The following is a 227,848-nucleotide window of genomic DNA, read 5'->3' as shown; positions in this document are numbered from 1 at the left end:
TCGAACTCTTCAGGGCCATGCACTGTGAAACTGTAGGGAGGACCACCCAGGCAGTGCGCCAGCATGACGATCTCGGCGGAGTTGGTCCCGAAATGCGCATGTATGTGACCCGCATCAAACTTCCGTGTCCACTCCACGACCTGCGCAGCTTCCATGAGGTAGATCAGGTGATAGATCAGACCGCGCTCACGACGGCGTGCCATGTTGAAAGCCAACGCCAGCGCGGAGACAAAGCCCTTTGGATTGGCAAGGATCGTGCGCAGCATGGGACTCAGCAAGCCGACAATACCGTTTTTGAGAACGTAGCGCGTACGGTCACGTTCGCCACGGTCATCGTCATCGACAACCTCGGCATCCCATCCACGTAACGCGATGCGATCAATCGCAAAGCCTTGCGCTTCGACAGCGGCGATCTCCCGGCGGATGAAGCTGTGGCTGACTTTGGGATACTGGTTGATAAAGTAAGCGATTCTTTTTGTCATGGCTGCGTTGAATAAGCAATGCACTTCCCGCCCGCGAGGCAGAAAGAAAACGATGGGACAATCCTCGATATGGCCATGTCAGGCGGATGTCGAGCGGCGAAATGACGCCTGTTCCAGGCGCCGGTTCTTTTTCGCGAGAACCTCCAGTTGGCCCTGCTGGCTGTTATGGTAGACCGACCATCCCATCCCCATGACCAGCCAGAAATACCAGTTGAAGGCCAGGTAGGACAGCATGTTGTCAGAGGCTGACACAACGATATATTCAATCAAAGTACAGATCAGAATGACACCGCCCAGCGAGTCCTGTTTCTGATACCGGATCAACACGCGTAATACCTGATAGAAGATCGCAAGGTAGGCCACCATTCCGACCAGCCCAGTATCAAAGAACCACTGAACGAACACACTATGCGCGCCCCATTTCACCCCGCCAGAGAGCGGGAAAAACAGTGGCGAATAGTAGGGAAAGGCTTCGACACCATAGCCGAACAAATAGTGTGAAGAACTCATCCAGTTCAATCCAGAACTCCAGAGGTAGGTTCTCCATGCGAAGGAGTTGAGCTTGGCGTAAGTGGTGACCGTGTTGCCGCTGTCGAGCTGCAAGATACGCTCCTGGACACTCGGAATGAGCAAGGCCAGCGTCGCAAGTATCAGCATGTAAACAAGATAGCGTCGCTCGTACTTGATGCCGTAGAGGAGGAAGATCAAAAAACAAGCCACCCATGCGCTACGCGTCTGCGTAAGCAAAAGCAACAAGAACAAGAGACCCAGATAACCCGCCAGTGCAAAGCGCTTGAACTGATCAAGCTTGAATTGCGCGCTCTTGATGACGTAGAGGCCCAGGGCGATAGCCAGTGTCAGGTAGAACGCGAAGATATTGGGATGACCAAACGTACTCTGCAGACGAAAACCGCTGAGACCGCCGCGTGCGTTCAAGGCAGTGCTCACGAAACCATACGCCGCTGGAATCAGTGATGAAGCCACGACCAGCAGAACCATGGAACGGAACTGCTCTGGAGTGCGTACCACATAGAACGCACACACAAACACCGCAAAATACGAGCACAGGCCCAGGACGATCTTCAGTGCCGCTCCCTTGTCTGGGGACACCACCATTCCGATGGTGGCGATACCCAACAAAATCATCCATGGCACCCAAGCCTTGCGTGGCAACAGCTTCGGTTTTTCAACCACGAAGAGCAAGGCAATCAGAATGATCAGCGCATTGATCGCTCCACCGAGCCCCAGCGAAAAGCTGCCACCCGATCCCACACGTGTGGACTCCAGGACAATATCGCCGGAGGCACGCAACAGCAGCACGCATAGCAGCAGCAGACGTTTGTTGAACACAAACAGTCCTCCCAGCAGCAACAGCGCGGGCAAGGCTGCCAGCTTGGCGAGACTGCCATCGAGCGCGGAAGCGAGCACTGGCAGTGCCAAACCGAACACCACTGCGATTGCACATGCAACGAGCAAAAGCACGATCTGTGAAGATTGCAGGTTGATTCTTCTCATCATTTTTCCTCGGTCACTGAGACCGCAATATTCGCCTCTACATCAGCCGTCACATGATGCCGGATGATGATTGCATGCCAGGGGCAAAGAGACAGGCAACGGTCGCCCATCTCGCCAGATGGAGTCAGGACACATCACCGCCATCCATCTGCCCACCTTTGCCCTCAATGAGGAGTTAGCAATCCTGGATGGGTAAGGTGCATGGCGCCGTCCAGTTCTTTCAGGAATTGTTCTTGCAGCGCAAAGGCATGGGCTTGACTGTCCTGATCTTGCAGAAGGCTTGACGCACGTACCAGAATGCCATCGGAAACCCGGCCGCTCATGCCATCCTTGAAAATCTTCCAACGGGCAGCGAGACCCCCCTGTGGAAATCCATCACCAATGCGAACCCAATAACTGACAGCTTCTTGTCGGCCCTTGTTGCTGGCAACGAAGCGCGAACCAGCAATCTGCGGACCGTCAGGACGTGTCTGCATGCTCACTGGCTGCCCATCAGCCAAAGTAAAGCCTTGGGCGACGTAACAGACCTCCGGCAAGTGGATCTTTACATCCTGGCTCTGCTCGGCAGCATAGGCCAGGGCCAGCATGACCATTTCGCCACGACTATTGACGTAGGTTCGGCCAAGGACGTCGTCATAAGGTTGATCCGCATTGCGGCCAGTTCCATCGTCCAATCCGACAGTGACTTGCAGAAACGGAGATGGGACCTCTCTCCACTGGCCAAACTGCGATGGCACGATTGCCGAAAAATTCTGTTTCTTGAGCGGCTGCGCCATATGGGGAACCAGCATGCCCGCGGCTGCGACGGACAAGGCCATGACCAGCGCAACAGGGATGGCCAGTCGGATATTCATGGCGAACTTGTCGCGGTTGTTACTTTCGCCGGCCACGCGCACGCGCTGAACTGCAACTGGGACAGCCTCGCCCCGCAGGTTGGCCCAACGTACGGCGATCCAACGCAACAATCCATCCAGCGCGATGATCAAGCCCAGCGCAACGAGAAAGAGCAACATACCTGCAAAGCCGTGGAGAAAACCCTGCCCGGCAGCATCCCCCATGTAGTAGGTGATGAGCGCAAGTACCATCACTCGCACGGTATTGGCGGTGAATGAAATAGGAACGATCAAAACTGCCAGCACCACGTTGCGCAACAACGATTGATGGCGCACCAGGTTCATGTACAGCAGGCCGAGTGCCTCAAGGGTGAACAGTGAATTCAATCCGGCGCAAGCATCGGCGACCAGCAACTGGTAGGGGCCGATGTAGAGAATCACGCCGCTGCGGGCGATTGGGTACCCCAGCAGGCGCAACACCTGCTCTGACGCATAGGACACGCCAATTTTGAGCGGCTGTGTCAGCAGGTCCACCACTGAAGCGGGTAACGGGACCATGAACAGCATGAAAAAGAAGGCGAACCACAGACGACCGCAGGTACGTATCCCGAATTGCAGCAGCACGATCCCCATCAGGATGGGAATGAGCGAGCCTGCCTCCATGAACAGCACGGTCTGCGAGCGCCCGAGTACGAAGCAAAGCAGACCGAGCAGCAAGAAGAAAACACCAGGTACTGGAGCAGGTTTGCGCTCGATGAGCCCCTCCTCCAGCAACTGCCTGACTCGCACGAACATGTAGCAGCACGCTACGACCAGAACGATCGGACCATGCGCGTTGCGTTCGGTCCCCCATACCCCATGAAAGAGATCGATGAAACTGGGTATGTACATCGCCGCCAACCCAGCCGCGATGACGATCCACGGCAAACCGGAGAAGCGTGGTCCAGGCAGGGGACGAAAGGTATCAGCAGTCATCGTGACGCTTTCTGGCAAATGACTAGCGCTCAGAACTCGTTGACCACGCTGCCAACCAAAGCGACATGCGCGCTGGTCAGACGTTCAGCAAACGTACGGACTGCAGAAATGTGCGTGACATTGGTACGTACGACCATGAGGCTGCCACCAGCGCGCGCGGAAATCATGTTGCCGTCCGCGTATTGCGTGCCAGAAGGCGTGTCAATCAAGATGACATCAAAATCCTGGGCAAAGTCGCTGAGCATCTGAGTGAAGTTGGGGCGCCCCAGCAGTTCCTGCGGATTGGGTGGGGTCGGACCGGCAGACAAGACGGTCAGGTCGAGCAGGTCCGGCACGCGTTGCAAGGCATCGGCCACGACACAACGGCCGGCAATCACGCCCGACAAGCCGTTACGATTATCCAGACCAAACAACTCATGTTGACAAGGCTTGCGCATGTCAGCATCGATGAGCAGGGTGCGCTCACCTAGCTGCGAAAATACAACGGCCAGGTTGGATGCGATGAAGCTACGCCCTTCCCCGCTCTCCGGGCTGACGATGGCAAGGGCCTTGTGCTTGGCATCGACGTCGAACCACCGCACCATCAGCTGACTGCGCAGCGCTCGCAGCGCCTCGACCTGCTTGCTGAAGGGATTGTAGGCCGCTACGACCTTTTCGCTGACCTTGCTTTCCCCCTTGAGTAGATAAGGGTAATCGAATTGGCGGGACAAGGCCTGGTCGATATCGGACTGGGTCAGCAAGCCCAGTTGGATTGCAGCATCTCCGAAGCGCAGACCACGCTCGCGCTGCAAGCGCAGGATGCGCTCCGCGTTTTCGGGCGAAAGCTTTCCGCTGTCCACCAGAATCGCACCAATGGATCGGTTCGGCAGGGATGCGCCTTCATTGAAGGTCAACGTTGCAGTAGTCATGTTATTCCCGGGATATCATATTTTTATTGACAGAGAGAGCCGCACACGATCAGGCCGGCTTGGATCGTCCGAATCCAAAACGTCGACGGCTGCTGCTCGCGGTGACAGGGCCGGAAATGGCACCCAACACCGGCAGCCCCAGCTCCTCGATCAGATCCTGCTCCGAACGCACGCGACGGTTGGTCAGTTCCAGCCCCAAGGCAGCCATCACGCCCAGGATAGTGCCCACGAAGAAGGCCAGAACGAGATTGACCAAGACACGTGGGCTGGAAGGATATGGCGGCGGAACGGCTGCCGATAACAGCGAAATATCGGACTGGTTGGACTGACCTTCCAAATTGGTCTGGGCGAAACGCTGCGTTGTCAGCTCGTAGGCACGCTGCGCACTTTCGAGTTCCCGGCTCAACACAGCCAGTTCGTCGCGCGTACGGTTCATTTCCAGCACCTTGCGCTTTTGCGCCTCGAACTCGGCACGAATCTCTGATTCACGCTTGGCCAGAATCGTGGCATTGCTGCCCACCGATGCAGAAATAGAGCTTGTGGCTGCTGCCAGCTGCGCACGCAAGCCATCGCGTTCGGCCTTCGCTGCCTGATAATCCGGGTGGTTCACGCCCAGACGCTTGGACGCCTGCTCGAAACGGGCCTCGGAGGCAGCCAGGTTGGACTTGAGCGTCTGAATGAGCGCGTTCGCATTGACATCTGGCGACTCAACCGCCCCACCACCAGCGGCCTGACGACGGCGGGACTCGGCTTCGGACAATGCCGCCTGAGCCATTACCAGCTGGGTCGAGAGGTCATTGAGTCGATTTGTCTCAACGTCGGTACGATTGTCGATATTGGTAATGCCGTGCTCTTCCTGATACTTGGAGAGCTTGGTCTGTGCCTGCTCGTAAGCATCGCGCAACACCTTGACCTGGTCATTGAAATAGGAAGATGCCTTCCGGGTTGGATCCAGCTTGAGCTGCATGCTCACATTTTGGTAAGCGGCAGCAAAGGCATTGGCAACCAATGCAGCAAATTGCGGGTCTTCCGCCTTGAAGGTGATATCGATGACGCTGCTCTCCTTCGAGGCAACTGCATCCAGTTTGCGCAACAAGATCCCGGCGAGCCAGTTGCGGATATCCAGTTCACCGTGGTTATCTGCATTGTAGGCATCCTTGACTTCCTGCTGATCAGCAAGCTTGAGACTATCCACGACAGCTAGAGCCACCGACGGACTATTGATGATCGCCACTTGCGTAGGCATGAAGCCCGGCAAAGCCTGCGGCGAAACGACCAGACCCGTGACGGGATCCGATGCCTTGTAGTTGAGCACGACCGAGGAGGTTGCCCGATATTGCTTGGGCAATACCAGACTGACGACGAGCGCCACTGCTACCGTAATAGAGACAATGAGCAAGATGACCTTGCGATGCGCCTGAAGGATCAGAAGAAATTGAGATAGATTCATGGGGTCACGCCTCCTGGTTGGCGTTATACGCTAGCTAAAATAAAAGTCACGGTGCCGCCCCAGCCGGGGCCATCAATTTCAGAACCAGCTTTCCTTGACGTAGACGATGTCGTCCGCCTGCAGCAAATCTTCTTTCTTGACAGGGATCTCCTGCAGATTGCCATCCGGATCGCGACGCTTGACCATAAGGCCGCGCTCGGTGCCTCGTTGCGTCAGGCCACCGCCCACCGACAAGGCCTGCAACACGGTTGTGCCCCGCTCCAGCTTGTAGACGCCGGGACGCTGCACTTCACCGTAGATATAAAACCGCAGAGCGCGCTCGACATAGACGACATCATTGGCCCCCACTTCCGGCAGTGTCGTCGTGTCGCCGTTGTGCGTAATGGCATAGATGTCGACCAGTTGCTTCGTCACACCACCCTTGGCATCGTTGCGCACGATGGTGACCGCATCGCCCCCATCCGGGGTGACACCTCCGGCCAGCGCAATCACGTCAGCGACGTTGCGTCGTCCATCCAGCGAATAACGCCCTGGCTTGGTCACCTGCCCCAGCACCGAGACCATTTGGCTCTGTGGAACCGTGACGAGAATGTTGACCTGCGGATTGTTCAGGTAACCACCCTTCTTGAGCAGACCTGCAATCTTGGTTTCGGCCTGCGCCGTGGACAGGCCGCCGATCTTGACCTCTCCCACCAACGGATAGCTGATGATGCCGGCTTCGCTGATCCGTGTTTCCAAGCTCAGGTCATCACTACCATAGACCTTTACGCGGATCACGTCGCCAGCACCCAACAGGATGTCATCGGCTTTGGCAAACAAACTCCAGCTGGCAAGCATCAGGCCGATCAACAGGAATACTATTTTTCTCGTCATTGTCATAACTCCGCATCACATCAGGTTCTTGATTCAGGCGTGTCTACGCCCGTATTTAGTTCAGACTTGCTTATTTGAATCCGGACACGCCACGTGAAATGACGTCCTTCTTAATGCTTTCCGGATCATTGGCAGCACCTTTCTGTGAGGCTGCCTCTGCACCACTAGCGTTGGCTTGCGCAGCAAGATCCGTGAATGACTTGGCCTGTTCCGAATACTCAATCTTGGCTTCGCCCTTCAGACGTTCCACGAGCTGCTCGGAGGCCTGGTTTTGCTTTTGCGTCACCAGATACTGGATGATCTGGGGTGTAGCTACTGCCAGAGACAAGGGTGCATTCTTCACATCCTGCAGCGACGTCAAGATCGCCGTCTGCCCTTCGAGCACCACAAACAATGCACCACGTTCCATCGTTTTGAGGCTGGCATTCATTTGCGGCGGCAGATCTGCTGAGGTCTTCACCACCTGCTGTCGCGCGTATTGGATACGATGCGAATCAAGCCACGCCACGACTTCATCCATTCGCTTGCCAGGCTGGTCCATCAAGGTATTGAGCTCAGGCGTAAGATTGGAGCGCGCGATGACCAGTTGCCCGAACTCATATTGCTTGCGCTGAGCAAACCAGTCCGGATTCTTGCGATACAGGTCCTCGACTTCCTGGTCCAGCGGCCGTGCCGGCGACTTCAATTTGCTGGCCACGTAGCTCTGCGCCAGCACCAGATTGCGTGCGCGTTCCATATCCGCCAGCACCGCGGGATCGGCATCAAGCTTGTCCTTCTTTGCTGCGTTGACCAGCAATTGCCGTGCCACCAGGCCATCCAGCAATTGTTTGGTCACTTGACTGCCACCGGTCTTCGCCAGCTCGTTGTTGACCTGGTGAATGGTAATTTCCTGCCCATCCACAATGGCAACGACTTGGCTAGTCGAAGATGCTGATTTCTTCTCACCACAGGCGCTCAATGCGACAAAAAGCATTGTCGAAACCAACGCCTTGACTGCCATGGAACGATGCTGTCGCACTGCTGCCTTCCCGATATTCATTTGAGCAAGCTTTCTTTTTATGTGTCACTAGTTGCCAGCGACAATGGGTGGTTCGCGTGGTCTTCGCCCCAGACGGGACTGAACCGTCAATAAGCGTTGTCGCGCTTGATCACCATACGCACGGTCTGGAAAATAATCCAAAGATCAAAAACCAACGACCAGCGGCGCAGATATTCAAGGTCGAATTCAATACGAGCTTTCATCTTGTCCAGCGTCTCGGTCTCGCCGCGCAGACCGTTGACCTGCGCCCAGCCGGTGATACCAGGCTTGACCTTGTGACGCAGCATGTAGCCCTTGATCTGCTTGCGGTACAGCTCATTGTGCGCAACCGCGTGGGGACGTGGCCCTACGATGCTCATTCTCCCTTGCAGCACATTGAAAAATTGCGGCAATTCGTCAAGAGAACTGGATCGCAGGAAACCGCCTATCTTGGTCAGGCGCATATCACCCTTGGTGGCCTGGGTAACCTTGCCACCGTCCTCCATGACCGTCATGGAGCGGAATTTGTAGACGACAATCTCTTCCCCATCCAGTCCATAGCGTCGCTGCTTGAAAATGACAGGCCCCGGCGAAGTCAACTTCACGCATATCGCGATGACCATCATCACCGGCAGCAACATGAGCAGGATGCAGGAGGCCAGAATCAGATCACTGGCGCGCTTGACGACATTATTGGTTCCGGTAAAAGGCGTTTCGCAGATGGCCATGACCGCCATGCCGCCCACGTAATCGAAGCGTGCCTGGATCAAATTGAATATGTAGATATCAGGAATGAAGTAGATGGAGGCAGTCGTATCCTGCAGCTCGTCGATCATCTGCAGCACTCGCGGCTGCGCAGAAATCGGCATGCTTATGTAGACCATGTTGATATTGTTTTCGCGCACGTACGCTGCTACGTCTGACATTTTGCCGTGCAAGGGCGTATAGGTACCGGGAGGCTGACGGTTGAGCTCGCGATCATCGAAGAAACCCATGAGCTTGATCATCAGCGAAGGATACTTCTCCATGCGATCGGCCAGCTTCAACGCGGCCGGATTGACGCCAATGATGATGGCCCTGCGCACCTCCCCCTTGGTATGCAGGTCGCGCATGACGCGCGACTGTACATGCTGCGAAATGATCAGCCCCACGGGCGTTGTCACCACCCAGAAGAAAATCGCGCGCAGCGAAAACTGCTGATAGAACTCGCAAATGTAGGCCACCACCACAAGAACGGCGGCTACGGCGATCCAGTCGAGTACCGGCGCGAAGACTGACACTCCCCTGGGATCCCGGCGCAGCCGACGCTCGTGGAATTCCGTAAAGAAATAGGATGAGAGGAAGAAGGCCATGATGGCCAGAACCCAGTAATCACCGCTGAACAAATGACCGCTAAAACGCACCAGCACCCACAAATACGCCACGATCAGCGCCGGCTCGACGAAGCGCTTGAATACCATGGTCATGGCATTGGGCTTGACGTTGGCCAATGGCAAGCCATCATGCAGGTCGCTCATTTTCGGTGCCTCAGAATTCATAGCGCGATGTCAGGGAGATGCCGTTGGACAAATAACTAAAACTGTTCAGATTTGACTGCAGGTTTTCACGGTAGACCGCCAACATAAGGGACAGGGAGGTCGTTGGCGAATAGGTCAGGCTCAGACTTGCCTTTTCATACGTATCCCGCCGGTTGGACGGTGTGACACCAGTGACGATGGCAGCGCCGTTGTAATTACGACGCTCGTAATCCACCAAGCCATCTACCCGCAGCTTGGCCGTAGGCAAGTAGGTGACTGCCAGACTGGCACCGGTGGTTAACGCGAAGTTGGCATCGATATCATTGACGCCGCCGATTTCACGCCACAGGTTAGCCTTGAAACCAGTTTTACCAGTCGCAGCCCAATCAGCGATCAGTCGCGCGTTGAACCCGCGATAATCAGAACCACTCGCCGCCGAATTGCGCTCGCGCTGCGTGACACCACCGAGGAATTGCAACTTCGTCTTGGCGCTGTACAACCAAACGATCTTGGCCTTGTAGTCCTCCTGCGTGAAGGAGTTATTGACCGTACTCGTTCCGATGACGGCATCGAAAGGATAGTTACCAGTCGTCCTGCGCACCTGCACGCCAGCGATGCTCCCGCTGCGCGGCGTGTAATCGAGGCCGACTTCCGCGATATTCTGCGTGAAGTTGTTCGACTGCTGGGTCTGCAGGTCGTACGCAAGTCCGAACCGCGATGCCTGCATGCGCACCGTCCAGTCAGGGTGCAATTGCCAAGCCAAGTTGAAATACTTGGTATTCATCGTACGGATGTTGGGCTCAAGCGACCGGAAGTTCTGGAAAGGCGTCAATGACCTCGAGTAGACGTAACCCAAGTTACCGGACAAGCGCTCTCCTAGCACCCAGCCCCAATCGGACTTCAAATCCCGCGCATCATTGTCGAACTGACTGAAATGATCAAACGTATTCTTGGTCGCGCTTGCATCGAGCTGAAAATGCTGGCGACTGAGCATCTTGTCGATACGAAGACCGCCCTGCCGACTTTGCACATTGTCCGACAACTGGGGCGACCCCAACGAAGTACGCGCCGCATCAGGTCCACTCAGACGCAGCAAATTATCGTCATGCAAATATGTATACTGCACATACGGAACAACCACCTGACCGGGGTCCGCCGCGTATGCAAAAGGGCAAGTCACCGACACCATCAGAGCGCACATCCGCACCCGGGTCTTACGCTTGCTGCTATTGCGAAACTGCCGTGGCATCACGAATCAGCGCCCTTTCTTTTTAGTTTTACTTTTAAAACAATGGCAATGTTTGGCGTCCGCATTGCTGCACTGCAACACAGAAAAATTTAGAAGTAATCATGCATCATTTTTTAGATTTAGGCAAAAAAATGTGTGCTACATTGCCCTGTAGAAAAGAATCCCGTAAGGATACGCGCCCCTAAAACTGCAGCAATCAGACAAAACAGCAGGGGCTTGTAGGACAAGCGGCAATTTTTCAATTTGATAACAAAATCGCAAAATCACACAAACTATTTATATCGCATTGCAGCAAACACTGAACGTTTATCTTGCAACAACAGTCACAGCGCTTTCACCGCGCCGCACAAGCCGCCAATCTTCCTTGGCAACATTTCCCAGATCCCTCCCTTTCACTTAACTGAATGAACTGGCACACCATCACTTTTCTTGGCGACAGCACCATGACCATTCCCGGCGCCTGCATCCTGGCCCTCTGGATGGGTATCAACCAGATGTGGCGTCCGATGTTCGCCTGGCTGGTTGCCTTTGGCAGCGCCATGATGATCGTCGTCATCAGCAAGCTGCTCTTCATGGGGTGGGACATCAGCCTGCCGATGCTCAATTTCACCGGATTCAGTGGACATACCGCTTCTTCCAGTGCCCTCTATCTCTCGATTGCCCTGCTGCTCACCCAAGACAGCAGCCGCGTACGGCGTGCGCTGGCACTCACGCTGACCGCTCTACTGGTAACTGCCGTCGGCCTGTCTCGTCTTATGATCAAGGTCCACTCTGAATCCGAAGTCATGCTCGGCCTGCTGGTAGGTGCCGGCGCTGCTTGGGCCTTCGGCCGCTCACTGCAACAGTCGCCCCCGCCATTGCGTCACCTGCTGTTGCCGGTGGGCCTGGCCGCTGCGCTCATGATGACCGGCTTCGACAAGCCAGCACCCACCCAGAGCTTCCTACAGGAAGTGGCCAAGACGCTGTCCGGTCGCTCCGAGGTCTACATGCGGCATGAGCCGCTCTGACACCAACCCTCCCCCGATACCAAGAAAAATGCCGCTCAGCATCGCGCTGAACGGCATCGACGATCTTGCTCTTGGGAATACTATGCAGGCTCAGGCTGCCTGCATACCTGGCAGCGCCACGCGCCGACGCCGCAGCGCCGCCACACCGATCACGATGGCCAGACCACCCAGCATCATCAGATATTGCTCAGGCTCGGGGACCGGGGCCACCGCGGCCAGGTTGCCGGTGAAGGATTGCAGGTGCAGCTCGGCGTTCTGAATCAAGCTGTTGACGAACACTCCGCCTTCAATGTTCTGGTTGTTGGTCAGGCTGGCGTGGGTAGCCAGGATCGAACCGCCGAACTGATTGTTGATGATCAGGCTGGTCGCATTGTAGAAGTTCCAGACGATGGACTTGCCCAACGACTGCGCTTGTCCACCCAGGAAGTTGGCACCGATGATCGCCGAGCTCACGCTGGAATTGATGATGATGGTGCTGGCACCATTGGCAGCGAAGGAAAATTCACCTACCGAGAACACCGACGCGCTGGTGGTGTTATCCAGATTGAAGACCGCGACACCCTGGTTATTGGCCACGGCATTGAAGGTGGCCTTGTTGTTCGCGACGGAGACCGTGCTGTTGGCGGCAGCCGTTTTGAGGCTATTGGACAGGCTGGTTAGCGTGTTGCTGAAATTGGTCGAGCCGGCAGCATCGGCATTGGTCTGCATCAGCGTGCTCGGCGACGACGAGCGGCCGCCATTGAAGTTGACCCCGATGGTGCTGCCCGCCACGTAGGCCGGGCCGTTCAGATTGCTGCCGATCACCGAACCGGCGATATAGCTGGAACCGCTGTTGACGGTGGAGCCAACGAGGGAGCCGCCAATATAGGATCCCAGTCCGTTGACATGCAGACCGCTCGCCGTCCCCATCACGGTCAGACCGGCGTAGTTCGATGCGGGCGTGCTGCCGTAGTGCTGCACATAGTCACCACCCGTGACCGAACCGCCGATCCAGGCCCGGCCATCGACGTGCGAATTGGAGGCGGCACTGCCCAGCACCACCAGGTTGAACTGCTGCAGCGCTTCAGCGCCAGTCAGCGGGGCCACGGCGGCCTGCGCAGCAGCACTCACACCAAGGGAAAGGAAAGGCAAGACAGCAACACCGGCCAGCGCCGACCTGGAAAGACGCGACATGGAACGTTACCCCTTATAAAGGATGCCGCCTTCGCTTGTCAGACCAGGTGGCGGAAGTGAATTGATCGCGCTTGGAAGATGCAAATCCAAGCAAACTGTTGTAAATTTTTCATTAATTTTAAGACAACAGTTGTCGATTGATCAAGTGAAAAACTCGTTAACGCGCGAGCGTTAACTTTTTGCCACATTGACAACAATCAATCTTCCGCCAAGGCAAGCACCGGCACTAGCGTAACCGCCTGGACATGTAGAGCGCGCCCTCGCCATAGCTGGCCAGACTCCCACCCTTCCCTGCCAGCGCCTGCGCATCCTCGGCAAATCCCGCTGCCCGCCAGTAGGCACTTGATGCATGCACCGCCACCAAGGTCGCCATCGGCAGACCCGCCTGCTCAGCCACACGGCACAGATCGTCCACCAACTCCCGCCCGAGCCCGGAGCCGCGTGCCGCCGGCAGCAGCGCGACATCATGCAGATGCAGGCAATCTGCCGCAGTATCCAGTCCGTTCAGCAAGCTGTTGAGGGATGGCGGCACGCCTAGACGAGCGGGATGCATGAAGGCGTAACCGATGACCTGCTCGGTGCCGTCCGCTTGCCCGCTACGCACGGCGATCCGGCAGCCAGGCGCAAACAAGGCCAGACGTTCTGCGAAGACTTCTTCTGCTTCGAAATAGCCAGCGTGAACCAAGTCAGCGATCGCCATCACGTGCGGCAAGTCAGCCGCCCGCATCGGACGCCATTGATAAGGACTCATGGTGAGATCTCCGTCTGTTGGCCGGGAGCACCCCGGAAATGAACACGCCACACGGTGGCCGATGAGGACCAGCGTGTGGCGCGTAAAAATAAAAACTGGGAAGCGAGAAAGCTTATGTTGGTCGGCAAGATCTCCGGCGCAACAACCCTGGCACGTAAATCAGGCGGCAGCCCCGGGCTTCAGGGTTTCCAGCACGGCTTGCAACTCCGTCCGCAAGGCATCGATGGCAGCCTCGTCCAGGCTGATGACGGGACGCTGCGGCTCTTGCGGCTGCTCGGCCTCGTGCGTGCCGTCAAGCTTGTTGCGGGCACCGCTGATGGTGAAGCCTTGTTCATACAGCAGTTCACGGATGCGGCGGATCAACAGCACTTCATGGTGCTGGTAATAACGCCGGTTGCCGCGGCGCTTCACCGGTTTGAGCTGGGTGAATTCCTGTTCCCAGTAGCGCAACACGTGCGGCTTCACACCGCACAGTTCGCTGACCTCGCCTATCGTGAAATAACGCTTGGCCGGGATGGGCGGCAAGACGATGGCCGCCGGTTTGTTGACACGATCGTTCATAGATTAGACGGACATTTCAACGGCGTCGCCGCTGGAGAGTTCCACCATTTCCTTCAATTTCTGGCTGGCGTGGAAGGTCACGACGCGGCGCGCAGTGATGGGGATTTCCTCGCCAGTCTTGGGATTGCGGCCAGGCCGTTGCGGCTTGTCGCGCAGCTGGAAATTACCGAAGCCGGACAGCTTGACGGCCTCGCCACGTTCGAGAGCGTTGCGGATCTCGTCGAAGAAGGTTTCCACCATGTCCTTGGCTTCGCGCTTGTTCAGACCGACCTGCTCGAACAAAAGTTCGGCCAGCTCGGCCTTGGTCAGCGTCGGCAGGTTCTTGTCGGCCTGCGAACGTGCCTGGGATTCCAGTACGGCACGATGCAGGTCGGCGTCCAGCACGGATTGAAATTCGTTCGAATTCACGTTGTTCATGGCGATGAATGACTGGGCCTCAACCGATTCCGGTCTGTAATTATTTTCGCTCTCGGACATCACATCAGGCACGCAACCTGGCGCCGAGCTTGGCGCTCGCCGCGGCCACCAGTGCATTCACCGCAAGGTCAACCTTGTCATCCTGAAGGGTGTTTTGAGTATCTTGCAAGGTGCAGCGGAACGCAAGGCTTTTTTCGTCCGCTTCCAGCCCCTTGCCTTGATATTCATCAAATAAAACAAGGGCTTGCAAGATGCCGCAATCCGGATTGGCCTGCTTTTCAGCGGCAAAAACGTCCAGCAATTGCTGCGCACCGACCGAGTGTTTGACCACCAGAGCGATGTCGCGGCTGACCGCCGGGAACTTGGAGATTTCCGAGTAGGACGGCAGGTCACGCTCCTGCAGCGCCTCGGCATCCACCTCGAAGACCACGGGGGCCAGCGGCAGGTCGTACTTCTGCTGCCACTTGGGATGCAATTCTCCGATCACGCCGACCACCTTGTCACCCAGCAGTACATGCGCAGTGCGTCCAGGATGCAGCGCCGGATGTTCGGCCTTGACGAAACGCAGCGCGCGCGGCGCGAACAGCGCTTCCAGGTCGGCCTTGACGTCGAAGTAATCGACGTTGCGGGTCGGCTGGCCCCACTGTTCCTCGGCCACCGGACCATAGGCCAATGCGGCCACGCGCTTGGGTTGCTCGAAACCGGCGACAGCCAGCGGACCATCGGTGATGGCGGCGTTCTTGTGGAACACGGCACCCGCTTCGAAGACGCGGATACGCGCTGCCTTGCGGTTGACGTTGTAGCGTGCATTGGCGACCAGTCCGGCGATGAGCGAAGAACGCATCACGCTCATCTGGCTGGCGATCGGGTTCAACAGCTTGATGGGATCGGTGTTGCCGGCGAAGTCAGCTTCCCAGGCACTTTCCACGAAGCTGAAGTTGACCACTTCCTGATAGTCCTGATCGGCCAGCAGGCGGCGGATGGCGAACAGCGAACGGGTGTTCTCGGGCGCGATGCGCATGGCATTGGCGGCTACCGGCGGCAGTGCCGGGATGTTCTCGAAACCGTAGACGCGGGCCACTTCTTCGATCAAGTCTTCCTCGATCTCGATGTCGAAGCGATAGGACGGCGGCGTCACCGAGAACAGGCCAGGCTGGTAGTCGAAAGACAGGCCCAGACGCTTGAAGATATCCGACACCATCTCGTCAGTGATCTCCACGCCGATCACCTTGGCCGCACGCGCGGTGCGCAGCGCGACCGGTTCACGCTTGGGCAGGTTGACGATCTGGTCGTCGACCGGGCCGACGCGGGTCTCGGGGGTACCGCAGATTTCCAGCAACAGCGCGGTGATGCGCTCGATGTGATCGACCACGGTGGCGAAGTCGACGCCACGCTCGAAGCGATGCGCGGCATCGGTCGAGAAGTTGTAGCGGCGCGCACGGCCCTGGATCGCCTGCGGGAACCAGAATGCGGCTTCCAGGTAGATGTTGGTGGTGTCCAGCGAAACCGCAGTGGCATCGCCCCCCATGATGCCGGCCAGGGATTCGATTTCCTTGTCGTCGGAGATCACGCCGACCCACTCATCGACTTCCACGGTATTGCCGTTGAGGAGCTTCAGGGATTCGCCCTTGCGGCCCCAGCGCACGTCCAGGCCGCCATGGATCTTGTCGAGGTCGAACACGTGCGAGGGACGGCCCAGCTCCAGCATCACGTAATTGGAGATGTCCACCAGCGCCGAGATCGGTCGCTGGCCGCTGCGCTCCAGGCGCTGCTTCATCCACTGCGGGGTGGCGGCCTTGGCATTGAGGCCACGGATCACGCGGCCGGCAAAACGGCCGCACAGGTCGGGCGCGGAAATGCGCACCGGCAGCTTCTCGTCCAGGTTGACGGCGGCGGCCTGATAGACCGGGGCCTTCAGTGGGGTGCCCGTGAGCGCAGAAACTTCACGTGCCACACCCAGCACCGACAGGCAATCCGCCTTGTTGGGGGTCAGCTTGATGGTGAACTTCAGGTCGTTCAGTTGCAGATAGTCGCGGAAATTCTGGCCGACCGGTGCATCGTCGGGCAGCTCCAGCAGGCCACCGTGATCTTCCGACAGCTTCAGTTCGCGGGCCGAGCACAGCATGCCTTGCGACTCCACGCCGCGCAGCTTGCCGACCTTGATCTCGAAGGGCTTGCCATCGGCACCCGGCGGCAATACGGCACCGACCATGGCGCAAGGCACCTTGAGACCGGCGCGCACGTTGGGCGCGCCACAGACGATGTTGAGGATGGTGCCGGTATGAACATTCACGCGGCACACGTTCAGGCGATCCGCATCCGGATGCTTGGAGACTTCCAGCACTTCGCCCACCACCACATTGGTGAAGGGAGGCGCAACCGGTTCGACTTCCTCAACTTCCAGACCGGACATGGTCAGCAGGTGCGACAGTTCATCCGAGGTCATGGTCGGATTGACCATGGTACGCAGCCAGTTTTCAGAGAATTGCATGATTCAGACTTTCAGCTATCGGCTATGAGCCGGAGGCACGCCACGACAGCGCGGCGTCCTGCGTGATCGAATTAATTGAATTGCTTCAGGAAGCGCAGGTCGCCTTCGTAGAACAGGCGCAGGTCGTTGATCCCGTAACGCAGCATGGTCAGGCGCTCCAGGCCCGAGCCGAACGCGAAACCGATGTACTGTTCAGGATCCAGACCCATGTTGCGCACCACCGTCGGGTGCACCTGGCCAGCGCCGGAGACTTCCAGCCAGCGGCCCTTCAGGGGACCGCTGCCGAAGGCGATGTCGATCTCGGCCGAAGGCTCGGTGAAGGGGAAATATGAGGGGCGGAAGCGCACCTGCAGGTCGTCGGTCTCGAAGAAGGCCTTGACGAAGTTGAGGTACACGCCCTTGAGGTCGGCGAAGCTGATGTCCTCGGCGATCCACAGGCCTTCGACCTGATGGAACATCGGCGAGTGGGTAGCATCGCTGTCAACACGATAGGTGCGGCCCGGTGCGATGACCTTGATGGGCGGCTTGTTCATGCGGGCGTAGCGCACCTGCATCGGGCTGGTGTGGGTACGCAGCAGCAGCGGCTTGCCCTGGGTGTCGTTGCCTTCGATGTAGAAGGTGTCCTGCATCGAGCGCGCCGGGTGGTTCTCGGGGCTGTTCAATGCGGTGAAATTGGTCCAGTCGGTCTCGATCTCGGGACCGTCGGCGACATCAAAACCGATGGAGCGGAAGATTTCCTCGACGCGCTGCCAGGAGCGCATCACGGGGTGGATGCCGCCCACACCACGGCCGCGGCCCGGCAAGGTGACATCGATGGCTTCCGCATTCAGGCGCGCCTGCATCTGGGCATTGGCCAGTGCATCGCGGCGTGCGGTCAGCGCGGTTTCGATCTGTTCCTTGGCGACGTTGATGATCGCCCCTTGTACCTTGCGCTCTTCCGGCGCCAGCTTGCCCAGTCCCTTCATCTGCTCGGTGATCTGGCCGGTCTTGCCGAGGTACTTGGCCTTGGCGTTTTCCAGTGCGGCGGCGTCGGGCGCGGCGGCGAAATCAGCCTGCGCCTGCGTGACCAGTTGGCCCAGGAGTTGGTCTAGGGGATTCATGCGGTAAGTCTCGCTCCAATCGAAAATCCGACGACGAAGTCGAAAAGAAGGGATTCACGGAAGGTGAATCAAAAAAATCCACGAAACCGTGGATCAAAAACATACGGGGCATCGGTGTATCACCTCTGCCCCGCAGGATTTTGCAGCGCCGGCTGCTCGTCTGACTTGCGTCCGATATTGCGGCCGGCTACCGCAAACACGCTGTCGATTTAGGCGGCAGCGATGTTGGCCTTCACCTGGTTGACGATGGCAGCGAAAGCAGCCTTGTCGGTGACAGCCATATCGGCCAGGACCTTACGATCCAGTTCGATCGCAGCCTTCTTCAGGCCGTTCATGAACACGCTGTAGGTCACGCCGTGCGAACGCGCAGCGGCGTTGATACGGGCGATCCACAGTGCGCGGAACACGCGCTTCTTGTTACGACGGTCACGGTACGCGTACTGACCAGCGCGCATGACTGCTTGCTTGGCGATACGGTAGACGTTTTTACGACGGCCGCGGTAACCCTTGGCGAGTGCGAGGACTTTCTTGTGGCGGGCACGTGCTGTTACCCCACGTTTGACTCTAGGCATAGTAGCTCCTTAGTGTATGGTGAGGTTAAGCGAACGGCAGCATCGCGCGAACGGAATTCAGGTTCGTCTCATGGACGCCCTCGGTACCGCGCAGTTGACGCTTGTTCTTGGTGGTCTTCTTGGTCAGGATGTGACGCTTGAAGGCTTGACCGCGCTTGACGGTACCGCCCGGGCGGACGCGAAAACGCTTCTTCGCGCTGCTCTTCGATTTCATCTTAGGCATAGCAACTCTGTCCTTTCGGACAGCTCCATTTTTTGATGATTGCAGGTGGCAGCACGCTCGCTGCTCTTGGATGCCTGCTCTCACTTATTTGACAGCGGGTGAACCCGCTGCTTTTGCCTGACGCAGTTGCCTGCGCCCAGCAAATCCTTTGTCGGCCCTACACTGCCGCCACCGCCTGGATTGCCCTGGCTGCTGCGGCATGGACGACACCGGAGGGATGTCGTCCTGATACGGCTAGACTGAAACTGCGACGTACAACCTGGAAAAACGAAAAATATATAAACGTTATAAACGATTTATTTCTTTTTCTTGGGCGCCAGCACCATGATCATCTGGCGGCCTTCCATCTTGGGAAACTGCTCGACCTGGCCATACGGCTCCAGATCAGCCTTCAGACGCTCCAGCACGCGCATGCCGATTTCCTGGTGAGCCATTTCACGGCCGCGGAAACGCAGCGTGATCTTGGTCTTGTCACCCTCTTCCAGGAACTTGGTCAGGTTGCGCAGCTTGATGTTGTAATCGCCATCATCGGTACCCGGACGGAACTTGACTTCCTTGACCTGGATGACCTTCTGCTTGAGCTTGGCCTCGTGTGCCTTCTTCTGCTCCTGGTACTTGAACTTGCCGTAGTCCATCAGACGGCAGACCGGAGGTTGCGCAGTGGGCGCAATCTCGACCAGATCGACTTCAGCCTCTTCGGAAAGCCGTAAGGCTTCGGCCAGGCTGACGATACCCAGAGGCTCGTTGTCGACACCCGAAAGGCGCACTTCCGGTGCAGTGATCTCGCGGTTGAGGCGATGCGACTTGTCAGTAGCTATTGCAGTTTCCTTTTAAAATCCAATGAATTAAGCCGTGCTCTTGCGCTGGGAGGAAGCCCTAGGCTTCCCCGTCTCAGGCTTTGGCGGCCACCTCATCCTTGAGGCGCTCCACCAAGGTGTCGATGGACATCACGCCCAGATCGACATTGCCCCGCGCTCGCACGGCCACAGTGTTTGCATCCCGTTCTTTATCGCCGACAACCAGGATATAGGGCGGCTTCTGAATGGAATGCTGCCGTATTTTATAGGTAATCTTCTCGTTGCGCAAATCGGTCTCGACCCTAAACCCTTGTTTTTTCAGCGTTTGTGCAACGTTCTGCACATAATCCGCCTGCGCATCGGAAATATTCAGGATGACAACCTGCGTTGGCGCCAGCCACAAGGGCATGGCACCGGCGTGGTTTTCGATCAGGATGGCGATGAAGCGCTCCAGCGAGCCAACGATGGCCCGGTGCAACATCACGGGCACCTTGCGGTTGTTGTCTTCGGTGACATATTCCGCCCCCAGGCGCGCCGGCATGGAGAAGTCCACCTGCATGGTGCCGCACTGCCAGGAACGGCCGATCGAATCCTTCAGGTGGTACTCGATCTTGGGACCATAGAAAGCCCCTTCGCCCGGCAGCTCTTCCCACTCCGAACCGGAGGCGCGGATGGCTTCACGCAGCGCGTTCTCGGCCTTGTCCCAGACTTCTTCCGCGCCGATGCGCTTTTCCGGACGCAGGGCCAGCTTCACGGCCACTTCCTTGAAACCGAAGCAGTCGTAAACTTCACGCACCACGCGGTTGAAGGCAGCCACTTCTTCCTGGATCTGGTCTTCGGTACAAAAGATGTGACCGTCATCCTGGGTAAAGCCGCGCACGCGCATCATGCCGTGCAGCGCGCCGGAAGGCTCGTTGCGGTGGCACTGGCCGAATTCGCCGTAGCGCAGCGGCAGGTCGCGGTAGCTGTGCAGACCCGAATTGAAAATCTGGATGTGGCCCGGGCAGTTCATGGGCTTCAGGGCATAGGCGCGGTTTTCCGACTCGGTCGTGAACATGTTTTCACGATAGTTCTCCCAGTGGCCGGTCCTTTCCCACAGCGAGCGATCCAGGATCTGCGGCGCCTTCACTTCCTGATAACCGTTGTCCTGGTAGACGCGGCGCATGTACTGCTCCACTTGCTGCCAGATGGTCCAGCCCTTGGGATGCCAGAAGATCAGGCCCGGGGCCTCATCCTGGAAGTGGAACAGGTCCAGCGCACGGCCCAGCTTGCGGTGGTCGCGCTTTTCCGCCTCTTCCAGCATGTGCAGGTAGGCTTCCTGGTCTTCCTTCTTGGCCCAGGCGGTGCCGTACACACGCTGCAGCATCTCGTTATTGGAGTCGCCACGCCAGTAGGCGCCAGCCAGCTTCATCAGCTTGAACACCTTCAGCTTGCCGGTGGAGGGCACGTGCGGGCCGCGGCACAGGTCGGTGAAGCTGCCTTCGGTGTACAGCGACACGTCTTCATTCTGCGGAATCGAAGCAATGATCTCGGCCTTGTAAGCTTCGCCGATGGACTTGAAGTAAGCCACAGCCTCATCACGCGGCAGCACCTTGCGGGTGACCGGCTCATCCTTCTTGGCCAGCTCGGCCATTTTCTTTTCGATGGCTTGCAGGTCTTCCGGGGTGAAGGGACGCTTGTACGAGAAGTCGTAATAGAAACCGTTGTCGATGACCGGACCAATGGTGACTTGCGCCTCAGGGAACAGCTCCTTGACCGCATAAGCCAGCAAGTGAGCGGTGGAGTGGCGAATCACCTCCAGACCGTCCGGATCCTTGTCGGTGATGATGGCCAGGTCGGCATCCTTGTCGATCAGATAAGAGGTATCGACCAGCTTGCCATCGACGCGGCCAGCCAGGGCCGCCTTGGCCAGGCCGGTGCCGATGTTGGCGGCGACCTGCGCCACGGTGACCGGGTTGTCGAACTGGCGTTGCGAACCATCGGGAAGACGAACTGAAACCATTGTGCACTCCATGTCAGCAGCCTTGCTGCCTTGCCTGTTGAGGGTAATGTCGAAAAGAAGGACGAAAAAAAACGCGGACCAGCCGCGCTTTTTCAAAAGACGAAAAAGAACCCGACTAGCGTCGCGTGAAAACCTCGGTGGTAGTTCGCGGTGTCATAACCGGTTTGCCTTTCTCGCTCTTACAGATGAGGGGATGAATTCTGGAGGCCGCTGCCGACAAGGACAGATCAGACCGTGGCCGCGCATTATAGCAAACTTTGCACGGGCATCGTCACCACTCCCGCATGGCACCGCCGGGGACCGCCGTCACCACGGCCCTGCAGGTCGCCGCGACCTCCCGGAAACAGCGATGACAAGCAAACTCCGTCATCTTCGACAGCCGGAAACTCAAGCTTGATCCCCAAACGCAAAACGGCATCCGAGGACGCCGTTGATACGTTCTGGACCAGCTGCACCCAAATCCGGATTCAGCCGCCGATTACGCGTTGGCCATCGTAGCGCGCCGCGCCAGGATCTTTTCGATCTTTTCCTTCAGGGTGGCCGCCGTAAAGGGCTTGACGATATAGCCATCCGCGCCGGACTGCGCCGCCATGACGATGTTTTCCTTCTTGGCTTCGGCCGTGATCATGAGCACCGGCAAGTGCGCCAGAGAAGGCGTTGCGCGGATCTTCTTGAGCAGCGTCAGGCCATCCATGCCCGGCATGTTCCAGTCGGTCAGCACGAAGGTCACCGGCAAGGCACCCGCCTCCAGGATCTTCAGCGCGGAAGAGCCATCATCGGCCTCCACCATCTTGGTGTATTCGAGCTCCTTCAGCAGGCCGCTGACAATGCGACGCATCGTCGAAAAGTCATCAACCACGAGGAAATACTGATCATCTGCTGCCATAGGAAAATTCGCTGAACCGTGAAAATGAGGATTGGAGATGTTGTTGCCGAAAAAATTCGACGCAAGTGTAAAGCATTTTTAGATGCTTCCGCGAAACATCTGGCACATTCCTTCATGCGATGCGCTTTTTTACACCTGCGATTGACCCTTCGCAAAGCCAGGCGCGCAGCCGGAGCGAGATCAGCGTCAGCTGCAGTCAGAACACAGGAAAGGTGGAATGAAGTGAAAGAAAAGGAAGGCAGAAAAACAAAAAGGAAGCCGCCAATGCGCTTCCTTTTGTTGATTTCTGCAGTTTTCTTCAACCAACCCCTTTACCCCATCAGGAAGCAAACGAATTGGTAGGCACGATTGGACTCGAACCAACGACCCCTACCATGTCAAGGTAGTGCTCTAACCAGCTGAGCTACGCGCCTATCGAAGACTGCAAGAACTTGATAAAACAAAAAAGGAAGCCGAGAACGCGCCTCCTTTTGTTTGCTTCGCCCCAACTCACCCGCTCCGAATGGAACCAGAAGAATTGGTAGGCACGATTGGACTCGAACCAACGACCCCTACCATGTCAAGGTAGTGCTCTAACCAGCTGAGCTACGCGCCTAACGAAGAAGCGAGAGTATAGGAGGCTTTTCAAAATTTGCCAAGGGGTAAATGATGAAAAATTAAAAATAGTTAGCATATTTCGCCAAGCATCCAGCCTCCCTGCCCTCCCCTGACTGCACTAGCGGACGCCCGGGCATTACTGCCGCTTGGCCTCGATCACACCCTTGACCTCGCGAATCACCGTGAGCGCTTTCTGCAATTGCTCGGTCGAGCCGATCTCGGCCGTGAAGGCCATGCGCGCATGCCCCTTCACGCTTTGCGTGCTCACCCCGATCACGTTGATCTTGTCGCGCAGGAAGATATCGGAGATATCGCGCAGCAAACCCTGGCGATCGCTGGCCAGCACGAAGATGTCGACCGGATACACGGTATCGCGTGCTGGCGCGCCCCAAGTGGTCTGGATCACCCGCTCAGGCGCATGCAAGCTCATCTCGGCGAAGTTCTTGCAATTGACCCGGTGGATGGACACCCCCTTGCCGCGCGTGACAAACCCGGCGATCACATCCGGCGGTGCCGGCTTGCAGCAGCGCGCCAATTGGGTCAGGAGGCCATCGGTACCGACCACCAGCACGCCCGACTTGGCGCCTTGCACGATGCTCGATGCACGGCTCTTGCGCGTGATGAGGGCTTCGTCATCGATCTCGGGCTTCTTTTCCTCGCCCTGATGCAGCGCCTGCTCCACATGCCGCAGGCTGAATTCTTCCTTGGCCAGTGCCAGGCACAGGTCATCGACCTTGGCGAAGCCCAGCTTCTGGGCCAGCTCTTCGAGGTTGACGGCGGTCTTGCCTTCGCGCTGCAAGGTCTTTTCCAGCAAGCCGCGCCCGACGGAAAGCGTCTCCTGCTGCTCAATGGCATTGAACCAGGCGCGGATCTTGGAGCGCGTACGCGAACTGGCGGTGTAATCTGCACTGAGCCAGTCGCGCGACGGCCCCACACCGGGACCGCTCTTGGCCGTGATGATCTCGACTGTCTGGCCGTTCTTGAGCGTGGTGTTCAGCGGCACCATCACGCCATCCACCCGCGCCCCGCGGCAGCGGTGGCCGACATCGCTGTGCAGGTGATAGGCAAAGTCGATCGGCGTGGCGCCGCTGGGCAATTCGATCACGCGCGCCTGCGGTGTCAGTACATAAATGCGCTCGTCCAGCGTGGCCGACTTGAGCTTCTGCACCCAATCGCGGCGTACTTCTTCCTGGTCCACCACGGCATCGGTGACTTCGTTCTTCCAGGCCAGCAGCTGACGCAGCCAGGCGATCTTCTCGTCATATTTCTGCGCCGAGAAATTGGAGCCGCCGCTTTCCTTGTAGCGCCAGTGCGCTGCCACGCCGTATTCGGCGAAGTGGTGCATTTCGTGCGTACGGATCTGCACTTCCAGCGCCCGGCCATCTTCGGCCATGACCACCGTGTGCAGGGACTGGTAACCGTTCTGTTTGGGACGCGAGATGTAGTCGTCGAACTCTTCGGGAATCGGCGTCCAGATGTTGTGCACGATGCCCAGCACTGAATAACAAGTCTTCACATCATCAACGATGACGCGGAAGGCTCGCACATCGTAGAGCTCGGAGAAATCGATGGACTTGCCACGCATCTTGTTCCAGATGCTGTAGATGTGCTTGGGCCGGCCGCTGACCTCGGCGCGGATATCCTGCGCCGCCATCTCGGTGCGCAGGCGCGTGATCGCGTTGGCCACGAAGGCTTCGCGCTCCAGCCGCTTTTCTTCCAGCATCTTGGCGATGCGCTTGTAGGTCACCGGCTCCAGGAAACGGAAGGACAGGTCTTCCAGTTCCCACTTCAGTTGCCAGATGCCCAGCCGGTTGGCCAGCGGCGCGTAGAGATCGAAGGTCTGGCGCGCATACTGGGCGCTGGCTTCGTTCTCCTGCTTGGTCTCGGCGAAGTAGCGCAGCGTGGCCACGCGCGAGGCCAGGCGCACCAGCACCGCGCGCATGTCGGTGGCCATGGCCAGCAGCATCTTGCGCAGGGTTTCCACCTGGGCGGCGGCCTGCTGGGCAGCGTTCTTGCCGCGCAAAACTTCCTGGTTCTGCGGCTGGAAGCTCAGGCTGTGAAAACGCATCAGCTGGCGCACATTGCCCACCAGCTCGGCGATTTCCTTGCCGAAGCGTTCTTCCAGCTTTTCTTCCAGCTCGGGATGCAGCATCTGGGCTTCGAAGGCCAGCCCGGCGATGCGGGTGGCGGCATCGACATTGAGTGCCGTCAGCACGGTGGCCACCGAGACCGCGAATTGCAGTGCATTCTGCCCGGACAGGATCTGCCTGTCGGCATACAGCGGCTCGAGTTCGGCCAGCGCCTGCTCGACCCGTGCGACATCGTCAGGACCGAGGCCGGCGGTAATGGCCGCCAGGCCTTCGCCCTGGGTACTTGCAACCGAAACCATAAATTACTTCTGTGCAGCGACGATGATGATTTCCACCAGCAGTTCAGGACGGGCCAGCTTGGCTTCGACGGTGGCGCGCGGGGGCGCATTGCCGGGGGCGACCCACTCGTCCCAGACGGCGTTCATGCCAGCGAAGTCCTTCACGTCAGAGAGGAAAATCTGGCACGACAGGATCTTGGTCTTGTCGCTGCCGGCTTCAGCCAGCAGGCGGTCGATGTGACCCAGCACTTCGCGGGTCTGGCCTTCGATGTTCTGGGTGGCGTCTTCGGCGATCTGGCCGGCCAGGTAGACGGTACCGTTGTGAATGGCGACTTCGGAGAGACGCTTGCCGACGTGCAGACGTTGTACGGACATGAAATTTCCTTCCTAATAAAACCCGGCGGCAATGCGCGCCGGTGATGAAAGACGTAATCGGATCGGGAGCCGCTCAGCCCAGCAGGAACTGGCGCGCCACATCGATCTGCGGGGCATGCATGAAGGTGGGAGCGTGCCCCACGTCGGGCAGTTCCACCAGTTTGGCCTTGGGGCCGCGACGGGTCATCTCCTGTGCCACTTCCGGCAGCAGCAGGTCGGACTGGGCGCCGCGTACCACCAGGGTCGGACAGCGGATGGCGTCATAAGCTGCCCACAGCATCTGTTCGGCCGCGCTGGCGGCTTCCGGCGTGGTCAGCTTGAAGGGGACCGCCAGGCCCAGGTCGTAATGGCGCACCCACTTGCCCTCTTCATTCTGGCGCAGCACATCCTTGGCCAGCTTGTGCCATTCTTCATCGCTGTGCTGACCGAAACTGACGGAAATGGTACGGATGAACTGGGCGGCCTCCTCGAAGGTATCGAAGCGCACGTCCTGGCCGATGTAGTCGCCGATGCGCGCCAGGGCGGCACCGTTGATCGAAGGGCCGATGTCGTTGAGCACCAGGCGGCGGATGGGATTGCCCGGCAGCGAGGCCAGGCCCATGCCGATCAGGCCACCCATGGAGGTACCGAACCAGTCGACGATCTCGGCATCGGCGCGTGCCAGCAGGGTCACCATGTCGCTCACGTATTGCGGGACCGTGTAAAACTGCGGATTGGCCAGCCGTCCGGAACGGCCGCGTCCGACCACATCCGGGCAGATCACGCGATAGGTATCGCAGAGCTCGCGGGCCATGCGGTCGAAATCGTCGGAGACCCGGGTGACACCGTGCACGCACACCAGCACATTGGGATTGCGCGCATCGCCCCACTCCTTGTAGGCCATGGTATGCAGGCCGGCGGGCGAAATGCACTGCACTGTCTTGACTACCGCTTCAGTCATGGTGAGGGCCTTCCAGATGAAAGAAGTCGTCATTCTACCCTTTCAAGACAGCTTGTCGGCCGGAAATGGCAGCCTGGAACAGGAGGGAATGCTGTCTGCCGAAGGTAAACGACGCGACGGACGCGCCGGCCTCCGTCGCAAGAAAAATTCAGAAATTTCCGCAGGAAAAAACAAATGATGCGGCGCAAGTCGCTGCTATAATGCGTCCCTTTTCCGGCGGCCCTCGCCGGCATCGCGGCAGCACAGGCGATGACCAAGACAGTTCAGCCAGCCCACCTGCGTGCGGCATGGCGACGACTGCGAGACCGGGGGTATGGTGAAATTGGTAGACACAAGGGACTTAAAATCCCTCGGCCGCAAGGCCGTGTCGGTTCGATTCCGACTACCCCCACCACTTGATTCAAAAGAGATGACGAGTAAGGCAACGGGACACGGAAGTGTCCTTTTTGCGTTGGACTTGACCAAGTGCGCCAGCCAGGTCAGCCGACAGTGCCGGGGCCCGGCCGTCAGCGCTTGAGCAACTCCAGCGCATCCTCCGCCACGCTGCGCAGATTGGTGATGGTGGCATTGAGGTCGGCCAGCTCAGCCGGGGTGGGCGGCTGGTCCATGCCGTTCTTGACCAGCGAGGCCTTGATGATCGTTGCGGCCATCTGCCACGCAGCCTTATTGTGTGCGTCCACCAGCTCCTTCTGGATGCGCTCCAATTCCGCTTTTTGATTTTTATCCATGTTCCTTGACGAGGCCGTTTGCGAATGTGCACGGCTTGCCGCGCAGATTCATGATCGTCCCGATGGAAGACCACTCCCTATAATTTCCTAACATTACTTTCAGTCAGGCAATTCGACAAGTGATTTTACCTTCATGGCGCCGCCCTGCGCGCGTCTTCATTGACTGTTCTCATCAGGTGATACTTCATCTGTTACGGATCTTTACCATCCGCACAAACTCTGTACCAGCTGAATCCTTTACAATTCACGCCACCCCTCACTGTTGCTGGAGATCCGCTGCATGCCGCGCCCGCGTTTTTCTGTCCCGTTTTTCGTCATCACTGCCGCCACGCTGGGCCTGACCGCCTGCACCACCGGCAAGACCGCCTTCTATCATCAGGAGGAATTCAACGATACCAGCGCCTTCTCGCGCAGCTTCCCCGGCAGTGAAAAAGCCGTCTGCGAAGCCGCCCGCCGCGCCTTGCTGGGCCAGGGCTACGTCATCAGCAAGTCCACCGACAACACCCTGGATGGCAACAAGAGCTTCCAACCCGCCAGCGACAAACACATGGAAATCGCCTTCCACGTGGTCTGCGCCTCCAATGGCAACGGCAAAAGCTCGACCATGTTCGCCAGTGCCACCCAGGATGGCTACGGCATCAAGAAGAGCAACAGCTCGGCCAGCCTGGGCGTGAGCGTGTTGGGGTCGGTGTCGATGCCCTTTGCCGCCAGCGATGATTCAATGGTGCGCGTCTCCAGCGAAACCATCCGCTCGCCGGACTTCTACGATCGCTTTTTCGGCGCGGCCGAGCGCTATCTCCTGGTGGATGTCGATGACGACACCGCACCGGCGAAGAAATGAGGGATGCCTGATTTCAGCAGTGCACGATAGCAGAGCGTTGAATGAACGCGTTGTAGGAACGAAAAAATGGCGGCCTTCAAGCCGCCATTTTTCTTGCCTGCTGCCCGGGGATCAACGACCCCAGTAGCCGTAGCCCGGAGGCGGCGGCGGACGGTGCCAGTGACGATGATGGCCGCGATGGTAATACTCGCGCTCCACATACACCGGGGCCGGTGCGTAATAGACCGGTGCCGGGCGCACATACACCGGCGGCGGCGGGGCATAGACCGGGGCCGGCTGCACGTACACAGGCTGCGGAGCCACGTAAGCCGGGACGCCGATATTGACGCCGATGGAGACATGCCCGGCCATGGCCGGTGCTGCGGACAGACCGGCAACGGCAGCAAAGACAGCCATGCCGGCAATCAGGGAAATCGACTTTTTCACGATAGCTCCTCGTTGTTCTGAATGACGTAGCGTGACTATATCCCCCGAATCCTGACAACTCTAGGCGAAAGCCGTAAGGGTTGTAAGCAAATGCTTCACAAATGTTAATCACAATGTGAAGCAAAATTTGCCCACTTCCGCGCCCGGCGGGCGTTACCGACGGATCGCCCGAAATCGCTGCTTCAGCCGCCTGCATCAGAAGCGCAGACGGCCGGGGCCGGGCCTCAGGCCGCGTTCAGGCTGCGCTGCGCAGCATCGGCTGCGCGGACTTCCGCCAGCTTGGCGACCGTGGTGGCGCAAGCGTGCGCGGCTTCACGTCCCTTGACCAGGAAATGCTGGTGGAAGTAATCGTGATGCTCGCCGTGCGAGTGGAAGTGATGCGGGGTCAGCACGGCCGAGAAGACCGGCACTTCGGTCTCCAGCTGCACCTGCATCAGCGCCGAGATGACCGATTGCGCCACGAAGTCATGACGGTAGATGCCACCATCGACCACCAGGCCGCTGGCGACGATGCCGGCATACTTGCCGGTCTTGGCCAGGACCTTGGCGTGCAGGGGGATTTCGAAGGCACCGGGCAGTTCGAAGAAATCGATGCTGGAGGTGGGCCAGCCCAGCTTGGCCATTTCCTCGGTGAAGGCAATGCGGCACTGGTCGACGATGTCCTTGTGCCAGCTGGCCTGGACGAAGGCGATACGTTGACCGTGGTGGGAAGGTACGGCAGACAGATGCGATTGATGCGATTGCGACATGGTTCAGGACTCCTGTTCGATGAATAAACAGGGCGTGGGAATGCGCGGCCGCTCGCACCGCCAAAAAAGCGGCACGACACGGGACATCCCGTTCTCTTTCATCCGGACTATGACCGTCGGCCCCGGAATCACACCGGGTCTGCTGACCCCGGCTCGTCGTGGCGACAGGCCGGGCGCTCGCGGGCTACACGCAACACCGCCAGGTGCCGCCTGATTACCGCCGGTGGGGAGTTTCACCCCGCCCCGAGAACTTGTTGCCGCGCAGCGGACAAAGAGTCCGCCGCAACAGCAGCCGCGACTTTAGCACGTGAACAAAAATGCTGCAGGCGCGCAGCGCAAATCCGCTCGGCCGGCGTCAGGCACCCTGCCCCACCGACTCCAGCATGCCGCGGGCGATTTCGCGCTCGCCCATGATGACGCGCTGGGCACCATGCTTTTCCAGGTGCTCGATCTCGGCATCGGAATGGGCGCGCGCCACTACCTTCAGGCCGGCATTGAGTTCCAGTGCATTTTCGATCACCTGCCCGGCCTCGAACACTTCCGGTATCGCCACCAGCAGCCAACGTGCGCGCTCCACAGCGGCGGCCTTGAGCAGCTCGCTCTGGGCGGCATTGCCGTACAGCGCCGGCACACCATCCTGGCGCAATGCATCCAGATGTTCGCGCTGCGCCTCGATCACCACGAAAGGCTTGCCCTGCGCACGCAACTGCTCGCCGATGCCCCGGCCGACCCGGCCGTAGCCGACCAGCACCACGTGATCCCGCAGGTCGACCGTGGGCGGTACATCCTGCACGTCGGCAGGTTCGGCGTGGCGCGCCTCGTAGCGATCCAGCAGCGAGAACAGCAAGGGATTGATCAGGATCGACAGGATGGCACCGCCCAGGATCAGGTCGCGCGCCATCGGCGAGAGCAGGTCCAGCGACAGGCCGAGTGTGGCCAGGATGAAAGAAAATTCACCAATCTGCGCCAGGCTGGCGGAAATGGTCAGCGCCGTCGAATTCGGGTGACCGAATGCGCGCACGATCAGCCAGGCGGCCAGCGACTTGCCGACCACGATGATGAGCACGGTGGCCAGCACCAGCAGCGGTTCGCGCACCAGGATCGACGGATCGAACAGCATGCCCACCGAGACGAAGAACAGCACGGAGAAGGCATCGCGCAGCGGCAGCGATTCTTCGGCGGCACGGTGGCTCAGTTCGGATTCCGACAGGATCATGCCGGCGAAGAAGGCCCCCAGCGCGAAGGACACCCCGAACACATAAGCCGACCCCAGCGCAAAGCCCAGCGCGATGGCCAGTACGGCCAGGCGGAACAGTTCACGCGAGCCGGTATCGGCGATGCGCTCCAGGATCCACGGAATGACGCGGCGCCCGACGATGAGCATCACCGCCACGAAGGCCACCACCTTGCCCAGCGTCAGCCCCAGGGTCAGCAGCACGGCATTGCCGGAGAGTGCCTCGCCCTTGCCGCCCAGGATGCCGGAGAGCGCCGGAATCAGTACCAGCGCCAGCACCATGGCAATGTCCTCGACGATGAGCCAGCCCACGGCGATGCGGCCGCGCTGGGTTTCCACCAGGCGGCGTTCCTGGAGTGCCTTCAACAGCACCACGGTACTGGCCACCGACAGCGCCAGGCCGAACAGGAAGCCCTCGCCGAACGGCCAGCCCAGCAGCCAGCCCAGGCCCATGCCGAGCAAGGTGGCAATGGCGATCTGGGCCACGGCGCCGGGGATGGCGATGTTCTTGACCGAGAGCAGGTCCTTCAGCGAAAAGTGCAGACCGACACCGAACATCAGCAGGATCACCCCGATCTCGGCCAGTTCCTGGGCCAGGTCGGCGTCGCCGACGAAGCCGGGGGTGAACGGGCCGATGGCGATACCGGCCACCAGGTAGCCGATCAGCGGCGGCATTTTCAAGCGATGGGCCAGGGTCCCGAAGATGAAGGCCAGGACCAGGCCTCCGACAATGGTGGCGATCAGGGGAGTGTGATGGGGCATCAGTCAGGGTTCCTTTCTAAGGTGGATGAATTTGTTGGAGATGACTGTGTCACTGGCTGCCGGCCGGCTGCATGCCTGCGCGCAAACGCAGGCACGAACCTTCACAAAGACTAACACGCGCATGAATACGCGGGCATGACAGCCACGCAGGCGCCGTCGATGGCGGGCCGCACTTGGCGCGGTACGGCCCGCCACCTGGGCATCAGCGTGCGGCCTGCAGGGCGGCGATGCGCGACTCCAGCGGCGGGTGGCTGGAGAACAGGCCCAGCCAGGATTCACGGCCGGAGATGCCGGAAGCCTGCAGGTTCTGCGGCAGGCCGTCGGACTGCAAGCCGCCCAGGCGACGCAGCGCATTCATCATCGGCACCTTGGAACCCATCAGGGCTGCGGCACCGGCGTCGGCGCGGTATTCGCGCTGGCGCGAGAAGTACATCACGATGATGCTGGCCAGGATGCCGAAGACGATTTCACAGACGAACACGGTCACCATGTAGCCGATGCCGGGGCCGCTGTTTTCTTCGTTGTTCCTGCGCAGGAAAGAGTCGACGAAGTAGCCGACGATGCGCGCGAAGAACATCACGAAGGTATTGACCACGCCCTGGATCAGGGTCAGCGTGACCATGTCGCCGTTGGCGATGTGGGCCACTTCGTGGGCCAGCACGGCTTCCACTTCTTCCTTGGTCATGCCTTGCAGCAGGCCGGTGGAGACCGCCACCAGCGAATTGCTCTTGCTGGCACCGGTGGCAAAGGCGTTGGGCGGGCCGTCATAGACCGCCACTTCCGGCATGGGCAGCTGGGCACGGGTGGCCAGGGTCTGGACGGTTTGCAACAGCCACAGTTCGGTGGAATTCTGCGGCTGCTCGATCACGCGCGCCCCGGTGGACCACTTGGCGATGGTCTTGGACATGAACAGCGAAATGAAGGAGCCGCCAAACCCCATCAGGCCGCAGAACACCAGCAGCATGCCGAAGTTGAGGCCGTTGGCAGTGAGGTAACGGTTCACGCCGAGCAGGCTGGCGGTGAAGCTCAAGACCAGCATCACGGCCAGGTTGGTGACGAGGAACAGAACGATGCGTTTCATGGTTTTTCCTGATGGACAAAAGTGTGCCGTGCGCACGCGGCGGCACGGCGGGTCAAACGATGGGTTCAGTACAGAGCAGCGCGCTGGCGCACGAAGCGGCAACCGCGCCTGCGCCCTGCCCCGCGGCAGGTGCGCATGTGGCGGGGCTTATGCCAACGGAGGAGGACGCAACTGGTCGCGCAGGTAGGACGACCAGCTCAGGCTTGCCGGAAAGGCGTGGGGAAACGGAAACCAGTGCAGTCCGGGCGTGGCGATGGCCGGCGGCAAGGCCGGATCTTCCAGCTCGCCCTGGGCGCTGGGCTGGTCATCGTCATCGATGCCAGCGGGTTGATCATCGCCGGACAGGCTGCCCGATGCGAGAAGGTCGGCAGGTAGATGCAGGGCCGCAGAAACCGCAGCAGAAACCGCGCAATGATGCGCAGCCGCCGGGTCCTGCGCATGCGCATGCAGCTGCATCGGCGCGGCGACCTGCAACTGCTCGCGCAACTGTTCACGCAGCTGTACCTCTCCCGTGGCTGCCAGCAATTGCAGCGGGATCAGCAGAGTCAGCAGCAGGAGCAGCAGTCGGCGCATCAAACCCTTGGTGAACGAAAAAGTGGACAAAAACCATGTGTGCCACGAAGATCAGGCAGCGGCCTTTTGTCAGGCCATTGTCAGCATGAACGGATGCGCATTATACGCAAAATTGCCAGCCCGCCCTGCCCGCCTGTTCCCCCCGGAAAACCAAGCCCTCCGGCAAGTTATCCACAAAAACTGTGAACAAGCCTGTTGATAAGCACACTGACCATTTCTGACATGCTTGCTCAGCAAGGGTTTCCTATAAATTGCCCTTGTTTTACACAAAAGTGAAGAAATTTCCACAAGGCATGCCCACAGGCCGAATCAGTCGGTCGCTACCACCTTGTTGCGCCCGCCCAGCTTGGCGCGGTACAGCGCGGCGTCGGCTGCCGACATGAGCAGACGTCCATCCATCCCCTCCGGCACTGCACGTGTGCACACGCCGACACTGATGGTCACGCGGTGCGCCACCAGTGACTTGGCATGGGGCTCGGCGAGGCCGTACACGGTCTCGCGCAGGGCTTCGGCGACCTCGGCGGCCTGACCAGGCGACAGGCCTTCCATCAGCAGGATGAATTCTTCACCGCCATAGCGCGCCAGCAGATCACCGGGCCGCTGCAACTGCCCCTGCAGGGCCGCTGCCACACGCTTGAGGACCTGGTCGCCTGGTCCATGGCCATAGTGGTCGTTGTACTGCTTGAAGAAATCGACGTCGACCATGAACAGCGACAGCGTCCCGCCCGACTGTCCCACGCGGTGCAAGGTCTGGGCGTAATGTTCATCGAAATGCCGGCGATTGTGAATGCCGGTGAGGCCATCGGTGCCGACCTGGCGCTTGAGCACATCGGAATGCGACTGCAGCATCTTCTCGCGGCGTACCGAGTTGCTGGCATCGCTGATCTGGATCAGGCACAGGCGCTCGCCCTCGGGGCTGTCGAGGGGCGTGAGCACCACCGACTGCACCATGCGGGCCGGTGCGGCCAGCGGGCCTGCCGCCGGGGCTGCCCCATGATCCGGATAAAGCGGCAACGGTGCCCGGTGCAGCGCGCTGGAGAGAACGGCCGGCAAGCCGTAGCCCAGCGTGTTGTCGATGGCCCGCAGCAGCGCCGGCGAGACGCGCTCGTCAAACACGTGTTCGAAGCGTGCGTCCAGCGCCTGGTCCGCGGGCACGCGGCTGTGGCGCGCCACCCAAGCATTCCAGAGCAGAATGTGCAGTCCGGCGTCCAGCATGATGAGCCCGCCATGCAGCTGGTCGAGCACGTCCTCGGCGCGAAAGCGGGGTACCACGGCGGTGCTCATGCCAGACCGATCTTGCCCAGGTAACGCTGCACATGCTCCACCAGCGCGTGCAGCGAGGAGGAGCTGAGCAGGAAAATAAGATGGCCGTCAGTCTGATGCTTCTCGATCACCAGGTCGATGTGCAGCACCAGCACATAGCTCTCATCGCCCTGCGCGCTCGCCAGCCGCGCCGAGATATCGTCGGGCGACGACACCAGATACTGCGGGAGCGAACTGTTGAGGGTGATTTCCAGCATGTCGGCCATGGCCGAGAGGCAGGCATTGAGGATGATGTTGCCCAATTCGCACATGGCTTCGCGCTCGAACTCGGCGAGCTCGTCCAGGCTCATCTGCGAGCCCATCATGTCGCGCACGATGGACAGCGCACGATCCTCGGTGAACAGCAGCACCGCTTCCGCATCGAACGGGCCATCGAAATTCTGGCTCACCGTGGCAAAGCGTCCGCGCGTGCGCGGCAGCACCTGTTCGTCAATGGCACCCGAACGCAGCACTTCCACCGAGGGCACCGACAGTCTTACTTCGTCGCCCACGATCTCGGACAGGCTCTGCGCCGCTCGTCCGGCACCCACGTTGAAGATTTCAGTGAGGGCGTCGCGTTCGATCTCGTTGAGGATGCTCACAGCGGGCCCCGGAAATGCAGCAGGGCCTGGCCGATCGATTTTTCCGTGACCGGCTTGGCGACGAACAGCGCCCCCAGTTGCTGGGCACGGGTCTGCACGGCTTCCTGGATGTTGGCCGAGAAGATGGCGATGCGTACCGACGGATGCGCCTGCAGAATCTGCGCGGCGGCATCGGTGCCCAGCATGCCGGGCATGTTGATGTCCATCGTGCAGTAGTCGGGCACGGATTGCCCGACCAGGGCAATGGCCTCTTCGCCGGTGCCGGCTTCCATCACTTGCCAGTCCGGGTGGACGGCCAGCACGTTGGCCTTGATCACCATGCGCGAGACCTTGCTGTCGTCGACAATGAGAAGGGTCTTGCCGCTATCGTTGCTTGCCATCTTGAATCACCTTGAACATCAAAAAACTGAAGAATGCTGACGTATTGCCATGCGTTCAAAAATGATAAGTCAAAAGCAACATCCTTCGTATGAGGGAATTCCTGATAAGAAATAACCTGCATCATGGAAACGCCATAAAAAAAAGAGACCCGAAGATCTCTTTCTCATTGGCCTCTATTGCACTTCTGGCCAGCGGGAAAAAGGCGTATTTCAACAGCACCGCCCCACCCGCCCCTTGCCGCCATAGCGCGCTTCCTGCCGCTCGCGGAAGAACTCTTCATAGGTCATCACGCAGTGATCCGGGTGAGCCGCTTTCATGTGCGCCACATAGGTGTCGTATTCGGGCATGCCCACCATCAGGTTCAGCGTGCGGCCGACCTGGCGCCGCCAGGCCATCAGTTGCGCCAGGGCGCCAGGTTTGCTCATGCTGTTCTCCTTGATGCAAAAAGCTTCATTGCGGGGCTACGGCACTGGCGGGCAACGCTTCGTAGGCCGATTCCTTGACGCTGGGCTGGTGCGCCGCACGCGCCTTGAGCACGGTACGGATGCCGAACACCAGCACGCTCACCACCACCAGCATGAACATCGCGGCCAGGCCGGCATCGACGTAGTCGTTGAAAATCACCTGGCGCATTTGCTCGATGGACTTGGCCGGGGCCAGCAGCTTGCCTTCATCCAGCGCTGCCTGGTACTTCTGCGCATGCGCCAGGAAGCCCACGCGCGGATTGGCATCGAACACCTTCTGCCAGCCGGCGGTCAGGGTGCAGATCAGCAGCCAGGTAGTAGGCACCACGGTGACCCAGGCGAAGCGGTCGCGCTTCATCTTGAACAGCACGCAGGTCGCCAGGATCAGGGCAATACCGGCCAGCATCTGGTTGGAGATGCCGAACAGCGGCCACAGGGTATTGATGCCACCCAGCGGATCGACCACGCCCTGGTACAGGAAGTAACCCCAGCCGGTCACGCACAGGCCGGTGGCGATCAGACTGGCGGCCCACGAGTCGGTACGCTTCATCGGCGGGATGAACGCGCCCAGCAGATCTTGCAGCATGAAGCGGCCGGCACGGGTACCGGCATCCACGGCAGTGAGGATGAACAGCGCTTCGAACAGGATGGCGAAGTGGTACCAGAAGGCCATCATGGCTTCCCCCGTCACACCGGAGAGAATCTGGGCCATGCCCACGGCCAGTGTAGGCGCGCCGCCGGCGCGCGAGATGATGGTGTGTTCACCCACGGCCTGGGCGGTGTGGGTCAGCATCTCGGGGGTGATGTGGAAGCCCCATTGCGAGATCACCTGGGCCACGTTCTCGGGCGTGGTGCCAATCAGCGCAGCGGGACTGTTCATGGCGAAGTAGATGCCCGGCTCGATGCAGGACGCCGCGATCAGCGCCATGATGGCCACGAAGGATTCCATCAGCATCGCGCCATAGCCGATGAAGCGGGCGTGCTTCTCGTTTTCCAGCAGCTTGGGGGTAGTGCCAGACGAAATCAGCGCATGGAAGCCCGAGACCGCACCGCAGGCGATGGTGATGAACAGGAACGGGAACAGCGAACCCGACCACACCGGACCACTGCCGTCGATGAAGCGGGTCACCGCATGCATCTTCAGGTGCGGGGCGATGAAGATGATGCCCAGCGCCAGCGCCACGATGGTGCCGATCTTCAGGAAGGTGGACAGGTAATCGCGCGGTGCCAGCAGCAGCCACACGGGCAGCACCGAGGCGACAAAGCCGTAGCCGATCAGCATCCAGGTCAGCTGCTTGCCGTTGAAGGTGAACATCTGTCCCAGCACGGCATGTTCCTGCACATACTGGCCACCGACGATGGCCAGCATCAGCAGCACGAAGCCGATCCACGAGACTTCACCGATGCGGCCCGGACGGATGTAGCGTGAATACACGCCCATGAAGAGTGCAATGGGAATGGTCGCGGCCACGGTGAAGGTGCCCCACGGCGACTCGGCCAGGGCCTTGACCACGATCAGCGCCAGCACCGCCAGGATGATGACCATGATCATGAAGGCGCCGAAGAGCGCAATCACGCCCGGCACCTGGCCCAGCTCGGACTTGATCAGGTCGCCCAGCGAGCGGCCGTCGCGGCGGGTGGAGATGAACAGCACCATGAAGTCCTGCACGGCACCGGCAAAGACCACGCCGGCCAGGATCCACAGCATGCCCGGCAGATAACCCATCTGCGCGGCCAGCACCGGGCCCACCAGCGGACCGGCGCCGGCGATGGCGGCGAAGTGGTGGCCGAACAGCACGTACTTGTTGGTGGGCACGTAGTCCAGGCCATCGTTGAACTTGTAGGCCGGCGTCATGCGTGCGCCATCCAGGCCCAGCACGCGCTCGGCGATGAATTTGCTGTAGAAGCGATAGGCGATCAGGTAGACGCACACCGAGGCCACGACCAGCCAGACGGCATTGATCGATTCGCCGCGCTGCAATGCGACGTAGGCGCAGGCCCCGGCGCCGCCCAGGGCGACAGCCAGCCAGCCCAGTCTGGAAACCAAGCGGTTCATTGTTCTCCTCCTTGCGGATATGAATTGTTGTGGGAAATCTTGTTGTCGTCAGTGCGTTCCCGTCCGGGTCCACGTGAATGAAACCGATTGAACGGACGCACTGCGCAGGATGCCCGCCAGTATCGGCATGCCCCTCCTGCCCCACAAGCGCAGCACTACGCAGAGCCGCTACGTAGAATTACGCAGGGTGAAAGGATTTTCTTTCGGGGTGATAAGCGGCGGGAAAACGATATGAAGATTTACGCGGGCACCCAGAGGCTTTGGGTAGAATCGCGGGCATGAAACTGCGCCAGAAAATCATCTTCCTCGCCATCGTCCCGCTGTGCCTGGCCTTTGCGGCCATCGCGCTGGTGGTGCGTTACCAGGCGGTGGAACTGGCGCGCCAGCAGCGTTCCACCATCGAGGCCGCCTACCTGGCCAGCAAGAATACCGAGCTGCGCCACTATGTGGATCTGGCCCAGCATGCGCTGGCCCATCTCTACGACACCGGACGCACCGATGACGCCATCAAGGAAGAAGCCCGGCGCATCCTCTCCGACCTGGCCTTCGGCGACGATGGCTATTTCTTCGTCTACGACGACCAGGGCCGCAGCATCATGCATCCGCGCCAGCCGGAACTGGTGGGACGCGAGATGTGGGACTGGCGCGATGACTCCGGCAGCCCGACCATCCGGCATCTGATCGAACGCGCCCATCAGGGTGGTGGTTTCGAACGCTATCTGTGGCGCAAGCCTTCCAGCAAGACGGTGGCACCCAAATTGGGCTACGTGATCGCCCTGCCGCGCTGGGGCTGGGTGATCGGTACCGGCATCTATCTGGATGATGTGGAAGCGGCACTGGCCCAGGTCGATCACCAGAATTCCGGCTACCTGCATCAGACCATGCTGTTGATTGCGATCATCGCGTTGTCCAGCGCGCTGGCGGTGGGACTGGCCGGCCTGCTGCTGAACCTGAGCGAGCATCGCGTGGCCGATGCCAAGCTGCGCCAGCTGGCCCAGCGCGTGGTGCGTTCGCAGGAAGAAGAACGCGCGCGCCTCTCGCGCGACCTGCACGACGGTATCAGCCAGTGGCTGGTCTCCATCAAACTGCAGATCGAAGCCGCGCTGGAACGCCTGCGCGGCACGCCCGAACAGGCGGCGGCAGCCCGCGCCGGCTTTGAAAAGACCGCCACCCAGATCAACGGCGTGCTGGCCGAAGTGCGCCGCATCTCGCATGATTTGCGGCCGGCCATCCTCGATGATCTCGGACTGGCGGCGGCACTGGAACACCTGTGCGGTGAGTGGCGCGAAAGCAGCCCGCAGACACAGATCGTCTTCGAGCACGAGCGCCAGCGTGAGGACGGCGCTGCGCTCCCGGACGTGGTCAACACCGTGCTGTTCCGCGTGGCGCAAGAAGCGCTGACCAACATCGCGCGTCATGCCAACGCCAGCCAGATCAGCATGCGTCTCTATGACGGCCACAACCTGCTGATGCTGCAGGTGCAGGACAACGGCAGCGGCTTCGATCCCGGCCAAGTCGACGATCATTCGCGCCATGGTATCGGCCTGCGCAACATGCGCGAGCGCATGGAAGCCGTAGGTGGCGAACTGGGCATCGATTCGTCGGCTGCCGGCACCAGCATCAGCGCCATCATTCCCCGCTCTTCTCTTTTGCCTTCACCCCATGTCTGATACCGCCCCGCCCATCGCCCCTGCCACGACGCGCATCATGCTCATCGACGATCATCCGCTGGTGCGCGACGGCTTGCGCGCACGACTGGAAACCGTGCCCGGACTGGAAGTGGTGGCCGAGGCCGGCAATGCGGAGGAAGCATTGGCCGCCGCTGCCCGCCATCCAATCGATCTCACGCTGATGGACATCAACATGCGCGGCATCAACGGCATCGAGCTGACGGCGCGCTTTCATGCGCTGCATCCGGAGATTGCGGTGCTGATCCTGAGCATGCATGACAAGGCCGAATACGTGATGCAATCGATCCAGGCCGGTGCGCGCGGCTATGTGCTCAAGGACGCACCCAGCCAGGACATCGTGCATGCCATCGAAACGGTGCGTTCGGGCGGGATCTACTACAGCGCCGCACTGGCGCGCCAGCTGACCCAGCCGCTGCCGGTGCGCGAGTTGCTCACGCAGCGTGAACGCGAAGTGCTGCAGCACATCGCCAATGGCGAATCCAACAAGCAGATTGCCCGCGAACTGGACCTGAGCGTACGCACGGTGGAAACCCATCGGCTCAACATCAAGCGCAAGCTCAATATCGATGGCCAGGCTGAACTGATCAAATTTGCGGTGGAGTCGCGCGGGGCAGGCTAGCGCTTCGGACTGACGGAGACGTCCAGTGCGAGCAGGCGGGCATGGGGGATCTCGGCGCGATGGGCTGCGGCACGCAGGGCGATGTCACTGAGGGCTGCGGCATCGGGCCGGGCAGTCTCCCCCTGCCCTGCACGCCATGCGGCGCAGGCGTGCAGCATGCGGATGGTACCGGCATGACAAATCACGATGACGCCTTCGGCGGGCGTGGCCAGCAGGTCGTTGAAGGCTTGCCACATGCGGCTTGCCACCTCGGTCAATGTCTCGCCGCCGCCGGGTGCGTAATGCACAAGATCGGCATTCCAGGCCTCGACCTCGGCCCAGGGGATGTCATCCCAGGGGCGCAGCTCCCACTTTCCGAAATCCATTTCCTGCAGCCGCGGATCCACGTCCGGTGCGGGTCGATGCATGGCCTGCGCAAGGGACTGCGCCAGCTGCGCGCAGCGCTGCAGCGGACTGCTCACCAGCGGCCAATCAGGCGGCAGCGCCTGCAACTGGGGCAATAGTTGCGCCACGCTCTGCGCCAGCATCTCGGGCGCGACCGCGATATCGCTGCGTCCGTAACAGGTGCTCTTGTCCACCAGCGGCTGGGGATGGCGAATCAACTGCAACAGCATGGCTCAGGGATTCCACCAGGACGGCAGCGAGGCAAGCGCACCGAGATAAAAGGCGGTCTCGCTCAACTGCTGGACCGCACCGAGGCAATCCCCGGTATAGCCGCCGAGGCGACGCCGGAACCGCGCGGCCAGCCAGAGCGTCGCCACGGCTGCCAGCACCACGCCGGCGGCAATGCGCTGCCAGGACATCATGCCCAGCGCGATCACCCCGATCACCGGCAGCACCGCAAACAAGGTCGCCAGCAGGAATTCGCCCTGCCCCATCTGCTGCGCCAGCGGCTTGGCCTTGCCCTCTTCGCGCACGTATTCCATGCGCCAGATGAGACAAGTGGCCAGCCAGCGCGACAGCGGATGCGCCATCCCCAGCACGGCCAGCACCTGCAACGGCAGCAGCGCCTGCAAGGCCGCCAGTTTGGTCAGCAACAGCGCGACGATACCGATCACGCCATAACTGCCCAGGCGCGAATCCCGCATGATCTCCAGCGCACGTTCTCGGCTGACTGCGCCACCGAGGCCATCGCAGACATCGGCAAAACCATCCTCATGAAAGGCGCCGGTGAGCCAGATCCCGACTGCAGTGGACAGCAGCACCGCCACCATCTGCGGCCAGAACTGCACGGCCAGCAGGTAGACCAGGGCGCAGGCCCAGGCCACTATCCAGCCGACCAGCGGGAAATAGCGCGTGGCATGTTGCAGCCAGTGCGGCTGGAAGCCCACCCAGCGCGGGATAGGAAGCCGTGTGAAGAATTGCAGCGCCGTGAAGAACAGGCGCAGCTGGTACAGCGGACCGTCGCTGCGGGGTGATGGCGGTGATGTGAAGTCTTTTTCAGACATGCTTTTCGCTGACGCTGGCCGAGGAGAAGGTCGCCATGCGTTCCAGGAAATTGATCGCCGCACGCAGCAGCGGCAAGGCCAGTGCGGCACCGGTGCCCTCGCCCAGGCGCAGGTCCAGCTGCATCAGGGGCGTCGCACCCAGGTACTGCAGCATGCGGCGATGGCCGGCCTCATCCGAGCAATGCGAGAACACGCAGTACTCCAGCACGGCCGGCTGCAAGGCGGCTGCCACCAGCAGCGCCGAGGTGACGATGAAGCCATCGATCAGTATTACCTTGCGGCGCTGTGCCGCACCGAGCATGGCCCCCGTCATGAAGGCGATCTCGAAGCCGCCCAGGGCCGCCAGTCGCTCCAACGGTGCGCTCGCTTGCGCATGCAGGCGCAGCGCACGCGTCACCGCATCGGCCTTGCGGGCGACGCCTTGGGCATCGAGGCCGGTGCCGGCCCCGACGCACTCTTGCACCGGCACGCCCGTAAAGGCGGCCATCAATGCGGCGGCGGCAGTGGTATTGCCGATCCCCATTTCACCAAAGCCCAGTACATCGGCCTGCAACGATTCAGCGAACTGGAACCCGGCCTGCAGCGCAGCCTGGCATTGCTGCGCCGTCATCGCCGGGCCTTGGCAGAAGTTGGCGGTACCGGGGGCGATCTTGCGGTCCAGCAGGCCATCGCGCGGGCCGAAATCGTGATTGACGCCGGTATCGACGATATACAGCGCACATTCATTCTGGCGCGCGAAGATGTTGATCGCGGCACCTCCGGCCAGGAAGTTCTCCACCATCTGCCAGGTCACGCTTTGCGGGTAGGCCGAGACGCCCTCGGCAGTGACGCCATGGTCCCCGGCACAGACCACGATGGCACTCTGGCGCAGCACCGGATGGTCGCTGCCCTGGATCAGGCCGATCTGGCGCGCCAGGCGTTCCAGTGCACCCAGGCTGCCGAGAGGCTTGGTCTTGTCATTGATGCGCGCTTCCAGCCGGGCGGCCAGGCTGGCATCGAACGGGGAGGCAATGGCGGGAATCTGCATGAGGAAAGGCTCTGCGCCGCTGACTGCGGCAGGATCAAGGGAGCGCCAGTATACGAGATCGCCGCTGGCTGCGGCAGGACAGATAACGGCGAGAACAAAAAGAAAGGGAGCCCGGAGGCTCCCTTGATGATGCGTGCAGCGTGTGTAGTACCTCAGGCCTTGGCTGCAGCGCGGTCGAGCACGCCGAAGATGGTCGAGGCCAGTTCATTGGCTTCGAACTTGGCAACGTAGGCATCCCCGCCCACGCTCTTGACGTGGTCCTCGTTGGCCGAGCCGGACAGCGAGGAGTGGATGATGACCGGGATGTTCTTCAGGAAATCCTCGCGCTTGATGTTGCGGGTGAGCGTAAAACCATCCATTTCCGGCATTTCGAGGTCGGTCAGCACGAAGGAGATCTTGTCGGAAATCGGCTTGCCCTCGGCGCGTGCTTCCTTGGCCAGTTTCTGGATCTTGTCCCAGGCATCCTTGCCGGTGACATGCATCTCGAAGGGAATCTCCATGGCGCGCAAGCCCTGCTCGATGAGCGAACGGGCCACCTTGGAATCGTCGGCGGCAATGGCCACCGCACCGGGGCGCATGCCATGGCCGGCGCTCTTTTCCAGGTTTTCCATTTTCATGTTGCGGTCGCTGGGCATGATCTCGTGCAGGATCTGCTCCACGTCCAGCACCTGGGCCAGGCGGCTGGTGTCCTTGTCCTGGTCGAGGCGCGCGATGCTGGTGACGAATGCGCCACCACTGCTGGTTTCCGCCGACAGGACCTGGCTCCATTCCAGGCGCACGATCTCGTCCACCGACTCGACCGCAAAGGCCTGCGTGCTGCGCGCGTATTCGGTGACCAGCAGGATGTTGAGGCCGGTCTTGGGCACACAGCCCACCACGGCCGGCAAGTCGATCACCGAAATGATCTGGCCGCGGATGTTGACCATGCCCAGCATCGGCGATTGCGTACCGGCCGCCTTGGTCACAGGCGGCATGGGCACGATTTCGCGGATCTTGAAGACGTTGATGCCAAACAGCTCGGAGCGCTCGCCATGTGGATCCGCCCCCAGACGGAACAACAGCAGCTCGAACTTGTTGGATGCGGTGAGATTGGTTCTTTCGTCAATCTCTTTCTGAAAATTGTCCATGCCCCCTCCCCCGGATGCAAATGATGGTGACAGGCGAAAAGCCTGACTCAGCAATGTAGTGGGGAAACATGGCCGTGGCAATCAGGCAATCGCCTATAGCCGACATTTTTGATTTTTGCCAATGCTGCGTATACCGAAATACCACGCTGGCCGCGCCAGGAGAGACGCATCGTCCCGCCTGGGCCGAAACGGCGGCACGGTGAGACTAAAAACAGGCGCGTAAACAATATGCAGCAGACGGGAGGAATGGCCGGCTTGCCTGCAGGAAAAGCAGGAAATGCGGCGCAGAAATGAAAAGAGGAAGCCCGAAGGCTTCCTCTTTCAATTTGGAGCGGGAGAAGAGTCTCGAACTCTCGACCTATACCTTGGCAAGGTATCGCTCTACCAACTGAGCTACTCCCGCATGGGACTTTTACATCTACTGCCACAGGCTGCCGAAGCTGCCTGGTTTGAAACTGGAGCGGGAGAAGAGTCTCGAACTCTCGACCTATACCTTGGCAAGGTATCGCTCTACCAACTGAGCTACTCCCGCATGGGAACCACCACTTTACTGCCACAGGAAGCCGAAGCTGCCTGCCTTGAATCTGGAGCGGGAGAAGAGTCTCGAACTCTCGACCTATACCTTGGCAAGGTATCGCTCTACCAACTGAGCTACTCCCGCATGGAGCGTTTTGGAGGCGGGGGTCGGGATCGAACCGGCGTAGACGGCTTTGCAGGCCGCTGCATAACCACTTTGCTACCCCGCCTTGGGGACACGCATACTACCTAAAACACGTGTTGTTTGCAAACATCTTTTTTGACTTTTTTCGACTTGCGCCGCAGCCAAACTTTCAATGCTCGCTCACCTATCACAATAAAAAAAGGAAGCTTGTTCAGGCTTCCTTTTTTCCAAGTAACTTGGAGCGGGAGAAGAGTCTCGAACTCTCGACCTATACCTTGGCAAGGTATCGCTCTACCAACTGAGCTACTCCCGCATCGAAAACAGAACGCTATTATAAGGCAGCGTTGGTATTTGTCAACTATCGATCTTAATTATTTAATTATTTTTTTCTGTTCCCGGCATCGGCTTCCCTGATCATCGGCATCGCCCTGCGCAGGTAGTACAGCATCGACCATACCGTCAGCACCGCTGCCACCAGCAGCAGCAGGCTGCCCCACAGTCGCGTATCGATGAAGCCGAACAGGCTGTCGTAGTACAGCAGCATGGGGATGGCGATCATCTGTGCGGTGGTCTTGATCTTGCCCAGCGAACTGACCGCCACCGACTTGGAGGCGCCGATCTGGGCCATCCATTCGCGCAGCGCCGAGATGGCGATCTCGCGGCCGATGATGATGAAGGCGATCACCGGATGCACGCGGTCCAGATGCACCAGCACCAGCAAGGCGCCGGTGACCATGAGCTTGTCGGCCACCGGGTCGAGGAAGGCGCCAAAGGCGGAGGTCTGGTTCCAGCGGCGCGCCAGGAAGCCATCGAACCAGTCGGTGGCGGCCGCGACGATGAACACGGCCGTGGCGGCGATGCCTTGCTCGTAGCGGTTCAGGCCAATCTCAGGGAGGTAGTAGACCCCGACGACCAGAGGAATGAGCGCCACCCGCAACCAGGTCAGCAGAATCGGAATATTGAAAGGCATACGTCTTGGAGGGTTGGAGCGGCGTACACGAAAAAAAATTTACCGAATAGTAGCAGAGTCGCCCCCTGCTGCGCCCGCCTTTACGTCGGCACGCGCAGCAACGGGTCAGCAGAGGCGAAGAACTCAATGCAACTGGCGATAGATTTCTTCAGCCAGCTGGCGCGAGATGCCTTCCACGGAAGCCAGGTCATCCACGCTGGCATCGACCACCCCGCGCAGGCCACCGAAGCGCACCAGCAGGCGCTGGCGGCGCTTGGCACCGATGCCCTCTATCTCTTCCAGGCGCGAGGTCTGGCGTGCCTTGGCGCGCTTGGCGCGCATGCCGGTGATGGCGAAGCGGTGCGCTTCGTCGCGGATCTGGGCGATCAGCATCAGTGCAGCCGATTCCTTGCCCAGCTCCTTGGGGGCGCGGCCATCGGCGAAGACCAGGGTTTCCAGGCCGACCTTGCGCCCTTCCCCCTTGGCTACGCCGACGATGAGACTGATGTCCAGACCCAGTTCGGTCAGCACCTGACGCGCCATCTCGACCTGGCCTTTGCCGCCGTCGATGAGGACGATATCCGGCATCACGCCTTCGCCATTGGCCACCTTTTCGTAGCGGCGCGTAAGTACCTGGCGCATGGCGGCATAGTCATCGCCGGGCGTGATGTCGTTGATGTTGTAGCGGCGATATTCACCGTTCTGCATCGCATGGTGATGGAACACGACGCACGAGGCTTGCGTGGCTTCACCTTGCGTGTGGCTGATGTCGAAGCATTCGGCGCGCAGTTCGTCCAGATCTTCACGTTCCAGCTCCAGCACTTCAGCCAGTGCACGCGTGCGGGCCTGTTGCGAGCCCTGCTCGGACAGCAGGCGCGCCAGTGCGATCTCGGCCCCCTTGGCGGCCATTTCCAGCCACTGGCGGCGTTGGCCCTGCGGCTGGAAGGTCAGCGTGATGCGGTGGCCGCACTGCTCCATCAAGGCCATCATCAGCGCCGGATCATCGAACTCGGTACCCACGATGACCGAGCCGGGAATGAACTTGTCGATGTAGTGCTGGGCCAGGAAGGCCTTGAGCACTTCAACCTCGATGCTCTCCTCGGCGGTATCCATCGCATCATCCACATGCGTGGGGAAATAGGCGCGATCTCCGAGATGGCGGCCGCCGCGCACCATCGCCAGATTCACGCAGGCACGTCCGCCCTGCACCGTCACGGCGATGATGTCGATGTCGGCATCGCTGACCGTCTCCATGCTCTGCTGGTGCAGCACGCTGGAGAGCGAACCGATCTGGTCGCGCACGGCAGCGGCCTGTTCGAACTTCAGGTCGGCGGCGAAGGCGTGCATCTTCTGCTCCAGCGCTTCCATCACTTCGCTCTGGCGGCCGCGCAGGAATTTGGAGGCATTCTCCACGTCGAGCGCGTAATCCTCGCGGCTGACCAGATTCACGCAGGGACCGCTGCAGCGGTGGATCTGGTGCAGCAGGCAGGGCCGCGTGCGGTTGGTGAAGACGGTGTCTTCGCAGGTGCGCAGCAGGAACACCTTCTGCAGGATCTGAATCGATTCCTTCACGGCCCCTGCATTGGGGAACGGGCCGAAATACTGGCTGCGCTTGTCCACCGCACCGCGATAGTAGGCCATGCGCGGAAAGGCGTGGCCGGTGATCTTCAGGTAGGGATAGGACTTGTCGTCGCGAAAGAGGATGTTGAAGCGCGGACGCAGCGTCTTGATGAGATTGTTTTCCAGCAGCAGCGCTTCGGCCTCGCTGCGGGTGACCGTGGTTTCCAGGCGCGCGATGCGCTCGACCATCATGGCGATGCGCGGGCTGGTCAGGGTCTTCTGGAAATAGCTGGAAACGCGCTTCTTGAGGTCACGCGCCTTGCCCACGTAGAGCACGTTGTCTTCAGCGTCGAAGTAGCGATAGACACCCGGCAGGTGCGGCAGCCGGGCAACCGTCTCCAGCACGACTTCACGCGGGTCGGGGAGCGGGGGTACTGGGATCTCGGACATGAGCGAAAGCAAAAAACTTACAGCGACTGCAGCAGCGCGCGTGCGGCCAGGTAGCGCGGATCGGCTTGCAGCGCATCCCAGGCCAGCGCCTCGCCACAGGGCAGCAAGGTCGCGCGGCGCGCGGCAGAGGCGGCGTCGGTGCCGCCCTGCAGACCGGCGAGGATGGCATCGGCCTTGTCCGGCGAGTTGCAGATCAGCGCCACATCGCAGCCCGCATCCAGCGCCGCCTGTGCGGCTTGCAGCGGACCACCGGCGACACTGGCACCGTGCATGCTGAGGTCGTCACTGAAGATCACCCCCTGGAAGCCGAAGCGCTCGCGCAGCATCGACAGCCAGACCTTGGAGAAACCGGCCGGTTGCGCATCCACCTTGGGGTAGATGACGTGCGCCGGCATCACGGCGGCCAGGCTCATGCCCAGCCAGTCATAAGGGGTGGCATCATCGCCGAGGATCTCATCGAGGCCGCGTTCATCGACCGGAATGGCCACGTGAGAGTCGGCCGTGACGAAACCATGGCCGGGGAAATGCTTGCCGCAATTGGCCATGCCTGCCAGCGCCAGGCCGTGATTGAGGCTCTTGGCCATGAGCGTGACCACGCGCGGATCGCGATGGAAGGAACGGTCGCCGATGACGCTGGAGACACCGTAATCCAGATCCAGCACCGGGGTGAACGACAGGTCGATGCCACAGGCGCGCAGTTCGGCGGCCAGCACGAAGCCGGTGGCCGTGGCCACCTTGGTGGCTTGCAGCACGTCGCGATCCCAGAGCTGGCCGAGCTGGCCCATGGCCGGCAGACGCGTAAAACCATCGGTGCGGAAACGCTGCACGCGGCCGCCTTCGTGGTCCACGGCGATCAGGATGCCGGGACGCGCCTGACGAATGGCAGCGGTCAGCGCAAGCAGCTGTGCGCGGCTTTCATAGTTGCGGGCAAACAGGATGACCCCGCCCGTCAGCGGGTGCTGGAGGCGCGCGATATCGGCGGCGTCCAGCGTGGTGCCGACCACGTCCAGCATCACCGGACCGAGCGGCTTGACGGCTTGATTCATGACTTCTCCACGATGACAAAGGCGACGGCGTATTCCACTTCGTCGGTGACGGAAACCTGGGCGCTCAGACCCTGCTCTTCCATCCATTCTTGCAAGGCGCCGCTGCAGACCACCACCGGCTTGCCGCTGGGCGCGTTGAGGACCTGCATCGCACGCCAGGTCATGGGCATGCGCATGCCCATGCCGATGGCCTTGGAAAAGGCTTCCTTGGCGGCGAAGCGGGTGGCCAGGAAGCGCACGCCGCGCGCTTCCACCTTGGCTTTGCGGCGCAGGTATTTTTCCATTTCCTGCGGGCCCAGGATCTTGGCGGCGAAGCGGTCGCCGTGACGTCCCAGGGTCGCCTCCAGGCGCGAGATCTGGAGGATGTCGGTACCGATGCCGTAAATCATGCGGCGCGCCTCAAGCCTTGGCCTTCAGGGCGTTCAGGCGGGCCTTGACCATGATGGCCTTCATCTCGGAGACCGCATTGCGCCAGCCGGCAAAGACCGCATGGGCAACCACGGCGTGGCCGATGTTCAGCTCAGCGATCTCGGGAATGGCGGCGATGGCCTGGACGTTGGTGTAATGCAGCCCGTGGCCGGCATTGACCTTCAGGCCGAGCTTGACGCCAGCCTGCACGGCGATGCGGATGCGCTCCAGCTCTTCCTGCTGTTCACGCTCGCTGGTGGCATCGGCATAACGGCCGGTATGAAGCTCGATGACGGGGGCGCCCGATTCTGCGGCGGCCTGGATCTGCTCGACATCCGGATCAATGAACAAAGAGACGCGAATGCTCTCCTGCTGCAACTGGCGGATCGCCGCCTGCACGTCGGCAAAATGGCCGCGCACGTCCAGGCCGCCTTCGGTGGTGACTTCGGTACGCTTCTCCGGCACCAGGCAGACATCCTGCGGCTGGATGCCACAGGCGAAATCGATCATTTCTTTGGTGACGGCGGCTTCCAGATTCATGCGCGTCTGCAGCAGCGGGCGGATGGCCTTGACGTCTTCATCGCGGATGTGGCGGCGGTCTTCACGCAGGTGCAAGGTGATCGCATCGGCACCGGCTTCCTCGGCTTCCAGCGCGGCGCGGATGGGATCGGGATAACGGGTGCCGCGCGCATTGCGCAAGGTGGCGACGTGATCGATGTTGATGCCCAGGTCGATGACCGGGCCGGCAGGCTGCAGGAAACTCATGGTGTCAGGAAGCTTCGTTGGAATGATGTCGGGATGTGCTCAAAGCTGCACGTGAAGAACCGTGCAGCCAGTTCTGGATTGTAGCGGCTCGGGATCGCACGCGGGAACAGACGGGATCAAGTGGCAGCATGTTCTGGCCGGCGGCAAGCGGGCCGCCGCGCCATCACAGTTGCATCAAGTCGATCAGGATCTGACGCGTGTTCAGCTGCGCACCGCCCAGGTGATGCGACAGCAGGTAGCGCATCAGGAACTTGCTCTGCAATTGCGTGGTGGGGTCGCTGTAGTCTTCGCGTTCCATGTCCAGCAGCGTCTTGCCGGAGACCTTGGGGGCGCGATCGGAAATGCGTTCAGGACGCGTGCCCTGCTCCGGATCGACGACGTAGATGCCATCGGGCTGCACGGTCTTGCCGCTGGCCACACAATGGCTCCAGTTGCCGGCCACGCCGGTTTGCTTCAACAGGATGCGTTCGAACTGGCGCAGCACGATGGGAGCATTTTCGCCATGGGCCAGCTTGTTGAGGGTGGCCACGTAATGGTCGAACAGCGCCGGGTGCGCATCTTCGCGCGCCAGCAGCTTGACCAGCAATTCATTGAGGTAGAAACCGCACAGCAGCGCTGATTTTTCCAGCGGCAGCAGACCGCCTACCCATTCGGCATCGGTCAGCGTGCGCACTTCGGACTTGCCGCTCCACGACAGCGAGAGCGGCTGGAAGGTCTGCAAGGCTCCACGCAGTTTGGAATGCGGACGCTTGGCCCCCTTGGCCACCAAGGCGATACGGCCGTGATCGCGCGAGAACACGTCGATGATCAGGCTGGTTTCCTTGTAGGGATAGCTGTGCAGCACGAAGCCCGGCTGCGCCAGGACCTTGTGCTCCTTCTCCGGCACCGCGCGGCTGCGCGCACGGGGCGCGGCCGGCTTGCGCGCCGGGGCCTTGGCCGGTGCCTGGGGCGCGACCGGCGCGGCCGGATCAGCTACCTGGCCGTCGAGCTGGGGTTCGTTGAGCATGGTGGTCATGGATATCCGTCCTGAATGCGTGAAGCCACGTCGTTGGGGCGCGGCGTAATGCCATGATTATGCAGGGATTGCGCGCAGCCCGCAGAAGGCCGCACGTGGGCTCACTCGTAGCCGTAGGCGCGCAGGCCGGCTTCGTTGTCGGCCCAGCCCGATTTGACCTTGACCCAGATCTCCAGGTAGACCGGACCACCGAAGAGGCGCTCCATGTCCAGGCGCGCCTGTGTGGAAATTTCCTTCAGGCGCGCGCCCTTCTGGCCGATCACCATGGCCTTGTGGGTGTCGCGTTCGACCAGGATGGCCGCGAAGATGCGGCGCAGGTTGCCTTCCTGCTCGAACTTTTCGATCAGGACCGTGCTGGTATAGGGCAATTCTTCACCGACGAAGCGGAACACCTTCTCGCGCACGATTTCGGAGGCCAGGAATTTCTCGCTGCGGTCGGTGATGTCGTCTTCGTCGAACATCGGCGGATTCTGCGGCAGCAGCTTGCGCACTTCTTCCTGCAGGCGATCGAGCTGGAAGCGCTGCTTGGCCGAGACCGGCACCACGGCGGCGAAATCATGGTGCGAAGCCACTTCGCGGGCGAAGGGCATGAGCGTGGTCTTGTCCTTGTTGCGGTCGGCCTTGTTCAACACCAGGATGCAGGGCACGTTGGCCGGCAGAAGATCAAGCACCTGCTTGTCGGCCGGGCCGAAGGTACCGGCTTCGATCACGAACAGGATCACGTCGGACGCCGTCAGGGTATTGGTGACGGTGCGGTTCAGGGTCTTGTTCAGGGCATTGCTGTGACGCGTCTGGAAACCCGGCGTGTCGACGTAGACATACTGGGTGTTCTCGATGGTCTGGATGCCGGTGATGCGGTGGCGCGTGGTCTGGGCCTTGCGCGAAGTGATGCTGACCTTGGCGCCGACCAGCACGTTCATGAGGGTCGACTTGCCAACGTTGGGACGACCGACGATGGCGATGTAGCCGCAACGGTAATCGCTCTCGGGGGTCTGCGCCGATGCGTCGTCGGCCATGGGGGAATCTGTCATGCTGTTCTGGATTGCGAGGCGGATGAAGCCGCCGAAATGGGTTCTGCTGCGGCCGTTTCAGTGCGGTCGCCGGTGGTCTTGCCTTCGTTGCGCGCCGCAACTGGCGCGCCCTTCTGTTCCTTGGGTTCCTTCAGCTCCTTGGCTGGCTTGGCAGGCTTGCTGCCATTGGCCGTTGAGGCGTCGGGACGATTGCCCTTGCCCGCATCGTGCTCGGGGGCGTCCGGCTGGATGGTGGCGATGCCGGCCAGTTTCAGCTGGGTGGTGCGGGCACGCGGCTTGCGGCCGGCAGACGGGGTCTTGGCCAGTGCCAGCTGCACCGCTTCCAGGGCCAGCTTGGCGGCGGCCTGCTCGCCAGCGCGGCGGCTGCCGCCGGTGCCGAAGACCTGGATGTCCAGCTTGGGCACCAGGCATTCGATCTCGAATTCCTGACTGTGGGCCGCACCATGGGTGGCGATGACGTTGTACTGCGGCAGCGGGATCTTCTTGCCCTGCAAAAACTCCTGCAGCAGGGTCTTGGCATCCTTGCCCAGGGTCTTGGGATCGACGTGTTCCAGTACCGGGACATAGAGCGAGCGAATCACCGCACGCGCTGCCTCGAAACCGGAATCCAGGAAGATCGCGCCAAAGAGCGCCTCCAGCGTATCGGCCAGGATCGAGGGACGGCGGAAGCCGCCGGATTTGAGTTCGCCTTCACCCAGGCGCAGGAACTGCGAGAGCTCCAGCCGCTGGGCGATTTCATACAGGGATTGCTGCTTGACCAGGTTGGCGCGCAGGCGCGAGAGGTCGCCTTCGTCGATCTTGTCGTAGCGTTCGAAGAGCAGCGAGGCCACCACGCAGTTCAGCACCGAATCGCCGAGGAATTCCAGCCGCTCGTTATGCAAGGCGCTATGGCTACGGTGGGTCAAGGCCTGCTGCAGGAGCGAAGCATCCTTGAATGGGTGGCCTAGCCGTTGTTGCAAGAGTTGAGGATCCATTTTTTCATCCGTCATTCAGTCTGCCGCCCCGATACGCGCAGTGGCGCGTGGATCGGGGATTACCAGCCTGACCAGTCAGCGGGATCGGTTCAAAGCAAAGCTGAAAACTGCTCCGGGTCTGCCTCCACAATGCAAAGTTGCCAATTGGAAACTGCAGAAACTGCGCAAGCTGCTGGACCAGGATGCGGCGCGCTCTTAGTGGAAGCTGCCGATCCGCTTGATATCGCCCAGGTTCATCCAGACAAAGAAGGCCTTGCCGACGATGTTCTGGTCCGGCACAAAGCCCCAGTAGCGACTGTCGAGGCTGTTGTCCCGGTTGTCGCCCATCATGAAATATTCACCCGGCGGCACCGTGCAGGCGAAACCTTCGGCGTTGTAGGTGCACAGCTCATGATGCGGGAAGGCATCGGGATTGGGCACGAAGTTGGGAGCACGCTCATCAGTGAGAATCTTGTGCTCCACGCCGGTCAGGTTTTCCTGCCATTGCTTATAGTACGTCAGATTTTCGTCATCCAGATAATCCGGCAGCGCTTTGTAAGAAATTTGTTCACCATTAACCGTTAAGCGCTTGTTTTTATAGACTATTTTATCACCAGGCACACCCACCACGCGCTTGATGTAGTCCACCGACATGTCCTTTGGGTACTTGAAGACCATGACGTCGCCGCGCTGCGGCTGGTTCACTTCGATGATCTTCTTGTTGATGATGGGCAGGCGGATACCGTAGGTGAATTTGTTCACCAGGATCAGGTCGCCCACCAGCAGCGTCGGCACCATCGAGCTGGACGGGATCTTGAACGGTTCATACAGGAAGGAGCGCAGGCAGAACACCAGCGCGATTACCGGGAAGAAGCTGCCGGAATATTCGATCCAGGCCGGCTGCTTCAGGTGGCGCGCCTGCAGGTCGGCACGGGCGGTGGCGACGGTACCGTCACGCTTGACGCCTTGCGCCTGGTCGCGCGCGACAGCGGCGTCGAACTCGGCCAGGGCGGCGTCGGCGCGAGCGCGGCGCTGCTTGGAGAGGAAGAAGGTGTCGGCGAACCAGATCACGCCGGTCACCAGCATCAGCACGAACAGAATGAGTGCGAAGTTGCCCAACAAAGCCTGCATGTTATTTATCGTCCACTTGTAAGATTGCCAGGAATGCTTCCTGCGGAATTTCGACCGAGCCCACCTGCTTCATGCGTTTCTTGCCGGCCTTCTGCTTTTCGAGCAGCTTGCGCTTGCGGGAGATGTCGCCGCCGTAGCACTTGGCCAGCACGTTCTTGCGCATGGCCTTGACGTTTTCACGCGAAATGATGGTGGCACCGATAGCCGCCTGGATCGCCACATCGAACATCTGGCGCGGGATCAGTTCGCGCATCTTGGCCGCCACCTGGCGACCGCGGATCTGCGCCGCGGCACGGTGCACGATGATGGCCAGCGCATCGACCTTTTCGCTGTTGATCAGCATGTCGACCTTGACCACATCTGCCGCGCGATATTCCTTGAACTCATAGTCCATGGAGGCATAGCCGCGCGAGGTGGACTTGAGGCGATCGAAGAAGTCCAGCACGATTTCGGCCATCGGCATTTCATAGGTCAGCTGCACCTGCTTGCCGTGATAGCTCATGTTCATCTGGATGCCGCGCTTCTGCGTGCACAGGGTGATGACCGAACCCACGTATTCCTGCGGCATGTACAGGTTGACGGTGACGATGGGTTCACGGATTTCCTCGATCTTGGACACTTCCGGCATCTTCGACGGGTTGTCCACCATCAGCAGGGTGCCGTCGCGCTGCTGCACTTCGTACACCACCGTCGGCGCGGTGGTGATGAGGTCCATGTCGAACTCGCGCTCCAGGCGTTCCTGCACGATTTCCATGTGCAGCAGGCCCAGGAAGCCGCAGCGGAAGCCGAAGCCCAGCGCCTGCGAAACTTCCGGCTCATACATCAGGGCGGCGTCATTGAGCTTCAATTTTTCCAGCGAGTCGCGCAGGGCGTCGTACTGGTTGGCTTCCACCGGGAACAGGCCCGCAAACACCTGCGGCTGCACTTCCTTGAAGCCGGGCAGCGGCGCCGGGGCCGGCTTGCCGGCCAGGGTGATGGTGTCACCCACGCGCGCGGACTTCAGTTCCTTGATGCCGGCGATGACGAAACCGACCTGCCCTGCCGTCAGGGAGTCGCGCGATTGCGACTTGGGCGTGAACACGCCAATGCTTTCGGTCAGGTACTGGGTCTCGGTGGCCATCAGCAGGATCTTGTCCTTGGGACGCAAGGTGCCATTGACGATGCGCACCAGCATGACCACGCCGACGTAGTTGTCGAACCAGGAATCGATGATCAGCGCCTGCAGCGGTGCATCCGGGTCGCCCTTGGGGGCCGGCACCTTGGCCACGATGGCTTCAAGCACGTCTTCCACGCCCAGGCCGGTCTTGGCCGAGCAGGGAGTGGCGTCGGAGGCGTCGATGCCGATCACGTCCTCGATCTCGCTCTTGGCGTTGTCCGGATCAGCGGAGGGCAGGTCGATCTTGTTCAAGACCGGCACCACTTCCACGCCCAGGTCCAGGGCGGTGTAGCAGTTGGCCACCGTCTGCGCTTCCACGCCTTGGGAGGCATCGACCACCAGCAGCGCGCCTTCGCAGGCCGACAGCGAGCGCGAGACTTCATAGCTGAAGTCGACGTGCCCCGGGGTGTCGATCAGGTTGAGATTGTAGATCTGGCCATCCTTGGCCTTGTAGGCCAGGGCGGCGGTCTGGGCCTTGATGGTGATGCCGCGCTCGCGCTCGATATCCATCGAATCCAGTACCTGGGCTTCCATCTCGCGGTTGGACAAGCCCCCGCACAACTGGATGATGCGGTCGGCGAGCGTGGACTTGCCGTGATCGATGTGGGCGATGATCGAGAAATTACGGATATTGTTCATTAACAGACTGGAAACGATGAAAAAAGGCGCTCTGTAGCGGGCTTTGCCCAGCCGAGCGCCTTTGCAACAGCTTATTCGACCCGGCATTTTACCGGAATTCACAGGGACAAGCCCGACTTTCCGGTGCCAGGCCGCGCAGCCGGACCTGGCTGCGACAACACAACTTATTTCATTTCAACAACAAACGTCTGCAGGCGCGCCTTATCCAGATGGTAATGACACAACTCCTGCCACTGGCCATCGCGCCCCTGCCCCATCAACACCGGCACCAGCTCGTCGTAACGCGCCACCAGCGCCTCATCGGCGTCCACATCGACCATCTCGATCACGGCCGGGATCTCGCCCAGTGCTTGGCGCAAGGCGTCACGCAGGTCTTCGCACAGGTGGCAGTAGCTGCGCGAATAGATGATGAAGTGCAAGGCTTGCCCTGCGGCTGAGGGCGAAGAAGGGGTGGTCATAGGCTCATATGAAAGTTTCTTCCCTCAGCCCGACGCGAACCAAGGAAAAAGGCTGCGGCCCCAGGGAGCCGCAGCCTTCATGCTGAAGTATCAGGCAATTTTACGGAAAAAGGGCCCGGCCTCAGTTGCCGCCGTTCGGACGCAGCGGCACGAACTGCGAAGAGTCGCCACGGCGCACCAGCACCGCTGCCCGCTTCTTGGCATCGAGCTTGGCCACCAGCTGGCCGAACTGCTTGCTGTCGTTGACATCGACCTCGTTGAGGCGCTGGATGACATCGCCCGGACGGATGCCGGCGGCGGCAGCGGCACCGCTGACGTTTTCCACCAGCACGCCGTTGTCGACCTTCAGCTCCTTCTTCTGCGCATCACTCAGGTCGCTCACCACCAGGCCCAGGGAGTTGGGGGTGTTGTCGGGCTTGGCCTTCTTTTCCTCGGCCTGCTTGGGCTTGTCGGCTTCCAGCTCGACCACGGTCACGCTGACGTCGCGGGCGCTGCCCTTGCGCCAGATATTGACGGTGGCCTTGGCACCCGGCTTGGTGGCACCGACCATGCGCGGCAGGTCGCTCGGTCGCTCGATGGCGGCACCGTTGTATTTCAGGATGATGTCGCCCGCCTCCAGGCCCGCCTTGTCAGCCGGGCCACCGGCTTCCACGCGTTGCACCAGCGCGCCTTGCGCGCGGGCCAGGCCCAGCGATTCGGCCACATCCTTGGTCACTTCACCGATCTGCACGCCGATACGGCCGCGCGTGACGCGTCCGCTGGCCTTGAGCTGGTCGGCTACTCGCAGCGCCTCATCAATGGGCACCGCAAAGGAGATCCCCATGAAGCCGCCGGAGCGGCTGTAAATCTGCGAATTGATGCCGACCACTTCACCCTTGAGGTTGATCAGCGGACCACCCGAGTTGCCCGGGTTGACCGCCACGTCGGTCTGGATCAGCGGCAGATAGTCGCCAGTGTCACGCGCCTTGGCCGAGACGATGCCGGCGGTCACGGTATTTTCCAGGCCGAAGGGCGAGCCGATGGCCAGCACCCACTCACCGACACGGATCTTGTCGGAGTCGCCCATGTTCAGGCGCGGCAGGTTGCTGCCATCGATCTTGAGCACGGCCACGTCGGTGCGGGTATCCGAACCCACGATCCTGGCCTTGAATTCACGTTTGTCGGTCAGGGTCACGTAGACCTCGCTGGCCCCATCCACCACGTGCGCATTGGTCATGATGAAACCATCGGCCGAGATGATGAAGCCCGAGCCCACGCCACGCGGCACTTCTTCCTGCTGGCCCTGGCCACCCTGCTTGCCATTGCCGCGCGGGGTACCCGGCTGCTGCTGACGCGGGATGGGAATACCGAAGAAGCGGCGGAAGAATTCCTGCATTTCAGGATCATCCATGCCACCACCCTGCCCTTGGGCATTCTGGCGCACGCGCTCGGTAGTACGAATATTCACCACCGCCGGACCGGTGCGCTCGACGATGTCAGCGAAGTCAGGCAGGGCTGCCACCGTGGGCGAAGCCACGGGAGGCGCGGCCTGCACGGCCGGTGCTGCAGCAAAGACGGACGCGGCCAGCAAGGCGCCGGCAAGAGTGTTCTTCATGGGAGTCATTGCAACGGTCTCTTTTATTTGGATTTCAGTTCAATGGAATTGGCTACCTGACGGATTGCAGCGGCGGGCACTTCTCCAACGACGGTCAGCCAGTAATCGCCCTGGCGTCGGCCCAGGATGTTCATGGCACCCTGTTGTATCGTACCCTCTTCCCGGCCCTGGCTACCCGGCTCGATGAAGACCGAAATGGCCGCCAGCCCGTCGGAAAACACGATCTGCGAGACTTCGCGCTCAGCCGGACGGTTCTGTGCCGGTGCCGCACCCGCTTCACCACTATCGGAAATCACGCGCCGCACCTGCTGGATCTTCCGGAAACCCGGCGGCGGCGTGATTTGCCAGGCCGACAGGTCGGCCGGCACCAGGGCCGCCTTCTCGACGCGCCAGCCGCGCGTGTCCTTGTAAGTGGGGTTGACCCGGGCACGATCAATCCCCCCGATGTCGATCTGGGTAAAGGCGATCTGTTCGATCACCTCGCCGCGGCCATCCAGCGTCTGCGCGCGCAAGAGCAGGCCAGTGGCCTGGTCGGCACAGAAACGGTAGCCGTAGCGCAGCTTGTCGCGCGGTGCCAGCACGATGGCCTGGCAGCTGCGGCCGGCCACACGTTCATCGCCATCGGACTGCAACCGGTAGAAGCGCGCCAGGTCCTCCGGGCGTGCATCGACGATGGCCGGGAAGGTGTCGCGCGTGACCCGTTTTTCCCGGCGCACGATGCGCTGGTCGGGGTCATAGCTGGCCACATCCTCGTTGTCGCGCACGAATTCGCGCGGCTTGCCATCGAGCAGCTCCAGTTTTTCCAGCTCGCTCTTGCCGGCTACCACATGGGTGACCCGCGAGCTGCGCATCTGCGCCGCCTGCTGGTAGACGAAACTGCCTGAGTAATTGAGACGCTGGGCAGCAGATTGCATTTTTTGCAATTGCACCAGCAATGCGGAAGAAGTGGTGGCTTCACTGGCCGCAGTTGTAGAAACGCCATCCGCCGCTTTAGCGGATGGCATCAAGGAGAACCCTAACAACGTGGCCAGCAAGCACAGTACGCCGTACAGACGCCCCGTCAGATGCATCTTACTTGTCTGCGTCCGAGGAGAAGGCTGCGGAACGGGCGTATTGCGCCGAACTGTAGGAAGGCGAGAAGCGCTGGTGAGCGAACAGATAGTCGTCGATGCGCGGATCGCGCTTGACTTCACCCTGCTGGGCCAGCGAGCTCAGTTGATTCACGTTCTGCGGATTGCCGTTGGTGTCAGCCACGGTAGCAATGGCCGAAGGCACATTGACCGGAGCCGACGCCACCTGGGCCACCGGTGCAGCCACTTTGGCGTCCGCCGTCACCACCGCTTGCTGCGGCATGGCCACGAACACGGCAGCCACGGCAGCAGCAGCCGCTGCGGCGCTAGGCATCAGGAAACGCACCAGGCGGCCTGGACGGCTCGCGCGATGGTCGCCATTGGCGGCTGCCACAGCTTGCACCACCGGAGCAGCCGCGGCTGCCTTGACCGGCTCGGCCACTGCGGCCTGCGGGGCAACGATGGTCGGTTCGGCATCGAGCAGCGCGCTCATCTTGGCCGAGAAGCCGGCACTCAGGGAGACATCCATCTCCTCCGAACGCAGCACCTCGCCGATGCGATGGTAATCCTCCCAAGCGTCCTGGGCGTCCTTGGAAGAACGCAGGGCCGCGAAGGCAAGGGTCATTTCTTCAGAACCCAGCTCACCATCGGCGAGGGCTGAGATCTGTTCTTTGGTCGTTACTTTGGTATCCATGTGCAGTCACCCGGCAAATATCTTAGTTCCATACCCGCTTTATTATTTTCTTTTTAACAACAGGCTTGTGGCCTCATTACCAGCGCTTGTCCGCCGCCGTATCCAGCAGTGGGCGCAACTTCTCGGCAATTGCTTCCCGGGCGCGGAAAATACGGCTGCGCACGGTGCCGATCGGACAATTCATCGCATCTGCAATCTCGTCGTAGCTCAACCCCTCGATCTCGCGCAACGTGATGGCAGTACGTAATTCTTCCGGCAATGCCTCCATCGCCACGTTGACCGTCTGAGCAATCTGCTTGGTGGCCAACATCGACTCTGGAGTGTTGATGTCCCTCAGATGGTCTGCGTCGTCAAAAGTTTCAGCTTCTTCAGCATCTGCTTCTGTCGAAGTTGGCGCCCTGCGGCCCATGGTGACCAAATAGTTCTTGGCAGTGTTGATGCCGATGCGGTAAAGCCAGGTATAGAAGGCCGAATCGCCGCGGAATTGCGGCAGCGCACGATATGCCTTGATGAAGGCTTCCTGCACCACGTCTTCGGCTTCGGCCTGGTCGCGCACCAGGCGTGACACCAGGCGCATCAGCTTGCGTTGATACTTGACTACCAATAGCTCGAACGCCTTCTTGTCGCCACGCTGGACGCGCTCAACAAGCTGTTGGTCTATTTCGCGTTCTGTCGTCAAACCGGGTTCCTTGTTTTTTATGGCCGTGTTGTTTTATCGTCATTGCCTCGCGCAGATGCTTCCAGCTCGGCAATTTTCAAGTCTGCCAGCCTTATTTTTCCAGCATCCTTGCCTTGGCCGTATTGTGACTGATCAGCCAGCGGCACGCCACGGAAAGTGCACGGAATGTATCTTCGGAGACGGAATCCGTGAGAATGGGGATGGTTCGGGTCTTGCCATTTTCCAGGCGCAGGCGGAGAAACAGCATGCCCGGCCAGATGGTGCTGCCAGCCAGCAGCTGGGCCAGTCCGGCTTTCATCACCTGCGGCTTGGCGCGCGCCGAGGGCAGCAGGTGCTCTACTACGCGAATCTGCCCGGTGCCGGAAATATGCAGCCAGATCACCTTGCGCGCGCGCAACACCAGCACCATGGCCAGCGCCGCCGCCAGGATGCAGCTCATGGCCAAGAGGATGCGGGCAGTCCAGGACAACGCACCCGGCAGGCCAAACACCAGCACTACGCCGATCAAGGCCACGCACAGCGACGCAAAGGCAGTCACCAGGAGGAGCAAGCGGGAAGGTTTGATATCCGCAGACACTGCGATCGACATGGGTTGCCCGGGCGGAAAGTGCGCAATGTGCGCCATTAAAACGACAAACCCGGCTTCCGTAAGGAAGCCGGGTCTTGCATTTTACATCTTGCCGATGACCAGGGTACCGTTGGTGCCGCCGAACCCGAAGGAGTTCTTGACGGCAATATCGATCTTCATGTCCCGCGCTTGGTTGGCGCAGTAATCCAGATCGCACTCCGGATCCTGGTTGAAGATGTTCATCGTCGGCGGCGACACCTGATTGTGCACTGCCAGCACGGTCAACACCGTTTCCAGGCCACCGGCACCACCCAGAAGGTGACCGGTCATGGATTTGGTCGAATTGACAACCATCTTATAAGCATGGTCGCCGAATGCGGCCTTGATCGCGTCGGATTCGTTCTTGTCGCCCAAGGGGGTCGACGTACCGTGCGCGTTCAGGTACTGCACTTCATCCGGATTGACGCCGGCATCGCGCAGTGCATTGAGCACGCAGCGGCGCGGACCATCCAGGTTGGGCGCAGTCATGTGGTAGGCATCGCCACTCATGCCGAAGCCGAGCAGTTCTGCATAGATCTTGGCGCCACGGGCCTTGGCGTGTTCGTACTCTTCGAGCACCATCACGCCGGCACCCTCGCCCAGCACGAAGCCGTCGCGATCCTTGTCCCAGGGGCGGGACGCAGTCGCGGGATCGTCGTTGCGGGTCGACAGTGCGCGCGCCGAAGCGAAGCCACCGATACCCAGCGGCGAAACGCTGGATTCAGCGCCGCCGGCCACCATCACATCCGCATCGCCGTACATGATCATGCGTGCGGCAGAGCCGATGCAATGCAGGCCGGTGGTGCAGGCGGTGACGATCGCCAGGTTGGGGCCCTTCAGACCGAACTTGATGGACAAGTTGCCCGAGATCATGTTGATGATCGAGGCCGGAATGAAGAAGGGGCTGATGCGGCGCGGACCACGGTTGGTCAGTTCGGCGTGGGTTTCTTCGATCAGCGGCAAGCCGCCGATGCCCGAACCGATCATGACGCCAATGCGCTCGGCATTCTCATCGGTCACCGTCAATCCACTGTCCTGGATGGCCTGGATACCGGCGGCCATGCCGAAGTGGATGAAGGTATCCATATGACGCGCTTCCTTGGCGGGGATGTAATCCTCGATATTGAAGCCCTTGACTTCACCGGCGAAGTGCGTGGTGAAGGGGGTTGCGTCGAACTTGGTGACGGTAGCGATGCCGGACTTGCCTTCCTTGATGGCACTCCACGTATCGGCGACGTTGTTGCCGACAGGCGAGATGCATCCCAGGCCGGTAATGACTACACGACGTTCACGAGTGCGGCTCAAGCAATTCTCCTGAAACTTTGACCAAAGCCCTTATCAGGCCTTGACTTGCGACTTTGCGTAGTCGATCGCCTGTTGCACGGTGGTGATCTTTTCAGCTTGTTCGTCGGGGATTTCCATTTCGAACTCATCTTCCAGTGCCATGACCAGCTCGACGGTGTCCAGCGAGTCGGCGCCCAGGTCGTCCACGAACGACGATTCGTTCTTGATGTCGGCTTCGGCGACGCCCAGTTGCTCAGCGACGATCTTCTTCACGCGTTGTTCGATATCGGACATAGTGTTCCTCCAGAGGGATGATAGGTTACAAAAGTGCGCGCATTTTAGCAGGTTTGCGCGCGGAAAATTTACTTTTAACTATTCCTGGCAAGATTGTGCCAAGTCCAGCTTAACTGCAAACAAAAGTCGTCAAAAGGACTTGAATCAAGCCCCCAAGACTTACTTAACCCATGTACATGCCGCCATTGACATTGAGCGTCGTGCCGGTGATGTAGGCCGCTTGCGGCGAGGCCAGGAAGGCCACCGCATAGGCGATCTCCTCAGCCGCACCCAGGCGTCCCAGCGGAATCTGCTGCAGGATGGCGGCGGACTGCTGCTCGTTCAGCGCCTTGGTCATGTCGGTATCGATGAAGCCGGGCGCCACGCAATTGACGGTGATGTTGCGGCTGCCGATCTCACGCGCCAGCGCGCGGCTCATGCCGGCCACGCCGGCCTTGGCAGCGGCATAGTTCATCTGGCCGGGATTGCCGGCCTCGCCCACCACCGAGGTGATGTTGATGATGCGGCCGCTACGGGCCTTCATCATGCCACGCAGCACGGCGCGCGAAAGGCGGCCGACGGCGGTCAGGTTGGTGGCGATCACGCTGTCCCACTCCTCGTCCTTCATGCGCATGGCCAGTTGGTCCTGGGTGATGCCGGCATTGTTGACCAGGATGGAGAGCGCACCGAATTCCTTCTGCACCTGCTCCACCAGGGCCACACTGGCTTCGGCATCATTGACATTGAGCACCGCACCACGGCCGGCTTCCGGACCCAGCGCCGCCAGGTATTCGGTGATGGCGGCAGCGCCCGACTCCGAGGTCGCCGTACCGACCACCTTGGCACCCTGGCGGGCCAGTTCGGTGGCGATGGCACGGCCGATGCCGCGCGAAGCGCCGGTCACCAGGGCGACCTGGCCTTGCAGATTCAATGCACTCATTTCAGCAACTCCAATACTTTGTTCAGGGATTCCTGGTCGACGATGGCTTCACCCACCAGGTCACCATTGATGCGCTTGGTCAGGCCGGTCAGCACCTTGCCCGGACCGCATTCGATCAGGTGCGTGACGCCGTCGGCACCCATCTTCTGCACCGTCTCGACCCAGCGTACCGGCGCAGCCGCCTGGCGCACCAGGGCATCCTTGATGGCAGCCGGATCGTTGACCACGGCCACATCGACGTTGTTGATCAGCGGAATCTGCGGCGCGGCGAAGGCGACGTTGGCCAGATAGGCTTGCAGGCGGTCCGAAGCCGGCTTGAGCAGCGAGGAGTGGAACGGCGCCGACACCGGCAGCGGCAGCGCGCGCTTGGCACCCTTGGCCTTGGCGACGTCGCAGGCACGGCCGACAGCGGCCTTGTGGCCGGCGATCACGACTTGTGCGGGGGCATTGAAGTTGACGGCCTCGACCACTTCACCTTGCGCCGCTTCGGCGCAGGCAGCGCGCACGTCTTCATCAGACAGACCGAGAATGGCGGCCATACCACCCTGCCCGACCGGCACCGCTTCCTGCATGGCTTGCGCGCGGAAGCGCACCAGCGGTACCGCATCCTTGAAGGCGATCACGCCGGCGGCGACCAGTGCCGAATATTCGCCCAGGCTGTGGCCGGCGACGAGTGCCGGTGCCTTGCCGCCTGCAGCCAGCCAGGCGCGATAGAAGGCCACGGCAGCCGTCAGCATGACGGGCTGGGTGTTGGTGGTCAGGTCCAGGTCTTCCTTGGGACCTTCAGCGATGAGCTTGCCCAGGTCGAACTGCAGGGCATCGGAAGCTTCTGCGACGGTCTGGCGGACGACTTCATTGTCGGCGAAACCATTGAGCATCCCGATGGCCTGCGAACCCTGGCCCGGGAAGACGAAAGCGAATGTTGTCATGCTTGGAAGTAGATAATTTGGATGAAAATGCAGGAAATCGAAGAGATCAGTGAACGAAAGGACTGCCGCAGCAGCCCCCTGCCCGCTTTACATGCGCGCCAGCACGGCGCCCCAGGTGAAGCCACCGCCGACGCCTTCCATCATGACGGTATGACCCGGCCGGATGCGGCCATCGCGCACCGCCTGGTCCAGCGCCAAGGGAATCGAGGCTGCGGAAGTATTGCCGTGCTCGGCCACCGTGACGACCATCTTTTCCAGCGGCAGCCCCATCTTCTTGGCCGTGCCCTGCATGATGCGGATATTGGCCTGGTGCGGCACCAGCCAATCCACCTCGGTGGATTGCATCCTGGCCGCTTCCAGCGCTTCGCGCGCCACCTTGTCCAGCAAGGAAACGGCCAGTTTGAAGACGGCCGGGCCATCCATGTACAGGTAGGCGCTGCCAGCGACGGCGCCGTTGTTGACGCTGCCCGGCACGCACAGGATGTGACCGTGGCTGCCATCGGCGTGCAGCTTGGTCGCCAGCACGCCCGGCTCCTGCGAGGCGCTCATGACGACGGCACCGGCACCATCGCCGAAGAGCACACAGGTGGTGCGATCCTTGAAATCCAGAATGCGCGAGAACACTTCGGCACCAATGACCAGAACGTTCTTGTGGGCACCGGATTTGATGAAGCTGTCCGCCACCGACATGGCGTAGACAAAGCCGCTGCAGACGGCCTGCACATCCATGGCCGGCGCACCATTGGTGATGCCCAGCTTGCGCTGGACCACACAGGCGGTGCTCGGGAAACCACCCAGGTGATCCGGAGTGGAGGTGGCCATGATGATCAGATCGATGTCATTGGCCTGCATGCCCGCCGCTTCCAGGGCGCGCTGCGCCGCTTGCAGGGCGAGATCACTGGAAAGCTGACCCGGCTCGGCATAGTGGCGCGCGGAGATGCCGCTGCGTGTGACGATCCACTCGTCCGAGGTCTCGATGCCCTGCTCGGCCAGCTGTGCGGCCAGCTCATGGTTGGTGACGCGCTTGGCCGGCAGGTAGCTGCCGGTGCCAACGATTTTGCTGTAAGTGGTCATGCCGTCTTCTTGCTCTGTTAGTTCGGTTGATCCAGCGAGACCGGCGCCGGCTCGATAGCCTTGGCAGCGGCCTCGGCCGTGCGCCCCTGCTCCTGGGGCATCAGCTCCGCCATGCTGGCGGCAATACGGGCGAGCACATCATACTTGGCCGCATCATACGCGCGGCGGATGGCCCATTCGAAAGCGTACACATCGGCACCGCCGTGGCTCTTGAAGACCAGGCCCTTCAGGCCCAGCAAGCTGGCGCCATTGTAGCGGGAAGGATTGAGGCGGCGCGACAGCGCCTTGATGGCACCATAGGCGATCAGGGCACCAAGCTTGTTGATGATGCCCTTCTTGAATTCGCTGGTGAGCACCTGCTTGACGAAGCGCCCCAAGCCTTCTGAAGCCTTCAGGGTGACGTTGCCCACGAAACCGTCGCACACCACCAGGTCGGTCGTGCCTTCGAAGATGTCGTTGCCCTCCACGTTGCCGTAGAAGTTGAGGATACCCTTCTCATGATCGGCCCGCAGCAGGGCGGCAGTCGCCTTGACCAGCTCGTTGCCCTTCATGTCTTCCTCACCCACGTTCAACAGGCCCACGGTCGGCTTGGCCTTGCCTTCCATGACCGCGACCAGGGCCGAGCCCATGAGTGCAAATTGATGTAAATGCTGTGGCTCGCAGTCGACGTTGGCGCCGAGGTCGAGCATGTAGGTGGGGCCATCCTTCTGATTGGGGAGGATGGTGCAGATGGCCGGACGATCCACGCCCGGCAGGGTCTTCAACACATAGCGCGAGACCGCCATGAGGGCACCGGTATTGCCGGCCGAGACGGCGGCGTGGGCCTGCCCCTCCTTGACCAGGGTCACGGCCACGCGCACCGAAGAATCCTTCTTGCGACGCAGGGCGACCTCGATCGGGTCGTCCATGGTCACCACTTCGGAGGCATTGTGAATGCGGATGCGGGCTTCGCCGGCCAGCTTGTATTTCTTCAGCAGCGGCTGCAGCACGGCTTCCTGACCGACCAGGATCAGCTCTGCATCAGGTTGGCGCTTGAGGAAGGAGGCAGCGGCCGGGAGCGTGACTGACGGGCCATGATCGCCACCCATGCAGTCGATTGAAATTTTGATGGTCATCGATTTGATTCAAAGCCTTGCCAGCCCATATTATGAGGCAGATTGCAAAGCCTTCAAAATGGCACACTCGGACAGCGCGCCAGATGAAGCTTCACGCAAGCAGGCAGGTCCGCTGACGGATGTCGCGGACATAAAAAAGCGGCGCAAAATGAACCTCCTGAAACAGAAGCTCATTGCGCCGCTTTTCTCCAAAAACAGCAAGCTCAATGAATGAGATTACTCGTCGTTCTTGGTCTTCAGCACCTTGCGACCACGGTAGAAACCGTTGGGGCTGATGTGGTGACGCAGGTGGGTCTCACCAGTCGTCGGCTCCACAGCCAGCGGGGGTGCAGTCAGAAAGTCGTGTGCACGATGCATACCGCGCTTGGACGGGGTCTTTTTGTTCTGTTGAACGGCCATGATTACTCCTAAACCTTACTTAAGATTGAAAATTTTAACACATCGGATCGGTGTTTCTCCAACCCCGCTGTGCCGCTGCCCGGCCTTTGCCAGACATTCCCCAACAATACTTGTTACTGCTTCAACTTCTTCAGTACCTCAAACGGGGAAGCCCGTTCAGCACCTTTGGCCTCGGCCGCCACGCTACCGTCAGGACAGACATCATGCTTGGGTGCCACCGGCAGGGCCAGCAGCGCATCATCCTCAATCAGGTAGTTCACGTCGAAGGCTGCCGAACCGACGATGACATCGATCTCGTCATCATCCAGCAGCTCTTCGATGGTGTCGGCTTGCGCCTCATCTTTTGCCAATACCAGCAGCGACTTCGAATCAATCTCGAAATTCAATGCCGTCAGGCAACGCTGACAGATCAGATTAACTGCACCCGACACTGCCAGACTGAGTTGAGCATGTCCCAGCTTGTCGATATCGCCGGACAGAGCCCAGTGAATCGTGCCGGAACGGTCAACCGTCTCTTGCGCCAGACGACCTAATTCAGCAACCGGAATCTCACCCTGCGCCTGCTGTTTCAGCCTGCAGAATTCGAACGCGTCGATAACAAATGCATTCATAGCCAAAGCAGAATCCGGAAAACCTGCGATCATAACAGAAAATTTCCTTACCAGTCAAAGCCTTAGCGCCTTGCTTGCGAAATTCTCGCGAAAAATGGCTTCATCGGAGGAAGCGCTCTCACTTTTGTGGCGAATTTCCGCCAAAATCCGGGTTTTATTGTTTCAGCACAGCGCGTGGCGCGCCTTCACCATGACACAACACCGCACCGGTTCCACCCTGCCCCGCCTGATCCTGGGCTCCAGTTCCGTCTATCGCAAGGAATTGCTGGGCCGCCTCGGCCTGCCTTTCGAGACCATGGCCCCGGACATCGACGAAACCCCGCACCCCGACGAAACCCCGGAAGCCACGGCCTTGCGACTGGCGCGCGAGAAGGCTGCCGCCATTGCCGCCCGGGTCGGTCCTGCCCTGGTGATCGGCTCGGACCAGGTCGCCACGCTGGACGGCCTGCAGATCGGCAAACCCGGCAATCACACCAATGCCTTGAAGCAATTGCAGCTGATGCGCGGGCGCGAAGTGATCTTCCATACGGCGCTGTGCCTGTGGGATGGCCGCCAAAGCAATGCCGCCGCCGCTGCGCAGGTCTGCAATGTACAGACCGTGGTGCGCTTCCGCGACCTCGAAGATGCCGAACTCGATGCCTACCTGCATATCGAGCAGCCCTACGACTGTGCCGGCAGCGCCAAGAACGAGGGCCTGGGCATCGCCATCCTGGAGAGCATTCGCAGCGACGATCCCACCGCCCTCACCGGCCTGCCACTGATCGCCTTGACCGGCATGCTGCGCCGGGCCGGCACTCCATTCTTTACCGCCGGCCGCGCGGCTCAGTAATTACGGCGCGGATAGCCTTCGGCCAGGATGCGCTGCCACACCACTTCGCGCTGATCCTTGTCCATGAAGACCCATTGCGCCACTTCATCGACGGTTCGGCCGCAGCCGCGGCAGACATCGTCAAAGGTGGTGGAGCACACGGCCACGCAAGGCGTGTCGGGGCGCTCGGGTGCGGACGGAACGGCGGACTGCGAAGAAGAGCTGGAAGACATTGAGTGAATCTGAATGAGGAAGATGAAGCATTGCGCAAGCGGCCCGCCCGGATCCCAACGGAATACGGACAAAAACCTTCACTTGGCCAACAACGCGATAGTTCGCATCTTACCAAGAACCGAAGGCAAGCTCTCCCTGCTGATCGAAGGGATATGAAGAGTTCATCACCCCCGAACCAAACCGACAGGCAAAAAAAGCCCGCGACCAAGAGGTGCGGGCTTGAATCCAATTTCTTAAGGAGATTGGAGGAGACAGGTGCAACTATAGCGACGCACCCCGGCCGAGTCTGCTTTATTGTGGCAATAGCAGATATTCACATTCTTCATATCTGCCGTCAGAACCGCGCCACAACAAGCATCCGCCGCACCATCCGGCGTTCACCCCATCCGCAAATCACCCTGCACCGCCGACGTCATCGGCTTGGGCGGATTGCCGCCCTTGCGGTCACAGGCTTGCAATGACAATAACAGAGCGATCCCCAGCAAAATCAGCGCATTCGTTCTCATCACAGTCTCCCGGAATGAATTCCCTTGCAAAGAATGCCACCTTCCGCCCGCCCTGCCCGTCTGTCAAGCCGATCAGGCGGCGCTACGCAGGCTGCTCACCGCGCCGACTACCGGTAGCGTGCGGGTGGCCGCGAGGTTTTTCTCATAGAGGGCCGCGATCATATCCGACTGCGTCAGCATGCCGGCCAGCTTGCCATCGGCCTGCACCACCGGAATCTGGTGCAAGCCATCGGCCATGCGCGGCACCAGTTCCAGCACCGGCGTATCGACCTGGGCGGTAATGACCGGGCGGCTCATGATCTGGCCGACCACTTCCGGCTTGTCCGAATGCGTGAACGGCACCCGGTGCAGCAGGCGGCGCAGTTGCGCGGCCAGGCCCGTATGCACTTCCACGCCGGCATGCTCCAGAAAATCCGTACGGCTGACGATCCCGATGACATGCCGCCCACGATCGAGCACCGGCAAGGCCCGCAACCGGTGCTGCCGCAACAGATGCCAGGCCTCGTCCAGGCCGGTGGCGAATTCCACCGCGACCACATCGCGCGACATCACGGTGGCGCACAGGGTCTGGCCGAAGCGGCGGTGATAGGCCCGCATTTCGGTTTGCAGGAAGATTTCTTCAAGATCGTCGCGGCCGATGTCGAGCACCTGGTTGAAATCCTTCAGGACTGCGTCCAGATCTTCATGCGAGAACCCCAGCCGCGTGATCGGCAATTCATCCCGGGTCTGGTGCGGATGGGGTGCGGCGCTGTGCTGGGCATGCGGGTAGCGGCGTCCGGTGGCGTTGTTGTAGAACAGCGCGGCCGCCAGCAGCAGCGCCGAGTTGAGCAGCACCGGCGAAAGCACGAAGGCATAGCCCATGTCATGCACCACCGGCCCGCCCAGCACCGCCGTCAAGGCCACCGCCCCGCTGGGCGGGTGGATGCAGCGCAGCAGGAACATGCCGCCAATGGCCAGCGCGATGGCCAGCGCCGCCGCCAGGGCCGGCTCCTGCACCAGCTTCGCGCAGCTCACCCCGATGAGCGCCGCGCAGAGGTTGCCGCCCAGGATGGACCAGGGCTGGGCCAGCGGACTGGAAGGCACCGCAAACAGCAACACGGCAGACGCCCCCATGGGCGCGATCAGCCAGATGGTGCGCGCCTCATGCGGCAGCAGCGCATAGCTGGTCAGGCCGACCAGCAGGATGCCGAACAGACTGCCAGCGCAAGCGCGCATGCGCTCGAAGCGATCGACATTGGTCTTGGCAGGAATAAAATTTTTCAACCACAGCAAGATAGAATCGGGCATATCCCTTCCGTGACGACGGGTCTTCAACACGGCACGCGGCGTGACAGCGCCCGCGCCAAAGCCACAATTACATCACAAGATGATATATATGTCCCGTTTGCCCCTCTCCCTTTTACTTCACAGCGAAGGTGCATGCCGATGAATGCCACGCCCCGCCTGCAAAAAGACGATTTCGAAGCCCTGTCGGAATTTCGCTACCAGCTGCGCCGTTTCCTGCGCTTCTCGGAGGATGCCGCCCAGAGCGAAGGCCTGACGCCCCTGCAATACCTGCTCATGCTGCACATCAAGGGCTATCCCGGCCGCGAGTGGGCCAGCATCAGCGAGCTGGCCGAGCGCCTGCAGGCCCAGCACCACGGCGTCGTGGCCCTGGTCACGCGCTGCGTGAAAGCCGGCCTGGTCACGCGCACCCCGGACGACCGCGACAAGCGCCTGGTCCAGGTGCGCCTGACCGAATTGGGCGAGCAATACCTGCATCGCCTGGCGCAATTGCATCGCAATGAGTTGCACTCATTGTCGGGCGTATTCCAGGTATCGCACATCTCGGCCTTCAACGACCGCGACTGAACGCGGCCACCCATCTTGCAGCAACGGTCTTGTGGATGTCCGCAAGACCCGCCGGGGCCCGCTGCTGTTATGCTTGCGACAACTTCTCTCCAGCCTTTCCCATGACCCGCAAAGCCGATCCTGCCGCAGCACCCGCCCGCGCCATCACCAAGGAAGACGTGGCGCGTGCTGCCGGGGTATCGCATATCACGGTCTCGCGGGTCATCAATACGCCGGAAAAGGTGTCCCCCGCCACACGCGAACGGGTGGAATCCTTCATCAGCAGCATGGGCTATATCCCCAACATGCTGGCCGGCGGCCTGGCGTCGCGGCGCACGCGCATCGTGGCGGCCATCGTGCCGACCATCAGCCATTCGATCTTTGCCGAGACCGTGCGCGGACTGTCCGAGCAACTGAGCCTGCAGGGCTACCAGTTGCTGCTGGGGCAAACCAATTATTCGGAAGACGCGGAAACCGGCCTGGTGGAAGCTTTCATCGGCCGCCGGGTGGATGGCCTGGTGCTGACCGGCGTGCAGCATTCGGCGCGCACGCGCCAGCGCCTCAAGGCGGCCGGCATTCCGGTAGTGGAAACCTGGGACATGAGCCCGCAGCCCATCGACATGCTGGTCGGCTTCGACAACCATGCTGCCGGGCAGGCCATGGGGGAGCATCTGGTGCGCAAGGGCTATCGCCGCATGGCCTTCGTGGGCGGGGATGATCCGCGCGGCCTGGCGCGCTTTGCCGGGATGCGGGAGGCGCTGCTGGCGCAGGGCGCGCCGGAGCCGGTGCATCTGGTGGTGCCGGTAGGCAGCTTCCTGCAGGCCGGACGCGAGACGATCTGCCGCCTGTTGGCGCTGCAGCCGGACATCGAGGCCGCCTTCTTCAGCAATGACGTCATGGCCGCCGGTGCAGCCCTGGAATGCGCACGGCGCGGCATCGCGGTACCAAAGCGCATCGCCCTGGCCGGATTCGCCAATCTGGAGATCGCCACGGAAGTCCTGCCCGCCCTCACCACGGTGCAGATCAGCGCACACCAGATCGGTGTCACTGCAGCGGAGATGCTGCTCACCCGCTTCGACGGCCAGCCGGTCGCGCAAGCAGTGTGCGATCTGGGCTATTCCATCCTGGAACGCGACAGCGCCTGATCAGGGCTCTTCCAGCTCATCCCCGGCCAGCTCGACCCGATTGCGCCCCAGCCGCTTGGCGCGGTAGAGCGCGATGTCGGCGCGCTTGGTCAGCTTGTCCAGCGCCTCGCCTCCGGCCAGCGTAGCCACGCCGAAACTGGCCGTCACGTTGATACGGCGATCCCCTTCGGTCTCGAACACGCGCTCTTCCAGCGCCGCGCGCAGCTTGTCAGCCACGGCGGCGGCCTGCGCCAGATCGGATTCGGGCAGCAGGATGATGAATTCTTCGCCGCCATAACGCGCCAGCACATCCACCTTGCGCAGCAGCTGCGCCACACACTGGCTCACACCGATCAGGATGGCGTCGCCGGCCTGGTGACCATAGCTGTCGTTGATGCGCTTGAAATGATCGATGTCGAACAGCACCACCGAGACCGCCCGCCCATAGCGTTGCGCCACACCCAGCTGCTGATCGGCATGGGTGTAGAAGGCGCGGCGGTTCAATACGCCGGTCAGGAAATCGGTATTGGATGAGGTCTGCAATTGCGTGATCAGCGCCTCGCGCTCCTTGGCCAGACTGTTGCGCTCGCGCATGCGCTGCTTGAGCACGCGCAGCGCACGCATCATCGCGCCGATCTCATCCTGATGGCGCGCCTCGGGGATTTCCTGCTCCAGCTTGCCGTCCACCAGACCCGACACCAGATCGGTCGCCTGCACCAGCGGACGCACCACACGCCGCCCGATCAGCACCACCAGCATCTGGAAGAACAGGCAAGCCACCAGCGTCAGGCTCACCACCAGAATCAGCAGGTTGCGGGCCCGCGTATTGTGGCGCTCCGCCTGCTCCAGCAGATCATCGAGCAGCAGATCGCGCAGATCGGTGACGGAGGCCATCGAGGGCACATAGAACTTGAAGAGATCGGAGGGCGTGACCCCGAAGTCACCGGATTTCAGCCCTATCTGCAGCAGGAAATCGAGGAACTGGAAGCCACTGTCGAAATATTCCTTCTCCACCCGCTCCAGGGCCGCGGCGAATTCCGGGGCGCGGCTGTAACTGCCCAACTGGCCGGCGATGAAGTTGCGCAGCAACTCGATGCGGCCATAGAGGCGTCCGATTTCAATGACTTCATCCTGGGTCAGCTGACGATGCGCAATCAGTGGGGCGACGAAACGCGACCCGACCTGCCCGGCATACTCTCGCAGGCTGGCAACCGCGCGCACGGCCGAGAGGCCATCACGCAGCAAGGGATCGGCGCGGTCAGCCTCATTGCTCAGATCACTCACCACGCGCACCATCAACGGCATCAGATCGACCATGCTGCTGACGGCCGAGACCACCAGCACGTCGCTGCGATCCTGCGGCGCCAGGCGCGCCACCCGGTCAACATTGGCGCGCGCCGGACCCAAGCCTTGCTGGACCAGCCGCACCTTGTCCATGGCCCACGACTGCCGCAGCCTGGCATCCGCCTCCAGCGCAGCGCGCAATTGGCTCAGGGCGGCATCGCTCTGGGCGCGGGCATTGGCCAGCCTGGCCTGCAGCTCCGGCGGCAGCGAGGCACTGGCCCCCATGACGGCGTTGGCCGGACCACGTTCGGCGGAAATCTTTTCCATCGCCAGCAGCGCCAGGCGCAGCTTGCGCAAGGCAGGCACGCTGTTGGCACCGCTGCGGTAGGTGTTCCACTCCGTCCAGACCAGGGCCACCGCAAACGCCAGGAACAGCGCCAGCAAGGCGACCGAGATCAGCCGGAACAGACGATTCAGGGACATGATGAGCCCGCCATGGAAAGCAAACGCAGATGCATGAGACGAATATATCAAGCCGCAGCCAAGGGTGGCGCGGCGACTTCGCGAGCGGGAAGAAATTTGTCCGGACTATCGCGGCGATGCCACGAAACCGGCAGGAACCCTCCCAGTACACGGGACGGCTCTGGCGCAACGCCGATGTTCTCCCCCTCGAAAAACATCCGGTGACCAGTCAATGATTTGACGCCGACCGCACTCCCTCCAGCGCGGAACCGACGGACAAAAAAATAAGGCCCTGACAAAATCAGAGCCTTATCTCTACAGCTTCACAACACTTGAGCCAACTGGCGGAGAGGGTGGGATTCGAACCCACGGTACGGGAAACCGTACGCCTGATTTCGAGTCAGGTACATTCGACCACTCTGCCACCTCTCCGGTCAACTTCGGTCGTTTCACTGCGTGGTGCAGCGAAGACAGCGACTATAGCAGAACTATTTTCAGAGTGGAACTATTTTTTGAAAAATATTCAAAAAACTTATCTCCTCGTCATTGCATCTCCCGCAGGACAGACTAGCAGAAGCAAAGTTCATACATAAAACCATCAAGCTGAATTGCTTATCATCATCTTGTCATAAATCACTTCTAGGATCCGTAAACTATTTTGCGATGCATTGCCGTTCTTTGACTCTCTCGAATCCGGATTCAGCCAGATGGCTCCCCTCTCCAATCCAATCTTTCCGCTCGGCGCCGAAGTCGTCGATCTGATCGCCCGCGCCTCCGGTGCGGCCCTGCGCGGCGCCGACGATCCGATGTTGTCATTGCTGCATGAGATCATTGCTCAACGCAAGTTGTCGGCGCTGTTCCAGCCCATCGTGCGCATGCGCAACGGCGAGATCCTGGGATATGAAGGTTTGATCCGCGGCCCCTCCAATACCCCGCTGCATTCGCCGCTGGCGCTGTTCAAGGTGGCACGCGCGCACAACCTGTCGGTACAGATGGAATATCTGTGCCGCCACATCGTGATGACCCGCTTCGCGCAACTGGGCTTGCCGGGCAATCTGTTTCTGAACGTGTCGCCGGGGGCACTGATGCAGCCGGAGGCGATCCAGGGCGAGACCTTGCGCTATCTGGAAAAGCTGGGCGTCAATCCGCAGCGCATCATCATCGAACTGACCGAGAACGAGCCGACCTACGACTATGCCCTGCTGCGCAATGCGGCCATGCATTACCGCGACATGGGCTTCCAGATCGCCATCGACGATCTGGGTGAAGGTTTCTCCAGCCTGCGCCTGTGGTCGGAGCTGCAGCCGGAATACGTCAAGGTGGACATGCACTTCGTGCAAGGGATTAACCATGATCCGATGAAGCTGCAGTTCGTGCGCTCGATCCAGGAGATTGCCGAAAAGTCCGGCTCCATCGTCATCGCCGAAGGCATCGAATCCCAAGCCGAACTGCTGACTATCCGCGACCTCGGCATTGCCTGCGGCCAGGGCTATCACATCTCGCGTCCGCTGCCGGAGCCGCCGGTCTCGATCTCGGACGATGTCACCAAAACCCTGCGGCGCGACAAGGTCCCGCTGGCCGCCAACAAGTATGGCCCCGGCAAGCGCAGCGCCACCGTCGCCAAGCTGCTGCGCGAGACCGAGTACGTCAGTCCGGAAGTGACCAACGATGCGGCCTACGACATGTTCGTCAACGATCCGCAGCTGCAGGCCCTGCCGGTGGTCAGCAATGGCTTGCCGATCGGGCTCATCAACCGCTACAGCATGGTGGAGCGCTTTGCCCGCCTGTACGGCCGCGAACTGTATGGCAAGAAGTCCTGCGCCTTCTTCATGGACCCCAATCCCATCCTGACCGAGCAGGACACCAGCCTGCAGGACCTCTCCAACCTGCTGGTGCATGCCGAATCGCACCATCTCTCCAACGGCTTCATCATCACCGACCGTGGCCAGTACGTGGGGCTGGGCACTGGCCACGACCTGCTGCGCGAGATCACGCAGATGCAGATCGACGCTGCCCGCCATGCCAATCCGCTGACGCAGTTGCCGGGCAACGTGCCCATCAACGATCACATCGAATACCTGCTGCAAAGCGGGGTGGAATTCTGCATCTGCTATTGCGACCTCGATCAGTTCAAACCCTTCAACGATGTCTACGGCTATCGCAAGGGCGATGACATGATCCAGGCCACCGGCCGCGTGCTGCAGCAGGCCTGCGACCCCAACCTGGACTTCATCGGCCACATCGGCGGGGACGATTTCCTCATCCTGTTCCAGAGCGAGGATTGGGAAAAGCGCTGCCGCACCATCCTCGATACCTTCGAAGCCGAGACCCGCGCCTTCTACTACGACGAAGACGTGCAGCGCAATGGCTACTACACCGAGGATCGCCAGGGCAACCGGGTGTTCCACCCGCTGGTCTCGCTGTCGCTGGGCTCGGTGAAGATCGAACCCTCGCAATACTCCTCACCGCACCAGATCGCCTCGGCCGCCACCCGCGCCAAGAAGGAAGCCAAGAAGATCCAGGGCAACAGCCTCTTCATCGAGCGCCGCATCCCGACCACCTTCTCCTGGGCGCTCAAGGACGCTTAGCCAGCCTCCTCACGAAAACGTTTTCTCGCCCGGTGCGACGCTAAAAAAACGGCTGCCTCTTGCGAGGCAGCCGTCTTCATTTGGCGCTCTGGAAAACTGAATCAGACGCCCGGCACCAGCTTGGTCACGCCGCCCATGTAGGGCTGCAGCACCTCGGGGATTTCCACGCTGCCATCGGCCTGCTGGTAGTTTTCCAGCACGGCTACCAGGGTGCGCCCCACGGCCAGGCCCGAACCGTTCAGGGTATGCAGCAGTTCGGGCTTGCCCTGGGCATTGCGGAAGCGGGCCTGCATGCGGCGCGCCTGGAAGGCTTCACAGTTGGAGACCGAGGAGATCTCGCGATAGGTGTTCTGCGCCGGCAGCCAGACTTCGATGTCATAGGTCTTGGCCGCACCAAAGCCCATGTCGCCGGTGCACAGGGTGATGACGCGATACGGCAGTCCAAGCTTTTTGAGGATGGTCTCGGCGTGGCCCAGCATCTCGTCCAGGGCTTCGTAGGATTTCTCCGGATGGACGATCTGCACCATTTCCACCTTGTCGAACTGGTGCTGGCGGATCATGCCGCGCGTATCGCGGCCATAGGAACCGGCTTCCGAGCGGAAGCACGGCGAGTGCGCCGTAAACTTCAGCGGCAGCGCGTCGCCTGCGACGATTTCATCGCGCACGAAGTTGGTCAGCGGCACTTCGGCCGTGGGGATCAGGTACAGCGCGGCGTTTTCGGCCTCGCCTTCCTGGCCGCCCTTCTTGGCCGCGAACAGGTCCGCCTCGAACTTGGGCAACTGGCCGGTGCCGCGCAGGCTGTCGGCGTTGACGATGTAGGGGGTGTAGCACTCGGTGTAGCCATGCTCCATGGTGTGGGTGTTGAGCATGAACTGCGCCAGCGCGCGATGCAGGCGGGCGATGCCGCCCTTGAGTACGGCGAAGCGCGAACCGGTCAGCTTGGTGGCGGTATCGAAGTCCAGGCCCAGGGGCGCGCCGACGTCGACGTGATCCTTGATCTCGAAGTCGAAGCTGCGGGGCGTGCCGACCTTGCGCAGCTCGACGTTGCCGCTTTCGTCATTGCCGGCCGGCACGGATTCGTGCGGCAGGTTGGGCACGGCCTGCAGGAACAGGGTCATCTGCTGCTGCACTTCTTCCAGACGGGTGGCGGACGCCTTCAACTCGTCGCCGATGCCATTGACTTCGGCCATCACTGCGGAAGCGTCTTCACCTTTGCCCTTGAGCATGCCGATCTGCTTGGACAGCGAATTGCGCTTGCCCTGCAGTTCTTCGGTACGGGTCTGGATCTGCTTGCGCTCGGCTTCCAGCGCATTGAAGCCGGCCACGTCCAGGACGAACTTGCGGGCCGCCAGGCGGGCTGCGACGTTCTCGATGTCTTTACGGAGGAGTTGAATGTCGATCATGGGAAGAAATTACGATAGGGTTGATGCTCGAAACCGCGATTGTACCAAGTCACGCGCCCGCCACGGGCCTCCCGTGCGCCCTGCCCGCAATAAAATCCGGCCGCAGCGGTAGCCGCCACCGTCCATGCGGGTTACCATGCGGCCCATCGCATCCCTCATGAGACCCGTTTGCCCATGTCCGTCCAGCCCGAATCCCGCCCGCCGCGCGAAGTCCCTGTCCTGTTTTCCCTGCTGGGCCTGGTCGCCGCCCTGGCCGTGGGCTTGTGGGCCGGCATCCACTACATGTCCAACGAGGCCAGCCTGTTCTACGGGCTGATCGCCGGGCTTTCCTTCGGTGCCACCTTCGCCTTCGGCCAGCAGATCAAGAACCGCCTGGTGCCGCCCAAGGTCCGCAAGACTGACTGGAAAGTGCAGGCACCGGGCGCTGCCGAGCTGTCGCCCACGCGGGTGGCGGCCCAGCAGGCACGCAAGATCAGCGTGGAATTCGACGATGAAGAAATCCGCACCATGGTGCGCGGGGCCAAGCGCGAAGGCATCGCCTGGAGTGCAGTCGATGACGTTACCATCCGCATCAGCGACGATGCCCTGCCGCAACCGCAATGGATCCTGGCCGGCAAGAGCGCCGAGGGCATCAAGGGCGTGCTGATCCCGAATGACGCCGATGGCCTGGAAGCCTTGATGGAAGCCATGAAGACGCGCCTGCCCGGCTACGACGATGACAAGAACTACGAGACCGTGATCGCCGCCATGTCCGCCATGGAAGGCAGCTTCCACATCTGGCACCGCCCTGCGGCCTGATCCCTTCAGCGTACCGGCTTGGCGCCCGGTGCCAGGGCCGGCTCCTGCGCCAGCCGCTGCGCCAGAAACTGCACGAAAGCGCCCAGTCGCGGCGGCAGATGGCGCGTAGCCGGATACAGCGCCCACAGCTCGCCGCAATAGCGCGTTTTGAAACTCCACTGGGGCAGCACCTGCACCAGCCTCCCCTCCTCCAATGCCGGCCTGGCGACGAAATACGGCAGGCTGGCAATGCCCAGATGCCGCAGCGTGGCATCGAGCCGCACCCCGGTATGGTTGGCCGCATACCTTCCCCGCACTTCGACATTGACGGTCTTGCCCTGCCGGCGAAAGCGCCAGCGTGCATCCGCCGGTGATTCACCGAGGTAGATGCAGCTGTGCTCCTTCAGGGCCTGCGGGTGCGCAGGCGCCCCGTGCTCCTGCAGGTAGTGCGGCGTGGCGCACAGCAGATGGTCAATGCGCATCAGGCGCCGGCCCATCAGGCCTGGGGGCGGCTGGTCGGTGATACGGATGGCCAGGTCGACCTGGTCGTCGATGAGGTCCATGTAGCGGTCTTCCAGCCGCAACAGCACGTCCACCTTGGGATGGGCCACCAAAAAATCCGGCATATGCGGATGCACCAGCGCATGGCCGACCGCCTTGGGCACGCTCACCCTCACCTGCCCTTGCGGCTCGGCATCGAAGGCAGCGGAGACGGCCAGCACGGCCTGCGCGGCATTGAGCATGTCGCGGCAGCGGGCGTGGATTTCCTCGCCACTCGCGCTCAGGCGCAGCTTGCGGGTGGTCCGCTGGAGGAGTTGCGTACCCAGCGCCTTTTCCAGGCGGGCGATGGCGCGGCTGGTGGCCGAGGGCGTGGCGCCCAGCTGGCGTGCGGCTTCGGAGAAACTGCCCGTCTCCACCACCTTGGCGAAGACGGCCATTTCGTTCAGGAGGGCAATGCTTTGATTTGTGCTCATGATGCAAAGATCCTTTGCGTCGATGCCGGATTATCGCAACTTCGTGCGGCCGCTACAATGCACGACACTCGCAGCAAGCCACATTGAAAGCCTCGCCATGACTGAACGCCTCTACCTGACCGACCGCGCCTTGCGCGCCGACATCCACGTGCTGAACTGCACCCCGCAGGACGATGGCCGCTACGCCGTGCGCCTGTCGGCCACGCCCTTTCATCCGCAGGGTGGCGGACAGCCCAGCGATACCGGCCGCATCGGCGACGTGGAAGTGCTGCGCGTGGTCAGCGAAAGTGAAGGCATCGTTCATTACACCGCAGCCCCTGTTGCGCCCGGCCCAGCCCTGGCGGCCGTCGACGCCGAGCCGCGCCAGTTGCATACGCGCCTGCATTCAGCAGGCCACGTGATTGGGCAAGTGATGGCAGAACTGGGATGGACGCCGACCAAAGCCCATCACTGGCCGGGAGAAGCGCGCGTGGTAGGCGTGGGTGCTGCAGCTGATGGCACGGTGCAGGAACTGGTGCCAGCAGAACTGGAGCGCCGCTGCAATGACTTGCTGGCGCAGGATCTGCCCTGTGTGATGGCCATGGACAATGGCTTGCGGCAGATCGGCTTTGGCGAATTGCCCGCCTATCCTTGTGGCGGGACGCATGTGGCGGCGCTGGGAGAGATCGGGCAGATTCGGATTGAATCGGTGCGGATCAAGAAGGGTGAAGCGCTGGTTCGGTATGACGTAACCCGCTGAGTTCAAATCTGGCTCGACCGAATATGGAGTCAAATTCGTTCTGGAATGACTGAAATAAATCGGGCATTTCTCTCCGTCGAGTCCGATGCCGCACCTATGGACGATTTCTAACGCAAGTCCACGCACGTACCGTCTGAGCTTTTTGACCATGCTCCGGGGTGACGATGGCAAAGGCAAGACGGCGCAAGCTTGCAGAACAAGCTGAACAACACAAACAGCAGGACTCTCCCCAAACTCAATTACGAGAACCTGGGCCGCAGAGTCTGGCCGCTGAACATCACTACAGCATTCCGGAATTTGACCTGCAAGATCTTCCCGCCTTGGAATCCTATTCGTGATTCTGATTTTCTTTGGAAATAAAGCCTATAGCTTCAATACAAAAGCAAATGGCCTAAGAAAAGAATTTCCGAAAATGATCACGACCATTATTTTCTGGCTGGTGCTTTCCCTTGTTTCGCCCCTTTTAATCACTAACCATCTCGCTGCAATCAACAGCAAATTCGATTGCAAAAAATATGATTGCACCAACGAAGTAAATGGCGGAATCAAAGAATTTCAAAATCAAAAGTATTCAATAAAGATTTGTGGAAGCGGGATAAATCACGGAGAAATTCTTGCTGACGATGCTCCGGACCTGGCTGAACTGGAGGACCACATCATTGCGATGTCGCCATCCCTCATTGATAGATTGAAAGCCAAATATTTATTTTAAAAGTTAAGCAACTTGACTCAAAAAAGAGCTATCAATGATGCGTAGTGAATTTCAAGCCGATCCACTCCTTCATTAAAGGAAAAAAATGACAAGTTACGCAGATCTCCAAGCGCAAATCAAGAAGCTGCAAGACCAGGCTGAAAAGCAGAAGGCAAAAGAACTGGAAAGCGTTATCGCCGGCATCAAGCAGCAAATCGCTGAATACGGCCTGACAGCGGAACAGCTTGGATTGGCGCCTGCCAGAAAGAAAACCGTCAAGAAAGCTGCCGCCAAAACGGCCGTGGTGATGTACCGAAATGGCGATCTCACCTGGTCAGGCGCTGCCCGTGGCCGCAAGCCGGGTTGGGTCAAGGAGATCATGGATGCGGGCGGCGATATCGAGAAATATCGCGTGAAGGGTAAATCCCATCGATGAAAAGCGGCCCCGCTTTGTTGAAAAAGCACCTGATCAGGTGCTTTTTTTCTTAATTCTGCCCCGCCTCTTCATCCCACTTCTTCAGCAGGGTCAGCTTCTCACCAATCTTGATTTCCAACCCCCGCGGCACAGGCTGATACCACCCCGGCTCGGCAATACCGTCCGGCAGATAAGTCTCCCCCGCCGCATAAGCATTGGGCTCATCATGGGCATACCGATATTCATGCCCATACCCCAATTCCTTCATCAGCTTGGTCGGCGCATTGCGCAGATGCACCGGCACTTCGCGGCTCTTGTCCTGCTTCACGAAAGCGCGCGCAGCGTTGTACGCGTTGTAGCCGGCATTGCTCTTGGCCGCCACCGCCAGGTAGATCACCGCCTGCCCCAGCGCCAGTTCGCCCTCGGGGCTGCCCAACCGCTCATAGGTCAGTGCAGCATCGTTGGCGATCTGCATGGCGCGCGGGTCGGCCAGGCCGATGTCTTCCCACGCCATGCGCACGATACGCCGCGACAGGTAGCGCGGATCGGCACCGCCATCGAGCATGCGCGTCAACCAGTACAACGCCGCATCCGGATGCGAACCGCGCACCGACTTGTGCAGCGCTGAAATCTGATCGTAGAAATTGTCGCCGCCCTTGTCGAACCGACGGCTGTTGAGGGTCAACGCGTTCTGCAGGAATTCCGCCGTCACCACCTGGGTACTGGTAGTGTGCGCGGCGGTCTGGGTCTGCTCCAGCAGGTTCAGGAACCGCCGCGCATCGCCATCGGCGTAACCGATGATCGTTTCCGTGGCTTGGTCATCGAACTGCAGGTCGCCCAGCGCCTTGTCCTGCGCACGCTTGAGCAATTGCTTCAGCTCCTCATCGGTGAGCGACTTGAGCACATAGACCTGCGCCCGCGACAGCAGCGCCGAATTGACCTCGAAGGAAGGATTCTCGGTAGTGGCACCGATGAAGGTCACCAGCCCGCTTTCCGCATAGGGCAACAGCGCATCCTGCTGCGACTTGTTGAAGCGGTGAATCTCATCGACGAACAGGATGGTGTGCTTGCCCATCGCCAGATTCTGCTCGGCCTGTTCCATGGCCGCGCGGATATCCTTCACGCCCGAGAACACTGCCGAGAGCGCAATGAATTCGCAATCGAAGGCGGTGGCCGTGAGCCGCGCCAGCGTGGTCTTGCCCACGCCCGGCGGGCCCCAGAAGATCATCGAATGCGGCTTGCCGGACTGGAAGGCCAGGCGCAGCGGCTTGCCTTCGCCCAGCAGGTGCGACTGCCCGATCACCTCGTCCAGCGTCTTCGGCCGCAGGGCCTCCGCCAGCGGCGCGGTCGGTTCTTGCGCGAACAGGTCAGCCATGGGCAGCCTCCTGCAGGCAACGGGAATCAACAGGCAAAGAAGACGGCCACAGGGCGGCCAGGGAAATAAAGTTCATAGTCATCAGGATGCGGGCGCAGCGCCGGATTGCAAGGCGCGTTCACCAAAGGCCGTAGTCTAACGCAGCAGGCCGCCGCGAGGGCAATAGCGCGATGACGGGCTGCGCCTGCAGCCATCGGACGCAGCGGTTAAAATGCGACCTGCGCGTTTTACTTCACATCGCCCTTTTACCTGCCCTTACCCCTGCTTTCCATGCCCTTCGTCGTCACCGATTCCTGTATCCAGTGCAAGTACACCGATTGCGTCAGCGTCTGCCCCATGGACTGCTTCGTGGAAGGCCCTAATTTTTTGGCCATCGATCCGGACGGCTGCATCGACTGCTCCATGTGCGTGCCGGAATGCCCGGTCGGCGCCATCTACAACGCCACCGACCTGCCCGCCGCCCTGTCGCACTTCGAGGACCTCAACGCCCGCCTCGCCAAGCTGCCCGGCTGGAAACCCATCACCAAGGCCCAGCCGCCCCTGCCCGATCACGCGCAGTGGAAGGACGTTGCCGACAAGCTGCCTCTGCTGAAGATGCCCGAGTCCTGAGGCTCATGCCCCTCACATGAAAACAGCCCCGCAAGCGCAAGCCTGCGGGGCTGTTTGACGTAAAGGGGAAGCCGATCAGTTCTCGAACACGTCCGCCCCCTTAGGCACCGTGAAGTTGAAGCTGTTGCCCTTGAGCGGGGGATTCTTCTCGAAGCTGTCGAAGCTCAGCACCGACACCTGGCCAAAGGAATCATGCAGTTCCATGGCCACCGGCGTGCCGTTCTTCAGGCCGATGCCGATGTTGTCGAAGGTCGTGTCCTTGCTCTTGGGCACGGCTTGCAGCCATTCCAGGCCATCCTTGGTGCCGGCTTCCTTCAGGGTGAAGTTTTTTTCCAGATCATTGCTGCCGAAGAGGATGGCAGCCGGCGAAGAGCCCAGCGCATTGCCCAGTTTCTTGGTGGTGACCTGGTTGAGGTCCTTGTCGTAGATGAAGAGTTTTTCTCCATCAGCCTGAATCACCTGCTCATAGGGCTTCTGGTAGGTCCAGATGAATTTGCCCGGACGCGAAAACACGAAGCTGCCGCTGGACGTATTGACCACCTTGGAGCTGCCGTTCTCGACCCGCACCATGCGCTGGGTGAAGGCACCTTTGGCCGATTGCGTGCTGCTGACGAACTGCTTGAACTGGTCCAGGGCGGCGGCCGAAGCGCGGCCCGGGGTCAGCGCGGTGATGGCGATGGCACCGGCCACCGCCAGTGCCGAAAGACCGGCCGCCATGACCAGGCGGCGCAGGTTGAACGTGCGGGCTTGCGCAGTGCGCGAGCGGAAAGCGTTTCTGGAATTGTCCATGTTATTCGATTCCTTCTTGACGGATGCCACCTGCAAGGTGGCGGCCGGCGCGACAGTGGCCGGCCTTCAGGGCGTGCTGTTGATGACGGGATGCAATCTGGCGCGCAACTGGATCGGAACCCGGCTTATTCAGCCGCGTCGCCGGCACCTGCCGGCACCAGGATTTCACGGTTGCCATTGGATTGCATGGTGGAGACCAGGCCGCTTTGCTCCATCTGCTCCAGCAAGCGCGCCGCGCGGTTGTAGCCGATGCGCAGGTGACGCTGCACCAGCGAGATCGAGGCCCGGCGATGTTTCAGGACCACGGCCACGGCCTGGTCGTACATCTCGTCGCCTTCGCCGCCACCGGCACCGGCCGCAGCACCGCTGCCACCGCCACCGTCAGCGTCCTCCAGCACGCCTCCCTCTAGGATGCCCTCGATGTAATTCGGTTCCCCCTGGGCTTTCAGGTGCTCCACCACGCGATGCACTTCATCATCCGAGACGAAGGCACCGTGCACCCGCACCGGCAAGGCCGTGCCAGGCGGGTTGTAGAGCATGTCACCCATGCCCAGCAAGGCTTCGGCGCCCATCTGGTCAAGGATGGTGCGGGAGTCGATCTTGGACGAGACCTGGAAGGCAATCCGCGTAGGCACGTTGGCCTTGATCAGGCCGGTGATCACGTCCACCGAGGGACGCTGCGTGGCCAGGATCAGGTGGATGCCGGCCGCGCGCGCCTTCTGGGCGATGCGGGCGATCAGCTCTTCCACCTTCTTGCCCACCACCATCATCAGGTCGGCCAGCTCGTCGATGATGATGACGATGGTTTCCAGCTGCTCCAGCGGTTCCGGCGCATCCGGGGTGAGGCTGAAAGGATTGGGGATCTTCTCGCCGCGCTTCTCGGCATCGATGATCTTCTGGTTGTAACCGGCCAGGTTGCGCACGCCCAGCTTGGACATCTTCTTGTAGCGGCGCTCCATCTCTTCCACCGCCCAGTTCAGGGCATGGCCGGCCTGGCGCATGTCGGTCACCACCGGCGCCAGCAGGTGCGGAATGCCTTCGTAGATCGACAGTTCCAGCATCTTGGGATCGATCAGGATCAGGCGCACCTGGCGCGGCGAAGATTTGTACAGCAGCGAAAGAATGGTGGCATTGATCCCCACCGACTTGCCCGAACCGGTGGTACCGGCCACCAGCAAGTGCGGCATCTTGGCCAGGTCGGCCACCACCGGATTGCCGGCAATGTCCTTGCCCAGCGCCACGGTCAGGCTGGAATGGCTGTCGTTGTAGACCTTGGAGCCGAGGATCTCGGTCAGGCGCACGATCTGGCGCTTGGGATTGGGCAGCTCCAGGCCCATGAAATTCTTGCCCTGGATGACTTCCACCACGCGGATCGACGTCAGCGACAGCGAACGCGCCAGGTCGCGCGCCAGGTTGACGATCTGGCTGCCCTTCACGCCCGTAGCCGGTTCGATTTCATAACGGGTGATCACCGGACCGGGATAGGCCGCCACCACCTTGACCTCGACACCGAAGTCGGCCAGCTTCTTTTCGATCAGGCGGCTGGTGAATTCCAGGGTTTCCACCGAGACCGTCTGCTGCGCCGGCGGTGCTTCGTCCAGCAACGACAACGGCGGCAATTCGCTGTTGAGGTCATCGAAGAGGCTGGTCTGCTTCTCCTTCTGGACGCGGTCGGATTTCTGCACTTCCACGATTTGCGGTTCGATGCGGATCGGCGGCGCCTCGACGATCTTGGCGCGTTCCTGCACCACGGTTTCCTCGCGCTTGACGGCGGCTTCCTGGCCGGCGCGGCGGTCGGCCCGGGCGGCGAAGAAGTCGCGCACCCAGAACAGGCCATCCTCGATCATGCCGCCGATGCGTTCCACCGCCGCCAGCCAGGAGACCTGGAACAGCAGCGAGAAGCCCAGCCCGAACAGCAGCAACAGCAACAAGGTGGAGCCCGTGAAGCCGAAGGTCGGCTGCATGGCCGAACCGATCATCTCGCCCAGCACGCCACCGGACGAATGCGGCAACTTGGGCGCAAAGCGCTGCATGCGGGTGAATTCGATGCCCATGCTGCCGGTCAGCATGAAGACGAAGCCGACTGCACGGATCAGCGGCTCCTGGTGATGCTCCGGTTCCACCGGCTGGGCCACCAGGAAGCGGTTCGACAGGCGCCGGTAGCCGGTCCACACCGAGCGCCCCAGCAAGACGCACCACCACCAGGCCGAGAGCCCGAAGATGTAGAGCAGCAAGTCGGCCATCCAGGCACCGACGCGGCCGCCCCAGTTGCCCACGCGCGGCACCGAGCTGGCCACCGACCAGCCGGGATCGGTCTTGGCATAGCTCAGCAGGATCAGCGCCAGATAGGCCAGCAAGGCCGCCAGCGCCAGCCAGCGCGCCTCCGATAACAGCCGTACCAGACGGTTGGGCATGGGAGGCGCCGGCGTCTTGTTGGTGCGGATGTGGGCTTGACTCGTCTTGGACATAACTTCCGTACAAAAAAAACTAGCCGTCATTGTAACGGCATTGACTTGGCGCTTCGCGGTTTTGCGCTGGGCGGCGGGAAACCCGCTGCACTGACCTTGATTGACCGCTATCGTTCTGGGGGTGCTGTCATTTTGTTCATATTTTCGACAGCGTTGCTGCTACTGTCTGCCACGCCGGCGGCTATCACCGGCATAGCGTAATTCCATGAGCCCCGTTGAGGGCATGGACTATAATCTTACCCGTTTTGCAGCGCGGCAAACCGCAAACTTGTGCGCTGGCAACCGCCCCGCTTGTGCCGGCCGGTCTGGCTGAACTGCCTGACCGGCCGGGAATTGAAATCCCCGGGAGTCGCCTCATTTGCAGAAGCGATCCCACAACATTTGATGAGTAGCTTATGAGCACGCCCAAACATGCCAAGGTCCTGATTCTCGGCTCCGGCCCCGCCGGCTATAGCGCCGCCGTCTATGCCGCGCGCGCCAACCTGAACCCGGTGCTGATCACCGGCGTGGAGCAAGGCGGCCAGCTGATGACCACCACCGACGTCGAGAACTGGCCCGGCGACCCGCTGGGCGTGCAAGGCCCGGAACTGATGCAGCGCCTGCTGCAGCACGCCGAGCGTTTCAATACCGAGATCATCTTCGATCACATCCACACCACCAAGCTCTCCGAGCGCCCGTTCCGCCTGATCGGCGACAGCGGCGAGTACACGGCCGATGCCCTGATCATCGCCACCGGCGCCTCGGCCCAATACCTGGGCTTGCCCTCGGAACAGGCCTTCATGGGCCGTGGCGTGTCGGCTTGCGCCACCTGTGACGGTTTCTTCTATCGCGGCAAGGAAGTGGCCGTGGTCGGCGGCGGCAACACTGCCGTGGAAGAAGCGCTGTACCTCTCCAACATCGCCAGCAAGGTCACCATCGTGCACCGCCGCGACAAGTTCCGCGCCGAGCCCATCCTGATCGACCGCCTGCTGCACAAGGTCACCGAAGGCAAGATCGCCATCCAGTGGCATTCCACCCTGGATGAAGTGGTCGGCGACGACAGCGGCGTGACCGGCATCAAGATCAAGTCGACCCAGGACGGCGCCATCACCGAGATCCCGGTGCACGGCCTGTTCATCGCCATCGGCCACAAGCCCAACACCAGCATCTTCGACGGCCAGCTGGAGATGCAGAACGGCTACCTCAAGACCCGCACCGGCACCGAAGGCTTTGCCACCGCCACCAGCATCGACGGCGTCTTCGCCGCCGGCGACGTGCAGGATCACATCTACCGCCAGGCCATCACCAGCGCCGGTACGGGTTGCATGGCAGCACTGGATGCACAGCGCTATCTGGAAGGCCTCGAATAAGCAGGTAAAGAGATGTAAAATGCTGCGCTGCGAGAACTCGCAACGCAACGGGCACTCCAAAAGCCGGTGACGAGTTGTCGTCCCGGCTTTTTTGTTTCACTCGAGCAATCCCATATCAGAATCATCAAGACCGAGGAAAGCATCGTGCCCTATTACTCATCCCCTTCCCGCGACGGTCGCCGCTCGCCGGTGCTCAAGGCGTTGCTGGCCACCATGAGCCTGGGTGCCGTGCTGGTCGCCTGCAGTGCTTCCCGCGAAACCCCGGTGGCCGACGCCACGGCCGGCCAATGCGATGCCTCGCGTGCCGATCACCTGATCGGCGAAAACTACAGCGGCTACGTGGAGCGCCAGGCACTGGCCGAATCCGGTGCCACCGACATCCGCGTGCTCAAGCCGGACGACGCCGCCACCATGGACTTCAACCCGCGCCGCCTCAATCTGCACGTCGATCCGGGCCTGGTGATCATCAAGGTGGCCTGCGGCTGAAGAGCTCGCCTGCTTCTGCTAAAGTAGTCACTTAGGGAACAAACCGCTACAGGGTTGGGTGGCTGTCATGGCGACAATGAAGGATTTCTCGGCGCTCCAGGGATTGCGCCGCGATCTGCAGGAACAGGAAAAAGCGCGCGCACTGGCCTTGGCCGAGCGCCAGCGCCAGGAAGCGGCAGCCCGCGAGGAAGCCAACATCTTCCGCAACAGCATCGGCCAGGTGGCGCCCTTGCGTCCCGAAGTGGTCGACAAGGCCCATTACCTGCCGGAACCTCCCCTCCCCATTCCCCGCCAGCACCTGGCCGATGAACAGGCCGCGCTGCTGGAGTCGCTGTCCGACGAATTCACCGTCGACACGCTCATGGACAGCGACGAAAACCTCAGTTTCGCCCGCCCCGGCGTGGGCATGGATGTCTTGAGCAAGCTGCGGCGCGGCAACTGGGTGATCCAGGCCCAGCTGGACCTGCACGGCTATCGCCGCGACCAGGCGCGTGAGGCCTTGGGTGAATTCTTGCGCCAGTCACGCCGCCGCGGCCTGCGCTGCGTGCGGGTGATCCACGGCAAGGGACTCGGTTCGGTGAACAAGGAGCCCGTGCTCAAGCACAAGGTCCGCAACTGGCTGGCGCAGAAGGATGAAGTGATGGCCTTCTGCCAGGCGCGCGCAGCCGATGGCGGTGCGGGCGCGCTGGTGGTGCTGCTGCGTTCGAGCGAACGGGTCTGAACGCCGCTTCAGTCCGCAGTCAGATTGTTCAGCATGGCCACGATGGCCTCGAAATGCGGCCGGGCGGCAGCATCGGCGCTCAGGCAAGCCTGGCGCACCCCGGCCAGGGCCGCACGCTGCTTCTTGCCGGATTCATCTTCCGGCTGGGCATGCGCCAGCAACTCTTCCAGCAGACAGCCATAGGCCCGCACTTCCATGGCCTGCACGCCCCAGGCATGCGGCTGTTGGACATCGTAGAACCAGGCCGCGCCGAAATCGCCAAGCAGGGCTTCGCCATCCCGATGCAGGATGTTGTGACCGTAGAGGTCGCCATGCACGATGCCCTGCGCATGCAGGTGGGCGGCTGCCGAGGCGATATCGCGTGCGATGGCGATCACTTGACGCCAGGCGAGCATGAAGCCTTGCGCATACACATCGCGCGTACAGGATTGCAGGCTGGGCGGACCGGCCAGCACCTTGAAATCGGGATCGATCAGCGGCATCACCAGTCCTTGCACCGCTTGCGGATGACCTTGCAAGCGCCCCAGCACGGGAATGAGACCGCGATGGCTACCGGCCATGATGCAAGCCGCCATCTCGCGCTCGGGCAGGCCATCGCTGGTGACCGCGCCCTTGAAGAGTTTTACCGCCACTGGCTGCGACCTGTCTTCCACGGTCCAGCTGGCAGCGTGGATCACTCCTGAGGCGCCTTCCCCCAGCTTCTCGCCCAAGACCAGATCATCCCAATCGATGGCCGCGACTTGCGCATTGCGGTCCGCCGTTTCCTCCACTGCTTCACACCAGGGATTGCCCGCCATGGCCAGCCAGCTCAGGCGCGGCAGCGTCAGCAGCCAATGCGGAAACGCCTCCAGCGCATTGGCCGACAGGCGCAGCAGTTCCAGGTTGCGGCAGGCCGCCAGTTCCGGCGGCAGCGCGCGCAGGCGGTTGCCAGCCAGCATCAGCTTCTGCAGGCGCAGGCACTGCCCGATGCTCGATGGCAGCTGTTCGATGCAGTTGTCGGTCAGCACCAGCCAGCGCAGCGTGGGTGGCAGCGATTCGGCAGGAACGTGCTCGATCCGGTTGGCCTTGAAACCGATCATCTCCAGCGACGGGCAGAGTCCCAGTACGGCGGGCAATTCGGTGAAGGGATTGTCGGAACAGAAGACGATGCGCAGCCGGTGCAAACGCGGCAGGTCCTCGGGCAAGGCGGTCAGTTCGTTGCCGCTGAGGTCCAGAATCTCAAGGGTTTCAGCCAGGGTGAAGATTTCTGGCGGGAATTCGCGCAGGCCGCACGAGAGAGACAGGCGGGTAATGCCTTCCAGCGCGCCGCTGCGCAGTTGTTCCAGAGTGTGCATGCAGAGAAGTGAAGAAACGGACTAAAACGCGGATCTTACCAGCCACCGGCCGTCTGCCTCAGAACAAATCCAGCTGGGCATCGCCCGCCGGGCGCCCCTGCCCCGCCGGCACCACCATTGGCCGCTTGAAGCGGCTGGCATCCAGGGTGGCAAAAGCCCGATTGCGATGATCGATGCCCAGGCGCCGGCTGGCTTTCTCGAAGCGCTGATGCAGCAAATCGGCCCAGACCCCGGTGCCGCGCATGCGGGTGGCGAAATCGGCGTCGTAATCCTTGCCGCCACGCATGTCCTGGATGCGGTTCATCACCCGTGCCGCACGGTCGGGGAAATGCGCCTGCAGCCATTGGCGAAACAGCGGGCTGACTTCCCAGGGCAGCCGCAGCACGATGTAGCCCGCCTGGCGCGCCCCGGCCTCCACGGCCGCTTCCATGACGCGTTCCAGGTCCGGTTCGGTGACGAAGGGAATCACCGGCGCAATCGACACGCTCACCGGAATGCCCGCCTCGGCCAGCGTGCGGATCACCCGCAATCGCCGCGCCGGGCTGGCCGCGCGTGGTTCCAGCGTGCGCGCGATGGCCGCATCCAGCGTGGTGATCGTCACCGCAACGATGGCCTGCCCCTTGGCCGCCATCGGAGCCAGCAAGTCGATATCGCGCTCGACCAGCGAGGACTTGGTGATGAGCGCCACCGGATTCTCGCAATCGTGCAGGATCTGCAGGATGCGCCGGGTCAGCTGGCGTTCGCGCTCGATGGGCTGGTAGGCGTCGGTATTGATGCCCACCGTGATGGTGTCGGGTTCATAGGACGGCTTGGCGAGTTCGCGCAGCAGCACCTCGGGGGCATTGCGCTTGGCCACCAGCCGGCTTTCGAAATCCAGCCCCGGGGACAGGCCCAAATAGCTGTGAGAAGGCCGCGCGAAGCAGTAAATGCAGCCGTGCTCACAGCCCCGGTAGGGATTGAGCGAAAGCGAAAACGGCAAATCCGGCGAGCTGTTGCGGGTGATGATGGAGCGGGCGTCTTCCTCGGTGACGATGGTCTTCAGGCGGGGCGGCTCATCCTCCTCCGGGCTCTCAGCCGCCTGCGGCCGGGACTCGGCAAAACGGACGGACTGCCAGCCATCGTCGAACTCTTCCCGCGCCACCGATTCATAGCGGCCGCGCAGGTTGGTGACCGCACCCCGGCCCTTCTGGGCGGTCTGATCGCGATGGATGAAGGTTTCTGGCGTCAGGGTCGCATCGTCCTCGCCCGATGCGGTCGACCGGGTCGCCTGCTCTGGAAAAGGCCGGGCAATGCCCTGCGGAAATTTGGGGAAGGAAGCCACGGAAAGCTCATCAATACTGTATTTATATACAGTATTTTGCCTTCACTTCGGACGCGCTGCAAATGCTGTTTCAATTTGTCCTCCTGCCGCATTAATCGGTTATGCTTGTTCACCCTCAGCTTCCCATCAGCGAAGAAAGCGACCATATAGGGGGAACAAGGACCGCCAGAGGTCCCAAGGAGACAAGGATGCAATACCAGGCAAACCGGCCCGGTGCCGGTGCATTGCTGGGCGCTTCGCCCCTGGTGCAGGCCAGCGCCGATGGCGTGCCGGACCTGCGGGCCATCGAACGCTCGCACCAGCGCAGCTCGTCCTACGGCATCACGCGCGGCCAGCGGCCCGACCTGGATTCACTCTCGCGCGCCGACCTGGCCCAGACGCTGGAAGCCAACCAGGCCCTCTCCGGCCATGCCCGCCCGGTCATGGAAACCCTCTACGACCAGATCCGCAATACCCACAGCATGGTCATCCTCTCGGACGCCGAAGGCACCATCCTGCATACGCTGGGCGACAGCGATTTCCTGGCCAAAGCCGACCGCGTCGCTCTCGGGCCCGGTGGACGCTGGTCCGAACAATTGCGCGGTACCAATGCCATCGGCACGGCCCTTTACGAGCAGAAGCCCACTACCGTGCACGCCCAGCAGCATTACCTGGATGCCAACCGCTTCCTGACCTGTTCGGCCGCCCCCATCTTCGACCATCGCGGCCAAGTGCTGGGAGTGCTGGATGTCTCGGGCGAATGCGGCAGCTTCCACAAGCACACCATGGCGCTGGTCCGCATGTCGGCGCAGATGATTGAAAACCACCTGCTGGCCGGCAGCTTCCCCGATTGCATCACCCTGCACTTCCACAGCCGCGCCGAATTCGTGGGTACGCTGGTCGAAGGCATCGTCAGCTTCACGCCCGGCGGGCGTTTCCTGGCGGCCAATCGCAGTGCGCAGTTCCAGCTGGGGCTGACACTCTCGGCACTGCAGTCGCATACCTTTGCGTCGCTCTTCGGGGTGCCGCTGTCGCTGCTGTTCGAACACCATCGCAAGGCCGCGTCGGGCTTGCTGGAGCTGTGCCTGCACAACGGCATCCGCATCCATGGCCGCGCCGAACTGCGGCTGCGCGACCAGCATTTCCAGAATGCGCGGGAAGCCGTGATCGAGGCACCGGAAATACTTCCCGCCAGCCCATCTGCTCGCCCGGCCCCACCTGTGCGCCCCCATCCGGGCCAGCCGCGCGGCGGACTGCAAGCCCTCGATACCGGGGACGCCCGCATGAGCGCCATCATCGCCAAGTTGCGCAAGGTGATCGACCGCGACATCCCGGTCCTCATCACCGGCGAAACCGGCACCGGCAAGGAGTGGCTGGCCCAGGCCATCCACCGCGAAAGCGCGCGCTTCCACACCACGCAAACCCGGGGCGGCGCCGCGCCCTTCGTGGCCGTGAATTGCTCGGCCATTCCCGAGAACCTGATCGAGGCCGAACTCTTCGGTTATGAAGACGGCGCCTTCACCGGCGCCCGCCGCAAAGGCGCACCGGGCAAGATCGCGCAAGCCCAGGGCGGCACTCTCTTCCTCGATGAAATCGGCGACATGCCGCTGGCCCTGCAGGGCCGCCTGCTGCGCGTGCTGCAGGAACGCGCTGTGACGCCGCTGGGCAGCCAGCGCGTGATTCCGGTGGACTTCGCTCTGGTATGCGCCACCAACCAGCCCTTGCGCGAGATGGCGGCGCGCCATGCCTTCCGTGAAGACCTGTACTACCGCATCAATGGCTTGCAGGTAAAACTGCCCGCCTTGCGCGAGCGCAGCGACCTGGGCGCCCTGATCGACCGCATCCTGGAACAGGAAGGCGGCCGCCACGCGCCGTGCTTCGATGCCCAGGCCCTGGCATTGCTGCAATCCAGCCGCTGGCCGGGCAATCTGCGGCAACTGTCCAACCTGATCCGCACCGCCCTGGCCATGGCCGATGGCGAGGCCTGGATAGGGGTGGAACACCTGCCAGATGACTTTCTGGACGAGGCAGCGCCGCTGCAGGCGGCTTGCGGCATGCCTGCCCCGGCAGCGCATGAAGAAACGGACGAAAAGCCGCTGTCCATGCACGACAGCGAATGGGCCGCCATCGAGCGCGCCCTGCGCACCCATGACGGCAACGTCAGCGCTGCCGCCAAGGCGCTGGGGGTGTCGCGCAATACGCTCTATCGCCGCTTCAAGTCACGCGGGCACTGAGCGGGGCAAGCGCGTCATATTCCTCATCGGAAAACAGCCGCGAGCGCGTCAGGAAGCGCTTGCCGCTGCCGTTCTCCAGCGAGAACATGCCGCCGTTGCCGCTGACCACGTCGATGATCAGTTGCGTGTGTTTCCAATATTCGAACTGATCGGCGCCGATGTAGAACGGCACGCCATCGATCTCCCCGAGATGAACGTCGGTATCGCCCAGCGTAAAGTCGCCGGCCGGATAGCACATCGGCGCACTGCCATCGCAGCAGCCCCCGGATTGAAAAAAGATCAGCTCGCCATGCCGCGCCCTCAACTGGCGCAGCAACTCCACCGTGGCCTCGGTGGCCGTCACCCTGGGCAATGCATTCATTCGTCGCTCTCCTGTTGAGTCTGGATCTGCCAATAAAAGCGGCACCGGCCGCGGGAGTTGCGGACCGGTGCCGAAGCTGCCTTGCTGCAAGGAGTCAAACGAAATCACGCGATCAGAAGAAGCCCAGCGCCTTGGGGCTGTAGCTGACCAGCAGGTTCTTGGTCTGCTGGTAGTGGTCCAGCATCATCTTGTGGTTCTCGCGGCCGATGCCGGACTGCTTGTAGCCACCGAAGGCTGCATGCGCCGGATACAGGTGATAGCAGTTGGTCCACACGCGGCCAGCCTGGATCTCGCGGCCCATGCGGAAGGCGCGCGTGCCATCGCGGGTCCACAGGCCAGCACCCAGGCCGTACAGGGTGTCGTTGGCGATAGACAGGGCTTCTTCCTCATCCTTGAAGGTGGTCACCGACACCACGGGGCCGAAGATTTCTTCCTGGAAGATGCGCATCTTGTTGTTGCCCTGGAAGACGGTCGGCTTGACGTAGTAGCCCGAGGCCAGATCACCGCCCAGTTCTTCACGTCCGCCGCCGGCCAGCACCTTGGCGCCTTCCTGCTTGCCGATGTCGATATAGGAGAGGATCTTTTCCAACTGCTCCTGCGAGGCCTGCGCGCCGATCATGGTGCTTTTGTCCAGCGGGTTGCCCTGCTTGATGGCGGCCACGCGCTTCAAGGCACGTTCGATGAAACGGTCATAGATCGATTCCTGCACCAGCACGCGCGAGGGGCAGGTGCAGACCTCGCCCTGGTTCAGCGCAAACATGGCGAAGCCTTCCAGGGCCTTGTCGAAGAATTCGTCATCCTTGTCCAGCACATCGGCGAAGAAGATGTTGGGCGACTTGCCACCCAGCTCCAGGGTCACCGGGATCAGGTTCTGCGAGGCGTACTGCATGATCAGGCGGCCGGTAGTGGTCTCGCCGGTGAAGGCGATCTTGGCGATGCGCTTGTTGGAGGCCAGCGGCTTGCCGGCTTCCACGCCGAAGCCCTGCACGATGTTGACCACGCCCGGCGGGATCAGGTCGGCGATCAGTTCGATCAGGACCATGATGGAAGCCGGCGTCTGCTCGGCCGGTTTCAGGACCACGCAGTTGCCGGCGGCCAGCGCCGGAGCGAGCTTCCACACCGCCATCAGGATGGGGAAGTTCCACGGGATGATCTGGCCGACCACGCCCAGCGGTTCATGGAAGTGATAGGCGTAAGTGTCGCTGTCGATGGTGCAGATGCTGCCTTCCTGAGTGCGAACGGCGGCGGCGAAATAGCGGAAGTGGTCGATGGCCAACGGGATGTCGGCGGCCATGGTTTCGCGGATGGGCTTGCCGTTGTCCAGGGTCTCGGCGGTGGCCAGCAATTCGAGGTTGGCTTCCATGCGGTCGGCGATCTTGAGCAGCACGTTGGCGCGCTCGGCGGGGGAAGTCTTGCCCCAGCTCTTCTTGGCGGCGTGGGCGGCGTCCAGCGCCAGTTCCACGTCTTCGGCGCTGGAGCGCGCCACTTCACAGAAGGCGCGGCCGATCACCGGGCTGATGTTCTCGAAGTATTCGCCCTTGACCGGCGGCACGAATTTGCCACCGATGAAGTTGTCGTAACGTTGCTTGAAGGGATCGCGTACGCCGAGTTTGCTGATGTCTGCCAGGTTCATGTCGTCTCCGTTCGGGTTATGGTTGAAATCCCGCCGCGATCATGGCCGCAGCGGACGTTCACCCTTCAAGATGGCAAATCGCATGCCAGCCTGCAAACCCGCTCTGCAAGGGGATCTTGCGCCAGCGCCATTGTCACGCTGTGTCAATCTGGCGCAGCCTGGGACAGCGTGCAGCAACAGCCTGCCACACCCTGGGCGCTTTTCTGAGGACGTAAAAAAAACCGGCCAGTGGCCGGTCTTTCGCAATGCGCGGAGATCTTTGGATCAGACGGCATCCGGGCCGGTTTCGCCGGTACGGATACGGATCACCTGCTCCACTTCCTGCACGAAGATCTTGCCGTCGCCGATCTTGCCGGTGCGGGCGGCCTTGATGATGGCGTCCACGGCCTGCTCGACCACCTTGTCGTCCACCACGACCTCGATCTTGACCTTGGGCAGGAAGTCGACCACGTATTCGGCACCGCGATAGAGTTCGGTGTGGCCCTTCTGCCGTCCGAAGCCCTTCACTTCGGTGACCGTCAGGCCCGTGACGCCGACTTCGGCGAGGGATTCACGCACCTCGTCCAGCTTGAACGGTTTGATGATGGCGGTCACTTGTTTCATGGCAATTCCTCTCTTGGTATGTCGTAAAGAAACGATCTCAACGATCTATTGAATAGCGGATACAACCTTTGTTCTTATTTTACTGGCAAGACCGTGGCGTCCTGCCCACTTGCACATTGTCAATCAGGCGTGCCCGGCTTTCAACCTTCTTGAACCCGCCGGGCCATAAAAAGCCGATTTTCAGGCCTCCAGATCGGGAATGCGCTCCAGATCCTGCAGCCAGACCGTGGCCTCGCCATCGCTGGGCGCGCGCCAGTCGCCACGCGGTGAGAGCGAGCCGCCCGAGCCGACTTTGGGGGCATTGGGCACGCAGGAGCGCTTGAACTGGCTGGTCTTGAAGAACCGATAGACGAAGATGCCCAGGTTTTTCTTGATCTGCGGCAAGCTGTACTGGTTACGCGCACCGTGCAGGCCATCGGGCCAATGGCCGATGCTGCGGTCCTGCCAGGCGCTGTGCGCCAGGAAGGCCACCTTCGCCGGCGTGAAGCCGTAGCGCAAGATGTAGTAGAGATTGAAATCCTGCAGCTCGTAAGGGCCGATGAAATCCTGCGTACGCTGGCCCGGTTCGCCGTCGGAGGCGCCCGGCACCAGTTCCGGACTGATTTCGGTTTCGAGGATGTGGATCAGCACTTCCGGCTGCTTCAGTTCCAGCGAACCGGATTCCGCCACCCAGCGCACCAGGTGCGTGATGAGGGTCTTGGGTACGCTGGCGTTGACGTTGTAATGCGACATGTGGTCGCCCACGCCATAGGTACACCAGCCCAGCGCCAGTTCGGACAGGTCGCCGGTCCCGATGACGATGGCACCGTGATGATTGGCCAGGCGGAACAGGTGATTGGTGCGCTCGCCGGCCTGCACGTTCTCGAAGGTGATGTCATAGACCGGCTCGCCGCGTGAATACGGGTGATCCAGGTCCTTCAGCATCTGTTCGCAGCTGGGACGGATATCGATCTCCTGCGCCGAACACCCCACCTGCGCCATCAGCTGATGCGCCTGCACCAGCGTGCGGCTGCTGGTGGCAAAGCCGGGCATGGTATAGGCCAGGATGTTGGAACGCGGCAGGCCCAGCTTGTCCATGGCCTTGGCGCAGACCAGCAGCGCATGGGTCGAATCGAGGCCACCGGAAACACCGATGACGACCTTCTTGATATTCGAGGAAGACAGGCGCTGCACCAGGGCCTGCACCTGGATGTTGTAGACCTCGCGGCAACGCAGTTCGCGCTGTTCGGCATTGGCCGGCACATAGGGGAAGCGCGCGACCCGGCGCTGCAGCGGCAAATCCTGGTCCAGCGGCACCTGCACGTCGAAGCGCACCACTTCAAAGCGGCGCACTTCTTCCGCATGGCGGCGCACCGACTGGCCGAAGGTGGTCTGGTGGAAGCGTTCACGCGAGAGGCGTTCCAGGTCGATGTCGGCATAGATCACGTGGCCGCCTTCGGCGAAGCGCTCGGACTCGGCCAGCAGTTCACCGTTCTCGCAGATCAGGGCCTGGCCATCCCAGGCCAGGTCGGTGGTGGATTCACCATTGCCCGCCGACGAATAAAGATAGGCTGCCAGGCAGCGCGCCGATTGTTGCGACACCAGCTGATGGCGGTAACCCGACTTGCCGACCACGATGTTGGAAGCCGACAGGTTCACCAGCACGGTGGCACCGGCCAACGCGGCGAAGGAGGACGGCGGGATCGGCACCCATACGTCTTCGCAGATCTCGATATGGAAACGGAAGTCAGGGATATTGCCGATCTCGAACAGTACATGGCTGCCGAAGTCCACGTCCTGGCCCAGCAGGCGGGTGCGGCGGGTGACGGCGCAATCGGCGCTGCTGAACTGGCGCGCTTCGTAGAATTCGCTGTAGTTGGGCAGGTAGCTCTTGGGCACCACGCCCAGGATGCGGCCGGCATGCACGACCACCGCGCAGTTGTAGAGCTGGTGATCGACCTTCAGCGGCAGGCCGACGATGAGTGCCGGGGCGATGCGCAGGGAAGCTTGCAGCACCGATTGCAGCGCCTGCAGCGAAGCCTCAAGCAAGGCGCGCTGCTGGAACAGGTCTTCGCAGCTGTAGGCCGACAGGCCCAGTTCGGGGAAGGACACCAGGGCCGCACCACGGGCGGCGGCCTGTTCGGCCAGGGCGATGGTGCGCTCGGCGTTGAAGCCGGGATCGGCCACCTTGCAGTCCGGCACTGCCACGGCGACGCGGGCGAAACCGTGGTTGTAGAGATTGAAGAAGGGGCTAGGCATAGCGTGTGTTGGACTCCGTACTCTTCGCCATGGCGGCGACGCGTTCTGTTCATTTTGCGTAGAATGCCTGTTCCAGCGGGGCCGAGGGCCGCGCCAACTTTCGCAGGTCACTCGCAGTCCATGGATTATCGCACGCGAATCGTTTCTTCTCTGGCCGAGATCGGCCCGGCCCGCTGGGATGCGCTGGTGGCCGCCCAGGCCGAGGGCAATCCCTTCCTTTCTTATGCCTTCCTGCATGCGCTGCATGAGAGCGGCAGCGCCAGTCCCGAGTCCGGCTGGGAGCCGCATTACCTGACGCTGTGGCAGGGCGAGGGCCAGCAGGAGCAACTGGTGGCCGCCCTGCCCCTGTACCGCAAGTTTCACTCGTATGGCGAATACGTCTTCGACTGGGCCTGGGCCGAGGCTTACCAGCGGCATGGCGTGGAGTACTACCCCAAGCTGCTCTCGGCCATCCCCTTCACGCCGGTACGCGGTGCGCGCCTGATGGCCATCGACGACACCGCACGCGGCGCACTGGTGGCCGCGCTACGGGCGCTGCAGCAGCGAAATGAAGTTTCCTCCACGCATATCCTCTATCCCCCGCCGGAACAGGCGCAGCAGCTGGCTGACGCGGGATACCTGCTGCGCAGCGGCGTGCAGTTCCATTGGCACAATGAAGGGTATGGCAATTTTTCGGAATTCGTCGATACGCTGGACCGCAAGAAGCGCAAGAACATCCTGGCCGAACGGCGCAAGGTGGCCGAGCAAGGCGTGCGCTTCGTCTGGCTGCGCGGGGCCGAGATCACGGAGGCGCACTGGCGTTTCTTCAACCGCTGCTATCGGCACACCTATGCGGCGCACTATTCCACGCCCTACCTGAACCTGGATTTCTTCCGCCGCATCGGTGAAACCATGCCGCAGCACCTGCTGCTGACGGTAGCGCTGCGGGGGGATGAGCCGATCGCATCATCCCTGACGGTGTATGACGCCGATACGCTCTACGGCCGCTACTGGGGCGCGCTGGAACACGTGCCCTGCCTGCATTTCGAGACGGCGTATTACCAGCCGCTGGAATTCTGCATCGCCGAGAAGATCACCTGGTTCGAAGGCGGCGCCCAGGGCGAGCACAAGATGGCGCGCGGCTTCCTGCCGCAGAAGACCTGGTCGGCGCACTGGCTGGCGCATCCGGGGTTCTACGATGCGGTGGAACATTTCCTCTCGCGCGAGAGCAATGGCATCGATGGCTATATCTCGGAGTTGAACGAACACAATCCCTTCCGGGATGCGCCGCGCTGAAGATGTGCAAAAAAGCCGGCCCGCATATCAGAAGCGCCGGCTCCATTCAAAAATAAATGATTTAAATTTTTTAAATCTTTTTAGTATTCATCACCTACGGTGGCTTGCCACTCGCTTAGCAGAATTTCCGGCAAGCCATTTTTGGTAGATCTTTGATATGAATCTGTCCGAAAAATTTGCCCGAGATATCCTTTTAAACAAATACAACGCAGCCATACTTGAGTCTCTTGATCAGCTTGCATTGAAGGATGCGTGGTTGGTTGCCGGGTGCTTGTTCCAAACTGTTTGGAATGTGCTCGCACAAACTGCGCCAGAATCCAATATCAAAGATTACGATATCTTCTACTTCGACCCTCATGATTTGTCGGAAGAGGGAGAAATACTTCAGCAACGCAAAGCCGATGAAATTTTAGGAAATCTCGGCGTAAAGATAGAGGTAAAAAATCAGGCCCGTGTTCACTTGTGGTATCGGGAATATTTTGGATATGACTATCCAAAATCAAATTCAGCAAAGGATGGCATCGATAGATTTTTGATGCTGGAGGCTTGTTTGGGCGTTTCGGTGAGCTCCGGGAATCTGGAGATCTATGCGCCAAATGGGGTTCACGGAGTTTATTCTGGAAGACTCACTCCCAATCCATTGACAAATCACGCGGACCTTTTTGATGAGAAATTTAACTCTTACCAAAGACGTTGGGCTTGGCTATCTCGGAATGATATCTGAATAACGCTAAAAACCACCTGCTGGCCGGGGGCAATTTTCAATACAAATCAACTACGCGCTTTTTGATTTTTCTGACTCAAGGTTGGATGCAGGCACCACACCGCGCCAAGCCTCCAGGTCTTTCCCCCTGAGTGGATTACCCCCGACGCTGGCCAGAATTTCCGCTGGCCATTTAGGTTTGTCTTTGATGTGGAAGCACAACCAACCCACCAGCCCAAATGGAACGGTGAACCATACAAAAAACGCCGTAAAGATTTGCGCCAGCACCATGCCGACACTCGGTGCATGCCTTCCCGGACCAATGAGCGGTTGACCCCAGCACAAAGCGCCCCACAATGACTGCGTAGCCGGAGGCACATACGGACCATCATCTTGCACAAAGAGAGGCCCTTCATGTTCCATGAAGCGGCGCACATGTTCCCAACGGTCTAGCAGTAGCTGTACTGCCAATGCATTGGTGCTACCACCCACTTCAAACTGGGCCACCACCGTGGGATCTTGTGGACCACGCACCACCACACAAGAAAGCGAAGCGAGTTCTTGCGCAGTGTTGCCCGTGAACACGCGAGAGCGTGTCACCTGGCCGCGTATGCAAGACCATTCGTAGGTCTGGATTTCGTACTTGCCACCACCCCACAGCGGTAGCCAGCGAAACAACAGTGTTTGGTCAAAGAACACATGCACCTTGCCTGCGGCACGGTCAAAGAGTACAGGGGCGTAGCGGTAGCCGGTAATGTCCCAGCGAATCAAAAAATAGCAAATAGTTCCGTTAACTATCAGCCCCAAAAATATGAATAGCGTAATCCCAATGCCCATTCTCGCATCTTGGTAAACGGATGCAAAAAGATAAAACAAAAGACCGAAGAGGGGTAACTGCATAAATAATGCGCCAAATGCTGCCATTCCAACCATCCCCGCAATCTGATCGGCGTAAGCCAAACCATGCGGATAGGCTTCGATCACCGAGCCACCAGTATGGGGGGCGCGGCTCACACTCAAACTGTGCGGTGGCAGTAGTACTGCATCGGTGCCAAAGCCTTTAAAAGCAGGATCATTATGCAGCGCAAAAAATGCATCGCTGGCGGTTTGTCCTGTCCAGTCGTACAGCACAAAGTCACTCTCATTGGCAGCTGAGCCACCTGGCTCGAACGAACCATAGGGCTTACCTTGTGCACCTTCTTGTTGCGCACGCTGTGCAATGCGTGCGGCTTTGCGGTCACCCTTACTCATCACCTTTTACTCATAAAAATAGTTCGTATCGGTTTAGCCGCGCTTGACTTCCAAGGTATCTTGCGCGATGGGCACCCGGGTACGAAGGTCATATATCGTATAGGTAAACCGCACAGACTCTGCGGCTTTCCATGACGGCGTTTCTAGCGGCAGCTTGAGGCTGAATACGTAGTGTCCACTGTCTTTATCTAGCGTCATGGGGGCTACGCCATCTGTTTGTGGAAGTGCGCTGGCGGAAGAAGGTATCAGCTTGTAGGCCACGCGATGGCTTTCGTCACCCGCACTGGCTTCGATACGGGCCTCCAGCACGTCGGCACTGACATAGTTGGTGTGCCATGTGAGCGTGGCTTTGACCCCCACGGAAAGGGCATTGAAACCATCGACCTCGGCGGCCAAACCACGCTGTGCCCAGCGAATCATGGCTTCGGCATCGCTCTTGTTTTGTGGCTCTTCGGAGGCTGCGAACTTACCTTCACTGCGTTCACCGTTGCCCCAATAGCTGCGCTTGAGGAAGACTTCATTAAGATCATCTTCCAAACTCTCTGCATACAACATGCCTGCAAAACCAAGAACTCCTACCACAATGCCAATGCCTGTGAGCGAGGCTCCCAGTAGTTCAGCCGCTGCCGCACCGCCAAGACGGACGACTACAAGCCGAGAAACAGCAAAGCGGGCTACCGTAGCATTGGCAAAGGAAATAGCGCTGCCCCCAAATAGCGTACCCGATGATATTGCAAAAAATACCGCGCTTGCTGCATATCCAGTTGATGCGGAAATATCCCCTCTTGCCGAACGAGATCTGTATTTCGCAAACGCAGCAACAGCATCAAACCCCGAACTCGCCGCCCCAGCAACCCCCGCCACCAACCGCAAGGACGCTGCCGCCGCAATGCGGCTGGCCAACACCAGCTTGCTACCAGAGGCCTTGATTTCAAACACCGCAGCCGCCAGGCCAAAGCCACCCTCGAACAAGCCCGCACTGCTGCCCATCACGGACATCAAGGTATCGGCGTAGGCATAGCCTTCCTCGTCCTGGAGTTTGCTCAATGCACTGAGCAATGCCCGAGTCTGAAAGAACCCCACGATCGCCACCACACCGCCCTGGCGCGACCAGAAGGCTTTCTTGCTGGCCTGGGCAAAGCTGGCCTGCTCCTGGATCAGATGGAGTGCCGTGGACTTGGGCAGCTTGAAGCTGTGCGATAGTTTGCCCAAGGTGCCTTCGGCCACCACGTCGACCAGCTCCTCGCCTTGCCGGATGGCTTGGCGGGTGAGTTCTGCCAGTTTGGCCTCGGTCAACATCAGCGGCTGAAACTCGGCAAGCTGTAGCGCGGGGGTGTCATGGACGCTGAGCTTGCGCAGCGTGTTGCGGCTTTGGCGGCGGGTCTGACGGTTGGTGCTGCTTTTGGTCTCAAGAGTGGTTTCAAAAGTTCTGGGACGAAGGCCTGCTGCCATCGCATCAAGTGTTTCCCCGGTCGGCAGTTTGACCGCGATGGTGACATACCGCTCTGCGCCGGGGTTGAGCATGATGTTCATGATGGCCGCCGTGCGGATATGCACAGCAAATGCTTGCATGACTTTTTCCGTTGTTGTCAGTGCAGCCCCGAGTTGCTTGGCCCGTTGCGGGTCCAGCATGACGGCTTGCAACTGAGCGGCTTGCTGCTGCACCTGGAGCAGGCTATGAATATGCGCTTCATGCTTTTCATGTCGAGCGCGCAGGGCCTCTTGCATGACCTCGGGCAACTCTCCGATCAGTCCATTGATCTTTTCAGCCGTGTCTTTGTGCTTGCCCGGGTCGCTTTTGATGGCGCTGAACAGGCCCCACGGCTCCAGCATCGCCTTGTCGATCCATGTGGCTGGCGCTTCGGGGTCTTTGCCATAGGCTTTGGCGAGCTCTTTGACGGTGATGGCTGTAATGGCACCACCACCCCATATTTTTTCCTGCGCGCCCAGATGGTCGAGGTACTCCTCGACCTGCTGCCGCGCTGTGCCGTGGGCGGCTTGGGGCTTGATGAGCGATAACTGCTGATTGAAGTCGTGACGCACGGTGACGGCCAAGGGAGCAGCGGTCAACCACTGCACGTAGTCGCTGTCAAACTTGGCGATATGGGCTTGCCATTGCTCCAGTTCCGCCTTGAATTCATCACGGAATTGATTCAGTTCAGCCATGCGCAGCTTGCCGTGATAGCGGTCGATGCGTGCTTGGCTGTTGGATCTGGCAATCCCTTCCAAACCTTGTTGCACTCGTGCTTCCGGCAGCGTGACCCGGTATGTCACGGGATTGCTACCGTTGGCCGTGATGGTGGTACCTGCCGGGTAATACGGTTTTCCGGTTGAACGCTCCCGGGCACGCATCTGTTGCAACTCTTCTTCGGTAATCGTCAGATGTTCCCGATAGCCACCGGCGTTGCGCAGCTCTTTCTGGTAACCGAGCTTTGCTGAAAAAACCCAGTGCTCGATCATTTCGACGTGCAAGGCCGAACGCAACTTCCAGCTTCGCAATGCATCATGGTCTTTCCCATGGGAATTGGGGGCACCCGCCACCCATGCCTTTTGCGCTTCTACAGCACACAGCCGCAAGTGGTTGAGCTGCTCGATGACGCCCACGTCATCCGGCAACATGAGCAAGAGCGACTTATTGAGGTACAGGCTGGGATGATCGATTTTTTCCGCGGTACGCACGGCGCTTTCAAAGGCTTGCGCTTGTCCGAAGCGGACACTGTCGAGCGGGCGCAAGGCCAGCTCAAACGCTTTTTTATACGCAGGGCTGGCCTCTTTCACAAAGTCTGCGACGTTGTGCTCCAGCGATGCCGCATCGAGCGGCAGGCATCCGGTCTTGGGAAACTCGCCTTGCATGACGATTTTTTGAGGATGCAGTTCACGTCCGCGCAAGTCCCTGAGCTTCTTTTTGCCAGCCGGCTTGCCATCGGGGCCGGGCACATCCACCAAGGGGTTCGCTGCATACTGCTGGAGCACGCTGGCCGACCACAGGCGCGGCGTATAGGCCAGCCACACGGTAGCGATGTTCTTGGCGCCAGCGATACTGATGAGGTGCGCCGGCAAATTGGCGCCGCCACGCGAACATTGTTTGGGTTCTGGCGCATTGACAAAACTGTCTTGCAGTTTGGCGTACTGCTTCACATTGACCTGATGCATGATTTTGCGGGTCAGTCCGTTGTCCATCACTTGCCAGACATCCCAGCGCTCATTGTGCGCAAAGTACAGTTTGATATAACCGGCGCGCGCAACGCGGGCCACGGGCACCGTGGCTTCGCGTTTGATGCTGGCAAATTCTGCATCAAAACTCGGCGCCCACGCGTAGCCCGCATCACGCAAGGCTTGTGCGTGCACTTCCGCAACCACCGAGGGCGTGACCACCTGGATTTGCAAGTCCGCACGATGGCAGGCCTGGCACGCAGCCTTGGCGCTCAGTGGCGGCGTCCCGGCGATGGCGTTGATGGTGTGGTTGGCGACTTGCTGTTGGGTTTCTGCCGCTGCTTCATCAAGCATGTTGTTCTTCCTAAAATCATGTTGTCATCCCTCCCAACCGATTTAGTTCTCTGGCTGCTTCAGCGCGCGCTTTGTCCAATAACGGTCCAATAAGGCGGGCAGGCTCTGGCTTAGTTTGTCACCCTGCTACACCGCGTTCCTTACTGCTGCAATCAACTCGGCATCCTCTGCAAAGCCAATGGGCATCTGCATGGCGGTAATGGCATAGACCGCGATGTCTTCACCATCGAGTCCACTCTGTCGTGCACGGTGCACCCATTGGTGTAGCTGCTCCCGGGCGTCCGGCTGGAGGGGGCGGGCAGTTTCGTGGCATAGGTTGTTCCACTGCTGGAGCAGTTGCTGCACCAGTGGCATGTTCTCCAGTTGCAGCCACTGCATTGAGTCCAGTCGAACAGCGGAGGACGGCAATGGGCTCAATTCAGCTTCATGCTCAGAGGCATATGTCTTGAGTCTGCCATTGCCATCATGGGCGATCCACACGCCCTCCCCCAGCAGGTTCTGTTTCTGGGCGGTGGTGAGCGTAGGCCAGAGCACCTCCAGATAATCCGGGTTGTACCAACGTACCGAGGATCTGCGCCGGTGAATGTCCACTCCGCTGGAGGAGGCACTGATGCGCGCAGCGATCTGTGCGGCAGTATCGGTGCTGACTATCCAGCCACATACCGCCCGCTGAGCCTGTCCGGGATCGTCATTGGTCTGCAGTATGTTGACCCGCTGCCGGAGCAGCGTTTCCGCATACGACTGCGAAATGCTGCTCTCCATCAAGGGGTCATCCATGCCGACATCGGTTTCCAGCATATAGGCTGCGACGCGGCGGCAATCCAGCGTGATGAGGCGCGGACATGCATCTTCATGCCAGCCGGCGACGTTGAGCATGGCCGGCTTGATGAATGCAACGTCACGTTTGCCGTCACCCAGCAATTCAAGAGGGTCAGCCAGCTCAGGGGCATACACCAAATGAATGCAAGAAAGCGGCTGTTGCCGCTTGACGGCCGTAATGGCATCCAGTATTTCGCGACGAAAGTGTGACAAAGCTTGCTGTATGGGATTCATGAGCAATCGTTAAAGGTCCGGAAACATCGATATGCAGGTTTCTTGATTTATCGCCGGCAACACAACATTGTGGTGGCTCGCCAGATATTTCTGAATGCAAGCGATAGTCAATGCACTTGCTTGAAACGCCTGCTACAGGTTGCATTAAGCGTAACTGCAATAACGGGGATGAGACGATTTTTCTCCTGATCAGTTCATCGGCTCTTGGGATTTCTGAAGGGCAAAGACCCGCGTACCGCCGCGCTGAAAAGATAAAAAAAACCGGTCCGCGCATCACGCGGACCGGCCTTCACGCAAGGATATGAATGATTCTGTTTATTTGTAGCCCACGCGATCCAGCATCTGCAACACCTTCTGCTGGTTGGCCCCGACCGCGCCCACGTTGATGACTTCGGCCTTGAACGGCCCCATCTTCACCAGTGCCGGGTTTTCGGTCTTTACGCTCTTGACGGCCGGCCACTCATTGTTGCCTTCAGCAAAATAACGCTGCGCCGAATCGCTGGCCAGGTATTCCAGGAACTGCACGGCTTCAGCCTTGTGGGGCGCGTTCTTGGCCACACCGCCCCCGGCGATGTTGACGTGCGCACCGTAGCTCTTCTGGTTGGGCCAGACAATGCCAACCTTTTCCATCAGCGCCACATCTTCCGGCTTGGTGGAACGCAGCAGGCGCGCCACGTAATAAGAATTGGAAATGGCCACGCCGCACTCACCCGAACCGACCGCCTTGATCTGGTCGGTATCGCCACCGACCGGCTGGCGCGCCTGGTTGGCGACCATGCCCTTCAGAATGGCTTCGGTCTTGGCCGCGCCGTCATGTTCCAGCAATGCGCCGAACAGCGACACGTTGTAAGGGTGCGAACCGCTGCGGGTACACAGCTTGCCCTTGTTCTTCGGGTCGCCCAGGGCTTCATAGGTATCCACGTCTTCCGGCTTCACGCTGGCCTTGTTGTAGACGATCACGCGGGCACGGGTGGAGAAACCGAACCACTGCGTACCGTCGCTGCCTTCCTTGCTGTGCAGGTTGGCAGGGATGCGCTCATCGAGCAGCTTGGACTTGACCGGCTGGAACAGACCCTCGCTCTGCGCCTTCCACAGGCGGGCCGCATCCACCAGCAGGATCACGTCGGCCGGGCTGGAAGCGCCTTCACTCTTCAAGCGCGCGAGAATGCCTGCATCGTCACCGTCGACCCGGTTGATCTTGATGCCGGTGGCCTTGGTGAAATCGGCGTAGAGCGCTTCGTCAGTCTGGTAGTGGCGCGCCGAATAGAGATTGATGACCTTCTCCTGCGCGAAGCTGGAAGCGGCAATGGCAGCCAGCACGGCGCCGACGGCGAGTTGACGGTGGAACATGGACCATCCTTTTCAAAAAGAGTGAACGACCGCCGTCGTGGAAACGGCGTTTTCTTTTGGCGCGGAAGGCGGTCCAGGGATATCGGACTTGGCTGTCGCAGTGGGCGATCTCGGGATCGCCTCGTTGTGGGCGCATGGCGCTAACGCCATGGCAGTGCGGTTCATAGACCGCTGGCGACTATAGCACAAACAAGAAGCATTATCATCTGCGCGTATGCACATCGCGCAGGCCGCCATGAAAAACGCCCTTGCCGGCAGCCGCTCGGCAAGGGCGTTTCAGAGACGAAGAGAAGAAATCAGATGACCTTGACCGCAAAGTCCACACCGATGCCGGCCCACCATTCCTGCTCCTTCTGGAACCAGAAGGAAATGCTCGGATGCTCCTTGATGTAATCGCGGCGAATCTCCAGGTCGATGCGGCTCTTGAGCTTGACCCGCACCTTCTCCAGGTCCAGCGTGATGTGCGCATGGCGGAACATCACCGCCAGCCGCAAGGCCAACACTGCCTTGGCGAAATCGACATCGGCCAGCATCTCGCTGATCTTCTTGAGGTTGCCCTTTTGCCCGAGGATGAGCGTGCTCATCAGGCGCTGCTCGCGCGTGGTGAAACCGGGCATGTCGGCATTGGCGATCATGTAGGCCGAATGCTTGTGATACCCGGTCGGCGAGACCACCAGGCCGGTCTCGTGCAGCAACGCGCTCCAGTAGAGATAGCGCACATACGAATCAGTGGCCGGTTTCAAACTCTCGAAAAAGCCCAGCGCCGTATCGGCCACGCCATGGGCGCGTGCCGCATCGACGTGGAAGCGGCGAGCAAATTCTTCCACCGAACGGTCGCGGCGATCGGCCTTGGTGGCGCGCAACTGCAGGTCCCACATCACACCCATGCGCAGGCCGGCTTCCACCGGCGTGATGACCTCGATGCCGAACTCCTGCATGAAACCGATCAGCACGGCGAGCCCACCCATGATGACGCCGGCGCGGTCCGGCTTCATGCCATCGAGTGAAATCTGGCTGACGTGGCCGAAATCGATCAGCCGCTGCATCAGGTCGGCCAGGCTGGGCAGCGTGACACGGCCATCGCCCATGCTGTTGCGGCGGATGGTATCAGCGATGGCCCGCATGGTGCCAGAAGATCCATACACATTGACGCTGGCCGCATCGAAGCTGAAGAGGTGCACCGCATCTTCCACATGCGAACGCGCAGAGATGATGGCGCGCTCGAAGGCCGCTGCCGTGATCGCCCCATCGGGGAAGAAGGCCAGGCTCTGGTTGACGGTACCGATGCCGAAGGATTCAACGTGGCGGATATGTTCGCCCAAGCCACGGATGACTTCGGTGGAACCCCCGCCGATGTCGATGACCATGCGTTCTTCGCCCGCATCGGCGAGCACGCCGGCCACACCCATGTAGATCAGGCGCCCTTCTTCCTCGCCGGAAATGATCTCGACCGGATAACCGATGGCGCGCTCCAGTTCCGGCAACAACTCGGCGGCATTCTTGGCCACGCGCAAGGTATTGGTGGCCACCACCCGCACGGCGGTCAGCGGATAGTCGCGCAGGACGGAGCGAAAACGGGTCAGCGAATCGATGGCGCTCTGACAGGCCTGCGGCGTGAGGTTGCCGCTCTTGTCGATGCCCGCCGCCAGGCGGATGGGGTCACGCGCGCTCTTGATGACGCGTATGCTGTCGTCCTCGTACTTGCCGATATGCAAGCGAAAACTGTTGGAACCGAGATCTACCGCAGCAAACATGCATTTCCTTTCGCAAAGGCTCCGGGCCGGGCGGCACGCAGCAATTGCTAAATAATTTAAACCGCATCCTGTCTCCCAGCCGACAAGATAATGGCCGCGCATTACACTTTGATGACAGCTTGCACCCTGTAGAATGGCGGCTCAGCGAAGTCGTGCTGCGTTGCACATATTATTTTATACAATTTATCCCATTTTCCCTTCCATGCCCGGCATTCTTTACCTGGTTCCCAACACGCTGGGAACGACCGAGCTTCCCGCCGACACTGACGCATTGCATCCGCTGGAGTCCATCATCCCGCGCCAGGTGCAGGCCATCGCGGCGCGCCTGGATTATTTCGTGGCCGAGAACGCCAAGACCACACGTGCCTTCCTCAAGCTTCTGGGCAGCAGCACCGCACTGGCCAAGCCCATCCAGGAAATCCAGATCAGCGAACTGAACGTCAACACGCCTTCCGCCGCCCTGCCCGCCTTGCTGGCACCGCTGCTGGAAGGCCGCGACGGTGGCCTGATCTCGGAAGCCGGTGTGCCGGCCGTAGCCGACCCCGGTGCCAACCTGGTGCGCCTGGCGCATCAGCACGGCATCCAGGTGCGACCGCTGGTCGGGCCGTCGTCCCTGTTGCTGGCGGTGATGGCCAGCGGACTGAACGGCCAGAGCTTCGCCTTCAACGGCTACCTGCCCACCGACGCCGAGGCACGCAGCAAGCGCATCCGCCAGCTGGAGGATCGTTCCCGCAAGGAGAAGCAGACCCAGCTGCTGATCGAAACGCCTTATCGCAACGGTGCCATGCTGGAAGCGCTGGCGCAGTCTTGCCAGCCGGGCACGCTGATCTGTGTGGCGACCGATCTTTCGCTGCCCACCGAAACGGTACGCACGCAGACCGCCACGCAATGGAAGGCGGCGCTGACTGCCAACAAGGCGCCGGACTTCCACAAGAAGCCGACGGTGTTCCTGCTGCTGGGGGAATAAGCATCGCAAAAAAACAAAGGCCGGTTGCATCAGCAACCGGCCTTTTGCTTGGAAGCTGTGGACTCGCTCAGCGCAACTGCGACAACGGCGCTGACATCAAGGTCTTGGCAAAGCCCGCACCGAAGGCCACGCCGAACTTCTTCAACACGCGTTCGGAGAGATTCTCGGTCTGGGTGTAGTCCACCACATCCTCGGCCTTGATCACGTCACGCGCCACGCTGTCGACCGTGCCATAGCCATCGGCCAAGCCCAGTTCGACGGCCTTGGAGCCGGTCCACACCAGGCCCGAGAAGGTATCCGGGGTTTCCTTCAGGCGCGTGCCACGGCCCTGGCGCACCACTTCGATGAACTGCTGATGGATCTCCTGCAGCATCGATTGCGCGTATTCACGCTGCTTGGGGCTCTGCGGGCTGAAGGGATCGAGGAAGCTCTTGTTCTCGCCCGCCGTCAGCAGGCGGCGCTCCACGCCCAGCTTGTCCATCAGGCCGGTGAAGCCGAAGCCATCCATCAGCACGCCCACCGAACCGATCAGGCTGGCCTTGTTGACGTAAATCTTGTCGGCCGCCACGGCGATGTAATAGCCGCCGGAAGCGCACATCTCTTCCACCACCACGTAGATCGGCTTCTTGGGATAGGCCTTGCGCAGGCGGGTGATCTCGTCGTTGATCATGCCGGCCTGCACGGGGCTGCCGCCGGGGCTGTTGATCTTCAGGATCACGCCCACCGAGTCGCTGGCCGCAAAGGCTTTGTCGAGCGCCGGAATGACCACGCCGGCCGAGCCCTGCCCTTCGGATTCGATGGTGCCGCGAATCTCGACCAGGGCAGTATGGGTGCCCAGCGGCTCGCTCTCGATCTTGTTGTAGGTGAAGGCCATCCAGCCGCCCAGCACGATCACCACCAGGATGGCGATGCGGAAGAAGATGCCCCAGCGGCGGCGGGCGCGCTGTTCCTTGACGGCGAACAGGGCCAGCTTTTCCAGGACGTCGCGCTCCCAGCCGCTCTTCTTGTCCTCGCGCACGCTGGCGGGGATGGAAGAAGACGGTGCAGCAGGCGGCGGGGAGGCCGGGGAAGACGAGGAAGACTGAGGGGGGCGGTCTTGCGGGTTGTCAGATTCGTTGTTGCTCATAGGCTCACTCTGGGCAGCGCCATCGCGCTGCACTGGTTTTTTCCGCGAAGCTCATGCCTCGACGGGCTGGACGATGTCATCCGGACGCCAAAACACCTGGCCGTCGCGTTCCACCGCCATGATCTTACGCAAATGCGCACCGGTACAAGGTCCGCCTGCGCATTTTCCGGTATCGGGCGCATAAACCGCGCCATGTGTTGCGCACATGAGATACAGGCCGCTGGATTCAAAGAATTCGCCCTCGGCCCAATCCAGTTCGATCGGCACATGGGCGCAGCGATTCAGATAGCCATACACCACGCCGCCATAGCGCACCACGAAGCCAGTGGTCTCATCCCCATGCACCTGCACCGGGAAGCGCTTGCCCAGACCGCCCTCCTGGAGGGCGGCTGAGGGGCAAATGAAGATTTCTTCAGGCGTCGTCATGGCAAGCCGCTTCAGGCGTGGTCATTGAGCCATTGATGCAGCTCGCGGATGGAGCGGGCTGAATAAAGAGGCGCCAAAGTCTGCAGCTGCTGCGGCGGATGCGCGCCGAACTCCACCGCCACTCCCTTGGCTCCGGCGTTGATGGCCATCTGCAGGTCGTGAGTGGTGTCGCCGATCATGACGGTACGGTGCATGTCCTGGCCCAGTTCGCGGGTCAGTTCCTGCAGCATGGCCGGATGCGGCTTGGAGAAGGTTTCATCGGCGCAGCGCGTGGCATCGAACTTGGAGAGCAGGCCGGTACTGTTCATGGCCCGGTTCAGCCCCACCCGGCTCTTGCCGGTGGCCACGGCCAGGAAATAGCCCTGCTGCGACAGGTCGGCCAGCATCTCGGGCACGCCCTCGAAGAGCGTGAGGTCCTTGTCCTGCCCGAGATAGTGATGGCGATAGCGCTCCACGATGCGTGGATAGTACTTCGGGTCCACATCCGGAATGGCGGCCTGCATCGCGTCCTGCAAACCCAGGCCGATCACGTAGGAGGCCGCGCTCTTGTCGGGAATGGGCAGCCCCAGGTCGCGCGCGGCCGCCTGGATGCAGCGCACGATGGTCGAGGTGCTGTCCATCAGGGTGCCGTCCCAGTCGAAGACGATCAGGTCGAATTGCTTTCTTGCCATGTGCTGAGCTCTTTCCGCTGGCATGCTTCCGACTCGGTTGCCATTGTGGCAATTGCCAGATGAGCATGCGTTTCTGTTAATGCCGGGCAGAAAGTATCACATCCCGGCCGTCTGCGCGCATCCCTTCACTCTTCGGTTCCGGCCAGCATGTTGTGGGGCAGCAGGTCGCCCTCGGCGCCGCCTTCGAGGCTGCGCAGGAAACGCGCGCATTCCTCGGGCAGGCCGGCCTTGAGGGTGACTGTCTCGCCGCTTTCCGGATGGCGAAAACTGATGCGCCAGGCATGCAGGAACATGCGCTTGAAGGCCACGCGATTGCCATCGGCCTTCTGCAGCGACTTGTTCAAAGTGAAATCGCCGTACTTGTCATCGCCCACGATGGGGAAACCGCTGGAAGACAGGTGCACCCGGATCTGATGGGTGCGGCCGGTTTTCAGTTCAGCTTCCAGCAGGGCAAATTCACCGAAGCGGCGCAAGAGCGAAAAGATGGTGTGCGAAGGCTGGCCATCGGCCTGCACGCGCACGCGGCGCTCGCCGTCCGGAGTGCTGTACTTGAAGAGCGGCAATTTCACGTGCTGGCGGGCATTCTTCCAGTCGCCCTGCACCAGCGTGAAATACCGCTTGTCGGTGGTGCCTTCGCGCATCTGGTCGTGCAGGTTGGTCAGGGCCGAACGCTTCTTGGCGATCAGCAGCACGCCCGAGGTATCGCGGTCCAGGCGGTGTACCAGTTCCAGGAACTTGGCCTGCGGCCGCGCCGCACGCAGCTGTTCGATCACGCCATAACTCACGCCCGAGCCGCCGTGCACGGCCACGCCGGCCGGCTTGTCGATGACCAGCATGTGGCTGTCTTCCAGCAGGATGCGGAATTCCGCGCCGGGGACCACCTGTTCTTGTTTCTCGGCAACTCGTATTGGCGGCACGCGCACCACGTCCCCTTCGGCCAGTCGATAGGTCTGGTCGATGCGGCCCTTGTTGACGCGCACCTCGCCCGAACGCAGGACACGGTAGATATGGCTCTTGGGAACACCCTTGCAGATACGCAGCAGGAAATTGTCAATCCGCTGCCCGGCTTCTTCGTCGGAAATGGTCAGCAACTGCACCTGGGGAAGGTTCTGCGAGGCGGCTTCGCTCCGGGAGGCAGGCGCGGTTGCGGCGCTTTCAGAAGCCCCCCTAGAAAATCTCGCTAAGTCCTTCATTTTGAATATATAATCGTTCGACGCTGAACAAAAAATCAGCGTCAGTAGAATAAAAAGGAACATTCTACACAAGAGGAGACTTCGTCAGCCTCGCTCATTTGCAAAATAGACGGAGGGGGCCCCGAAAACCACGACGCGCGGCATCGCAGACGCAATAAAAGCGCTGCAACGGTTGACAATACAGCCGATCATGTCGCTTGCCTGGTCCACGTAAAGGCCTCGAAACGAGTACGCACCTTCCCTGCGCGATTCCAGTTTGCACCGCAGTTGCAATCGGACAGCGCGCCTGGAAGTGGAACAGAATTGTTTGGATCATCAGGATAAAAGTCTGGCAAGACTCGCATCCGGTGTTCCGGTTCAGGTCCGCAGCGCACAGCCCCCGGCAAAGCAGTATCTTGCAGCGCATCCGGCGGCAGGCTCATCCGCCCGCCCCTCATGCAGCGCATTGCCCGGGCCATGCCGCAGTCCTGGCCGAAGCATCGCGAAGCTTGCCGGTTGATGCAACAGAACCCGATCGCCGTCGCCAACCCATCACCATGTTACGTTTGGCTCCACAGACCAGCTTACCGTCCGCAGTTGCCTGCGCGACCGCCTATGGCGGAGCGCGCGGCGCGGATACGGTGCTGCCCGGCGTTCCCGTCTGCCGCATCCGCGCCCCCTTGTGCTGGAGCGCCCGCTAAGGCGCACTCACACAATCAAGGCAATTCCCTCCCCAATCACTTCGTTCTCGCGTACATCCCCTGTACTTTTGGCCCGCTACCACATACGGACGGGCCATTTGAAGGATCTTCGGATCCCGGAGTGAAAACATGAAACGTATGTTGTTCAACGCCACGCAGCAGGAAGAACTGCGCGTAGCGATCGTTGACGGTCAGAAACTGATCGACATCGACATCGAAACCACCGGACGCGAGCAGCGCAAGTCCAACATCTACAAGGGCGTCATCACCCGCATCGAGCCCTCGCTGGAAGCCTGCTTCGTCAACTACGGCGAAGAACGCCACGGCTTCCTGCCCTTCAAGGAAGTGGCCCGCACCTATTTCAAGGAAGGCATTGACGTCCGCAACGCCAGCATCAAGGAAGCGCTGCGCGAAGGCCAGGAAATCATCGTCCAGGTCGAGAAGGAAGAACGCGGCAACAAGGGCGCTGCCCTGACCTCGTTCATCTCCCTGGCCGGCCGCTACCTGGTGCTCATGCCCAACAACCCGCGCGGTGGCGGCGTGTCGCGCCGTGTCGAAGGCGAAGACCGCCAGGAACTGCGCGAAACCATGGACAAGCTGGACCTGCCCAACGGCATGTCCGTCATCGCCCGTACCGCCGGCATCGGCCGCAACGTCGATGAACTGCAGTGGGACCTGAACTACCTGATGCAACTCTGGCGCGCCATCGAAGGCGCCGGCCAGTCCGGCTCGGGCGCCTTCCTGATCTACCAGGAATCGTCACTGGTCATCCGCGCCATCCGCGACTACTTCCAGCCCGACATCGGCGAAATCCTGATCGATACCGACGACATCCACGACCAGGCCCAGCAGTTCATGGCCCACGTGATGCCGGACATGGTTCACCGCGTCAAGCGCTACCGCGACGACGTGCCGCTGTTCTCGCGCTTCCAGATCGAACACCAGATCGAGACCGCCTACTCGCGTACGGTCCCGCTGCCTTCCGGCGGCGCCATCGTCATCGACCACACCGAAGCCCTGGTGTCGGTGGACGTGAACTCGGCGCGCGCCACCCGTGGCAGCGACATCGAGACCACCGCCTTCAACACCAACCTCGAAGCCGCCGATGAAGTGGCCCGCCAGTTGCGCCTGCGCGACCTGGGCGGCCTGATCGTGATCGACTTCATCGACATGGAGAACTCCAAGAACCAGCGCGAAGTGGAAGGCCGTCTGAAGGACGCCCTGCACCACGACCGCGCCCGCGTTCAGATGGGCAAGATCTCCCGCTTCGGCCTGATGGAACTGTCGCGCCAGCGCCTGCGTCCGTCGCTGTCCGAAGGCAGCCACGTGACCTGCCCGCGTTGCAACGGCACCGGCCACATCCGCGATACCGAATCCTCCGCCCTGCAGGTGCTGCGCATCATCCAGGAAGAGGCGATGAAGGAAAATTCAGCCGCCATCCACGTGCAAGCGCCGGTGGACGTGGCCGCCTTCCTGCTCAATGAAAAACGGGGCGAAATCCTGAAGATCGAGACGCGCCATCGCGTCACCGTCATCATGATCCCCAACAAGCACCTGGAAACCCCGCACTACAAGATGGAACGGATCAAGCACGACGATCCGCGCCTGGACGACGCCCAAGCCAGCTACACCATGGCCGAGCAAGCCGATACCGACATCGGCTACAGCAAGCGCCAGAAGGAAGAAGAGCGTCCGCGCCAGGAAGCCGTGGTCAAGGGCATCACCCCCGACCAGCCGGCCCCGATCGTCGAACGCAAGGCACCGGAACCGGTGGCTGCCCCCGTGCCGCCGCCGACCCTGGCGCCGGAATCGGGTCTGCTGGGCAAGATCTTCGCCTTCTTCCGCAAGAAGCCGGTTGCTCCGGTGGAAGTGCCGGCCCCGGTCGAAGCCAAGGCGCCGGCCAAGCGCGAAGGTGATCGCAATGGCCGTGGCGGCGACCGCAATGGCCGCAACCGCAACCGTGGTGAACGCGGTGAGCGTGGCGATCGCGCCGAACGTGGCGAGCGCAATGCAGAGCAGCGTGCACCCCGCGGCCCGGCCGTCGAACTGAAGACCGGCGATGCTGCGGAAGCCAAGCAGGCTCGCCCGCCTCGTGGTCCGCGCGAACCCAAGGAAGGTCGCGAACCGCGTGAAGGCCGTGAAGTGCGCGAGGGCCGTGAGCCGCGCGAAGCCCGCGAAGGCCAGGAACCGAAGGAAGCCCGCCGCAACGAGCCGCGTGAAGCCCGTGAGCCCCGCGAACCGCGCGAAGGCCGCGAGCCGCGCGAGGGTCGTGAAGGCCGTGAACCGCGCCAGCCGCGTGAACCGCGCGCCCCGCGTGGTGAACGCAAGGACCCCAAGGCCGAGGAAGGCCTGCCGCTGGAAGCCGCTCTGGCTGCCGGTGCAGCCACCGCAGGCGTAGCGGTTGCTGCAGGTGCCGTGGCCCTGTCCAATGACGAGCAAGCCGCCAAGGTGGAAGCTGCTCAAGTCGAAGGTTCCGAAGGCGCTGATGGCGTCGACGGTGCGGAAGCTGCCGAAGGCGGCACCGAGCCGCGTCGTCGTCGTCGCCGTGGTGGCCGCAACCGTCATCGTCGCGAACGTGATGAAAACGGTAACGTGATCGACAACGGCGAAGGTGAAGGATCGGAGCAATCCGAAGCCGCCGAAGGCGTCGACACCGTAGTCGTGGCCAGCGCCGCTGCTACCGGCGTGAACGTCGAGACCGTTGCTGCCGAGACTTCGGCGGCTCCGGTGGAAGTGGCCCAAGCCGCTGTGGCGCAAGCTTCGTTCGCCGCCTCCCCGGTCCCGGAACAAGCCCCGGCTGAAGCTGCCGTGCACGTGGAAAGCGGTGTGAACTCGGTGGAAGCCGTCGCCGCTGCCGCTGCCGAAGCGACCCAGGCCGTGTTCTCGAACCAGCCGGCCATCGAACCGGCGGCCCCGTCGATCGATGCCAGCTTCGCCCCGACCCCGGCCTTCGAGCCGGTGCAGGCCCCCGTTGCTGCTCCGGCCGCATCGGAAGCCCCGGTCGAGGTGGTGCACGCTGCGCCCGCAGCCCCGGCCGTGCCGCAACAGATCAGCCTGCTGGACGCCGTCGAAGCCAGCCCGGTACCGGTAGCCGTCGAACCGGCTCCGGTGGTGGCTGAAGCCGCACCGGCTTCCCCTGCTGCCCCTGCCCCCGCAGTGGCGGCCAGCACCGGCAACGCTGCCCGTTCGGAGTCGCTGGAGCAGATGCTGTCGCAAGCCGGCCTGACCCTGGCCACCACGGACCCGGTCAAGCTGCGCGCGGCCCAGGAAGCCGCTGCTGCCTTCGTCCCGGCACCGCACGTGCCGCGCGAGCGCAAGCCGCTGCCGCCGCAGTCGACCGAACCGCTGGTGCAGGTCGAAACCCGCCGTTAAGTAGGGTTCCGGCCACCCTGCCGCAGGGTGGTCCGGACGCTGTCAATATCGGCAATGAACAAGGGAGCTTCGGCTCCCTTTTTCATGTCTATCGGTTTCCAGATGAAGCCTTTGCCTTCACCGCCCATCGGCAAACGACCTCCTATTTGGTGACAGTTGCCCGCTCGCCGTCACGATACAGTCGCGGCAGCTTACGATGGCGCTGCAAGCCAGATGCCAGCAGGCCCGCACGGCGGGCGGCGGCAGGCGCGAGATGCAGTTGCGCGCATACACTATATGCATGATTGTGCATCTGCGCGGCGGCCTCAGGCGTGCTATCGTTACACACCTTTTATCGTCAGATCGTATGAACAAGCGCGTCATCCCCATCGTCGATGTCCGGCAAGCCCCGATCGCCACTGCGGCCGGCTTGCTGACGCCGGTTGCGGTCGAGCCGACCGGCTGGCTGGGCGACAGCCTGGGGCGTCCGCTGCACGACCTGCGCATTTCGGTCACTGACCGCTGCAATTTCCGCTGTGTCTATTGCATGCCCAAGGATGTCTTCGACAAGCAATACCAGTTCCTTCCGCACTCGGACCTGCTGACCTTCGAAGAGCTGACCCGCGTGGCAGCCCAGTTCGTGGCGCATGGCGTGCGCAAGATCCGCCTGACCGGCGGCGAGCCGCTGCTGCGCAAGAACATCGAGACCCTGATCGCCATGCTGGCCGCCCTGCGCACCCCGGAGGGCGAAGAAATCGACCTGACCCTCACCACCAACGGCACGCTGCTGAAGCAAAAGGCCCAGGTGCTCAAGGCGGCCGGGCTCAGGCGCGTGACGGTATCGCTGGATTCGCTGGATGACGAGAGCTTCCGCCGCATGAACGACGTCGATTTCCCGGTGGCGCGCGTGCTGGAAGGCATTGAAGCGGCGCACGCCGCCGGACTCGGTCCGATCAAGATCAACATGGTGGTCAAGAAGGGCGTCAACGACGACCAGATCCTGCCGATGGCGCGCTACTTCAAGGGCAGCCCGGCCATCCTGCGCTTCATCGAGTACATGGACGTGGGCTCTTCCAACGGCTGGCGCATGGACGAAGTGCTGCCCTCGCGCGAAGTGGTCCGCCGCATCGCTGACGAGATGCCATTGGAAGTGGCCGACCCCAACTACACCGGCGAGACCGCCGAGCGCTGGCGCTATGTGGATGGCAGCGGCGAGATCGGCGTGATCTCCAGCGTGACCCAGGCCTTCTGCCAGGACTGTTCACGCGCGCGCCTCTCCACCGAAGGCAAGGTCTACACCTGTCTGTTCGCCAGCGAAGGCCACGACCTGCGCAGCCTGGTGCGCAATGGCAGCAGCGATGCCGAGATTGCCGGTGCCATCGCCGCCCTCTGGGGCCAGCGCGGCGACCGTTATTCCGAGCTGCGCAGCGCCATGCAGGCGACTCCGGCGCGCAAGGTCGAGATGTCCTACATCGGCGGCTGATCCGGCACGTCTGCCCTGCTCCGTCCTCTTCCGTACCATGTCTTCCCCCGCCACCGCCGCCAGCCACATCACCGGCCTGGTACTTTCCGGTGGCCGTGGCACGCGCATGGGCGGCGTGGACAAGGGCCTGCAAGTCCTGCATGGCAAGCCGCTGGTGCAGCATGTGCTGGAACGCCTGGCACCGCAGGTCGGTACGCTGGCGATCAACGCCAACCGCTCCCAGCTGGAGTACGCCCGTTTCGGCTACCCGGTCTGGCATGACCTGCAGGGGGATTTCCCCGGCCCGCTGGCGGGTCTGCAATGCGGCCTGGCCCATTGCCACACCCCGCTGCTGGCCACCGCCCCGTGCGACTCGCCGCTGATCCCCTATGACCTGGTAGCGCACCTGTACGACGCCCTCACCGCCAGCGGCGCACAGGCCGCCATCGCGGTCACCGAGGGCGTACACGGGCGCCAGCGGCATCCTGTATGCTCGCTGCTTCAGACCAGTACGCGCGCTTCGCTGGACGCCTTCCTGGCCACCGGCCAACGCAAGATGGACCGCTGGTTTGCCAGCCTTGATTGCGTCGAGGTGGATTTCCCCGACGAGCGCGCCTTCAGCAACATCAATACCGGGCTGGATTTGCAACAGCTCGAAGCAGAACAATGACCGAGACCCACACCGCCACACTCCACGACATCGTCAGCTGCATCAGCGGCTATGACCCCAACGCCATGACGGTGGCACGCGCGCAAGCCGTGATCCAGGAATTCATTACGCCCGTCGAGGCCGTGGAAAAGCTGGCCATCCGCAGCGCCCTTTCGCGCGTGCTGGCGCGCGACATCATCTCCCGCATCGACGTCCCGGCGCACGACAACTCGGCCATGGATGGCTATGCCCTGCGCGGCGAGGATGTGGCCGAGGGCCAGCAAGTGCGCCTGCAGATCATCGGCGCGGTACACGCAGGTGAACAATTCGCCGGCAGCGTCGGCCCCGGCCACTGCGTGCGCATCATGACCGGCGCACCGATGCCCGACGGTTGCGACACCGTGATCCCGCAGGAACTGACCACCGACGCTGACGCGCAAGGCGTGACCCTGCCTGCCGGCCGCGTGCGTCCCGGCGACAATCGCCGCCTGCGTGGCGAAGACCTGGCCCTGGGCAGCGTGGCCCTGCCGCGCGGCCGCGTGCTGCGGCCCTCCGACATCGGCCTGCTGGCTTCGCTGGGCATCGCTGAAGTGCCGGTGCAGCGCCGTCTGCGCGTGGCCTTCTTCTCTACCGGCGACGAGTTGCGTTCGGTCGGCGAGCCGCTCGATGCCGGCTGCGTCTATGACTCCAATCGCTACACCCTGCACGGCATGCTCACGCGCCTCGGTTGCGAAGTGCTGGACATGGGCGTGGTACCGGACGATCCGGCCGCCCTGGACGCGGCGTTCCGCAGTGCTTGCGAAGAAGCCGATGCCGTCATCACCTCCGGTGGCGTCTCGGTCGGTGCGGCCGATTACACCAAGCAGATCATGGCCAGCCTGGGCGAGATGACGTTCTGGAAGATCGCCATGCGCCCCGGCCGCCCGCTGGCCTTCGGCCGCATCCGCTCGCGCGGACGGGAGGCTTATCTGTTCGGTTTGCCGGGCAATCCGGTGGCGGTGCAGGTGAGTTTTTCCTTCTTCGTGCGCGATGCGCTGCTGCGCCTGGCCGGTGCCGAAGCCAATCCGCTGCCGCGCCTGCGGGTGAAGACGGCCACCGCCATCCGCAAGAAGGCCGGCCGCACCGAATACCAGCGCGGCATCCTGGCTCCGGACGAGAACGGTCACTGGCAAGTGCGGCTGACCGGCATGCAGGGTTCGGGCATCCTGCGCTCGATGTCGGACGCCAACTGCATCATTGAACTGGAACACGAACGCGGCGAGGTGGCCGCTGGTGAAGAGGTGACGGTGGTGCTGTTCGACGGCTTGGTATGACGGCTTTCAGGCGCAGATGAAGAAAAAGGGACGGCAAGCCGTCCCTTCTGTTTTCCAGCCGCTTGAGCCACCTCTGCAGGTGAAGGAAGAAGCAAATCAGACGCCCTCGGCATCCTCGCCCAAATCCAGCTCGCCGGTCCCCAGCAGCTTCTGCGCATTCTCCACCGGCAGTGCCTCCACCGACTTGAGCTTGCGTGTCATCTGGCGGGTGCGGGTCTCGGCCTGGTCGATGTTCTTGGCCGCGCGCTCCAGCGCCGTCTTGGTGGCGGCCAGCACTTCGCCGAACTTGCCGAACTCGGTCTTGACCGCGCCCAGCACCTGCCACACCTCCGACGAACGCTTTTCCAGTGCCAGCGTGCGGAAGCCCATCTGCAGGCTGTTGAGCAGCGCCGACAAGGTCGACGGACCCGCAATGGTGACCCGGCAGGTGCGCTGCAATTCATCCGACAAGCCGGGCCGGCGCATCACTTCCGCATACAGTCCTTCGGTGGGCAGGAAGAGGATGGCGAAGTCGGTCGTCAGCGGTGGCGACAGGTATTTCTCCGCAATCGTCTTGGCCTCGCCGCGCACCGCCCGCTCCAGTTCGCGGCCGGCGGTGGCGACGCCGTCGGCATCGGCGCGCTCGGCGGCATCGACCAGGCGCTCGTACTGTTCCTTGGGGAATTTGGCATCGATGGGCATCCAGACCTGGCCCGCGTCTTCCTTGGCACCCGGCAGGCGGATGGCGAATTCCACCCGCTCGCCGCTGGCCGGGACGGTCTCCACGTTCTTGGCGTACTGGTCGGGGGTGAGCATCTGCTCCAGCAGGATTTCCAGCTGCACTTCGCCCCAGGTGCCGCGCGTCTTGACGTTGGTCAGCACGCGCTTCAAGTCGCCCACGCCGGTGGCCAGCTGCTGCATTTCGCCCAGGCCCTGGTGCACCTTGTCCAGCCGGTCCGAGACCAGCTTGAAGGATTCACCGAGCCGCTGCTCCAGCGTGGCATGCAGTTTTTCGTCCACGGTCTTGCGCATCTCTTCCAGCTTTTGCGCGTTGTCGTTCTGCAGGTCCTTGATCTTGGCTTCCAGCGTGGCGCGCACCTCGGCCATGCGTTGGGCGTTCGATTCGGTCAATGCAGAGAGTTGCTGATTCAAGGTGTCACCAAAGCGCTTGAGCGAGACCGCCTGCTCTTCGCGGTTTACCTGGGCCTGCAGCGTGATGGACTGCCGCATGCTTTCCAGTTGCTGCGTATTGCTTTCGTTGAGCTTGACCAATTGCTGCGCGAAGCCATCGATCTGCTGGTTCTGCAAACCCGCCACGCTCGTCAGTTGCGTAGCCAGCGTCTGCTGCAGATGGGCAAAGTTCGCGCCCAGTTCCTGGCGCGTGCTCTGGGCACTGGCCTGCACCTGGCTGCGCAGCTCGCGCTCGATGCGCTCGCCGGTCTCCTGCTGATGGCGTTGCAGGTCCTGCTTGACCTGCAGCAGCGCGTCTTCGATCACCAGCGCGGTCTCGTCCTCCTGCCGCTGGCTACCGCGCAGCAGGATCAGCACTTGCAGCACGACGCCGACCACGACCAGGCCGGTGAGGATCATTTCAAAAAGGGACATGGGACCAATCCAGTGCGTGTTACTCGGGCTTGTTGCGCATCCAGTCGGCGGTCTGGTAGAGCGCCGCCAGCAGGCGCTTCATCAGGTCTTCCGGCAGGCCGACGTCCTGCATGGCCCAGGTCATGCAGCGCAGCCACTGGTCGCGCTCGGAGATGCCGATGGGGAAAGGCAGATGGCGCGCCCGCAGGCGCGGATGGCCGAATTTTTCCATGTACAGGCTGGGACCGCCGGTCCAGCCGGAAAGGAACATGTAAGTCTTCTCGCGCGAACCGTCCAGCGAAGGCGGATGCAGCGCGCGAATGCCGGCGAACTCCGGCTCCAGGTCCATCAGGTCATAGAAACGGTCGACCATCTCGCGCAGCTTCTCTGCGCCGCCAATGAGTTCGAACGTGGTCGGTTGGTTGGGATCTTCGATTTGCATAAGACCGCCATGATACCGCAGCCGGACGGCCGCGTCGGGCGGTCCGGCTGCCAATGCCAGCCTTGCTTGATCTGTATCGGATCAGGCCTCGCGCAAGGTCTGCAGCGGCGGACGGCGCAGCACGTGACGCAATCCGGCCCAGCCGCCCAGCGCCGAGCAAGCCGCGCCCAGCCCCATGCCGGCCACCCACACCAGCGGGCTGAAACTCCAGTCGAAATTGAAGACGTAATGCGCCAGCGCCCAGCCGATGCCGGCCGCGCCGCTGGCGGCCAGCAGCCCTGCCAGCGAACCCACCAGCAGCACCTCGATGCGCTGGGCGCGGGAGAGCTCCTGCCGGGTCGCACCGAGCGCACGCAACAGGCCAGCTTCCCGTACACGTTCATCCTGGGACCCTGCCAGTGCAGCGTACAGTACCAGTACACCTGAACACAAAGTGAACAGGAACAGGAACTCTACAGCTGCAATCACTTGACCGACCACTTCCTGAATCTGTGCCAGTACACTTCCTATGTCCACAACGGTCAGATTGGGGAAGTCACGCGCCAGCGTGTTGCCCAAAGCCTCCTGCTGCGGAGTCAGGTGTACCGCCGTGATCCAGCTTTGCGGCGTATCGCGCATGAGCGTCGGGTTGAGGATGACGAAGAAATTCACCCGCAGTGATCCCCACTCCAGCTTGCGCAGGCTGGTTACGGGGGCTTCCACCAGTTGGCCGGCGATGTCGAATTGCAGCTTGTCCCCCAGCTTGATGCCCAGGGTCTGCGCCAGCCCGCGTTCCACCGAGGCTTCCGGGTGGCTGTCGTCGTACCAGCGGCCGCCCACGATGCCGTTGCCGGGCGGGATGTCGCGCATGGTCGAGAGATTGAATTCGCGGTCCACCAGGCGCTTGGCGCGGTCTTCCTGATAGTCCGACGGATTGACGGCGCGCCCGTTGATCTGCACCAGGCGTCCGCGAATCATCGGATACAGCGCCGCATCCTGCACCCCGCCCTGGCGCAGCGCCCGCTGCACGGCCTCACGCTGGTCCGGCTGGATGTTGATGATGAAGCGGTTGGGGGCATCAGCCGGCGTAGCCTGCTGCCATGCGCCCACCAAGTCGCCGCGAATCACGGTCAGCAACAGCAGCGCCATGAGCCCCAGGCCCAGCGCCACCACCTGCATCACGGCCGCCGCCGGACGGCGTTGCAAGCCGTCGATGGCGAAGCGCCAGCTCTGGCGGTCCACCAGCCCGCGCAGCGAACGCAGCGCACGCAGGCACAGCCAGGCCACCAGCGCGAAGAGACCGAAGCCGCCGAGGAAACCGGCGATGGTCAGCAGCCCCAGCTTGAGATCGCCCGCCTGCCACAGCAGCAAGCCGGAAAACACCAGCGTGCCCAGCACATAGGTCCCTACCGTCAGCGCCTGCGGTGCGCCCTGGTCGCGCCGGATCACGCGGTTGTGCGGCACGTTGCGCAATTGCAGGATGGGCGGCAAGGCAAACCCGACCAGCAGCAGCAGGCCGGTGGCCACGCCCTGCAGCGCCGGTGCCCAGCCCGGTGGCGGCAAGGCGGTCGGCAGGAAGTTGCCCAGCCATTGCAGCAGCGCAAAGTGGGCGGCAAAACCGACCAGCATGCCGATGAAGCTGGCGGCGAGCCCGATGAGAATGAATTCGGTGAGATAGAGCGTGGTCACCTGCGCCTGCGTCATGCCGAAACAGCGCAGCATGGCGCAGGCATCCAGATGGCGCAGCATGAAGCGGCGCGCCGCCATGGCCACGGCGAGCGCGGCCAGCATGGCCGAGAGCAGCCCGACCAGCGACAGGAATTGCTCGGCGCGGTCCAGCGTGGCGCGCATTTCCGGGCGGCCGTTTTCCAGTGATTCCAGGCGCACGCCGCGCAGCTTGTCGGCCTCGATCTGGCGTTCGATCTGTTGCTGGTAGCGCTGCACGGCCTCGGGCGGCCCGGCGATCAACAGGCGATAGGTCACGCGCGAACCGACCTGCACCAGATGCGTGGCGGCCAGGTCGGCCTCATTGAGCATCACGCGCGGCGCGAAGTTGACGAAGGCGCTGCCGCGATCCGGTTCGATCGCGATGACGGCGGCGATCTTCAGCGCCAGATCACCCAGCCTGAGGGTATCGCCGACCTTCACGTCGAGCTGGGACAGGATCTGCGGATCGACCCAGAGGGTCCCCGGCTGCGGAATCCCGTCGGCAGGCCGGTCGCGGCCATCGCTGCCCTGCAGCCGCAACTGGCCGCGCAAGGGATAGCCCGCCGTGACGGCCTTGATGGATGAGAGTACCGAGCGGGCCGCATCCCCCTCCCCGGCTTGCGCCATGCTGGGGAAGACCTGGGTCTGCGCCTGCTGCAAGCCTTGCGTGGCGGCCTGCTGCAGCCATTGCGGTGACAGTGGCTGATCGGCCGCCACCAGCAGATCGGCCCCCAGCAACTGGTGCGCATCGCGCGTCATGCCGGCGCGCATGCGGTCGACGAAGAAACCGACCGAGGACAGTGCCGCCACCGCCACGATCAAGGCGATCAGCAGAAAACGGAGTTCACCGGTGCGCCAGTCGCGCAGGGTCATGCGCAATGCTTGTTGGAACATGCAGGGCCAGTCGTCAAGGAATCAGGGTTCAGGAAAATACAAGAAAGCGTCAGCGCAGCCACACCGCCACCACGCCCACCGCCAGCAGCACGCAGAAAGCGCCCAGCATGCGCAGGCGGCGGCGCATGGCATCCATGGTGGCGACCAGTTGCGCATTCTGCTCGGCCAGGGTGTTGATCAACTGACTGGCTTCGAGCTGCTCGGCTTCCAGCTGGACGATACGCTGGGCCAGCTGGCCGACGTCGCCGGTAACCGGCGCGGGCGGCGCGGCATCGACTGCGGTCTTGGCCTTGCGGGTGCGCGACCACAGGTCACGCGCGCCCTTGACGATGCCGGGGGTGGCCTGGACCACGTCGCCCCAGGGAATCAGTTTGATGGCGGACAGCCAGCTCAATCCCATCTGCGCTACTCCTGAAAAAGATTTCGATAAGGAACATCGGATACGGCTTGTTGCAATTTCGTTGCAGAAACGGGCGAACCGGCCTGCTCTGTCTTCTTCTAAGACAGGCAAAATGTCATTTTATCCCGACAAGTTGCTAGCCTTCCGCAGGTCGCCAGAATGAGCTTGCCAACCGGAAGCATTGCAGCCTCGTCCCCTGAGAAACCGGAGTCCAGTCCCATGAAAGCCCCCCTGTCCCTGCTGGCGGCCGCCCTGCTGCTGTGTGCCGGCAGCGCCTTCGCCGCCGATTGCACCAAGGCCGCCACCCAGGCCGAGATGAATGCCTGCGCTTCGCAGACCCTGACCCAGAACGATGCCGATCTCAACGCCACCTACATGGCCTATCGCGACAAGCTCAACAAGGCGCAACAGAACCAGTTGCGCGAGGTGCAGCTGGCCTGGCTGAAGTATCGCGACCTGTCCTGCCGCTTTGAGAGCTCGGCCAGCGCCGGCGGGTCTGCAGCTTCACTTGCGCTGCAAACCTGCCTGGCCGACAAGACCCGCCAGCGTGCGGACGAACTGAAGAATCTGGCAGGCTGCCAGGAAGGCGATCTCAACTGCGTGCGCTAGTCAGAACATTATCTTTCATGCTGTAATGCTCGCGTCTGAAGAATCAGACCGATCAGCCCCACGAATCCACCTTGCCCCAGGGAGTCTCTCATGAAAAAAATGCTCTTCGCCATGACCTCGTTCGCACTGGCCGCCCCGCTGCTGCTGGGTTCCCCCGCCATGGCGCAGAATGCCCAGCAGGACAAGATGAAGCAATGCAACGCCGACGCCGCCGGCAAGAAAGGCGATGAACGCAAGGCCTTCATGTCCTCCTGCCTGAAGAAGGAACAGCCCAAGCCCGCCACCCAGCAGGAAAAGATGAAGCAATGTAACGCCGATGCCGCCGGCAAGAAGGGTGACGAGCGCAAAGCCTTCATGTCGTCCTGCCTGAAGAAGGACAAGTAATTTTCCTTCACGTCCCCGCCACTCCGGCCGGGACGCCCAACAAAAAACCCGCAAGCTGCCTTGCGGGTTTTTTGTTGTCTGCGCGGTGCTGCAATCAGTGCTGCGTGCGCTTGAAGAAGAACAGCCCGGCGCCCACCAGCATCAGCACGCCACCGAAGAAACGGTTCTGCGCCTTGATCGCCTTCTGGCTGCGGAAGAAGCGTTGCAGGCGGCTGGCCGCAAAGGCGTAGCCGTGCATCACCACCAGGTCCACCGCCACCATGGTCACGGCCAGCACCAGCAGCTGCAGCCACAGCGGACGTTCGTGATCGATGAATTGCGGCAGCACCGCCACCATGAAGACGATGCCCTTGGGGTTGGTGGCATTGGTGAGGAAGCCCGTCATGCAACGCTGCCACCAGTGCTGGCCACGCTGCGCGCGTGCCACGGCGTTGGCGTTGTCGAGGGCTTCGCCTTCCTGCTCCGAGGGCACACGGGCGCGCCACTGCGAGAAGCCCAGGTAGATCAGGTACAGGGCACCGGCGATCTTGACCACGTTGAAGGCGGTTTCGGAGGCCACCAGCAGCGAACCCACACCGGCTCCGGCGATGATGAGGACTACCACCAGCGCGATTTCCAGGCCGAGGATGGTGGCCGTGGTACGGCGCAGGCCGTAATTGAGGCCGTGGCTCATGGAGAGCACCGCACCCGATCCGGGCGAGATGGCGATGACACAGGCGGCGAGAAAGAATGCAAACCAGGTTTGATAGGCCATGAGAAAACTCGATGAGGCAACAGGAAAGAAGAAACGGCAAGACCACCGGCAAGGCACGCAGTGCAGCGGAGAAGCCGGGAAACAGCGCTGCAACAAGGCTGCACCAACGTGTTGACCATTATAAGCAAAGCAGCAACGAATGCTTACAAATACACGATGAATTGAAACACTTTCACGTCGTCTTTCACGTCGGCGGCTCGTTATAGGAAGCAAGGCGCCACGACATGATGAAGCGATTACGCAAAATCAAGCGCCGAGCGTAACAACCACTTTCTAAAGGAAATTGCCATGAAAACCAAATCCGTCATCGTCGCTTCCCTGCTGACCGCACTGGCCCTGCCGGTGTTCGCACAGACCGGCAGCGCTGCGCCGGCCGCGCCAGCAGCAGCCACGGCCAAGGCGGAAGCCGGCAAGACCGACACCGCGGCCAAGGCCAAGACCACGCATCACGCCAAGCACAAGAAGTCCGAAAAGTCGGAAAAGGCGGAAAAGGCGGAAAAGGCAGAGAAGAAGGCTGACGCCAAGAGCGAAGCCAAGGCCGACACCAAGGCCGCTACCGATACAGCGACCAAGACCAAGTAAGACCGTACCGGGCCAGTCCCGGTACAGATAGCAGATACAAAGCAGTAACGTAGCAGACACGCAGCACACACCGTACGCACCGTACTACTGACGCAAACAGACACTTGTCTCTGAAAGGACATCACCATGAATACCAAGACCATCATCGTTGCCTCCCTGCTGTCGGCCCTGACCCTGCCGGTGTTCGCCCAGACCGGTGCAGCCGCCGCCCCGGCCAAGGCGGAAGCTGCCAAGACCGAGACCGCACCGAAGGCCAAGGCCACGCATCACGCCAAGCACAAGAAGTCCGAGAAGTCGGAGAAGAAGGCCGACACCAAGACTGAAGCCAAGGCGGAGAAGAAGGAAGCCGGCACTGCCGACACCAAGACCGCCGCCACCGACACGGCCGCCAAGACCAAGTAATTCAGGCATGACCGTACCGGGCCAGCCCCGGTACAGATAGCAAACACATAGCAGACACATCGCACACACCGTGCACACGTCTTACTGACACTGACCAGACACTCGTCGTTGAAAGGACATCACCATGAAGACCAAGACCATCATCGTTGCTTCCCTGCTGTCGGCCCTGACCCTGCCGGTGTTCGCCCAGACCGGCGCCGCTGCCGCCCCGGCTGCTCCGGCCAAGGCTGAAGCCGCCAAGACCGAGACCGCGCCGAAGGCCAAGGCGGAACATCACGCCAAGCACAAGAAGTCGGAAAAGAAGGCGGAAGGCAAGACCGAGAAGAAGGCCGCTGCCGGCACGGAAGCCAAGCCGGCCGCTGACGCCGCCGCCAAGTAAGGCGTCCGCAAGGAGCAGCACCCCGGGCATCGGATCCGTCTGAGGCCCGGACATGTCAGGGATGACAGGGATATCGCCCCCGCACCGTCAGGTTCGGGGGCGATATTTTTTATATCATTTAAATGGTTTGCTTCGCTTCAGCGGTCTGCTCACGCCGACACGCCCGATGCAGATCAATCCTGCTGCCACCGCAGGGCAATGCGTTCCCCCGTCGCCGCAAAATGCGCACAGTCCATGCCCACGCCCGCCGCGAACAGCAGATCCTCACCCGTCCACACCAGCGGAAGATAAGGCCGTTCCCACGCAGGGACATCGGCGCTCTGATACTGCTGCTTGAGGCTGCGCGCCGGACGATTCTGCGCCAGCTTGATGCGTTCCCCCCCGCTGCGCCCGCACACCAGCAGCGATTGCGCACGCAGCCACGCGGCATCGAAGCCCGGCCGCGCATCGCCAGCGGGAATGGGCTCGAACTTCAGGGTGCCGTGGAAGACCGGCACGTGGATCTGCGCCTGCCCGCTCCAGCGCAGCGACAGTGACGCGCCCTCATCGGGCAGGCGACGGCGCGGCGCCAGGAAGACGCGCTCGCGGTAACGATGGACTTCGCCGTCAGGGTGAGAGACGCACAGCTGCGCTTCCACATCGGCCTCCAGCAGTTGGGTGCGCATCTCCTGCATCCACGCCGATGACGGCATGCGCATGCCGCGCATTCCGAACCAGTGACGCATCAGGTTCAGAAAGCGCTGTTCGCTCAGGGCACGCAGCGCCGGCATGCGCAGGTGATCGCCCTCACGGCATTGCGCCAGATCCTGTTCGGCCACTTCGTGCAGCAATTCCTGCGCGCCCTGTGCGTGTCCGGCCGCGCGCGCCAGGCGCTGCTGGTAGCCGGGGAAGACCTGGCCCAATGCCGGCATCACCTGATGGCGCAAAGCGTTGCGCGTGTAGCGCGGATCGCTGTTGGATTCGTCCTCGATCCAGGCGAGCGACCAGGCGCGTGCGCCCTCTTCCAGCTGCGCACGCGGGATGGCCAGGAAAGGTCGTGCGATCAACGTGTCCGCATCGCCAAGCAAACCGGGCGCGGCATTGCATTGATCCATGCCGGACAGGCCCGCCAGCCCGCTGCCGCGCAGCAGTTGCAGCAGCACCGTTTCGGCCTGGTCGTCGAGATGATGGGCCGTCAGCAGCAGGCGCGCACCATGTGCCCGGCACAGCCGCCCCAGCGCGGCATAACGCGCCAGCCGTGCCGCTTCTTCCACACCGCTGTCGGCCACCCGTTCCAGTTGCACGCGCTCGTGCGCGCAGGTGATGCCGCGCTGCGCACATGCCTGCTCGGCATGCGCCAGCCAGGCATCCGCATTGGGCGAGAGTCCATGATGCACATGCAGGGCCACCACGCGTCCGCCGCTTTCATGCTGCCACTGCGCGGCCGCTTCCAGCAGCACCGTGGAATCGAGTCCACCGCTGAAGGCCACGGCCAGCGTGTCCTGCGCGGGATCGAAAGCGGTCACGGCCAGCGTGGCGTGCAATGCCTGCAGCAGCTTGCCGGTGATCTTGCCGGAGGAAGGAGAAGAAGAGGAATGATCGGACATGAGAAACCGGCACCTGAAAAGACAAACGCCAGCGAAGCAATCGCTGGCGTCCGGGAAGAAGAAAATGCGAACCGAAAGTTATTCGGCCGAATTCAATTCCTTGAACTTGCCATAAGCCATCAGTTTTTCGTGACGCGCAGCCAGCAGGTCCTTGGTCTTCATGCCTTGGAACTGGCGCAGCGAATCCGACAGTGCGCGCTTGAGCAAACCGGCCATCTGCTTGGGATCACGATGGGCGCCACCCAGCGGTTCGTTGACGATCTTGTCGATCAGGCCGATGGCCTTGAGGCGATGGGCGGTCAGGCCCAGCGCTTCAGCCGCATCCGCGGCGCGGTCGGCGGTCTTCCACAGGATGGAAGCGCAGCCTTCCGGCGAGATCACCGAGTAGGTCGCATATTGCAGCATCAGCACCGAATCGCCCACGGCGATGGCCAGCGCGCCGCCGGAACCGCCTTCACCGATGATGGTGGCGATCAGCGGCACCTTCAGTTCGGCCATCACGTACAGGTTGTGGCCGATAGCTTCGGACTGGCCGCGCTCTTCGGCATCGATGCCGGGGAATGCGCCCGGGGTATCGACAAAGGTAAAGATAGGCAAACCAAACTTCTCGGCCACCTTCATCAGGCGCATCGCCTTGCGATAGCCTTCCGGCTTGGGCATGCCGAAGTTGCGCATGGCGCGTTCCTTGGTGTCGCGCCCCTTCTGGTGGCCGATCACCATGCAAGCCTGGCCATTGAAACGGGCCAGGCCGCCGACGATGGACTGGTCGTCCGCAAAGGTGCGGTCGCCGTGCAGTTCGTGGAAATCGGTGAAGATCTCGCGCACGTAGTCCATGGTGTAGGGACGCTGCGGATGGCGGGCAATCTGCGAGACCTGCCAAGGCGTGAGCTTGGCGTAGATGTCCTTGGTCAGCTGCTGGCTCTTCTTGACCAGGCGCTCGATCTCTTCGGAGATGTCGACGGCCGAGTCATCCTGTACAAAACGCAACTCTTCAATCTTGGCATCCAGCTCGGCGATGGCCTGCTCGAAGCCCAGAAAAGTCGTTGTCGATTTACTCATTGTGTTCCTTTTTCAACAAGTCCGATGATGTGGCGAGAATCGCTGACAATGCCGGCCCGGTGCGGGTTGCGGCGCGATGATCCCCGGTTGCATCGGTTTGCCTTCAAATCTTGGGAGGTGCGGAGTATACACCAGCAAGGCCCCGGCGCAGCAGCGCCGGACGCACCCTCTTCCTCTTGGATCAATAATCGGACGGCAGCGGATCCAGGCTGCGCCACAGGTACCAAGTCGCCACGGTGCGCCACGGTTCCCAGTTCGCGGCGACTTCCCGCGCATCACTGCGCGAGACGGGCTCGCCCGAGAAATAGCTGATGCTGATGCCCTTGAGCAATCCCAGGTCATCCAGCGGCAGCACGTTCGGGCGCAGCAGATTAAATATCAAAAACATCTCGGCTGTCCAGCGGCCAATCCCGCGGATCTGGATCATCTCGGCAATGACGGCTTCGTCTTCCATCTCCGCCCATTTATCGGGATGTACCGTCTTGGCCTTGAAGTGGGCAGCCAGATCGAGGATGTATTCGGCCTTGCGCTTGGACAGGCCGCACGCCGCCAGCCCTTCCGGACCGGTGCGCATCACCTGGCCCGGCGTGCAGCGCGGACAGGCTTCCAGAAAGCGCTGCCAGACCGCATTGGCGGCCTTGGTCGAGATTTGCTGGCCGATCACCGAACGCGCCAGCGTGGTGAAGGCGTCGCCGCGCACGGTCAGTTGCAGATCCCCGAACTGCGGGATGATCTTGCGCATGATGCGGTCGCGCTTCATCAGCTCGGCCTTGGCCTCTTCCCAGTAGGCCGGCACGATCAGGCTGGGATCGGCCTCGCTGGCTTTTCGGTTGGTATTCAAATCAAGCTCTCCGCCACTCGGTCAGGCCGCCCGGTTTGTCTTCCAGAATGATGCCGGCCGCGGTCAGCTCGGCACGGACCCGGTCGGCTTCGGCGAAGTTCTTGCCTGCCTTGGCCGCCTTGCGCGCTTCGATCAAGGCTTCGATCTCGGCTTCGCCCAGACCGTCTGCCGCTGCCACGCCGCCCTTGAGGTACTCGGCCGGCTCGCGCTGCAGCAGGCCGAGGATACCGGCCAGCGCCTTCAACTGGCGCGCCTGCGCCGGCGAACGGTCACGGTTGACCTCATTGGCCAGTTCGAACAGCACCGAGATCGCGACCGGCGTGTTGAAGTCGTCGTTCAGAGCCTCTGTGAACCTTTGTGCATGCGCTTCATCGGCCGCCAGAGCGCCGGCTTCCGGCGGCACATCCTTCAAGGCCGTGTACAGGCGGGTGAGCGCCTGGCGGGCATCGTCCAGATGCGCATCCGAGTAGTTCAGCGGGCTGCGGTAGTGGGCGCGCAAGATGAAGAAACGCAATACTTCCGGGTCGTACTTCTTGAGCACGTCGCGAATCGTAAAGAAGTTGCCCAGGGACTTGGACATCTTCTCGTTGTCGATGCGCACGAAACCGTTGTGCATCCAGTAATTCACGAAGGTGTGCTGGTGCGCGCCTTCGGACTGGGCGATTTCATTTTCATGGTGCGGGAACTGAAGATCCTGGCCACCGCCGTGGATGTCGAAATGGTCGCCCAGCAGGTCACTGGACATGGCCGAGCACTCGATGTGCCAGCCCGGACGGCCACAGCCCCAGGGCGAGTCCCACTTGGCTTCGTCCGGCTCGCTGGGCTTGGCCGCCTTCCAGAGCACGAAGTCCAGCGGATCGCGCTTGCCGGTGTTCACATCTACCCGCTCGCCGGCGCGCAGGTCGTCCAGCGACTTGCCGGAGAGCTTGCCGTAGCCGGGGAAATCGCGCACGGAGTAATTGACGTCGCCATCGCTGGCCTTGTAGGCCAGGCCGTTCTTTTCCAGCTTGCCGATCAGGTCCAGCATCTTGGGCACGTACTTGGTCGCACGCGGTTCATGGTCGGGACGCTGCACGCCCAGGGCGGCGGCATCCTCGTTCATGGCATCGATGAAGCGATTGGTCAGCTGGGCGATGGTCTCGCCGTTCTCGGCGGCACGATGGATGATCTTGTCGTCGATGTCGGTGATGTTGCGCACATAGGTCACGGCATAGCCGGAGGCGCGCAGCCAGCGCTGCACCATGTCGAACACCACCAGCACGCGCGCATGGCCGATATGGCAGTAGTCATACACGGTCATGCCGCACACGTACAAGCGCACCTTGCCGGGTTCGATCGGGGTAAAGGTCTGCTTGTCACGCGCCAGCGTGTTGTAAATCTTGAGCTCGCTCATGGGATGGGAATTCTGGGGTTGGCGTTGCCGCTGTGGGCGACGGGTTCATGCACTACCTGGGGCCGGCACCGTGATGAAGCATGGCGCTGGCAGGCCCCTGCCTGGGTTTCATTGTTCTAGCAGCAGTTGCAACATGAACGGGTCACGGTAGCCAAACCTCTTTTTGTCTTACTTGTTTGATATAAAATGCCAGCTTTCTTCGAATTTCTTCGAGTATAGCATCGATAAAACCATGGCCCCAGAATCACAAGAACAGACATCCATTCATGGTTTGCGCGGTTTGATCAGCAAGACTGCCCACAAGACGGCAGTGTTGTCCAGCCTGGTGGCTGCCCTGTTCGGGGTACCCGCCACGCTTGCGCATGCCAGTGAAATGTCTGACATCAACAAGCTGATGCGGGCCGGACAGTATGCCGATGCACTGACCAAGACCGATGCCGTGCTGGCGAAACACCCGCGCGATGCGCAACTGCGTTTCACGAAGGGGCTGATCTTAGCAGAACAAAACCGTTCTGCCGAGGCCATCGCGGTGTTCAGCAAGCTGACCGAAGACTTCCCCGACCTGCCCGAGCCGTACAACAACCTGGCCGTGCTGTATGCAGCCGACGGCCAGTACGACAAGGCGCGCGCGGCGCTGGACATGGCCATGCGCACCAATCCGACCTATGCCACGGCACTGGAAAACCTGGGCGACGTCTATGCCAAGCTGGCCAGCCAGGCTTATGACAAGGCGCTGCAGATCGATCCGGGTGCCAACGTGCCGCAGCCCAAGCTGACCTTGCTGCGCTCGCTCAACGGCAACACCACCGGTGGCACGGTGCCGCGCCTGGCGTCGGCCGCAGCGGCCCAGCGCGACGCCAAGGCCAAGGCCGAAGCGGCAGCGGCCGAACAGCAGGAACGCAATCGTGCCCTGGCGGCCGAGAAACTGGCGCAGCAGGCAGCCGCCGACAAGGCCGAAGCGGAAAAGACAGCCATCTCCAAGGCCACCAGCGAGAAGGAAAAAGCCGCAGCCGACAAGGCGACCGCCGAGAAAGCCGCTGCCGACAAGGCCGCCGCAGACAAGGCTGCCGCCGAGAAGGCAGCAGCAGACCGGGCCGCCGCCGACCGCGCCAAGGCCGAGAAGGCACGCGCCGAGCAACTGGCCGCCGAACAGGCGCGCGCCCAGAAGGCCGCCGCCGACAAGGCTGCCGCCGAGCAGAAGCAGAAGGAACTGCAGGCACAGAAGGACAAGGAACAAGCCGACAAACTGGCCCGCGAACAAGCCGCCCGCGCCGAGAAGGACAAGGCCGCCCAGGCTGCCGCCGAGAAGGCACAAGCCGACAAGCTGGCTGCCGCCGAGAAGGCCAAGGCGGAGAAACTGGCCGCGGCCGAAAAGGCCAAGGCCGAGAAACTGGCCGCTGCCGAGAAGGCCAAGGCCGACAAGGCCCGTGCCGACAAGGAAAAGGCCAAGGCCGAGGCCAGCGCCGAACAGGACAAGGCGGTCGTGCTGGCAGCATTGAATGGCTGGGCCAAGGCCTGGAGCGACAAGGACGTGCGCAGCTACCTGGGCCATTACGCCAGCGACTTCGATACGCCCCGTGGCGCCTCCCGCAAGGAATGGGCCGAAGAGCGCCGCGCCCGCATCGAGGACAAGGGCCGCATCAGTGTCAAGGTCAGCAATGCCACGGTGAGCATCAATGGCAACATCGCGACCGTGCGCTATCGCCAGATATATAATTCGGATCGGCTGACGGTGGACAGCCGCAAGACCCTGATCTTCGTCAAACAGGGCAATCGATGGCTGATCAAACAGGAACGATCGGGAGGGTAATTGGTGGCTAGCGCTTTGCAAGGGCGTCCCGCGCGCATGCTGGGACGCCTGCTGATGTTGTGCCTGGCGGGTCTGCCTGCGATGGGCAGCGAGGCATCCTCTTCTTCCATTCCGCCGCAAGGCAATACGGCCGACGCACCCGCTGCCAAGCCGGATCCGGAAGCTCTGCTCATTGATATCTACAAGGACCTCGGTGCCAACCGCCTGCGCGAAGCCCAGGCCAAGGCCGACGCCCTGGTGGCGGCCTATCCGACCTTCCGCCTGGGCCATCTGGTGCGCGGCGACCTGCTGCTGATGCATGCCCGCCCGGTGCGCAACTTCGGCGCGATGGCCGATGGACCCGGCGACAAGCTCAAGGAATTGCGCGACGAAGCCATGGTGCGCATCCGTTCCCTGCAGGAAAAACCGGATCCCAAGCTGATCCCCAAGGCCGTGCTGCAAGTCGGCGAGGACCAGAAGAACGTGCTGGTGGTCGATACCACGCGCTCGCGCCTGTACGTCTACGAGAACCAGGGCGGCGAGCTGAAATACATGACCGACTACTACGTCTCGCAAGGCCGCTTCGGTGCCAACAAGACCAAGTCGGGCGACCAGCGCACGCCCATCGGCGTGTATTACGTCAACAACCGCATCCCCGGCCCCAAGCTGCCCGATTTCTATGGCACGGGCGCGCTGCCGCTGTCCTATCCCAATGAGTGGGACAAGCGCAATGGCCGCAGTGGCTACGGTATCTGGCTGCACGGCACGCCCTCGGACAACTTCAGCCGCCCGCCCCTGTCCTCGGATGGCTGCGTGGTGCTGGCCAATCCGGACCTGCAGAGCCTGTATTCCACCGCCGAAGTCGGCAAGACCGTGGTGGTGATCAGCCAGCACGTGCAGTTCGTCGACAAGAGCGAATGGGCCAAACAGCGCGACGCCGCCTCGGCCATGCTGGAGCAATGGGGCCAGTCGCTGGAGAATGCGGATGCCGACAAGGTGCTGGCGTATTACTCTCCCGAATTCCGCTCGGCCCAGGGCGAGAACCTGGCCACCTGGTTCGGCCGCCAGCAGAAGAGCCTGAACGGCGCGCGCTATACCAGTGTCAAACTGCGCGATGTCAGCCTGTTCCGCTATCCCGGCACACCGGAAGACATGATCGTCAGCACTTTCACTCAGGAAAGTGCGGTCGGCAAAAGCAAGAACGCGATCCGCAAGCGCCAGTACTGGGTGCGTGAAGGATCGCAATGGAAAATCATTTACGAAGGCAACGCATGATCCTCTCCCGTCGTCATCTGCTGCGCATGGCTGCAGCACTCTCTCTGTCGGCCACGCTGGCCGCCCCTGCCCTGGCGGCCGACGCCCCGCGCGTACTGCTCAAGACCAGCATGGGCAACATCACCCTGGAACTGAATCCTGAAAAGGCTCCGGTCTCGGTCGACAATTTCCTGAAATACGTCAAGAAGGGCCAGTACAACGGCACCGTCTTCCACCGCGTCATCAACGGCTTCATGATCCAGGGCGGCGGCTACGACCAGAACATGCGCGAGAAGACCACCGACGCGCCCATCAAGAACGAGGCCAATAACGGTTTGAAGAACGAGGTTTATACTGTGGCGATGGCGCGCACGTCGGCACCGCATTCGGCAACGGCCCAGTTCTTCATCAACGTTGCGGACAACCGCTTCCTGAACTACCCCGGCCAGGACGGCTGGGGCTACGCCGTCTTCGGCAAGGTCATCGCTGGCACCGACGTGGTCGACAAGATCAAGCAAGTACGCACCGGTGCCGGCGACGTGCCGGCCACGCCGGTGGTGATCGAATCGGCCACCCTGGTCAAGTAAGGCCGGCCTGCCGTCACGCAGCCAAGGCGGGCCCAAGTCGCCCGCCGGTTTTTTTTCATTCTCCCTCAAGCAAAGGATTCATCATGGCAGTTCTGCTCACCACCAACCACGGCACGATCAAGATCGAACTGGATGCCGAGAAGGCCCCCAAGACCGTTGAGAACTTCCTGGCCTACGTCAACGCCGGCCATTACAACGGCACCATCTTCCACCGCGTCATCGACGGTTTCATGATTCAGGGCGGCGGCTTCGAACCGGGCATGAAGCAGAAGGAAACCCGCGAGCCGATCGAGAACGAAGCCAAGAACGGCCTCAAGAACGAGCCCTACACCCTGGCCATGGCCCGCACCGCCGCGCCGCACTCGGCCTCGGCGCAGTTCTTCATCAACGTCAAGAACAACAGCTTCCTGGACTACCCGGGCCAGGACGGCTGGGGCTACTGCGTCTTCGGCAAGGTCGTCGAAGGCACTGAAGTGGTCGACAAGATCAAGGGCGTCAAGACCACCCGCGCCGGCATGTTCGCCGACGTGCCTGCAGAAGATGTGGTGATCGAGAAGGCAGAAGTGGTCTGAGCCTGACCCGGACCACTGACTTCACCGACCATGACTGATTTCCAGTTCATGCAGAAAGCGCAACCGACGGTTGCGCTTTTTGTTTCCGACCTCCATTTGCAAGCCGCCCTGCCCCGCACCACCGAGGCTTTTCTGTCCTTCCTGCAGCGCCATGCAGTACAGACGCAGCAACTGTACTTGCTGGGTGACGTGTTCGAGTACTGGGCCGGTGACGACGACCGTACTGCTCCCTACAACCAACTGATTGCTGACGCACTGCGAACTGTACAGGCGCAAGGCGTGCAACTGTACTGGATGGCTGGCAACCGCGATTTCCTGGTCGGACAGGCATTTGCCGATGCCGCCGGGCTGACGCTGCTGGAGGACCCGCACGTCATCACCGCCGCCGGCCGCACGCTGGCGCTGGCCCATGGCGATGCGCAATGCACCGATGACCAGGCCTACATGGCGTTCCGCGCCCAGGTGCGGCAACCGGCTTACCAGCAGCAGTTCCTGTCCATGCCGCTGGCGCAGCGCAAGGCCATCATCGAAGGCATCCGCAAGAACAGTCAGGACGCCAACCAGAGCAAGGACATGGCGATCATGGACGTCAATGCCGGTGCCATCGATGCGCTCTTCGCGCAGACCGGCACCGATGTCCTGATCCACGGCCATACGCACCGCCCTGCCCTGCATCGCCTGGACGGCGGCAAGCTGCGCTATGTACTGCCAGATTGGGAATACGACGTGGAAACGCCGCGTGGCGGCTGGATCAGCCTGACGGCTGACGGTGCGCTGCACCGGCATGATGTGAACGGCGACGAGATCGCCTGATCTCGCCGTACATGCTTCATCGCTGCGGCAGATGCCGTGGCGAGCTACGCAGCCGGTCTGAACCCGGCTGCGCCCCTGCTCCTCAATCGACCAGCCGGTTCAGTTGCGCGGCGTCGAATTGTCCGGCCTCTTCAAGGCGTCGACACCCTATCCCCGCACCCTGCAAGGCGGCCAGCACGGCTTCCAGTTGCTGCTCCTGCGCGGCCACCTGGTTGATGAGTCCGTGCAGCGCCTTGGACAGCGGATCATCGCCATTGGGCATCACGCCATAGGCCGCAAACAGGCGTGCTGCCGCCTGATCACGCGCGGCTGGCGCGACATTGCGCTCGACGATGCGCGCCGGGTTGCCCACGGCGGTGGCGCCGGGCGGCACTTCCTTGGTGACTACCGCATTGGAACCGACCTTGGCCCCGTCCCCGACCGTAAAACCGCCCAGCACCTTGGCCCCGGCACCGATGATGACGCCGCGCCCCAGTGTCGGATGGCGCTTGGCTCCCTTGGCCAGCGAAGTGCCGCCCAGGGTCACGCCCTGGTAGATGGTGGAATCGTCACCGACGATGGCGGTCTCGCCAATCACCACCCCCATGCCGTGATCGATGAAGACACGGCGGCCGATGGTGGCACCGGGATGGATCTCGATGCCGGTGAGGGTGCGGCCGAGCTGCGAGATGAAGCGTCCCAGCCACTTCATCTCGGCCTTCCAGCAAGCCTGGGCCCAGCGATGCAGGATCACCGCATGCAGGCCCGGATAACAGGTCAGCACCTCCCAGCTGTTGCGCGCGGCGGGGTCGCGCTCACGGATGCTGGCGATGTCTTCTCTGAGTCGGCTGAACATGGTGTGTTTCCTGAAACGTTGAATGAAAACGGCTACTGAAGTGAAATTGAAGTGATCCAACAATGGAACGGCAAAAAAAAATCGCCGGACGCGAAGTCCGGCGATGATGTCATGCGGGATGACCGGACTTACTTGGGCAAGCGCTGGCGTCGCGCCTCGTACAGACAGACGCCGGAAGCCACGGAGACGTTGAGACTCTCGACCGATCCGAACATGGGGATGTTGACCAGCACGTCGCAGGTCTCGCGGGTGAGGCGGCGCATGCCTTCGCCTTCGGAGCCCATCACCAGTGCCGTGGGACCGCTGAAGTCACCTTCGTAGAGGCCCTTCTCGGCATCATCGGAGGTGCCGATGATCCACACGCCGCGCTCCTTCAGGTCGCGCATGGTGCGGGCCAGGTTGGTGACGGTGATGTAGGGCACGGTATCGGACGCACCGCTGGAGACCTTCATGGCCGTGGCATTCAAGCCCACGGCGCGATCCTTGGGGGCGATCACGGCATGCGCGCCGGCACCGTCGGCCACGCGCAGGCAGGCGCCCAGGTTGTGCGGATCGGTGATGCCGTCGAGGATCAACAGCAGCGGCGGACCGACCACGGCATCCAGCAGTTCATCGAGGGTGCGCGCCAGCGACAGCGCGGCGGCCTTGGCCACCACGCCCTGGTGACGGCGCGTGCCGACCATGGCCCCGAGGCGCTGGTCGTCGGCCTGGATGATGCGCACATTGGCTTCCTTGGCGGCATGCAGCAAATCCAGCATGCGGCGGTCGCGGCGCTCGGCATCCACGTAAATCTCTTCCACCGAGGAAGCCTCGTGGCGGATGCGGGAGGTCACGGCATGGAAGCCGAAAATCATTTTGCTCTTCATAGATCCTGCTTGTGTCTTTCGTCTTGCTCGGGGCAACTGCCCCGCGTTCCATCAAACCCGGCCTGCGCATCGCGCAGGTCCGGGGACATGCTCATCGCTTCTTCTTGCCCTTGGTGTAGCCCTTGGATGCAGCGCGCTTGCGGTCAGCTTCGCCGGGGCGTGCCGTGGCGGTGCGCGCGGCACCGGCCTTGGCCTTGGCGCCACCCTTGGGCTTGCTGCCCGCTGCAGCGGCAGCTGGCTTGGCCGCCCCCCTCTTGCCACGGGCTGCCGGCTGAGCTTCATCGGCACTCTGCCTGCCGCCACCGGACTTGCCGCGCGCGGCGTTTTCAGCGCGCTTGGCTTCGTTCTTGATGAGGGTACGGATGCCCGGCTCGTTGACCAGTGCCAGGTCGATCTTGCGTGCATCCAGGTCCACGCGGCTGACCTGCACGGTGACGCGGTCGGTCAGCTGGTAGCGGATGCCGGTACGTTCGCCGCGCAGTTCGTGGCGCGCTTCGTCGTACTGGAAGTAATCCGCACCCAGTTCGGTGACGTGCACCAAACCTTCGATGTAGAGCGCATCCAGTTGGACGAAGATGCCGAAGGTGGCCACGCCGGCGATGGTGCCGGTGAATTCCTCGCCCAGCTTGTCGCGGATGAAGTAGCACTTGAGCCAGGCTTCCACATCGCGCGAAGCCTCATCGGCACGGCGCTCATTGGCCGAACAGTGCAGGCCCAGCGCTTCCCAGATCGCCAGTGCGCTCTCGCCGCGCGGCTTCTTGCCGGCCGCCTTGTCGGTGGCACGCTGCAGTGCCTGCGCCTTGCGGGCGGCGGGCGAGATCGAGGTGTTCAGCGCAGTGCTGTCGATACCCTTGGGCTCGTAACGCTTGCCTTGCAGCACGGCCTTGATGGCACGGTGCGTCAGCAGGTCGGGATAGCGGCGGATCGGGCTGGTGAAGTGCGCATAGGATTCATAGGACAGGCCGAAGTGACCGATGTTGTCCGGGCTGTAGACCGCCTGCTGCATCGAGCGCAGCAGCATGGTCTGGATCAGCACCGCATCGGGACGTGCCTTGACCTTGGGCATGAGCTCGGCGTAATCGGAGGCGCTGGGGGTGTCGCCACCACCCAGGGTCAGGCCGATCTGCTTGAGGAAGGTGCGCAGCTGCGTCAGCTTTTCCTTGGTCGGACCGGCGTGGATGCGGTACAGCGCCGGGTGATCGTGGCGCTTCAGCAGGTCGGCCGCGCAGACGTTGGCGGCCAGCATGCATTCCTCGATCAGGCGGTGCGCGTCGTTGCGGGTGCGCGGCAGGATCTTCTCGATCTTGCCGGCAGCGTTGCAGACGATGTAGGTCTCGGTGGTCTCGAAGTCGATCGCACCGCGCGCCTGGCGTGCCGTCAGCAGCGCCTGGAAGACTTCGTACAGATGCGTCAGGTGCGGCACCAGGCCGATGCGGCGCGCTGCTTCCGGGCCCTTGGTATTGGCCAGGATCGAGGCCACTTCGGTATAGGTCAGGCGAGCTGCGGAGTGGATCACGGCCGGATAGAACTGGTAGGCCTTGATCTCGCCCTTGGCGGTGATGACGGCATCGCACACCAGGGTCAGGCGGTCCACGTCCGGGTTCAGCGAGCACAGGCCGTTGGAGAGCTTTTCCGGCAGCATCGGGATCACCCGGCGCGGGAAATACACCGAGGTGCTGCGCTCCAGCGCGTCCACGTCCAAGGCGTCGTTGGGCTTGACGTAGTGGCTCACGTCGGCAATGGCGACGATCAGGCGATAGCCCTTGGTGCGGCCGATCTTGACCGGTTCGCAGTAGACCGCGTCATCGAAGTCGCGCGCGTCTTCACCATCGATGGTGACCAGCGGCACGTCACGCAGGTCGACGCGGTCCTTGAGGTCGGCCGCCTTGACTTCGCTGGGCAGCTTGGAAGCCAGCTTCTTGGCGGCTTCCGAGAATTCGTGCGGCACGCCGTACTTGCGCACGGCGATTTCGATTTCCATGCCGGGGTCGTCGATATCGCCCAGGATCTCGACGATCTTGCCCACGGGTTGCGTGTAGCGGGAAGGATGTTCGGTCAGCTCCACGCTGACCACCTGCCCTGCCTTGGCCTTGCCCGGGGGGCCGGCCAGCAGCACGTCGTGGCCGATGCGCTTGTCTTCGGGGGCGACCACCCAGACGCCGTTCTCATTGAGCAGACGGCCGATCACGTGGGTATTGGCGCGTTCCACCACTTCGACGATGGTGCCTTCCGGACGGCCACGGCGGTCGGTGCCGGTGATGCGGGCCTGTACGCGGTCGCCGTGCATGACCTTCTGCATTTCCTTCTCGGGCAGGAACAGGTCATCAGCCCCTTCATCGGGCAGCAGGAAACCGAAGCCATCGCGATGGGCGGAGACGCGGCCCAGGATGAAGTCGGGCGAGTGGGTCAGCTTGTAGTTGCCGGCGCGATCCGGCTTGATCTGGCCGTCGCGTTCCATGGCGTTGAGGCGGCGCGTCAGGCCGTCCATTTCTTCCGGCTTGACGCCGAGCGCGGCGGCCAGGGCGGCAGCGTTTTGCGCGCCCGAGGAAGTACGCAGGATGCCGAGGATCTCTTCCCGGCTGGGAATGGAATAGGGGAATTGGCTCAAAAGTTTCGTTTCGCGCAATTGTTATAAATGCCAAGGCGAAGCTCGCCCAGGCGGACGGATGTGCCTAGTGTAACGGAGTTGCGGCCATTTACCTAACCGCAATACGGGGGTAAAACAGGGGTGAAGCATCGTATTGCAACGAAAATGATGCCATGGAAGCGAAAAAGTTGTTGACAGCGCTTTTAGACCGTCTATAATCACGGTCTTCGCTTTACAGCGCAGCCCACGTGGCGGAATTGGTAGACGCGCATGGTTCAGGTCCATGTGCCGCGAGGTGTGGGGGTTCGAGTCCCTCCGTGGGCACCAAACAAAAAAGGTCGATTGATGAAAATCAATCGGCCTTTTGCGTTTTGGGGGCCACGAGCAAAGCGCCTGCGCGCTTTGCGGGAGGGACGGGGTCGCGGGACGTGACCGAGGTCTGCCGTGGGCACCAAACAAAAAAGGCCGAATGATGAAAATCATTTAGCCTTTTTTGTTTTTTGGCTTCAAGAAAAATAGGGGCAAGACATCATCGCCTCCCCTCTATTTTCTTACCCCCTCAAACGGAACACGCTCACGGTCTCGCTCAGCCCTGCTGCCTGCTCCTGCATCTGCCGCGCCGCCGCAGCCGCCTGTTCCACCAGCGCCGCATTCTGCTGGGTCGCTTCATCCATCAGGTTGATGGCCTGGTTGACCTGTTCGATCCCGTCACTCTGCTCCTGCGACGCCGAGGTGATTTCGGCCACGATGTCGGTCACGCGGCGCACGCTGGCCACCACCTCTTCCATCGTCGTACCGGCCTGCTCGACCAGCCTGCTGCCCGCCTCCACCTTGCCCACCGAGTCGCCGATGAGTTCCTTGATCTCCTTGGCCGCGCTGGCAGAGCGCTGCGCCAGAGTGCGCACTTCGGAGGCGACCACCGCAAAGCCCCGCCCTTGCTCACCCGCACGCGCGGCTTCCACGGCGGCGTTGAGCGCGAGGATATTGGTCTGGAAGGCGATGCCATCGATGACGGCAATGATGTCCACGATCTTGCGCGAGGAATCATTGATCGAGCCCATCGTGGCCACCACTTCCGAGACCACCGAACCGCCCTGCACCGCCACCTCCGATGCCGACACCGCCAGCTGATTGGCCTGGCGTGCGTTGTCGGCGTTCTGCTTCACGGTCGAGGTCAGTTCTTCCATCGCCGACGCGGTCTCTTCCAGCGAGCTGGCCTGCTGCTCGGTGCGATTGGACAGGTCCAGGTTGCCATCGGCGATCTCGCTGGAGGCGGTGGCGATGGTATCCGTACCCTGGCGTACACGGGTGACGATGCCCACCAGGTTGTCATTCATTTCCTTGAGTGCGCGCATGAGCTGGCCGGTTTCGTCCAGGCTGCGCACCTCGATCTGGTTGTCCAGGTGGCCGTTGGCCACACGGCTGGCCACGTTGACCGCCTGGTGCAGCGGTGCCGTGATCGACCGGGTGATGGCCCATGCCAGCGCCACGCCCAGCAGCAGTGCCACTGCGCCCAGCACGATCATGAGCGTGCGCGCATTGCGGAAGAGACTGTCAATTTCCGCAGTCTGGTTCTTGATGCGGTCGGACTGCATCACGGCCAGCTTGTCGATGGCGGCCAGATAGACGCGCGTACTCGGCAGCAGCTGCTCGTCCACTGCCTTGCGAGCACCCTCTTCGTTGCCCGCCTCCTTTTCCTTGAAGACCTGCGCATTGGCCGCCAACACCACCTTCCGGCGTTCGTTGATCTCGGCCAGGGCAGCGCGCCCGGCGTCATCGGTGATCAGCTCTTCCATGCGCTTGACCAGCTCATTGTTCTTGCTGATGGTGGCGCCGATCTCCTGCTTGTAGAACTTCTGCTGTTCGACATCCGGATTCTTGGCGGCCGCCACGATGCGGCCGACGTTGAGTTCGATGGAGCGATAGAAGGTAACGACCAGCCTCTCCTTGACCAGCGCATCATTGACCATCGTGTCATTGAGGCTCCCCACCGCCTGCAGCCGCCCCACGCCAATGGCGGCAATCACCAGCATCAAACCCAGAATCGCGGCAAAACCCAGCCCCAGCCGGGTGCCGATCGTCATCTTCTTCATTGTTTCCCCATCTCCCATTGCACGAGACGCATGCGGATCGCAGCGCCCTCCCTCGTTCTCCGCATCGTATGCGGATGCGTCATTATCGGCCAGACGATAGCCCCCTTGAGATGCGACGGGTCAAATCGATGAAAATCTTTTATCATTCACACGAACGCTACCAATCAGTAGCCACCGCCGGAATGTGATCCCGCTGGCCCCACGGGGCGAAGACCAACCCATTGAAGAAGAACACCAACGCAATGCCCCAATTCGACAAGTCCCTGGTCTGGTTCCGCCGTGACCTGCGCCACACCGATCATGCCGCCCTTTACTACGCACTCTCGCAGAGCCAGTCCGTGTGGTGCGTGTTCGTCTTCGATACCGACATTCTCGATGCGCTCAAAGCCGAGGGTGTCGAGCAGGATCGCCGCGTTGATTTCCTGCTGGCCAGCGTGGCCGAACTGGACGAGGCGCTGCGCAAGGCGGGCGGCGGGCTGATCGTGCTGCACGGAGCGGCCGCCAGGTGCATTCCGGAACTGGCTGCCGAACTGGCGGTGCAGGCGGTCTTCGTCAACACCGACTACGAGCCCGCCGCAGTGGAACGCGATGCGGCAGTCGACAAGGCCCTGAAAAAACATGGCGCGCAATTGCTGAGCTACAAGGACCAGGTGATCTTTGAAAAGGATGAGGTGCTGACCCAGTCCGCCAAGCCCTTCTCCGTTTTCACCCCTTACAAGAATGCGTGGATGGCCAAGCTGGCCGCCGCCGGTGGCGACTTCTATCTCAAACCCTATCCGGTCGAGAACTACTTCAAGGCACTGGCCAAACCGCCGGGCAAGGCGCACCACGGATTGCCTTCGCACAAGGCACTGGGCTTCCACCCCAGCAATTTGCAGGAACTGAAGATTCCTACCGGCATGTCCGGTGCCCAGGCCCTGCTGGAGGACTTCCTGGGCCGCATCGGTGCCTACGGCACGGCGCGCGATTTTCCGGCAGTGAAGGGTCCGTCCTATCTGTCGATCCACCTGCGCTTCGGCACGGTCTCCATCCGCACGCTCGCGCGGGCTGCGATGCAGGCCATGCATGCGGGCCAAGGCGCGGCCGGTGCGGCGGTGTGGCTGTCGGAACTGACCTGGCGCGATTTCTATTTCATGATCCTGCACCACCATCCGCGCGTGACCGCCAAGGCTTTCAAGCCCGAGTACGATACGATCAAATGGGAGCACGGCAAGCATGCCGAAGAGCTGTTCGCCGCCTGGTGCGAGGGACGCACCGGCTATCCGCTGGTGGATGCGGCCATGGCCCAGATCAACCAGACCGGCTACATGCACAACCGCCTGCGCATGGTGGTGGCCAGTTTCCTCACCAAGGACCTGGGTATCGACTGGCGCTGGGGTGAGAAATATTTCGCGATCCATCTCAACGACTTCGACCTCTCGGCCAACAATGGCGGCTGGCAGTGGGCATCGTCTTCAGGCTGTGATGCGCAGCCCTACTTCCGCATCTTCAATCCGGTCACGCAATCGGAGAAGTTTGATCCGGACGGCAAGTTCATCCGCCGCTATCTGCCGCAACTGGCCAAGCTGTCCGACAAGCGCATCCATGCGCCGTGGACGGCCACACCCGATGAGCGCATGTCGGCCGGCGTGACGCTGGGGACGAACTATCCGCGCCCTATCGTCGACCATGCGCAGGCGCGTGAACGCACGCTGGAACGCTATGCGGTGGTGAAGAAGACGGAGAAGACCGAATAAGCGCACGCTCCGCATCAAGAAAAAACGGACCCACGGGTCCGTTTTTGCATGCGGCCAGCCGCTTATTCCGACATCACCGGCTCCACCTTCTTGTCCTGGTCAAAGCGGATGGGCGGCACGCGCCTTACCATCCACAACCCCACCAGCGCGGCCACGATGGCAATGGCGATGCCCATGTGAATGGCCCCGACCAGCGCCTCGCGCGCCGCTTCCAGCAAGGCCGAACCGTCATGCCCGGCCTGCATCAGCTGGGCCAGCAGCACCGACTGGATGTCATGATTGACCAGCACTTCGGGATCGCTGAAGTCCTTGAGCCACTGCGCCGCGTGATCTCCTTCCAGGGCCTTCTGCACGCCTGCGCCATACATCTGGCTCACCAGCGTGCCGGTGATGGCCGTGCCCAGCATGCCCCCGATCATGCGCAAGGACTGCAGCAAGGCGGTAGCGATACCCAGGTGCTCGCGTGCAGCGGCCTGCTGCGCGAATACGGTGAGATTGGGCAAGACCAGTCCCAGCCCGAAACCACCGGCCAGCATCACTGTCAGCAAAAAACCATTGCCGGTGGTGCGATCACACAGCACCACGCCGAGACAGGAAGCAGCAATCAGCGCAAAGCCCAGGTTCATCATCAGGTTGGGGTTGGGAATGCGCGTGATGATGCGGCCATTGACGATGCTGGCCACGGTAATACAGGCCACCAGCGGCGTAATGAGCAGCCCCGCTTCACGCGGGCTCAACCCGAATCCGCCCTGGAACAGGAGTGGCGCATACATCAGCAGCGAGAACATGGCAAAGCCCGCCAGCACCGACAAGACAAACAGGCTGGCCAGCGCCTTGTCGCGCATCATCTCGAAGGGCAGGATGGGCTGCGCGGCGCGCTGCTCCCACTTCCACAAGGCGTAGAAGGCCGCCACCGACACGGCCAGCAACACCAACATGCCGCCCGTGATGCCGCGCTTGGGCAGCAGTTCCACCAGCAATTGCAGGCTGCCCAGCGACAGTGAAATCAGCAGCGCGCCGGGCCAGTCCAGCCGCATCTTGCCGGCGTGTTGCATGTGGCGGATATGCGGCACGAAGCGCCAGACGAAATACAGCGACAGCACGCCGATGGGCAGGTTGCAGTAGAACACCCAGCGCCAGCCCAGCCCTTGCGTGAGGAAGCCGCCCAGCGAAGGACCGACAGCCGTGGCAATGCCGAAGGAGGCCGACAGGATGATCTGCCAGCGCAGCCGCACGCGCGGATCCGGAAACAGGTCAGCGATGGAAGCGAAACAGGTGCCCACCAGCATGCCCCCACCGATGCCCTGCAGCCCGCGCGCAAGCACCAGGAACAGCATGCTGTTGGCCATGCCGCACAAGGCCGAAGCACCGACGAACACGACGATGGACGCAATCACGAACGGCTTGCGCCCGAAGTAATCGCCGAGCCGTCCGAAGATGGGCACGGTAATGACCGAGGTCAGCAGATAGGCTGTGGCGACCCAGGCATAGAGATCGAAACCTTTCAGTTCAGCCACGATGGTCGGCAGGGCGGTGCCGACGATGGTCTGGTCCAAGGCCACCAGCATGATGACGAAGCAGATGCCCAGCGTGGCCAGCAGGGATTCGCGGAACGGCAGGACTTGGCCGCTGGAGTGGGCGGCGTCGGTGTGTAGGGCCATGTGCGGAGGATGAATGTCCGAAGTTGCGCGTGTGCGCCAATCCGTCATTCTAGCGCCGCATGGCATGGCTTGCCCTGCGCGCTACAGCAGCAGCTCGTAACGCTGCTCGTTGAGCTTGACGCCCCAATGCGAGCCGATGCGCTGCTCGGCCAGCACGAATCCGTGACGCTGGTACAGGTTGTGCGCGGCGTGCAAACCTTCGAAGGTCCAGAGGTAGATCGAGGGAAAATCACACTCCGCGCAGAAACGGATGGCCTCGGTCAGCAGGGCATCGCCCACGCCGCGCCCACGCAGTTTTTCGGAAGAGATGAACCAGCGCAGCCACGCGCCCTGCTGCTGCGCATGCTGGCCGTCGATGGTCAGCGAACCTTCGACACGGCCATGCACGGTGGCAGTCCAGAAGCCGTCGCGGCTGTCGTCGTAGCGGCTCATGAAAGCCGCCAGTTCGGTGGCGATGCGGGCTTCGAAATACACGCCGAAGCTCCAGTTTTCGGTGTAATACGCGGCGTGCAGCTCGGCTACACGCCCGATGGCGCCTGGCAGATAGCCGCGCCGGATGTGGATGTCGTCCATGGCTTGCCTCCCCAAGATGGGCGGCGCTGGCCGTGGCACCACCCGGCTCGCCAGCGGCGGCCGGGTGGCGTGCTGCACGATCAGTCGCCAGCGATGGTCATGTTTTCCAGCAGGATGGAACCCGTTTCCTTGGTGCCGCGAATGAGCGTGTCGTTACCCACGGCCACGATCTGGCGCAGCATGTCCTTCATGTTGCCGGCGATGGTGATTTCTTCCACCGGATACTGGATCACGCCATTCTCGACCCAATAACCCGAGGCTCCACGCGAATAATCGCCCGTCACGTAGTTCACGCCCTGCCCCATCAGCTCGGTCACCAGGAGGCCGGTGCCCATCTTCTTCAACATGCCCTTGAAGGTATCGGCCTTGGTGGTCAGGTCCGAGCGCAGCGTCAGGTTGTGCGAGCCGCCGGAGTTGCCGGTGGTCTGCATGCCCAGCTTGCGGGCAGAATACGTCGACAGGAAGTAGCCCTGCACCACGCCATCCTTGATCACCTCGCGCTTGACGGTACGCACGCCTTCTTCATCGAAGGGCGCGGAACCCACACCGCCGACCACATGCGGATCTTCCAGGATCTGGATGTGCTCGGGGAACACCTGCTGGCCCAGCGAATCGAGCAGGAAGGTCGACTTGCGATACAGCGCACCGCCTGACACCGCTTGCACAAAGGCCCCCAGCAGACCCGCTGCCAGCGGGGCTTCGAACAGCACCGGGCATTTGCGGGTGGTGAGCTTGCGCGCGTTCAGGCGGGCCAGCGCACGTTCGGCAGCGTAGCGGCCGATGGCTTCGGGCTTGGCGAGTTTCTTCGGATCGCGTTTGGACGAATACCAGTCATCGCGCTGCATGCCCGCGCCCTTGCCGGCGATGGGCGCGACCGAGATGGTGTGGCGCGAGAACGGATAGCCGCCCATGAAACCACGGCTGTTGGCCGCGATGAAATGCGAGTGCTGCACGTAGACGCCAGCGCCTTCGCTGTTGGTAATGCGCGGGTCGGTCTCGAGGGCTGCGGTTTCGCAGCGTTGGGCCAGCGCCACAGCTTCTTCGGCGGAAATATTCCACGGCGAAAACAGTTTCAGGTCGCGCGGGGCCATTTCCAGCATCTCGGCGTCGGGCAGGCCGGCGCAGTCATCGATGGCGGTGAAGCGTGCGATGTTGTAGGCGGCCTCGACCGTTTCCTTCAATGCCTGCTGCGAGAAATCCGAGGTGCTGGCATTGCCGCGCCGCACCTGGCGGCCTTCTCCGAGGAACACGGTCACGCCGATGCCCTTGTCCTTGTTCTGCTCGATGGTCTCGATCTTGCCCTTGCGCACCGCTACCGACAGGCCGCTGCCCTCGCTGATGTCGACGGCGGCGTCCGAGGCGCCCTTGTCCCGGGCATAACGCAAGACATCCTGCGCCAACTGCTTCAACTGGTCCTGACTGTGCGTGAATGGGGTATCGCTCATGAGCCTGTTTTCTCTGAAATGCGGGTAAAACGGTTATCATAGCAGCCGTTAAGCTTTATTTCTCGAAGTCACGATATGCCCAATGCCAATCGCGGTGCTGTCGGATTCCAATCCAGCGAATTCGAACAGGAATACGACCGCCCCTCCAAGTCCCAGCTCAAGCGCGAGATGGATGCCCTGCAAAAGCTCGGCGAATCGCTGGTCAATGAACCGCGCGACCGCGTCAAGCGCGTCCCCATGCCCGAAGACGTGCGCGATGCCATCCTCGAATGCCAGCAGATCAAGGACCACGAAGGCCGCCGTCGCCAGATGCAGTACGTGGGCAAGAAGATGCGCACGCTGGAAGCCGACGAGATCGCCATCATCCAGAAGACCATCGACAGCTGGCACGGTGCCTCCAAGGCCGAAACCGCCGCCATGCACGCCCTCGAACGCCGCCGCGAAAAGCTGCTGGCCGATGACCAGGCGCTGACCGAACTGCTGAACCGCCATCCCGACGTCGACGTGCAGCACATGCGCACGCTGATCCGCAATGCCCGCAAGGAGCAGGCGGAAAACAAGCCGCCCAAGGCTTACCGCGAAATCTTCCAGATCCTCAAGCAGCTGCAGGCGCAGGCTGCACGCGCCAAAAGCGAAGCCGCCGAGGACGAGGCGGACGAGCAGGATGACGATGAGCGTTGAGGCTGTAACGACGATCGCCCGTGAGGTGCTGCGGGTCGGACTGGTCTCCATCTCCGACCGCGCCTCCGGTGGCGTCTACCAGGACCAGGGCATCCCGGCCCTGCAGGAATGGCTCAGCAAAGCGCTCACCAGCGCCTTTGAAGTCGAGACGCGACTGATCCCCGATGAACGCGCACAGATCGAACAGACCCTGGTGGAACTGGTCGATGTAGCCCGTTGCGACCTGGTGCTGACCACGGGCGGCACCGGTCCGTCGCGTCGCGATGTCACGCCCGAAGCCACGCTGGCCATCGGCACCAAGGAAATGCCCGGCTTTGGCGAACAGATGCGCCAGATCAGCCTGCAGTTCGTGCCGACCGCGATTCTCTCGCGCCAGGTCGCCGTGATTCGCGAGACCGACGGCCATGCCGCGCTGGTACTGAATCTGCCCGGCCAGCCCAAGTCCATCCGCGAAACACTGGAAGGATTGAAGGACCAGGACGGCAAGGTCAAGGTGCCCGGCATCTTTGCCGCCATCCCCTACTGCATCGACCTCATCGGCGGTCCTTACATCGACACCGATGAGAGCGTCTGCAAAGCCTTCCGTCCCAAGTCGGCCATCCGGCCCGCCAGCAAGTAACAGTACCTCAGCGGCCCGCACCACGATGCGGGCCTGCCCTCCCCTCAGTTCGGACACTTCCCCTCATCCGGCCCGCCGCACAGCGCGGCCGCATTCAGCAGATCCAAGTATTGTTGCAGCGCTGCCGGCGAGATCCGGTAGGGATACTGCTTGAAGGCGTTTTCAGTCGGCGGACGCCAGCTGAACTGCACCACGAACAGTTGCTGCTTGCCCTGATACACCGCCAGTACAGTTCCCTCGCCATAGGGCGCAACTGGCCCGGTACGGTCGCAGAAGCCGCCGCTGACAGAGACCGGAATATTGTTGGTGCTGCCATCCTTCTGCGCCATCGCCACGAAGCGGCCCGGGCAATTGCGCTGGGCTCCCTGCATCACTTCAGTCAAGGCCACCTGTGCCACGGTCAGGTTGCGCGCCTGGATGTTGGCGACCAGTCCGGCATCGGGATAGCCCCGACGCTGCACGCCCATGTAGCCCTCGCGCCAGGAGTCATGCGCTTCGTTGGGCGGCAGGAAATCGACCACGTAATTGCCCTCCGGATCGCCGTCCATGTAGGCCAGCCGCCAGCCCGGCGGGGGCGAGATCATCAGGTTTTCGCCGCGCGGCTGGAACAATCGGCCTTCGGCTTCGGCATGACCGGCCAGGGCTGCCACGGCCAGTACGGAGGCCAGCAGCGGGGCCAGCAGGCGATGCGATGGGATGCACTTCATGGGTTTTCCTTTTCCAGCGCCGCCATCGCGGCGGCGTTCATCGTATGATGTGAGCCCATTGCAGCACAGACGCTGCGCATGACCACGGGCAAGGCCGTATTGTGCTCCCGCGCCGGGACAGACACAAATGCCGCGCCCCGCCCTTTCATCCACCGACCGCAACAGGAACCGCACGCTTATGTCCGCTCCCCTCGAAACGATACAGATCGATACCGCCCCCAATCCCACTGCCTCCGTCATCTGGCTGCACGGCCTGGGAGCCGATGGTTCGGACTTCGTGCCCATCGTGCGCGAGCTGGACCTGTCGGGCTGCCCGCCCATCCGTTTCATCTTCCCGACCGCGCCGACCATGCCGGTGACCATCAACGGCGGCTACGTGATGCGCGCCTGGTACGACATCTTCGCGCCCGACCTGGTCCGCCGTGAGGACGAACCCGGCCTGCGTGCCTCGCAGGCCGCCATTGAAGCGCTGATCGCACAAGAGCGTGCACGCGGCATCCCCTCCGAGCGCATCGTGCTGGCCGGTTTCTCGCAAGGCTGCGCCATGACCTTGCAGACCGGCCTGCGTCATCCGGAACGCCTGGCCGGCCTGATGTGCCTGTCCGGCTATCTGCCGCTGGCCGCCACCATCGAGGCCGAACGCCACGGTGCCAACCACGACACCCCCATCTTCATGGCCCACGGCACCATGGATCCGGTGGTGGTGCTGGAGCGCGCCGTCAAGTCGCGTGAACTGCTGACCCAGCTGGGCCACAAGGTCGAGTGGCACGACTATCCGATGCAGCATTCGGTGTGCGGCGAGGAAGTCGAGGATATTGGCGCCTGGCTCACACGCGTGCTGGCATAAAGATTGATTTGCAAAGGTACGCAAAATTGCGTTTGCGTTCCGCTACCCGTTCGTCCTGAGTAGCGGCGACTGCCGCGTATCGAAGGCGCTACGGCCTGTGCACCTTCGATACGGCCCGTACGGGCCTACTCAGGACGAACGGTCGACACGTGCGCAGACGCGAAGAAACAAGGCCCCGGACGCTTGCATGCGCCCGGGGCCTTGACCATTTGGAGAACGGCTCGCTGCGGTTTCACCCGCAGGACCGCCTTGCAATCACTTCAGGCGGAACTTCAGTTCCTCACCCGCCTGGCGCATCGCGGTCTGCACGGCAGGCACCTTGGCCAGTACGTTGAGCAGGCCGAAGTCGTGGATCATGCCGTTGTAGCGCACGCTGGTCACGGCCACGCCGGCGGCTTGCAGCTTGCGGCCATAGGCCTCGCCTTCATCACGCAGCACGTCGTTTTCGGCGGTCTGGATCAGGGTCGGCGGCAGGCCGGCCAGTTGCGCCGGGGTCGCATTCAAGGGCGAGGCGGTGATTTCCTTGCGCTTGGCGGCGTCGGTGGTGTAGCTGTCCCAGAACCACTTCATCATGTTCTTGGTGAGGAAGTAGCCATTGGCGAACTGGTTGTAGGAAGCCGTTTCGAAGTTGGCATCGGTCACCGGCCACAGCAGCACTTCCGAACGCAGGGCGGGGCCGCCCTTGTCCTTGGCCATCAGGGCCACGACCGCAGCCATGTTGCCACCGACGCTGTTGCCGGCCACGGCCAGGCGCTTGCCATCGACCTTGATTTCCTTGCCGTGCTCGGCCACCCACTTGGTGGCGGCATAGGCCTGGTTGATGGCCACGCCGTAGCCGGCTTCCGGCGACGGGGTGTAGTTCACGAACACGGCCACCGCACCGGAATTGGCCACCAGGTCACGCACCAGGCGTTCGTGGGTCGGGAAGTCGCCCAGCACCCAGCCGCCGCCGTGGAAGAACATGAAGGCCGGCAAGGTCTTGGTCACGCCTGCCGGACGCACGATGGTCAGCTTGATCTGCTGGCCGTCGACGGTGATGGTCTTTTCCGACACGTCTGCCTTGGGCAGATCCAGCTTCACGCTGGCTTGCGCACCCACCAGCACGGCGCGTGCATCCTGCGGCGAGAGCTGTTCCAGGGGCTTGCCACCGCCGGCCTCCAGCGCCTGCAAGAAGGATTGGGTGGTCGGTTCCACACCGGCATCACCGGCGGCATAGGCATTGCCAAAAACCAGGCCGATGGCGGCGACGGCGGCGAGTTGCTTGAACGAGGTCATGATCTTCTTCCTTTTCTCTAATCTCAGATGAGCGAATCGGTGGATTCACCGGGTAAGTGCTGCGAGGGAACTGCGTACTTGTTGCTGTGCTGCCTGGTACTGCGGTACTGCACCGGCCGTTCGTGGCCAGGAAAACCGTCGATACCACGATAAAACTAAAATCCTATTAAATAGCAAACTACTTAGTTGACGCTATTGGCTCTGCGTATAACGGCCGCTCGGAGGGCGGGACAATGCCGCCATTCCGTTCCGTCTGCCGATGCCGGTTATCTGGCATTGTTGCGAGCAATCCAGCAACTATATAAAGCACTATTTGATAGTGCACTATATATTTGACTTTCAAAAAGGGACTTGGCCCGGTCGCCGCATCCCTTCAATCTGCCCTGCTCACTCGCCCGTATTCTTGTGCAAGCGCGCACGCAAGGCCATCAATTCTTCCTTCATCGCGGTCAGTTCCGCCGCCGTCGACTCGGTTGCCCGCAAGACTTCACGGGGCAGTTCCACCGCCTGTTCGCGCAGCTTGTCACCTTCTGCGGTGAGCGAGATGACCACCTGCCGTTCATCGCTGGCCGCGCGTTCCCGGGTCACCAGGCCCTGCGCTTCCATGCGCTTGAGCAGCGGGGTCAGCGTCGCTGAATCCAGCACCAGGCGTTCACCGATATCGGACACCGTCAGCTGGTCCTGCTCCCACAACACCATCAGCACCAGATACTGCGAATAGGTGATGCCCATGTTGCGCAACAGCTTGCGATAGAGCTTGCTCATCGACAGCGAAGTCGAGTACAGCGCAAAACACAACTGGGCATCCAGCAGCGGGGCCGACTTGCGTTTGTCTGTTTTCGAATTCATGCAGCGCAGTTTAGCGAGGCCAAAATTAAATAGCAAGCGATTTAATCAAAATATTTACGCTTGGCCGTCGCCACTTCGCCACGCCCCTTCCTCGGGCGGACTGAGCCCCGATTGCGCACCATCGCGAAGCAGGCCTGCACTGGCACGATGGACTGATGCGCAACCTTGCACGCCATTTCCCTCGTCGCAGCCATCCGGCGGGAGGCCCGCCCCGCCTGCATTCCCGGCTACTGATACCGCCTTGCCGACTGACGCGAAGCTGACGCCATGGCACGCTTCCTGCATGTCTTCTTCATTGTATACATTGACGTATCCGTGCTTGCCTTCACCCTGTCCATCGCCTAAGCTGGCCCGATGGCCGTGGCAGGCGGGCTTGCCGTCCAGGCCGGTTGCGCTCGATCCGTGATGACTTCTGAAAGGAAAAACGAATGAACCCGCGTGTCTCCCGTTTCCTGCTGTCCGCGATGTCCTCGGCCGTGCTGGCCGCCTGTACCCTGCCCGCCTGGGCGGTGACGCTGAACATCTCGCTGGACGCCGACCCCGGCAAGCTCGACCCCACGCAGTCCTCCATGCTCAACGAGCGCATCGTCTACCAGAGCATCTTCGACAAGCTGGTGGACCTGGACGGCGAGGGCAAGATCATCCCCATGCTGGCCGAGCGCTGGACCGTCTCCGAAGATCAGAAAACCTACACGCTGTATCTGCGCAAGGGCGTCAAATTCCAGGATGGCACGCCCTTCAATGCCAAGGCGGTGGAATTCAACTTGCTGCGCGGCCAGGAGAAGACCTCCCTGCGCCGCAATGAACTGAAATACGTCACCAAGATCACGGTGGTCGATGAGCACACCATCAAGCTGGACCTCTCCACGCCCTTCGCGCCCTTCCTCTCCATCCTCACCGACCGCGCCGGCATGATGTCGTCGCCGGCGGCCGTGAAGAAATACGGAGAAGACTACGTCAACCATCCGGTCGGTACCGGCCCCTTCGTTTACGAAGGCCGCCTGAAGGGTGCCACCATCACGCTCAAGAAGAACCCCGAGTACTGGCGCGCCGGCCTGCCCAAGGTGGATGAAGTGGTCTACAAGATCATGCCGGACGTCAATGTAGCCTTCAACAACCTGCGCAGCGGCCAGGTCGACATCAGCAACCGCTTCCCCTACAAGGAAATCACCAACGTCCCGGCCAACGCCAGCTACACGGTGCTCAACAAGCCGTCGCTGGGCTTCCGCGGCTTCTACATGAACACCGGCAAGCCGCCCTTCGACAAGAAGGAAGTGCGCGAAGCCGTGGACATCCTGATCGACCGCAACGCCATCGCCAAGGTGGTCTACAACAACGCGGTGGCCGCCGGCCATTCGCCCTTCTCCAAGGCGCAGTTTGCCAATGGCCCCAGCGACGTGCCGCCCAAGGTCGACGTGGCCCGCGCCAAGGCCCTGCTCAAGGCCGCCGGCAAGGAAGGCGGCTTCAGCTTCAAGCTGACCCTGCCGACCACGCCCGATGAATTGCAGGTCGGCCAGATGATCCAGGGCATGCTGCGCCCGGCCGGCATCACCGTCACGCTGGAGAAGACCGAACTGGCCACCCAGATCGAGGCCGGCAAGACCGGCAACTTCGAAGGCCTGTTCGTGGGCTGGAGCGGCCGCCCCGATCCGGACCAGAACATCTATGACTTCGTCACCACCAACGGCTCGCTGAACTATTCACACTTCGGTGCCAAGGAAGTGGACGACCTGCTGCAGCAGGCCCGCGTGGAAGGCGACCAGGCCAAGCGCAAGGCGCTCTATGACCAGGCGATGGCGATCCTGGTCAAGGAAGTGCCCTACGTCTATACCGTGCATGACAACGTGCTGTTCGGCATAGCCAAGTCGGTCAAGGGCTTCCAGTACGTGCCCGATGGCGTGATCCGCACTGCGACCGTGTCCAAGTAAGTCCCATGGCCACGACGATCAAGCTGCCCAAGCTGGCCCGGCGCCTGCTGCTGTCGGTCCCTACCCTGCTGCTGGTGAGCATGGTGGTGTTTTCCCTGCTGGCAGTGCTGCCGGGGGACCCGGTGGCCGCCATCCTCGGCATGGAAGCCACGCCGGAAGCGGCCGCCGCCCTGCGCCTGAAACTGGGGCTGGATGATCCGCTGCTGGTGCAGTACGGGCGCTGGCTGTGGGCCGTACTGCATGGCGACCTGGGCCGCTCCTTCATCGACAACACCCCGGTGGCCGATGCCTTGTGGCAGCGCCTGCCGGTGACCATCGAACTGGCCATCGGCAGCTTCCTGGTGGCGGTCGTCATTGCGGTGCCGGCCGGCATCCTCTCGGCGGCGCGACCGCGTGGCTGGGCCAATGCCATCGGCACCCTGATTGCGCTGTTCGGCATGTCGGTACCGCACTTCTGGCTGGGCATGCTGTTCATCATCCTGTTTGCAGTGAAGCTGGGCTGGCTGCCGGCCTCGGGTTTCGTGCCGCTGTCGGTGGACTGGCACGCCAACCTGATCGCCATGATCATGCCCATGGTCGTGACCGGCCTGCGTGAATCGGCCATCCTCATGCGCATGGTGCGCAGCAGTTTGCTGGAAGTGCTCAACGAGGATTACATCCGCACCGCCTTCTCCAAGGGCCTGCGCGACTGGCAGGTGGTGCTGGGCCATGCGCTGCGCAATGCCATGATCCCGGTGGTCACGGCCAGCGGCCTGATGGTCTCGGGCATGCTGGGCGGACTGGTCATCACCGAAAGCATCTTCGGCATTCCCGGCATGGGCAAGATGATCGTCGACGCCATCTTCCAGCGCGACTACGTGACTGTACAGGCCGGTGTACTGGCCGCCACCGTCATGGTGGTCATCGTCAACCTGTGCGTGGACCTGCTCTACAGCGTGATAGATCCGCGCATCGCCCGCTGAAGTCTGCCCAACGCCTCCAACCATGACGTCTCCCGACATGAACTCTCCCTCCCCTGCGCAGGCCCTGCCAGCGCTGCCCCGCTGGCGTACCCTGCGCCGCTTCAGCCGCAACCGTCTGGCGGTGATCGGTGCGGTGATCATCACTGTACTGGTACTGTTGGCCATCACTGCACCGGTACTGGCCCGGTACGATCCCATCTTTGACCAGGACTACGGGAACCTGCTGTCTGGTCCCAGCGCCGAGCACTGGCTCGGTACGGATGACCTGGGCCGCGACATCTATACCCGCATGCTGTACGGTTCGCGCATCTCGCTGCAGGCCGCGCTGATCTCGGTCGGGCTGGCCTTTTCACTGGGCGTGCCCATCGGCATCGTCAGCGGCTACTATCGTGGCGCGGTCGATGCCATCGTCATGCGCGTGGTCGATGCGCTGCAGGCCTTTCCTTCGCTGATCCTGGCGCTGGCCCTGGCCGCCGCGCTGGGGGGCGGTTTCTACAATGCCATGGTGGCCGTCGGCATCGGCTTCACCTCGTCCTTCGTGCGGCTGGCACGCGGGCAGGCCATGACCATCCGCAACCTCGACTACGTCATGGCCGCGCGCTCCATCGGCGCCGGGCACCTGCGCATCATGTGGCGCTACATCCTCCCCAATTCGCTGGCGCCCCTGGTGATCCAGGCCACCTTTGCCATGGGCACGGCCATCATCGCCGAAGCCGGGCTGTCCTATCTCGGCCTGGGGGCCAAGCCGGAAGACCCGAGCTGGGGGTCCATGCTGCACATCGCCCAAGGCTACCTGAACACCACGCCGATGCTGGCCATGTGGCCGGGCCTGGCAATCTTCCTGGTGGTGCTGGGTTTCAACCTGCTGGGCGATGGCATCCGCGAAGTGTTCGATCCCAAACTGAGCCGCTGAGGAACCGCCATGCTCACCATCGACAATCTCAAGATCGAATTCCTCAGTCACGGCCGCCGCGTTGCGCCCGTCGATGGCGTTTCCTTCTCACTGGGGCAGGACGAAACCGTGGGCCTGCTGGGTGAATCCGGCTGCGGCAAGAGCGTCACCGCCCTGTCCATCCTGCGCCTGTTCCCCATGGCCAGCCAGGCCAGGCTGTCGGGTGCGATCCGTTTTGGCGAGCGCGACCTGCTGCAGGCCGATGACGCCACCCTGCGCAGCATCCGCGGCAAGGAGATCGCCATGATCTTTCAGGAACCGATGACCTCGCTCAACCCGCTGCATCGCATCGGCGAGCAATTGGGTGAGATGCTGCGCATCCACACCGCCCTGCCGCGCCAGGAGATCGATGCCAAGGTCGTCGCCATGCTGGAACGCGTGGGTCTCTCGCGCGCGGCGCAACTGGTGGACGAATATCCGCACAGCCTCTCCGGCGGCATGCGCCAGCGCGTCATGATCGCCATGGCCTTGCTGTGCCAGCCGCGCCTGCTGATCTGCGATGAACCGACGACCGCGCTGGACGTGACCATCCAGGCGCAGATCCTCGACCTGATGCGCGATCTCAAGCGCGAGCAGAAGACCTCCATCCTCATGATCACCCACGACTTGGGCGTAGTGGCCGAGATGTGCCAGCGCGTGGTGGTGATGTATGCCGGTCAGGTGGTGGAGCAGAGCAGCGTGGAAGATCTTTTCGACCGCCCCGCCCATCCTTATACGCATGCGCTGATGCGCGCGCGCCCGGCGCTGGATGCTACGCCCGGTGCGCCCCTGACCGCCATCCCCGGCAGCGTGCCGCCGCCAGGTACCGTCACACAAGGCTGCCGCTTCGCCGCTCGTTGCGCGCGCGCCCAGGACATCTGCCGCCAGGAGATGCCGGCATTGGAAAACCTGGGTGATGGCCACAGCGTGCGCTGCTGGTATCCGCATTGAAGGTATAGAAGGCCCGATCATGACGACACTTCCTCCCCTGCTCGAAGTCCACGGACTGAAAAAATATTTCGCTTCCGGCAGCAGCACCGTCAAAGCCGTTGACGATGTCTCCTTCAGCCTGGCTGAAGGCCAGACCCTGGGCCTGGTCGGTGAATCCGGCTGCGGCAAGTCCACCACCGGGCGCAGCGTGCTGCGCCTGATCGAACCCAGCGAAGGCAGCGTGCGCTTCATGGGCCAGGAACTGACCCTGCTGCCCGAGGGCCAGCTGCGCACCATGCGCCGTCACATGCAGATGGTGTTCCAGGATCCGTATGCCTCGCTGAACCCGCGCATGACCATTGGCGAAGTGCTGGAAGAACCATTGATCGTGCACAAGCTGCACGACCGCGCCACCCGCAAGCGCAAGGTGGCCGAGGCACTGGAGATGGTCGGGCTCAACCCGGCCTACGCGGCGCGCCATCCGCATGAATTCTCCGGTGGCCAGCGCCAGCGCGTAGGCATTGCCCGCGCCATCATCACGCGGCCCAAGCTGGTGGTGGCCGATGAAGCCGTGTCGGCCCTCGATGTCTCGATCCAGGCGCAGATCCTGAATCTTCTGCGTGAGCTCCAGCAGGAGCTGGGGTTGACCTATCTTTTCGTCTCGCACGACCTGGCCGTGATCCGCCATGTCAGCGACAGCATCGGCGTGATGTATCTCGGACGCATGGTGGAATCGGGCACATGTGAAGAGGTCTACACCCGGCCGCGCCATCCCTACACGCAGGCGCTGCTGTCGGCCATTCCACGTGAACATCCGCGCCAACAGCGCGAGCGCATCATCCTGCAGGGCAGCATCCCCAACCCCGCCGCCCCGCCCTCGGGCTGTCATTTCCACCCGCGCTGCCCGTCCTGCATGGAGGTGTGCAAGACCGAAGCACCGCCTGCGGTCAAGGTCAGTGCCACCCATACCGTAGCCTGCCACCTGAGCCGGCCCGAGCTGACGCTGCGCCCGACGTAATACGCAAGCCAACCGATAAAATACGCCCCTGAACCAAAAACGAGAGACCGCCATGCCCGCCTTCCCCGACTTCAGCAGCAATCACTATCCCTACTTCTCGCGCCGCAGCGCCGTCTATGCCCGGCGCGGCATGGTGGCGACCTCGCAGCCGCTGGCCGCGCAGGCCGGACTGGAAGTCCTGCAGCGCGGCGGCAATGCCATCGATGCAGCCATCGCAGCGGCTGCCGCCTTGACGGTGGTGGAGCCGACCGCCAACGGCATCGGTGGCGATGCCTTCGCGCTGGTCTGGCATGGCGGCAAGCTGCATGGCCTGAACGCCAGCGGCCCGGCCCCGCAATCGATCTCCGCCGACAAGCTCACCAGCGCTGGCCTGAAGGACGTGCCCAAGTACGGTGCCCTGCCCGTGACCGTGCCCGGCACGCCCAGTGCCTGGGCCGCGATGGCCAAGCGCTTCGGCAAGCTGGCGCTGACTGATTCCATGGCCGGTGCCATCAGCCTGGCGCGCGAGGGCTTCCCGGTCTCACCGATGGTGGCGCATGCCTGGCAGGTGGCGCAGCAGAACTTCAAGCGCGAGTTCAAGGAGCCGCATTTCCAATCGTGGTTCGATACCTTCTGCATCGATGGCCAGGCACCGCAAGCCGGCCAGCTGTGGCGCTCGGCGGGCCATGCTGCCACCCTGCAGGCGATTGCCGAAGACAATGCCGAGGGCTTTTATCGCGGTGCCCTCGCGGAAAAGATTGCCGCCTTCCTGCAGCAGGCCGGCGGCTACATGCAGGCCTCTGACCTGGCCGCATTCCAGCCGGAATGGGTGGACCCCATCGGCGTGAATTATCGCGGATATGACGTTTGGGAAATCCCGCCCAATGGCCACGGCATGGTGGCCCTGATGGCGCTGAATCTGCTGAAGGCTTACGACTTCTCCGAACGCGACACGCTGGCGACCTACCACCGCCAGATCGAAGCCATCAAGCTGGCCTACGCCGATGGCCTGGCGCATATCGCCGATCCCGCGCACATGAGGGTGACGGTGGAGCAATTGCTCTCGGACGCCTATGCCGACGAACGCCGCAAGCTGATCGGCCCGCGCGCCACGCTGCCGGTCGCGGGCGACCCGTCGCGCGGCGGCACCGTGTACCTGTGCACGGCCGATGCCGAGGGCAACATGGTGTCCTTCATCCAGAGCAACTACATGGGCTTTGGCTCGGGTCTGGTGGTACCGGGCACCGGCATTGCGCTCCACAATCGCGGCAACAATTTCACGCTGGAAGCCGGGCATCCCAATGTGCTGGCACCGGGCAAGCGTCCGTATCACACCATCATCCCCGGCTTCATGACGCGCAATGGCCAGGCGGTCGGCCCCTTCGGCGTGATGGGCGGTTTCATGCAGCCGCAGGGGCACGTGCAGATGGTGATGAACACGGTCGACTTCGGCCTCAACCCGCAGGCCGCGCTGGATGCGCCGCGCTGGGAATGGGAAAAAGGAAACAAGGTCAGCATCGAACACAGCACGGCCGAACATCTCTTCCGTGGCTTGGGCGGGCTGGGTCATGAAGTGGCGTGGTCGGGCAACCAGCTGGGCTTCGGCCGTGGCCAGATCATCTGGCGCAATGATGAAGGCGTGCTGTGCGGCGGCACCGAACCGCGTACCGATGGCAGCGTGGCCGCCTGGTAAAGAAAGCCCATCGTGAAAAGCCTGGCTGCTCCCGCCCCCGCCGCTGACGCCGACGCGCTCGCCCCTGATCTCGAGGGCGAAGACGCGCTGGTGCGCAATGGCTCCCTGCCCGAATATGTCTATGCGCAATTGCGGCAGGACATTTTCGACATGCGCCTCTTGCCCGGCGACCAGATCACCGAAACCGAAATCGCCGCGTATTTCAAGGTCTCGCGCACGCCGGTGCGACAGGCGCTGCAACGCCTGCAGAACGATGGCCTGATGCAGGGCTATGTACGCGGTGGCTGGGAGGTGGTGCCGATCGACTTCAAGCGTTTTTCCGATCTCTATGAAATGCGCAAGCTCATCGAGACGCACGCAGTGCGCCGCCTGTGTGCGCAGGCGGGAGACCAGTCCGTGCTGGCCGGCCTGCGCGCCACCTGGTGCGTGCCTGCCGCGGCACGCGAACCGGATGGACCCAAGGCGGCCCTGCTCGATGAAGTCTTCCACCAGACGCTGGTGCGCGCGGCCGGCAACCAGGAGATGGCCGAGTCATTCGATCGTCTGACAGACCGCATCCGCATCGTGCGGCGGCTGGATTTCCTGTATGGCGATTGCCTGCACTCGACCTACGAGGAGCATGCCGCCATCCTCGACAGCATCGCCGCCGGCGACGCCGAGGGCGCGATGCGCCTGATGGGCGAGCACATCGATGGCAGCCATGCGGAGGTCAACCAGATCACCTTGCATCGGCTGCACAGTGCGCGGGCCACGGCGACCACCAAGCCGCCGGCTTATGTGTCGGTGCGGGTGCGGCGGTCGTTCTGACCGATGCTGACCATGCACTGAAAGCCTGGCGCTGCTGTGTTAGGCTTCCCGCCTGACTTCAATTTGCCAAGCCGGGAGACACACATGAAAGTTGCCGTGATGGGCGCAGGTGCCGTGGGATGTTACTTCGCCGGGATGCTGGCGCGGGCAGGACACGAAGTAGTACTGGTGGGCCGGCCGCAGCACGTGGAGGCCTTCAATACCAAGGGCCTGCGGCTGGAAGCCAAAACCTTCGATGAGACCCTCCCCATCAAGGCCAGCACCGATCCCGCCATCGTGGCGGGTGCCGACCTGGTGCTCTTCTGCGTCAAATCCCCCGATACCGAAACGGCTGGCGCGCAACTGCGGCCGCACCTCGCCCCCGATACGCTGGTGCTGACCCTGCAGAACGGCACCGACAATGCCGAGCGCCTGCGCACGTTGATCCCGCAGCCAGTCTCGGCGGCGGTAGTCTACGTGGCCACCGAGATGGCCGGACCCGGCCACGTCAAGCACCACGGCCGTGGCGAGCTGGTGATCGAACCGGCCGCGCGAAGCCAACAGGCTGCCGAGGCCCTGATTGCGGCGGGTGTACCGACCGAGATTTCCGAGAACGTGCGCGGCGCGCTGTGGTTGAAACTCATCATCAACTGCGCCTACAACGCGCTTTCCGCCATCACCCAGCTGCCCTACGGCAAGCTGGTCGAAGGCGTGGGCGTGCCGGAAGTGATGGGTTACCTGGTCAGCGAATGCAAGGCCGTGGCCGCCGCCGAGGGCGTGACCCTGGCCGGGGATGTGGATGTGGCCATCCGCAAAATCATCGAGACCATGCCCACGCAATTCTCTTCCACCGCGCAGGATGTGGCGCGCCGCAAGCCCAGCGAAATCGATCACCTCAACGGCTACATCGTGCGGCGGGGACAGGCGCATGGCATTGCAACGCCGGTCAACCTGACCGTGCATGCGCTGGTCAAGCTGATCGAGAGCAAGGCGTGCTGAAAGCAGGCAAAGGATTCAACCGAAGAGCCGGGCGTCGAAACGGAACAGCTTCTTTTCCAGCACCTTGACGCTGGCCATCTGCGCATGCAGCGGATTGAGCAAGAGATTGAAATCGGTCGGGCTCACCACCGATGGCACTTTCATCACCAGTTGCTTGCCCTGTTCGATCCAGTGCTGGCCGATGGCGCCGGTGCTGGCCGGATCGCGCGCGATGTCGGACCAGTCAGGCGGCAGGCCAGGTACATAGGCCTTGCGCACGTCGGCGTCAGGTATCTCCAGCACGATGAGGAAGTAGTTGGCGCGCGGCATCAGCCCGGCCATGTGCACCAGCGACTCCAGCAAGGCCGTCGAAGCGCTGCAGCAGGTGTAGAGCACGCGCAAGCCGCGCGGATTCCAGCGGCCGCCACTGAGTGCTGCGCCATTGCCGGACAAGTCATCGGCCGCATAGTGCCCCGGCTTGTCCTTGGCCAGCCGGTATACCTTCAAGCCGCCACCCCGAAGGCGATGCGCGCCAGGATGTCGCGCACCCGGTCATAACCCGGCTGGGTATCGAGCACTTCCAGCGGGGTCAATCCCCCCAGCGCCGCATTGCCACGGCGCATCCACTGTGCCGCCAGGTCCTCGCCCTCGAACACATCGGCCGCCTGCTCGCGGATGTAGAGCACGCGGGCGATGCGGTCGGACTCGGAACCGGAGAGCCGTTCCTTGCGGGAAATCTTGCGCAGGATGGTGGAACTGGGCAGCCCCAATCCGGACAGCAAGGTCTGCAAGGGAATCTGCAACAGTTCCCTGGCGACGCGCTCGGCAATGATGGCATCCATACCATCGCGGATGGTGCGGCCTTGGCTGATCGGGTCCATGCGGGCAAACCGCTCGAAGTCGCGCGGTTTGGCACCCAATCCGGGGGAACGCTTGCTGGCGGCGGAGTCGACCGTGGCACGTGTTGCCATGTTGAACCTCTCATTTGGTCAGATGCAGACTCTCATCTTAGAAGCTTCCCAAATGAGCGTCAATCTCCCATCAAATGAGAGTTTCCTGCCATCAGCGCAACATGGCCGACATCGCCGACAAACTGTTGAGCACCCGCACCGCATATTCCGCCGTGGGCGCATCGAACTCGACGGTGACATTGTCGGTACGCTCAAGAATCGGCAACTGGCTCAAGAGATCAGTCAGCGCCACCGTCTGCGCCTGCAGGCGGCAACGCAGCGGGCCGCGCATAGGAAGCACCGGCATGGCCGCCGGGTTGGCCACCAGCGCGGTGACCGCCTGGCGCGCACGTTCTTCCAGCAGCATGCAGGACTGCTGGGGCGTGAGCGAATCGCCGCTGTTGGCCCCATAGGCCTTCTTGGTCTCGGCGAAGATCGCATGCGGGAACAGCGGTTGATTCTCTTCGATGAAGGCATCATCGCCGCTGCCGAAGATCACCGGCACGCCATGTTCGGCCGCCAGTGCGCCATACAGCCCGGCCTCGCCCAGTTCCTGCCCGCCCAGCCACACGCGGGCGAAGGCAAAGCTGTTGGTGGTGTGCGCCAGGATGCCGCGCCCTTGTGCGCGCGAATGGTAGCCCACCAGCATGACCGCATCGATATCGTGATCCACGCCGCCCATCATGCCCAGCACGCGCGGCTTGCCCAGCACCATGCGCGCCTCGGGGTGCAGCAGGTCCGGCAGCAGGTTGCGGAAACCGCCGTGCGAATCGTTGACCTTGATGGCCGTCGCACCGGCCGCCAGTGCGCCACGGATGACGGCATTGGCCTCCTCGGTCATCCAGCGCCGGGCCCGTTCATATTCGCCGTTGCCGGCGCGGGTCTGCTCGGTGTGGAAGACCCCGGCCACGCCTTCGATGTCGACGGAAACCAGGATGTTGGCACGCTTGTTCATGAGGCGGTCTTTCAGGGGAAGCAATTCAGGAATTCAGGAAGCCAGGCGCTCGCGCAGGCTCATACGTACATGGCCATCACGTCCGCGCACGGTCTCGGCCGCAAACAGCGCATGCACGATGGCTTGTTCGACGCAATCAGCGGCCGCATGGAACAGCGGGTCCAGCAGATGATCGGCCAGCAGCGCCAGGTGCAGGCAATCGGCCTCGGCCTCGATGGTCTGGGCCGTGGAGAAGGCCAGCGCAATATCGCCGCTGCCATGGCCGTAGGCCGATCCGGTGCGCGCCAGTCCGGCCCCGGCGCGGGTGGCCAGGCGTTTCAACTGCCGCGCATCCAGCGGCGCATCGGTGGCCAGGATCATGATGATGGAGCCCTTTTCGGGCGCGGTGTCGGGTGTCTCGCTGGCCGCCAATCGCGCGCCCAGCGGATCGCCCGCCAGGATCAATTCGGGCAGTCGCCCGAAGTTGGAGAGGACCAGCGCGCCGACGGTATAGGACTGCTCCGACGAATCCAAGGCAGCCACGCGCGAAGCGGTACCGATACCGCCTTTCAAACCAAAGCTGGACATGCCCCGTCCCGCCCCAACCGCGCCTTGCAGAACCTCGACCGACAAGGCTGCCATCGCTGCTTCAAAATGCTCGGGCTGCACGGCCATGGCCTGCAAGTCGTTGAGATAGCCGTCATTGCATTCCAGCACCAGCCCGTTGACCGTCGGCAGGCTGCGTCCGCATTCCGGATTGCCGCGCACCGTGTGGGCGATCTGCGCATTGAGCAGCGTCCCCACGGCAAAGGTGTTGGAGAGCGCGATGGGCGTTTCCAGCAAACCCAGTTCTTCCAGCTGCACCAGCCCCGCACTCTTGCCGAAACCATTGATGACGGCCGCCGCCGCCGGCAGCTTGTGCATGAAGAGATTGCCGCCATGCGGCGCAATCACGGTCACGCCGGTCTGCACCGCACCGGCATCCAGGGTGCAGTGACCGACGCGCACACCCTCGACATCGGTGATGCTGTTGCGCGCACCGGCGGGCAAGCGGCCGATATGTGGCACCTGCAGGTTCATCATCAGCGCTGGTCGATCTTGGGATCGAGCGCGTCGCGCAAGCCGTCGCCCAGCAGGTTGAAGGCCAGCACGGTCAGGAAGATCGCGATGCTGGGCACCAGCGCCACGTGCGGCGAGGTGACCATGTCGGCGCGGGCTTCGTTCAGCATCAGGCCCCACTCGGGTGTGGGCGATTGCGCGCCCAGGCCGAGGAAGGACAGGCCGGCCGCCGTGATGATGGAGGTGCCGATGCGCATGGTGAAATACACCACGATGGCCGAGATGGTGCCGGGGAAAATGTGCTTCCACATGATGGTGGTGTCGGACGCACCGATGCTGCGGGTGGCCTCGATGTAGGTCAGGTTTTTCAGCTGCAGCGTATTGCCGCGCACCAGGCGCGCAAAGGCCGGGATACTGAATACCGACACCGAGATGATGACGTTGATCATGCCGCCACCCAGGATGGCCACGATGCCGATGGCCAGCAGGATGCCGGGGAAGGCGAACAGCACGTCGCAGATGCGCATGACGATGCGGTCCCACCAGCCTTCGTAGTAGCCGGCCAGCAGACCGAAGACGGTACCGATCACGGCGCCGATGGCCACCGAGAAGAAGCCCGAGGCCAGCGAGATGCGCGCCCCCATCAGGATGCGGCTGAAGATGTCGCGGCCCAGCGAATCGACGCCGAACCAGTGGGTCCAGGTCGGCGGCGAATTGAGGGCGTCGTAGTCGAAGAAGTTTTCGGCATCGAAGGGCACGATCCAGGGCGCCAGGATGGCGATCAGAATCAGCAGCAGGATGAACACGCCCGCATAGACGGCCAGGCGCTGCTTCTTGAACTTGCGCCAGAACTCGCGCCACGGGGTGCGGATCTTCTGGCCGGAGGCGGCGACGGCGGCCGGATCGGGCGGCGGCAGCGGCGCGCCGGTTTCGGAAGTAGTAGCCAGAGGCGAATTGGAGAGCGACATGATTCCCCTCACTTGAAACGGATGCTGGGGTTGATCACGGCATAAAGCACGTCCACCACCAGGTTGATGAAAATGAATTCCAGCGAGAACAGCAGGATCTCGGCCTGGATGATGGGGTAGTCACGCATCTCGACGGCATCGACCAGCAGGCGTCCCATGCCCGGCCAGTTGAACACCACCTCGACCAGGATAGAGCCGCCCAGCAGGAAGCCGAACTGCAGGCCCATCATCGTCACCACCGGAATGAGCGCATTGCGCAGGCAGTGCTTGATGACCACCACGGTCTCGGTCAGGCCCTTGGCACGGGCGGTACGCACGAAGTCCTCTTGCAGGATTTCGATGAAGGAAGAACGGGTAAAGCGCGCCATCACGGCCGCCACGGCCGCACCCAGCGTCAGCGAAGGCAGGATGTAGTGGCGCCAGGTTTCGTCACCGACGGTGGGCAGCCAGCCCAGTTCGACCGAGAAGACCTGCATGAGCAGGATGCCCAGCGAAAACGCCGGGAAGGAAATGCCGGAAACCGCCAGCGTCATGCCCAGGCGATCCGGCCACTTGTTGCGCCACACGGCCGAGGAAATGCCGATGATGAGACCGAACAGCACCGCCCAGATCATGGCCACGATGGTCAGCCACAGCGTGGGCCAGAAGCGCGCGGCGATCTCTTCGGAGACCGGGCGCTTGCTGCGGATGGAGCGTCCAAAGTCGCCGTGGGCGGCATTGATGAAGAAGTTGACGAACTGCTCCGGCAGCGGCTTGTCAAGGCCGAGGTCGGCGCGCACCAGGGCGACCGTCTTTTCATCGGCTTCGGGACCGGCGGCCAGGCGTGCCGGGTCGCCCGGCAACAAGTGCACGAACAGGAAAACCAGCACCGCCACCAGCAACAGCGTGGGAATGAGGCCTAACAGGCGTTTGATGACATAGGAAAACATGGGACTCTCTGAATAAGGCTGCCCGTCGCTGGTGTGTCCACACCCTGCGGTGGAGTCGCTCCCTGCGCTGCCGGCTTGCATGGCAACGCATCGTGAATCTGTGGGGGAGGATGGCCAGCCACCCTCCCCGCTTCATTGCTGCTCTTTTCTGCTCGTTACGACGATGCAGAGAACCTGCCCAGTGCTGCAAAACTGCATGAGGCGGTCTCACAGCACTGCATTTTTGCATCGGCCCGCAAGGGCCGAAAACACGGCGCTTGCTTACTTGGTGAACTCGATGTTCTCAAATTCGTAAGCCTGGTCCGGCATGATGTAGATGCCCTTGAGGTTCTTGGCACGGGCATACAGCAGCTTTTCGGTGACCAGGAAGGCCCACGGAGCATCCTTCCAGACTTCCTGCTGCGCGTCCTTGTACAGCGCTTCCTTTTCCTTGCGGTCGGAGACGGTCAGGGCCTTGGCGATGTCGGCATCGACCTTGTCGCTCTTGTAGTAAGCGGTGTTGAACAGACGCGGCGGGAAGGATTCCGATGCCAGCAGCGGACGCAGGCCCCAGTCGGCTTCACCGGTCGAGGACGACCAGCCCACGTAGAACAGGCGGATCGGGGCAGTGGCGGGATCCTGCCAGCTTTCCACACGCTCCACGCGCTGGCCGGCTTCCAGGGCCTGGATCTTGGCCTTGATGCCCACTTGCGCCAGCTGCTGCTGCAGGAACTGGATCACCTTCATGGCGGTGGTATGGGTGTAGGCCGACCACAGTTCGGTCTCGAAGCCGTTCGGATATCCGGCTTCGGCCAGCAGGGCCTTGGCCTTCTTCACGTCATAGGGCCACGGGCCGGTCTTGAAGGCGTAATCCACGCCCTGCGGCAGCACGCCATCCATCGGGGTGGCATAGCCATTGAACGCGACCTTGGCCAAGGCATCCTTGTTGATGGCGTAGTTGATCGCTTCGCGCACCTTCGGGTTGTCGAACGGCTTTTGCTTGACGTTCATCGACATGTAGCGCTGGATGATGGAGGGACCGGCGATCACGTCCAGGTTGCCCTTGCTCTTGAGCAGGTCAGCCTGTTCGTAGGGCAGCGGATAGGTGAACTGGGCTTCGCCGGTCTGCAGCATGGCCGAGCGCGAGTTGTTGTCCACCACCGGCTTCCACAGGATCTCGTCGACCTTGGGGTAGCCCTGCTTCCAGTAACCGTCGAACTTGGCCACCTTCACGTAGTCGGTCTGCTTCCACTCCACGAACTTGAAGGGACCGGTACCGACCGGGTGGAAGGCGATGTCCTTGTTGCCGTACTGCTTCAGCGCAGCCGGGGAGATCATCGCGGCCGACGGGTGCGCCAGCACGTTGATGAAGGCCGAGAACGGTTCCTTCAGCACGACCTTGACGGTGTAGTCGTTGAGCACTTCGGTCTTGGCGATGCGGTTGAAGAGGTTGTAGCGCTTCAACTTGTTGTCCGGGTTGGTCACGCGGTCGAAGACGGCCTTGACGGCGTCGGCCTTGAAGACGGTACCGTCATGGAACTTCACGCCTTGCTTGAGGCGAATGGTGTATTCCAGGCCATCCTTGCTCACCAGGTAGCCTTCGGCCAGCACCGGGATCAGCTTCATGTCCTTGTCGAAGCCATAGAGGCCCTGGTAGAAGGACTTCATCACCGACAGCGACAGCGTATCGTTGGCGTCATACGGGTCCATCGTGGTGAAGGTCGACGCTACGGCCACGGTAGCAGTCTTGGCGGCGAAGGCATTGGCCGCGCCGAACTGCAGGGCGGCGCCCAGGGTACCCAGGGCCAGCCATTTGGCGGCGCTCATTGCTTTGTTTTTTGCGGATGCGGACATTGGTCTCTCCTGATCAGTGACGCTTGAGTGGTTACAGCTTGATTGAGATTACTGCGCTGACTGCATTTACCAAATTACAGATACGACTGGGGAACATCACGCCCGCGCTCAAAAAGCGCCGGCAATACGGTGCTGGGCCACGAAGTGCCCCGGAGCCACTTCCCGCAGCGGCTCCACCTTGGGCTCATCGCCCACCAGCCGGATCGGGCTGGGAATTTCATCGGTCATCAGTTTCTTGCCCGGCTGGCGCAGGGTCGGATCGGCCACCGGCACGGCCGCCATCAGTTTGCGCGTGTACGGGTGCTGGGGATTTTCGAAGATGGCGCGGCGCGGTCCGATCTCCACGATCTGGCCCAGGTACATCACCGCCACCCGATGGCTGATGCGCTCCACCACCGCCATGTCGTGCGAGATGAAGATGAAGGAGATGCCCAGCTCGGCCTGCAAATCCAGCATCAGGTTGACGATCTGGGCCTGGATCGACACGTCCAGCGCGGACACCGATTCATCGGCGATGACGATCTTGGGGTTCAACGCCAGCGCGCGGGCGATGCAGATGCGCTGGCGCTGGCCACCGGAAAATTCATGCGGATAGCGCTGGCCATGCTCGGGCGTCAGGCCCACGCGGGTCAGCAGCGCATCCACGCGTTCCTGCGCCCCCTCCTTCAGGCCGTGCACCAGCATCGGCTCCATGATGGAGTAGCCGACGGTCATGCGCGGATCGAGCGACGCGAAGGGATCCTGGAAAATGAACTGGATGTCGCGGCGCAGCTCGCGCAATTCCGAACGCGGCAATTGCGCCAGGTCGCGGCCGCCGAACTCGACCTTGCCGCCGGCGATGTCGACCAGGCGCAGCAGCGAGCGCCCGGTGGTGGACTTGCCGCAACCGGATTCGCCGACGATGGCCAGGGTCTCGCCGGAATAGAGATCGAAGCTCACCTTCTCGACCGCATGCACGCGCTGCTTGACGCGGCCGAAGATGCCGCTCTTGACGTCGAAGCGGGTAGTCAGGTCGCGCACCTTGAGGATGGGCTGGCGCTGCGCGGCGATTTCCGCCTGGGCCTGCAGTTCGCTGGCGATCAGGTCGGGACGCACTTCGGCCTGCGGCGCGATGCCGAAGCGCAGCGGCTTGTCGGTGCCGCGCATGGAGCCGAGGCGAGGCACGGCCGCCAGCAGGGATTGCGTATAAGGATGCGCGGGCGCGGCAAAGAGTTGCTTGACTTCGTTCTCTTCGACCTTCTCGCCGCGGCACATCACCACCACGCGGTCGGCCACTTCGGCCACCACGCCCATGTCGTGGGTGATGAAGATCACGCCCATCTGCATCTCCTGCTGCAGCGAGCGGATCAGTTGCAGGATCTGGGCCTGGATGGTCACATCCAGTGCCGTAGTCGGTTCGTCGGCAATGAGCAGCGAGGGCTTGCAGGACAAGGCCATGGCGATCATCACGCGCTGGCGCATGCCGCCGGAAAGCTGGTGCGGATGGCGGCCCAGTACGCGCTTCGCTTCAGGAATGCGCACCATCTCCAGCATGCGCAGCGCCTCGGCCTGGGCGGCGGCGCGGCTCATGCCCTGGTGCAGGCGGATCGATTCGGCAATCTGCTCGCCGACGGTGAAGACCGGATTGAGCGAGGTCATCGGTTCCTGGAAGATCATGGCGATCTCCGCGCCCCGGATGCTGCGCATGGTGGCGTTGTCAGCCTGCGCCAAGTCCAGCGACTGGCCGCTGCGGCGCAGGAACTGCATGCTGCCGCTGGCGATCTTGCCACCGCCGTGTTCGATCAGGCGCATGATGGCAAGCGACGACACCGACTTGCCCGAGCCCGATTCACCGACGATGGCCAGGGTCTCGCCCTGGTTGACGTGGAAGGACAGGTCGCGCACCGCATCGACCGTCCGTTCGGAGGTGGCAAAGCGGACATTGAGCTGACGGACATCCAGCACGCGTTGGGACTGTTGCATCTTGATTCTCTCCTGCTCGGCCGCTTCAGGCCGGTGCTGCGTAAATGGCGGTGACCGGGGCCAGTTCGCCACAGCCCCAGGCGCGATACATGCCTTCGGTATTGAAGGGCAAGGCCAGGTTGCCGTGGCAGTCAATGGCGATGACGCCACCGCGTCCGCCCACCTTGGGCAGGGTCTCGAAGACCACGGCGCGGCTGGCTTCTTCCAGCGACTGGCCGGCATAGGCCATGCGTGCGCCGATGTCGTAGCAGGCGGCGGTGCGCATGAAAGCTTCGCCGGTGCCGGTGGCCGACACGGCCACGGTGGCGTTGTTGGCATAGCAGCCGGCGCCGATGATGGGCGAATCGCCTACGCGGCCAGGCTGCTTGTTGGTGATGCCGCCGGTCGAGGTGGCCGCAGCGAGGTTGCCGAACTGGTCCAGTGCGACGGCACCGACGGTGCCGAACTTGTTGTCCGGATCGATGGGTTCCTTGGGCTCGGCAGCTTTTTCTGCGAAGGCGAAGGATGAGGCATCGTGGTCCAGCATCGCGCGCGACTGGCCGCGCACGCGCTGCCATTGTTCGTGGCGGGCATCGGTATGGAAATAATCGGGCTCGACCGTGACCGCACCATGGCGCGCCGCAAAGGCTTCGGCGGCAGGACCAACCAGCAGCACGTGTTCGCTCTTTTCCATCACCGTGCGTGCGGCCAGGATGGGGTTGCGCAGCTTGGTCACGCAGGCCACCGCGCCCGAGGAGAGGTCGGCACCGTTCATGACGCAGGCGTCCAGCTCATGCTTGCCTTCGCTGGTGTAGACGGCACCATGGCCGGCATTGAAGAGCGGGCAGTCTTCCAGCAGGCGCACGGCTTCGGTGACGGCTTCCAGTGCCGAGCCGCCGGCATTGAGCACGGCCTGGGCGGCGGCGACGATGTCGGACAGCGCCTGGTGATAGCGGGCCTCGTCCTCGGCCGAAAGCGAAGCGCGCGTGATGGTGCCTGCGCCGCCGTGGATGGCAATTACCGGAGTGGTCATGCGTTGGTCTTTCCTTTGGTTGGGGCGCGCTTGGCGGCCGCCCGCGCGGGCTTGCCGACCGGCGTGGTGCCGGCGCGCTGTTGCTGCTGGGCCAGGTACAGCCACGGCAGCACGAATTCAGCCATTTGCGTGGCGGCCTGCACCGAGCGGCGTGCGCGATGCGCCACGGCATCGCACAGGGCCTGGATCAGGATCAGTGCGGCCGCATCGGAAGTGGGCGCCAGGCGGCCATCGGTCTGGGCATACAAGGCGACATCGGCCAGCGGCACCAGCGGCGATCCGGGGGTATCGGTGAGTGCAATCACGCGTGCGCCCTTCTCCACTGCACGCTGGGTAAGCCAGACGGTGTCAGCCGCATAGCGCGGGAAAACCATCGCAATCACCAGGTCATCGCTGTCGAGCTTGAAGAACTGGCGTGCCGCCTGCGAGGGGCCGCCTGCCATGGCCACCGAACTGACGGTGCGCACATAGGGTTCCAGCGTATGGGCCATCAGGCCGGAGAGATAGGCTGAGGCACCGAAGCCGGTGATGAAGATGCGCTGCGCCGAGAGGATCATGTCGACCGCCTGCTCGCAGTGTTCCGGCGTGAGCATGCGGCGCGTGGCCTCGATGTTGGCGATGTCGCTATCGAAGGCGGCGGCCATGATCTCGGCGCTGGTGGCGGTGCGCTGCACCTGCTCGCGCAGTTTTTCCACGGGCGCCAGGGTAGTCGCGAAATCCGAGACCAGTGCGGCGCGGAACGAGGCATAGCCGTCGAAGCCCAGCGCATGGGCGAAGCGGTTGGCGGTGGCCACCGAAATGCCGGCCGCTTCCGACAGTTCGTCGATCGTCATGGTGGCGGCGCGGAAGGGGTTGCCCAGCACGTAGTCCGCCGTCTTGCGGTGCGACTTGGACAATTGCGGATACAGCTTGCCCACAGCCTGTGCTACCGCACCGGCTCCCTGCAAACTGATGTTCTTCGGCTGTTGTGTCACCGCCCGCTACCCCGTCGTCATTGAATTCACTGCCCTCTGCAAAAAACGCAAAAAAATAAATCGTTTAAATCATTTATTTCATTTGCAGAGCGCCCTGCCACCACTGTTCTTGCAATGTTCTTGTGCTGTTGCGCCCGCTGATGCGGGCGTATTTATCATCGCGCAGGACTTGTCATTTGCATCAGTCCCGCCGAAAAAATGTAAATATATTTTCATTTTCGCGACGAGTAAAGAAAAAATACTTTCAAAAACCGAATATCCTTATAACGCACCAGAAGCACGCGATAGCCCGCATGAAATGCACCAGATGTGCGCCAGATGAACGAAGATTCATTGCGCAGTGCACCAAAAATGACGGCCTGGATCACGACCTGAAGGCGATAAAATACGCCCCTTCACTCCGCCCTGCCCGCTCATGAATATCCGCTTCCTAGAAACCTTCGTCTGGCTGGCCCGCTTGCGCAATTTCCGGCTCACGGCCGAGCGGCTGCACACCACGCAGGCCGCCGTCTCCAGCCGCATCGCCTCACTGGAACAGGATTTCGGCGTGCGCCTGTTCGACCGCAGCGCGCGCGAGGTGGCGCTGACCGCCGATGGCAGCAAGGCGCTGGTGTATGCCGAGCGCATGGTCAAGCTCATGCGCGAAATGAAGGACGACATGTCCGACCGCGAGGTGTTTGCCGGTGTCATTCGCATCGGGGTGATCGAATCCATCGTGCACAGCTGGTTTCCGGATTTTCTCGGACGCCTTCACAAGGCCTTTCCGCGCCTGCAGATCGAGATCGTCAGCGACACCACCATCCACCTGCACGAACAGTTCAGCAAGAGCAACCTGGACCTGGTGCTGCAGGCCGAACCGGTGATCGGCCCGCAGGTCAGCAATATCGCGCTGTGCGAATTCCCCATGCGCTGGGTCGGCAGCCCCAAGCTCGACATCGGCAGCGAGACGCTGTCGCTGGCGGACCTGGCGGCCTTCCCCATCATCAGCTTCGCCCGCAATTCGGGGCCGCATGCAGTCATCGAGCGCTTGTTCTCGGGCAGCGAGCGGGGTGAGCGCACATTGCACATCAACTGCATCGCCTCGGTGGCCACCATGATCCGGCTGGCCACGGATGGCTTCGGCATCACGGCGGTGCCGCCGGCCATCATCCAGCGCGAACTCAACGAAGAGAGCCTGCACCTGCTGCGCGTGGATACCGAGTTCCCGGCACTGGCACTGATCGCCTGCTTCCGCTCGGACCATGAGAATCCGCTGACCGAAACCGTGGCGCGCATCGCGCAGGAAACGGCGTCCGACTTCGCACTCAATTGGGGCCAGGAGATCGCGCGGCTGCCCGCCCCGCTCGGCTGAGATCGCCCGCCCTCCCGCCTGCACGCTGCCCGGCGCGCCGATGCGCGGGCACGCATGAACAGCACCATCCTGAAGCAAACAGCGCCCTGCTTTTGCTCATAAGATTTTTCAATCAAGGCCGTTCAGATTTTCTTGTTGGACAGCGCCCGCCCTGCATCCCCATACTGAATTCAGACCGGCGCCTTCGGGCTGGCACCGGAACATGCCCGGCCCTGCAGTGCTTGCCGCCGCTCCCATCCCATCCATGCAGAACACAACACGGCGCCGTCACACGGACGCCGGCCACACTTGAGGAGGTTTTCCATGTCGTATTCCCCATCCGCTGCGGCCACCGCGGTGCCCCCGGCCAGCAGCAGTGCCAGCCTCGAGGCGACCTACGGCAAGATCGCCTGGCGCCTAATTCCCTTCCTGGTCTTCCTGTTCGTGCTGGCCTGGATCGACCGCGTCAATGTCGGCTTCGCCAAGCTGCAGATGCTGCAGGACCTGCAGTTCTCGGAGGCGGTGTATGGCTTGGGCGCGGGTATTTTCTTCATCGGCTATTTCCTTTTTGAAGTGCCAAGCAACCTGCTGCTGGAAAAGATCGGCGCCCGCAAGACGCTGGCGCGCATCACCATCCTCTGGGGCCTGGCCTCGATGGCCATGGCCTACGTCACCACGCCGACCAGTTTCTATGTGCTGCGCTTCCTGCTGGGCATCTTTGAAGCGGGCTTCTTCCCCGGCGTAGTGCTGTATCTGACTTACTGGTTCCCGGCCAAGCGCCGTGCCCGCGTCAATGGCCTCTTCATGACCTCCTTTGCCATCGCCGGCGCAGTCGGTGGCCCCATTGCCGGGCTCATCATGAGCAGCATGGAAGGCGTGGGCCATCTGGCCAACTGGCAATGGCTCTTCATCATCGAGGGCATTCCGTCGATCCTGGCGGGCTTCGCCGTGCTGGCCTGGCTGCCGGAAAAACCGGCCAACGCCAAGTGGCTGAGCGATGCTGAAAAAACCGCCGTCACGCAAGTGCTGGCCGCCGAGAACAGCGCACCGGGCAAGCATTTCTCCTTCAAGGATGCCTGTGCCAACTACCGCGTCTGGATCTGCGCCGCCGTGTATTTCTGCGTGGTCAGCGGCAATGCCACCATCGCCTTCTGGGCACCGTCCATCATCAAGGAAATCGGCGTCAAGGGTAACCTGCAGATCGGCCTGATCTCGGCCATCCCCTTCGTGGCCGGCACGCTGGCGATGGTGTGGAACGGCTTCCACTCCGACAAGACCGGCGAGCGCCGCCTGCACAGCGCCATCGCCACGCTCATCGCCTGCATCGGCTTGATCGCCACCGGCATGACGCTGGGCAATGCGACGCTGGCCCTGTGCTCGCTGACGCTGGCAGCCATCGGCATCCTAGCGGCCTTCCCGGTGTTCTGGTCGATTCCCGGCGCCTTCCTGGCCGGCACGGCAGCCGCTGGCGGCATCGCCCTCATCAACTCCATCGGCAACCTGGCTGGCTTCGTGGCCCCTTACATGATCGGTGCGTTGAAGACCAGCACCGGGTCGCTCTCCTCCGGCCTGTATTTCGTGGCCGCGCTCGAATTCCTCGCCAGCTTCCTGGTGGTGGTGTTCGTCAAGAAGCATTGAAGGCAAATCAAATGCTCTTCTGACTTTTCCTATTCCGTTCCCCCCTTCCGTTCGAACTGAGTAGATCCGAAGGATCGTATCGAAGGCGTGGCTGCCGTAGCGCCCCTTCGGCGAGCTCAGGACAGGCTTCGATACGCTGCTGCGCAGCTACTCAGTCCGAACGGAAGAAGAAGTGCATAGCGCTTCAACCATTGATTCAACCTGTTGGAATAAATACTCATGAAGCTGACCTTTACCCTCCCCGATCAATCCACCCTCCAGGCCGACATCGACACCCTGGTCATCGCCGGCTGGGCCGGCCGCGACATGGCGGCCATCGAGCATCACATCGAAGAACTGGAAGCGCTGGGCATCTCGCGTCCCAGCGCGGTGCCGCTGTTCTACCGCGTCTCGGCCAACCAGCTCTCGCAGGCCGCGCAGGTGCAGGTGCTGGGCGAGGCGTCGTCCGGTGAAGTGGAGACCTTCGTCTTCAACAGCGGCGGCGAGCTGTATGTCTCGATTGCCTCCGACCACACCGACCGCAAGCTGGAAGCGCACAGCGTGGCCTTCTCCAAGCAGGCCTGCGTCAAGCCCGTGGGCAGCAGCGCGTGGAAGCTGTCGGACGTGGCCGAGTACTGGGATGAACTGGTGATCCGCTCCTGGATCGAGGAAGACGGTGCCACCAAGCTCTACCAGGAAGGTACGCTGGCCTCGCTGCGTACGCCCGGCGACCTGATCGCGCGCTTCACGCAAGGCGGCGCCACCCTGCCCGAGGGCTGCGGCATGACCTGCGGCACCGTGGGTGCCATCGGCGGCATCCGTCCTGCGGCATCCTTCACGATGGAATTGTTCGACCCGCGCCGCCAACGCGCCCTGCGCCACCATTACGTGGCCGAGTCGCTGGCCGAGGTGGCCTGATTCCACGGGGCGGCCCAAGAGGCCGCCCATGCGCCTTTGTTGGATGCGCCAGGCAATGCGATACTTGCGCATCTGCGAATTTGTCCTCCGACCACACCGACTCCCTCATCATGCCGAGCACACTCTCCCAACTGGCCGCCGACCTCGATGCCGGCCGCATCACTTCCCTGCAACTGACCGAACAAGCCCTGGCCCGCATCGCCGATCCGGCGGGCGAAGGCGCGCGCGTCTTCACCAGCGTCTACGCCGACCAGGCGCGCGCCGCCGCCCGTGCTTCCGATACCCTGCGCGCGGCCAAACTGTGCCGGTCGCCGCTGGAAGGTGTACCGGTCTCGGTCAAGGATCTGTTTGATGTCGCCGGCGAAACCACGCTGGCCGGCTCCGTCGTCCTGCGCGGCAAGCCCGCTGCCACCGCACATGCGGCGGTGGTGCAGAACCTGCTCAAGGCCGGTGCCATCGTCGTCGGCAAGACCAACATGACCGAGTTCGCCTACTCGGGCCTGGGCATCAATCCGCATTACGGCACGCCGCAGAACAGCTGGGAGCGCAATGTCGAAGGCGGCCGCATTCCCGGCGGCTCTTCTTCCGGCGCGGCCATCTCGGTGACCGATGGCATGGCCTTCGCCGCGGTCGGGTCCGATACCGGCGGATCCGTGCGCATCCCCTCGGCACTGAACGGCCTGACCGGATTCAAGCCCACGGCCGCACGGGTGTCCATGCAAGGTGTACTGCCACTGTCCGCTTACCTGGACTCGATTGGCCCGCTGGCTGTATCGGTAGAGTGCTGCGCCATCATGGACGCTGTACTGGCCGGTGAAGCCTATGTGTCCGTAGTCGCCCATCCGCTGCGCGGCCTGCGCCTGCTGGCCCCGACCAATGTGGTACTGGACGCCATGGACGAGACCGTCGGCAAGGCCTATCGCGCCGCGCTGGACAAACTCCGCGCCGCCGGTGCCGTCATCATCGAAGCCGAAGTGCCGGCCTTCAACGCCCTGGCCGCCATCAATGCCAAGGGCGGCTTCACCGCTGCCGAAGCCTACGCCTGGCACCGCGCCCTGATCGCCGAGAACGCCGCCGGCTATGACCAGCGCGTGGTCTCGCGCATCCTGCGCGGCAAGGACATGAGCGCCGCCGACCTGCTCGACGTGATGCACGCCCGCCCGCGCTGGATCGCCGAAGTGCAGGCGCAACTGGCCGGTTACGATGCGCTGGTGATGCCGACCGTACCCATCGTCGCGCCGCGTATTGCCGAGCTGCAAGCCAGCGACGATGCCTATTACGCCGCCAACGGCAAGATCCTGCGCAACCCGACGCTGATCAACTTCCTCGATGGCTGCGCCGTTTCCCTGCCCTGCCATGTGCCCGGCACTGCCCCGGTCGGACTGTCGCTGGCGGCGGCCGGCGGCGAGGACAAGCGCCTGCTGTCGATCGCCCTGGCGGTGGAAGGACTGCTGGCCGACTGATCCGGAGATTTGCTCCCCTGACAAGGCTTGCGTGCGCGCAAGCCTTTTTTGTGCGCGCTTTTAGCCGCATTTACATGCTGTTACCGACAAGTCCTGCCCGGTAGGGAACAATCCGCCTTGCCAGACGCCGAATCCACGGAATTTTCATTAGAATGCGCTTTTGCAGCGCAAGATGGCCCCTTGGCGGGCCGCTGCGCTGGACGAACAGACAACAACCCTCCGGCATCAGCCACGACCACTCATCTGCATGGCAACCAAAAAAACAACCCCGTCCGATTACAGTGAATCATCGATCCGTGTCCTCAAGGGACTGGAGCCGGTCAAGCAGCGTCCGGGCATGTACACGCGCACCGAGAATCCGCTGCACATCCTCCAGGAAGTGATCGACAACGCCTCTGACGAAGCGCTGGGCGGCTACGGCAAGAGCATCATCGTCACCATCAACGCCGACGGCAGCGTCAGCGTGGAAGACGATGGCCGCGGCATCCCGGTCGGCCTGCACCCGGAAGAAAAAGTCCCCACCGTCGAGATCGTCTTCACCCGCCTGCATGCGGGCGGCAAGTTCGACAAGGGTTCCGGCGGTGCCTATGCCTTCTCGGGCGGCCTGCACGGCGTGGGCGTCTCGGTCACCAATGCGCTGGCCACGCGCCTGGAAATCACGGTCTGGCGCGAAGGCGGCGTGCACACGCTGGCCTTCTCGGGCGGCGACGTCATCGAGAAACTGAAGTCGCGCCCCGCCACTCGCGAGGACAAGAAGTCCGGCACCCGCGTGACCGTCTGGCCGGACGCCAAGTATTTCGACTCGGCCACCATTCCGCTGGGCGAGCTGCAGCGCCTGCTGCGTTCCAAGGCGGTGCTGCTGCCAGGCGTGAAGGTCACGCTGATCAACGCCAAAACCGGCGACACCCAGAACTGGCAGTACGATCAAGGCCTGCGCGGCTACCTGATGGAGCAACTGGCGCAGACCGGCAGCGGCGAAACATTGATCCCGCTGTTCGAAGGCGAACAGTTCGCCGGCAAGGATGCCGAAGGCTTCGCCGAGGGTGAAGGCGCCTCCTGGGTGGTGGCCTGGACCGAAGAAGGTGCCGTGGTGCGCGAGTCCTACGTCAACCTGATCCCCACCTCCAACGGCGGCACCCACGAATCGGGCCTGCGCGAAGGCCTGTTCTCGGCGGTCAAGAGTTTTGCGGAAATGCATTCGCTGCTGCCCAAGGGCGTCAAACTCCTGGCCGAGGACGTGTTTGCGCGCGTCTCCTTCGTGCTCTCGGCCAAGGTGCTGGATCCGCAATTCCAGGGCCAGATCAAGGAACGCCTGAACTCGCGCGATGCCGTGCGACTGGTCGCCGGTTACTCGCGTCCGGCGCTGGAGCTGTGGCTGAACCAGCACGTGGAATACGGCAAGAAGCTGGCCGAGCTGGTCATCAAGCAGGCCCAAAGCCGCCTGCGCTCGGCGCAAAAGGTCGAAAAGAAGAAATCTTCAGGCGTGGCCGTGCTGCCGGGCAAGCTGACCGATTGCGAATCCTCGGATGTGACGCGCAATGAAATTTTCCTGGTGGAGGGCGACTCCGCCGGCGGCTCCGCCAAGATGGGCCGCGACAAGGAATTCCAGGCCATCCTGCCCTTGCGCGGCAAGGTCCTGAACGCCTGGGAAACCGAGCGCGACCGCCTCTTCGCCAACAATGAAATCCACGATATCGCCGTGGCCATCGGCGTCGATCCGCATGGCATCAACGACACGCCCGATCTCTCCGGCCTGCGTTACGGCAAGATCTGCATCCTCTCGGACGCGGACGTGGACGGCTCGCACATCCAGGTATTGCTGCTGACGCTGTTCTTCCGTCACTTCCCCAAGCTGATCGAGAACGGCCACATCTGCGTGGCGCGCCCGCCGCTCTATCGGGTCGATGCCCCTGCACGCGGCAAGAAGCCGGTGCAGAAGCTCTATGCGCTGGACGATGGCGAACTTGAAGCCATCGAAGACAAGCTGCGCAAGGATGGCCTGAAGGAAGGTGCCTGGAGCATTTCCCGCTTTAAAGGCCTGGGCGAGATGAATGCCGAGCAGCTGTGGGAAACCACCATGAACCCGGACACGCGCCGCCTGTTGCCGATCAGCTTCGGCGAGCCTGGCGTGCAGACCTCCGAAGAGCGTTTCAACATGCTCATGGGCAAGGGCGAAGCGGCGTCCCGCCGCGCCTGGATCGAAGAGCACGGCAACGAAGCCGAAGCGGACATCTGACATGCAACGCCCCGCGTTCCTGCACACCAGCGTTCTCGCCGCCCTCCTGGGCGCGGCGGCGCTGCTCTGTGCCGGACCGGTACAGTCGCAGCAAGTGGTCCGGTACACCGATGCCGATGGTGTACAGCACATGCGGGTGGAAGCAGCGGACAGTGGCCGGGACAGTACCGGTACGGCTGCCGCCGCAAAGAAGCCCAAGACCATTGTGTACCGGTACACAGATGCCGATGGCGCGGTGCACTTCTATGCCCAGACCCTGGACGACCCGGACAAGCTCATGGCCAGCAGTGCAACGCTGCTCAACCATCCCGGCAGCAAGGAAGCGGTGACCCCGGCCGATCCGCCTTTCGTGCGGACCATGCTGGCTCATCGCGATGCGCGCAAGTACGACGACCTGCTCACCGAAGCGGCCGGCGAATTCGGTCTGGATGCGGCGTTGCTGAAGGCGGTGATGACGGCCGAATCCGGTTTCAATGCCACGGCCGTCTCCAGCAAGGGCGCGGTAGGCCTGATGCAGATCCTGCCCGACACGGCCGAGCGCTACGGCCTGCAGGGGGATCGTCGCAAGACGCTGCACCAGAAGCTGACCGATCCGAAGATCAACATCCGCCTGGCCGCGCGCTACCTGCGCGATCTGATGGCGATGTTCCCGCAGCACGTGGAACTGGCCATTGCCTCCTACAACGCCGGGGAAGGCGCGGTGCAGAAGTATGGCAACAAGATCCCGCCCTATCCCGAGACACAGGGCTATGTGCGGCTGGTGTCGCGGTTCTATGAACTGTACCGGCCCGCCGGCGCACTGCGCCTGGCCGCAGGCGAGCGCGGCAACGCCAATGCCAGCGGCAATGCGCGCCTGAAGGTGACGCTGCCCCCGCGCGAGCCCGCCATCAACGATTAACCCAGTCAATACGAACACAACAAGACAAGCTCCATGACCGATCAACCGACCCTCTTTGACCAAGCCCCGGCTGCGCCCGATGGCGAATCGCTGACGCTGTCCACCTTCGCCGAACGCGCCTATCTCGATTACGCGATCTCGGTGGTCAAGGGCCGCGCCCTGCCCGACGTGGCTGACGGCCAGAAGCCGGTACAGCGCCGCATCCTCTACGCGATGAACGAACTGTCGCTGAACTCGGCGGCCAAGCCGCGCAAGTCCGCCGCCGTGGTCGGCGACGTGCTGGGCAAGCTGCACCCGCACGGCGACCAGTCGGTGTATGACGCGCTGGTGCGCATGGCGCAGGATTTTTCGCTGCGCTATCCCTTGATCGACGGCCACGGCAACTTCGGTTCGCGCGATGGCGATGGCGCAGCGGCGATGCGCTACACCGAAGCACGCCTGACGCCCATCAGCAAATTGCTGCTCGATGAAATCGACATGGGCACGGTGGATTTCCAGCCCAACTACGATGGCTCCACCGAAGAGCCGCGCCTCCTGCCGGCGCGCCTGCCCTTCCTGCTGTTGAACGGTGCCTCCGGCATTGCCGTGGGCATGGCCACTGAAATCCCCTCGCACAACCTGACCGAAGTGGCCAAGGCCGCCGTGGCGATGATCCGCAATCCCAAGATCACGCACGCCGAGCTGATGGAACTGATCCCCGGCCCGGACTTCCCCGGTGGCGGCCAGATCATCACCCCGAAGTCGACCATCGCCGAGATGTACCAGAGCGGCCGTGGCAGCCTGAAGGTGCGCGCACGCTGGAAGATCGAAGACCTGGCGCGCGGCCAGTGGCAGGCGGTCATCACCGAACTGCCGCCGGGCGTTTCCTCGCAGCGCGTGCTGGAAGAAATCGAAGAACTGACCAACCCCAAGCTGAAGCTGGGCAAGAAGTCGCTGACGCCCGAACAGCAGGCGCAGAAGGCGGCCATCCTGGGCCTGCTCGATGCAGTGCGCGACGAGTCCGGCCGCGAAGCGCCGGTGCGCCTGGTGTTCGAGCCCAAGTCCAAGAACCAGGACCAGACCGAGTTCATGAACACGCTGCTGGCGCAGACCTCGCTGGAGACCAGTGCCTCGCTGAACCTGGTGATGATCGGCGGCGATGGCCGTCCGCGCCAGAAGAACCTCACCGACATCCTCACCGAGTGGATCAGCTTCCGCTTCGACACGGTGACGCGCCGCACGCAGTTCCGCATGCAGAAGGTCAACGACCGCATCCACATCCTGGAAGGCCGGGAAGCGGTGCTGTTGAACATCGACAAGGTCATCAAGATCATCCGCGAATCGGACGAACCGAAGCCGGCCCTGATGGACGCCTTCAAGCTCTCCGACCGCCAGGCCGAAGACATCCTGGAAATCCGCCTGCGCCAATTGGCGCGACTGGAAGCCATCAAGATCCAGCAGGAACTGGCCGAACTGCGCAACGAGAAGACCACGCTGCAGGACCTGCTGGACAATCCGTCCTCGATGAAGCGTCTGGTCATCAAGGAAATCGAAGGCGACGCCAAGACCTACGGCGATGCCCGCCGCACCATCATCGAAGAAGCCGAGCGCGCCACCTTCGAGCAGAAGGTGATCGATGAGCCGGTGACGGTGATCATTTCTCAGAAGGGCTGGGTGCGCGCGCGCACCGGCCATGGCCACGATGCGACGCAGTTCACCTTCAAGGCCGGTGACAGCCTGTATGGCGCGTTTGAATGCCGCACCGTGGACAACCTGCTGGCCTTCGGCTCCAACGGCCGGGTCTACACGATTGCGGTCAATGCGTTGCCCAATGCGCGTGGCGATGGCGTGCCTGTGACCACGCTGATCGAACTGGCCAGCGGCAGCAACATCCAGCATTACTTTGCCGGTCCGGCCGATACCACGCTGTTGCTGGCCTCTGATGCGGCGGCCGGTTTCATTGCCAAGGCGTCCGACATGTTTGGCCGCGTCAAGGGCGGCAAGAGCTTCTTCACGCTCGATGAGGGTGCGCTGCCGCTGGCACCGACGCCGGTGGCGGCTGACGCCAGCGCCGTGGCCTGCGTGTCGGCCAATGGCCGCCTGCTGGTGTTTGGCCTCGATGAGATGAAGACGCTGTCTTCCGGTGGCCGTGGCGTGAACCTGATGGAGCTGGAGAAGAATGAGAAGCTGGTCGCCGCCCAGGCCATCAGCCAGAAGGGTGTCGTGGTCCATGGCACCGGCAACATGAGCAAGCCCAAGGAGATTGCCTTGAGCGGCGAGAAGCTGCTGGCGCACGTGGGCAAGCGCGCACGCAAGGGCCGCGTGCTGGAATCGCGCATCAAGGCGACGGGGTTGCGTTCTCAGGGTTGATGCCCGGTTTCTTTTTGCGGTGAAGTCGCCCCCTGCGCAGTTTGGCAGGGGGCGATTTTTTTGATGGCTTGCACAACTGATTGCTTCGTGGGCAAGGGGTGGTCGAAGCATTTCGAATGCGGGGTGGAGTTTTGGGTGTTGGCGTGGAAGAGCCAACGCCTGCTGGGGAGAATGCGCGCTCATTGTTGAAAGCGAGGAACGCGCAAGATGAGAAACACCCCAGTGAAAGATAGAATCCCGGACAAATCCAAGAGCCTCGTGGCTCAATTACGCTACATCTTTCCCCACCGCGTCCATCAATTTGCGGCCCACCGACCTCAGATGAGTGAGGCGTAATGGCGCGCCCGATGAACTATCTCCTTGCAGCGGCCATAGTGCTGTTGCTCTGCTACGGCACCCTGCGCAAATACAGCACGCTGGTCCGGCCACACTATCCGCCCATCTCCATCTCAGTCAATCCCGCAGGCACCTGCGCGCTCACCGAATACAATTTCCGGGGAGGCGAGCGCTGGTACTGGACTGACCCATATCGCTGGTTCCTGCTGGCGTCCGGGGATGCGTTTTATACGATTACCGATCTGCGTACAGGCAAGATCATCCGGGACTCCACCACTCAAATCATCCCCGGTCTGGAAGCCAACTCGCTGGTGGCGGTGGCCATGGGAGCCGACGTCTTCTATTGGTCTGCGGATGGCACCAAAGCAAATTTCCCGGGCGGCAGGGCCGAGGATTATTTTCACGAATGGACTGATATCAAGGAGTGCGCCGGCGAGAGAGCTGAATCAGAGTATGCCAACCTGACTTGCGACGTCGACACTGCCTCGCCGCGCTGTAAGGCTTTAAGAGACGCGCTTTGAAAATGAAGAGTTGCTTTGCGCTTCCATTTCTAAGCCTCGTGGGCATTGCAGGCGGAACTGCAGCGGGAGCGCTCAACACCGCCTTCATTACGAATTGCGGAGAAAGTTGCCCGGACGACCCGCTGCTGTGGGCGCTGGGATGTTCCATCACATTTCCCCTTATCGGCCATCTTCTGCTCAAAAAGACACGGCAAACGGTCGCCAATACCATGCTGGTTGCCGTGGCACTGGCAGCCACCGTCCTGCTACCGGCCCTCGCGATGTATGCCTGCAGCCTTCATGAGAAATATTGGAGACTGCATGGCAAGCAGGTTTTCCCGGATATCGAATACAGCCTCATGGTGATTTCAGAGGACCCACTCCCCACACTGGGCATCGCCGAGGCTGAACGCTGTGTCATCAACAATGACCTGCGTTGTGGCGAAAACCCGCAAGTGATTCCAGCCCTGTGCCAAAGCGGATTCGTATCACTGCCACGGAAACATTGGTCTTCTTTCAAGCGACTCCCGAACGAAGATCTGCAAGGCCCCGCGCCTGCCAATGATGACCGGAAATATTATTTAAATGATTTATGCCAGCAACAGGCTACATCAGTGAGTCAACCATGAACAAGATCAAGGCTGCGGTTTCTCACCACGAGCGTGAAATCGCCGAACTGCGCGCGAACCCTGTACTGGCCATCGAGTACCTGAAGGCCGCTGTGGAGCCACTGGACAGTCCGGATGACCTCCCTGCCGCGTTGCTGGCACTGCGCGCCATCAGCGAAGCCTATGGTGATGCCGGCTCTTGAAAACTCGTCACCCAATCGCCACCGACACCCGATACACCAACACCCCCAGCAATCCAAACGCCCCCGCCAGCATGCAATAAGGTGCCCAGCGTTGCGCGCGTTGGCCGTAGCCGATCAGCAGCAGCGCAATGCTGATGAGCGGTATCCAGGTTGACGGGCTGTTGAAGTCCATGATGATTGCTCCCGGTTGATTGCATCGCTAGTCATGTGGGCGCGGCATCGGCGCACGCCCTCCTCCATCACGCCATCTGGCTGATGGTCTTTCTGAACCGGCCCAGTGCAGCTACAAACAGGACCAGGCCAATTGCCAGGATGGCCAGCAGTTGCGGCCAGATCACTTCCAGGCCAGCGCCCCGGTACAGTATGGCTTGCCCCGCCGCGACAAAATGCGTGGTCGGGGCAGCCAGCATGATGTCCTGTACCGGTACAGGCATGCTCTCGCGCGGCGTGGAGCCGCCCGACAGCAATTGCAGCGGCAACAGGACCAGTACGGTGAGCATCCCGAACTGCGGCATCGAACGCGCCAGCGTGGCCATGAAGATGCCCATCGAGGTAGTGGCAAACAGATGCAGCACCGTCACCAGCATGAACAGCGCCAGCGAGCCCTCGATGGGCACCTGCAAGGCGCCCCGCACGATCAGCAGCAACGACATCAAGGCCGCCAGTGCCACGACCGAGCCCATCGCCCACACCTTGGCCAGCATGATCTCGGCCGGACTCACCGGCATCACCAGCAGGTGTTCGATGGTGCCGTGCTCGCGCTCGCGGATGAGCGCCGCCCCCGTCAGGATGATGGAGAGCATGGTGACGTTGTTGATGATCTCCATGAGCGAACCGAACCAGGATTGCTCCAGGTTGGGATTGAAGCGCATGCGCAAGGCCAGTCCCACCGGCGCATCGCCAGCGGCCTCGCTACGCCGCACGAATTGCGTGACCTCGTTGCTGACCATCTGCTGGATGTAGCTGTTGCCGGTGAAAGCCTGGCTCATGCGCGTGGCATCCACGTTCAGCTGGACCACCGGCGCGCGTCCGGCCAGCACGTCACGCTGGAAATCCGCCGGGATGTCCAAGACGAAGGTGTAGTCTCCTGCATCGAGCCCGGCATCGGCCTCGCGCGCCGTCACCAGTCGGGCCACTTTGAAATGCGGGGGATAGAACAAGGACGCAATGCGTGCCGACAGCGGCGAGCCATCGTTGTCGACGATGGCGATGGCGGCATTGTGCAGGCTCTCCGGCATGGCCGTGGCGGCCACATAGATGGAGAGCGTGAAGGTGTAGGCGATCAGCACCAGCATGGCCGGATCGCGCAGCAAACTCCACAGTTCCTTGACGCCGAGACGAAAAATGTTGGACAGGCTGGCAGGCGCGCGGCGCATCTCATTGCTCCTGCTTCTTCAACAGCCACACCGACAACCCCAGGATCACGGGGGCGGCCAGCACCAGCGGCCAGAACGAGGCGCCCAGGTCACCCACCGCCAGCGCCTTGCTGAACACGCCACGGCTGATGGTGAGGAAATGCGTGGCCGGATAGACCTGTCCGATCAGCGCACCCATGCCTTCGAGCGAAGAGACCGGATTCAACAGTCCGGCGAACTGCACGCAGGGAATGATGGTGCCGATCATGGTCACGAAGAGGGCCGCAATCTGGCTGCGCGTAAAGGTCGAAGCCAAGAGGCCAAACCCGGTCGAGCAGATGATGAAGACCAGCGCCGCCAGCGTCAGCGTGAAGAGGCTGCCCTTGACCGGCACCCCGAACACGGTCACGGCCAGCAGCGTCAGCATGGCGAAATTGAGCATGCCCAGCACCAGATAAGGCAGCTGCTTGCCCAGCAGGAATTCGGTACGCGTGACCGGCGTGACGTAGAGATTGAGGATGGAGCCGAGCTCCTTCTCGCGCACCACCGACAGCGCCGTCAGCATGGCCGGGATCATCATCAGCAGCAGCGGGATGATGGCCGGCACCATGGCAGGGAGGCTCTTGACGTCCGGGTTGTAGCGATAGCGCGTCTCGATCGTGGCGGGCTGCGCCAGGCGCTGGCCCAGCCGGTGCGTGGCCATGTCGGCCAGCCACAGTTGATGCATGCCCTGCACGTAACCGCGCACGGTCTCGGCGCGCGTGGGCATGGCACCATCGACCCAGGCCCCTACTTCCACCGGCTTGCCGCGTGCGATGTCACGGGCGAAGCCGGGCGGGATTTCAATGGCCAGAGAGATCTCGCCGCTGCGCATGCGGCGGTCCAGGTCCTGGTAATCGCGGATGGGCGGCTGCTCGATGAAGTAGCGCGAACCCGACAGGTTCAGCGCATAGTTCTGGCTCAGGCCGGTCTGGTCGCGGTCGAGCACGGCGTAGCTGAGGTTTTCCACATCGAGGTTGATGCCATAGCCGATGATGAACATCAGGATCACCGTGCCCAGCAAGGCCAAGGTGGCGCGCACAGGATCGCGCCGCAGTTCCAGGCTCTCGCGCTGGCTGTAGCTGAGGGCGCGGCCCAGGCTGGTGCGCAACCGGCCATCGCCAGCTGGCGCGGGGTTCCGGGCCGATGTGACGTTTACTTCAGGCGCAGGCGTCATTGCGCCCTTCCCGGCCGCTTCTTCCAGGTACCCAATGAAGGCTTGTTCCAAAGTCGCCGACCCGCGCTGGCGGATCAGTTCCTCCGGCGTGGCGCTGACCAGCACGCGCCCGGCGTGCATGAGCGAAATGCGGTCGCAGCGCTGGGCCTCGTTCATGAAATGGGTGGAGATGAATATCGTCACCTGGTCGCGCCGCGCGAGATCGATCATCAATTGCCAGAACAGGTCGCGCGCGATCGGGTCCACGCCCGAAGTCGGTTCATCCAGGATCAGCAGCTCCGGCTTGTGCACCATCGCCACGGCCAGCGAGAGCCGCTGGCGGATGCCAAGCGGCAGGCTCTCGGGCAGGCTGTCCATCACCTCCTGCAGGCCGAAGCGCTGCGCCATCTCTTCGGTGCGCGCCGCGATCTGCTCCTGCGGCACACGATACAGCCGCGCATGCAGCACCAGGTTCTGGCGCACGCTCAATTCGCCATACAGCGAAAACGCCTGCGACATGTAGCCCACACGCGCCCGCGTCGCCATGTCGCGCGGATCGACGGCCTGGCCGAATAGCCAGGCCTGGCCTTCACTGGCAGGCAGGAGGCCGGTCAGCATCTTCATGGTGGTGGATTTGCCGCAGCCGTTGGAGCCCAGGAACCCGAAAATCTCGCCGCGCCGGATGCGAAAGTCCACATGGTCCACCGCCACGAAATCGCCGAAGCGCATGGTCAGGCCGCGCGCTTCGATGGCGATCTCGGCTTGCCGCGCCGGGTCCAGCGGTGTCACCTGCACGGGCTGGTGGCCGCGCCGTTTATCGGGTGGCAGCAAGGCGATGAAGGCCTCTTCCAGTGCCGCCGTGCCGGTGCGCGCATGCAGCTCGGCAGGCGTGCCGGTGGCCAGGATCTGGCCGTCATCCATGGCCACCAGGAAATCGAAGCGGTCGGCCTCTTCCATGTAGGCTGTCGCCACGATGACGCTCATGCCGGGCCGCTGCTGGCGTATGTGCGCGATCAGGTCCCAGAACTGCGCACGCGAGAGCGGATCGACGCCGGTGGTGGGCTCGTCCAGGATCAGCAGGTCAGGGTCGTGGATCAGCGAACAGCACAATCCCAGCTTCTGCTTCATGCCGCCGGAGAGCTTGCCCGCCGGGCGCGCCAGGAAAGGCGACAGGCCGGTGCCGGCCGTGAGCGTATCGATGCGCTGGCGACGCTCCTGCGCGGACTGGCCGAACAGGCGGCCAAAGAATTGCAGGTTCTCCTCCACCGACAGCGTCGGATACAGATTCTTGCCCAGACCCTGCGGCATGTAGGCGATGCGCGGGCAGACCGCTTCACGATGCGCGGCCCGGCGCATATCGCCACCGAGGACTTCCACGTCCCCTTCCTGCAGGGCACGAGCACCGGCCACCAGCGAGAGCAGGCTGGATTTGCCCACGCCATCGGGCCCGATCAGGCCGACCATGCAGCCGGCCGGAATCTCCAGCGAGATCGCCTGCAGGGCCGGCTTCTGGCCATAGCGCAGCGACACGCCCGACAGGCGCGCCACCAGGCTCTGACCATGGCTCTCTGTCATTGCGGGACCTTCACCGCCAGCGTGGCGGGCCAGTCACGCGCATTGTCGGTCCGCACCCAGGCCACGCCGGGCAAGCCGGTCTTGACCAGGGTCAGGTGCTGGCGCAGCAGCGCCGGATCGATCTGCGCCTTGACGCGAAACATCAGCTTCTGCCGCTCGCTGGCGGTCTCTACCGTCTTGGGCGTGAACTGCGCAGTGCTGGCCACGAATGAAATACGCGCCGGGATCACGTATTGCGGGGCGGCGTCCAGCACGATGCGTGCCTCGCCGCCCAGCGCCAGCTTGCCGGCGACGGTCTCGGGAACGAAGAAGGTCATGTAGACATCGCTCAAGTCCACCAGGTTGAGCAGCTTGCCGCCCCCGCCCAGCACTTCGCCCGGCTGAGCGATGCGGTATTGCACGCGTCCGGCGCGCGGGGCCATGAGCGTGCTGTCGTCGATGTCGACCTTGATGCGCTGGACCGTGGCCACAGCGGCCGTGACCGTAGCACGCGCACCGCTGACCTGGGTGCGGGCAGCTGCCACGGCGGCCTGGGCGGCGGTCACTTGTGCCTTGGCGGCGGTGACGGCGGCTTCCATGCTCAGCACGCGGGCACGGTCGTCGTCCACTTCCTGCAGCGAGGAGGCGCCTTCCTTGACCAGCACCTCCGAGCGCGCCAGGCGGCGCCGTGCCGCATCCAGCTCGCTGGCGCGCTGCGCGGCCTGGGCCAATGCGGCCTGATGATCGCTCTCGCGCACGGCCACCTGGGCCTCGGCACTGGCCACGGCCGAGACCGATTGCTGCTGGCGCGCCTGGGCCTCGTCGCGCTGGGCTTCCAGCGACAGTACCTGCATGCGGGCCAGCGGCTGGCCGGCTGCGACGAAGTCGCCTTCATTGACGAGGATGGCATCGACCCGGCCACCCAGCTTGGTGGCCACATCCACTTCGGTGGCTTCGATGCGGCCGTTGCCGCTGGCGAATCCCTCGCCGGGGCCGCTGTGGTGCAGGCGCAGCCAGGCATAGGCCGCACCGCCGGCGAGGAGCACGGCCAGCGCGGCGGCCAGCAGGGGTTTCTTGGCGTGAGGGAGCGTCATGGTCGGGGTCCGGAAGAAAGGGGGAAAGCCGCAGGCGCATTGCTGTCGCCACCCAGCGCCGCATACAGCGCCACCGACGAGGACAGCAGCGCACGCCGGATCTGCACCCGCTGCTGGCGTGCGCTCAGCAGGTCGCGCTGGGCGTCGAGCACGTCGAGGAAAGGCGCAGCGCCGTTGTCATAGCGCAGCGTGGACAGGCGCGCCCGCTCGGTCTGGACCTGCACCGCCGTCTCGGCAATGGCGAGCTGGCGGGTCAGCCACTGGCGCGCGGCCAGCGCATCGGCGACGTCACGGAAGGCGGACTGGATGGTTTTTTCGTAATTGGCCACGGCCAGGTCGCGCCGCACTTCGGCCAGGTTCAGGTTGTTGCGCAGGCGGCCTGCCGTGAAGATCGGCAGCGACAGGCTGGGCGAGAAACTCCAGGCATGGCTGCCATCGCGGAACAATCCGCTCAGTTCAGCGCTGGCCGTGCCGAGGTTGCCCGTGAGCGAAATGCTGGGAAAGAAGGCCGCGCGTGCTGCACCGATATTGGCATTGGCCGCTTGCAGGCGATGCTCGGCAGCGGCCACGTCGGGCCGGCGAGTGAGCAGCAGCGAAGGCGTGCCCGGCGACAGCGCCGGGAACACCGCATCCAGTGCCGGCCGCGCCTGGCCGACTGGCAGCTCCAGCGGCGAACCGACCAGCAGCGTGAGTGCATTCAGACGTTGTGCGCGTTGCTGTTCCAGCTGTGCGCCCAAGGCCTGGGCTTGTGTGAGCAGGGTCTCGATCTGGGTCAGGTTCAGGCGCGAGGTGGCGCCGACCTCGACCCGGCGCGCAAAGATGCGATAGCTCTCCTGCCGGCTGGCGATGGTGTCGCGGGCGATGGCCAGGCGTTCGTCGATCTCGGCCAATTCCAGCCAGGCATCGGCCACCTGGGCCACCAGGCTCAGGGCTGCGGCACGGCGGGTGGCTTCGCTGGCCAGCGCGGTTTGCAGCGCGGCGTCATCCAGGCTGCGCAGGCGGCCCCACAGGTCCAGCTCCCAGGTGCTCAGGCCCACGCCGGCCTGATAGGCACTGCCGACCAGCGGGCGTCCGGTCAGGTTGAGGTCGGCCGGAGTGCGCGAGCGATCCAGGCCTGCCTGTGCGCCAACGGCGGGAAACAGGTCGGCGCGCTGGATGCCGTAGAGCGCCCTCGCCTCCTCGACCCGCAAGGCCGCTGCGCGCAGGTCGCGGTTGTTGGCCAAGGCCTGGGTGATGAGGGCTTGCAGTTGCGGATCGCGGAACCAGGCTTGCCAACCGAGTGCCGATGCGGCTTCACCTGCGCCATCGACCTGCTGCGGATAGTGCGCCGCCACCGGTGCAGCGGGCCGCTGGTAATCCGGCGCCATCGACTGGCAGGCCACCAGCAGGAGCGGCAAGGCAGCCAGCAAGGGACGGATTCGCAGAGAGGGTTCGCACATCGTGATTCTCGGCATCGGCAGGAAATGGGGCGACGGAAAGCTTCGTCAAAAGCTTCGTCTTGAGTGACCACATTATGAAGAGCCCTGCTGAAAACCCGATTGATGTACGTCAGGTTACTGACTGATGAGTCGGTAATTTATGAAGGATGTGACGGGGGGAGGCCTGAGGGAAGGCGTCTGCGGGGGGAAGTGCAAAAAATGCGAAAAATTCGGAAAGACGCGCCGGGCACCGCAGCTTTATTGCGCCACACCGACCTGGTCGACGTAATGGCGCACTTCGGCGGCAACGGCGGTGAACAAGCTCTGCAATTCGGGCAACTGCGGCTGGGCGCTTTGGGGCGGTTCGGCGCGGGACTGGGTTTCCACGCTCTTGAGCAGTTCGGTCAGCACGCCGGCCCCGACCAGGGCGGTCATGCTCTTGAGGCTGTGTGCCTCGCGTTTGACCTGGGCGGCGTCATCGGCGCGGATGGCTTGCGCCAGCCGGTCGAAGGTGGCGGGGGCGCTCTGGGCGAAGGTGCCGAACATGTGGCGGCAGGCAGCGGCATCGCCACCCATGGCATCGAGCAAGGGTTCGGGGTTGATGTGCTGGTATCGGTGGTCGTTCACGCGTTTCTCCCTGTGGCCGACGCAATATACGCAAGATATTGCTCCTGTGCCAATTTGTTTTGTGCAGCTGGTCCGGCGTACGGGCGCGCCGGGTCGTGAGCGGTGACTGAAGTACGGTGAAGTGTGTAACGTAACCAAGCAGGTAACTGTCGTCAATCACAACTGTGGTGACGCACGCAAAAAACCGCCCGGTGAGACGGGCGGCTGATGGAAGTGCGGCCCTGCAGACGAAGGCCGCACCCTGCTGCAGTGAAGCGATCAGGCAGCGCGTTCCAGGCGCTGGACGTTGCTGTCCTCGGCGGCACCGATTTCGATCTTGCGCGGCTTCAGTGCTTCGGGGATTTCACGGACCAGCTCGATGTTGAGCAGGCCGTTTTCCAGATTGGCACCGACCACCTTGATGTGGTTGGCCAGCTGGAAGCGCTGTTCGAAGTCACGGGCGGCGATGCCACGGTGCAGGAAGTTGACCTGCTTGTCTTCCTTCTGCTTGCGGCCGGTGATCTTGAGGGTTTCGTTTTCGGTCTCGATGTCGATTTCGCTGCGGGCGAAACCAGCCACGGCCATGGTGATCCGGTATTTGTCCTCGGCCACCAGTTCGATGTTGTACGGCGGATAGCTGGGCTGATCAGCGCGCTGGGCGTTGTCGAACATCTGGGCCAGGCGATCGAAGCCGATAGCGGTACGGTACAGGGGGGAGAGATCAAAAGTACGCATAAAAATATCCTTTCAGTTAAGCGATGTTTTCGTCGCAGACCTCAACGTCGAGCATCTGCTGGTACCGATCTAGGGATGGGGATTTTGGTTTTCAAGGGATTTTTTTCGAAAAAAATCGAGCGAGCAGATCGCCCGTTTTTCCTTCAGGAAAAGTCCTGTCAGCCCCTTGAAAATTGCCGATCCAGCTCCACAGCAACACGCTCGCGCTCGTTGCGTACCGCCTGCGCGCCCGCAGCCAGGCCCTCCATCACGGTAAAGCGCAGGTCATGCAGACCGATGGTCGCCAGCGCCACCTTCAGATAGGGCGTAAGGAAATCCGGCTGCCGTGCCGACGCGCCGGTGAAGCGCCCGCCGGAGACCACCGCCACATGCACCGGCCGGTCACGCAGCAGGCCCGCTTTGCCATCCGGGGTGATGGCAAAGGTCCGGCGCACCCGCACCACGTGATCGATCCACGCCTTCAGGACCGAGGGCGCGGTGTAGTTGTGCATGGGCGTGCCGATCACCACCTGGTCAGCCTGCTCCAGTTCTTCAATGAGACGGTCCGACAGGGCCAGCGTGCCCTGCCCCGCATCACTGCCGTCCAAGGCAAAGGGGGAGCCCAGCGCATCGGCATAGGCAGCATCGACATGCGCAATGCCGCTGGCGTAGAGGTCGCGCAGGATGACCTGTGCCTGTGGATGCTGTGCGCCCATGCGCTCGACGATCTGGCGCGACAGCCACCAGGCATTCGAAGCCTCCTGCCGCGGCGAGGCAAGCAGCTGCAGGATCTTCATGCGACACCTCCGATGGTCTTGCCGAAGCGCAGCGCGCCAGTCAGCATGCCCTGGCGGAAATAGAAGCGCTGTGCCAGCGCATTGGCCATGCCGGTATCGAGCACCAGGCGGACACAGCCGGCCTGGGCCGCCACCTCCTCCATCGCAGCCAGCAGCCGTTCGCCCCAGCGCTTGCCGCGCTCAGTACTGGCGGCCACCAGGTCATCGACATAAAGGAAAGGACCATAGACCAGGTTCTCTTGAAAGCGATAACCGGCGAGCGCAACGACCTTTCCCCGATCCCAGGCGGCCAGGATGCGGTAACCCTGCGGGATGGCGCGGCCGATGCGCTGCAGGAACTCCTCGCTGTCGCGCAGGTGCGAACGCAGTTCGTGCATCACGGGAAAACAGGCCAGCTGGTCGGAGACTGTATCGGCGTGACGAAGCGCGTCGTCGGTGAGATGCCAGTGAGGCACAGGTGTGATCTCGGAAACTTGGTCCATGGTAGAAACTTCGATGCCATCAGAGTGGAAGGAGCTTCATCCTAATGAGCCGATGGCATAATCGGGAGATCCAAGAAATGACATTTCGACTGGTCCATGATTTCTCTGCCTCCCTCATCCTTGATCCGCCTCGACAGCAGCACCGGCGAAGCGTACTACCGCCAGATCTACGCACGCCTGCGCAGCGCCGTGGCTGACGGACTGCTGCGGCCGGGTGACCGCATTCCCTCGGCACGGGCACTGGCTGCGGAATTGGGATTGGCGCGCGGCACGGTGGAGGCCGCCTATTCGCTGCTGGCCGCCGAGGGCTACGTGGAGGCGCGCGGACAAGCCGGGACGGTCATTGCCGCCGGGGTCCGCCCGGCAGTGCAGGCAGCGGCCAGCAAGGCAACGGCGGCTCCTTCACGGACATCGCCGGTGGCCGCGCGCCATCCTCTCCTGCCGGAAGAGGGACAGGCCGAATCCAAAGGCCCGCGTCCCTTCCAGATGGGCATCCCGGCGCTGGACGCCTTTCCGCGCAAGATCTGGGCACGCCTGGCCGCACGCGCAGCGCGGGCCACGCAAGCCGCCGACATGCTCTATCCCTCCCCGGCCGGACTGATGGCGCTGCGAACGGAAATTGCGCGCTACCTGCAGTTGTCACGCGGTATCGATTGCCGGGCCGAACAGGTCTTCGTCACCTCCGGCTATCGCGACAGCCTGAACCTGATCACCCGCACCCTCCTCCAGCCGGGCGACAAGATCTGGGTGGAAGACCCCGGCTACGCCCCGACCGCCGCCCTGCTGCGCGAAGCCGGCATGCAGCTGGCCGGCGTGCCGGTAGACGGCGACGGCATGCAGGTCGAGTACGGCCTGCGCCATGCAGCCCGCGCACGCGCCGCCGTGGTCACGCCGGCGCATCAGAGCCCGACTTGCGTGGCCCTGTCGCTGCCGCGCCGCCTGGCCTTGCTGGAATGGGCGGCGCGTGAACAGGCCTGGATTGTGGAAGATGACTACGACGGCGAATACCGCTACGTCAGCCGGCCCTTGCCCGCACTCAAGAGCCTCGACCGCGAGGACCGCGTCCTCTATGCCGGCACCTTCAGCAAGGTGCTGTTCCCGGCCATTCGCCTGGCCTACCTGGTGGTGCCGCGTTCGCAGGTGGAGCGCTTCAGGCACAGTGCGCAGCTCTTCTCGGGTGCCGCGCCAGCCCTGACGCAGCATATCGTCGCCGACTTCATGGCCGAGGGGCATTTTGCCCGCCATATCCAGCGCATGCGGCGCCTGTATGCCCAGCACCGCACCATGGCCATCGCCGGTCTGGAAGGCGTATTGCATTCCCATGTCCGGATCGATTCGCCGCCCGGCGGCATGCATCTGTTGTTGCGTCTGCAGGGCCGCCGCTCGGACCGGCTGCTGGCGGAAAAGATGCGCCAGCACGGCATGTTCAGCCGCGCCCTGTCAGAGTGCCTGCTGGCACCGCGCCCCGGAGTGCCACCGATGATCATGCTCAGCTTCACCAACATCGACAGCCGCCGCCGTGCCGCCGAGCTGGCAAGGCGTATCCTGCCCCTGCTGGCACCGGCCTGACATGGACTAGTGCAAATCACCATTCTTGGCACTTATCGACTGGTCCATGCAGGTGCATGATGGCGACTCGTTTCCATCACATCCAGGAGCCAGTCCCCATGTCCGCCCGCATCGATCTCTACAAGAATGCCACCGCCGCCTACGACGGCCTGCTGGCCGTGAACCGTCATCTCAAGCAATGCAGCCTGCCCGCCGACCTGGTGGAGCTGGTGTTTTTGCGGGTGTCGCTGATCAACGGATGCGCCTACTGCATCGACAAGCATTCGCGTGACCTGCTCAGCAGCGGCATGCCGGTCGACAAGCTGGTGCTGGTCCCGGTCTGGCAGGAAGCCGGCCCGCTCTTTACCCCGCGCGAGCAGGCCGCGCTGGCCTGGGCCGAAGTGGTCACGCGCATCGACCAGACGGCCGCGCCGGATGCGGATTACCAGGCCGTGATCCAGCACTTCACCGCACAGGAGTACAGCGAACTGACCATCGCCATCGCGCTGATGAATGCCATGAACCGGCTGGCCATTCCTGGCCGCATGCAGCCACAGGCAGCGCGCACCTGAGACGCTGGTGCGGGCGAGCCTCAGGCCGACTTCAACGCCGCTACCAGCGTGCGCAGCGCACTCTGCAGGCGCGGCTCCTTGAGCCGGGCATGCAGCCTTACCTGGGCCAGCGGCAGCTTGGGCAAGCCCAGGCGCTCGCCCATGTCCACCGCGCCGGGCGGTGCGCTGCGGTGGAGCAGCGCCGACACCGCCAGGCCCGCACTGACCGCCGCCCCCACCGCCAGAATGCCGCCACCGACGAAGACCTCCACCCACGGGATCCCCGCCGCATCGAGCCGCCGCAAGGACAGCTCGCGGATGCGGCAGGCCGAGGAAAACGTCGCCACCCGCAAGGCCGGACCGGCCCAGCATTGCGCATCGGGATGGGCGAACCAGCCGATGCGCTCTTCCATGACCAGCTTGCCGCCCTTGTCCTGCGGTTCGCGGCGCACGATGACGGCATCGAGCTCGCCGCGCTCATAGGCAGGCATCATGTCATGCGAGGAACCCACGCGTACCTCCACCACCACGCCGGGATCGACCGCGTGGACCTGCGCCAGCGCACGCGGCAAGGTGGCGCCGGCCACGTGGTCGCTGATGCCGACCGAGAAGCGGACCGGCCCCTGGTCCAACTGTTCCAGCGCGCGCTCATGCGCGGCCAGCAGGCTGCGTGCGGCCGGCAGGAACTGCTGCCCTTCGGCCGACAGGCGCACCTGGCGCGGCGTGCGTTCCAGCAGGCGACGGCCCAGCCGCTGTTCCAGCTTCTTGAGCTTGAGGCTGATGGCCGATTGCGTACTATCCAGCGCTTCGGCCGCACGGGTGAAGCTTTGCAGGTCGGCGGCCAGGACGAAAGCCTGGACGGCGTCCAGATCCAGCGGTTTATCCATGGTGCGGGGCCCTCATGGTCCAAGATCAATGATGACGAATTTCAATCATTGAAATCATCAATCAGTGGTTTTTCAAATGATTGCACCAGCATAGCATGCAAGGCATGGAGAGCAAGCGCTCCGCCATTTCAACCACACCTGCAAGGAGAACATCATGCCCCTGGTCCACATTTCCGTCTTGCGCGGCAAGTCCCGCAGCTATCGCCGCGCCATTGCCGACAACATCTACGAAGCCCTGCGCGAGAGTTTCAATGTGCCCGAGGAAGACCGCTTCATGGTCATCACCGAGCATGATCCGGAAGACCTGATCTTCAGCCGCAGCTACATGGGCATGGCGCGCACGGATGACTTCGTGCTGATCCAGCTGACGGTCAGCAATACCCGCACCCAGGCCCAGAAGAATGCGCTCTACGCCGCCATCGTGGCGCGCCTGCAGCAGAACCCCGGCATCGGGCCGGATGACGTGATGATCAGCCTGGTCGAGGGCGACAAGGGGAACTGGTCATTCGGGCGCGGGCTGGCACAGTACGTGATGTAGCACGCACCGGCTGCAGGCCGCGCTGCGGCCTGCTAGGATGTCGCTCATCGTCATCACTGCGCGGCTGCCGCGCCTCTTCCATGCCCCCTGCGACATCCTGCCTGCGGCAGCCTTTGCGACACCTCACCCGTGGCCTGGCGGTCGTGCTGCTGGCGGCCGGGCTGACTGCCTGCTCTTCCTCCAGCAAGTACTACGATCCCAACAAGAGCAATCGCACCGAGACGGGGTTTCGCAACAACTACCCGCAGCCCGAACGCGGTTCCCTCTTGAAATGGCAGTGGGAGCGCCTGACCCAGGGCCTGCCCAAGCCGCCCGAAAACAATTACCAGTTTCCCGTCGTCAAGCCTGACCTCGCCTGGCTGAAGGCCAACCACGGCAGTCCCAGCGTGACCTGGATCGGCCATGCCACGGCGCTGGTGCAACTGGGCGGCAAGAACGTGCTGACCGATCCGATGTTCTCGCAGCGGGCCTCGCCCTTCTCCTTCATCGGACCGTCGCGCAAGGTGCCGCTGCCGGTACAGATCAGCGAGCTGCCGCATATCGACGTGGTGGTGATCTCGCACAACCACTACGACCATCTGGACCAGGCGAGCGTGGAGCAACTGAATCTTCAGGCGGGCGGACCGCCGCTGTTTCTGGTGCCGCTGGGGGTGCGTGACTGGTTCCTGTCGCGGGGCATCACCAACGTGAAGGAAATGGACTGGTGGGACAAGACCGTGATGGACAACCTGGACATCTACTTCGTCCCGGCCACGCACTGGTCGGCGCGTGGCGTGTTCGACCGTTCAGAGACCTTGTGGGGTGGCTGGGTCATCCAGGCGGCGGCGCAGCAAGCGGGTGCCGAGCCCTTCTCGGTCTATTTTGCGGGGGATACCGGCTATTCGAAGGACTTCCGCGACATCGGCGAACGCTTCGGCCGATTCGATTTGGCGCTCATCCCCATCGGGGCCTACGCGCCGCGCTGGTTCATGCAGAACCAGCACGTGGACCCGGCCCAGGCCGTATTGATCCATGAGGACGTGCGGGCCAAGCGATCGGTCGCCATTCACTGGGGTACCTTCGAGTTGGCCGACGATCCGCTCGACGAGCCGCCCAAGGAACTGGCCAAGGCCCTGCGTGAGGCGGGGTTGCCGCAGGAGCAGTTTGTTGCGCTCAAGCATGGGGAGACGCTCAAGCTGGATCAGTGAATCAAGGAGTGCATCAACAACTAGGCCCGCATCGTTTCCGATGCGGGCCTTGGGAAGCATGCGATAGCGAAAACGCGCTACGGCTGCAGTGTGAACCGGGCTGAGCTGATTACAGCTTGGAAGCGATCAGCTTGCCCAGGCGCTCCACACCGGCGCGGATCTGCTCCGGCGGCACGGTCACGAAGGACAGGCGCAGCGTGTTCTTCTGCGCCACGTTGGCATAGAACGGTGCGCCGGGGACGAAGGCGACCTTTTCCTGTTCCACTGCTTCGTTCAACAGCGCGCTGGCATCGAGGTGCTCGGGCAGCGTCACCCAGATGAACATGCCGCCTTCCGGCTTGCTCCAGCTGCAGCTGGCCGGGAAGTACTGTTGCAGCGCGTCCAGCATGGCCTGGCACTGGTCGCCATAGAGCTTGCGGATGGTCGGCACGTGCTGGTCCAGGAAACCATCCTTGATGGCTTCGTACACCACCATCTGGGTCAGCTGCGCAGTGTGCAGGTCGGTGGCTTGCTTGGCCTGCTCCATCTTCAGGATCAGCGGACGCGGCGCCACCACGTAGCCCAGGCGGATGCCGGGGGTCAGCACCTTGGAGAAGGAACCCATGTAGATCACGCCCGACGGATTCATCGACAGCATCTTGGGCAGCGGTGCATTCTGGTAGCTCAGGGCACCGTAGGGATCATCCTCGATCAGCGGCAAACCCAGGCGGGCACAGGTTTCCACCAGCTTGAAGCGGCGCTCGGTGGGCAGGGTGCGGCCGGTCGGGTTCTGGAAATTGGGCAGCGAATACAGCATGCGCGCACCACCGGCGATGGCTTCGATGGTCTCGGGTTGCAGGCCGAATTCGTCGCTGGGCACCGACTCGAACTTGGCACCATACAGCGAGAAGGCCTGCAGTGCGCCCAGGTAGCTGGGGGTCTCGACCAGCACCTTGCTGCCTTCGTCGATCATGACCTTGCCCAGCAGGTCCAGGCCTTGCTGCGATCCGGAGACCATCAGCACCTGTTCGGCGGTGATCTGTGCGCCATCAGTGGAGAGCGACGCGGCGATCCATTCACGCAGCGGCAGGTAGCCATCGGTCGGGCCATATTGCAGGGCCATCTTGCCTTGCTGGCTCAGCACGCGGTCGAAGGCGGTCTTCATGTGCTCGACCGGGAAGGTCAGCGGTGACGGCAGGCCACCGGCGAAGGAGGTGATGTCCGGACGCATCGTCACCTTCAGGATTTCGCGGATGGCCGAGCTCTTCATGGCTTCGGCGCGCTGGGAGAACTGCCACTGCAGCGGTGCGGGATTTTCGAGTTTCATACGGGTCGTTCAGTCTGTGTTCGGTGTGTGAGGTCGTGGGGCCGGGCGGCTACTGTGGCCGCCACCGCCCTTTAATGCAAGGCGATCAGGCGATCTCGGCGATCATTTCGATTTCGACGCAAGCGCCCATGGGCAGCTGCGCCACGCCGAAGGCGGAACGGGCGTGCTTGCCGGCGTCTCCGAAGACTTCGCCGATCAGCTCGGAAGCGCCATTGGTCACTAGGTGGTGTTCGGTGAATTCGCCGGTCGAATTGACCAGGCTCATCAGCTTGACGATGCGCTTGACGCGGGTCAGGTCACCGCCACAGGCGGCCTGCAGGGTCGCGATCAGGTCCACCGCCACGGCGCGCGCGGCCAGCTTGGCGTCGTCGGTGCCGATGTCGCGTCCCAGCTGGCCGACCCAAACCTTGCCATCCTTCTTGGCCAGGTGGCCGGAGAGGAAGACGGTATTGCCGGTTTGTGCATACATCACATAGGCTGCTGCCGGGGTGGCCACGGCGGGCAGTTCGATGTTCAGTGCTTTCAGCTTTTCATAGACGGACATGCGGTACTCCCTGTTGGACAGCGCCCGCTTGCGGCCAAAAGGCAAATGGCTCGCGCGTTGCGCGTTGACAAAATGTGAAAAAACAAGTGTTCGATTATCTCAAAAAACAGCCGCTTTAGCCCGACCCAGCTGAACTATTTCGGCTCGCAAACCCGGTCAGAGCTGCGTCAGCGGCTTGCCGCACCCTGCCTGCGCGGCCTTCAGCGGCGCACCGCCATGCGGCGGCCGATAGCGACCACCACGATCACGGCCAGGGCAAAGAGCATGTTGCTCGCATCCAGCGCTTCATGGGCAATCACCGCCGCGCCCAGCAGGCTCATGAAAGGTTGCAACAATTGCACCTGCCCCACCCGGGCGATGCCGCCCAGGGCCAGGCCCTTGTACCAGAAGAAGAAGCCGATGAACATCGAGAACAGCGATACGTAGGCAAAGGCCAGCCAGGCTGGCGACGAAGCGCTCACGCCGTACTGCCAGCCCAGCCACACCGACACCGGCAGCATCACCGGCAAGGCCACCACCAGCGCCCAGGCGATGACGTTCTGGCCGCCCATGGTCTGCGCCAGGCGTCCGCCTTCGGCATAGCCCATGGCCGCAGTGACCACGGCGGCAAACAGCGCGAAATCAGCCAGATGGAAACTGCCGCCCCCCTCGCGCAGGGCAAAGGCGATCACGATGCCGGAGCCCGCCAGCGCGGCCAGCCAGAAACCTTTCGAAGGCCGCTCACCGAAGCGCAGCGCGCCGAACAGGGCCGTGGCCAGCGGCAGGAGGCCGACCACCACGGCACCATGCGCGGCCGGGACATAACGCATCGCAATCGAGGAAAACAGCGGGAAGCCCACCACCACCCCCAGGGCGGTGATGACGAGGCCGCGCAATTGCTGCCGGGTCGGACGCGGGGCCTTGATCCAGGCCAGCAGCGCCAGTGCGCAGACCCCTGCCACGACCGCACGGCCGAACGCCACGAAGGCCGGGTTGAGCTCGGCCACCGCAATGCGCGTGAACGGCAGCGTGAGGCTGAAGATGGCCACGCCGATCAGGCCCAGCCACATGCCGCGGCTTTCGTGACGGGCCGTGCCGGCGCCGGGCGCTGTTGCGGGGTGGCTGGTCTTGCTGCTAGCTTGCATGAAGGTCCCCTGTGGTCAAAACGCGTTATTGATATAAATGATTTCCATGTCCTGCTGCTACAGCCAGATCGCCAGCGCCGAATAGAGTGTCAGCAGGATCATGACCGCCGCAAAGATCGCGCGCCACCGGGGCTGTTCAAGATAGCGCCGCAAGAGCGCACCGGCACCGGCCCACACCGACACGCAAGGCAGGTTGATGGCACAGAACACCGCACAGTAAATCAGGATGGCCAGCCATCCGGACTGCTTATGCAACAACGGCATGAAGGCCGAGGCGCCGGTGATGGCCATCACCCAGGCCTTGGGATTGGCGAACTGGAACATGGCGGCCGCCCGGAACGACATCGGCCGCACCGCCCGCTCACCCGCCCCGGAGACGGCCATGCGGCGCAACTGCCAGGCCAGGTAGAGCAGATAAGCGCAGCCCAGTGCCTTCAACAGCAGCACCACTTGCGGCACCGCCACCACCAGCTCGCCTATACCGAATGCGCATACGGCCAGCAGCACGCCGAAGCCGAAGGTGATGCCCAGCATGTGCGGCAGCGAGCGACGAAAGCCGAACCAGATGCCCGAGGAGGTCAGCATGATGTTGTTCGGCCCCGGCGTGATGGAGGAGACGAAGGCAAATGACATCAGCGGCAGCAAGGCTTCGATCATGCGTTTCTCCTTTGCGCGGCCTGCGCCAGCGACACCACCTGGGCCGGCGCCAGCAGTGCATCGGCGGCCGCACCGGGGCGCGCCAGGATACTGGCAAACACGTCATGGTCGACATTGCCGCCGGACAGCGTGACGCCGATCTTCTTGCCGCGCAGCCGCGTGCGCAGTTGCAGAGCGGCCGCCAGCGCACAGGCCCCCGCGCCTTCGGCCACGTTGTGGGTAGCGATGAAGGCCAGCTTCATGGCGTCCATCACTTCCTCATCGGTCACCGCGACGACCTCGTCAACCTCGGTAAGCATCACGTCCAGCGACGCCTGGTCCGGTACGCGACAGGCGACGCCATCGGCGATGCAGGTCGAGACCGGTGCCTCGATCTTGCGGCCCGCTTCGAACGAGAGCTTGTAGGCCAGCGCATGCGCCGAGACCACGCCGATGATGCGCGTCTTGAGCCCCAGTGCATTGCGGGCCGCGACCGCACCGCACATGCCCGAGCCCTGGCCGATGGGCACCAGCACCACGTCCAGCGCGGGCTGGGCGGCGAACAATTCCATCCAGTAGGTCGACACGCCCGCCACCAGGTCGCGATGGAAGGAAGGGATCATGTGCAGCTGCTGCTCGCAGGCCAGGCGCTGGGCGTGCTCGCGGCTATCCTGGAATTCGCGGCCGTGTTCGATCAGGTCGACGCCGAGGGCGCGCATGGCGGCGTTCTTCTCGCGGCTGTTGCCCTCGGGCACGACGATGGTGGCGGGAATGCCGAAGCGGCGCGCCGACAATCCGACCGACTGGCCGTGATTGCCGCGTGTAGCGGAAATGACGCCGGACAGTTGCGGCTGCTGCCGGGCCAGGTGATGCAGATAGACCATGCCGCCTCGCACCTTGAAGGCGCCGGTCGGTGCGTGATTCTCATGCTTGACCCACACCTCGGCACCCAGTGCCTGGTTCAGCAGCGGCCAGCACAGTTGCGGGGTCGGGGCCATGCCGGCATAGACGATGCCGGCCGCCTGCTCGATCTCGCCCAGGCCGGGCAACAGTTCGCTGGCAGTACGCGGGGCTTGGCTGGCTTGGATGGACAGGCTGGTCATGACATTGGTCTCCTCGAAAAGATGCGAAACAAGAGCACTGATCAACGTGTCACCCGGCACTTTGTCGCCAGGCCACTTACTCTTGCATTGGCTGACATCCTAGCCGACAATACCAGTACAGTACCTATACACTTTTCCAAATAGTTTCAAACATTGTCACGGTAAAATGACCAATACAGTCAAGCATCTGCGCAGCATCCCGGCCAAGACAGTTCCCGCGGACACCGCCCTCCCCGGCTGGCCCATGCTGGTGCGCGAGAGCGGAGAATCGCTGGTGGACCAGATCGTGCGCGGCGTGCGCGCCCGCATCGACGACAAGCTCCTGCGCGGCGGGGCACGCATGCCCTCGATCCGGCAGTTTGCGGATGCCCACGAGATCTCGCGCTTTACCGTGGTGGAAGCCTTTGACCGGCTGGTGGCCCAGGGTTATCTGGAGTCACGCCGGGGCTCGGGCTTCTTCGTCAAGGAACGGGTGGCCGTCGCCAACGGTTACGGCAACCTGGCGGCCCAGGCCGAAGCGGTGGCCGAGGCCGAACGCGGGCTGGATGTGGTCTGGCTGGTGCGCAACATGTTCCGCCAGATGCCGCCGCACAAGATGCCCGGTGGCGGCCTGCTGCCGCCGGACTGGCTTGATGGCGAGCTGATCGCCAATGCCCTGCGCGCCATCAGCCGCGACAATCCTTCGCTGCTGCTGGGTTATGGGACGCCGCTGGGCTTCCTGCCGCTGCGCCAGCAATTGCAGCTGAAACTGGCCGAGCTGGAAATCGCCGCCGCGCCCGACCAGTTCGTGCTGACCACGGGCGTGACGCAAGCCATCGATACCGTGGCACGCCACTTCCTGCGGCCGGGCGACGTGATCTTCGTGGATGATCCGGCCTGGTTCCTGATGTTCGGGTCCTTTGCTGCACTGGGGGCCAAGATCGTCGGCATTCCGCGGCTGGCCGATGGCCCGGACATCGCCCAGCTGCGCGAACTGGCCGAGATCCACAAGCCCAAGCTGTACGTGATCAACTCGGTGCTGCACAACCCGACCTCGACCTCGCTGTCGGCCGCCAAAGCTTTCCAGGTGCTGCGCATCGCCGAGGAACATGACTTCATCATCGTCGAGGACGACATCTATTGCGACATGCATCCGGGTTCCGCGGTGCAGGCGGCCACGCGCATTGCGGCGCTGGACCAGCTGCAGCGGGTGATCTATCTGGGGGGATTTTCCAAGACGCTGTCGGCCAACCTGCGCGTGGGCTTCATCGCCACCTCGGCCGAACTGGCGCGCAGCCTGGCTGACCGCAAGCTGCTCTCGACGCTCACTACCGGAGAAATCGGTGAACGGGTGGCCTACCGGGTGCTCTCCGAAGGACATTACCGCAAGCATGCGGAACGCCTGCGCGCGCGCTTGAACGGTGCGCGCGACAAGGTCATGCGCCAGCTGGAACGCATGGGCATGGAAGTCGGTGATCCGCCGCCCTGCGGCATGTTCCTGTGGGTCGATACCGGGCGCGATACCAACGTCATGACCGAAGAAGCGATGGAACAGGGATTCCTGCTGGCACCGGGCAGCCTGTTCTCGCCTGCGCAACTGCCTTCCACCCGCATGCGCATCAACGTCGCCGGGATGTCGGACCCCGGCATCTGGCGCTTCCTGGAAAAGGCGATGGACCGCTGACCATCGCCCTGTTCCCGCACGCAGCCCCGCTTCAGATCATCGTCACATCACATCAGGCAGTGACCAGGTGGATGCGGGCAATTTCCTGGTTGCTGGCGTTGTAGAAGGCATAGTCGGTCGTGCCGGGGAAGTAGACGTAATGGTCCGAGCCGTTGGCCATGATCTGCAAGCTCTCGGAAGTACTCATCTTGACCGTGAGGATCTTCGAGATGCCGCTGCCGGCCATGCCCATCTGACGCACATCGTCGGCCGTGATGATCACGTTGGTACCGCTGCCGGCACTGACGTCCAGTGTGGTGATGCCGGTGACCTTGCTGGAGAAGTTGCTCAGGTTCAGTGACGACCCCAGGTCCGCAAAGTGCAGCGTCGTGACCCCTGCGCCACCGCTGATGCTGTTGATGTTGGAGGTCCCGGTGGTCTGGTTGACCATGTCGCTCTGGGCCCCGGCCGAACTGTGCGAACCGGCGCTGACGTTGATGAGGTTGTTGCCGCTGCCGACCGTCACCGAATTGTGGCCGCCATCGACCACGTTGAACACATCAGTGCCCGAACTCGCGCCACCGCCGCTCAGTACGTTGGTGGTCGCCGTGCCGCGTGCCGACAGCACGTTGGCCGCGCTGTTGCCGGTCAGCGTGCTGTCCACGTTGGCACTGCCTTCCAGATTGGCAATGCCGACATAGCTGTCGCCGCTGGCGTCGCCGCCGCTGCCCCCCGCACCCGACACCAGGCTGGCCGTGATCGCGCTGCCGGTCGAATACAGGTAGCTGACCGTATCGCTGCCCCCTGCCCCGCCGTTGAAGACATTGGCCGCGCTGTTGGCGTAGAAGGTATCGCTGCCGGCGCTGCCGGTCGCGTTCTGGATGTTGACGTAGGTATCCCCCGCCGCATAGCCGCCGCTGCCGGTGCCGTGATACAGGTCCACCACGACCGCCGTGCTGCCCGAGCGCGCGTAATTGACCGTGTTGTTGCCGGCCCCGCCATCAAAGGCGTTGGCCACGCTGCTGGCATAGAAGGTATCGTTGCCCGAGCCGCCGGTGAGGTTGGCGATGTTGGTGAAGGTATCGCCCACCGCATAGGTACCGGTCGCCGCCAGCGTATTGGTGAGGTCCACCGTCACGCCGCCGGTATCGTACTCGTAGCTGACCGTATCGACCCCGCCGCTGCCGCCATCGAACTTGTTGGCCTGGGTGCTGGCCTTGAACAGATCGCTGGAGGCGCTGCCGATGACGTTGTCGATGTTGACCAGGATATCGCCCTGGGCGTCGCCGCCGGTGCCGGTGCCGTTCTTGAGGTCGATGGTCACCGCCGCTCCCGAACCGGCATAGGAGGCATAAGTGAAGGCGCGATTGGCCAGCACCGCGGTAATGGTGTCGGCCCCGCCGCCGCCTTCCAGCACGGACTGCGTCCCCACCGTGGCAAAGCCGGTCAGCGTGTCGTTTTGGGCACTGCCGACCACGTTCTCGATGGCGGTGTAAGTGTCGCCCTGCGCATAGTTGCCGCTGCCCACGCCGGTGGACAGGTTCACCGTCACGCCGGTGCTGTCGCTGCTGGTGGAGAGCGAATAGTTGACCGTATCGGAACCACCCGCGCCGCCGTTGAACTTGTTGGCATTGGCGCTGGCGAAGAAGGTGTCGTTGAGACTGCTGCCGATGACGTTGTCGATGTTGAACAGCGTATCGCCCTGGGCATCGCCACCGGTGCCGGTGCCGGCCTGCAGGTTGATGCTCACACCCGCTGAAGAACCGGCATACGAGGCGTAGGTGTCGGCACGGTTGGCCACCACCGCAGTGAGGCTGTCGGCCCCCTGGCCGCCGGTCAGCACCGAAGTGACGCCAGCCGTCGCGTAACCGGTCAGGGTATCGGCCCAGGCGCTGCCGATCACGTTCTGGATGTTGGCATAGGTATCGCCCTGGGCGTAGTTGCCGCTGCCGATACCGGTCGAAAGATTCACCGTCACGCCGGTGGAGCCGTTGCTGCTCGGCGTACCCGCATAGCTGACCGTATTGGAACCGGCGCCGCCGTCCAGGAAGTTCACTGCCTGGCTGGCCACGATGGTGTCGTTGCCGCTGCCGCCGGTGGCATCCTGGATGTTGGCGTAGGTATCGCCATTGGCCAGGCTGCCCGTGCCGCCGCTGCCGGTACCGGTGAGCAGGTTGATGGTTTCATCGGCGGTCGAGTTGACGTAGCTCACGCGGTTGTGCAGCGAGCCGGTGCCGCCATCGAGCGCGTTGGCCGCCGCGCTGGCGATGAAGACGTCATCGGCGGTACCGCCGGTGGCGTCCTGGATGTTGGTGTAGGTATCGCCGTCGGCCAGACTGTTCGCGCCACCGCTGCCGGTGCCGTTGAACAGGTTGATGGTTTCCGAGACGGTCGAGGTGCTGTAGTTGACGCGGTTGTGGGTGCCGCCACCGCCATCGAATTTGTTGGCCGCGCTGTTGCCGTAGAAGGTGTCGTTGCCGCCACCACCGGTGACATCCTGGATGTTGATGTAGGTATCGCCATTGGCCAGGCTGCCCGTGCCGCCACTGCCGGTGCCGGTGACCAGGTTCACGGTTTCGTCGGCGCTGGAATTGGCATAGCTGACCAGGTTGTGCGAGGTCGACGTACTGGTACCGCCGTCGAAGAAGTTGGCCGCGCTGTTGGCGATGAAGACGTCATCGGCCGAGCCGCCCGTGACATCCTGGATGTTGGCATAGGTATCGCCATTGGCCAGGCTATTTGCGCCACCGCTGCCGGTGCCGTTGAAAAGGTTGACCGTTTCAGCCACGGTGGAGCTGCTGTAGTTGACGCGGTTGTGGCTGCCGCCACCGCCATCGAAGAAGTTGGCGGCCGTCGTACCGTAGAAGGTGTCATTGCCGCTGCCACCGGTCACGTCCTGAATGTTGGTGTAGGTATCGCCATTGGCCAGGCTGTTGGTGCCGCCGCTGCCGGTGCCTGCGATCAGGTTGACGGTTTCATCGGCCGTGGAGTTGGAATAATTGACCCGGTTGTGCGTGCCGCCACCGCCATCAAAATTGTTGGACGCGCTGTTGCCGTAGAAGGTGTCGTTGCCACTGCCACCGGTCGCATCCTGGATGTTGGTGTAGGTGTCGCCGGCGGCAAGCGTGCCGCTGCCCAGTCCCGTGAAGAGGTTGATGGTTTCGTCAGCTGCGGAGTTGACATAGCTGACGCGGTTGTGCGAACTGGCCGTGCTGGTGCCGCCATCGAAATAGTTGGCCGCCGCGCTGGCCACGAAGAGATCGTCAGCCGAACCGCCGGTGGCGTCCTGGATGTTGGTGTAGGTGTCGCCATTGGCCAGGCTGCCGGTGCTGCCCGTGCCATTGCCGGTGAACAGGTTGATCGTCTCCGCGACGGTGGAGGTACTGTAGCTGACCCGGTTGTGGCTGCCGCCGCCGCCATCGAAATTGTTGGCGGCAGTGTTGCCGTAGAAGGTGTCGTTGCCACCGCCGCCGGTGACGTCCTGAATGTTGACGTAGGTGTCGCCATTGGCCAGGCTGCCGGTGCCGCCACTGCCCAGTCCGGTCACCAGGTTGACGGTTTCGTCAACGGTGGAATTGGTATAGCTCACCCGGTTGTGCAACGAGCCGGTGCCGCCATCGAAATTGTTGGCCGCCGCGCTGGCCGTGAAGACGTCATCGGCGGTACCGCCGGTCACGTCCTGGATGTTGGTGTAGGTATCGCCATTGGCCAGGCTGCCGGTGCTGCCCGTGCCGGTCCCGGTGAACAGGTTCACCGATTCGGAGACGGTGGAACCGCTGTAGTTGACCCGGTTGTGGCTGCCGCCACCGCCATCGAAACGGTTTGCCACGGCATTGCCGTAGAACGTGTCGTTGCCGCTGCCGCCGGTAGCGTCCTGGATGTTGGTGTAGGTATCGCCTGCGGCCAGGCTGCCGGTACCGCCACTCCCCTGGCCGATGATCAGGTTGACCGTTTCATCGACACTGGAATTGGCATAGCTGACGCGGTTGTGCGTGCCGCCGCTGCCATCGAAATTGTTGGCCGCGGCATTGGCGATGAAGGTGTCATCGGCGCTGCCGCCGGTCACGTCCTGGATATTGACGTAGGTGTCGCCATTGGCCAGGCTGCCCGTACCGCCCGTGCCCACGCCATTGAACAGGTCTACGGTCTCGGCCACGGTCGAGTTGACGTAGCTCACGCGATTGTGCGAACTGGACGTGCTGCTGCCGCCATCGATGAAGTTGGCAGCCACGTTGGCGATGATGAGGTCATCGCCCGAACCGCCGGTCACATCCTGGATGTTGGTGTAGGTATCACCCGCCGCATAGGTGCCGCTGCCGCTGCTGGTGAAGAGGTTGATGGTCTCGCTGGCGGTCGAGTGCGCATAGCTGACGCGGTTGTGCAGCGAGCCCGTGCCACCGTCGAAATTGTTGGCCGCGAGACTGGCGACGAAGGTGTCGTCGTAGATGCTGCCGGTGAGGTCCTGCACATTGACCAGCTTGTCGCCGGCCGCATAGCCACCGAAGGTGCCGCTGCCATTGCTGAAGCTCAGGTCCACCGTGACCGCGGCATCCGAGCTGGCATAGCTGACGCGGTTGTGCGAGCTGGCCGTACTGGTGCCGCCATCGATGCTGTTGGCTTCGCTGCTGGCGATGATCACATCGTCCAGCGCGGAGCCGATCACGTTCTGGATGCCGGTATAGGTATCGCCTGCGGCAAAGCCGCCACTGCCACTGCCGGTCACCAGGTTGACGGTGACGGCTGCCGTCGAGAAGGCGTAGCTGACCGTATTGGAACCGAGCCCGCCGGCAAAGACGTTGGTGTTGCTGTCGGTGATGAAGGTGTCATCGTAGGCCGAGCCGATCACGTTCTGGATGCCGCTGTAGGTATCTCCCCCCGCAAAGCCGTTGCTGCCGGTGCCATGGAACAGGTCCACGGTGACGCCGTTGCCGTCACTGGCCTTGGCGTAGCTGACCGTATTGGTGCCGCCCCCGCCGACGAAGTCGTTGGCCGCCAGGCTGGCGATGAAGGTGTCGTTGCCGGTGCTGCCGGTGACGTTCTGGATGTTGACGTAGGTATCGTTGTCGGCATAGCCGCCGCTGCCGCTGCCCAATACCAGGTCCACCGTGACCCCGGCGTTCGATGCGGCATAGCTGACCCGGTTCGAGCCGGCCCCGCCGTCGAAGTTGTTGGCTGCTGCACTGGCCACGAAGGTGTCATTGCCGACACCGCCCGTGAGGTCCTGGATGTTGGAGAGCTTGTCACCCTGCGCATAGCCACCGGATGTGCCGGTGCCATCGGTGAAGTTCAGGTCCACCGTCACTGCGGTGGTAGAGGCGGCATAGCTGACGCGGTTGTGGTTGGAGCCCGCGCCATCAAAGGTATTGGCGTCGGCGCTGGCCACGAAGGTGTCGTCGTAGGCGCTGCCGATCAGGTTCTGGATGTTGCTGAAGGAGTCGCCTGCGGCATAGTAGCCGCCGGTGCCGGTGCCAATCGCATTGGTCAGGTCCACCGTCACGCCACCGGTCGAGAAGATGTAGCTGACCGTGTTGGAGCCACCGCCGCCGTTGAAATTGTTGACGTCGGCGCTGGCAATGAAGGTGTCGTTGAAGGCGCTGCCGATCAGATTCTGGATATGTGCCAGCACGTCGCCCTGAGCATAGCCGCCGGAGGTGCCGGTGCCGTCGGTGTGGGTCAGGTCGACCGTCACTGCGGCATTGGAGTTGGCATAGCTGACCGTATCCGAACCGCCCAGTCCGCCGTTGAAATTGTTGGCGGCGGCACTGGCGATGAAGGTATCGGAGTAGGAGCTGCCGACGATGTTCTGGATGTTGGTGTAGGTATTGTTCTGCGCGTAGCCGCCGCTGCCGCTCATGGTGATCATGTTCACCGTGACCGCGCCGGTGGAGGCACCGTAGTTCACCGTATCGGAGCCACCGCTGCCGCCATCGAAGTGCACGCTGTCCACGCCGGCGATGAAGACGTCATCGAAGGCCGAGCCGACCGCATTCTGGATGTGGTTGTAAGTGTCGCCTTCAGCATAGCCGCCGGTGCCGCGTCCGGACACGAAGTTGATCGACACGCCGGCCGTCGAGCCGGCATAGCTGACGGTATCGCTGCCGCCGCTGCCGCCGTCGAAGCTGTTGGCGTCGGCGCTGCCGACGAAGGTATCGTTGAAGGCGGTGCCGATCACGTTCTGGATACGGACGTAGGTATCCCCCGCCGCCGCTCCGCCGCTGCCCACGCCGCTTTGCAGGTTGACGTTCACGCCGGCATTGGAGCTGGCGTAGGACACCGTATTGGAGCCCGATCCGCCATCAAAACGGTTGGCATCGCCACTGGCGACGAAGATGTCGTTGTAGTCGCTGCCGATGACGTTCTGGATATGTGTATAGGTATCGCCCTGCGCGTATCCGCCCGTGCCAGTGCCGGTGACCAGGTTGACTGTCACGGCACTGTTCGAGGAAGCGTATGACACTGTATCGGACCCGCCGCTGCCACCGTCCAGTCGATTGACCGCCGCGTTGGCGACGAAGGTATCGCTGAAGGCACTGCCGCGCAGGTTCTGGATGTTGCTCAGCTGGTCGCCCTGGGCATCGCCGCCGGTGCCGGTGCCGGTCACCAGGTTGACCGTCACGCCAGCCGATGACCCGGCATAGCTGGCCGTGTTGACATTGGTGCCGGTGCTGTTGACGCCGCCCACGATCTGGTCGGCACCCGCGCCGCCCTCGAAGAAGGTATTGCCGGTGCCGCCGATGAGGACGTCGTTGCCGGTGCCGCCATAGATCACGTCATTGGCGTTGCTGCCATAGACGGTCACGCCGCCATTGCCGGCATGGATCTCGTGCGGCAGGCCCTGGGCCGGCAGGACCAGTACCGGGTCGCCGGTGGCCGGATCGAGATAGCTCAGGTCGCCATAGCCGGTGGCATCCTTGATGGCCACGTGGCGCGTGTCGTTGAGGGTGAGCTGGCCATTGGAGGTGGCCACCACGGTACTGAAGCTCAGATCGAAGGCCTGGTGTACCGGTGAGGCTGAATTGGCTTCCACCGTACTGTACTGGAACTGTAACGGGAAGTCGGTCTGGCCGGCCGCCACCGTCATCTGGAAACGTCCGCCACCAAGGTCGGTCCCGTTGACGATGGACATCCCCGCCGGCACGCCCGAGACCGTCACCGACAGCACCGTGCCATTGCCGGTGATGGTGACGTCGAACACCTTGATGAAGGTACCGGCGTTGTTGCCCGCTGCGTAAATGGTATGCACGCTGTCGGGCGCATTGATGACCTGGGTGCTGAACTGCAGCGGCAGGCCGGCGTCGGTGGCCGAGACCGGAATGCCGCCGCTGCCCAAGAGCGTGTCGCCGGTCTGCGTGGTGGTGGCCAGGTTGACCAGCTTGATCGCCATCGACGGTTGCGAGGGATCGACCACGATGGTGGACGGCTTGCTGCCCGGACGTTCCGGCGGCAGTTGCGGCTCCACCGGCTTGACCGGCGCTTCGTTGGCGTTGGGATTGGCGGTCTGCGCAATCACCGATTGCGGCTGGACCGGTTGCGTGGTCGGCTGCGATTGCGAGGCCACTGCGGCGGCCGCCGTGCTGGTCACGGTTGAATGGCTGGTGTCGCCGGCCGTCAGCGGACCGGTGGAATTGGCGGTCTTGCCGGTGCCGCTGCTGCTGGTCAGCGAGGCGGCATTGTCACTGATGATCTGGGCGAACTGGGTCGCACCTTCACTGCCGACGCTGGCCGAGTTGCGGTCCACCGTGACCTGCTGGGCCGGGGCCACGTTGGGCGCAGAGGCGACCGGATCGGAATTGAGCACGCGCGACTGGTCGTTCGGCTTGAGCGAGATCTTGCCCACGGTATCGAGCAGCTTGCCGGTATCGGCGCTGGTGTCGGAGAACCTGACCTTGGACTTGTCGTCCATGGCTTCCATGGCCCCGCCGGCCAGCACCACCTTGGTGCCGTCGGCCATGTGCAGCACCATGTCCACGTCGACCACCTGCACGTGCTGCACGGCCGCGCGGTTGGCGCTGACCTGGAAGCTGCCGGCCTGGTCGGGCATGACCACGCGCACGGGTCCTGCTACCTTGTCCGCGGAGTTCGCTTGTGATGAGCTTGCGGTTGCCATGTTTCCTCGCTATCGAAGATCGTTCGGATGTCGAATCTGAATCTGAATCTGGTTCGGGGTGACCCTGCCGGGCAGCGTCACTGCAAAATCTGGTCGCGCGGTCCGTCTGCCACGATGCGCCCGCCGTCGATGACGATGATGCGGTCCACGTGGCGCAACAGCGCCGGGCTGTGGGTGGCCACCACCAGCGTGCGCGGGCCGGCATACACCGCCAGTCGCTCGATGATGCGGGCCTCGGTCTGCTGGTCCACGCCGGTAGTCGGTTCGTCCAGCAGCAGGATGCGCGGGGTGCAGGCGATCACGCGCGCCAGTGCCACCATCTGGCGCTGGCCGCCGGAGAGATTGCCGGGGGCCTTGATGGCCTGGTCCAGGCGCAGCTCGCCGCGCGCGATCAGGTCATCCAGTGAGGACACCGCCAGCGCCGCTTCATAGACCTGCCCCGGGACGCGGTCGCCCACGAAGATGTTGGCCGCTACCGTGCCATCGAACAGGAAGGGTTCCTGCGGCTTGAAGCCGATGCAGCGCATCCGCACCTCGGGGGCATAGGCCGTCACGGCCACGCCATCGATGAGGACATGCCCTTCGTCAGGCTGGTGCAGGCCGGCCAGGGCACGCAGCAGCGTCGACTTGCCCGAGCCGGAACGCCCGACCAGGCCCACCTTCTCGCCGGGCTGGATGGTCAGCGAGATGTTTTTCAAGGTGGCGTTTTCCTTCTGGTCCAGGTGCAGCAGCAGATTGCCGACCTGGATCAGGCCGCGCATTTCCTGGCGCAGCACATCGGCGGTCGGTGTCTCTTTCTGCTCTTCGAACAGTTGGTCAAATTCGGCTCGGGCGCGGCGGAACATCTCGATGCGGCCCAGGAGTGCCGCCAGCGACGACAGCACCGTGGTGGCGCGGCTGATCAGCAGCGAGCAGGCAATCAGCGCGCCGACGGTGAGCAGGTTGTCTTCCACCAGATAGACGCCCACCACCAGCGTGGCCACCGCAATGAAGGTGTAGCCCACGGTGGAGATGGCATAGCTGGTATTCATCCAGAAGCGGCTCTTGGCCTGGGCTACGGCATTGGCACCGGCATCGGCCAGGAAGGCGCGCATGAGGCGGTCCTGCAGCGGCGTGGTCTTGAGCGTTTCCATGCCGTAGACGATGCTGGCCAGCTTGTCCACCTTGCCGGTACCGGCCTTCATGGCCGCATGCGCATAGTCATTGGCCGGAACTTTGAGCAGCAGCTGCATGCCGACCAGCAGCGCCCCGCCCACCAGCAGCACCCACACCATGTGGCCGCCGATGAGGCCAAGCACCACCAGGTACAGCGCGAGGAACGGCAGGTCTACCAGCAGCAGCATGTAGTTGGACGAGAGCAGGTCGCGCGCCGCCGAGAGATCACGGTAACGCGCCAGCACCACGCCCACCGGTGCTTGTACCCTGGCCGTCAGCAGGCGGCGTGCCGAAACTTCATCGAATTCGCCATCCAGGCGGCCGGCCAGTTGCTCGGTGTAATACACGCGGATGATGCGCAACACCAGCTCCAGCCCGATGAAGAGCAGCATGCCCAGCGTCAGTGCCCAGAGCGTTTCCGGGATGTGGTTGCCCAGCACCTTGTCGTAGATCAGCCGCGAATACAGCGGCATCAGCAGGCCCAGCAGATTGACCAGGATGCCGGCCACGATGATCTCGACGAAGCGGCTGCCATAGGCGCGCAGCAGCGTCAGGTAAGTGGGATCGGCGCGCAGGTCCGTGCGGACTTGCGGCTGATCGATGTGGACCTGTTCGCTGGCGTTCATGGTGCGTGGCGTTCGTCGTCAGGCTGCGATCAGGCCTGGCCGCCGCGGTTGGTGGCGGTGATTTCGCGGATCGCTTCGCGCAGTTCCAGGCGCAGGTCCTTGACCATGGTCTGGCGGCCGGTACGCATCTCGTCGATGACGGTCTGCCAGTTGATGTTCTGGCGCATCAGGGCTTCGGTGATGGAGGTCAGCGATTGCGGGATGGCGCCCAGGTTCTTGACGCGGTCGTTCTGCATCGCCATGTGCTTGGCCAGGTCGATCTGCAACTGGCGTGCGGAGAGCGCATCGCGCGCCATGTTGCTGGAGTTCTCGCCGATGGTGTTGCCCAGTTCGTTCAGGCGCGCGGCCACGGTGGCCTGCAGTTCGCCCTGGTACTGGATCGCTCCCATCTCGTCGGCCAGGCGTACCGAGATCTGGTTCAGCAGTGCCGGCAGCTGCGCGATGTTCTGCGCATTCTTTTCGTTCATGTTGGAGATCTCACCCTGCTGCGCCTGCAGCGAACTGAGTGCGGTGGACAGCGCCAGCTGGCCGGCCTGGATGGTAGAGACGATCTGCGGCATCACTTCGAAGGTGCGGTTGGCGATGTCGCCGTTGACCGAGAGGCGTTCTTCCAGCGAGGACAGGCTGTCGGAGAGATCGCGGGCGGAGGTGATCTTGGTGTTGATCAACTGGCCGACGTTGCGGATTTCTTCCAGCGTCTGCTGCGCGGTCTCGTGCATGCGCGGGCCGAAAGCCACCAGCTGGCGCAGGCTGCGCGATTCTTCCATGCTGTCGTTGAAGAGCTGGACGATGTTGTTGAGGCGGTCGTTCAGGCCTTCGAGCTTGATGCCGGCCTGCAGCGAGGCCTCCGAACTGTTGCGCGCGGCCATGATGGATTCGCGCTGCAGCACCATCAGATCCTGCAGGAATTCGGCGAGGAAGGTTTCGGAGACGCCCTGGCGCTGCGTGGCTGCCGGGCCGCTCATGTCATGCACCACGTGCTGCACCATGTCACTGATGCATTCACGGGCGCGCGTGACCAGCTTCTTGCTGGCCGCGCGCAGCGGCGTCAGGGTCAGTCCCAGCGCCAGCGAACCGATCAGGCCGAACATCGAGGCCGAGAAGGCGGTGCCCATCGAGGCCAGCGGCTTTTGCAGGTCGGCCACCAGGTGCATGAAGGAGGCATCCATGTCGCCGGCCGTGCTGGCCTTGCCGAAGCCATCGATCAGGGCGGCGGTGCTGACCAGGGTTTCCAGCAGGCCGATGAAGGTACCGAGCAGACCCAGCGCGATCATGAAGCCGGTCAGGAATTGCGGGAATTCGGTCTTGGCTTCGAGGTGCGCGCGCAGGTCGTGCAGCGAGCCTTCGATGGTTTCCTGTTCGATACGGGAAGTCAGCCGGCCCTTGGTGCTGGCCACGGACACCAGCACCTGGCCGATCTCGGTGCCTTCGAATTCAGGCGCCTTCACCAGGCTTTCCATCGATTCGCCGGCCTTGGTACGGTCGTAGAACTGGATCAGCTTGTCGTATTCCCAGTTGACGCGGTACAGGTTGTAGAAGATCAGCGCAATGCCGAACACCGCCACCGCGATGATGAACAGGTTCAGGAAGGGATTGATCTGGATCGCATGCCCCACGAATCCCCGGAACAGGAAAGCGCCCAACAGCAGCAGGAGCGTCGGGATGGCGGCAAGTGCGTAGAACTGGCGAAGGTTTTTCATACGTGCGAGGTTCCGGAGAAAAGAACGCAGGGAAAGTGGATGGTGCAGAAAACGTCAACCGCCGCAAAGCCTTGGTGGATGTGGCTTTGCGGCGAGCAATAAAGCACTTCAGGCAGTGCGGCGTGGTTCATCGCGGCTCCCGCAGGGCACCTTGGCCGAAGCGCGACAGCGGCGACATCAGGTACTGCCACACCGTGCGGCGGCCGACGATGATGTCGGCGCTGGCGGTCATGCCGGGCATCAGGGCCAGCTTGCGCTGCAGCTCGTTGTCGCCGCGCTGGACGGCGATCTTGATGCGGTAGCTGCGCTCGCCGCGCGGATTGTTTTCATCGGGGACGGTGTCGGCGCTGATCTCGGTGACCACGCCTTCCATGGCGCCATACACGCCGTAGTCATAGGCCGAGACCTTCACGCGCGCCTTGGCCCCGGTGGCCAGTTCGGCGCGGTCAGTTGGGGAGATGCGGGCTTCAATGACCAGCTTGTCGTCGCTGGGGGTCATCTCGATGATCGGGTCGCCGGGCCGCACCACGCCACCCACGGTATTGATCATCACGCGGTTGACCACGCCATCCATGGGCGCTTTCACTTCCGAGCGCGAGACGCGGTCGTTGCGCGATTTGATTTCTTCCTGCAGGCGAGCCAGTTCGGTTTCCGCCGCAGTGAGTTCGGCGCGGGCATCCGAACGGAAGCGCGATGAGGCTTCGCCCATCTTGGCCTGCGATTCGGCGATGGCCGCTTTCAGGCGCGGGATCATGGCATCGTTGGCCGAGAGCTTGCTCTGCGCATCCTGCACGCGGGCGGCGGCCTGGATGTCTTCCAGCTGCGAGGCGGCATTGCGTTCGAGCATGTTGTGGATCAGCTTGTACTGACGCTGTGCCAGGTCCAGTTCGCTGGCCTGGCTCTTCTGGCGACTGACCGCTTCGCCCAGCTCGGCCTGGCGTTGCGCTGCCTGTTCACGCAGCACCGACATTTCCTGCATGAGCTTGGCCGAGCGCGCGGCGAAGGCGGCCTGTTCGCTTTGCACGGCGGGGTCGTCGTGGTCGAGGTCGGCCGGCATCTGCAGGCTCGCAGCCCCCGCCGCTTCGGCCGAGAGGCGGGCGATCTTGGCACGCAGGCCGAGGATCTTGACGCGGCCTTCACCGAGATCGGCATTGGCACGCACGTCGGCAATCGAGATCAGGGTCTGGCCCTTCCTGACCACCGCGCCCTCGCGCACCAGGATGGCCGAGACGATGCCGCCTTCCAGATGCTGGATGACCTGGTTGTGTTCGGAGGCGACGATGCGGCCACTGCCGCGCACCACCATATCGATGGGCGCCAGCATCGACCAGATCACCAGCAAGGCCAGCAGCAGCGTGCAGGCCAGCACTGCCAGGCGCGGACGCGGCATGGCCTGCAGCTCGCCCAGGCGACGGTCCAGGCGCGGTGCCACGCGGCGCATGAAGCCCTTGCCACGGGAACTGATTCCGTGGCCGGTGCCGGGCTTGAGCGAGAGCGTCATTTTGCCGAGGCCTGGTATTGCACGATCACGCGCGCATCATTGCCGCTGCCGTTTTCATCGGTGGCCACGCGGCTGGTGACGCGTTCCTTGTCCACGCCGGCATCGATCAGGTAATTGCGGACCGCAACGGTGCGATAGTAGGCACGCCGCCGGCTCTCGCTGTAGGCACCGCTACCGATCACGCCGGTGACGACGATCTTGCCCTGGCTGGACTTGGCGCGGCGCACCCAGTCGCCGATGCTCTTGTCCAGCGCTTTGCTACCCTCGTCATTCAACTGGGTAGAATCGGCATCGAAGTTCAGGGTCACCGCTTTTTCGTTGGCATTGATGCGCAGGCCGGGCGCGACTTCCTTGTCGTTGGGTTCGGTCTTGACCTGGATCGCATTGGGGCTGGAGGGTGCGGCAGCGCTGCGCAGGCTGCCGTTGTCGGACTGCAGGGGCGGCGCGGCCAGCTTGGCTTTGAGGCTGGCCACTTCGCGCTTGAGCTGCTCGATTTCCTGTGCCTTCTCGCGCTCGCCGGGCGTTTCGGCACTGTTGATGCTGGTGCTGTCGGCGGTGGCAATGGTGTCGGTCTTCCTGGCTTTGGATTCGCCAACGACCTGCGTCTGGCCCTGCGAGATCAGCTTGCTGACCTTCATCTGCGCCAGCTTCTGCGAGTAGTAGAACAGCGTCACCACGAACACCACCACCACGAAGATCATCACCAGCACCACGTTGGACAGCGCGTCCACGAAGCCTGGCCAGAAATTCTGTTCCTTGCCGCCCTCCATCATTCCCCCGTCTTGTTGGCCGCCCGCGTGGGCAGGGTTTCCAGTGCCGATGCGCGACCGGTGTTGCGCAGGATCTGATAGCTGATATCGGCCTGCTGGAACAACAGGTTGGCAAAGTCCATGCGCGCCTGGTAGGCCTGCTGATAGGCGTCCAGCACGTCCAGCAATTGCTTGCTGCCGGTGGAGAGCTGTTCCAGGAAGACATCGGCCACGTTGGCATTGGTGAGATAGGCCTGGCGCGAAATCTCCATGCGCTTTCTCACCGCGCCCAGGGTGCGGTAATTGATCTCGATCTGCTCACGCAATTTGCGTTCCAGGTCGAGCGCGGTGTTGCTCTTTTCCACGTACTTGGCACCGGCCTGCTTGCTGTAATACATGTCCGAGCCGCCATTGAGCAGGTTCATGCTCACCACCATCATCAGGCGGCGGTCGGTGGTCAGCTGCAAGGTGTTGTCGGTGGTGTCGATGGCACCGCCTGCACCGCGGGTCTTGGTCTGGGTCCATTCCAGGGCCAGCGTGGGCGAGAACTTGGCGCGCGCCGACTTCAGTTCCTGATTGGCCGCGTCCACATCGCGCCGCGCGGCACGCACGCCGGGGTTGGTCTCGTAGACATCCTGCAGGGCCAGCTTGGAGGTATCCGGCACGGTCGGCATCATGTGGTCCGGCACTTCGATCTGCTCGATCTTGCGGCCGGTGATCTGGTTCAGCGACACCATGGCGCTCTCCAGCGCGCCTTCGGCCTCGGCCACGGCGGACTGGGCCGTGAGCGAACGGCCGCGCACGCGTTCAAAGTCGATGCGGCTGGCACCGCCGCCTTCGAGGCGCTTGCTCATGTAATCCAGCAAGGCGCCCATGCGCTGGGCGTAGCTGCGCGAGAACGACAGCGTGGCGTAGGCGCGCATGACGTCGTAATACGCCTTGATGGCGTTGTAATACAGGGTCTCGCGGGCATCGTCGCGGCGCAGGTCGGCGGCATCGGCCAGCGAGCTGCTCTTGCGATAGTCGTAATACGAACCGGGCGCGAAGATGGGCTGGCGGCCGATCAGCGTCACATCCCAGCGCTTGTGGTACGAGGCGCGCTGGATCAGGCCGGTATTGGGATCGATCACCGAGGACGGCGAAGAATATTCATTGCCCTTCTGCGCCCGCAGGTCCAGCGTCGGGCCGAGCTGGCCGGCCGTGGCCTTGGAGGCATAGCGCGCCTGGTCCGCTTGCGCGGCAGTGGCGGCGTAGCTGTAACTGTTGTTGAGCGCGAGGTCGAGCACGCTGCGCAGGCTCAGGTCCGGGACGGTCTCGCCTTCGGTGACGATGCTGATCTGCGGCAGGACGATCTGATTGCCCGAGAAGCTCGGATCGGACTGGCGCAGCAACAGCAGGATTTCATCCTGGGTCGAGGGCGGCGGGGTGTCGGCCGGCAAACCCGGCAGGCGGTAGTCCGTCGCCGATGGGCCGGCAGGATCGGCACCCAGCCGGATTTGCGGCGGAGCATCCAGTTTGTTGTCGAAGGTGGCCGGCGCGGCCGGTGTGGTTTGCATTATGACGGCGTCGGCTGGCGGCTTGTCAGCCGCCTGGGGCGCGGAATGCGCGGCCAAGCCCAATGAAACGCCCAGTATGAAACGCTTGCTTTTGAGAACTCTCATCAACACGATCAGCCGGTATCCCACCGGCCTCCCCTACCCAACCCGCATCCCAGGAAAGAATCGGCAGCCCTCGCTGCGATTCCCGTCATCAAGCCGGGGAGACTCCTGTTCTTTTTATGAGGGAGCGCCGGCTTGCACATCCGTTCGATCAGCCTGATCGAATTTGTTACTATTTTGTCAAAACAATTCTATCACCGGCGGATTGCAACTCAATTACAAATAGCCCGGAAAAATCGTTTAATTTCAATTGACTTGATAAAAGTTAACTTCGGCAATTATGGTCAGCTTGTTGCAGACATGCCATCAGGAAATACGCGAACGCTCACAAAGTGAACAAAAATGCCAAAAATTGCGGTTGAAAAACCACAAGTCTCTCCCTATATCCCGCCCACAGACGATTACCTCTGCCTATTTCACTCATCCATTTCTTCAATTAAGGACAACCACATGGCAACCGAAAAACAGACCATGGGCTTCCAGGCCGAAGTCAAGCAACTGCTGCAATTGATGATCCACTCGCTGTATTCGAACAAGGAAATCTTCCTGCGCGAGCTGGTCTCCAACGCCTCCGACGCGGCCGACAAGCTGCGCTTCGAGGCCATCAACAATGGCAGCCTGTTCGAGGACGATCCGGAACTGAAGATCAAGATCAGCTTCGACAAGGCGGCGCGCACCATCACCATCTCCGACAACGGCATCGGCATGAACCGTGATGAGGCCATCTCGCACCTGGGCACCATCGCCAAGTCGGGCACCAAGGAATTCTTCTCGCGCCTGTCGGGCGACCAGCAGAAGGATGCCGCCCTGATCGGCCAGTTCGGCGTGGGCTTCTATTCGGGCTTCATCATCGCCGACCGCATCACGGTCGAGACGCGCCGTGCCGGCACCCCCGCTTCCGAAGGCGTGCGCTGGGAATCCGAAGGCGCGGGCGACTTCTCCATCGAGCAGATCACCAAGCCGGGCCGCGGCACCGACATCATTCTTCACCTGCGTGAAGGCGAAGATGAATTCCTCTCCGCCTGGCAACTGAAGTCCATCATCCGCAAGTATTCCGACCACATCTCCCTGCCGATCCTGATGAACAAGGAAGAATGGGATGAGGAAAAGAAGGAAACCGTGCAGAAGGACGAGCTGGAGACGGTCAACCAGGCCAGCGCTCTGTGGACCCGCAGCAAGTCGGAGGTCACGCCCGAGCAATATGAAGAGTTCTACAAGCACGTCTCGCACGACTTCGGCGCGCCCCTGGCCTACACCCACAACCGCGTGGAAGGCCGCAGCGAATACACCCAGCTGCTCTACATCCCGGCGCGCGCCCCGTTCGACCTGTGGGACCGCAACAAGCGCGGCGGCATCAAGCTGTACGTCAAGCGCGTGTTCATCATGGACGATGCCGAGCAGCTGATGCCGGTGTACCTGCGCTTCGTCAAGGGCGTGATCGATTCGGCCGACCTGCCGCTGAACGTCTCGCGCGAGATCCTGCAGGAGTCGCGCGACGTGCGTGCCATCCGCGACGGCTCGGCCAAGCGTGTGCTGAGCCTGCTGGAAGAGCTGGCCAACAGCGAAGACCAGGCGCAGAAGGACAAGTACACCACCTTCTGGACCGAGTTCGGCCAGGTGTTGAAGGAAGGTATCGGCGAGGATGCGGCCAACAAGGAGCGCATCGCCAAGCTGCTGCGCTTTGCCTCCACCCACAATGACAGCGATGTGCAGAATGTTTCGCTGGCCGATTACCTGGGCCGCATGAAGGAAGGCCAGGACAAGATCTACTACGTCACTGCCGAGACGTACCAGGCCGCCAAGAACAGCCCGCACCTGGAAATCTTCCGCAAGAAGGGTGTGGAAGTACTGCTGCTGACCGACCGCGTGGACGAGTGGATGCTGTCCTTCCTGACCGAGTTCGAAGGCAAGGAACTGGCCTCGGTGGCCAAGGGTGGCCTGGACCTGGGCCAGCTGGAGAACGAAGCCGAGAAGAAGCAGCACGAAGAGACGCAAGCCGAGTACAAGGAGCTGGTCGAGAAGATGAAGACCGCCCTGGGCGACAAGGCCAAGGAAGTGCGCGTGACCTTCCGCCTGACCGATTCCCCGGCTTGCCTGGTGGCCGACGAGAACGAACTGTCGGGCAACCTGGTGCGCATGTTGAAGGCAGCCGGCCAGGCGGCACCGGAATCCAAGCCCACGCTGGAAATCAACCCGGACCACCCGCTGGTGCAGCGCCTGAAGTACGAAGAGGCGCGCTTCGACGACTGGTCGCACATCCTGTATGACCAGGCCCTGCTGGCTGAAGGCGGTGCACTGGCTGATCCGGCCAGCTTCGTCAAGCGCTTGAACGACATGCTGCTGGCCATGGCCGCCAAGTAAGTTCGTTCATCTGCCGGACCATGCCGGCAGGCCGGAATGGCCTGCTGGCAGCAGCGCCGCCTGCGGGGAAACTCGCAGGCGGCGTTTTCGTTCATATCGGCTTGCAGCCACGATGCTGGCTGGTTAACATCGGCCTATGGAATTGCACTTCATCAATCCCCGCAAGAACGCCCTCGCCTATCTGGTCAAGATCCTCTCCGGCTGCCTGATCCTGTGGTACGGGCTGCGCGCGCTGGGCATCGAGGAGCCCTACTGGGCCATGATTTCGCTCATCATCGTGACCGAGCCGGACATGACGGTGGCAAAGGCCAATTTCCGGGCGCGGCTGATCAACACGATTTCGGGCTGCATCGTGTCCTGCATTGCGCTAGTGGTGTTCGGTCCGACCTTCCTGGCCATGCTGGTGGCGCTGACCGCAGCGGTGGTGGTAGCCATGCTGCTGCAGAACTATCCGAGCAACTGGCGGCTGGGGCCGGCGACCGTGGTGATCCTGCTGTCGGCGGCCTTCAGCGGCAACGGTCTGAGCCAGGAACTGCACCTGGCCTTGATGCGGGTCGGGGAGGTCATTGTCGGCAGTACCGTGGCACTGTTGCAGACGGTGATCTACATGTGGTTGCTCAAGGTGCGCAAGCCGGGACCGGAAGACGAGGCTGCCGGCTCCTGAGGCTCTCTCAGAAACTGCAGGTCCGCTGCCAAAGAGGTGAAGCAATCGGCGAAAAGGCCGAAAAAAAAAGCAGGACCGCAGTCCTGCTTCTTCATACGCTTGGCAAAGATCAGTGCGTCACGCGGGTGGTACGGCCGTTGGACAGCAGACGCACGCGTTCACCGATGCGGAAAGGTTCATCTGCATCCTGGGTGATGGCACGCAGCTCGCCGTTATCCAGGCGCACGGTGATTTCCAGGCCCGGGCGGTTG

203 protein-coding genes, 10 tRNA genes and 1 riboswitch (2 of these 214 only partly in view) are annotated in these 227,848 nt (G+C 62.3%); of the genes, 68 read left to right on the top strand and 145 right to left on the bottom strand.

All coding sequences use genetic code 11. The features are described 5' to 3' along the window. The 9 genes from ACWFUC_RS15260 to epsL form a co-directional block, all read right to left on the bottom strand. On the bottom strand, positions 1-482 hold the beginning of the coding sequence (locus ACWFUC_RS15260; protein WP_489625336.1) for a glycosyltransferase family 4 protein. 760 nt of this gene lie to the left of the window's left edge; only the first 482 of its 1,242 coding nucleotides appear in the window; it begins with the start codon at positions 480-482; its stop codon lies off the left edge, out of view. Between the two features lie 78 nt (positions 483-560). Then, the gene (locus ACWFUC_RS15255; RefSeq protein ID WP_489625335.1) at positions 561-1,997 is read right to left on the bottom strand and encodes an O-antigen ligase family protein; all 1,437 of its coding nucleotides are present in this window, start codon (positions 1,995-1,997) and stop codon (positions 561-563) included. Positions 1,998-2,161: 164 nt separating this feature from the next. Further along, complete coding sequence (xrtB, locus tag ACWFUC_RS15250) at positions 2,162-3,805, bottom strand: exosortase B (RefSeq protein ID WP_489625334.1); 1,644 nt, start codon at positions 3,803-3,805, stop codon at positions 2,162-2,164. A gap of 29 nt (positions 3,806-3,834) precedes the next feature. Further along, the gene (gene epsG, locus ACWFUC_RS15245; RefSeq protein ID WP_259434889.1) at positions 3,835-4,713 is read right to left on the bottom strand and encodes a chain length determinant protein tyrosine kinase EpsG; all 879 of its coding nucleotides are present in this window, start codon (positions 4,711-4,713) and stop codon (positions 3,835-3,837) included. A gap of 49 nt (positions 4,714-4,762) precedes the next feature. Next, complete coding sequence (gene epsF, locus ACWFUC_RS15240) at positions 4,763-6,163, bottom strand: chain length determinant protein EpsF (RefSeq protein ID WP_489625333.1); 1,401 nt, start codon at positions 6,161-6,163, stop codon at positions 4,763-4,765. Positions 6,164-6,241: 78 nt separating this feature from the next. Then, positions 6,242-7,036, bottom strand: coding sequence for a polysaccharide export protein EpsE (gene epsE, locus ACWFUC_RS15235; protein WP_259434887.1), 795 nt, complete (start codon positions 7,034-7,036; stop codon positions 6,242-6,244). A gap of 70 nt (positions 7,037-7,106) precedes the next feature. After that, entirely contained in the window at positions 7,107-8,036 is a 930-nt protein-coding gene (locus tag ACWFUC_RS15230; RefSeq protein WP_259434886.1) for an EpsD family peptidyl-prolyl cis-trans isomerase, read from the bottom strand. A 125-nt stretch (positions 8,037-8,161) separates the two neighbouring features. Beyond that, complete coding sequence (locus ACWFUC_RS15225) at positions 8,162-9,571, bottom strand: undecaprenyl-phosphate glucose phosphotransferase (protein WP_259434885.1); 1,410 nt, start codon at positions 9,569-9,571, stop codon at positions 8,162-8,164. Positions 9,572-9,581: 10 nt separating this feature from the next. Continuing rightward, positions 9,582-10,760 (bottom strand): XrtB/PEP-CTERM-associated polysaccharide biosynthesis outer membrane protein EpsL, encoded by a 1,179-nt coding sequence (gene epsL, locus ACWFUC_RS15220; protein ID WP_489625332.1) that lies wholly within the window; start codon positions 10,758-10,760, stop codon positions 9,582-9,584. A 503-nt stretch (positions 10,761-11,263) separates the two neighbouring features. Between epsL and ACWFUC_RS15215 the strand changes: the two genes are divergently transcribed. After that, the gene (locus ACWFUC_RS15215) at positions 11,264-11,827 is read left to right on the top strand and encodes a phosphatase PAP2 family protein (RefSeq protein ID WP_402706952.1); all 564 of its coding nucleotides are present in this window, start codon (positions 11,264-11,266) and stop codon (positions 11,825-11,827) included. A gap of 90 nt (positions 11,828-11,917) precedes the next feature. Here ACWFUC_RS15215 and ACWFUC_RS15210 read toward each other — a convergent pair whose 3' ends face one another. From ACWFUC_RS15210 to ACWFUC_RS15135, 16 genes are all read right to left on the bottom strand, one after another. Beyond that, a complete protein-coding gene (locus ACWFUC_RS15210; protein WP_489625331.1) occupies positions 11,918-13,000 on the bottom strand; it encodes a choice-of-anchor A family protein in 1,083 nt (360 codons plus the stop codon). A 226-nt stretch (positions 13,001-13,226) separates the two neighbouring features. Then, positions 13,227-13,751 carry a GNAT family N-acetyltransferase gene (locus ACWFUC_RS15205; protein ID WP_286866407.1) on the bottom strand — a complete coding sequence of 175 codons (525 nt, stop codon included), beginning with the start codon at positions 13,749-13,751 and terminating at the stop codon, positions 13,227-13,229. 159 nt (positions 13,752-13,910) lie between these two features. Continuing rightward, positions 13,911-14,312 carry a MerR family transcriptional regulator gene (locus tag ACWFUC_RS15200; protein ID WP_034331538.1) on the bottom strand — a complete coding sequence of 134 codons (402 nt, stop codon included), beginning with the start codon at positions 14,310-14,312 and terminating at the stop codon, positions 13,911-13,913. A gap of 3 nt (positions 14,313-14,315) precedes the next feature. Then, the gene (locus tag ACWFUC_RS15195; protein ID WP_051057415.1) at positions 14,316-14,729 is read right to left on the bottom strand and encodes an integration host factor subunit alpha; all 414 of its coding nucleotides are present in this window, start codon (positions 14,727-14,729) and stop codon (positions 14,316-14,318) included. A gap of 64 nt (positions 14,730-14,793) precedes the next feature. Continuing rightward, positions 14,794-17,220 (bottom strand): phenylalanine--tRNA ligase subunit beta, encoded by a 2,427-nt coding sequence (gene pheT, locus ACWFUC_RS15190; RefSeq protein WP_489625330.1) that lies wholly within the window; start codon positions 17,218-17,220, stop codon positions 14,794-14,796. A 71-nt stretch (positions 17,221-17,291) separates the two neighbouring features. Next, a complete protein-coding gene (pheS, locus tag ACWFUC_RS15185; protein ID WP_034331543.1) occupies positions 17,292-18,320 on the bottom strand; it encodes a phenylalanine--tRNA ligase subunit alpha in 1,029 nt (342 codons plus the stop codon). A 209-nt stretch (positions 18,321-18,529) separates the two neighbouring features. Beyond that, a complete protein-coding gene (rplT, locus tag ACWFUC_RS15180) occupies positions 18,530-18,892 on the bottom strand; it encodes a 50S ribosomal protein L20 (protein WP_006712690.1) in 363 nt (120 codons plus the stop codon). Between the two features lie 25 nt (positions 18,893-18,917). Continuing rightward, a complete protein-coding gene (gene rpmI / locus ACWFUC_RS15175) occupies positions 18,918-19,115 on the bottom strand; it encodes a 50S ribosomal protein L35 (RefSeq protein ID WP_006712688.1) in 198 nt (65 codons plus the stop codon). Positions 19,116-19,411: 296 nt separating this feature from the next. Continuing rightward, a complete protein-coding gene (gene infC / locus ACWFUC_RS15170; RefSeq protein ID WP_083859511.1) occupies positions 19,412-19,933 on the bottom strand; it encodes a translation initiation factor IF-3 in 522 nt (173 codons plus the stop codon). A 73-nt stretch (positions 19,934-20,006) separates the two neighbouring features. Beyond that, positions 20,007-21,914 carry a threonine--tRNA ligase gene (gene thrS, locus ACWFUC_RS15165; RefSeq protein ID WP_489625329.1) on the bottom strand — a complete coding sequence of 636 codons (1,908 nt, stop codon included), beginning with the start codon at positions 21,912-21,914 and terminating at the stop codon, positions 20,007-20,009. A gap of 478 nt (positions 21,915-22,392) precedes the next feature. Beyond that, positions 22,393-22,800, bottom strand: a complete 408-nt coding sequence (locus tag ACWFUC_RS15160) for a response regulator (RefSeq protein WP_209580743.1) — start codon at positions 22,798-22,800, stop codon at positions 22,393-22,395. A gap of 336 nt (positions 22,801-23,136) precedes the next feature. Next, positions 23,137-23,213 (bottom strand) — tRNA-Val (locus ACWFUC_RS15155). A gap of 105 nt (positions 23,214-23,318) precedes the next feature. Continuing rightward, positions 23,319-23,395, bottom strand: a tRNA-Val gene (locus tag ACWFUC_RS15150). Between the two features lie 138 nt (positions 23,396-23,533). Further along, positions 23,534-25,786: a RelA/SpoT family protein gene (locus ACWFUC_RS15145; protein ID WP_209569113.1), complete on the bottom strand. Its 2,253-nt coding sequence runs from the start codon at positions 25,784-25,786 to the stop codon at positions 23,534-23,536. A gap of 3 nt (positions 25,787-25,789) precedes the next feature. After that, a complete protein-coding gene (locus tag ACWFUC_RS15140) occupies positions 25,790-26,140 on the bottom strand; it encodes a RidA family protein (RefSeq protein WP_008328017.1) in 351 nt (116 codons plus the stop codon). A gap of 73 nt (positions 26,141-26,213) precedes the next feature. After that, complete coding sequence (locus tag ACWFUC_RS15135; RefSeq protein ID WP_489625543.1) at positions 26,214-27,080, bottom strand: alpha/beta fold hydrolase; 867 nt, start codon at positions 27,078-27,080, stop codon at positions 26,214-26,216. A gap of 16 nt (positions 27,081-27,096) precedes the next feature. Here ACWFUC_RS15135 and ACWFUC_RS15130 point away from each other — a divergent pair, with 16 nt between their 5' ends. Then, positions 27,097-27,258 carry a hypothetical protein gene (locus tag ACWFUC_RS15130; protein WP_489625328.1) on the top strand — a complete coding sequence of 54 codons (162 nt, stop codon included), beginning with the start codon at positions 27,097-27,099 and terminating at the stop codon, positions 27,256-27,258. A 129-nt stretch (positions 27,259-27,387) separates the two neighbouring features. Then, positions 27,388-27,474, top strand: a tRNA-Leu gene (locus tag ACWFUC_RS15125). Positions 27,475-27,586: 112 nt separating this feature from the next. On the opposite strand, the gene ACWFUC_RS15120 is transcribed toward ACWFUC_RS15125, so the two are convergent. Continuing rightward, positions 27,587-27,760, bottom strand: coding sequence for a hypothetical protein (locus tag ACWFUC_RS15120; protein WP_227022621.1), 174 nt, complete (start codon positions 27,758-27,760; stop codon positions 27,587-27,589). A gap of 328 nt (positions 27,761-28,088) precedes the next feature. Here ACWFUC_RS15120 and ACWFUC_RS15115 point away from each other — a divergent pair, with 328 nt between their 5' ends. Beyond that, positions 28,089-28,649 carry a DUF2242 domain-containing protein gene (locus ACWFUC_RS15115; protein ID WP_121039598.1) on the top strand — a complete coding sequence of 187 codons (561 nt, stop codon included), beginning with the start codon at positions 28,089-28,091 and terminating at the stop codon, positions 28,647-28,649. Positions 28,650-28,760: 111 nt separating this feature from the next. Here ACWFUC_RS15115 and ACWFUC_RS15110 read toward each other — a convergent pair whose 3' ends face one another. From ACWFUC_RS15110 to ACWFUC_RS15065, 10 genes are all read right to left on the bottom strand, one after another. After that, positions 28,761-29,075 carry a hypothetical protein gene (locus ACWFUC_RS15110; RefSeq protein ID WP_288066047.1) on the bottom strand — a complete coding sequence of 105 codons (315 nt, stop codon included), beginning with the start codon at positions 29,073-29,075 and terminating at the stop codon, positions 28,761-28,763. A 224-nt stretch (positions 29,076-29,299) separates the two neighbouring features. Continuing rightward, positions 29,300-29,824 carry a 6,7-dimethyl-8-ribityllumazine synthase gene (locus ACWFUC_RS15105; RefSeq protein ID WP_489625327.1) on the bottom strand — a complete coding sequence of 175 codons (525 nt, stop codon included), beginning with the start codon at positions 29,822-29,824 and terminating at the stop codon, positions 29,300-29,302. 86 nt (positions 29,825-29,910) lie between these two features. Continuing rightward, a riboswitch (FMN riboswitch) is annotated at positions 29,911-30,079 on the bottom strand. Positions 30,080-30,179: 100 nt separating this feature from the next. Continuing rightward, on the bottom strand, positions 30,180-31,820 hold the full coding sequence (gene ybaL / locus ACWFUC_RS15100; RefSeq protein ID WP_489625326.1) for a YbaL family putative K(+) efflux transporter: 1,641 nt from the start codon (positions 31,818-31,820) through the stop codon (positions 30,180-30,182). A 202-nt stretch (positions 31,821-32,022) separates the two neighbouring features. Then, a complete protein-coding gene (gene htpX / locus ACWFUC_RS15095) occupies positions 32,023-32,901 on the bottom strand; it encodes a protease HtpX (protein WP_008328006.1) in 879 nt (292 codons plus the stop codon). Between the two features lie 147 nt (positions 32,902-33,048). Then, positions 33,049-33,474 carry a hypothetical protein gene (locus ACWFUC_RS15090; protein ID WP_489625325.1) on the bottom strand — a complete coding sequence of 142 codons (426 nt, stop codon included), beginning with the start codon at positions 33,472-33,474 and terminating at the stop codon, positions 33,049-33,051. Positions 33,475-33,783: 309 nt separating this feature from the next. Then, a complete protein-coding gene (locus ACWFUC_RS15085; protein WP_489625324.1) occupies positions 33,784-34,758 on the bottom strand; it encodes a GGDEF domain-containing protein in 975 nt (324 codons plus the stop codon). Beyond that, positions 34,755-35,378, bottom strand: coding sequence for a chemotaxis protein CheC (locus tag ACWFUC_RS15080; protein WP_039786354.1), 624 nt, complete (start codon positions 35,376-35,378; stop codon positions 34,755-34,757). The genes ACWFUC_RS15085 and ACWFUC_RS15080 overlap by 4 nt, the downstream gene beginning before the upstream one ends. Further along, positions 35,375-35,758, bottom strand: a complete 384-nt coding sequence (locus tag ACWFUC_RS15075; protein ID WP_034334120.1) for a response regulator — start codon at positions 35,756-35,758, stop codon at positions 35,375-35,377. The genes ACWFUC_RS15080 and ACWFUC_RS15075 overlap by 4 nt, the downstream gene beginning before the upstream one ends. Before the next feature lie 210 nt (positions 35,759-35,968). Then, positions 35,969-36,154, bottom strand: a complete 186-nt coding sequence (locus ACWFUC_RS15070; RefSeq protein ID WP_034334124.1) for a YbdD/YjiX family protein — start codon at positions 36,152-36,154, stop codon at positions 35,969-35,971. A gap of 55 nt (positions 36,155-36,209) precedes the next feature. Then, complete coding sequence (locus ACWFUC_RS15065; protein ID WP_039786358.1) at positions 36,210-38,279, bottom strand: carbon starvation CstA family protein; 2,070 nt, start codon at positions 38,277-38,279, stop codon at positions 36,210-36,212. A 278-nt stretch (positions 38,280-38,557) separates the two neighbouring features. Between ACWFUC_RS15065 and ACWFUC_RS15060 the strand changes: the two genes are divergently transcribed. Next, positions 38,558-39,949: a cache domain-containing protein gene (locus ACWFUC_RS15060; RefSeq protein WP_121039580.1), complete on the top strand. Its 1,392-nt coding sequence runs from the start codon at positions 38,558-38,560 to the stop codon at positions 39,947-39,949. Next, on the top strand, positions 39,942-40,589 hold the full coding sequence (locus ACWFUC_RS15055) for a response regulator (protein WP_034334115.1): 648 nt from the start codon (positions 39,942-39,944) through the stop codon (positions 40,587-40,589). Before ACWFUC_RS15060 ends, ACWFUC_RS15055 begins: the two co-directional genes overlap by 8 nt. Here ACWFUC_RS15055 and ACWFUC_RS15050 read toward each other — a convergent pair. From ACWFUC_RS15050 to plsX, 31 genes are all read right to left on the bottom strand, one after another. Then, on the bottom strand, positions 40,586-41,203 hold the full coding sequence (locus ACWFUC_RS15050) for a histidine phosphatase family protein (protein ID WP_489625321.1): 618 nt from the start codon (positions 41,201-41,203) through the stop codon (positions 40,586-40,588). The genes ACWFUC_RS15055 and ACWFUC_RS15050 overlap by 4 nt on opposite strands. Positions 41,204-41,206: 3 nt before the next feature. Continuing rightward, positions 41,207-42,037 (bottom strand): adenosylcobinamide-GDP ribazoletransferase, encoded by an 831-nt coding sequence (locus tag ACWFUC_RS15045; protein ID WP_489625320.1) that lies wholly within the window; start codon positions 42,035-42,037, stop codon positions 41,207-41,209. Beyond that, positions 42,030-43,064 carry a nicotinate-nucleotide--dimethylbenzimidazole phosphoribosyltransferase gene (cobT, locus tag ACWFUC_RS15040; RefSeq protein WP_489625319.1) on the bottom strand — a complete coding sequence of 345 codons (1,035 nt, stop codon included), beginning with the start codon at positions 43,062-43,064 and terminating at the stop codon, positions 42,030-42,032. Before cobT ends, ACWFUC_RS15045 begins: the two co-directional genes overlap by 8 nt. A 152-nt stretch (positions 43,065-43,216) precedes the next feature. Further along, a complete protein-coding gene (locus tag ACWFUC_RS15035) occupies positions 43,217-44,191 on the bottom strand; it encodes a chemotaxis protein (RefSeq protein WP_121039568.1) in 975 nt (324 codons plus the stop codon). Between the two features lie 327 nt (positions 44,192-44,518). Further along, positions 44,519-44,594, bottom strand: a tRNA-Gly gene (locus tag ACWFUC_RS15030). 53 nt (positions 44,595-44,647) lie between these two features. Then, positions 44,648-44,723, bottom strand: a tRNA-Gly gene (locus tag ACWFUC_RS15025). A 53-nt stretch (positions 44,724-44,776) separates the two neighbouring features. Beyond that, positions 44,777-44,852, bottom strand: a tRNA-Gly gene (locus ACWFUC_RS15020). 11 nt (positions 44,853-44,863) lie between these two features. Next, positions 44,864-44,937, bottom strand: a tRNA-Cys gene (locus tag ACWFUC_RS15015). A 152-nt stretch (positions 44,938-45,089) separates the two neighbouring features. Beyond that, positions 45,090-45,165, bottom strand: a tRNA-Gly gene (locus ACWFUC_RS15010). Positions 45,166-45,231: 66 nt separating this feature from the next. After that, entirely contained in the window at positions 45,232-45,822 is a 591-nt protein-coding gene (gene pgsA, locus ACWFUC_RS15005) for a CDP-diacylglycerol--glycerol-3-phosphate 3-phosphatidyltransferase (protein ID WP_039786370.1), read from the bottom strand. Between the two features lie 123 nt (positions 45,823-45,945). Continuing rightward, positions 45,946-47,811, bottom strand: coding sequence for an excinuclease ABC subunit UvrC (gene uvrC / locus ACWFUC_RS15000; RefSeq protein ID WP_489625318.1), 1,866 nt, complete (start codon positions 47,809-47,811; stop codon positions 45,946-45,948). A gap of 17 nt (positions 47,812-47,828) precedes the next feature. After that, the gene (nagZ, locus tag ACWFUC_RS14995) at positions 47,829-48,857 is read right to left on the bottom strand and encodes a beta-N-acetylhexosaminidase (RefSeq protein WP_489625317.1); all 1,029 of its coding nucleotides are present in this window, start codon (positions 48,855-48,857) and stop codon (positions 47,829-47,831) included. Then, positions 48,854-49,246, bottom strand: a complete 393-nt coding sequence (gene acpS, locus ACWFUC_RS14990) for a holo-ACP synthase (protein WP_088753669.1) — start codon at positions 49,244-49,246, stop codon at positions 48,854-48,856. The genes nagZ and acpS overlap by 4 nt, the downstream gene beginning before the upstream one ends. A gap of 10 nt (positions 49,247-49,256) precedes the next feature. Beyond that, positions 49,257-50,030 carry a pyridoxine 5'-phosphate synthase gene (pdxJ, locus tag ACWFUC_RS14985; protein WP_489625316.1) on the bottom strand — a complete coding sequence of 258 codons (774 nt, stop codon included), beginning with the start codon at positions 50,028-50,030 and terminating at the stop codon, positions 49,257-49,259. 163 nt (positions 50,031-50,193) lie between these two features. Further along, positions 50,194-51,045: a DNA repair protein RecO gene (gene recO / locus ACWFUC_RS14980; RefSeq protein ID WP_343741197.1), complete on the bottom strand. Its 852-nt coding sequence runs from the start codon at positions 51,043-51,045 to the stop codon at positions 50,194-50,196. A 101-nt stretch (positions 51,046-51,146) separates the two neighbouring features. Continuing rightward, positions 51,147-52,076 carry a GTPase Era gene (gene era / locus ACWFUC_RS14975; protein WP_088753666.1) on the bottom strand — a complete coding sequence of 310 codons (930 nt, stop codon included), beginning with the start codon at positions 52,074-52,076 and terminating at the stop codon, positions 51,147-51,149. Then, positions 52,073-53,050, bottom strand: a complete 978-nt coding sequence (gene rnc, locus ACWFUC_RS14970; protein WP_134222098.1) for a ribonuclease III — start codon at positions 53,048-53,050, stop codon at positions 52,073-52,075. Before rnc ends, era begins: the two co-directional genes overlap by 4 nt. Before the next feature lie 195 nt (positions 53,051-53,245). After that, complete coding sequence (lepB, locus tag ACWFUC_RS14965; protein ID WP_121039550.1) at positions 53,246-54,160, bottom strand: signal peptidase I; 915 nt, start codon at positions 54,158-54,160, stop codon at positions 53,246-53,248. Between the two features lies 1 nt (position 54,161). After that, the gene (gene lepA / locus ACWFUC_RS14960; RefSeq protein ID WP_134135200.1) at positions 54,162-55,955 is read right to left on the bottom strand and encodes a translation elongation factor 4; all 1,794 of its coding nucleotides are present in this window, start codon (positions 55,953-55,955) and stop codon (positions 54,162-54,164) included. Positions 55,956-56,119: 164 nt separating this feature from the next. Then, positions 56,120-56,413 carry a glutaredoxin family protein gene (locus ACWFUC_RS14955; protein WP_489625315.1) on the bottom strand — a complete coding sequence of 98 codons (294 nt, stop codon included), beginning with the start codon at positions 56,411-56,413 and terminating at the stop codon, positions 56,120-56,122. Between the two features lie 121 nt (positions 56,414-56,534). Next, positions 56,535-58,016 carry a DegQ family serine endoprotease gene (locus ACWFUC_RS14950; protein ID WP_134222096.1) on the bottom strand — a complete coding sequence of 494 codons (1,482 nt, stop codon included), beginning with the start codon at positions 58,014-58,016 and terminating at the stop codon, positions 56,535-56,537. 14 nt (positions 58,017-58,030) lie between these two features. Further along, positions 58,031-59,077: a MucB/RseB C-terminal domain-containing protein gene (locus ACWFUC_RS14945; protein WP_489625314.1), complete on the bottom strand. Its 1,047-nt coding sequence runs from the start codon at positions 59,075-59,077 to the stop codon at positions 58,031-58,033. 1 nt (position 59,078) lies between these two features. After that, positions 59,079-59,771: a sigma-E factor negative regulatory protein gene (locus ACWFUC_RS14940; protein ID WP_489625313.1), complete on the bottom strand. Its 693-nt coding sequence runs from the start codon at positions 59,769-59,771 to the stop codon at positions 59,079-59,081. Positions 59,772-59,847: 76 nt separating this feature from the next. Then, positions 59,848-60,450 (bottom strand): RNA polymerase sigma factor RpoE, encoded by a 603-nt coding sequence (gene rpoE / locus ACWFUC_RS14935; RefSeq protein ID WP_006463502.1) that lies wholly within the window; start codon positions 60,448-60,450, stop codon positions 59,848-59,850. Positions 60,451-60,541: 91 nt separating this feature from the next. Beyond that, positions 60,542-61,039 (bottom strand): protein YgfX, encoded by a 498-nt coding sequence (locus ACWFUC_RS14930; protein ID WP_489625312.1) that lies wholly within the window; start codon positions 61,037-61,039, stop codon positions 60,542-60,544. Between the two features lie 81 nt (positions 61,040-61,120). After that, positions 61,121-62,362 (bottom strand): beta-ketoacyl-ACP synthase II, encoded by a 1,242-nt coding sequence (fabF, locus tag ACWFUC_RS14925; protein WP_039786392.1) that lies wholly within the window; start codon positions 62,360-62,362, stop codon positions 61,121-61,123. Between the two features lie 33 nt (positions 62,363-62,395). Continuing rightward, a complete protein-coding gene (gene acpP / locus ACWFUC_RS14920; RefSeq protein ID WP_006463505.1) occupies positions 62,396-62,635 on the bottom strand; it encodes an acyl carrier protein in 240 nt (79 codons plus the stop codon). A gap of 163 nt (positions 62,636-62,798) precedes the next feature. After that, positions 62,799-63,554, bottom strand: coding sequence for a 3-oxoacyl-ACP reductase FabG (gene fabG, locus ACWFUC_RS14915; RefSeq protein WP_134222094.1), 756 nt, complete (start codon positions 63,552-63,554; stop codon positions 62,799-62,801). After that, positions 63,551-64,483, bottom strand: a complete 933-nt coding sequence (fabD, locus tag ACWFUC_RS14910) for an ACP S-malonyltransferase (RefSeq protein ID WP_489625311.1) — start codon at positions 64,481-64,483, stop codon at positions 63,551-63,553. The genes fabG and fabD overlap by 4 nt, the downstream gene beginning before the upstream one ends. An 87-nt stretch (positions 64,484-64,570) precedes the next feature. Further along, positions 64,571-65,557, bottom strand: coding sequence for a beta-ketoacyl-ACP synthase III (locus ACWFUC_RS14905; RefSeq protein ID WP_034331682.1), 987 nt, complete (start codon positions 65,555-65,557; stop codon positions 64,571-64,573). Positions 65,558-65,574: 17 nt separating this feature from the next. Continuing rightward, the gene (gene plsX / locus ACWFUC_RS14900; RefSeq protein WP_489625310.1) at positions 65,575-66,672 is read right to left on the bottom strand and encodes a phosphate acyltransferase PlsX; all 1,098 of its coding nucleotides are present in this window, start codon (positions 66,670-66,672) and stop codon (positions 65,575-65,577) included. Here plsX and ACWFUC_RS14895 point away from each other — a divergent pair. Then, the gene (locus ACWFUC_RS14895) at positions 66,644-66,886 is read left to right on the top strand and encodes a hypothetical protein (RefSeq protein WP_489637633.1); all 243 of its coding nucleotides are present in this window, start codon (positions 66,644-66,646) and stop codon (positions 66,884-66,886) included. The genes plsX and ACWFUC_RS14895 overlap by 29 nt on opposite strands. A gap of 2 nt (positions 66,887-66,888) precedes the next feature. On the opposite strand, the gene rpmF is transcribed toward ACWFUC_RS14895, so the two are convergent. Both rpmF and ACWFUC_RS14885 read right to left on the bottom strand, forming a co-directional pair. Then, positions 66,889-67,071, bottom strand: coding sequence for a 50S ribosomal protein L32 (gene rpmF, locus ACWFUC_RS14890; RefSeq protein WP_006463510.1), 183 nt, complete (start codon positions 67,069-67,071; stop codon positions 66,889-66,891). Positions 67,072-67,184: 113 nt separating this feature from the next. Continuing rightward, positions 67,185-67,715, bottom strand: a complete 531-nt coding sequence (locus ACWFUC_RS14885) for a YceD family protein (protein WP_121039520.1) — start codon at positions 67,713-67,715, stop codon at positions 67,185-67,187. A gap of 157 nt (positions 67,716-67,872) precedes the next feature. On the opposite strand from ACWFUC_RS14885, the gene ACWFUC_RS14880 reads away from it, so the two are divergent. Continuing rightward, positions 67,873-68,511 carry a Maf-like protein gene (locus ACWFUC_RS14880; RefSeq protein WP_489625309.1) on the top strand — a complete coding sequence of 213 codons (639 nt, stop codon included), beginning with the start codon at positions 67,873-67,875 and terminating at the stop codon, positions 68,509-68,511. Here the strand turns inward: ACWFUC_RS14880 and ACWFUC_RS14875 are convergent. From ACWFUC_RS14875 to ACWFUC_RS14865, 3 genes are all read right to left on the bottom strand, one after another. Continuing rightward, positions 68,505-68,723, bottom strand: coding sequence for a DUF1289 domain-containing protein (locus ACWFUC_RS14875; protein ID WP_034331679.1), 219 nt, complete (start codon positions 68,721-68,723; stop codon positions 68,505-68,507). The two genes, ACWFUC_RS14880 and ACWFUC_RS14875, sit on opposite strands and share 7 nt — an antisense overlap. A gap of 378 nt (positions 68,724-69,101) precedes the next feature. Further along, positions 69,102-69,230 (bottom strand): hypothetical protein, encoded by a 129-nt coding sequence (locus ACWFUC_RS14870; RefSeq protein ID WP_256497641.1) that lies wholly within the window; start codon positions 69,228-69,230, stop codon positions 69,102-69,104. A gap of 72 nt (positions 69,231-69,302) precedes the next feature. Next, the gene (locus ACWFUC_RS14865; RefSeq protein WP_489625308.1) at positions 69,303-70,517 is read right to left on the bottom strand and encodes an HPP family protein; all 1,215 of its coding nucleotides are present in this window, start codon (positions 70,515-70,517) and stop codon (positions 69,303-69,305) included. Positions 70,518-70,655: 138 nt separating this feature from the next. On the opposite strand from ACWFUC_RS14865, the gene ACWFUC_RS14860 reads away from it, so the two are divergent. Both ACWFUC_RS14860 and ACWFUC_RS14855 read left to right on the top strand, forming a co-directional pair. Further along, positions 70,656-71,081, top strand: coding sequence for a MarR family winged helix-turn-helix transcriptional regulator (locus ACWFUC_RS14860; protein WP_121039514.1), 426 nt, complete (start codon positions 70,656-70,658; stop codon positions 71,079-71,081). A 101-nt stretch (positions 71,082-71,182) separates the two neighbouring features. Further along, entirely contained in the window at positions 71,183-72,205 is a 1,023-nt protein-coding gene (locus ACWFUC_RS14855; RefSeq protein WP_489625307.1) for a LacI family DNA-binding transcriptional regulator, read from the top strand. On the opposite strand, the gene ACWFUC_RS14850 is transcribed toward ACWFUC_RS14855, so the two are convergent. Then, positions 72,206-73,951: a diguanylate cyclase gene (locus ACWFUC_RS14850; protein WP_489625306.1), complete on the bottom strand. Its 1,746-nt coding sequence runs from the start codon at positions 73,949-73,951 to the stop codon at positions 72,206-72,208. A gap of 321 nt (positions 73,952-74,272) precedes the next feature. After that, positions 74,273-74,362, bottom strand: a tRNA-Ser gene (locus tag ACWFUC_RS14845). A 275-nt stretch (positions 74,363-74,637) separates the two neighbouring features. Here ACWFUC_RS14845 and ACWFUC_RS14840 point away from each other — a divergent pair. Further along, a complete protein-coding gene (locus ACWFUC_RS14840) occupies positions 74,638-76,518 on the top strand; it encodes a GGDEF domain-containing protein (RefSeq protein WP_489625305.1) in 1,881 nt (626 codons plus the stop codon). 101 nt (positions 76,519-76,619) lie between these two features. Here the strand turns inward: ACWFUC_RS14840 and serS are convergent, their stop codons facing one another. Continuing rightward, entirely contained in the window at positions 76,620-77,921 is a 1,302-nt protein-coding gene (gene serS / locus ACWFUC_RS14835) for a serine--tRNA ligase (RefSeq protein WP_276839009.1), read from the bottom strand. A gap of 174 nt (positions 77,922-78,095) precedes the next feature. Here serS and ACWFUC_RS14830 point away from each other — a divergent pair, with 174 nt between their 5' ends. Further along, complete coding sequence (locus tag ACWFUC_RS14830; RefSeq protein WP_489625304.1) at positions 78,096-78,719, top strand: anaphase-promoting protein; 624 nt, start codon at positions 78,096-78,098, stop codon at positions 78,717-78,719. Positions 78,720-78,724: 5 nt separating this feature from the next. Here the strand turns inward: ACWFUC_RS14830 and ACWFUC_RS14825 are convergent, their stop codons facing one another. After that, complete coding sequence (locus tag ACWFUC_RS14825) at positions 78,725-79,672, bottom strand: LysR family transcriptional regulator (protein ID WP_489625303.1); 948 nt, start codon at positions 79,670-79,672, stop codon at positions 78,725-78,727. A 97-nt stretch (positions 79,673-79,769) separates the two neighbouring features. Between ACWFUC_RS14825 and ACWFUC_RS14820 the strand changes: the two genes are divergently transcribed. The 3 genes from ACWFUC_RS14820 (at position 79,770) to ACWFUC_RS14810 (ending at position 81,538) form a co-directional block, all read left to right on the top strand. Next, positions 79,770-80,411 (top strand): alanyl-tRNA editing protein, encoded by a 642-nt coding sequence (locus ACWFUC_RS14820; protein WP_489625302.1) that lies wholly within the window; start codon positions 79,770-79,772, stop codon positions 80,409-80,411. Between the two features lie 334 nt (positions 80,412-80,745). After that, positions 80,746-81,123, top strand: coding sequence for a hypothetical protein (locus ACWFUC_RS14815; protein WP_489625300.1), 378 nt, complete (start codon positions 80,746-80,748; stop codon positions 81,121-81,123). Positions 81,124-81,208: 85 nt separating this feature from the next. Continuing rightward, complete coding sequence (locus ACWFUC_RS14810) at positions 81,209-81,538, top strand: H-NS histone family protein (RefSeq protein ID WP_034331785.1); 330 nt, start codon at positions 81,209-81,211, stop codon at positions 81,536-81,538. A gap of 49 nt (positions 81,539-81,587) precedes the next feature. Here the strand turns inward: ACWFUC_RS14810 and ACWFUC_RS14805 are convergent, their stop codons facing one another. Beyond that, the gene (locus tag ACWFUC_RS14805; RefSeq protein WP_489625299.1) at positions 81,588-82,892 is read right to left on the bottom strand and encodes a replication-associated recombination protein A; all 1,305 of its coding nucleotides are present in this window, start codon (positions 82,890-82,892) and stop codon (positions 81,588-81,590) included. A 270-nt stretch (positions 82,893-83,162) separates the two neighbouring features. Between ACWFUC_RS14805 and fdxA the strand changes: the two genes are divergently transcribed. Continuing rightward, on the top strand, positions 83,163-83,501 hold the full coding sequence (gene fdxA / locus ACWFUC_RS14800) for a ferredoxin FdxA (protein WP_259434843.1): 339 nt from the start codon (positions 83,163-83,165) through the stop codon (positions 83,499-83,501). 75 nt (positions 83,502-83,576) lie between these two features. Here the strand turns inward: fdxA and lolA are convergent, their stop codons facing one another. Together lolA and ACWFUC_RS14790 are read right to left on the bottom strand one after the other, a co-directional pair. After that, positions 83,577-84,290 carry an outer membrane lipoprotein chaperone LolA gene (lolA, locus tag ACWFUC_RS14795; RefSeq protein ID WP_134135188.1) on the bottom strand — a complete coding sequence of 238 codons (714 nt, stop codon included), beginning with the start codon at positions 84,288-84,290 and terminating at the stop codon, positions 83,577-83,579. A gap of 125 nt (positions 84,291-84,415) precedes the next feature. Next, a complete protein-coding gene (locus ACWFUC_RS14790) occupies positions 84,416-86,758 on the bottom strand; it encodes a DNA translocase FtsK (protein ID WP_121039479.1) in 2,343 nt (780 codons plus the stop codon). A 395-nt stretch (positions 86,759-87,153) separates the two neighbouring features. Here ACWFUC_RS14790 and trxB point away from each other — a divergent pair, with 395 nt between their 5' ends. From trxB to ACWFUC_RS14775, 3 genes are all read left to right on the top strand, one after another. Further along, positions 87,154-88,107, top strand: coding sequence for a thioredoxin-disulfide reductase (gene trxB, locus ACWFUC_RS14785; protein WP_034331799.1), 954 nt, complete (start codon positions 87,154-87,156; stop codon positions 88,105-88,107). A 144-nt stretch (positions 88,108-88,251) separates the two neighbouring features. Then, positions 88,252-88,593 (top strand): I78 family peptidase inhibitor, encoded by a 342-nt coding sequence (locus ACWFUC_RS14780; protein WP_489625298.1) that lies wholly within the window; start codon positions 88,252-88,254, stop codon positions 88,591-88,593. Positions 88,594-88,660: 67 nt separating this feature from the next. Further along, positions 88,661-89,314, top strand: coding sequence for a Smr/MutS family protein (locus ACWFUC_RS14775; RefSeq protein ID WP_199725016.1), 654 nt, complete (start codon positions 88,661-88,663; stop codon positions 89,312-89,314). Between the two features lie 8 nt (positions 89,315-89,322). Here the strand turns inward: ACWFUC_RS14775 and ACWFUC_RS14770 are convergent, their stop codons facing one another. Both ACWFUC_RS14770 and ACWFUC_RS14765 read right to left on the bottom strand, forming a co-directional pair. After that, a complete protein-coding gene (locus tag ACWFUC_RS14770; RefSeq protein ID WP_489625297.1) occupies positions 89,323-90,648 on the bottom strand; it encodes a leucine-rich repeat-containing protein kinase family protein in 1,326 nt (441 codons plus the stop codon). 58 nt (positions 90,649-90,706) lie between these two features. Continuing rightward, positions 90,707-91,969 carry a PA0069 family radical SAM protein gene (locus ACWFUC_RS14765; protein ID WP_489625296.1) on the bottom strand — a complete coding sequence of 421 codons (1,263 nt, stop codon included), beginning with the start codon at positions 91,967-91,969 and terminating at the stop codon, positions 90,707-90,709. Between the two features lie 188 nt (positions 91,970-92,157). Between ACWFUC_RS14765 and ACWFUC_RS14760 the strand changes: the two genes are divergently transcribed. Continuing rightward, positions 92,158-94,182 carry a sigma-54-dependent Fis family transcriptional regulator gene (locus tag ACWFUC_RS14760; RefSeq protein ID WP_489625295.1) on the top strand — a complete coding sequence of 675 codons (2,025 nt, stop codon included), beginning with the start codon at positions 92,158-92,160 and terminating at the stop codon, positions 94,180-94,182. On the opposite strand, the gene ACWFUC_RS14755 is transcribed toward ACWFUC_RS14760, so the two are convergent. The 4 genes from ACWFUC_RS14755 to ACWFUC_RS14740 all read right to left on the bottom strand — a co-directional run bounded on the left by ACWFUC_RS14755 (position 94,163) and on the right by ACWFUC_RS14740 (position 99,017). Next, positions 94,163-94,543, bottom strand: a complete 381-nt coding sequence (locus ACWFUC_RS14755) for a DUF779 domain-containing protein (protein WP_489625294.1) — start codon at positions 94,541-94,543, stop codon at positions 94,163-94,165. The genes ACWFUC_RS14760 and ACWFUC_RS14755 overlap by 20 nt on opposite strands. Before the next feature lie 112 nt (positions 94,544-94,655). Then, positions 94,656-96,176, bottom strand: coding sequence for an aldehyde dehydrogenase (gene adh, locus ACWFUC_RS14750; RefSeq protein ID WP_489625293.1), 1,521 nt, complete (start codon positions 96,174-96,176; stop codon positions 94,656-94,658). A gap of 264 nt (positions 96,177-96,440) precedes the next feature. Beyond that, complete coding sequence (locus ACWFUC_RS14745; RefSeq protein ID WP_006463535.1) at positions 96,441-96,779, bottom strand: P-II family nitrogen regulator; 339 nt, start codon at positions 96,777-96,779, stop codon at positions 96,441-96,443. A gap of 180 nt (positions 96,780-96,959) precedes the next feature. Beyond that, the gene (locus ACWFUC_RS14740) at positions 96,960-99,017 is read right to left on the bottom strand and encodes an NAD(+) synthase (protein WP_489625292.1); all 2,058 of its coding nucleotides are present in this window, start codon (positions 99,015-99,017) and stop codon (positions 96,960-96,962) included. A gap of 120 nt (positions 99,018-99,137) precedes the next feature. Here ACWFUC_RS14740 and ACWFUC_RS14735 point away from each other — a divergent pair, with 120 nt between their 5' ends. Together ACWFUC_RS14735 and ACWFUC_RS14730 are read left to right on the top strand one after the other, a co-directional pair. Then, entirely contained in the window at positions 99,138-100,292 is a 1,155-nt protein-coding gene (locus ACWFUC_RS14735) for a GNAT family N-acetyltransferase (protein WP_489625291.1), read from the top strand. Positions 100,293-100,449: 157 nt separating this feature from the next. Further along, on the top strand, positions 100,450-101,016 hold the full coding sequence (locus ACWFUC_RS14730; protein ID WP_489625290.1) for a nucleotidyltransferase family protein: 567 nt from the start codon (positions 100,450-100,452) through the stop codon (positions 101,014-101,016). 51 nt (positions 101,017-101,067) lie between these two features. Here the strand turns inward: ACWFUC_RS14730 and ACWFUC_RS14725 are convergent, their stop codons facing one another. From ACWFUC_RS14725 to ACWFUC_RS14705, 5 genes are all read right to left on the bottom strand, one after another. Continuing rightward, positions 101,068-102,246 carry a DUF6708 domain-containing protein gene (locus ACWFUC_RS14725; RefSeq protein ID WP_489637208.1) on the bottom strand — a complete coding sequence of 393 codons (1,179 nt, stop codon included), beginning with the start codon at positions 102,244-102,246 and terminating at the stop codon, positions 101,068-101,070. 33 nt (positions 102,247-102,279) lie between these two features. Beyond that, entirely contained in the window at positions 102,280-105,753 is a 3,474-nt protein-coding gene (locus ACWFUC_RS14720) for a T6SS effector BTH_I2691 family protein (RefSeq protein WP_489625288.1), read from the bottom strand. A 126-nt stretch (positions 105,754-105,879) separates the two neighbouring features. Then, complete coding sequence (locus ACWFUC_RS14715; protein WP_489625287.1) at positions 105,880-106,806, bottom strand: hypothetical protein; 927 nt, start codon at positions 106,804-106,806, stop codon at positions 105,880-105,882. Positions 106,807-107,121: 315 nt separating this feature from the next. Continuing rightward, on the bottom strand, positions 107,122-108,156 hold the full coding sequence (locus ACWFUC_RS14710) for an extracellular solute-binding protein (RefSeq protein ID WP_134135179.1): 1,035 nt from the start codon (positions 108,154-108,156) through the stop codon (positions 107,122-107,124). A 296-nt stretch (positions 108,157-108,452) separates the two neighbouring features. Then, positions 108,453-109,910, bottom strand: a complete 1,458-nt coding sequence (locus ACWFUC_RS14705; RefSeq protein WP_489625286.1) for a Ppx/GppA phosphatase family protein — start codon at positions 109,908-109,910, stop codon at positions 108,453-108,455. Between the two features lie 202 nt (positions 109,911-110,112). On the opposite strand from ACWFUC_RS14705, the gene ACWFUC_RS14700 reads away from it, so the two are divergent. Then, a complete protein-coding gene (locus ACWFUC_RS14700) occupies positions 110,113-110,877 on the top strand; it encodes an SAM-dependent methyltransferase (protein WP_489625285.1) in 765 nt (254 codons plus the stop codon). A 67-nt stretch (positions 110,878-110,944) separates the two neighbouring features. Here the strand turns inward: ACWFUC_RS14700 and ACWFUC_RS14695 are convergent, their stop codons facing one another. The 4 genes from ACWFUC_RS14695 to rluC all read right to left on the bottom strand — a co-directional run bounded on the left by ACWFUC_RS14695 (position 110,945) and on the right by rluC (position 114,293). Beyond that, positions 110,945-112,003, bottom strand: a complete 1,059-nt coding sequence (locus ACWFUC_RS14695; RefSeq protein WP_034332211.1) for a S49 family peptidase — start codon at positions 112,001-112,003, stop codon at positions 110,945-110,947. 51 nt (positions 112,004-112,054) lie between these two features. Beyond that, positions 112,055-112,429, bottom strand: a complete 375-nt coding sequence (locus ACWFUC_RS14690) for a Rieske (2Fe-2S) protein (RefSeq protein WP_034332207.1) — start codon at positions 112,427-112,429, stop codon at positions 112,055-112,057. A gap of 11 nt (positions 112,430-112,440) precedes the next feature. Beyond that, entirely contained in the window at positions 112,441-113,100 is a 660-nt protein-coding gene (locus ACWFUC_RS14685) for an HAD-IIIA family hydrolase (protein WP_034331648.1), read from the bottom strand. Positions 113,101-113,225: 125 nt separating this feature from the next. After that, positions 113,226-114,293: a 23S rRNA pseudouridine(955/2504/2580) synthase RluC gene (rluC, locus tag ACWFUC_RS14680; RefSeq protein ID WP_088754288.1), complete on the bottom strand. Its 1,068-nt coding sequence runs from the start codon at positions 114,291-114,293 to the stop codon at positions 113,226-113,228. An 809-nt stretch (positions 114,294-115,102) separates the two neighbouring features. Here rluC and ACWFUC_RS14675 point away from each other — a divergent pair. The 4 genes from ACWFUC_RS14675 (at position 115,103) to moeA (ending at position 121,748) form a co-directional block, all read left to right on the top strand. Continuing rightward, entirely contained in the window at positions 115,103-118,345 is a 3,243-nt protein-coding gene (locus ACWFUC_RS14675) for an Rne/Rng family ribonuclease (RefSeq protein WP_489625284.1), read from the top strand. Positions 118,346-118,691: 346 nt separating this feature from the next. After that, on the top strand, positions 118,692-119,807 hold the full coding sequence (gene moaA, locus ACWFUC_RS14670) for a GTP 3',8-cyclase MoaA (protein WP_310839569.1): 1,116 nt from the start codon (positions 118,692-118,694) through the stop codon (positions 119,805-119,807). A gap of 37 nt (positions 119,808-119,844) precedes the next feature. Next, positions 119,845-120,456, top strand: coding sequence for a molybdenum cofactor guanylyltransferase MobA (gene mobA / locus ACWFUC_RS14665; protein ID WP_489625283.1), 612 nt, complete (start codon positions 119,845-119,847; stop codon positions 120,454-120,456). Further along, positions 120,453-121,748, top strand: a complete 1,296-nt coding sequence (moeA, locus tag ACWFUC_RS14660; protein ID WP_489637207.1) for a molybdopterin molybdotransferase MoeA — start codon at positions 120,453-120,455, stop codon at positions 121,746-121,748. The genes mobA and moeA overlap by 4 nt, the downstream gene beginning before the upstream one ends. Positions 121,749-121,844: 96 nt before the next feature. Here moeA and ACWFUC_RS14655 read toward each other — a convergent pair whose 3' ends face one another. The 4 genes from ACWFUC_RS14655 to ACWFUC_RS14640 form a co-directional block, all read right to left on the bottom strand. Further along, positions 121,845-123,332, bottom strand: coding sequence for a DNA recombination protein RmuC (locus tag ACWFUC_RS14655; RefSeq protein WP_489625281.1), 1,488 nt, complete (start codon positions 123,330-123,332; stop codon positions 121,845-121,847). A 19-nt stretch (positions 123,333-123,351) separates the two neighbouring features. Next, positions 123,352-123,753 (bottom strand): group II truncated hemoglobin, encoded by a 402-nt coding sequence (locus ACWFUC_RS14650; RefSeq protein WP_034339751.1) that lies wholly within the window; start codon positions 123,751-123,753, stop codon positions 123,352-123,354. A gap of 81 nt (positions 123,754-123,834) precedes the next feature. After that, the gene (locus ACWFUC_RS14645; RefSeq protein ID WP_489625280.1) at positions 123,835-126,333 is read right to left on the bottom strand and encodes an ABC transporter permease; all 2,499 of its coding nucleotides are present in this window, start codon (positions 126,331-126,333) and stop codon (positions 123,835-123,837) included. A 49-nt stretch (positions 126,334-126,382) separates the two neighbouring features. Beyond that, a complete protein-coding gene (locus ACWFUC_RS14640) occupies positions 126,383-126,733 on the bottom strand; it encodes a hypothetical protein (protein ID WP_121039432.1) in 351 nt (116 codons plus the stop codon). Positions 126,734-126,952: 219 nt separating this feature from the next. Between ACWFUC_RS14640 and ACWFUC_RS14635 the strand changes: the two genes are divergently transcribed. Both ACWFUC_RS14635 and ACWFUC_RS14630 read left to right on the top strand, forming a co-directional pair. Then, a complete protein-coding gene (locus ACWFUC_RS14635) occupies positions 126,953-127,342 on the top strand; it encodes a lysozyme inhibitor LprI family protein (RefSeq protein ID WP_088754281.1) in 390 nt (129 codons plus the stop codon). Positions 127,343-127,432: 90 nt separating this feature from the next. Then, positions 127,433-127,726 carry a PsiF family protein gene (locus ACWFUC_RS14630; protein WP_489625279.1) on the top strand — a complete coding sequence of 98 codons (294 nt, stop codon included), beginning with the start codon at positions 127,433-127,435 and terminating at the stop codon, positions 127,724-127,726. Positions 127,727-127,820: 94 nt separating this feature from the next. Here ACWFUC_RS14630 and ACWFUC_RS14625 read toward each other — a convergent pair whose 3' ends face one another. Continuing rightward, on the bottom strand, positions 127,821-128,480 hold the full coding sequence (locus ACWFUC_RS14625) for a LysE family transporter (RefSeq protein ID WP_034339732.1): 660 nt from the start codon (positions 128,478-128,480) through the stop codon (positions 127,821-127,823). Between the two features lie 288 nt (positions 128,481-128,768). On the opposite strand from ACWFUC_RS14625, the gene ACWFUC_RS14620 reads away from it, so the two are divergent. The 3 genes from ACWFUC_RS14620 to ACWFUC_RS14610 all read left to right on the top strand — a co-directional run bounded on the left by ACWFUC_RS14620 (position 128,769) and on the right by ACWFUC_RS14610 (position 129,843). Further along, positions 128,769-129,062, top strand: coding sequence for a hypothetical protein (locus ACWFUC_RS14620; protein WP_489625278.1), 294 nt, complete (start codon positions 128,769-128,771; stop codon positions 129,060-129,062). Between the two features lie 126 nt (positions 129,063-129,188). Continuing rightward, complete coding sequence (locus tag ACWFUC_RS14615) at positions 129,189-129,464, top strand: hypothetical protein (RefSeq protein ID WP_489625277.1); 276 nt, start codon at positions 129,189-129,191, stop codon at positions 129,462-129,464. 124 nt (positions 129,465-129,588) lie between these two features. Next, the gene (locus tag ACWFUC_RS14610; RefSeq protein ID WP_121039423.1) at positions 129,589-129,843 is read left to right on the top strand and encodes a hypothetical protein; all 255 of its coding nucleotides are present in this window, start codon (positions 129,589-129,591) and stop codon (positions 129,841-129,843) included. A gap of 173 nt (positions 129,844-130,016) precedes the next feature. Here the strand turns inward: ACWFUC_RS14610 and tilS are convergent, their stop codons facing one another. The 4 genes from tilS to cysS all read right to left on the bottom strand — a co-directional run bounded on the left by tilS (position 130,017) and on the right by cysS (position 134,722). After that, a complete protein-coding gene (gene tilS / locus ACWFUC_RS14605; RefSeq protein ID WP_489625276.1) occupies positions 130,017-131,429 on the bottom strand; it encodes a tRNA lysidine(34) synthetase TilS in 1,413 nt (470 codons plus the stop codon). A 78-nt stretch (positions 131,430-131,507) separates the two neighbouring features. Beyond that, positions 131,508-132,488, bottom strand: a complete 981-nt coding sequence (locus ACWFUC_RS14600; RefSeq protein WP_008327848.1) for an acetyl-CoA carboxylase carboxyltransferase subunit alpha — start codon at positions 132,486-132,488, stop codon at positions 131,508-131,510. Between the two features lie 181 nt (positions 132,489-132,669). After that, positions 132,670-133,329 carry a DNA-3-methyladenine glycosylase family protein gene (locus ACWFUC_RS14595; RefSeq protein ID WP_034335513.1) on the bottom strand — a complete coding sequence of 220 codons (660 nt, stop codon included), beginning with the start codon at positions 133,327-133,329 and terminating at the stop codon, positions 132,670-132,672. A 1-nt stretch (position 133,330) separates the two neighbouring features. Continuing rightward, a complete protein-coding gene (gene cysS / locus ACWFUC_RS14590) occupies positions 133,331-134,722 on the bottom strand; it encodes a cysteine--tRNA ligase (protein WP_489625275.1) in 1,392 nt (463 codons plus the stop codon). Between the two features lie 232 nt (positions 134,723-134,954). Between cysS and ACWFUC_RS14585 the strand changes: the two genes are divergently transcribed. The 5 genes from ACWFUC_RS14585 to ACWFUC_RS14565 all read left to right on the top strand — a co-directional run bounded on the left by ACWFUC_RS14585 (position 134,955) and on the right by ACWFUC_RS14565 (position 139,737). After that, positions 134,955-136,532: a YybH family protein gene (locus tag ACWFUC_RS14585; protein WP_489625274.1), complete on the top strand. Its 1,578-nt coding sequence runs from the start codon at positions 134,955-134,957 to the stop codon at positions 136,530-136,532. A gap of 36 nt (positions 136,533-136,568) precedes the next feature. After that, complete coding sequence (locus ACWFUC_RS14580; protein ID WP_489637625.1) at positions 136,569-137,786, top strand: L,D-transpeptidase family protein; 1,218 nt, start codon at positions 136,569-136,571, stop codon at positions 137,784-137,786. Then, on the top strand, positions 137,783-138,352 hold the full coding sequence (locus ACWFUC_RS14575; protein ID WP_489625273.1) for a peptidylprolyl isomerase: 570 nt from the start codon (positions 137,783-137,785) through the stop codon (positions 138,350-138,352). The genes ACWFUC_RS14580 and ACWFUC_RS14575 overlap by 4 nt, the downstream gene beginning before the upstream one ends. Positions 138,353-138,435: 83 nt before the next feature. Next, on the top strand, positions 138,436-138,924 hold the full coding sequence (locus tag ACWFUC_RS14570) for a peptidylprolyl isomerase (protein WP_013233868.1): 489 nt from the start codon (positions 138,436-138,438) through the stop codon (positions 138,922-138,924). A 30-nt stretch (positions 138,925-138,954) separates the two neighbouring features. Further along, entirely contained in the window at positions 138,955-139,737 is a 783-nt protein-coding gene (locus tag ACWFUC_RS14565) for a UDP-2,3-diacylglucosamine diphosphatase (protein WP_288067995.1), read from the top strand. Positions 139,738-139,819: 82 nt separating this feature from the next. Here the strand turns inward: ACWFUC_RS14565 and cysE are convergent, their stop codons facing one another. The 3 genes from cysE to rnr form a co-directional block, all read right to left on the bottom strand. Further along, the gene (gene cysE / locus ACWFUC_RS14560) at positions 139,820-140,572 is read right to left on the bottom strand and encodes a serine O-acetyltransferase (protein ID WP_134222057.1); all 753 of its coding nucleotides are present in this window, start codon (positions 140,570-140,572) and stop codon (positions 139,820-139,822) included. A gap of 128 nt (positions 140,573-140,700) precedes the next feature. Further along, positions 140,701-141,438 carry a 23S rRNA (guanosine(2251)-2'-O)-methyltransferase RlmB gene (gene rlmB / locus ACWFUC_RS14555; RefSeq protein WP_489625272.1) on the bottom strand — a complete coding sequence of 246 codons (738 nt, stop codon included), beginning with the start codon at positions 141,436-141,438 and terminating at the stop codon, positions 140,701-140,703. 91 nt (positions 141,439-141,529) lie between these two features. Beyond that, positions 141,530-144,046, bottom strand: a complete 2,517-nt coding sequence (rnr, locus tag ACWFUC_RS14550) for a ribonuclease R (protein ID WP_121039393.1) — start codon at positions 144,044-144,046, stop codon at positions 141,530-141,532. Positions 144,047-144,267: 221 nt separating this feature from the next. On the opposite strand from rnr, the gene ACWFUC_RS14545 reads away from it, so the two are divergent. Beyond that, a tRNA-Leu gene (locus ACWFUC_RS14545) sits at positions 144,268-144,352 on the top strand. A gap of 224 nt (positions 144,353-144,576) precedes the next feature. Here the strand turns inward: ACWFUC_RS14545 and ACWFUC_RS14540 are convergent. Continuing rightward, positions 144,577-146,118: a methyl-accepting chemotaxis protein gene (locus ACWFUC_RS14540; protein ID WP_489625271.1), complete on the bottom strand. Its 1,542-nt coding sequence runs from the start codon at positions 146,116-146,118 to the stop codon at positions 144,577-144,579. 242 nt (positions 146,119-146,360) lie between these two features. Here ACWFUC_RS14540 and ACWFUC_RS14535 point away from each other — a divergent pair, with 242 nt between their 5' ends. After that, on the top strand, positions 146,361-147,854 hold the full coding sequence (locus tag ACWFUC_RS14535) for a cryptochrome/photolyase family protein (RefSeq protein ID WP_489625270.1): 1,494 nt from the start codon (positions 146,361-146,363) through the stop codon (positions 147,852-147,854). A 62-nt stretch (positions 147,855-147,916) separates the two neighbouring features. On the opposite strand, the gene ACWFUC_RS14530 is transcribed toward ACWFUC_RS14535, so the two are convergent. From ACWFUC_RS14530 to pmbA, 3 genes are all read right to left on the bottom strand, one after another. Next, positions 147,917-149,515 (bottom strand): MDR family MFS transporter, encoded by a 1,599-nt coding sequence (locus ACWFUC_RS14530; RefSeq protein WP_121039382.1) that lies wholly within the window; start codon positions 149,513-149,515, stop codon positions 147,917-147,919. An 81-nt stretch (positions 149,516-149,596) separates the two neighbouring features. Then, entirely contained in the window at positions 149,597-150,088 is a 492-nt protein-coding gene (locus ACWFUC_RS14525; protein ID WP_489625269.1) for a GNAT family N-acetyltransferase, read from the bottom strand. Positions 150,089-150,168: 80 nt separating this feature from the next. Continuing rightward, on the bottom strand, positions 150,169-151,533 hold the full coding sequence (gene pmbA / locus ACWFUC_RS14520) for a metalloprotease PmbA (RefSeq protein WP_034335393.1): 1,365 nt from the start codon (positions 151,531-151,533) through the stop codon (positions 150,169-150,171). Between the two features lie 75 nt (positions 151,534-151,608). Here pmbA and yjgA point away from each other — a divergent pair, with 75 nt between their 5' ends. Further along, positions 151,609-152,214 carry a ribosome biogenesis factor YjgA gene (gene yjgA, locus ACWFUC_RS14515; protein WP_034335392.1) on the top strand — a complete coding sequence of 202 codons (606 nt, stop codon included), beginning with the start codon at positions 151,609-151,611 and terminating at the stop codon, positions 152,212-152,214. Then, on the top strand, positions 152,204-152,833 hold the full coding sequence (gene mog / locus ACWFUC_RS14510) for a molybdopterin adenylyltransferase (protein WP_489625268.1): 630 nt from the start codon (positions 152,204-152,206) through the stop codon (positions 152,831-152,833). Before yjgA ends, mog begins: the two co-directional genes overlap by 11 nt. A 44-nt stretch (positions 152,834-152,877) precedes the next feature. Here mog and ACWFUC_RS14505 read toward each other — a convergent pair whose 3' ends face one another. After that, positions 152,878-153,540, bottom strand: coding sequence for a hypothetical protein (locus ACWFUC_RS14505; protein WP_489625267.1), 663 nt, complete (start codon positions 153,538-153,540; stop codon positions 152,878-152,880). 178 nt (positions 153,541-153,718) lie between these two features. Here ACWFUC_RS14505 and ACWFUC_RS14500 point away from each other — a divergent pair, with 178 nt between their 5' ends. Then, positions 153,719-154,387: an alpha/beta hydrolase gene (locus ACWFUC_RS14500; RefSeq protein WP_489625266.1), complete on the top strand. Its 669-nt coding sequence runs from the start codon at positions 153,719-153,721 to the stop codon at positions 154,385-154,387. 255 nt (positions 154,388-154,642) lie between these two features. Here ACWFUC_RS14500 and ACWFUC_RS14495 read toward each other — a convergent pair whose 3' ends face one another. Together ACWFUC_RS14495 and ACWFUC_RS14490 are read right to left on the bottom strand one after the other, a co-directional pair. Then, positions 154,643-155,662, bottom strand: a complete 1,020-nt coding sequence (locus tag ACWFUC_RS14495; protein WP_489625265.1) for an alpha/beta hydrolase — start codon at positions 155,660-155,662, stop codon at positions 154,643-154,645. A gap of 387 nt (positions 155,663-156,049) precedes the next feature. Continuing rightward, positions 156,050-156,511, bottom strand: a complete 462-nt coding sequence (locus ACWFUC_RS14490) for a MarR family winged helix-turn-helix transcriptional regulator (RefSeq protein WP_039786512.1) — start codon at positions 156,509-156,511, stop codon at positions 156,050-156,052. Positions 156,512-156,939: 428 nt separating this feature from the next. Here ACWFUC_RS14490 and ACWFUC_RS14485 point away from each other — a divergent pair, with 428 nt between their 5' ends. The 8 genes from ACWFUC_RS14485 (at position 156,940) to ACWFUC_RS14450 (ending at position 165,737) form a co-directional block, all read left to right on the top strand. Further along, on the top strand, positions 156,940-158,439 hold the full coding sequence (locus ACWFUC_RS14485) for an ABC transporter substrate-binding protein (RefSeq protein WP_489625264.1): 1,500 nt from the start codon (positions 156,940-156,942) through the stop codon (positions 158,437-158,439). Between the two features lie 5 nt (positions 158,440-158,444). After that, on the top strand, positions 158,445-159,401 hold the full coding sequence (locus ACWFUC_RS14480) for an ABC transporter permease (protein WP_034337542.1): 957 nt from the start codon (positions 158,445-158,447) through the stop codon (positions 159,399-159,401). A 37-nt stretch (positions 159,402-159,438) separates the two neighbouring features. Beyond that, complete coding sequence (locus tag ACWFUC_RS14475) at positions 159,439-160,314, top strand: ABC transporter permease (protein ID WP_227022618.1); 876 nt, start codon at positions 159,439-159,441, stop codon at positions 160,312-160,314. 9 nt (positions 160,315-160,323) lie between these two features. Continuing rightward, positions 160,324-161,283: an ABC transporter ATP-binding protein gene (locus ACWFUC_RS14470; protein WP_489625263.1), complete on the top strand. Its 960-nt coding sequence runs from the start codon at positions 160,324-160,326 to the stop codon at positions 161,281-161,283. A gap of 19 nt (positions 161,284-161,302) precedes the next feature. Beyond that, a complete protein-coding gene (locus tag ACWFUC_RS14465; protein WP_034337534.1) occupies positions 161,303-162,280 on the top strand; it encodes an ABC transporter ATP-binding protein in 978 nt (325 codons plus the stop codon). 52 nt (positions 162,281-162,332) lie between these two features. Then, a complete protein-coding gene (locus ACWFUC_RS14460) occupies positions 162,333-163,952 on the top strand; it encodes a gamma-glutamyltransferase family protein (protein ID WP_489625262.1) in 1,620 nt (539 codons plus the stop codon). Positions 163,953-163,964: 12 nt separating this feature from the next. Then, a complete protein-coding gene (locus ACWFUC_RS14455) occupies positions 163,965-164,759 on the top strand; it encodes a GntR family transcriptional regulator (protein WP_489625261.1) in 795 nt (264 codons plus the stop codon). 84 nt (positions 164,760-164,843) lie between these two features. After that, positions 164,844-165,737 (top strand): ketopantoate reductase family protein, encoded by an 894-nt coding sequence (locus ACWFUC_RS14450; RefSeq protein WP_489625260.1) that lies wholly within the window; start codon positions 164,844-164,846, stop codon positions 165,735-165,737. Between the two features lie 15 nt (positions 165,738-165,752). Here the strand turns inward: ACWFUC_RS14450 and ACWFUC_RS14445 are convergent, their stop codons facing one another. The 10 genes from ACWFUC_RS14445 to ACWFUC_RS14400 all read right to left on the bottom strand — a co-directional run bounded on the left by ACWFUC_RS14445 (position 165,753) and on the right by ACWFUC_RS14400 (position 176,337). After that, positions 165,753-166,223: an RES family NAD+ phosphorylase gene (locus ACWFUC_RS14445; protein WP_489625259.1), complete on the bottom strand. Its 471-nt coding sequence runs from the start codon at positions 166,221-166,223 to the stop codon at positions 165,753-165,755. After that, the gene (locus ACWFUC_RS14440; protein WP_489625258.1) at positions 166,220-166,687 is read right to left on the bottom strand and encodes an Xre family toxin-antitoxin system antitoxin; all 468 of its coding nucleotides are present in this window, start codon (positions 166,685-166,687) and stop codon (positions 166,220-166,222) included. Before ACWFUC_RS14440 ends, ACWFUC_RS14445 begins: the two co-directional genes overlap by 4 nt. Positions 166,688-166,778: 91 nt before the next feature. Continuing rightward, complete coding sequence (locus ACWFUC_RS14435; protein WP_489625257.1) at positions 166,779-167,621, bottom strand: M55 family metallopeptidase; 843 nt, start codon at positions 167,619-167,621, stop codon at positions 166,779-166,781. A 33-nt stretch (positions 167,622-167,654) separates the two neighbouring features. Next, positions 167,655-168,683 carry a DmpA family aminopeptidase gene (locus ACWFUC_RS14430; protein WP_489625256.1) on the bottom strand — a complete coding sequence of 343 codons (1,029 nt, stop codon included), beginning with the start codon at positions 168,681-168,683 and terminating at the stop codon, positions 167,655-167,657. Next, positions 168,683-169,627: a glutathione ABC transporter permease GsiD gene (gene gsiD, locus ACWFUC_RS14425; protein WP_034337513.1), complete on the bottom strand. Its 945-nt coding sequence runs from the start codon at positions 169,625-169,627 to the stop codon at positions 168,683-168,685. The genes ACWFUC_RS14430 and gsiD overlap by 1 nt, the downstream gene beginning before the upstream one ends. An 8-nt stretch (positions 169,628-169,635) precedes the next feature. Further along, positions 169,636-170,556, bottom strand: coding sequence for a glutathione ABC transporter permease GsiC (gene gsiC, locus ACWFUC_RS14420; protein WP_039786532.1), 921 nt, complete (start codon positions 170,554-170,556; stop codon positions 169,636-169,638). A 261-nt stretch (positions 170,557-170,817) separates the two neighbouring features. Next, entirely contained in the window at positions 170,818-172,362 is a 1,545-nt protein-coding gene (gene gsiB, locus ACWFUC_RS14415) for a glutathione ABC transporter substrate-binding protein GsiB (RefSeq protein WP_371925456.1), read from the bottom strand. Positions 172,363-172,497: 135 nt separating this feature from the next. Continuing rightward, positions 172,498-174,351 (bottom strand): dipeptide ABC transporter ATP-binding protein, encoded by a 1,854-nt coding sequence (locus tag ACWFUC_RS14410; RefSeq protein WP_121039344.1) that lies wholly within the window; start codon positions 174,349-174,351, stop codon positions 172,498-172,500. A gap of 25 nt (positions 174,352-174,376) precedes the next feature. Then, a complete protein-coding gene (locus ACWFUC_RS14405) occupies positions 174,377-175,363 on the bottom strand; it encodes an isoaspartyl peptidase/L-asparaginase family protein (protein ID WP_489637206.1) in 987 nt (328 codons plus the stop codon). Further along, entirely contained in the window at positions 175,360-176,337 is a 978-nt protein-coding gene (locus ACWFUC_RS14400; protein ID WP_121039338.1) for a MurR/RpiR family transcriptional regulator, read from the bottom strand. The genes ACWFUC_RS14405 and ACWFUC_RS14400 overlap by 4 nt, the downstream gene beginning before the upstream one ends. Here ACWFUC_RS14400 and ACWFUC_RS14395 point away from each other — a divergent pair. The 11 genes from ACWFUC_RS14395 (at position 176,273) to ACWFUC_RS14345 (ending at position 188,795) form a co-directional block, all read left to right on the top strand. Then, positions 176,273-176,659, top strand: coding sequence for a hypothetical protein (locus ACWFUC_RS14395; protein ID WP_489625597.1), 387 nt, complete (start codon positions 176,273-176,275; stop codon positions 176,657-176,659). The genes ACWFUC_RS14400 and ACWFUC_RS14395 overlap by 65 nt on opposite strands. 93 nt (positions 176,660-176,752) lie before the next feature. Next, positions 176,753-177,688, top strand: coding sequence for a LysR family transcriptional regulator (locus tag ACWFUC_RS14390; protein WP_039786540.1), 936 nt, complete (start codon positions 176,753-176,755; stop codon positions 177,686-177,688). 303 nt (positions 177,689-177,991) lie between these two features. After that, complete coding sequence (locus ACWFUC_RS14385; RefSeq protein WP_489625254.1) at positions 177,992-179,305, top strand: MFS transporter; 1,314 nt, start codon at positions 177,992-177,994, stop codon at positions 179,303-179,305. A gap of 219 nt (positions 179,306-179,524) precedes the next feature. Next, positions 179,525-180,202, top strand: a complete 678-nt coding sequence (locus ACWFUC_RS14380) for a DUF2848 domain-containing protein (RefSeq protein ID WP_489625253.1) — start codon at positions 179,525-179,527, stop codon at positions 180,200-180,202. A 110-nt stretch (positions 180,203-180,312) separates the two neighbouring features. Continuing rightward, positions 180,313-181,665 carry an amidase gene (locus ACWFUC_RS14375; RefSeq protein ID WP_489625252.1) on the top strand — a complete coding sequence of 451 codons (1,353 nt, stop codon included), beginning with the start codon at positions 180,313-180,315 and terminating at the stop codon, positions 181,663-181,665. 247 nt (positions 181,666-181,912) lie between these two features. Next, positions 181,913-183,901, top strand: coding sequence for a DNA topoisomerase IV subunit B (locus ACWFUC_RS14370; RefSeq protein ID WP_134222033.1), 1,989 nt, complete (start codon positions 181,913-181,915; stop codon positions 183,899-183,901). Position 183,902: 1 nt separating this feature from the next. After that, positions 183,903-184,799: a lytic transglycosylase domain-containing protein gene (locus tag ACWFUC_RS14365; RefSeq protein ID WP_489625251.1), complete on the top strand. Its 897-nt coding sequence runs from the start codon at positions 183,903-183,905 to the stop codon at positions 184,797-184,799. 33 nt (positions 184,800-184,832) lie between these two features. Continuing rightward, a complete protein-coding gene (gene parC, locus ACWFUC_RS14360; RefSeq protein ID WP_489625250.1) occupies positions 184,833-187,148 on the top strand; it encodes a DNA topoisomerase IV subunit A in 2,316 nt (771 codons plus the stop codon). A gap of 347 nt (positions 187,149-187,495) precedes the next feature. Then, positions 187,496-188,005: a hypothetical protein gene (locus ACWFUC_RS14355; RefSeq protein WP_489625249.1), complete on the top strand. Its 510-nt coding sequence runs from the start codon at positions 187,496-187,498 to the stop codon at positions 188,003-188,005. Then, complete coding sequence (locus ACWFUC_RS14350; protein ID WP_310162640.1) at positions 188,002-188,613, top strand: hypothetical protein; 612 nt, start codon at positions 188,002-188,004, stop codon at positions 188,611-188,613. The genes ACWFUC_RS14355 and ACWFUC_RS14350 overlap by 4 nt, the downstream gene beginning before the upstream one ends. Continuing rightward, the gene (locus ACWFUC_RS14345) at positions 188,610-188,795 is read left to right on the top strand and encodes a hypothetical protein (protein ID WP_205703767.1); all 186 of its coding nucleotides are present in this window, start codon (positions 188,610-188,612) and stop codon (positions 188,793-188,795) included. Before ACWFUC_RS14350 ends, ACWFUC_RS14345 begins: the two co-directional genes overlap by 4 nt. Positions 188,796-188,802: 7 nt before the next feature. On the opposite strand, the gene ACWFUC_RS14340 is transcribed toward ACWFUC_RS14345, so the two are convergent. The 9 genes from ACWFUC_RS14340 to ACWFUC_RS14300 form a co-directional block, all read right to left on the bottom strand. Further along, positions 188,803-188,967: a hypothetical protein gene (locus ACWFUC_RS14340; RefSeq protein ID WP_157845743.1), complete on the bottom strand. Its 165-nt coding sequence runs from the start codon at positions 188,965-188,967 to the stop codon at positions 188,803-188,805. Positions 188,968-189,034: 67 nt separating this feature from the next. Continuing rightward, positions 189,035-190,171 (bottom strand): ABC transporter permease, encoded by a 1,137-nt coding sequence (locus tag ACWFUC_RS14335; protein WP_489625248.1) that lies wholly within the window; start codon positions 190,169-190,171, stop codon positions 189,035-189,037. A gap of 1 nt (position 190,172) precedes the next feature. Beyond that, positions 190,173-192,920 carry a ribosome-associated ATPase/putative transporter RbbA gene (gene rbbA, locus ACWFUC_RS14330; protein WP_489625247.1) on the bottom strand — a complete coding sequence of 916 codons (2,748 nt, stop codon included), beginning with the start codon at positions 192,918-192,920 and terminating at the stop codon, positions 190,173-190,175. Continuing rightward, complete coding sequence (locus ACWFUC_RS14325; RefSeq protein WP_489625246.1) at positions 192,917-193,993, bottom strand: HlyD family secretion protein; 1,077 nt, start codon at positions 193,991-193,993, stop codon at positions 192,917-192,919. Before ACWFUC_RS14325 ends, rbbA begins: the two co-directional genes overlap by 4 nt. Continuing rightward, positions 193,990-195,432, bottom strand: coding sequence for an efflux transporter outer membrane subunit (locus ACWFUC_RS14320; RefSeq protein ID WP_489625245.1), 1,443 nt, complete (start codon positions 195,430-195,432; stop codon positions 193,990-193,992). The genes ACWFUC_RS14325 and ACWFUC_RS14320 overlap by 4 nt, the downstream gene beginning before the upstream one ends. 237 nt (positions 195,433-195,669) lie before the next feature. Continuing rightward, entirely contained in the window at positions 195,670-196,038 is a 369-nt protein-coding gene (locus ACWFUC_RS14315) for an Hpt domain-containing protein (RefSeq protein ID WP_134222026.1), read from the bottom strand. Between the two features lie 258 nt (positions 196,039-196,296). Beyond that, a complete protein-coding gene (locus tag ACWFUC_RS14310; protein WP_034336500.1) occupies positions 196,297-196,752 on the bottom strand; it encodes an Hsp20 family protein in 456 nt (151 codons plus the stop codon). A 158-nt stretch (positions 196,753-196,910) separates the two neighbouring features. Then, complete coding sequence (locus ACWFUC_RS14305) at positions 196,911-197,528, bottom strand: FMN-dependent NADH-azoreductase (protein WP_489625244.1); 618 nt, start codon at positions 197,526-197,528, stop codon at positions 196,911-196,913. Continuing rightward, positions 197,525-198,010 (bottom strand): GNAT family N-acetyltransferase, encoded by a 486-nt coding sequence (locus tag ACWFUC_RS14300; protein WP_489625243.1) that lies wholly within the window; start codon positions 198,008-198,010, stop codon positions 197,525-197,527. The genes ACWFUC_RS14305 and ACWFUC_RS14300 overlap by 4 nt, the downstream gene beginning before the upstream one ends. Positions 198,011-198,106: 96 nt before the next feature. Between ACWFUC_RS14300 and pdxR the strand changes: the two genes are divergently transcribed. Then, positions 198,107-199,579 (top strand): MocR-like pyridoxine biosynthesis transcription factor PdxR, encoded by a 1,473-nt coding sequence (gene pdxR, locus ACWFUC_RS14295; protein ID WP_489625242.1) that lies wholly within the window; start codon positions 198,107-198,109, stop codon positions 199,577-199,579. Between the two features lie 98 nt (positions 199,580-199,677). Further along, positions 199,678-200,130 (top strand): carboxymuconolactone decarboxylase family protein, encoded by a 453-nt coding sequence (locus ACWFUC_RS14290; RefSeq protein WP_121039295.1) that lies wholly within the window; start codon positions 199,678-199,680, stop codon positions 200,128-200,130. Positions 200,131-200,150: 20 nt separating this feature from the next. Here ACWFUC_RS14290 and ACWFUC_RS14285 read toward each other — a convergent pair whose 3' ends face one another. Next, positions 200,151-200,996 carry a LysR family transcriptional regulator gene (locus ACWFUC_RS14285; protein ID WP_489625241.1) on the bottom strand — a complete coding sequence of 282 codons (846 nt, stop codon included), beginning with the start codon at positions 200,994-200,996 and terminating at the stop codon, positions 200,151-200,153. A gap of 154 nt (positions 200,997-201,150) precedes the next feature. Between ACWFUC_RS14285 and ACWFUC_RS14280 the strand changes: the two genes are divergently transcribed. Continuing rightward, positions 201,151-201,534: a tautomerase family protein gene (locus ACWFUC_RS14280; protein WP_489625240.1), complete on the top strand. Its 384-nt coding sequence runs from the start codon at positions 201,151-201,153 to the stop codon at positions 201,532-201,534. Between the two features lie 80 nt (positions 201,535-201,614). After that, positions 201,615-202,721: an MBL fold metallo-hydrolase gene (locus ACWFUC_RS14275; protein WP_489625239.1), complete on the top strand. Its 1,107-nt coding sequence runs from the start codon at positions 201,615-201,617 to the stop codon at positions 202,719-202,721. 109 nt (positions 202,722-202,830) lie between these two features. Here the strand turns inward: ACWFUC_RS14275 and ACWFUC_RS14270 are convergent, their stop codons facing one another. From ACWFUC_RS14270 to ACWFUC_RS14250, 5 genes are all read right to left on the bottom strand, one after another. Continuing rightward, positions 202,831-204,027, bottom strand: a complete 1,197-nt coding sequence (locus ACWFUC_RS14270) for an aminotransferase-like domain-containing protein (protein WP_039786579.1) — start codon at positions 204,025-204,027, stop codon at positions 202,831-202,833. 85 nt (positions 204,028-204,112) lie between these two features. Then, entirely contained in the window at positions 204,113-204,571 is a 459-nt protein-coding gene (locus ACWFUC_RS14265) for a RidA family protein (RefSeq protein ID WP_039786637.1), read from the bottom strand. 200 nt (positions 204,572-204,771) lie between these two features. Beyond that, entirely contained in the window at positions 204,772-205,695 is a 924-nt protein-coding gene (locus tag ACWFUC_RS14260; RefSeq protein ID WP_489625238.1) for a DMT family transporter, read from the bottom strand. Positions 205,696-205,752: 57 nt separating this feature from the next. Next, a complete protein-coding gene (locus ACWFUC_RS14255) occupies positions 205,753-206,352 on the bottom strand; it encodes a LysE family translocator (RefSeq protein WP_310835306.1) in 600 nt (199 codons plus the stop codon). Next, a complete protein-coding gene (locus ACWFUC_RS14250) occupies positions 206,349-207,434 on the bottom strand; it encodes a threonine dehydratase (RefSeq protein WP_489637205.1) in 1,086 nt (361 codons plus the stop codon). Before ACWFUC_RS14250 ends, ACWFUC_RS14255 begins: the two co-directional genes overlap by 4 nt. 166 nt (positions 207,435-207,600) lie before the next feature. On the opposite strand from ACWFUC_RS14250, the gene ACWFUC_RS14245 reads away from it, so the two are divergent. Further along, positions 207,601-209,097 carry an aminotransferase-like domain-containing protein gene (locus ACWFUC_RS14245; RefSeq protein WP_134222015.1) on the top strand — a complete coding sequence of 499 codons (1,497 nt, stop codon included), beginning with the start codon at positions 207,601-207,603 and terminating at the stop codon, positions 209,095-209,097. 52 nt (positions 209,098-209,149) lie between these two features. Here ACWFUC_RS14245 and ACWFUC_RS14240 read toward each other — a convergent pair whose 3' ends face one another. The 6 genes from ACWFUC_RS14240 to ACWFUC_RS14215 form a co-directional block, all read right to left on the bottom strand. Next, entirely contained in the window at positions 209,150-217,117 is a 7,968-nt protein-coding gene (locus ACWFUC_RS14240) for a beta strand repeat-containing protein (protein WP_489637624.1), read from the bottom strand. Positions 217,118-217,260: 143 nt separating this feature from the next. Further along, complete coding sequence (locus tag ACWFUC_RS14235; protein WP_489625235.1) at positions 217,261-218,964, bottom strand: peptidase domain-containing ABC transporter; 1,704 nt, start codon at positions 218,962-218,964, stop codon at positions 217,261-217,263. A gap of 29 nt (positions 218,965-218,993) precedes the next feature. After that, positions 218,994-220,664: a biopolymer transporter ExbB gene (locus tag ACWFUC_RS14230; RefSeq protein ID WP_134135100.1), complete on the bottom strand. Its 1,671-nt coding sequence runs from the start codon at positions 220,662-220,664 to the stop codon at positions 218,994-218,996. Between the two features lie 127 nt (positions 220,665-220,791). Further along, on the bottom strand, positions 220,792-222,165 hold the full coding sequence (locus tag ACWFUC_RS14225) for an HlyD family type I secretion periplasmic adaptor subunit (protein ID WP_252696301.1): 1,374 nt from the start codon (positions 222,163-222,165) through the stop codon (positions 220,792-220,794). Further along, on the bottom strand, positions 222,162-222,935 hold the full coding sequence (locus ACWFUC_RS14220; RefSeq protein WP_489625542.1) for an OmpA family protein: 774 nt from the start codon (positions 222,933-222,935) through the stop codon (positions 222,162-222,164). The genes ACWFUC_RS14225 and ACWFUC_RS14220 overlap by 4 nt, the downstream gene beginning before the upstream one ends. Then, positions 222,935-224,584, bottom strand: a complete 1,650-nt coding sequence (locus tag ACWFUC_RS14215; protein WP_489625541.1) for a TolC family protein — start codon at positions 224,582-224,584, stop codon at positions 222,935-222,937. Before ACWFUC_RS14215 ends, ACWFUC_RS14220 begins: the two co-directional genes overlap by 1 nt. 438 nt (positions 224,585-225,022) lie before the next feature. Between ACWFUC_RS14215 and htpG the strand changes: the two genes are divergently transcribed. Continuing rightward, positions 225,023-226,933, top strand: a complete 1,911-nt coding sequence (htpG, locus tag ACWFUC_RS14210; RefSeq protein WP_489625234.1) for a molecular chaperone HtpG — start codon at positions 225,023-225,025, stop codon at positions 226,931-226,933. A 136-nt stretch (positions 226,934-227,069) separates the two neighbouring features. Next, the gene (locus tag ACWFUC_RS14205; RefSeq protein WP_489637204.1) at positions 227,070-227,597 is read left to right on the top strand and encodes an FUSC family protein; all 528 of its coding nucleotides are present in this window, start codon (positions 227,070-227,072) and stop codon (positions 227,595-227,597) included. 109 nt (positions 227,598-227,706) lie between these two features. Here the strand turns inward: ACWFUC_RS14205 and ACWFUC_RS14200 are convergent, their stop codons facing one another. Further along, a protein-coding gene (locus ACWFUC_RS14200; RefSeq protein WP_034336617.1) for an outer membrane lipoprotein crosses the window boundary here: on the bottom strand, positions 227,707-227,848 show its 3' portion. 311 nt of this gene lie beyond the right edge of the window; 142 of the gene's 453 nt are visible here — the last part of the coding sequence; its start codon lies off the right edge, out of view; it ends in the stop codon at positions 227,707-227,709.

This window comes from Herbaspirillum sp. Her4, assembly GCF_057961335.1.
The sequence above is the reverse complement of the archived record's forward strand: the minus strand, read 5'-3'. Positions and strand labels throughout refer to the sequence as shown.

What these genes read in the sequence shown, in the direction of transcription:
- ACWFUC_RS15255 (WP_489625335.1), bottom strand. Translation starts at nt 1,997, where the DNA reads ATGAGAAGAATCAACCTGCAATCTTCACAGATCGTGCTTTTGCTCGTT.
- xrtB (WP_489625334.1), bottom strand. Translation starts at nt 3,805, where the DNA reads ATGACTGCTGATACCTTTCGTCCCCTGCCTGGACCACGCTTCTCCGGT.
- epsG (WP_259434889.1), bottom strand. Translation starts at nt 4,713, where the DNA reads ATGACTACTGCAACGTTGACCTTCAATGAAGGCGCATCCCTGCCGAAC.
- epsF (WP_489625333.1), bottom strand. Translation starts at nt 6,163, where the DNA reads ATGAATCTATCTCAATTTCTTCTGATCCTTCAGGCGCATCGCAAGGTC.
- epsE (WP_259434887.1), bottom strand. Translation starts at nt 7,036, where the DNA reads ATGACGAGAAAAATAGTATTCCTGTTGATCGGCCTGATGCTTGCCAGC.
- ACWFUC_RS15230 (WP_259434886.1), bottom strand. Translation starts at nt 8,036, where the DNA reads ATGGCAGTCAAGGCGTTGGTTTCGACAATGCTTTTTGTCGCATTGAGC.
- ACWFUC_RS15225 (WP_259434885.1), bottom strand. Translation starts at nt 9,571, where the DNA reads ATGAGCGACCTGCATGATGGCTTGCCATTGGCCAACGTCAAGCCCAAT.
- epsL (WP_489625332.1), bottom strand. Translation starts at nt 10,760, where the DNA reads ATGGTGTCGGTGACTTGCCCTTTTGCATACGCGGCGGACCCCGGTCAG.
- ACWFUC_RS15215 (WP_402706952.1), top strand. Translation starts at nt 11,264, where the DNA reads ATGACCATTCCCGGCGCCTGCATCCTGGCCCTCTGGATGGGTATCAAC.
- ACWFUC_RS15210 (WP_489625331.1), bottom strand. Translation starts at nt 13,000, where the DNA reads ATGTCGCGTCTTTCCAGGTCGGCGCTGGCCGGTGTTGCTGTCTTGCCT.
- ACWFUC_RS15205 (WP_286866407.1), bottom strand. Translation starts at nt 13,751, where the DNA reads ATGAGTCCTTATCAATGGCGTCCGATGCGGGCGGCTGACTTGCCGCAC.
- ACWFUC_RS15200 (WP_034331538.1), bottom strand. Translation starts at nt 14,312, where the DNA reads ATGAACGATCGTGTCAACAAACCGGCGGCCATCGTCTTGCCGCCCATC.
- ACWFUC_RS15195 (WP_051057415.1), bottom strand. Translation starts at nt 14,729, where the DNA reads ATGAACAACGTGAATTCGAACGAATTTCAATCCGTGCTGGACGCCGAC.
- pheT (WP_489625330.1), bottom strand. Translation starts at nt 17,220, where the DNA reads ATGCAATTCTCTGAAAACTGGCTGCGTACCATGGTCAATCCGACCATG.
- pheS (WP_034331543.1), bottom strand. Translation starts at nt 18,320, where the DNA reads ATGAATCCCCTAGACCAACTCCTGGGCCAACTGGTCACGCAGGCGCAG.
- rplT (WP_006712690.1), bottom strand. Translation starts at nt 18,892, where the DNA reads ATGCCTAGAGTCAAACGTGGGGTAACAGCACGTGCCCGCCACAAGAAA.
- rpmI (WP_006712688.1), bottom strand. Translation starts at nt 19,115, where the DNA reads ATGCCTAAGATGAAATCGAAGAGCAGCGCGAAGAAGCGTTTTCGCGTC.
- thrS (WP_489625329.1), bottom strand. Translation starts at nt 21,914, where the DNA reads ATGGTTTCAGTTCGTCTTCCCGATGGTTCGCAACGCCAGTTCGACAAC.
- ACWFUC_RS15160 (WP_209580743.1), bottom strand. Translation starts at nt 22,800, where the DNA reads ATGGCAGCAGATGATCAGTATTTCCTCGTGGTTGATGACTTTTCGACG.
- ACWFUC_RS15145 (WP_209569113.1), bottom strand. Translation starts at nt 25,786, where the DNA reads ATGGTTTCGGTTGCAAGTACCCAGGGCGAAGGCCTGGCGGCCATTACC.
- ACWFUC_RS15140 (WP_008328017.1), bottom strand. Translation starts at nt 26,140, where the DNA reads ATGTCCGTACAACGTCTGCACGTCGGCAAGCGTCTCTCCGAAGTCGCC.
- ACWFUC_RS15135 (WP_489625543.1), bottom strand. Translation starts at nt 27,080, where the DNA reads ATGACTGAAGCGGTAGTCAAGACAGTGCAGTGCATTTCGCCCGCCGGC.
- ACWFUC_RS15130 (WP_489625328.1), top strand. Translation starts at nt 27,097, where the DNA reads ATGAAAGAAGTCGTCATTCTACCCTTTCAAGACAGCTTGTCGGCCGGA.
- ACWFUC_RS15115 (WP_121039598.1), top strand. Translation starts at nt 28,089, where the DNA reads ATGCCGCGCCCGCGTTTTTCTGTCCCGTTTTTCGTCATCACTGCCGCC.
- ACWFUC_RS15105 (WP_489625327.1), bottom strand. Translation starts at nt 29,824, where the DNA reads ATGTCGCAATCGCATCAATCGCATCTGTCTGCCGTACCTTCCCACCAC.
- ybaL (WP_489625326.1), bottom strand. Translation starts at nt 31,820, where the DNA reads ATGCCCCATCACACTCCCCTGATCGCCACCATTGTCGGAGGCCTGGTC.
- htpX (WP_008328006.1), bottom strand. Translation starts at nt 32,901, where the DNA reads ATGAAACGCATCGTTCTGTTCCTCGTCACCAACCTGGCCGTGATGCTG.
- ACWFUC_RS15090 (WP_489625325.1), bottom strand. Translation starts at nt 33,474, where the DNA reads ATGCGCCGACTGCTGCTCCTGCTGCTGACTCTGCTGATCCCGCTGCAA.
- ACWFUC_RS15085 (WP_489625324.1), bottom strand. Translation starts at nt 34,758, where the DNA reads ATGAGCACCGCCGTGGTACCCCGCTTTCGCGCCGAGGACGTGCTCGAC.
- ACWFUC_RS15075 (WP_034334120.1), bottom strand. Translation starts at nt 35,758, where the DNA reads ATGGCAAGCAACGATAGCGGCAAGACCCTTCTCATTGTCGACGACAGC.
- ACWFUC_RS15070 (WP_034334124.1), bottom strand. Translation starts at nt 36,154, where the DNA reads ATGGCCTGGCGGCGCCAGGTCGGCCGCACGCTGAACCTGATGGTGGGC.
- ACWFUC_RS15065 (WP_039786358.1), bottom strand. Translation starts at nt 38,279, where the DNA reads ATGAACCGCTTGGTTTCCAGACTGGGCTGGCTGGCTGTCGCCCTGGGC.
- ACWFUC_RS15060 (WP_121039580.1), top strand. Translation starts at nt 38,558, where the DNA reads ATGAAACTGCGCCAGAAAATCATCTTCCTCGCCATCGTCCCGCTGTGC.
- ACWFUC_RS15055 (WP_034334115.1), top strand. Translation starts at nt 39,942, where the DNA reads ATGTCTGATACCGCCCCGCCCATCGCCCCTGCCACGACGCGCATCATG.
- ACWFUC_RS15050 (WP_489625321.1), bottom strand. Translation starts at nt 41,203, where the DNA reads ATGCTGTTGCAGTTGATTCGCCATCCCCAGCCGCTGGTGGACAAGAGC.
- ACWFUC_RS15045 (WP_489625320.1), bottom strand. Translation starts at nt 42,037, where the DNA reads ATGTCTGAAAAAGACTTCACATCACCGCCATCACCCCGCAGCGACGGT.
- cobT (WP_489625319.1), bottom strand. Translation starts at nt 43,064, where the DNA reads ATGCAGATTCCCGCCATTGCCTCCCCGTTCGATGCCAGCCTGGCCGCC.
- ACWFUC_RS15035 (WP_121039568.1), bottom strand. Translation starts at nt 44,191, where the DNA reads ATGGACAATTTTCAGAAAGAGATTGACGAAAGAACCAATCTCACCGCA.
- pgsA (WP_039786370.1), bottom strand. Translation starts at nt 45,822, where the DNA reads ATGCCTTTCAATATTCCGATTCTGCTGACCTGGTTGCGGGTGGCGCTC.
- uvrC (WP_489625318.1), bottom strand. Translation starts at nt 47,811, where the DNA reads ATGTCCGAGATCCCAGTACCCCCGCTCCCCGACCCGCGTGAAGTCGTG.
- nagZ (WP_489625317.1), bottom strand. Translation starts at nt 48,857, where the DNA reads ATGAATCAAGCCGTCAAGCCGCTCGGTCCGGTGATGCTGGACGTGGTC.
- acpS (WP_088753669.1), bottom strand. Translation starts at nt 49,246, where the DNA reads ATGATTTACGGCATCGGTACCGACATCCTCCAGATCTCGCGCCTGGAG.
- pdxJ (WP_489625316.1), bottom strand. Translation starts at nt 50,030, where the DNA reads ATGAGTTTCCTGCAGCCTGCCGGCCCGGTCATCGACCTGGGCATCAAC.
- recO (WP_343741197.1), bottom strand. Translation starts at nt 51,045, where the DNA reads ATGACCACCATGCTCAACGAACCCCAGCTCGACGGCCAGGTAGCTGAT.
- era (WP_088753666.1), bottom strand. Translation starts at nt 52,076, where the DNA reads ATGACAGATTCCCCCATGGCCGACGACGCATCGGCGCAGACCCCCGAG.
- rnc (WP_134222098.1), bottom strand. Translation starts at nt 53,050, where the DNA reads ATGGATCCTCAACTCTTGCAACAACGGCTAGGCCACCCATTCAAGGAT.
- lepB (WP_121039550.1), bottom strand. Translation starts at nt 54,160, where the DNA reads ATGCAGGCTTTGTTGGGCAACTTCGCACTCATTCTGTTCGTGCTGATG.
- lepA (WP_134135200.1), bottom strand. Translation starts at nt 55,955, where the DNA reads ATGAACAATATCCGTAATTTCTCGATCATCGCCCACATCGATCACGGC.
- ACWFUC_RS14955 (WP_489625315.1), bottom strand. Translation starts at nt 56,413, where the DNA reads ATGACCACCCCTTCTTCGCCCTCAGCCGCAGGGCAAGCCTTGCACTTC.
- ACWFUC_RS14950 (WP_134222096.1), bottom strand. Translation starts at nt 58,016, where the DNA reads ATGACTCCCATGAAGAACACTCTTGCCGGCGCCTTGCTGGCCGCGTCC.
- ACWFUC_RS14945 (WP_489625314.1), bottom strand. Translation starts at nt 59,077, where the DNA reads ATGCATCTGACGGGGCGTCTGTACGGCGTACTGTGCTTGCTGGCCACG.
- ACWFUC_RS14940 (WP_489625313.1), bottom strand. Translation starts at nt 59,771, where the DNA reads ATGGATACCAAAGTAACGACCAAAGAACAGATCTCAGCCCTCGCCGAT.
- ACWFUC_RS14930 (WP_489625312.1), bottom strand. Translation starts at nt 61,039, where the DNA reads ATGTCGATCGCAGTGTCTGCGGATATCAAACCTTCCCGCTTGCTCCTC.
- acpP (WP_006463505.1), bottom strand. Translation starts at nt 62,635, where the DNA reads ATGTCCGATATCGAACAACGCGTGAAGAAGATCGTCGCTGAGCAACTG.
- fabG (WP_134222094.1), bottom strand. Translation starts at nt 63,554, where the DNA reads ATGAGTGCATTGAATCTGCAAGGCCAGGTCGCCCTGGTGACCGGCGCT.
- fabD (WP_489625311.1), bottom strand. Translation starts at nt 64,483, where the DNA reads ATGACAACATTCGCTTTCGTCTTCCCGGGCCAGGGTTCGCAGGCCATC.
- ACWFUC_RS14905 (WP_034331682.1), bottom strand. Translation starts at nt 65,557, where the DNA reads ATGACCACTTACAGCAAAATCGTTGGCACCGGCAGCTACCTGCCGGCC.
- ACWFUC_RS14895 (WP_489637633.1), top strand. Translation starts at nt 66,644, where the DNA reads ATGCAGTCGATTGAAATTTTGATGGTCATCGATTTGATTCAAAGCCTT.
- plsX (WP_489625310.1), bottom strand. Translation starts at nt 66,672, where the DNA reads ATGACCATCAAAATTTCAATCGACTGCATGGGTGGCGATCATGGCCCG.
- rpmF (WP_006463510.1), bottom strand. Translation starts at nt 67,071, where the DNA reads ATGGCCGTTCAACAGAACAAAAAGACCCCGTCCAAGCGCGGTATGCAT.
- ACWFUC_RS14885 (WP_121039520.1), bottom strand. Translation starts at nt 67,715, where the DNA reads ATGATCGCAGGTTTTCCGGATTCTGCTTTGGCTATGAATGCATTTGTT.
- ACWFUC_RS14880 (WP_489625309.1), top strand. Translation starts at nt 67,873, where the DNA reads ATGACACAACACCGCACCGGTTCCACCCTGCCCCGCCTGATCCTGGGC.
- ACWFUC_RS14875 (WP_034331679.1), bottom strand. Translation starts at nt 68,723, where the DNA reads ATGTCTTCCAGCTCTTCTTCGCAGTCCGCCGTTCCGTCCGCACCCGAG.
- ACWFUC_RS14870 (WP_256497641.1), bottom strand. Translation starts at nt 69,230, where the DNA reads ATGAGAACGAATGCGCTGATTTTGCTGGGGATCGCTCTGTTATTGTCA.
- ACWFUC_RS14865 (WP_489625308.1), bottom strand. Translation starts at nt 70,517, where the DNA reads ATGCCCGATTCTATCTTGCTGTGGTTGAAAAATTTTATTCCTGCCAAG.
- ACWFUC_RS14860 (WP_121039514.1), top strand. Translation starts at nt 70,656, where the DNA reads ATGAATGCCACGCCCCGCCTGCAAAAAGACGATTTCGAAGCCCTGTCG.
- ACWFUC_RS14855 (WP_489625307.1), top strand. Translation starts at nt 71,183, where the DNA reads ATGACCCGCAAAGCCGATCCTGCCGCAGCACCCGCCCGCGCCATCACC.
- ACWFUC_RS14850 (WP_489625306.1), bottom strand. Translation starts at nt 73,951, where the DNA reads ATGTCCCTGAATCGTCTGTTCCGGCTGATCTCGGTCGCCTTGCTGGCG.
- ACWFUC_RS14840 (WP_489625305.1), top strand. Translation starts at nt 74,638, where the DNA reads ATGGCTCCCCTCTCCAATCCAATCTTTCCGCTCGGCGCCGAAGTCGTC.
- serS (WP_276839009.1), bottom strand. Translation starts at nt 77,921, where the DNA reads ATGATCGACATTCAACTCCTCCGTAAAGACATCGAGAACGTCGCAGCC.
- ACWFUC_RS14830 (WP_489625304.1), top strand. Translation starts at nt 78,096, where the DNA reads ATGTCCGTCCAGCCCGAATCCCGCCCGCCGCGCGAAGTCCCTGTCCTG.
- ACWFUC_RS14825 (WP_489625303.1), bottom strand. Translation starts at nt 79,672, where the DNA reads ATGAGCACAAATCAAAGCATTGCCCTCCTGAACGAAATGGCCGTCTTC.
- ACWFUC_RS14820 (WP_489625302.1), top strand. Translation starts at nt 79,770, where the DNA reads ATGACTGAACGCCTCTACCTGACCGACCGCGCCTTGCGCGCCGACATC.
- ACWFUC_RS14810 (WP_034331785.1), top strand. Translation starts at nt 81,209, where the DNA reads ATGACAAGTTACGCAGATCTCCAAGCGCAAATCAAGAAGCTGCAAGAC.
- ACWFUC_RS14805 (WP_489625299.1), bottom strand. Translation starts at nt 82,892, where the DNA reads ATGGCTGACCTGTTCGCGCAAGAACCGACCGCGCCGCTGGCGGAGGCC.
- fdxA (WP_259434843.1), top strand. Translation starts at nt 83,163, where the DNA reads ATGCCCTTCGTCGTCACCGATTCCTGTATCCAGTGCAAGTACACCGAT.
- lolA (WP_134135188.1), bottom strand. Translation starts at nt 84,290, where the DNA reads ATGGACAATTCCAGAAACGCTTTCCGCTCGCGCACTGCGCAAGCCCGC.
- ACWFUC_RS14790 (WP_121039479.1), bottom strand. Translation starts at nt 86,758, where the DNA reads ATGTCCAAGACGAGTCAAGCCCACATCCGCACCAACAAGACGCCGGCG.
- trxB (WP_034331799.1), top strand. Translation starts at nt 87,154, where the DNA reads ATGAGCACGCCCAAACATGCCAAGGTCCTGATTCTCGGCTCCGGCCCC.
- ACWFUC_RS14775 (WP_199725016.1), top strand. Translation starts at nt 88,661, where the DNA reads ATGGCGACAATGAAGGATTTCTCGGCGCTCCAGGGATTGCGCCGCGAT.
- ACWFUC_RS14770 (WP_489625297.1), bottom strand. Translation starts at nt 90,648, where the DNA reads ATGCACACTCTGGAACAACTGCGCAGCGGCGCGCTGGAAGGCATTACC.
- ACWFUC_RS14760 (WP_489625295.1), top strand. Translation starts at nt 92,158, where the DNA reads ATGCAATACCAGGCAAACCGGCCCGGTGCCGGTGCATTGCTGGGCGCT.
- ACWFUC_RS14755 (WP_489625294.1), bottom strand. Translation starts at nt 94,543, where the DNA reads ATGAATGCATTGCCCAGGGTGACGGCCACCGAGGCCACGGTGGAGTTG.
- adh (WP_489625293.1), bottom strand. Translation starts at nt 96,176, where the DNA reads ATGAACCTGGCAGACATCAGCAAACTCGGCGTACGCGATCCCTTCAAG.
- ACWFUC_RS14745 (WP_006463535.1), bottom strand. Translation starts at nt 96,779, where the DNA reads ATGAAACAAGTGACCGCCATCATCAAACCGTTCAAGCTGGACGAGGTG.
- ACWFUC_RS14740 (WP_489625292.1), bottom strand. Translation starts at nt 99,017, where the DNA reads ATGCCTAGCCCCTTCTTCAATCTCTACAACCACGGTTTCGCCCGCGTC.
- ACWFUC_RS14735 (WP_489625291.1), top strand. Translation starts at nt 99,138, where the DNA reads ATGGATTATCGCACGCGAATCGTTTCTTCTCTGGCCGAGATCGGCCCG.
- ACWFUC_RS14730 (WP_489625290.1), top strand. Translation starts at nt 100,450, where the DNA reads ATGAATCTGTCCGAAAAATTTGCCCGAGATATCCTTTTAAACAAATAC.
- ACWFUC_RS14725 (WP_489637208.1), bottom strand. Translation starts at nt 102,246, where the DNA reads ATGAGTAAGGGTGACCGCAAAGCCGCACGCATTGCACAGCGTGCGCAA.
- ACWFUC_RS14720 (WP_489625288.1), bottom strand. Translation starts at nt 105,753, where the DNA reads ATGCTTGATGAAGCAGCGGCAGAAACCCAACAGCAAGTCGCCAACCAC.
- ACWFUC_RS14715 (WP_489625287.1), bottom strand. Translation starts at nt 106,806, where the DNA reads ATGAATCCCATACAGCAAGCTTTGTCACACTTTCGTCGCGAAATACTG.
- ACWFUC_RS14710 (WP_134135179.1), bottom strand. Translation starts at nt 108,156, where the DNA reads ATGTTCCACCGTCAACTCGCCGTCGGCGCCGTGCTGGCTGCCATTGCC.
- ACWFUC_RS14705 (WP_489625286.1), bottom strand. Translation starts at nt 109,910, where the DNA reads ATGTTTGCTGCGGTAGATCTCGGTTCCAACAGTTTTCGCTTGCATATC.
- ACWFUC_RS14700 (WP_489625285.1), top strand. Translation starts at nt 110,113, where the DNA reads ATGCCCGGCATTCTTTACCTGGTTCCCAACACGCTGGGAACGACCGAG.
- ACWFUC_RS14695 (WP_034332211.1), bottom strand. Translation starts at nt 112,003, where the DNA reads ATGAGCAACAACGAATCTGACAACCCGCAAGACCGCCCCCCTCAGTCT.
- ACWFUC_RS14690 (WP_034332207.1), bottom strand. Translation starts at nt 112,429, where the DNA reads ATGACGACGCCTGAAGAAATCTTCATTTGCCCCTCAGCCGCCCTCCAG.
- ACWFUC_RS14685 (WP_034331648.1), bottom strand. Translation starts at nt 113,100, where the DNA reads ATGGCAAGAAAGCAATTCGACCTGATCGTCTTCGACTGGGACGGCACC.
- rluC (WP_088754288.1), bottom strand. Translation starts at nt 114,293, where the DNA reads ATGAAGGACTTAGCGAGATTTTCTAGGGGGGCTTCTGAAAGCGCCGCA.
- ACWFUC_RS14675 (WP_489625284.1), top strand. Translation starts at nt 115,103, where the DNA reads ATGAAACGTATGTTGTTCAACGCCACGCAGCAGGAAGAACTGCGCGTA.
- moaA (WP_310839569.1), top strand. Translation starts at nt 118,692, where the DNA reads ATGAACAAGCGCGTCATCCCCATCGTCGATGTCCGGCAAGCCCCGATC.
- mobA (WP_489625283.1), top strand. Translation starts at nt 119,845, where the DNA reads ATGTCTTCCCCCGCCACCGCCGCCAGCCACATCACCGGCCTGGTACTT.
- moeA (WP_489637207.1), top strand. Translation starts at nt 120,453, where the DNA reads ATGACCGAGACCCACACCGCCACACTCCACGACATCGTCAGCTGCATC.
- ACWFUC_RS14655 (WP_489625281.1), bottom strand. Translation starts at nt 123,332, where the DNA reads ATGTCCCTTTTTGAAATGATCCTCACCGGCCTGGTCGTGGTCGGCGTC.
- ACWFUC_RS14650 (WP_034339751.1), bottom strand. Translation starts at nt 123,753, where the DNA reads ATGCAAATCGAAGATCCCAACCAACCGACCACGTTCGAACTCATTGGC.
- ACWFUC_RS14645 (WP_489625280.1), bottom strand. Translation starts at nt 126,333, where the DNA reads ATGTTCCAACAAGCATTGCGCATGACCCTGCGCGACTGGCGCACCGGT.
- ACWFUC_RS14640 (WP_121039432.1), bottom strand. Translation starts at nt 126,733, where the DNA reads ATGGGATTGAGCTGGCTGTCCGCCATCAAACTGATTCCCTGGGGCGAC.
- ACWFUC_RS14635 (WP_088754281.1), top strand. Translation starts at nt 126,953, where the DNA reads ATGAAAGCCCCCCTGTCCCTGCTGGCGGCCGCCCTGCTGCTGTGTGCC.
- ACWFUC_RS14630 (WP_489625279.1), top strand. Translation starts at nt 127,433, where the DNA reads ATGAAAAAAATGCTCTTCGCCATGACCTCGTTCGCACTGGCCGCCCCG.
- ACWFUC_RS14625 (WP_034339732.1), bottom strand. Translation starts at nt 128,480, where the DNA reads ATGGCCTATCAAACCTGGTTTGCATTCTTTCTCGCCGCCTGTGTCATC.
- ACWFUC_RS14620 (WP_489625278.1), top strand. Translation starts at nt 128,769, where the DNA reads ATGAAAACCAAATCCGTCATCGTCGCTTCCCTGCTGACCGCACTGGCC.
- ACWFUC_RS14615 (WP_489625277.1), top strand. Translation starts at nt 129,189, where the DNA reads ATGAATACCAAGACCATCATCGTTGCCTCCCTGCTGTCGGCCCTGACC.
- ACWFUC_RS14610 (WP_121039423.1), top strand. Translation starts at nt 129,589, where the DNA reads ATGAAGACCAAGACCATCATCGTTGCTTCCCTGCTGTCGGCCCTGACC.
- tilS (WP_489625276.1), bottom strand. Translation starts at nt 131,429, where the DNA reads ATGTCCGATCATTCCTCTTCTTCTCCTTCCTCCGGCAAGATCACCGGC.
- ACWFUC_RS14600 (WP_008327848.1), bottom strand. Translation starts at nt 132,488, where the DNA reads ATGAGTAAATCGACAACGACTTTTCTGGGCTTCGAGCAGGCCATCGCC.
- cysS (WP_489625275.1), bottom strand. Translation starts at nt 134,722, where the DNA reads ATGAGCGAGCTCAAGATTTACAACACGCTGGCGCGTGACAAGCAGACC.
- ACWFUC_RS14585 (WP_489625274.1), top strand. Translation starts at nt 134,955, where the DNA reads ATGGCCCCAGAATCACAAGAACAGACATCCATTCATGGTTTGCGCGGT.
- ACWFUC_RS14580 (WP_489637625.1), top strand. Translation starts at nt 136,569, where the DNA reads ATGCTGGGACGCCTGCTGATGTTGTGCCTGGCGGGTCTGCCTGCGATG.
- ACWFUC_RS14575 (WP_489625273.1), top strand. Translation starts at nt 137,783, where the DNA reads ATGATCCTCTCCCGTCGTCATCTGCTGCGCATGGCTGCAGCACTCTCT.
- ACWFUC_RS14570 (WP_013233868.1), top strand. Translation starts at nt 138,436, where the DNA reads ATGGCAGTTCTGCTCACCACCAACCACGGCACGATCAAGATCGAACTG.
- ACWFUC_RS14565 (WP_288067995.1), top strand. Translation starts at nt 138,955, where the DNA reads ATGACTGATTTCCAGTTCATGCAGAAAGCGCAACCGACGGTTGCGCTT.
- cysE (WP_134222057.1), bottom strand. Translation starts at nt 140,572, where the DNA reads ATGTTCAGCCGACTCAGAGAAGACATCGCCAGCATCCGTGAGCGCGAC.
- rlmB (WP_489625272.1), bottom strand. Translation starts at nt 141,438, where the DNA reads ATGAAGAGCAAAATGATTTTCGGCTTCCATGCCGTGACCTCCCGCATC.
- ACWFUC_RS14540 (WP_489625271.1), bottom strand. Translation starts at nt 146,118, where the DNA reads ATGAAGAAGATGACGATCGGCACCCGGCTGGGGCTGGGTTTTGCCGCG.
- ACWFUC_RS14535 (WP_489625270.1), top strand. Translation starts at nt 146,361, where the DNA reads ATGCCCCAATTCGACAAGTCCCTGGTCTGGTTCCGCCGTGACCTGCGC.
- ACWFUC_RS14530 (WP_121039382.1), bottom strand. Translation starts at nt 149,515, where the DNA reads ATGGCCCTACACACCGACGCCGCCCACTCCAGCGGCCAAGTCCTGCCG.
- ACWFUC_RS14525 (WP_489625269.1), bottom strand. Translation starts at nt 150,088, where the DNA reads ATGGACGACATCCACATCCGGCGCGGCTATCTGCCAGGCGCCATCGGG.
- pmbA (WP_034335393.1), bottom strand. Translation starts at nt 151,533, where the DNA reads ATGAGCGATACCCCATTCACGCACAGTCAGGACCAGTTGAAGCAGTTG.
- yjgA (WP_034335392.1), top strand. Translation starts at nt 151,609, where the DNA reads ATGCCCAATGCCAATCGCGGTGCTGTCGGATTCCAATCCAGCGAATTC.
- mog (WP_489625268.1), top strand. Translation starts at nt 152,204, where the DNA reads ATGAGCGTTGAGGCTGTAACGACGATCGCCCGTGAGGTGCTGCGGGTC.
- ACWFUC_RS14505 (WP_489625267.1), bottom strand. Translation starts at nt 153,540, where the DNA reads ATGAAGTGCATCCCATCGCATCGCCTGCTGGCCCCGCTGCTGGCCTCC.
- ACWFUC_RS14500 (WP_489625266.1), top strand. Translation starts at nt 153,719, where the DNA reads ATGTCCGCTCCCCTCGAAACGATACAGATCGATACCGCCCCCAATCCC.
- ACWFUC_RS14495 (WP_489625265.1), bottom strand. Translation starts at nt 155,662, where the DNA reads ATGACCTCGTTCAAGCAACTCGCCGCCGTCGCCGCCATCGGCCTGGTT.
- ACWFUC_RS14490 (WP_039786512.1), bottom strand. Translation starts at nt 156,511, where the DNA reads ATGAATTCGAAAACAGACAAACGCAAGTCGGCCCCGCTGCTGGATGCC.
- ACWFUC_RS14485 (WP_489625264.1), top strand. Translation starts at nt 156,940, where the DNA reads ATGAACCCGCGTGTCTCCCGTTTCCTGCTGTCCGCGATGTCCTCGGCC.
- ACWFUC_RS14480 (WP_034337542.1), top strand. Translation starts at nt 158,445, where the DNA reads ATGGCCACGACGATCAAGCTGCCCAAGCTGGCCCGGCGCCTGCTGCTG.
- ACWFUC_RS14475 (WP_227022618.1), top strand. Translation starts at nt 159,439, where the DNA reads ATGAACTCTCCCTCCCCTGCGCAGGCCCTGCCAGCGCTGCCCCGCTGG.
- ACWFUC_RS14470 (WP_489625263.1), top strand. Translation starts at nt 160,324, where the DNA reads ATGCTCACCATCGACAATCTCAAGATCGAATTCCTCAGTCACGGCCGC.
- ACWFUC_RS14465 (WP_034337534.1), top strand. Translation starts at nt 161,303, where the DNA reads ATGACGACACTTCCTCCCCTGCTCGAAGTCCACGGACTGAAAAAATAT.
- ACWFUC_RS14460 (WP_489625262.1), top strand. Translation starts at nt 162,333, where the DNA reads ATGCCCGCCTTCCCCGACTTCAGCAGCAATCACTATCCCTACTTCTCG.
- ACWFUC_RS14450 (WP_489625260.1), top strand. Translation starts at nt 164,844, where the DNA reads ATGAAAGTTGCCGTGATGGGCGCAGGTGCCGTGGGATGTTACTTCGCC.
- ACWFUC_RS14440 (WP_489625258.1), bottom strand. Translation starts at nt 166,687, where the DNA reads ATGGCAACACGTGCCACGGTCGACTCCGCCGCCAGCAAGCGTTCCCCC.
- ACWFUC_RS14435 (WP_489625257.1), bottom strand. Translation starts at nt 167,621, where the DNA reads ATGAACAAGCGTGCCAACATCCTGGTTTCCGTCGACATCGAAGGCGTG.
- ACWFUC_RS14430 (WP_489625256.1), bottom strand. Translation starts at nt 168,683, where the DNA reads ATGATGAACCTGCAGGTGCCACATATCGGCCGCTTGCCCGCCGGTGCG.
- gsiD (WP_034337513.1), bottom strand. Translation starts at nt 169,627, where the DNA reads ATGTCGCTCTCCAATTCGCCTCTGGCTACTACTTCCGAAACCGGCGCG.
- gsiC (WP_039786532.1), bottom strand. Translation starts at nt 170,556, where the DNA reads ATGTTTTCCTATGTCATCAAACGCCTGTTAGGCCTCATTCCCACGCTG.
- gsiB (WP_371925456.1), bottom strand. Translation starts at nt 172,362, where the DNA reads ATGAGCGCCGCCAAATGGCTGGCCCTGGGTACCCTGGGCGCCGCCCTG.
- ACWFUC_RS14410 (WP_121039344.1), bottom strand. Translation starts at nt 174,351, where the DNA reads ATGCAACAGTCCCAACGCGTGCTGGATGTCCGTCAGCTCAATGTCCGC.
- ACWFUC_RS14405 (WP_489637206.1), bottom strand. Translation starts at nt 175,363, where the DNA reads ATGACCACTCCGGTAATTGCCATCCACGGCGGCGCAGGCACCATCACG.
- ACWFUC_RS14390 (WP_039786540.1), top strand. Translation starts at nt 176,753, where the DNA reads ATGAATATCCGCTTCCTAGAAACCTTCGTCTGGCTGGCCCGCTTGCGC.
- ACWFUC_RS14385 (WP_489625254.1), top strand. Translation starts at nt 177,992, where the DNA reads ATGTCGTATTCCCCATCCGCTGCGGCCACCGCGGTGCCCCCGGCCAGC.
- ACWFUC_RS14380 (WP_489625253.1), top strand. Translation starts at nt 179,525, where the DNA reads ATGAAGCTGACCTTTACCCTCCCCGATCAATCCACCCTCCAGGCCGAC.
- ACWFUC_RS14375 (WP_489625252.1), top strand. Translation starts at nt 180,313, where the DNA reads ATGCCGAGCACACTCTCCCAACTGGCCGCCGACCTCGATGCCGGCCGC.
- ACWFUC_RS14370 (WP_134222033.1), top strand. Translation starts at nt 181,913, where the DNA reads ATGGCAACCAAAAAAACAACCCCGTCCGATTACAGTGAATCATCGATC.
- ACWFUC_RS14365 (WP_489625251.1), top strand. Translation starts at nt 183,903, where the DNA reads ATGCAACGCCCCGCGTTCCTGCACACCAGCGTTCTCGCCGCCCTCCTG.
- parC (WP_489625250.1), top strand. Translation starts at nt 184,833, where the DNA reads ATGACCGATCAACCGACCCTCTTTGACCAAGCCCCGGCTGCGCCCGAT.
- ACWFUC_RS14355 (WP_489625249.1), top strand. Translation starts at nt 187,496, where the DNA reads ATGAACTATCTCCTTGCAGCGGCCATAGTGCTGTTGCTCTGCTACGGC.
- ACWFUC_RS14345 (WP_205703767.1), top strand. Translation starts at nt 188,610, where the DNA reads ATGAACAAGATCAAGGCTGCGGTTTCTCACCACGAGCGTGAAATCGCC.
- ACWFUC_RS14340 (WP_157845743.1), bottom strand. Translation starts at nt 188,967, where the DNA reads ATGGACTTCAACAGCCCGTCAACCTGGATACCGCTCATCAGCATTGCG.
- ACWFUC_RS14335 (WP_489625248.1), bottom strand. Translation starts at nt 190,171, where the DNA reads ATGCGCCGCGCGCCTGCCAGCCTGTCCAACATTTTTCGTCTCGGCGTC.
- rbbA (WP_489625247.1), bottom strand. Translation starts at nt 192,920, where the DNA reads ATGACAGAGAGCCATGGTCAGAGCCTGGTGGCGCGCCTGTCGGGCGTG.
- ACWFUC_RS14325 (WP_489625246.1), bottom strand. Translation starts at nt 193,993, where the DNA reads ATGACGCTCCCTCACGCCAAGAAACCCCTGCTGGCCGCCGCGCTGGCC.
- ACWFUC_RS14320 (WP_489625245.1), bottom strand. Translation starts at nt 195,432, where the DNA reads ATGTGCGAACCCTCTCTGCGAATCCGTCCCTTGCTGGCTGCCTTGCCG.
- ACWFUC_RS14310 (WP_034336500.1), bottom strand. Translation starts at nt 196,752, where the DNA reads ATGCGTACTTTTGATCTCTCCCCCCTGTACCGTACCGCTATCGGCTTC.
- ACWFUC_RS14305 (WP_489625244.1), bottom strand. Translation starts at nt 197,528, where the DNA reads ATGAAGATCCTGCAGCTGCTTGCCTCGCCGCGGCAGGAGGCTTCGAAT.
- ACWFUC_RS14300 (WP_489625243.1), bottom strand. Translation starts at nt 198,010, where the DNA reads ATGGACCAAGTTTCCGAGATCACACCTGTGCCTCACTGGCATCTCACC.
- pdxR (WP_489625242.1), top strand. Translation starts at nt 198,107, where the DNA reads ATGATTTCTCTGCCTCCCTCATCCTTGATCCGCCTCGACAGCAGCACC.
- ACWFUC_RS14290 (WP_121039295.1), top strand. Translation starts at nt 199,678, where the DNA reads ATGTCCGCCCGCATCGATCTCTACAAGAATGCCACCGCCGCCTACGAC.
- ACWFUC_RS14285 (WP_489625241.1), bottom strand. Translation starts at nt 200,996, where the DNA reads ATGGATAAACCGCTGGATCTGGACGCCGTCCAGGCTTTCGTCCTGGCC.
- ACWFUC_RS14280 (WP_489625240.1), top strand. Translation starts at nt 201,151, where the DNA reads ATGCCCCTGGTCCACATTTCCGTCTTGCGCGGCAAGTCCCGCAGCTAT.
- ACWFUC_RS14275 (WP_489625239.1), top strand. Translation starts at nt 201,615, where the DNA reads ATGCCCCCTGCGACATCCTGCCTGCGGCAGCCTTTGCGACACCTCACC.
- ACWFUC_RS14270 (WP_039786579.1), bottom strand. Translation starts at nt 204,027, where the DNA reads ATGAAACTCGAAAATCCCGCACCGCTGCAGTGGCAGTTCTCCCAGCGC.
- ACWFUC_RS14265 (WP_039786637.1), bottom strand. Translation starts at nt 204,571, where the DNA reads ATGTCCGTCTATGAAAAGCTGAAAGCACTGAACATCGAACTGCCCGCC.
- ACWFUC_RS14260 (WP_489625238.1), bottom strand. Translation starts at nt 205,695, where the DNA reads ATGCAAGCTAGCAGCAAGACCAGCCACCCCGCAACAGCGCCCGGCGCC.
- ACWFUC_RS14255 (WP_310835306.1), bottom strand. Translation starts at nt 206,352, where the DNA reads ATGATCGAAGCCTTGCTGCCGCTGATGTCATTTGCCTTCGTCTCCTCC.
- ACWFUC_RS14250 (WP_489637205.1), bottom strand. Translation starts at nt 207,434, where the DNA reads ATGACCAGCCTGTCCATCCAAGCCAGCCAAGCCCCGCGTACTGCCAGC.
- ACWFUC_RS14245 (WP_134222015.1), top strand. Translation starts at nt 207,601, where the DNA reads ATGACCAATACAGTCAAGCATCTGCGCAGCATCCCGGCCAAGACAGTT.
- ACWFUC_RS14240 (WP_489637624.1), bottom strand. Translation starts at nt 217,117, where the DNA reads ATGCCCGACCAGGCCGGCAGCTTCCAGGTCAGCGCCAACCGCGCGGCC.
- ACWFUC_RS14235 (WP_489625235.1), bottom strand. Translation starts at nt 218,964, where the DNA reads ATGAACGCCAGCGAACAGGTCCACATCGATCAGCCGCAAGTCCGCACG.
- ACWFUC_RS14230 (WP_134135100.1), bottom strand. Translation starts at nt 220,664, where the DNA reads ATGAAAAACCTTCGCCAGTTCTACGCACTTGCCGCCATCCCGACGCTC.
- ACWFUC_RS14225 (WP_252696301.1), bottom strand. Translation starts at nt 222,165, where the DNA reads ATGACGCTCTCGCTCAAGCCCGGCACCGGCCACGGAATCAGTTCCCGT.
- ACWFUC_RS14220 (WP_489625542.1), bottom strand. Translation starts at nt 222,935, where the DNA reads ATGGAGGGCGGCAAGGAACAGAATTTCTGGCCAGGCTTCGTGGACGCG.
- htpG (WP_489625234.1), top strand. Translation starts at nt 225,023, where the DNA reads ATGGCAACCGAAAAACAGACCATGGGCTTCCAGGCCGAAGTCAAGCAA.
- ACWFUC_RS14205 (WP_489637204.1), top strand. Translation starts at nt 227,070, where the DNA reads ATGGAATTGCACTTCATCAATCCCCGCAAGAACGCCCTCGCCTATCTG.